At 66.2% G+C, this 227,553-nt stretch carries 200 protein-coding genes and 6 pseudogenes (1 of these 206 only partly in view); 129 read left to right on the top strand and 77 right to left on the bottom strand.

Features of this window, described 5'->3' with window-relative positions:
- From ACW9UR_RS15865 to ACW9UR_RS15855, 3 genes are all read left to right on the top strand, one after another.
- Window positions 1–636, top strand: partial view of a hypothetical protein gene (locus ACW9UR_RS15865; RefSeq protein ID WP_458918026.1) — the 3' portion only. Its footprint begins 45 nt before the window's first position; only the last 636 of its 681 coding nucleotides appear in the window; the start codon falls outside the window, past its left edge; the stop codon is at window positions 634–636.
- A 177-nt stretch (window positions 637–813) separates the two neighbouring features.
- Window positions 814–1,083: a hypothetical protein gene (locus tag ACW9UR_RS15860; RefSeq protein WP_458918025.1), complete on the top strand. Its 270-nt coding sequence runs from the start codon at window positions 814–816 to the stop codon at window positions 1,081–1,083.
- A 206-nt stretch (window positions 1,084–1,289) separates the two neighbouring features.
- Complete coding sequence (locus ACW9UR_RS15855; protein WP_458918024.1) at window positions 1,290–2,435, top strand: alpha-hydroxy acid oxidase; 1,146 nt, start codon at window positions 1,290–1,292, stop codon at window positions 2,433–2,435.
- A gap of 67 nt (window positions 2,436–2,502) precedes the next feature.
- On the opposite strand, the gene ACW9UR_RS15850 is transcribed toward ACW9UR_RS15855, so the two are convergent.
- Window positions 2,503–3,447, bottom strand: a complete 945-nt coding sequence (locus ACW9UR_RS15850) for a LysR family transcriptional regulator (RefSeq protein ID WP_458918023.1) — start codon at window positions 3,445–3,447, stop codon at window positions 2,503–2,505.
- Window positions 3,448–3,633: 186 nt separating this feature from the next.
- On the opposite strand from ACW9UR_RS15850, the gene ACW9UR_RS15845 reads away from it, so the two are divergent.
- From ACW9UR_RS15845 to ACW9UR_RS15835, 3 genes are all read left to right on the top strand, one after another.
- Complete coding sequence (locus ACW9UR_RS15845; RefSeq protein WP_458918022.1) at window positions 3,634–5,298, top strand: GMC family oxidoreductase; 1,665 nt, start codon at window positions 3,634–3,636, stop codon at window positions 5,296–5,298.
- Window positions 5,299–5,328: 30 nt separating this feature from the next.
- Window positions 5,329–7,839 (top strand): CoA transferase, encoded by a 2,511-nt coding sequence (locus ACW9UR_RS15840; protein ID WP_458918021.1) that lies wholly within the window; start codon window positions 5,329–5,331, stop codon window positions 7,837–7,839.
- A 157-nt stretch (window positions 7,840–7,996) separates the two neighbouring features.
- On the top strand, window positions 7,997–9,643 hold the full coding sequence (locus tag ACW9UR_RS15835; RefSeq protein ID WP_458918020.1) for a BCCT family transporter: 1,647 nt from the start codon (window positions 7,997–7,999) through the stop codon (window positions 9,641–9,643).
- Between the two features lie 604 nt (window positions 9,644–10,247).
- Here the strand turns inward: ACW9UR_RS15835 and dgoD are convergent.
- From dgoD to ACW9UR_RS15810, 5 genes are read right to left on the bottom strand one after another with little or no spacing between them, the layout of a single operon-like run.
- Entirely contained in the window at window positions 10,248–11,396 is a 1,149-nt protein-coding gene (gene dgoD / locus ACW9UR_RS15830; RefSeq protein WP_458918019.1) for a galactonate dehydratase, read from the bottom strand.
- Window positions 11,397–11,444: 48 nt separating this feature from the next.
- Window positions 11,445–12,260 (bottom strand): SDR family oxidoreductase, encoded by an 816-nt coding sequence (locus tag ACW9UR_RS15825; RefSeq protein ID WP_458918018.1) that lies wholly within the window; start codon window positions 12,258–12,260, stop codon window positions 11,445–11,447.
- Window positions 12,260–13,216, bottom strand: coding sequence for an L-arabinose ABC transporter permease AraH (gene araH / locus ACW9UR_RS15820; RefSeq protein WP_458918017.1), 957 nt, complete (start codon window positions 13,214–13,216; stop codon window positions 12,260–12,262). Before araH ends, ACW9UR_RS15825 begins: the two co-directional genes overlap by 1 nt.
- Window positions 13,213–14,733, bottom strand: a complete 1,521-nt coding sequence (gene araG, locus ACW9UR_RS15815) for an L-arabinose ABC transporter ATP-binding protein AraG (RefSeq protein ID WP_458918016.1) — start codon at window positions 14,731–14,733, stop codon at window positions 13,213–13,215. The genes araH and araG overlap by 4 nt, the downstream gene beginning before the upstream one ends.
- 52 nt (window positions 14,734–14,785) lie before the next feature.
- The gene (locus tag ACW9UR_RS15810; RefSeq protein WP_458918280.1) at window positions 14,786–15,706 is read right to left on the bottom strand and encodes an arabinose ABC transporter substrate-binding protein; all 921 of its coding nucleotides are present in this window, start codon (window positions 15,704–15,706) and stop codon (window positions 14,786–14,788) included.
- Between the two features lie 237 nt (window positions 15,707–15,943).
- Here ACW9UR_RS15810 and ACW9UR_RS15805 point away from each other — a divergent pair, with 237 nt between their 5' ends.
- Window positions 15,944–16,699, top strand: a complete 756-nt coding sequence (locus tag ACW9UR_RS15805) for a FadR/GntR family transcriptional regulator (protein ID WP_458918015.1) — start codon at window positions 15,944–15,946, stop codon at window positions 16,697–16,699.
- A gap of 354 nt (window positions 16,700–17,053) precedes the next feature.
- Here the strand turns inward: ACW9UR_RS15805 and ACW9UR_RS15800 are convergent, their stop codons facing one another.
- The 8 genes and pseudogenes from ACW9UR_RS15800 to ACW9UR_RS15765 form a co-directional block, all read right to left on the bottom strand.
- Window positions 17,054–17,818, bottom strand: coding sequence for an inositol monophosphatase family protein (locus ACW9UR_RS15800; RefSeq protein WP_458918014.1), 765 nt, complete (start codon window positions 17,816–17,818; stop codon window positions 17,054–17,056).
- Window positions 17,815–18,831: a LacI family DNA-binding transcriptional regulator gene (locus tag ACW9UR_RS15795; RefSeq protein WP_458918013.1), complete on the bottom strand. Its 1,017-nt coding sequence runs from the start codon at window positions 18,829–18,831 to the stop codon at window positions 17,815–17,817. Before ACW9UR_RS15795 ends, ACW9UR_RS15800 begins: the two co-directional genes overlap by 4 nt.
- Complete coding sequence (locus tag ACW9UR_RS15790) at window positions 18,828–20,243, bottom strand: glycerophosphodiester phosphodiesterase (RefSeq protein ID WP_458918012.1); 1,416 nt, start codon at window positions 20,241–20,243, stop codon at window positions 18,828–18,830. Before ACW9UR_RS15790 ends, ACW9UR_RS15795 begins: the two co-directional genes overlap by 4 nt.
- Complete coding sequence (locus ACW9UR_RS15785; RefSeq protein WP_458918011.1) at window positions 20,240–21,286, bottom strand: ABC transporter ATP-binding protein; 1,047 nt, start codon at window positions 21,284–21,286, stop codon at window positions 20,240–20,242. Before ACW9UR_RS15785 ends, ACW9UR_RS15790 begins: the two co-directional genes overlap by 4 nt.
- Window positions 21,286–22,110: a carbohydrate ABC transporter permease gene (locus ACW9UR_RS15780; RefSeq protein WP_458918010.1), complete on the bottom strand. Its 825-nt coding sequence runs from the start codon at window positions 22,108–22,110 to the stop codon at window positions 21,286–21,288. The genes ACW9UR_RS15785 and ACW9UR_RS15780 overlap by 1 nt, the downstream gene beginning before the upstream one ends.
- Complete coding sequence (locus ACW9UR_RS15775; protein WP_458918009.1) at window positions 22,107–23,408, bottom strand: carbohydrate ABC transporter permease; 1,302 nt, start codon at window positions 23,406–23,408, stop codon at window positions 22,107–22,109. The genes ACW9UR_RS15780 and ACW9UR_RS15775 overlap by 4 nt, the downstream gene beginning before the upstream one ends.
- A 71-nt stretch (window positions 23,409–23,479) precedes the next feature.
- On the bottom strand, window positions 23,480–24,823 hold the full coding sequence (locus ACW9UR_RS15770) for an ABC transporter substrate-binding protein (RefSeq protein ID WP_458918008.1): 1,344 nt from the start codon (window positions 24,821–24,823) through the stop codon (window positions 23,480–23,482).
- A gap of 615 nt (window positions 24,824–25,438) precedes the next feature.
- Window positions 25,439–25,531, bottom strand: a pseudogene (locus tag ACW9UR_RS15765) (IS6 family transposase); the annotation flags it as partial.
- 529 nt (window positions 25,532–26,060) lie between these two features.
- Between ACW9UR_RS15765 and ACW9UR_RS15760 the strand changes: the two are divergent.
- The gene (locus ACW9UR_RS15760) at window positions 26,061–26,951 is read left to right on the top strand and encodes a recombinase family protein (RefSeq protein WP_458918007.1); all 891 of its coding nucleotides are present in this window, start codon (window positions 26,061–26,063) and stop codon (window positions 26,949–26,951) included.
- A 38-nt stretch (window positions 26,952–26,989) separates the two neighbouring features.
- Here the strand turns inward: ACW9UR_RS15760 and ACW9UR_RS15755 are convergent, their stop codons facing one another.
- Entirely contained in the window at window positions 26,990–27,679 is a 690-nt protein-coding gene (locus ACW9UR_RS15755) for a DnaA N-terminal domain-containing protein (RefSeq protein WP_458918006.1), read from the bottom strand.
- A 561-nt stretch (window positions 27,680–28,240) separates the two neighbouring features.
- Here ACW9UR_RS15755 and ACW9UR_RS15750 point away from each other — a divergent pair.
- Together ACW9UR_RS15750 and ACW9UR_RS15745 are read left to right on the top strand one after the other, a co-directional pair.
- Window positions 28,241–29,548 carry an AAA family ATPase gene (locus tag ACW9UR_RS15750; protein ID WP_458918005.1) on the top strand — a complete coding sequence of 436 codons (1,308 nt, stop codon included), beginning with the start codon at window positions 28,241–28,243 and terminating at the stop codon, window positions 29,546–29,548.
- Entirely contained in the window at window positions 29,545–30,660 is a 1,116-nt protein-coding gene (locus tag ACW9UR_RS15745) for a ParB/RepB/Spo0J family partition protein (protein ID WP_458918004.1), read from the top strand. The genes ACW9UR_RS15750 and ACW9UR_RS15745 overlap by 4 nt, the downstream gene beginning before the upstream one ends.
- Window positions 30,661–30,758: 98 nt before the next feature.
- On the opposite strand, the gene ACW9UR_RS15740 is transcribed toward ACW9UR_RS15745, so the two are convergent.
- From ACW9UR_RS15740 to ACW9UR_RS15730, 3 genes are all read right to left on the bottom strand, one after another.
- Window positions 30,759–31,487 (bottom strand): helix-turn-helix transcriptional regulator, encoded by a 729-nt coding sequence (locus tag ACW9UR_RS15740; RefSeq protein ID WP_458918003.1) that lies wholly within the window; start codon window positions 31,485–31,487, stop codon window positions 30,759–30,761.
- Between the two features lie 347 nt (window positions 31,488–31,834).
- The gene (locus ACW9UR_RS15735) at window positions 31,835–32,794 is read right to left on the bottom strand and encodes a Hint domain-containing protein (RefSeq protein ID WP_458918002.1); all 960 of its coding nucleotides are present in this window, start codon (window positions 32,792–32,794) and stop codon (window positions 31,835–31,837) included.
- Between the two features lie 154 nt (window positions 32,795–32,948).
- Window positions 32,949–33,782: a Hint domain-containing protein gene (locus ACW9UR_RS15730; RefSeq protein ID WP_458918001.1), complete on the bottom strand. Its 834-nt coding sequence runs from the start codon at window positions 33,780–33,782 to the stop codon at window positions 32,949–32,951.
- A 326-nt stretch (window positions 33,783–34,108) separates the two neighbouring features.
- Between ACW9UR_RS15730 and ACW9UR_RS15725 the strand changes: the two genes are divergently transcribed.
- The gene (locus tag ACW9UR_RS15725; protein ID WP_458918000.1) at window positions 34,109–35,125 is read left to right on the top strand and encodes a nucleotidyltransferase family protein; all 1,017 of its coding nucleotides are present in this window, start codon (window positions 34,109–34,111) and stop codon (window positions 35,123–35,125) included.
- Here ACW9UR_RS15725 and ACW9UR_RS15720 read toward each other — a convergent pair.
- Genes ACW9UR_RS15720 through ACW9UR_RS15705 form a run of 4 tightly spaced genes read right to left on the bottom strand, consistent with a single transcriptional unit; the run spans window position 35,122 to window position 38,661 of the window.
- Complete coding sequence (locus ACW9UR_RS15720; protein ID WP_458917999.1) at window positions 35,122–36,546, bottom strand: sulfatase family protein; 1,425 nt, start codon at window positions 36,544–36,546, stop codon at window positions 35,122–35,124. The genes ACW9UR_RS15725 and ACW9UR_RS15720 overlap by 4 nt on opposite strands.
- Window positions 36,543–37,406 (bottom strand): DMT family transporter, encoded by an 864-nt coding sequence (locus tag ACW9UR_RS15715; protein WP_458917998.1) that lies wholly within the window; start codon window positions 37,404–37,406, stop codon window positions 36,543–36,545. Before ACW9UR_RS15715 ends, ACW9UR_RS15720 begins: the two co-directional genes overlap by 4 nt.
- A complete protein-coding gene (locus tag ACW9UR_RS15710; RefSeq protein WP_458917997.1) occupies window positions 37,403–37,759 on the bottom strand; it encodes a VOC family protein in 357 nt (118 codons plus the stop codon). Before ACW9UR_RS15710 ends, ACW9UR_RS15715 begins: the two co-directional genes overlap by 4 nt.
- Window positions 37,756–38,661 (bottom strand): 2-dehydro-3-deoxygalactonokinase, encoded by a 906-nt coding sequence (locus ACW9UR_RS15705; protein WP_458917996.1) that lies wholly within the window; start codon window positions 38,659–38,661, stop codon window positions 37,756–37,758. The genes ACW9UR_RS15710 and ACW9UR_RS15705 overlap by 4 nt, the downstream gene beginning before the upstream one ends.
- Window positions 38,662–38,773: 112 nt before the next feature.
- Between ACW9UR_RS15705 and ACW9UR_RS15700 the strand changes: the two genes are divergently transcribed.
- The 8 genes from ACW9UR_RS15700 (at window position 38,774) to ACW9UR_RS15665 (ending at window position 47,534) form a co-directional block, all read left to right on the top strand.
- Window positions 38,774–39,679, top strand: a complete 906-nt coding sequence (locus ACW9UR_RS15700; protein WP_458917995.1) for a dihydrodipicolinate synthase family protein — start codon at window positions 38,774–38,776, stop codon at window positions 39,677–39,679.
- The gene (locus ACW9UR_RS15695; RefSeq protein WP_458917994.1) at window positions 39,672–40,838 is read left to right on the top strand and encodes a mandelate racemase/muconate lactonizing enzyme family protein; all 1,167 of its coding nucleotides are present in this window, start codon (window positions 39,672–39,674) and stop codon (window positions 40,836–40,838) included. Before ACW9UR_RS15700 ends, ACW9UR_RS15695 begins: the two co-directional genes overlap by 8 nt.
- 21 nt (window positions 40,839–40,859) lie before the next feature.
- A complete protein-coding gene (locus tag ACW9UR_RS15690) occupies window positions 40,860–42,125 on the top strand; it encodes an ABC transporter substrate-binding protein (RefSeq protein ID WP_458917993.1) in 1,266 nt (421 codons plus the stop codon).
- 63 nt (window positions 42,126–42,188) lie between these two features.
- A complete protein-coding gene (locus ACW9UR_RS15685; RefSeq protein WP_458917992.1) occupies window positions 42,189–43,139 on the top strand; it encodes a carbohydrate ABC transporter permease in 951 nt (316 codons plus the stop codon).
- 13 nt (window positions 43,140–43,152) lie between these two features.
- Window positions 43,153–43,986: a carbohydrate ABC transporter permease gene (locus ACW9UR_RS15680; protein ID WP_458917991.1), complete on the top strand. Its 834-nt coding sequence runs from the start codon at window positions 43,153–43,155 to the stop codon at window positions 43,984–43,986.
- Between the two features lie 12 nt (window positions 43,987–43,998).
- Window positions 43,999–45,120, top strand: coding sequence for an ABC transporter ATP-binding protein (locus tag ACW9UR_RS15675; RefSeq protein WP_458917990.1), 1,122 nt, complete (start codon window positions 43,999–44,001; stop codon window positions 45,118–45,120).
- 3 nt (window positions 45,121–45,123) lie between these two features.
- Complete coding sequence (locus tag ACW9UR_RS15670) at window positions 45,124–46,797, top strand: SMP-30/gluconolactonase/LRE family protein (RefSeq protein WP_458917989.1); 1,674 nt, start codon at window positions 45,124–45,126, stop codon at window positions 46,795–46,797.
- Window positions 46,794–47,534: an SDR family NAD(P)-dependent oxidoreductase gene (locus tag ACW9UR_RS15665; RefSeq protein ID WP_458917988.1), complete on the top strand. Its 741-nt coding sequence runs from the start codon at window positions 46,794–46,796 to the stop codon at window positions 47,532–47,534. Before ACW9UR_RS15670 ends, ACW9UR_RS15665 begins: the two co-directional genes overlap by 4 nt.
- A 252-nt stretch (window positions 47,535–47,786) precedes the next feature.
- Here ACW9UR_RS15665 and ACW9UR_RS15660 read toward each other — a convergent pair whose 3' ends face one another.
- Entirely contained in the window at window positions 47,787–48,218 is a 432-nt protein-coding gene (locus tag ACW9UR_RS15660; protein ID WP_458917987.1) for a hypothetical protein, read from the bottom strand.
- Window positions 48,219–48,618: 400 nt separating this feature from the next.
- Here ACW9UR_RS15660 and ACW9UR_RS15655 point away from each other — a divergent pair, with 400 nt between their 5' ends.
- Complete coding sequence (locus ACW9UR_RS15655; RefSeq protein WP_458917986.1) at window positions 48,619–49,401, top strand: 2-keto-4-pentenoate hydratase; 783 nt, start codon at window positions 48,619–48,621, stop codon at window positions 49,399–49,401.
- Entirely contained in the window at window positions 49,401–50,861 is a 1,461-nt protein-coding gene (locus ACW9UR_RS15650) for an NAD-dependent succinate-semialdehyde dehydrogenase (RefSeq protein ID WP_458917985.1), read from the top strand. The genes ACW9UR_RS15655 and ACW9UR_RS15650 overlap by 1 nt, the downstream gene beginning before the upstream one ends.
- A 40-nt stretch (window positions 50,862–50,901) precedes the next feature.
- Here ACW9UR_RS15650 and ACW9UR_RS15645 read toward each other — a convergent pair whose 3' ends face one another.
- The gene (locus ACW9UR_RS15645; protein WP_458917984.1) at window positions 50,902–52,842 is read right to left on the bottom strand and encodes a glycoside hydrolase family 127 protein; all 1,941 of its coding nucleotides are present in this window, start codon (window positions 52,840–52,842) and stop codon (window positions 50,902–50,904) included.
- A gap of 150 nt (window positions 52,843–52,992) precedes the next feature.
- Here ACW9UR_RS15645 and ACW9UR_RS15640 point away from each other — a divergent pair, with 150 nt between their 5' ends.
- From ACW9UR_RS15640 to ACW9UR_RS15610, 7 genes are all read left to right on the top strand, one after another.
- Window positions 52,993–54,255 carry an ABC transporter substrate-binding protein gene (locus ACW9UR_RS15640; protein ID WP_458917983.1) on the top strand — a complete coding sequence of 421 codons (1,263 nt, stop codon included), beginning with the start codon at window positions 52,993–52,995 and terminating at the stop codon, window positions 54,253–54,255.
- A gap of 64 nt (window positions 54,256–54,319) precedes the next feature.
- On the top strand, window positions 54,320–55,195 hold the full coding sequence (locus tag ACW9UR_RS15635; RefSeq protein ID WP_458917982.1) for a carbohydrate ABC transporter permease: 876 nt from the start codon (window positions 54,320–54,322) through the stop codon (window positions 55,193–55,195).
- A 4-nt stretch (window positions 55,196–55,199) separates the two neighbouring features.
- A complete protein-coding gene (locus tag ACW9UR_RS15630) occupies window positions 55,200–56,093 on the top strand; it encodes a carbohydrate ABC transporter permease (RefSeq protein WP_458917981.1) in 894 nt (297 codons plus the stop codon).
- Window positions 56,094–56,119: 26 nt separating this feature from the next.
- Window positions 56,120–57,196, top strand: a complete 1,077-nt coding sequence (locus tag ACW9UR_RS15625) for an ABC transporter ATP-binding protein (RefSeq protein ID WP_458917980.1) — start codon at window positions 56,120–56,122, stop codon at window positions 57,194–57,196.
- A 4-nt stretch (window positions 57,197–57,200) separates the two neighbouring features.
- Window positions 57,201–58,130 carry a DMT family transporter gene (locus tag ACW9UR_RS15620; protein WP_458917979.1) on the top strand — a complete coding sequence of 310 codons (930 nt, stop codon included), beginning with the start codon at window positions 57,201–57,203 and terminating at the stop codon, window positions 58,128–58,130.
- On the top strand, window positions 58,127–59,545 hold the full coding sequence (locus ACW9UR_RS15615; protein WP_458917978.1) for a sulfatase-like hydrolase/transferase: 1,419 nt from the start codon (window positions 58,127–58,129) through the stop codon (window positions 59,543–59,545). Before ACW9UR_RS15620 ends, ACW9UR_RS15615 begins: the two co-directional genes overlap by 4 nt.
- A gap of 13 nt (window positions 59,546–59,558) precedes the next feature.
- The gene (locus ACW9UR_RS15610) at window positions 59,559–60,698 is read left to right on the top strand and encodes a mandelate racemase/muconate lactonizing enzyme family protein (protein WP_458917977.1); all 1,140 of its coding nucleotides are present in this window, start codon (window positions 59,559–59,561) and stop codon (window positions 60,696–60,698) included.
- A 6-nt stretch (window positions 60,699–60,704) separates the two neighbouring features.
- On the opposite strand, the gene ACW9UR_RS15605 is transcribed toward ACW9UR_RS15610, so the two are convergent.
- The 3 genes from ACW9UR_RS15605 to ACW9UR_RS15595 all read right to left on the bottom strand — a co-directional run bounded on the left by ACW9UR_RS15605 (window position 60,705) and on the right by ACW9UR_RS15595 (window position 63,216).
- Entirely contained in the window at window positions 60,705–61,673 is a 969-nt protein-coding gene (locus ACW9UR_RS15605; protein ID WP_458917976.1) for a D-2-hydroxyacid dehydrogenase, read from the bottom strand.
- Between the two features lie 28 nt (window positions 61,674–61,701).
- Entirely contained in the window at window positions 61,702–62,388 is a 687-nt protein-coding gene (locus ACW9UR_RS15600; protein WP_458917975.1) for a GntR family transcriptional regulator, read from the bottom strand.
- 108 nt (window positions 62,389–62,496) lie between these two features.
- Window positions 62,497–63,216: a GntR family transcriptional regulator gene (locus tag ACW9UR_RS15595; RefSeq protein WP_458917974.1), complete on the bottom strand. Its 720-nt coding sequence runs from the start codon at window positions 63,214–63,216 to the stop codon at window positions 62,497–62,499.
- A gap of 155 nt (window positions 63,217–63,371) precedes the next feature.
- Between ACW9UR_RS15595 and ACW9UR_RS15590 the strand changes: the two genes are divergently transcribed.
- From ACW9UR_RS15590 to ACW9UR_RS15530, 13 genes are all read left to right on the top strand, one after another.
- Window positions 63,372–64,598, top strand: a complete 1,227-nt coding sequence (locus tag ACW9UR_RS15590) for a mandelate racemase/muconate lactonizing enzyme family protein (RefSeq protein ID WP_458917973.1) — start codon at window positions 63,372–63,374, stop codon at window positions 64,596–64,598.
- A gap of 9 nt (window positions 64,599–64,607) precedes the next feature.
- Window positions 64,608–65,393, top strand: coding sequence for an SDR family NAD(P)-dependent oxidoreductase (locus ACW9UR_RS15585; RefSeq protein ID WP_458917972.1), 786 nt, complete (start codon window positions 64,608–64,610; stop codon window positions 65,391–65,393).
- Window positions 65,390–66,826 carry a sulfatase-like hydrolase/transferase gene (locus ACW9UR_RS15580; RefSeq protein WP_458917971.1) on the top strand — a complete coding sequence of 479 codons (1,437 nt, stop codon included), beginning with the start codon at window positions 65,390–65,392 and terminating at the stop codon, window positions 66,824–66,826. Before ACW9UR_RS15585 ends, ACW9UR_RS15580 begins: the two co-directional genes overlap by 4 nt.
- Window positions 66,819–67,766, top strand: coding sequence for an amidohydrolase family protein (locus ACW9UR_RS15575; protein ID WP_458917970.1), 948 nt, complete (start codon window positions 66,819–66,821; stop codon window positions 67,764–67,766). Before ACW9UR_RS15580 ends, ACW9UR_RS15575 begins: the two co-directional genes overlap by 8 nt.
- Window positions 67,763–68,791: an aldo/keto reductase gene (locus ACW9UR_RS15570; protein WP_458917969.1), complete on the top strand. Its 1,029-nt coding sequence runs from the start codon at window positions 67,763–67,765 to the stop codon at window positions 68,789–68,791. The genes ACW9UR_RS15575 and ACW9UR_RS15570 overlap by 4 nt, the downstream gene beginning before the upstream one ends.
- Before the next feature lie 84 nt (window positions 68,792–68,875).
- The gene (locus ACW9UR_RS15565; protein ID WP_458917968.1) at window positions 68,876–70,111 is read left to right on the top strand and encodes an ABC transporter substrate-binding protein; all 1,236 of its coding nucleotides are present in this window, start codon (window positions 68,876–68,878) and stop codon (window positions 70,109–70,111) included.
- Window positions 70,112–70,183: 72 nt separating this feature from the next.
- Window positions 70,184–71,053 carry a carbohydrate ABC transporter permease gene (locus tag ACW9UR_RS15560; protein WP_458917967.1) on the top strand — a complete coding sequence of 290 codons (870 nt, stop codon included), beginning with the start codon at window positions 70,184–70,186 and terminating at the stop codon, window positions 71,051–71,053.
- Window positions 71,050–71,925 carry a carbohydrate ABC transporter permease gene (locus ACW9UR_RS15555; protein WP_458917966.1) on the top strand — a complete coding sequence of 292 codons (876 nt, stop codon included), beginning with the start codon at window positions 71,050–71,052 and terminating at the stop codon, window positions 71,923–71,925. Before ACW9UR_RS15560 ends, ACW9UR_RS15555 begins: the two co-directional genes overlap by 4 nt.
- Window positions 71,922–72,683 carry an SDR family NAD(P)-dependent oxidoreductase gene (locus ACW9UR_RS15550; RefSeq protein WP_458917965.1) on the top strand — a complete coding sequence of 254 codons (762 nt, stop codon included), beginning with the start codon at window positions 71,922–71,924 and terminating at the stop codon, window positions 72,681–72,683. Before ACW9UR_RS15555 ends, ACW9UR_RS15550 begins: the two co-directional genes overlap by 4 nt.
- Window positions 72,684–72,735: 52 nt before the next feature.
- The gene (locus ACW9UR_RS15545; protein ID WP_458917964.1) at window positions 72,736–73,473 is read left to right on the top strand and encodes a FadR/GntR family transcriptional regulator; all 738 of its coding nucleotides are present in this window, start codon (window positions 72,736–72,738) and stop codon (window positions 73,471–73,473) included.
- A 191-nt stretch (window positions 73,474–73,664) separates the two neighbouring features.
- Window positions 73,665–74,114, top strand: a complete 450-nt coding sequence (locus tag ACW9UR_RS15540) for a hypothetical protein (protein WP_458917963.1) — start codon at window positions 73,665–73,667, stop codon at window positions 74,112–74,114.
- Between the two features lie 28 nt (window positions 74,115–74,142).
- Window positions 74,143–75,573 carry an aldehyde dehydrogenase family protein gene (locus ACW9UR_RS15535; protein WP_458917962.1) on the top strand — a complete coding sequence of 477 codons (1,431 nt, stop codon included), beginning with the start codon at window positions 74,143–74,145 and terminating at the stop codon, window positions 75,571–75,573.
- Window positions 75,574–75,582: 9 nt separating this feature from the next.
- Window positions 75,583–76,749 carry a mandelate racemase/muconate lactonizing enzyme family protein gene (locus ACW9UR_RS15530; RefSeq protein ID WP_458917961.1) on the top strand — a complete coding sequence of 389 codons (1,167 nt, stop codon included), beginning with the start codon at window positions 75,583–75,585 and terminating at the stop codon, window positions 76,747–76,749.
- Window positions 76,750–76,779: 30 nt separating this feature from the next.
- Here ACW9UR_RS15530 and ACW9UR_RS15525 read toward each other — a convergent pair whose 3' ends face one another.
- From ACW9UR_RS15525 to ACW9UR_RS15500, 6 genes are all read right to left on the bottom strand, one after another.
- On the bottom strand, window positions 76,780–78,117 hold the full coding sequence (locus ACW9UR_RS15525) for a metal-dependent hydrolase family protein (RefSeq protein WP_458917960.1): 1,338 nt from the start codon (window positions 78,115–78,117) through the stop codon (window positions 76,780–76,782).
- A gap of 128 nt (window positions 78,118–78,245) precedes the next feature.
- The gene (locus ACW9UR_RS15520) at window positions 78,246–79,271 is read right to left on the bottom strand and encodes a hypothetical protein (RefSeq protein ID WP_458917959.1); all 1,026 of its coding nucleotides are present in this window, start codon (window positions 79,269–79,271) and stop codon (window positions 78,246–78,248) included.
- A 71-nt stretch (window positions 79,272–79,342) separates the two neighbouring features.
- A complete protein-coding gene (locus ACW9UR_RS15515) occupies window positions 79,343–80,404 on the bottom strand; it encodes an ABC transporter ATP-binding protein (RefSeq protein ID WP_458917958.1) in 1,062 nt (353 codons plus the stop codon).
- Window positions 80,405–80,423: 19 nt separating this feature from the next.
- Entirely contained in the window at window positions 80,424–81,317 is an 894-nt protein-coding gene (locus tag ACW9UR_RS15510; protein WP_458917957.1) for a carbohydrate ABC transporter permease, read from the bottom strand.
- Window positions 81,314–82,219, bottom strand: a complete 906-nt coding sequence (locus tag ACW9UR_RS15505) for a carbohydrate ABC transporter permease (protein ID WP_458917956.1) — start codon at window positions 82,217–82,219, stop codon at window positions 81,314–81,316. The genes ACW9UR_RS15510 and ACW9UR_RS15505 overlap by 4 nt, the downstream gene beginning before the upstream one ends.
- A gap of 90 nt (window positions 82,220–82,309) precedes the next feature.
- Entirely contained in the window at window positions 82,310–83,608 is a 1,299-nt protein-coding gene (locus ACW9UR_RS15500) for an extracellular solute-binding protein (protein WP_458917955.1), read from the bottom strand.
- A gap of 230 nt (window positions 83,609–83,838) precedes the next feature.
- Between ACW9UR_RS15500 and ACW9UR_RS15495 the strand changes: the two genes are divergently transcribed.
- The 3 genes from ACW9UR_RS15495 (at window position 83,839) to ACW9UR_RS15485 (ending at window position 87,194) form a co-directional block, all read left to right on the top strand.
- A complete protein-coding gene (locus ACW9UR_RS15495) occupies window positions 83,839–84,303 on the top strand; it encodes a (2Fe-2S)-binding protein (protein WP_458917954.1) in 465 nt (154 codons plus the stop codon).
- Between the two features lies 1 nt (window position 84,304).
- Entirely contained in the window at window positions 84,305–86,485 is a 2,181-nt protein-coding gene (locus tag ACW9UR_RS15490; protein ID WP_458917953.1) for a xanthine dehydrogenase family protein molybdopterin-binding subunit, read from the top strand.
- Window positions 86,486–86,645: 160 nt separating this feature from the next.
- Window positions 86,646–87,194, top strand: coding sequence for a redoxin family protein (locus tag ACW9UR_RS15485; protein ID WP_458917952.1), 549 nt, complete (start codon window positions 86,646–86,648; stop codon window positions 87,192–87,194).
- A 44-nt stretch (window positions 87,195–87,238) separates the two neighbouring features.
- Here the strand turns inward: ACW9UR_RS15485 and ACW9UR_RS15480 are convergent, their stop codons facing one another.
- Window positions 87,239–87,607, bottom strand: coding sequence for an alpha/beta fold hydrolase (locus ACW9UR_RS15480; protein ID WP_458917951.1), 369 nt, complete (start codon window positions 87,605–87,607; stop codon window positions 87,239–87,241).
- A 21-nt stretch (window positions 87,608–87,628) separates the two neighbouring features.
- Complete coding sequence (locus ACW9UR_RS15475) at window positions 87,629–88,093, bottom strand: nuclear transport factor 2 family protein (protein ID WP_458917950.1); 465 nt, start codon at window positions 88,091–88,093, stop codon at window positions 87,629–87,631.
- A 176-nt stretch (window positions 88,094–88,269) separates the two neighbouring features.
- Between ACW9UR_RS15475 and ACW9UR_RS15470 the strand changes: the two genes are divergently transcribed.
- Complete coding sequence (locus tag ACW9UR_RS15470) at window positions 88,270–88,842, top strand: TetR/AcrR family transcriptional regulator (RefSeq protein ID WP_458917949.1); 573 nt, start codon at window positions 88,270–88,272, stop codon at window positions 88,840–88,842.
- A 121-nt stretch (window positions 88,843–88,963) separates the two neighbouring features.
- A complete protein-coding gene (locus ACW9UR_RS15465; RefSeq protein ID WP_458917948.1) occupies window positions 88,964–89,347 on the top strand; it encodes a response regulator in 384 nt (127 codons plus the stop codon).
- On the opposite strand, the gene ACW9UR_RS15460 is transcribed toward ACW9UR_RS15465, so the two are convergent.
- Window positions 89,344–91,380, bottom strand: a complete 2,037-nt coding sequence (locus tag ACW9UR_RS15460; RefSeq protein WP_458917947.1) for a 2Fe-2S iron-sulfur cluster-binding protein — start codon at window positions 91,378–91,380, stop codon at window positions 89,344–89,346. The genes ACW9UR_RS15465 and ACW9UR_RS15460 overlap by 4 nt on opposite strands.
- Window positions 91,381–91,432: 52 nt before the next feature.
- Window positions 91,433–92,053 (bottom strand): glutathione S-transferase family protein, encoded by a 621-nt coding sequence (locus ACW9UR_RS15455; protein WP_458917946.1) that lies wholly within the window; start codon window positions 92,051–92,053, stop codon window positions 91,433–91,435.
- Window positions 92,054–92,213: 160 nt separating this feature from the next.
- On the opposite strand from ACW9UR_RS15455, the gene ACW9UR_RS15450 reads away from it, so the two are divergent.
- Window positions 92,214–93,107 (top strand): LysR family transcriptional regulator, encoded by an 894-nt coding sequence (locus ACW9UR_RS15450; protein WP_458917945.1) that lies wholly within the window; start codon window positions 92,214–92,216, stop codon window positions 93,105–93,107.
- Between the two features lie 13 nt (window positions 93,108–93,120).
- Here the strand turns inward: ACW9UR_RS15450 and ACW9UR_RS15445 are convergent, their stop codons facing one another.
- Window positions 93,121–93,468, bottom strand: a complete 348-nt coding sequence (locus tag ACW9UR_RS15445) for a hypothetical protein (protein WP_458917944.1) — start codon at window positions 93,466–93,468, stop codon at window positions 93,121–93,123.
- A gap of 161 nt (window positions 93,469–93,629) precedes the next feature.
- The gene (locus ACW9UR_RS15440) at window positions 93,630–94,526 is read right to left on the bottom strand and encodes a phytanoyl-CoA dioxygenase family protein (protein WP_458917943.1); all 897 of its coding nucleotides are present in this window, start codon (window positions 94,524–94,526) and stop codon (window positions 93,630–93,632) included.
- Between the two features lie 119 nt (window positions 94,527–94,645).
- On the opposite strand from ACW9UR_RS15440, the gene ACW9UR_RS15435 reads away from it, so the two are divergent.
- The gene (locus tag ACW9UR_RS15435; protein WP_458917942.1) at window positions 94,646–95,650 is read left to right on the top strand and encodes a LacI family DNA-binding transcriptional regulator; all 1,005 of its coding nucleotides are present in this window, start codon (window positions 94,646–94,648) and stop codon (window positions 95,648–95,650) included.
- 3 nt (window positions 95,651–95,653) lie between these two features.
- On the opposite strand, the gene ACW9UR_RS15430 is transcribed toward ACW9UR_RS15435, so the two are convergent.
- From ACW9UR_RS15430 to ACW9UR_RS15405, 6 genes are read right to left on the bottom strand one after another with little or no spacing between them, the layout of a single operon-like run.
- A complete protein-coding gene (locus ACW9UR_RS15430; protein WP_458917941.1) occupies window positions 95,654–96,028 on the bottom strand; it encodes a Na+/H+ antiporter subunit G in 375 nt (124 codons plus the stop codon).
- A 7-nt stretch (window positions 96,029–96,035) separates the two neighbouring features.
- The gene (locus ACW9UR_RS15425) at window positions 96,036–96,305 is read right to left on the bottom strand and encodes a K+/H+ antiporter subunit F (RefSeq protein ID WP_458917940.1); all 270 of its coding nucleotides are present in this window, start codon (window positions 96,303–96,305) and stop codon (window positions 96,036–96,038) included.
- Window positions 96,302–96,793 (bottom strand): Na+/H+ antiporter subunit E, encoded by a 492-nt coding sequence (locus ACW9UR_RS15420; protein ID WP_458917939.1) that lies wholly within the window; start codon window positions 96,791–96,793, stop codon window positions 96,302–96,304. The genes ACW9UR_RS15425 and ACW9UR_RS15420 overlap by 4 nt, the downstream gene beginning before the upstream one ends.
- 1 nt (window position 96,794) lies before the next feature.
- Complete coding sequence (locus tag ACW9UR_RS15415; protein ID WP_458917938.1) at window positions 96,795–98,342, bottom strand: monovalent cation/H+ antiporter subunit D; 1,548 nt, start codon at window positions 98,340–98,342, stop codon at window positions 96,795–96,797.
- On the bottom strand, window positions 98,339–98,707 hold the full coding sequence (locus ACW9UR_RS15410) for a Na+/H+ antiporter subunit C (RefSeq protein WP_458917937.1): 369 nt from the start codon (window positions 98,705–98,707) through the stop codon (window positions 98,339–98,341). The genes ACW9UR_RS15415 and ACW9UR_RS15410 overlap by 4 nt, the downstream gene beginning before the upstream one ends.
- Window position 98,708: 1 nt before the next feature.
- Complete coding sequence (locus ACW9UR_RS15405) at window positions 98,709–101,576, bottom strand: monovalent cation/H+ antiporter subunit A (protein WP_458917936.1); 2,868 nt, start codon at window positions 101,574–101,576, stop codon at window positions 98,709–98,711.
- A gap of 236 nt (window positions 101,577–101,812) precedes the next feature.
- Between ACW9UR_RS15405 and zrgA the strand changes: the two genes are divergently transcribed.
- From zrgA to ACW9UR_RS15370, 7 genes are all read left to right on the top strand, one after another.
- Window positions 101,813–102,478, top strand: coding sequence for a zinc uptake protein ZrgA (gene zrgA, locus ACW9UR_RS15400; protein ID WP_458917935.1), 666 nt, complete (start codon window positions 101,813–101,815; stop codon window positions 102,476–102,478).
- 2 nt (window positions 102,479–102,480) lie between these two features.
- Window positions 102,481–103,176, top strand: coding sequence for an ABC transporter ATP-binding protein (locus tag ACW9UR_RS15395; protein WP_458917934.1), 696 nt, complete (start codon window positions 102,481–102,483; stop codon window positions 103,174–103,176).
- The gene (locus ACW9UR_RS15390; RefSeq protein ID WP_458917933.1) at window positions 103,173–104,420 is read left to right on the top strand and encodes an ABC transporter permease; all 1,248 of its coding nucleotides are present in this window, start codon (window positions 103,173–103,175) and stop codon (window positions 104,418–104,420) included. The genes ACW9UR_RS15395 and ACW9UR_RS15390 overlap by 4 nt, the downstream gene beginning before the upstream one ends.
- Window positions 104,421–104,422: 2 nt before the next feature.
- Window positions 104,423–104,917, top strand: coding sequence for a DUF3299 domain-containing protein (locus tag ACW9UR_RS15385; RefSeq protein WP_458917932.1), 495 nt, complete (start codon window positions 104,423–104,425; stop codon window positions 104,915–104,917).
- Window positions 104,918–104,983: 66 nt separating this feature from the next.
- Window positions 104,984–106,030 (top strand): hypothetical protein, encoded by a 1,047-nt coding sequence (locus ACW9UR_RS15380; RefSeq protein ID WP_458917931.1) that lies wholly within the window; start codon window positions 104,984–104,986, stop codon window positions 106,028–106,030.
- Window positions 106,027–106,524, top strand: a complete 498-nt coding sequence (locus tag ACW9UR_RS15375) for a DUF3299 domain-containing protein (protein ID WP_458917930.1) — start codon at window positions 106,027–106,029, stop codon at window positions 106,522–106,524. Before ACW9UR_RS15380 ends, ACW9UR_RS15375 begins: the two co-directional genes overlap by 4 nt.
- 419 nt (window positions 106,525–106,943) lie before the next feature.
- Window positions 106,944–107,945, top strand: a complete 1,002-nt coding sequence (locus tag ACW9UR_RS15370) for a Hint domain-containing protein (RefSeq protein WP_458917929.1) — start codon at window positions 106,944–106,946, stop codon at window positions 107,943–107,945.
- 39 nt (window positions 107,946–107,984) lie between these two features.
- Here ACW9UR_RS15370 and ACW9UR_RS15365 read toward each other — a convergent pair whose 3' ends face one another.
- On the bottom strand, window positions 107,985–108,941 hold the full coding sequence (locus ACW9UR_RS15365; RefSeq protein ID WP_458917928.1) for a LacI family DNA-binding transcriptional regulator: 957 nt from the start codon (window positions 108,939–108,941) through the stop codon (window positions 107,985–107,987).
- Window positions 108,942–109,046: 105 nt separating this feature from the next.
- Between ACW9UR_RS15365 and ACW9UR_RS15360 the strand changes: the two genes are divergently transcribed.
- From ACW9UR_RS15360 to ACW9UR_RS15340, 5 genes are all read left to right on the top strand, one after another.
- Window positions 109,047–110,057: a phosphotransferase gene (locus ACW9UR_RS15360; protein ID WP_458917927.1), complete on the top strand. Its 1,011-nt coding sequence runs from the start codon at window positions 109,047–109,049 to the stop codon at window positions 110,055–110,057.
- Entirely contained in the window at window positions 110,054–111,364 is a 1,311-nt protein-coding gene (gene eno / locus ACW9UR_RS15355) for a phosphopyruvate hydratase (protein WP_458917926.1), read from the top strand. The genes ACW9UR_RS15360 and eno overlap by 4 nt, the downstream gene beginning before the upstream one ends.
- Window positions 111,361–112,227: a fumarylacetoacetate hydrolase family protein gene (locus tag ACW9UR_RS15350; RefSeq protein ID WP_458917925.1), complete on the top strand. Its 867-nt coding sequence runs from the start codon at window positions 111,361–111,363 to the stop codon at window positions 112,225–112,227. The genes eno and ACW9UR_RS15350 overlap by 4 nt, the downstream gene beginning before the upstream one ends.
- Entirely contained in the window at window positions 112,224–112,976 is a 753-nt protein-coding gene (locus ACW9UR_RS15345) for an SDR family NAD(P)-dependent oxidoreductase (protein ID WP_458917924.1), read from the top strand. The genes ACW9UR_RS15350 and ACW9UR_RS15345 overlap by 4 nt, the downstream gene beginning before the upstream one ends.
- Before the next feature lie 98 nt (window positions 112,977–113,074).
- Window positions 113,075–114,610, top strand: coding sequence for a sulfatase (locus ACW9UR_RS15340; protein WP_458917923.1), 1,536 nt, complete (start codon window positions 113,075–113,077; stop codon window positions 114,608–114,610).
- 57 nt (window positions 114,611–114,667) lie between these two features.
- Here ACW9UR_RS15340 and ACW9UR_RS15335 read toward each other — a convergent pair whose 3' ends face one another.
- From ACW9UR_RS15335 to ACW9UR_RS15315, 5 genes are all read right to left on the bottom strand, one after another.
- The gene (locus tag ACW9UR_RS15335) at window positions 114,668–115,843 is read right to left on the bottom strand and encodes a mandelate racemase/muconate lactonizing enzyme family protein (protein WP_458917922.1); all 1,176 of its coding nucleotides are present in this window, start codon (window positions 115,841–115,843) and stop codon (window positions 114,668–114,670) included.
- Window positions 115,844–115,860: 17 nt separating this feature from the next.
- Window positions 115,861–116,610: an SDR family NAD(P)-dependent oxidoreductase gene (locus tag ACW9UR_RS15330; RefSeq protein WP_458917921.1), complete on the bottom strand. Its 750-nt coding sequence runs from the start codon at window positions 116,608–116,610 to the stop codon at window positions 115,861–115,863.
- A complete protein-coding gene (locus ACW9UR_RS15325; RefSeq protein ID WP_458917920.1) occupies window positions 116,607–117,437 on the bottom strand; it encodes a carbohydrate ABC transporter permease in 831 nt (276 codons plus the stop codon). The genes ACW9UR_RS15330 and ACW9UR_RS15325 overlap by 4 nt, the downstream gene beginning before the upstream one ends.
- Window positions 117,434–118,303 (bottom strand): carbohydrate ABC transporter permease, encoded by an 870-nt coding sequence (locus ACW9UR_RS15320; protein ID WP_458917919.1) that lies wholly within the window; start codon window positions 118,301–118,303, stop codon window positions 117,434–117,436. The genes ACW9UR_RS15325 and ACW9UR_RS15320 overlap by 4 nt, the downstream gene beginning before the upstream one ends.
- A gap of 86 nt (window positions 118,304–118,389) precedes the next feature.
- Window positions 118,390–119,622: an ABC transporter substrate-binding protein gene (locus tag ACW9UR_RS15315; RefSeq protein WP_458917918.1), complete on the bottom strand. Its 1,233-nt coding sequence runs from the start codon at window positions 119,620–119,622 to the stop codon at window positions 118,390–118,392.
- Between the two features lie 146 nt (window positions 119,623–119,768).
- On the opposite strand from ACW9UR_RS15315, the gene ACW9UR_RS15310 reads away from it, so the two are divergent.
- Complete coding sequence (locus ACW9UR_RS15310; RefSeq protein ID WP_458917917.1) at window positions 119,769–120,458, top strand: GntR family transcriptional regulator; 690 nt, start codon at window positions 119,769–119,771, stop codon at window positions 120,456–120,458.
- Window positions 120,459–120,516: 58 nt separating this feature from the next.
- On the opposite strand, the gene ACW9UR_RS15305 is transcribed toward ACW9UR_RS15310, so the two are convergent.
- Window positions 120,517–121,521 (bottom strand): transketolase family protein, encoded by a 1,005-nt coding sequence (locus ACW9UR_RS15305; protein ID WP_458917916.1) that lies wholly within the window; start codon window positions 121,519–121,521, stop codon window positions 120,517–120,519.
- Between the two features lie 12 nt (window positions 121,522–121,533).
- Window positions 121,534–122,460 carry a transketolase gene (locus ACW9UR_RS15300; protein WP_458917915.1) on the bottom strand — a complete coding sequence of 309 codons (927 nt, stop codon included), beginning with the start codon at window positions 122,458–122,460 and terminating at the stop codon, window positions 121,534–121,536.
- A gap of 99 nt (window positions 122,461–122,559) precedes the next feature.
- On the opposite strand from ACW9UR_RS15300, the gene ACW9UR_RS15295 reads away from it, so the two are divergent.
- The 8 genes from ACW9UR_RS15295 (at window position 122,560) to ACW9UR_RS15260 (ending at window position 131,836) form a co-directional block, all read left to right on the top strand.
- Window positions 122,560–124,851, top strand: coding sequence for a molybdopterin-dependent oxidoreductase (locus ACW9UR_RS15295; protein ID WP_458917914.1), 2,292 nt, complete (start codon window positions 122,560–122,562; stop codon window positions 124,849–124,851).
- A 16-nt stretch (window positions 124,852–124,867) separates the two neighbouring features.
- The gene (locus ACW9UR_RS15290; RefSeq protein WP_458917913.1) at window positions 124,868–126,355 is read left to right on the top strand and encodes an FGGY-family carbohydrate kinase; all 1,488 of its coding nucleotides are present in this window, start codon (window positions 124,868–124,870) and stop codon (window positions 126,353–126,355) included.
- A 14-nt stretch (window positions 126,356–126,369) separates the two neighbouring features.
- The gene (locus ACW9UR_RS15285) at window positions 126,370–127,431 is read left to right on the top strand and encodes a zinc-binding dehydrogenase (RefSeq protein ID WP_458917912.1); all 1,062 of its coding nucleotides are present in this window, start codon (window positions 126,370–126,372) and stop codon (window positions 127,429–127,431) included.
- A complete protein-coding gene (locus ACW9UR_RS15280) occupies window positions 127,424–128,089 on the top strand; it encodes a class II aldolase/adducin family protein (RefSeq protein WP_458917911.1) in 666 nt (221 codons plus the stop codon). Before ACW9UR_RS15285 ends, ACW9UR_RS15280 begins: the two co-directional genes overlap by 8 nt.
- A 1-nt stretch (window position 128,090) precedes the next feature.
- Window positions 128,091–129,068, top strand: a complete 978-nt coding sequence (locus tag ACW9UR_RS15275) for a sugar-binding transcriptional regulator (protein ID WP_458917910.1) — start codon at window positions 128,091–128,093, stop codon at window positions 129,066–129,068.
- Between the two features lie 197 nt (window positions 129,069–129,265).
- The gene (locus ACW9UR_RS15270) at window positions 129,266–130,300 is read left to right on the top strand and encodes an ABC transporter substrate-binding protein (protein WP_458917909.1); all 1,035 of its coding nucleotides are present in this window, start codon (window positions 129,266–129,268) and stop codon (window positions 130,298–130,300) included.
- A 4-nt stretch (window positions 130,301–130,304) separates the two neighbouring features.
- Entirely contained in the window at window positions 130,305–131,081 is a 777-nt protein-coding gene (locus ACW9UR_RS15265; RefSeq protein ID WP_458917908.1) for an ABC transporter permease, read from the top strand.
- Complete coding sequence (locus ACW9UR_RS15260) at window positions 131,081–131,836, top strand: ABC transporter ATP-binding protein (protein WP_458917907.1); 756 nt, start codon at window positions 131,081–131,083, stop codon at window positions 131,834–131,836. The genes ACW9UR_RS15265 and ACW9UR_RS15260 overlap by 1 nt, the downstream gene beginning before the upstream one ends.
- A 102-nt stretch (window positions 131,837–131,938) precedes the next feature.
- On the opposite strand, the gene ACW9UR_RS15255 is transcribed toward ACW9UR_RS15260, so the two are convergent.
- Window positions 131,939–132,904 carry a sodium-dependent bicarbonate transport family permease gene (locus ACW9UR_RS15255; RefSeq protein WP_458917906.1) on the bottom strand — a complete coding sequence of 322 codons (966 nt, stop codon included), beginning with the start codon at window positions 132,902–132,904 and terminating at the stop codon, window positions 131,939–131,941.
- 99 nt (window positions 132,905–133,003) lie between these two features.
- On the opposite strand from ACW9UR_RS15255, the gene ACW9UR_RS15250 reads away from it, so the two are divergent.
- Entirely contained in the window at window positions 133,004–133,927 is a 924-nt protein-coding gene (locus ACW9UR_RS15250; RefSeq protein WP_458917905.1) for a LysR substrate-binding domain-containing protein, read from the top strand.
- 4 nt (window positions 133,928–133,931) lie between these two features.
- On the opposite strand, the gene ACW9UR_RS15245 is transcribed toward ACW9UR_RS15250, so the two are convergent.
- From ACW9UR_RS15245 to ACW9UR_RS15235, 3 genes are read right to left on the bottom strand one after another with little or no spacing between them, the layout of a single operon-like run.
- Entirely contained in the window at window positions 133,932–135,419 is a 1,488-nt protein-coding gene (locus ACW9UR_RS15245) for a tripartite tricarboxylate transporter permease (protein ID WP_458917904.1), read from the bottom strand.
- A gap of 10 nt (window positions 135,420–135,429) precedes the next feature.
- The gene (locus ACW9UR_RS15240) at window positions 135,430–135,900 is read right to left on the bottom strand and encodes a tripartite tricarboxylate transporter TctB family protein (protein WP_458917903.1); all 471 of its coding nucleotides are present in this window, start codon (window positions 135,898–135,900) and stop codon (window positions 135,430–135,432) included.
- Window positions 135,901–135,952: 52 nt separating this feature from the next.
- Window positions 135,953–136,924 (bottom strand): tripartite tricarboxylate transporter substrate binding protein, encoded by a 972-nt coding sequence (locus tag ACW9UR_RS15235; RefSeq protein WP_458917902.1) that lies wholly within the window; start codon window positions 136,922–136,924, stop codon window positions 135,953–135,955.
- 207 nt (window positions 136,925–137,131) lie between these two features.
- On the opposite strand from ACW9UR_RS15235, the gene ACW9UR_RS15230 reads away from it, so the two are divergent.
- Window positions 137,132–137,761, top strand: a complete 630-nt coding sequence (locus ACW9UR_RS15230) for a trimeric intracellular cation channel family protein (protein WP_458917901.1) — start codon at window positions 137,132–137,134, stop codon at window positions 137,759–137,761.
- Here the strand turns inward: ACW9UR_RS15230 and ACW9UR_RS15225 are convergent.
- Window positions 137,758–138,747, bottom strand: a complete 990-nt coding sequence (locus tag ACW9UR_RS15225; protein ID WP_458917900.1) for an ester cyclase — start codon at window positions 138,745–138,747, stop codon at window positions 137,758–137,760. The genes ACW9UR_RS15230 and ACW9UR_RS15225 overlap by 4 nt on opposite strands.
- Before the next feature lie 135 nt (window positions 138,748–138,882).
- On the opposite strand from ACW9UR_RS15225, the gene ACW9UR_RS15220 reads away from it, so the two are divergent.
- The 14 genes from ACW9UR_RS15220 (at window position 138,883) to ACW9UR_RS15155 (ending at window position 152,945) form a co-directional block, all read left to right on the top strand.
- Window positions 138,883–139,932, top strand: a complete 1,050-nt coding sequence (locus ACW9UR_RS15220) for an ABC transporter ATP-binding protein (protein WP_458917899.1) — start codon at window positions 138,883–138,885, stop codon at window positions 139,930–139,932.
- Between the two features lie 50 nt (window positions 139,933–139,982).
- Complete coding sequence (locus ACW9UR_RS15215) at window positions 139,983–141,203, top strand: ABC transporter substrate-binding protein (protein ID WP_458917898.1); 1,221 nt, start codon at window positions 139,983–139,985, stop codon at window positions 141,201–141,203.
- Window positions 141,204–141,276: 73 nt separating this feature from the next.
- Window positions 141,277–142,299, top strand: a complete 1,023-nt coding sequence (locus tag ACW9UR_RS15210; protein ID WP_458917897.1) for a carbohydrate ABC transporter permease — start codon at window positions 141,277–141,279, stop codon at window positions 142,297–142,299.
- Window positions 142,299–143,453, top strand: a complete 1,155-nt coding sequence (locus tag ACW9UR_RS15205; protein WP_458917896.1) for a carbohydrate ABC transporter permease — start codon at window positions 142,299–142,301, stop codon at window positions 143,451–143,453. The genes ACW9UR_RS15210 and ACW9UR_RS15205 overlap by 1 nt, the downstream gene beginning before the upstream one ends.
- Window positions 143,454–143,574: 121 nt before the next feature.
- On the top strand, window positions 143,575–144,114 hold the full coding sequence (locus ACW9UR_RS15200; protein ID WP_458917895.1) for an ester cyclase: 540 nt from the start codon (window positions 143,575–143,577) through the stop codon (window positions 144,112–144,114).
- Between the two features lie 16 nt (window positions 144,115–144,130).
- Window positions 144,131–145,459 carry a histidinol dehydrogenase gene (gene hisD, locus ACW9UR_RS15195; RefSeq protein WP_458917894.1) on the top strand — a complete coding sequence of 443 codons (1,329 nt, stop codon included), beginning with the start codon at window positions 144,131–144,133 and terminating at the stop codon, window positions 145,457–145,459.
- Between the two features lie 10 nt (window positions 145,460–145,469).
- A complete protein-coding gene (locus ACW9UR_RS15190) occupies window positions 145,470–146,555 on the top strand; it encodes an ester cyclase (protein WP_458917892.1) in 1,086 nt (361 codons plus the stop codon).
- Entirely contained in the window at window positions 146,555–147,319 is a 765-nt protein-coding gene (locus tag ACW9UR_RS15185) for an SDR family NAD(P)-dependent oxidoreductase (RefSeq protein ID WP_458917891.1), read from the top strand. Before ACW9UR_RS15190 ends, ACW9UR_RS15185 begins: the two co-directional genes overlap by 1 nt.
- Before the next feature lies 1 nt (window position 147,320).
- Window positions 147,321–148,340: a LacI family DNA-binding transcriptional regulator gene (locus ACW9UR_RS15180; RefSeq protein ID WP_458917889.1), complete on the top strand. Its 1,020-nt coding sequence runs from the start codon at window positions 147,321–147,323 to the stop codon at window positions 148,338–148,340.
- On the top strand, window positions 148,337–149,311 hold the full coding sequence (locus ACW9UR_RS15175; protein WP_458917887.1) for a nuclear transport factor 2 family protein: 975 nt from the start codon (window positions 148,337–148,339) through the stop codon (window positions 149,309–149,311). The genes ACW9UR_RS15180 and ACW9UR_RS15175 overlap by 4 nt, the downstream gene beginning before the upstream one ends.
- A 144-nt stretch (window positions 149,312–149,455) precedes the next feature.
- Window positions 149,456–150,421, top strand: a complete 966-nt coding sequence (locus tag ACW9UR_RS15170) for a cupin domain-containing protein (protein ID WP_458917885.1) — start codon at window positions 149,456–149,458, stop codon at window positions 150,419–150,421.
- Window positions 150,422–150,439: 18 nt separating this feature from the next.
- Window positions 150,440–151,558 carry a cobalamin-independent methionine synthase II family protein gene (locus tag ACW9UR_RS15165; RefSeq protein ID WP_458917883.1) on the top strand — a complete coding sequence of 373 codons (1,119 nt, stop codon included), beginning with the start codon at window positions 150,440–150,442 and terminating at the stop codon, window positions 151,556–151,558.
- Window positions 151,558–152,250, top strand: a complete 693-nt coding sequence (locus tag ACW9UR_RS15160; protein ID WP_458917881.1) for an alpha/beta fold hydrolase — start codon at window positions 151,558–151,560, stop codon at window positions 152,248–152,250. Before ACW9UR_RS15165 ends, ACW9UR_RS15160 begins: the two co-directional genes overlap by 1 nt.
- Window positions 152,250–152,945, top strand: coding sequence for an RraA family protein (locus ACW9UR_RS15155; protein ID WP_458917879.1), 696 nt, complete (start codon window positions 152,250–152,252; stop codon window positions 152,943–152,945). The genes ACW9UR_RS15160 and ACW9UR_RS15155 overlap by 1 nt, the downstream gene beginning before the upstream one ends.
- Before the next feature lie 6 nt (window positions 152,946–152,951).
- Here ACW9UR_RS15155 and ACW9UR_RS15150 read toward each other — a convergent pair whose 3' ends face one another.
- From ACW9UR_RS15150 to ACW9UR_RS15135, 4 genes are all read right to left on the bottom strand, one after another.
- Window positions 152,952–153,926: a sensor histidine kinase gene (locus ACW9UR_RS15150; RefSeq protein WP_458917877.1), complete on the bottom strand. Its 975-nt coding sequence runs from the start codon at window positions 153,924–153,926 to the stop codon at window positions 152,952–152,954.
- On the bottom strand, window positions 153,923–154,594 hold the full coding sequence (locus ACW9UR_RS15145; RefSeq protein WP_458917876.1) for a response regulator transcription factor: 672 nt from the start codon (window positions 154,592–154,594) through the stop codon (window positions 153,923–153,925). The genes ACW9UR_RS15150 and ACW9UR_RS15145 overlap by 4 nt, the downstream gene beginning before the upstream one ends.
- A complete protein-coding gene (locus ACW9UR_RS15140) occupies window positions 154,591–156,084 on the bottom strand; it encodes a DUF4153 domain-containing protein (RefSeq protein ID WP_458917875.1) in 1,494 nt (497 codons plus the stop codon). The genes ACW9UR_RS15145 and ACW9UR_RS15140 overlap by 4 nt, the downstream gene beginning before the upstream one ends.
- A gap of 99 nt (window positions 156,085–156,183) precedes the next feature.
- Window positions 156,184–157,215: a hydroxyacid dehydrogenase gene (locus ACW9UR_RS15135; protein WP_458917873.1), complete on the bottom strand. Its 1,032-nt coding sequence runs from the start codon at window positions 157,213–157,215 to the stop codon at window positions 156,184–156,186.
- A 169-nt stretch (window positions 157,216–157,384) separates the two neighbouring features.
- Here ACW9UR_RS15135 and ACW9UR_RS15130 point away from each other — a divergent pair, with 169 nt between their 5' ends.
- From ACW9UR_RS15130 to ACW9UR_RS15120, 3 genes are read left to right on the top strand one after another with little or no spacing between them, the layout of a single operon-like run.
- A complete protein-coding gene (locus tag ACW9UR_RS15130; RefSeq protein ID WP_458917871.1) occupies window positions 157,385–158,320 on the top strand; it encodes a substrate-binding domain-containing protein in 936 nt (311 codons plus the stop codon).
- Between the two features lie 31 nt (window positions 158,321–158,351).
- Window positions 158,352–159,380, top strand: coding sequence for an ABC transporter permease (locus ACW9UR_RS15125; RefSeq protein WP_458917869.1), 1,029 nt, complete (start codon window positions 158,352–158,354; stop codon window positions 159,378–159,380).
- A complete protein-coding gene (locus tag ACW9UR_RS15120) occupies window positions 159,380–160,120 on the top strand; it encodes an ATP-binding cassette domain-containing protein (protein ID WP_458917867.1) in 741 nt (246 codons plus the stop codon). The genes ACW9UR_RS15125 and ACW9UR_RS15120 overlap by 1 nt, the downstream gene beginning before the upstream one ends.
- A gap of 4 nt (window positions 160,121–160,124) precedes the next feature.
- Here the strand turns inward: ACW9UR_RS15120 and ACW9UR_RS15115 are convergent, their stop codons facing one another.
- On the bottom strand, window positions 160,125–160,796 hold the full coding sequence (locus ACW9UR_RS15115; RefSeq protein WP_458917866.1) for a GntR family transcriptional regulator: 672 nt from the start codon (window positions 160,794–160,796) through the stop codon (window positions 160,125–160,127).
- A 98-nt stretch (window positions 160,797–160,894) separates the two neighbouring features.
- Here ACW9UR_RS15115 and ACW9UR_RS15110 point away from each other — a divergent pair, with 98 nt between their 5' ends.
- The 5 genes from ACW9UR_RS15110 (at window position 160,895) to ACW9UR_RS15090 (ending at window position 165,783) form a co-directional block, all read left to right on the top strand.
- Window positions 160,895–161,971, top strand: coding sequence for a 4-hydroxythreonine-4-phosphate dehydrogenase PdxA (locus ACW9UR_RS15110; protein ID WP_458917864.1), 1,077 nt, complete (start codon window positions 160,895–160,897; stop codon window positions 161,969–161,971).
- 51 nt (window positions 161,972–162,022) lie between these two features.
- Entirely contained in the window at window positions 162,023–163,003 is a 981-nt protein-coding gene (locus ACW9UR_RS15105) for a TRAP transporter substrate-binding protein (protein ID WP_458917862.1), read from the top strand.
- A 64-nt stretch (window positions 163,004–163,067) separates the two neighbouring features.
- Complete coding sequence (locus ACW9UR_RS15100; protein WP_458917860.1) at window positions 163,068–163,625, top strand: TRAP transporter small permease; 558 nt, start codon at window positions 163,068–163,070, stop codon at window positions 163,623–163,625.
- Window positions 163,625–164,911, top strand: coding sequence for a TRAP transporter large permease (locus tag ACW9UR_RS15095; protein WP_458917858.1), 1,287 nt, complete (start codon window positions 163,625–163,627; stop codon window positions 164,909–164,911). The genes ACW9UR_RS15100 and ACW9UR_RS15095 overlap by 1 nt, the downstream gene beginning before the upstream one ends.
- Window positions 164,911–165,783 (top strand): NAD(P)-dependent oxidoreductase, encoded by an 873-nt coding sequence (locus ACW9UR_RS15090; protein ID WP_458917856.1) that lies wholly within the window; start codon window positions 164,911–164,913, stop codon window positions 165,781–165,783. Before ACW9UR_RS15095 ends, ACW9UR_RS15090 begins: the two co-directional genes overlap by 1 nt.
- A 12-nt stretch (window positions 165,784–165,795) precedes the next feature.
- Here the strand turns inward: ACW9UR_RS15090 and hemP are convergent, their stop codons facing one another.
- The 3 genes from hemP to ACW9UR_RS15075 all read right to left on the bottom strand — a co-directional run bounded on the left by hemP (window position 165,796) and on the right by ACW9UR_RS15075 (window position 167,942).
- Entirely contained in the window at window positions 165,796–165,972 is a 177-nt protein-coding gene (hemP, locus tag ACW9UR_RS15085; RefSeq protein ID WP_458917855.1) for a hemin uptake protein HemP, read from the bottom strand.
- 130 nt (window positions 165,973–166,102) lie between these two features.
- The gene (locus tag ACW9UR_RS15080; RefSeq protein ID WP_458917853.1) at window positions 166,103–166,684 is read right to left on the bottom strand and encodes a DUF1190 domain-containing protein; all 582 of its coding nucleotides are present in this window, start codon (window positions 166,682–166,684) and stop codon (window positions 166,103–166,105) included.
- A gap of 31 nt (window positions 166,685–166,715) precedes the next feature.
- Window positions 166,716–167,942 (bottom strand): glutathionylspermidine synthase family protein, encoded by a 1,227-nt coding sequence (locus ACW9UR_RS15075; protein WP_458917852.1) that lies wholly within the window; start codon window positions 167,940–167,942, stop codon window positions 166,716–166,718.
- Window positions 167,943–168,101: 159 nt separating this feature from the next.
- On the opposite strand from ACW9UR_RS15075, the gene ACW9UR_RS15070 reads away from it, so the two are divergent.
- Window positions 168,102–169,265 carry a mandelate racemase/muconate lactonizing enzyme family protein gene (locus ACW9UR_RS15070; protein ID WP_458917850.1) on the top strand — a complete coding sequence of 388 codons (1,164 nt, stop codon included), beginning with the start codon at window positions 168,102–168,104 and terminating at the stop codon, window positions 169,263–169,265.
- Between the two features lie 16 nt (window positions 169,266–169,281).
- Here ACW9UR_RS15070 and ACW9UR_RS15065 read toward each other — a convergent pair whose 3' ends face one another.
- Window positions 169,282–170,040 carry a GntR family transcriptional regulator gene (locus tag ACW9UR_RS15065; protein ID WP_458917849.1) on the bottom strand — a complete coding sequence of 253 codons (759 nt, stop codon included), beginning with the start codon at window positions 170,038–170,040 and terminating at the stop codon, window positions 169,282–169,284.
- Window positions 170,041–170,094: 54 nt separating this feature from the next.
- Between ACW9UR_RS15065 and ACW9UR_RS15060 the strand changes: the two genes are divergently transcribed.
- From ACW9UR_RS15060 to ACW9UR_RS15020, 9 genes are all read left to right on the top strand, one after another.
- The gene (locus tag ACW9UR_RS15060; RefSeq protein ID WP_458917848.1) at window positions 170,095–171,441 is read left to right on the top strand and encodes a M20 family metallopeptidase; all 1,347 of its coding nucleotides are present in this window, start codon (window positions 170,095–170,097) and stop codon (window positions 171,439–171,441) included.
- Window positions 171,392–172,948, top strand: a complete 1,557-nt coding sequence (locus ACW9UR_RS15055; protein ID WP_458917847.1) for an ABC transporter substrate-binding protein — start codon at window positions 171,392–171,394, stop codon at window positions 172,946–172,948. The genes ACW9UR_RS15060 and ACW9UR_RS15055 overlap by 50 nt, the downstream gene beginning before the upstream one ends.
- Before the next feature lie 73 nt (window positions 172,949–173,021).
- On the top strand, window positions 173,022–173,972 hold the full coding sequence (locus ACW9UR_RS15050; RefSeq protein ID WP_458917846.1) for an ABC transporter permease: 951 nt from the start codon (window positions 173,022–173,024) through the stop codon (window positions 173,970–173,972).
- Entirely contained in the window at window positions 173,969–174,808 is an 840-nt protein-coding gene (locus tag ACW9UR_RS15045) for an ABC transporter permease (protein WP_458917845.1), read from the top strand. Before ACW9UR_RS15050 ends, ACW9UR_RS15045 begins: the two co-directional genes overlap by 4 nt.
- A gap of 5 nt (window positions 174,809–174,813) precedes the next feature.
- Complete coding sequence (locus tag ACW9UR_RS15040; RefSeq protein WP_458917844.1) at window positions 174,814–176,856, top strand: dipeptide ABC transporter ATP-binding protein; 2,043 nt, start codon at window positions 174,814–174,816, stop codon at window positions 176,854–176,856.
- 20 nt (window positions 176,857–176,876) lie between these two features.
- On the top strand, window positions 176,877–178,100 hold the full coding sequence (locus ACW9UR_RS15035) for a M20 family metallopeptidase (protein ID WP_458917843.1): 1,224 nt from the start codon (window positions 176,877–176,879) through the stop codon (window positions 178,098–178,100).
- Window positions 178,097–179,254: a M24 family metallopeptidase gene (locus tag ACW9UR_RS15030; RefSeq protein WP_458917841.1), complete on the top strand. Its 1,158-nt coding sequence runs from the start codon at window positions 178,097–178,099 to the stop codon at window positions 179,252–179,254. The genes ACW9UR_RS15035 and ACW9UR_RS15030 overlap by 4 nt, the downstream gene beginning before the upstream one ends.
- A gap of 20 nt (window positions 179,255–179,274) precedes the next feature.
- Window positions 179,275–182,862: a hydantoinase B/oxoprolinase family protein gene (locus tag ACW9UR_RS15025; protein ID WP_458917839.1), complete on the top strand. Its 3,588-nt coding sequence runs from the start codon at window positions 179,275–179,277 to the stop codon at window positions 182,860–182,862.
- A 121-nt stretch (window positions 182,863–182,983) separates the two neighbouring features.
- Complete coding sequence (locus tag ACW9UR_RS15020) at window positions 182,984–183,274, top strand: hypothetical protein (RefSeq protein WP_458917838.1); 291 nt, start codon at window positions 182,984–182,986, stop codon at window positions 183,272–183,274.
- An 18-nt stretch (window positions 183,275–183,292) separates the two neighbouring features.
- Here the strand turns inward: ACW9UR_RS15020 and ACW9UR_RS15015 are convergent, their stop codons facing one another.
- The 6 genes from ACW9UR_RS15015 to ACW9UR_RS14990 all read right to left on the bottom strand — a co-directional run bounded on the left by ACW9UR_RS15015 (window position 183,293) and on the right by ACW9UR_RS14990 (window position 191,451).
- Window positions 183,293–183,964 carry a L,D-transpeptidase gene (locus ACW9UR_RS15015; protein ID WP_458917836.1) on the bottom strand — a complete coding sequence of 224 codons (672 nt, stop codon included), beginning with the start codon at window positions 183,962–183,964 and terminating at the stop codon, window positions 183,293–183,295.
- A 113-nt stretch (window positions 183,965–184,077) separates the two neighbouring features.
- The gene (gene cueR, locus ACW9UR_RS15010) at window positions 184,078–184,467 is read right to left on the bottom strand and encodes a Cu(I)-responsive transcriptional regulator (RefSeq protein WP_458917835.1); all 390 of its coding nucleotides are present in this window, start codon (window positions 184,465–184,467) and stop codon (window positions 184,078–184,080) included.
- 14 nt (window positions 184,468–184,481) lie between these two features.
- Window positions 184,482–186,992 carry a heavy metal translocating P-type ATPase gene (locus ACW9UR_RS15005; RefSeq protein WP_458917834.1) on the bottom strand — a complete coding sequence of 837 codons (2,511 nt, stop codon included), beginning with the start codon at window positions 186,990–186,992 and terminating at the stop codon, window positions 184,482–184,484.
- Window positions 186,993–187,100: 108 nt separating this feature from the next.
- Complete coding sequence (fabI, locus tag ACW9UR_RS15000; protein ID WP_458918279.1) at window positions 187,101–187,859, bottom strand: enoyl-ACP reductase FabI; 759 nt, start codon at window positions 187,857–187,859, stop codon at window positions 187,101–187,103.
- Between the two features lie 39 nt (window positions 187,860–187,898).
- Window positions 187,899–189,077 (bottom strand): acetate/propionate family kinase, encoded by a 1,179-nt coding sequence (locus ACW9UR_RS14995; RefSeq protein ID WP_458917833.1) that lies wholly within the window; start codon window positions 189,075–189,077, stop codon window positions 187,899–187,901.
- A gap of 166 nt (window positions 189,078–189,243) precedes the next feature.
- Window positions 189,244–191,451: a DUF3141 domain-containing protein gene (locus tag ACW9UR_RS14990; RefSeq protein WP_458917832.1), complete on the bottom strand. Its 2,208-nt coding sequence runs from the start codon at window positions 191,449–191,451 to the stop codon at window positions 189,244–189,246.
- Window positions 191,452–191,711: 260 nt separating this feature from the next.
- On the opposite strand from ACW9UR_RS14990, the gene ACW9UR_RS14985 reads away from it, so the two are divergent.
- Window positions 191,712–192,023 (top strand): hypothetical protein, encoded by a 312-nt coding sequence (locus ACW9UR_RS14985; protein ID WP_458917831.1) that lies wholly within the window; start codon window positions 191,712–191,714, stop codon window positions 192,021–192,023.
- Between the two features lie 93 nt (window positions 192,024–192,116).
- A complete protein-coding gene (locus tag ACW9UR_RS14980) occupies window positions 192,117–192,923 on the top strand; it encodes an ion transporter (RefSeq protein WP_458917829.1) in 807 nt (268 codons plus the stop codon).
- Between the two features lie 54 nt (window positions 192,924–192,977).
- On the opposite strand, the gene ACW9UR_RS14975 is transcribed toward ACW9UR_RS14980, so the two are convergent.
- The 3 genes from ACW9UR_RS14975 to ACW9UR_RS14965 all read right to left on the bottom strand — a co-directional run bounded on the left by ACW9UR_RS14975 (window position 192,978) and on the right by ACW9UR_RS14965 (window position 196,171).
- Complete coding sequence (locus ACW9UR_RS14975; RefSeq protein ID WP_458917828.1) at window positions 192,978–193,970, bottom strand: IS30 family transposase; 993 nt, start codon at window positions 193,968–193,970, stop codon at window positions 192,978–192,980.
- A gap of 334 nt (window positions 193,971–194,304) precedes the next feature.
- Entirely contained in the window at window positions 194,305–195,888 is a 1,584-nt protein-coding gene (locus ACW9UR_RS14970; protein ID WP_458917827.1) for an ABC-F family ATP-binding cassette domain-containing protein, read from the bottom strand.
- A 142-nt stretch (window positions 195,889–196,030) separates the two neighbouring features.
- The gene (locus tag ACW9UR_RS14965; protein ID WP_458917825.1) at window positions 196,031–196,171 is read right to left on the bottom strand and encodes a hypothetical protein; all 141 of its coding nucleotides are present in this window, start codon (window positions 196,169–196,171) and stop codon (window positions 196,031–196,033) included.
- 295 nt (window positions 196,172–196,466) lie between these two features.
- Between ACW9UR_RS14965 and istA the strand changes: the two are divergent.
- The 18 genes and pseudogenes from istA to ACW9UR_RS14875 form a co-directional block, all read left to right on the top strand.
- Window positions 196,467–198,003, top strand: a pseudogene (istA, locus tag ACW9UR_RS14960) (IS21 family transposase).
- Window positions 198,000–198,808: pseudogene (istB, locus tag ACW9UR_RS14955) on the top strand (IS21-like element helper ATPase IstB). The pseudogenes istA and istB overlap by 4 nt, the downstream one beginning before the upstream one ends.
- 198 nt (window positions 198,809–199,006) lie before the next feature.
- A pseudogene (locus ACW9UR_RS14950) lies at window positions 199,007–199,243 on the top strand (transposase); the annotation flags it as partial.
- A 6-nt stretch (window positions 199,244–199,249) separates the two neighbouring features.
- Window positions 199,250–199,846 (top strand): annotated as a pseudogene (locus ACW9UR_RS14945) (IS6 family transposase); the annotation flags it as partial.
- Window positions 199,847–200,085: 239 nt separating this feature from the next.
- Window positions 200,086–201,090 (top strand): Gfo/Idh/MocA family protein, encoded by a 1,005-nt coding sequence (locus ACW9UR_RS14940; protein WP_458917824.1) that lies wholly within the window; start codon window positions 200,086–200,088, stop codon window positions 201,088–201,090.
- On the top strand, window positions 201,087–202,658 hold the full coding sequence (locus tag ACW9UR_RS14935) for an acyl CoA:acetate/3-ketoacid CoA transferase (protein ID WP_458917823.1): 1,572 nt from the start codon (window positions 201,087–201,089) through the stop codon (window positions 202,656–202,658). Before ACW9UR_RS14940 ends, ACW9UR_RS14935 begins: the two co-directional genes overlap by 4 nt.
- Entirely contained in the window at window positions 202,655–203,422 is a 768-nt protein-coding gene (locus ACW9UR_RS14930) for an enoyl-CoA hydratase/isomerase family protein (protein WP_458917822.1), read from the top strand. Before ACW9UR_RS14935 ends, ACW9UR_RS14930 begins: the two co-directional genes overlap by 4 nt.
- A 4-nt stretch (window positions 203,423–203,426) precedes the next feature.
- Window positions 203,427–204,953 (top strand): aldehyde dehydrogenase family protein, encoded by a 1,527-nt coding sequence (locus ACW9UR_RS14925; protein WP_458917821.1) that lies wholly within the window; start codon window positions 203,427–203,429, stop codon window positions 204,951–204,953.
- Window positions 204,954–205,001: 48 nt separating this feature from the next.
- The gene (locus ACW9UR_RS14920; protein ID WP_458917820.1) at window positions 205,002–206,249 is read left to right on the top strand and encodes an ABC transporter substrate-binding protein; all 1,248 of its coding nucleotides are present in this window, start codon (window positions 205,002–205,004) and stop codon (window positions 206,247–206,249) included.
- A gap of 84 nt (window positions 206,250–206,333) precedes the next feature.
- A complete protein-coding gene (locus ACW9UR_RS14915; RefSeq protein WP_458917819.1) occupies window positions 206,334–207,230 on the top strand; it encodes a carbohydrate ABC transporter permease in 897 nt (298 codons plus the stop codon).
- Window positions 207,230–208,108, top strand: a complete 879-nt coding sequence (locus ACW9UR_RS14910) for a carbohydrate ABC transporter permease (RefSeq protein ID WP_458917818.1) — start codon at window positions 207,230–207,232, stop codon at window positions 208,106–208,108. Before ACW9UR_RS14915 ends, ACW9UR_RS14910 begins: the two co-directional genes overlap by 1 nt.
- A gap of 4 nt (window positions 208,109–208,112) precedes the next feature.
- The gene (locus ACW9UR_RS14905) at window positions 208,113–209,225 is read left to right on the top strand and encodes an ABC transporter ATP-binding protein (protein WP_458917817.1); all 1,113 of its coding nucleotides are present in this window, start codon (window positions 208,113–208,115) and stop codon (window positions 209,223–209,225) included.
- Window positions 209,222–210,739: an FAD-dependent oxidoreductase gene (locus ACW9UR_RS14900; protein ID WP_458917816.1), complete on the top strand. Its 1,518-nt coding sequence runs from the start codon at window positions 209,222–209,224 to the stop codon at window positions 210,737–210,739. Before ACW9UR_RS14905 ends, ACW9UR_RS14900 begins: the two co-directional genes overlap by 4 nt.
- Window positions 210,740–210,748: 9 nt before the next feature.
- Window positions 210,749–212,332 (top strand): GMC family oxidoreductase, encoded by a 1,584-nt coding sequence (locus ACW9UR_RS14895; protein ID WP_458917815.1) that lies wholly within the window; start codon window positions 210,749–210,751, stop codon window positions 212,330–212,332.
- 9 nt (window positions 212,333–212,341) lie between these two features.
- A complete protein-coding gene (locus tag ACW9UR_RS14890) occupies window positions 212,342–212,671 on the top strand; it encodes a Dabb family protein (RefSeq protein ID WP_458917813.1) in 330 nt (109 codons plus the stop codon).
- Window positions 212,668–213,681 carry a LacI family DNA-binding transcriptional regulator gene (locus ACW9UR_RS14885; RefSeq protein WP_458917812.1) on the top strand — a complete coding sequence of 338 codons (1,014 nt, stop codon included), beginning with the start codon at window positions 212,668–212,670 and terminating at the stop codon, window positions 213,679–213,681. The genes ACW9UR_RS14890 and ACW9UR_RS14885 overlap by 4 nt, the downstream gene beginning before the upstream one ends.
- A gap of 16 nt (window positions 213,682–213,697) precedes the next feature.
- Window positions 213,698–215,749 (top strand): FAD-binding protein, encoded by a 2,052-nt coding sequence (locus ACW9UR_RS14880; RefSeq protein WP_458917811.1) that lies wholly within the window; start codon window positions 213,698–213,700, stop codon window positions 215,747–215,749.
- A 124-nt stretch (window positions 215,750–215,873) separates the two neighbouring features.
- Window positions 215,874–215,987 (top strand): annotated as a pseudogene (locus ACW9UR_RS14875) (IS6 family transposase); the annotation flags it as partial.
- An 83-nt stretch (window positions 215,988–216,070) separates the two neighbouring features.
- Here the strand turns inward: ACW9UR_RS14875 and ACW9UR_RS14870 are convergent.
- Complete coding sequence (locus ACW9UR_RS14870; RefSeq protein WP_458917810.1) at window positions 216,071–217,042, bottom strand: LacI family DNA-binding transcriptional regulator; 972 nt, start codon at window positions 217,040–217,042, stop codon at window positions 216,071–216,073.
- Window positions 217,043–217,232: 190 nt separating this feature from the next.
- Between ACW9UR_RS14870 and ACW9UR_RS14865 the strand changes: the two genes are divergently transcribed.
- The 6 genes from ACW9UR_RS14865 (at window position 217,233) to ACW9UR_RS14840 (ending at window position 227,499) form a co-directional block, all read left to right on the top strand.
- Window positions 217,233–219,116: an ABC transporter substrate-binding protein gene (locus tag ACW9UR_RS14865; RefSeq protein ID WP_458917808.1), complete on the top strand. Its 1,884-nt coding sequence runs from the start codon at window positions 217,233–217,235 to the stop codon at window positions 219,114–219,116.
- Window positions 219,117–219,205: 89 nt separating this feature from the next.
- A complete protein-coding gene (locus ACW9UR_RS14860; protein ID WP_458917806.1) occupies window positions 219,206–221,311 on the top strand; it encodes a family 10 glycosylhydrolase in 2,106 nt (701 codons plus the stop codon).
- Window positions 221,312–221,336: 25 nt separating this feature from the next.
- Window positions 221,337–222,323 carry an ABC transporter permease gene (locus ACW9UR_RS14855; RefSeq protein ID WP_458917805.1) on the top strand — a complete coding sequence of 329 codons (987 nt, stop codon included), beginning with the start codon at window positions 221,337–221,339 and terminating at the stop codon, window positions 222,321–222,323.
- Window positions 222,323–223,504 (top strand): ABC transporter permease, encoded by a 1,182-nt coding sequence (locus ACW9UR_RS14850; protein WP_458917804.1) that lies wholly within the window; start codon window positions 222,323–222,325, stop codon window positions 223,502–223,504. Before ACW9UR_RS14855 ends, ACW9UR_RS14850 begins: the two co-directional genes overlap by 1 nt.
- The gene (locus ACW9UR_RS14845; protein ID WP_458917803.1) at window positions 223,504–225,228 is read left to right on the top strand and encodes an ABC transporter ATP-binding protein; all 1,725 of its coding nucleotides are present in this window, start codon (window positions 223,504–223,506) and stop codon (window positions 225,226–225,228) included. The genes ACW9UR_RS14850 and ACW9UR_RS14845 overlap by 1 nt, the downstream gene beginning before the upstream one ends.
- Before the next feature lie 135 nt (window positions 225,229–225,363).
- Window positions 225,364–227,499, top strand: a complete 2,136-nt coding sequence (locus ACW9UR_RS14840; RefSeq protein WP_458917802.1) for a beta-galactosidase — start codon at window positions 225,364–225,366, stop codon at window positions 227,497–227,499.
- Window positions 227,500–227,553 lie beyond the last annotated feature (54 nt).

The raw sequence follows: 227,553 nt of genomic DNA, 5'->3' as shown, positions 1-227,553 counted from the left end.
GCAACATATATTTTCGGCTTCGCCCTGCTTCTCACCGTGCTCGCGCCGCTGGGTTTCGGCACGAACGAGATCGACGCCACCGCCGTCGTATCCTTCATCGCCGAGCGCCCGGGCGTGCTGATTGCCTGGAACACCACGATCTATGTCGTCAACGCACTGGCGCTGGTGGTTCTCGTCGTCGCGCTCCGCCAGCAAATTGCTCGAAATCGGCCCAACATCGCCGCTTTGACCGGGGCGATCGGCCTGATCTGGGCGACCCTTGTCCTCGGCGCCGGGATGATCGCCAACGTCGCCGTGGAGCGCACCCACGCGCTCGCCGCCGATCCCGAGGTCGCCACGGACCTTTGGCAAACACTCCATGCGGTCGAGCTTGGCCTCGGCGGCGGAAACGAGATAGCCGGCGGCGCATGGATCCTGGCGGTCAGTCGCGCAGGGCTTGCGAGCGGCATAACTCGCCGCCTTATCGGCATCATCGGCGCCATCAGCGGCGCTGCCGGACTCACAACCATTCTGCCACCGCTCGGAGAGGTAGCCGGCGCCGTCTTCGGGCTTGGCGCCATCGCGTGGTTCGTCGCGATAGGGGTCGTACTTCTTAGGGGCCGCCCAATGCCCTTCAGAAAGGAGATCTCCGCATGACATCGCTTCGCAACCTGACCACAGCCGGTCTGATACCCGTTTCCCCGGCCTTCGCCGAACCCGCAGATCTGCCAAGCGCGAAAGCGCTCCGCGCCGCCCTCGCGTCCCTCACCCTTGACCACAGCTGACCGATACAACTTGCGGACACCCCCAAGCAGGAATGACCGTCGAGCAAATGTGGGCCGATTCTTTGCAGCCCGGGCGGACGCGCCGGGCAAAAACCGGCAGGCCGAGCAATGCCCCGGCCTTGATCTCGGGCACATGATCGCGCAGTCCCACAGTGTGACCGATCCGATCGAAAGCCCGATGATCTCGGCCGTCGGGATCCAACGCGCGTTTGGTCAGGCCTCGCTGGTGGATTGCGCGGCGCTGAGGCGGTACCAAGACGACAGTGACGCGTCGATGACGTCGGCTACGCAACGTGCGGCCTTCCGCACGGGCGTGTAGCCAATCCTTGCGCAAGTCGGTATTCAGGGCGGCGGCGCGATAGACCCGGTGGCGACAAACCGGGCGTCGGGCTATCGTGCTAAAGTTGCCGCGAAGCGCCCCAAGGTCACCGGTGCGGCTGGCGGGATCGTCTAACCCGGCCCCGCCTCACGAAACCTGGTGCCGCGTCTTGGCGCACGGCATGCCACTGTTTGGGACACTTCTCCGTGCGTCTGACCGATTGCCATAACTTCCACGATTTTCGCAGGCTGGCGCGCAAGCGCCTGCCGGGTCCGATCTTCAACTACATCGACGGCGCTGCCGACGATGAGGTGACCTACCGGCGCAACTCCGAAGCCTTCGATCCCTGCGATCTTGTGCCGAACGTCCTGCGCGGCATCGAGCAGCCCGACTTGTCGGTGACGGTCATGGGGCAGAAACTTGCAGTGCCGTTCTATTGTTCGCCTACGGCGCTTCAGCGCCTGTTTCACCACCGCGGCGAGCTTGCGGTCGCAGCCGCTGCAGCAGAGATGGGCACGATGTTCGGCGTGTCTTCGCTTGGCACCGTAAGCCTCGAAGAGGTCCGGAAAGCCTATGACACGCCGCAGATCTACCAGTTCTATTTCCATAAGGATCGTGGGCTGAACCGCGCGATGATGCAGCGCGCAAAGCAGGCCGGTGTCGAGGTGATGATGCTGACCGTGGACAGTATCACCGGCGGCAATCGCGAGAGGGACCTGCGCACGGGGTTTTCGATACCGTTCCGCCTGACGCTTGGCGGCATGGCGCAATTCGCGATCAAGCCGGCCTGGGGCCTGAACTATGTCACGCATGAGAAATTCCGCCTGCCGCAACTGGACGATCACGTCGATATGGGCGGCGGAGCGATGTCTATCGGTCGATACTTCACCGAAATGCTCGACCCGACTATGAACTGGGACGACGTTGCCGAAATGGTCCGTGAATGGGACGGGCAGTTCTGCCTGAAAGGCGTGATGTCGGTCGCCGATGCGCGCCGCGCGGTCGAGATTGGCTGCACGGGCATCGTTCTTTCGAACCACGGAGGCCGGCAGCTCGACGGCTCGCGGGCGCCGTTCGATCAACTGTCCGAAATTGTCGATGCCGTCGGCGACACGATCGACGTGATCATGGACAGTGGCGTGCAGCGTGGCACCCATGTCCTCAAGGCGCTGTCCCTCGGGGCCAAAGCGGTGGGGCTCGGCCGGGCCTACCTGTTCCCGCTAGCCGCGGCTGGCGAGCCTGGCGTCCGCCGTGCCTTGCGACTGATGCGCGCGGAGGTCGACCGCGCCATGCGGCTCATGGGATGTGCGTCCGTGTCGGATCTGAGCGAAGACAACATCCGCTACCGCTAACAGATGCGGTTGCGGCGCCCTGCCCCGCCTACACAGGCCGTGTGTTGCCGAGACAGCGCGTCACCGATCACGCTGCTCCGTCCAGGCCACTGTTGGCGAAGGACGTCTTCCAGACGGTTTCGACCTGTCCGAACAGCGCAGCAATGACCGGATGGTTTTTCCTTTCCTCCAGCGTCAGAATGGCGAGGCTGGCCGGCACACGCTGCGCTTCGCTCAAGGCGAGGCCATAGGATTGCCGCTGGTGCAGCGCGATCGACTCGCGACATAGGCTGAGGCCGACACCCGAGCGCACCATTTCCAGCATCGAAGCTTCGTGATCGACCAACGCAACAACGTTCTGCGTACATCCCGACGCCGCGAAGATCTTCGCCAGTAACCGGTTATGTACCGATACCGGCGTCGTGCCGATCCAGGGCAACGCCGCCAGTTCCGGCCAGTCGGCGGCAGCAACACGGGATTCCCATCCGACCGGCGCAATGATGCGGTAGGTGAAGTCCGCAAGTCTCCGCACATGGAGCGGCTGATCCGAAGGAATGGAGGCTATGTCCTCCGGTGCAGCAAGGTAGAAGCCGGCATCGATTTGCCGGCGCTTCAGCTTGTCCAGGATCTCACCGCTGACCCCGTGGACCAGTTCGGTCGTGATATTCGGGTACTCCGATCCCAATCGAAGCAGCAACCGCCCCAGACGAATGAATTCCGGATCCACGATTGTACCGATCTTGAGGTTGCCAGTGACCTGACCTGACTGCTTGCTGGCACTGCGGCGGAACTCGGCCATCGCGGCAAGGACCTGCTCGGCCTTGGGCAGCATTGCCGCCCCCTCGGACGTCAGTTGCAGGCCGCGGGGCGTGCGCCGGAACAGCACGATTCCGGTGTCTTCGCTCAGCCGCTTGATCTGATGGCTGATTGCAGGCTGGGTAAGATTGAGCACTTCGGCCGCGCGCGAAACGCTGCCTTCGCGCGCGACCGTAACGAAAGCCTGGATGCTGTTCGCATTAGGGAGCCTCTCCATATTACAGATTCTAATATCGGGCTAAGATATTTGTCATTGGAAATGCGTCCCAAAGTTTTCCAATCCTCCCGGAAACAATGCGCCGGGAGGAGCGCAACAGCCTGACAACACCCAACCCCACGGGGGAATGGGTATTGAAGGCCTGCCTCTTCCACCGGCGCCACCGACGTGATGAGGGGCGCTGCAATGCTGACCAGCCGGACTGAATTCGATTTCATCGTGATTGGCGGCGGTTCGGCTGGCTGCCTTCTGGCCAACAGATTGAGCGCCGATCCCGGCAATCGGGTCCTGCTTCTGGAGGCAGGCAGATCGGACAATTACCTGTGGATCCATATTCCTGTCGGCTATCTCTATTGCATCGGCAATCCGCGTACCGACTGGATGTACAATACCGAGGCCGACGCAGGGTTGAACGGCCGGTCGCTGCGCTATCCGCGCGGCAAGGCCCTGGGCGGCTGTTCGTCGATCAACGGCATGATCTACATGCGCGGCCAGGCTCGCGACTACGATAATTGGGCGAAGCTGAGCGGCAACGCGGACTGGAGCAGGGACAATTCCCTGAAGGACTTCAAAGCGCATGAGGACCACTACAAGCTTGACGACGACGCCGACCCTCGCGTTGGCGGCAATGGCCGGTTCTCCGACATGCATGGCCGCGGCGGCGAATGGCGCGTCGAAAAGCAACGACTGCGCTGGGACGTGCTGGAAAGCTTCGCCGAGGCTGCAGAGCAGGCAGGGATAAGAAAGACCGAAGACTTCAACAGCGGAGACAATGCAGGCGTCGGCTATTTTGACGTCAACCAGCGCTCCGGGTGGCGGTGGAACACTTCGAAAGCTTTCCTGCGGCCGGCAAGATCCCGCCCCAACCTGACGATCTGGACCCAGGCACAGGTCGAGAAGCTTACTGTCACGAAGGACGCGGATGGCCGGCTGCGCTGTTCGGGTGCGCGTGTAAATCACAAGGGCCGTGTCCTGAACGTCACCGCCAACCGCGAGACGTTGCTTTCGGCGGGGGCGATAAACTCCCCTCAGATCCTACAACTTTCAGGCATCGGACCTGCACCTCTGCTAAAATCGCTCGGCATAGAGGTCCTGCGCGATGCCCCCGTGGGCGAAAACCTTCAGGACCACCTGCAAATTCGTGCGGTCTACAAAGTGTCAGGAACCCGCACGCTCAACACTGTCGCGGGCAGCGTGCTGGGCAAAGCGATGATCGGGGCGGAGTATCTGCTTAAACGGTCCGGTCCGATGAGCATGTCGCCCAGCCAGCTTGGCGCTTTCACGCGTTCGGATCCCGAGCGAAACCATCCCAATCTTGAGTACCATGTTCAGCCGCTCAGCCTGTCCGCCTTCGGCGAGCCACTGGATAACTTTCCGGCGATGACCGTAAGCGTCTGCAACCTGAACCCGACAAGTCGGGGGAAGGTGTGCATCCGATCAGCCGATTTCCGCGATCCGCCGTCGATCGCGCCCAACTATCTGGCCACGGAAGACGATCGCAGGGTCGCCGCGGACAGCCTGCGGCAGGTACGTGAGATAATGTCACGGCCGGCGATGAAACCCTATGCCCCCGAGGAATTCAAACCCGGCCCGCAGTACCAAAGCGACGAAGATCTCGCGAAGCTCGCAGGCGACATAGCCAACACGATCTTCCACCCGGTGGGCACTGTCAAAATGGGCCATCAGGAGGACGAAACGGCCGTGCTGGACCCGTATCTTCGGCTCAAGGGCGTGGCCGGACTACGCGTCGTGGATGCCAGCATCATGCCCGAAATCACCAGCGGCAATACGAACTCCCCAACCATAATGATCGCGGAAAAAGCCGCGCGCTGGATCCTCGCAGGTCGATAGGTCCACGCCCGGCAACCATCCGGAGGAAACATGCGCAATTCGTTCTCCAGCCTTCCCCTGACCGGTGTCAAGGTCGTCGATTTTGGACAGTACATCGCGGGTCCCGCCGTCGCCATGCTGCTGGGCGATCTGGGCGCGACGGTCATTCACATCGATCCGCCCGGCGGCCCCATGTGGGACAGCCCGGCGAATGCGACCCTGATGCGCAACAAGCTTGTCGTGAACCTCGACCTCAAATCCGCCGACGGGCTGGAAAAGGCCCGTTCTCTCTGCGCCGAGGCTGACATAATCGTCGAGAACTTTCGGCCTGGAAAACTCGCCAGGCTGGGCATCGACTTCGGCGCCATGCGCAAGGAACGGCCCGAACTCATCACCATCTCGTTGCCGGGCTTTGCGTCCAATGATGCCGAACGGCGCGAGCTGCGCGCCTTTGAAAGCGTGATCGCGGCCAGTTCCGGTGTCTTTACCGACATGGGGCTGAACCGTGTGTTGATGGGGCTCAACCCCTCCTTCTCGCCCCTGCCCCTTGCGTCCGCCTATGCGTCGCAGATCGCGGCCTCGGCGACCGTCCTCGCGCTGCAATCGCGTCAGATCACCGGTCTTGGCGATCAGATCGAGGTGCCACTTGCGGCAGCGGTGATGGAGGGGCTGTGCTACAACTCCATCAAGGTCGCAGACATGCCCACGCGCTACCTTACGCAACGCGAGATCGAGATCGAGCGGCGCCGCGTCGAGGGCCTTCCGATGAACGTGTCCTACGAAGATCTGCAGGAACTGCTCGATCCGTTCTTCCGAAGCTACATGTGCAAGGATGGGCGCATGTTCTACGTGGTCTGCCCCAGCCACAAATTCCATGCGCGTCGCTGCCTCGAGGTGCTGGATCTCTACGACGAGATGATCGCCGAGGGACTGACCGAGGAAGAGGATACCTACAAGCCCCAGACGGAATGGAAAACGGATACGTCGCTCGGCGTCTATCCGATGCCGAAACACTGGGCCGACAAGATCGCGGCGCGGATGAAGGAAGTCTTCATGACCCGCACCTCGCATGAATGGAAGCGCATGTTCGGCAGGGCCGGTATCCCCGGCGCGCCGCAGCGCTGGCTGCAGGAGTGGATCAACGACGAGTACGCCGAAACCTCGGGCCTGATGATAGATGTCTGGGACCCGGAGTTCGGCGAAATGACACAGCCCGGACCGGTCGTCTGGATGGAGGAGAGCGGCGAAGAGGCGCTGCGCCCCGAACCTCGTCGCTGGGTCGACCACGACGAGGCCCTGAAAGTGCTTCGCAAGCTGCGCACTGACATCCCAGACCCGCAGGATGGTGCAGACCAGGAGGGCTGGCTCTCAGGCGTGCGCGTGCTCGACATGTGCAATGTGATCGCTGGTCCACACGCCGCCAGCTATCTGGCGCGTTTTGGCGCTGAAGTCATCAAACTGGACCCTGCCCAGCCGCTGTATGACAGCTGGAACACTGTGATCTATGGCATGAGCCAGGGGCGCGGCAAGAAGTCCATTCTCACAGATCTGAAGTCCGAGCACGGGCGCAAGGTCTTCGAGGACCTCGTGAAGTCCGTCGACGTGATCTTCTGGAACGCACCAGACAGTCAGATCCGCCGCATGGGGCTGGATGCCGAGAACCTGCGGAAGCTGAACCCGGAAGTGATCTTCTGCAAGCTTGACTGCTTCAGTGGCGTGCGCCGCGGCACGCGCACCGACTACATCGGCTATGATGACCTGGTCCAGGCGACCACCGGTATCATGTTGCGTTTCGGCGGCGCGATGGACCGGCCGGAAGAGCACGCGCACGTAGGCACAATTGACGTGATGTGCGGCTTTGGCGGTGCGCTTGCCGTCGCCGCCGCACTTTACCAGAAACGCCGCTTTGGCCGGATAGGGCGCGGGCGCACCTCCCTAAGCGCCAATAGCGGTCTGCTTCAGATCCCGTTCGCATACGACTTCCGCGGGCGCAGCCTCTTTGACGAGCCATCCGGGCCCGAAGTCAACGGCTATGACCCGCTCAGTCGGTTCTACAGCACCGCATCCGGCGTCTACATCCTCCTGAGCGCCTATGAAACGGACCTTCCGCGCTTCCGCAACGTGGAGGGCCTCGAGGACCTGCCGGACATTCCCGAGGCGGAACGTGCGGTCTTCCTCGCAGGCGCCTTTCAATCGTATCCAGCGACGGAATGGATAGAGCGTCTGCGTGCGGCCGACATCGGGTGCGCGATCTGCAACAACATCGACGCCTTGCGGGCTGAAAACCTGCGGGAACCGGACGGCACGCCCGGTACAGACCGGGGCAGTTATTCCTTTTCACAGTATGTCGATCACCCAAGCGGCCACGAAGTCATCCAACTCGACCCCTACGCAGTCCGCCCCACCCGCGCCCGGATCTTTGCTCTGCCCCCCACCGAGAAGTTCGGCGCCTCAACCCGGCAGATCCTGAATGAGTTGGGTTACTCCGAAGCCGCCATCGATCGGATGCTGAATTCCGGCCAGATCAGCGAAAGCTGGAGTGCCGAGTACCTGCCCAGCTGAGGGCATGCCGGGGCGGCCCCTATCGGGACCGCCCGTTTTCTGCGGCGGGTGAAAGAGTTCCCTGCCCCACTTCCCGCATCGCTCGGGCAGTTCCCGTCGCGCATCCGTGCGCGGCCAACGAAGAAGGCTGCCCAGACAATATCAATTTGGAGGAAACATGACCGACAAACCGCCACTTATGAATTTGCACATTCCGACTGCCGATCGCGGATTCTACTCAGGTTTCGCAAAAAGCGTCGCTATTCCCTCGAAGGTTCTCGTCAGCACGCTGATCGTATGGGCGATCACCGTCCCCGAGACCGCAGCCGCGGTTCTCGCTTCGTTGAACGGGGCCATGCTGAAGGGGTTTGCAAGCTGGTACGTCCTCGTCGTGGCGTTGTTTCTGGTGATCTGCGTCGGGCTGGCCCTGGTGCCGGCCACCGGCAGATTGAAGCTGGGCCACTCCGAAGACCGGCCTGAGTTTTCCCGGTTCTCCTGGTTCTCGATGATGTTCGGTGCAGGCATCGGCATCGGCATGCTGACCTTCGCCACTGCCGAACCAATGTATCACTTCGCCACCAACCCCAACGTCATCAGGGGCGAGACCACAGGATCAGGTGCCGACAATGTCACGGCAGCTTATGTCTGGTCATTCCTGCACTGGGGATTCTCGGCCTGGGCCTGCTATGCGCTGGTCGGGTTGTCGCTGGCCTATTTCTCTTATCGCCGAAATCTGCCTTTGACGGTACGCTCCAGCCTGACGCCGCTATTTGGCGCCCGCCTTTCGGGGAGCGTGGGACATTTCGTGGATATCGTTGCCGTGGTCGCCACAATCCTGGGCGTAGCCCAGACCTTGGGCTTCGGAGTGGAACAGTTTGTCGCCGGTCTGAATCGTATCGGCTTCGGCGATTGGATCGTCGGGGAAAACGGCAAGCCAAGCACGAGCGGCATCGTCGTGGCACTTATCGTCATCCTGGGCGCGTCGACCCTCTCGGCGCTTTCGGGCGTGGGAAAGGGTATCAAGTGGCTCTCGAACCTGAACATGGGGCTCAGCTTCTTCCTGCTCGCATTCTTCCTGTTCTTCGGCTCTACATTCTTCGGCCTAAGCGCGCTGTTCTCTGGCCTCTTCGCCTATCTGTTCGAGCTGCCCAGCCTGCTGTTCACCGTATGGCATGCGGATGGCACCGAAACGGGTGATGCCCTGGCATCATGGCAGGGCGGCTGGTCGGTGTTCTATTGGGCCTGGTGGATCGCGTTCGCGCCCTTCGTGGGCGTATTCCTTGCCCGAATTTCGCGGGGGCGGAGCATACGCGAGTATGTCATTGGCGCCATCGTGGTACCTTCCCTGATGTGTTTCATCTGGTTTGCCATGGTCGGTGGCACTGCAATCGACATGACGCTGAATGGCACGGCGGCTGAGACCATTTCCGGCGCAGGACAGGAAAGCCAGCTCTTCGTCATGCTCGACCTGATGCTGAGTGGCGGCGCGGCATGGGCCATGGCGGCAATCGTGGTGGTATTGCTGCTGACCTACCTCGTCACCACAGCGGATTCCGCCATCTTGATCGTCAACACGATCAACGCGGCCGGAGAAGAAAGCCCCAAGGGGCGCGTTCACATCATCTTCTGGGGCCTCGCGCTGAGCTTCGTCGTAGGCGGGCTGCTGCTGGTCGGCGGACTAGATGCTATCAAGACAGCGATGGTGATCGGCGCGCTACCGTTCAGTCTCGTCATGTTCCTGATGTGTGTCGCTCTCATCAAGGCGGTGATCAAGGACGGCATTCGCGAACGAAACGGGGTACAAAGCATCTATTCGCAGGTGTGACGCGATATGGCCTCGGGCGGTTCAGCTCCTGCCGCCCGAGTCTAACATAGAGCGCCGGAGGAAGGGCCGACCATTGCCCGGTGCCATAAAGCCGAGATCCTCTCGGCAACGCTTCTTGATAGTCTACACTGGGCACCACCGGCTTTGGCCGTCAGCTTCGTTTTTCAGTGTTTCCGCCTAGTCATCATGCATAGGTGGTTAAGATGAGCCGGAAAGCCCCGCTAAGTGACTTTGCCAAACTGCTCCGCGATACTCAGGCAGTCTCCAAGTACGTTGAAGCCACGTTTTACCCAGGTCGCTCGGTTGCGATCTGCTTGCCGTTGATCACGGCAGTCGATCTTCCTTCGTGGGCGCTGGAAGGCGCCCGTTGGTTGTAGAATGTTGTCTGTCGGCCAACGCTCGTCTTTGCCAGAGTGCGGGCCGCCCGGTACGCAAAAAAACGTACTAGTACTTCAGGCACCACCAGACGCGATGGATGGAAATGTTACCCAGGCGACCAGTCTAGTCGAAGGATGCGACCTGCAGCCTTCGACCATCTTTCGCGACTTAGGGCGGGCTTTCCCTGGGGGTTACGGTGTTACGTGCTCGACAGGCATCGCATCTATCACCATTCCGAGATCGACCCGTCCTCGTGCCGCCAGATCGGCGCACGCCAGTTCGCGCCCAGCTTGCTGCGTTCCTCGACCACGGCCTCATCCACCTCGATGCCCAGGCCCGGCCCCTGCGGGATGGGCAGGAACCCGTCCTCGACGCGGAAACGGGTCTCGGGGGTCAGGTAGTCGTTCAGATCGCCGTCGGCATTGTAGTGCATCCCCAGGCTCTGCTCCTGGATGAAGGCATTGTGGCAGATCGCGTCCACCTGAAGGCTCGCGGCCAGGGCGATCGGGCCAAGCGGGCAATGCGGCGCAAGGGCGACATCGTAGGCCTCGGCCATATGCCCGATGCGAACCATCTCGGAGATCCCGCCGACATGGGCGGTATCGGGATTGATCACGCTGGCGGCGCGGGTTTCGAACACCCGCCGGAAGTCATAGCGCGAATGCAGCCGCTCGCCGATGCACAGCCGCACCGGGCTGGCGCTGGCCAGTTGCGCCATCGCGTCGATCTGCGTCGAGACGACAGCATCCTCGACGAAGATCGGGCGCAGCGGCTCGACCTCCTTCAGCAGGGTCCGCGCCATCGGGTAATGAACCCGCCCATGGAAATCGAAGGCCAGATCCATCGTCGTCCCGACCGCCGAGCGCACCTCGGCAAGCCGGGTCAGGATCTCGTCGACCTTGGCGTAGCTGTCCACGATCTGCAGCTCGGTGCAGATGTTGAACTTGACCGCGCCATAACCGGCAGCGCGCATCTCCAGCGCGCCTTCGACAAGCCCCTCGACGCGGTCGCCGCCGATCCAGCGATAGCTGCGGATACGGTCGCGCACCGGTCCGCCCAGAAGGCTGTGCACCGGCTGTCCGCAGACCTTTCCCTTGATGTCCCAAAGCGCAATGTCGATGCCCGAGATGGCGCTCATCAGAACCGGCCCGCCGCGGTAGCAGCCGTTGCGATAGATCAGCTGCCAGATGTCCTCGATCCGGGCCGGGTCGCGGCCGATCAGGAACTCTTCCAGTTCCGCGATCTTTGCCATCATCGTGCCCGAATGCCCCTCGAGCACAGGCTCGCCCCAACCATGCACCCCGGCATCCGTCTCGATCTTCAGGAACACCCAGCGGGGCGGGACAGCATAGGTCTTCAGGGCGGTGATCTTCATCATCTTGTCTTTCGCGGTTCAGGTCGCGCGCGGTTCGGGAGGCGCGGTTCAGGTGGCGTGGTGAAGCACGCTCAGCCCGCCATCGATGGTCAGGCAGGCGGCGTTCATGAACGGACATTCGTCCGAAATCATGAACACGGCGGCATTGGCGATCTCCTCGGGCAGGGCGATGCGCCCGCCGGGATGCAGGTCCAGGGTCTTCTGCCGCGCGGCGGCGGGGTCGTCGAAACTGTCCCAGTAATCTACCACGTTCCGGGTCGCGACATAGCCCGGCGCGATGGCATTGACCCTGACCCCGCTGGCCGCGAACTCGAGCGCCAGCGATTTCGTCAGACCCAGCAGCGCGTGCTTGGCAAGCGGATAGGGGAAAGTACCCGGAATGATCGTGAAGGAATGCGTCGAGGCGATGTTCAGGATCGCCCCGCCACCGCCCGCGATCATCCCCGGCAACACCGCACGGCAGCAGGTCCACGCGCCCTTCAGGTTCACGTCGAAACAGCGCTGCCACTCGGCCTCGGTCATCTCGAGCGGCGGTGCGAAGACGTTCACACCGGCATTGTTGATCAGCCCGTTGGGCGGACCGCCCAGCGTTTCCGCCTCGGCGACCAGCCGCTCGATGGCGGCGGCGTCGGTGATATCTGCAACGCACCAGCCAAGGCGCCCGCTACGCCCGCCAAGCGCCGCGCCCGCGGCATCGAGCCGCTCCGCGTCGATATCGCACAACATCAGCGCGGCACCCTGGGCAAGACAGGCCTCGGCAATCGCCAGCCCGATCCCCTGCGCGGCGCCGGTCAGGACCAGCCGCTTGCCCTCCAGCCGCCCACCGGACGGACCAGGGGCGTGGGCGGACGTCTCGGCGGCCATCACGCGCCCCCCCGCGCCGAGGCCAGGGTGCGCAGGTTGTCCAGCAGCACCGCGAGCAGAAGGATCACCCCCCTGACGACATACTGGTAGAAGGCCTGGATGTTCAGAAGGTTCATCACGTTCTCGGCGATGCCCATGATCATCACCCCGATGATCACGCCGGTCATTGTCGCCCGCCCCCCTGCCAGCGACACGCCGCCCAGCACGCAGGCCGAGATCACCGCCAGTTCCAGTCCCGTCGCCGCGTTCGGCTGACCCGAGGTGATGCGCGAGGCCAGAAGGATCCCGGCAATCGCGCAGGTCACGCCCTGCAGGGTAAAGATCAGGATCCGCATCCGGTCCACATCGACACCCGCCAGCCGCGAGGCCTCGGGGTTTCCACCGATGGCCAAGGTGTTCTTGCCGAACACCGTGCGGTTCAGGATGAAGCCGAAGACGATGAACAGGATCGCAAGGATCCAGATCGGTGTCGGCACGCCGAAGGCCTTCGACAGCGAGATCTGGTAGAACGCCGGATCGTTGATCCCGACCGCCCGCCCGTCGGACGAGATAAGCGCAAGACCCCGGACGATCTGCATCGTCGCAAGCGTCGTGATCAGCGCGTTGATCCTGAACTTCGCGATGACGAAGCCGTTGAAGAAGCCGACGGCGGCTCCGGCAGCAAGCGCCACGACGATCCCGACCGCGATCGAGCCGGTCGCGTTCGAGGCCATGACCACCATCATCCCGGTAAACGCGACGGTCGAACCCACCGACAGGTCGAAATCCCGACCCGCAAGGCAGAACATCATCGTGCAGGCCACCACGCCGACCGTGACCACGGACTGCAGCAGCCCGAGCATGTTCCGCTCGGTCAGGAAATTCGGCACCGTCAGCGAGACGATGGCGAAGGCCAGGGCGAAGATCACCAGCAATCCCTGGTCCCCGACTAGGATCTTGTGGATGGTCCGCGTCATTCTCGTGCTCCCTCGCCTTCGGCCCTCGTGCCTTCATCGGGCATCGCAGCGGCCAGCAGTCTTTCCTCGGTGAAGTTCTCGCGCGTCAGCTCGGCCGAGATCCGGCCGTCGCGCATCACGTGGATCCGGTCGCAGATCCCCATGATCTCGGGGAGTTCGCTGGAGACGACCACGATCGCCATGCCGTCCCCGGCAAGCTGGTAGAGGATCTCGTAGATCTCGGACTTGGCACCGACATCGATGCCCCGTGTCGGCTCGTCGATCAGCAGGACGTCGATCCCCTGCTCGGACAGCCAGCGGCACAGGATCACCTTCTGCTGATTGCCGCCGGACAGGTTCACGATGTCCTGCTTGCGCGACGGTGTACGGACCCTGAGACGCTTCAGCTCGCGCTCGGCAATCTCGCCCTCGCGGCGCAGGTTCAGGATGCCCCAGCGCATGACGTGCCGCCGCGATGAGATCAGGATATTCTCTTCCAGCGAGCGGCCCTGAAGAATGCCGTCCGCCTTGCGGTCCTCGGGCACAAGCACCATGCCCGCACGCACCGATGCCTTCGGCGTGCGGCGACCAAGCGGACGGCCCGCAACCTCGACCGCGCCGTCGAACGCCGGATCGACGCCGTAGACCATGCGCATGAGCTCGGACCGTCCCGCGCCGATCAGGCCGAAGAAGCCGAGGATCTCTCCCTTGCGCACCGCGAACGAGGCCGGCTCAGGCAGTTTCGGCCCGCGCAGCGCCTGCACGGTCAGTGCGGTGTCGCCGATCTGCCGCGGCCGCCAGCCCCAGATGTCCGTGATCTCGCGCCCGACCATTTCCGACACGACCTGTTCCGAGGTCACACCCTCCAGCGTGTCGTGATGCGCAGCCAGGCGCCCGTCGCGCAACACGGTCAGGCTGTCGCACAGGCGGAACACTTCCTCCATCCGGTGCGAGATGTAGAGGATGATCCGGCCTTCCTGCCGCAGGCGGTCGATCAGCCGGAACAGCACTTCGCTCTCGTGCGCGGACAACGAGGACGTCGGCTCATCCAGCGCGATCACCCGTGCGTCCGCCATGATCGCCTTGCCGATCTCGACCATCTGCCGCTCGCCGATGGACAGGTCCGCCACCTTGCGGCGCGGATCGACCGAAATGCCCGCAGCGGCCAGGCGCGCGCCGACGTCGCGGTAGAGATCGCGAAAGGCGATCACCCCGGCTCTTGCGGGGAAATGCCCCAGCGCCAGGTTCTCGGCGACGGACAGTCCAGGCACCAGCTGGAGTTCCTGGTGGATCACCGTCACCCCGGCGTCGAACGCATCGCGGGTCGAGCGGAACCGCTGCGCGGCGCCGTCGATCTCGATCGCGCCGCCATCGGCCTCTGCATCGCCCGAGAGGATGCGGATCAGGGTGGATTTTCCCGCGCCGTTCTCGCCCATCAATCCGTGGACCGCGCCCTTGCGCACCCCGAAGCTGACGTCGTCCAGCGCGCGAACACCCGGATAGGTCTTCGTGATGTTCTTGAAACTCAGATAAGACATGCCTGTCCCCTGGGCGGCGCCAATGCGGCGCCGCCTTGGTCACGTTGGGCGATCAGTTGATGCCGAGGCTCTTGCGGACGTCCTGGTAGTCGTCCCGCTTCGCCAGCGCACCCGAGGTCAGGATCAGCGGCTCGGGCGCCGTGTCGTTCACGATCCACTCGTACATGTTGAGTGCCGTCTCGTAGCCGTGCCGCTTGGGCGAGATGATGACGGTGCCGTAGAACCCGGTCGCGTCGGGCTTCTGGAACTCGTTGATCGCGGATTCGGAACCGCCGATCCCCACGCCGATCATCTGGTCGGCGCCGATGCCCACGCTCTCGGTGGCGCGCACCGCGCCCAGCACCGCCTCGTCGTTCAGGCCCACGGCGGCCCAGTACTTGATGTCCGGGTTCTTGTTCAGCACGATCGTCGCCGCGTTGAGCGCTGCCTCGGTGTCGGTCCGGGCCTGCGGCGCATCGAAGATGTTGCCCTCGGCGACACCGGCGGCGCGCAGGACGTCCAGCGCCCCGTCGACCCGGTCGACCGCCGTCGGCAGCTGGTCGTAGGACACGCGGATCACGCCAAGCTCCTCGATGGGCCAGCCACGCTCGGCCGCCGCCTCGGCGATCGCCTTGCCAACATCCTCGCCGATCTTGCGCGCCGAGATCCCCATGTGCGGCACTTCCGTGATCGGCTCGCCATTCGCGCCGATCAGCTGGTCATCCACGGTCATCAGCTTGATGCCGTTGGCGGCGGCCTTGGCGACGATGCCCGGCCCCAGCTTTACATCTGGCGTGCAGATGATCAGACCCTCGGCGCCCTGGGCCCCCAGGTTGTCGATCGCCGCCATCACCTTCTCGCCATCGGCAGCGCCGATCTGGATCACGGTGAAACCTTTCTCCTGGGCGGCGATGTCGGCGAATTTCCATTCGTCCTGGAACCAGGGTTCCTCGGGCTGCTTGACCACGAAGCCGATCTTCACATCGGCGGCCATCGCCGCAGTGGGCACCAGAAGCGCAGCCGTCAGCGCGGCCAGTTTCAACAGTCTCATCCGTTTCCTCCCAGGGATGCGATTCTTTGTCTGACCCTTATACATCTATGGTATGACCTTTCAAATCAAAAATATGACTATATGATTGCGTGGAGACGTCCGTTATGCTTTCGTGTGATGGAAACGGCCCGCTGTCTTCCTGGGGCAACGGACCCGGATCAAACATGCGAGGCAAACCATATGGGCACCCGGCAGCACCGGACGGGCCAACCGAGATCAACCGAAGATCTGATCGATGCGCTGGCATTCGAGATCGTCAGCGGCCGGATGCAACCAGGTGCGAAACTCCTGCCTGAACTCGAATTGGCCGGGTCTTACGGCTTGAGCCGCACCGCTGTTCGCGAGGCGCTCAAACTATTGAGCGAGAAAGGGCTCATTGTCTCCAAGCGCCGTGTTGGCACCTTGGTTCAACCAAAGTACAAATGGAACATCCTCGATCCGAGGGTCCTCGGCTGGATTGGCGCACAACCACACGATCCGGAACTTGAAGCATCCGTTCTAGAAGTCCGCCGTGCGTTGGAGCCGGAAGCGGCATCGCTTGCAGCAAGCCGCGCGACCCTTGCCGAGATAGCGGCCATCGGCGAAACGGTGGACAAGATGCGGGCCGCCAATCGTAGATCCGATTTTCTTGGCGCCGACGCCGAGTTTCACCAGCGTGTCATGGCAGCAAGCCACAATCCGGTCTTCGTCCAGCTCTCGCGGTCCCTACAGGCTGCTATTGAACATGTACTGTTGCTGACCTCGGAAGCCGTAGAGGATCTCTCTCCGGCGTTGCAACTTCATACGGAGGTCTTGACCGCAATCCGACGGCAGAACCCGGACGAGGCACGGGACGCCATGGGCCGAATAATAGCACGTGCGATTGAAGACCTGGCAAAGAGGGAAGATACGAAACACCCGTCAGAAGGCGCAAATGGATGGCGCCCGGTCGGCTAGAGGAAGGCCACCTAGGAAGCTTCTCTTCTAGCCTCGGTTGTAGTGGACACTTTGGCGGTCGCACCTCGAACTTGCTCTGCACTCTGAGAACCGGACCGTTTGAAGCTGGAGGTTTCGGCTATCGGGACCTCGCCCCGTTTCTGCTCCGGTCCCGAGTTGCTCTGAGCTCTAGCGCGGCTCCTCCGCCACACAAATTAACGCAGAACCGCTTTAAGTGCAGAACTTGACCGTTGATATCATTGAGTTTCGAACCCCACGATCAAGAGCTACGCGACAGCGCCCGGGTGGCTCCACCGCCTATGTCTGAGAGACTTTGACGGGCAGGCCGGTGACCCGCGGGGGCGGGCGCGGTTTCTAGCTGGGCAGGATCGCAGCAAGCGGGTGGTCGGCAGCGCAGATCGCCAGCGTCGGGCCAGGCTTGTCGAGCATCTCTGCCAGCGGCGGCGTCGTGACCGAACCGCCCGCGCCGCGCACCAGCGCGATCCCGGCCGCGGCGTCCCAGATGTTGAGATAGTGCTCGTAGTAGGCCTCGGACCAGCCGGCGGCGACGCCCAGCAGGCCGATGGTCGCGGCACCAACGCGGCGGTATTCCGAGCCTGCGCCGACCACACTGGTCAGCATGTCGGTGTGCCACTCGAAGGGTGCCCGGCGCGACCAGCCGACCTGTACCATGGACTGTGCCAGGTCGGTGCGGGTCGAGACCTTCATCGGCTGGCCGTTCAGCGTTGCGGTCTCGCCGTCGGACACCGCCATCGCGTCGAGGTCGGGGGCGAAGATCACGCCCATCCGCACCTCGGTCTCGTCGGCCCAGCCGATCGACACCGCCCATTCGGGCATGCCGCGCATGAAATTCGTGGTGCCGTCGATCGGGTCGATGATCCAGAGCCGCTCGCGCGGGCCGTCGAAGCCGCCTTCCTCGCCCAGAATGCCGTCCTCGGGAAAGGCCTCGGCGATGCGCTTGCGCACAAGGTCCTCGACCGCACGGTCCGCGGCGGTGACGAAATCCTGGTGCCCCTTCATGTCGACGGTCAGGCCCGGATCGCGGCGCATCTGCCGGGCGAGCGACCCGGCCTCGCGGGCGATGTCGGTGGCAAGGGTCAGGCGGTCTGAAATCGTCATGTGTCTGGTCCGTTCCGGGTGGTGCCGCGGGGCACGGCGGTCAATGTCTGATTGCGCAAGGTGAAAGGCGCGTCGGGATGGTCGAGCCGGGCCCGCATGGCCGAGACCGCCAGCGCGACCTGTTCAGGCACGTCCTGGCGGATGGTCGAAAGATCATAGGCGCCCCACCCGGCCTGCTCGATGTCGTCGAAGCCGACGACCTGCATGGTTTCGGGCACCGGGACGCGCTTGTCCAGCCGCAACCCGTCCAGCGCTCCGCAGGCGATCAGGTCGGTGGCGGCGAAAAGCCCGTCGCAGCGGGACAGCCGGTCCCAGTCGCGGGTGATCGCGGCACGCCCGTCGGCATAGCCTTGCCGGGGGATGGCGATCACCTCGAACGGTAGCCCGGCGGCGAGGGCGGCATCGCGGAAGGCCAGCACCCGGCCCGCGACGGTGTAGGTGCGGTCGTCCGGCAAGAGCGCGGCCATCCGGCGTGCGCCAGCCCCGTGCAGCATGTCGAAGACCAGGCGTCCCGCAGCCTTCGGGTCGATCTGCACCCGGTCGGCGGGACCGACCTCGGGGTTGCGGTTGATCAGCACCACCGGCACGCCAAGCGCCGCGCACTCCTCGATGATCGCCGAGGGCGGACTGTCCGAGGTCACGATCATGCCCGACAGCTGGTAGCCCAGCATCGAGGACAGCAGCATCGGCAGGTCGTCGCCACGTTCGGCGGTCAGCAGCAGGGGGCGATAGCCTTCGGCCAGCAGGGCGCGGGTCAGCAGTTTGACCTGCCGGGCGCGGATCGGCGTGTCCATGCGCGAGGCGAGGATCGCGACGAACTGCGATTGCCGGGTTTGCAGGTCCCGAGCCAGCGTATTGACCCGGTAGCCCAACTGCCGCGCCGCCTCCATCACCCGTGCGCGGGTTTCCGGCGCGACCGAAGCACCGGGCGTGAAGCTGCGCGACACAGCCGACCGGGAGACTCCGGCAAGCCGCGCGACGTCGAAGGAATTGGCGCGCTTCGGCCCGGTCATGCCTGCCCTGCCGCCAGGCGAGCGAGTGCGAAGGGCGCGTCGGTGTTGATGAGATCCGGCTCCGCCGCCAGCACACGGCGCAGCGTCTCGTCATCCCGTGCCATCGAAGCGAGCATCACCTGGCGGCCGCCTTCTCGCACGGCGGCGAAGTCCCCGGTGCCCTCGGGCAGGGTGAACTCGACGATCTGCGGATCGAAATCGGCGAGCGTGTCCTCCAGCGCGTCATAGTCCTGCCGGCGCGCCATCAGCCGGGCGTCGGGGGCGATCCGGCGCAGCTCGCGCAGGTGCTCGGCGTTGAAGGACCAGAAAAACACGCGCTTATCGAGCCCGGCCGCGCGCACTGCCTGCCACACCGGTGCCGGGGGTGCGGATTTCAGCTCCAGATAGGCCTGCGCGCCATATTTGTGGACGAGGTCCAGCACCTCGGAAAGAAGCGGGATCGGCGTGTCCGCGAAATGCGGTGCGAACCAGCCGCCGGCGTCGAGCGAGCGCAGGTCCGAGACGGTGCGCGCTGTGAGCGGCCCGGTGCCCGATGTGGTCCGATCCAGGGTCGCGTCGTGATGGACGACAATATCGCCGTCGGCGGTGGCATGCAGGTCGCACTCGATATGCGAGAACCCGGCGGCGAGCGCGCATTCCAGCGCCGGCAGCGTGTTCTCGGGCGCGATCCGGTTCGCGCCCCGGTGGCAGACGGTGCCGAAGGGCAGCGCGCGGCCGGGCTGGTTCACCAGTTCCGGCCGGTCCGAGCAGATGCCGATCACGGGACGTGTGCGGATCGCGGCCATCCGCTCCGGGTCTTCCTCGTGCCAGATCGCGACGCGCTGCCCGGCGGCGAAGGCGCGGTCGAACAGGTCGTCCGTCAGCGTGTCCTGCGGGCGGTCCATCCGCTCCCAGCAGAGGTGGATCACGTCGGCGCCGTCGGCATAGGCAAAGGGTTCCGCCCCCAGCGGCACAAGGACCGAGCGGGGATAGGGGCTGTTCGCCTCGGCCAGCATCCGCGCGGCGCGCGGATCGAACGCGCCGAGGATCGCGCGTTCGATCCCGTGGCGTCGCAGCGCGTCGAGTGTCGGCAGCGTTGCGTCGATGTCCTTGATGTCGGCGTAGATCCCCGCGCCCAGCCGGGCGGCCAGCGCGACGACATCTTCGAGCAGCGGGCACGGCCTGTTCAGCGCGGTGGTCGCGGCGAGGATCTCGGCATAGTCGAGATCGACGATCTTGCGCAGGTCGGGCAGGATCTTGTCGTGGAACACGATCACCTGCCCGTCGCGGCTGGTGCGGATATCCACTTCCCACATGTCCGCGCCCAGCACCGTCGCTTTCTCGAAGGCTTCGAGCGTGTTGTCGGGCGCGTAGGCCGAGGCGCCGCGATGCGCAATGGAATAGGGTCGGTCCGGCAGGGTCCAGTCGGTCACAGGCGGGCTCCGTCCTTTGCGAAGACGTGAACCCGCGGCAGGTCCACCCCCCAGTCGACGGTCTGGCCCAGCGACAGACCGTGCCCCGCCGGGACGATGGCGCGCAGCCTGTCACCGGTGCCGAGCGTCACGTCCACGAGGTCCTCGCGGCCCTGCGGCTCGATGAAGCTGATGGTGCCCGAGATCGGCTGGCCGGAATGCTGTGGCCCGAAATGCTCGGGGCGGATGCCGAGGGTGACGTCGCCCGCCGCCGGCAGGCCCTCGGGCATCGGCAGCGCGTTGCCCCCGCCCAGGTCGAGCCGTCCGTTCGCATGGGCGGGCACGAACGAGATCGGCGGATTGCCCAGGAAGCCGGCGACATAGCGCGAGGCGGGACGCTCGTACATCTCGGCCGGGGTGCTGATCTGCTCGATCCCGCCGTCCTTCATCAGCGCGATCCGGTCGCACATGGACATCGCCTCGATCTGGTCGTGAGTGACGAGGATCGCGGTGATCCCGGTCTCGCGCTGCAGCCGCCGGATCTCGGAGCGCATCTCGAGCCGCAGCTTGGCGTCGAGATTGGCCAGCGGTTCATCCAGCAGCAGCACGCCGGGACGGCGCACCAGCGCGCGGGCCAGCGCGACGCGTTGCTGCTGCCCGCCGGACAGCTGGGCGGGGCGACGCTCCAGCAGGTTGTCGATGTGCACGAGGGAGGCCATCTCGCGCACGCGGGCCTCGGTCTCGGTGCGGTTCAGGCGCTGCACCTTGAGCGGGAAGCCGATGTTCTCGGCCACTGTCATGTGCGGGTAGAGCGCGTAGTTCTGGAAAACCACGCCGACCGAGCGATCCTGCGGCGGCACCGTGGTCACGTCCTCGTCACCGAACAGCAGCCTGCCGCCGTCCATCCTGTGGATGCCGCTGACCGCAAACAGCGTCGTCGACTTGCCACAGCCCGACGGGCCGAGCAGGGCCAGCATCTCGCCGTCGCCGACCGTCAGGTTCAGGCGGTCGATGACGGTGGTGTCGCCGAACCGCTTGGTGAAATTCTCGAGCGCGATACGCATCAGCCTTTCGTGCCTCCGCCATAGATGTTCATCAGCCGTTTCTGGAACAGCAGGTAGACCAGGATCACCGGCAGCGCGTAGAACATGCCGATCGCCTTGAAGAGCCCGTAGTCGGGCCGGGTGTCGTCCGCGATGACTGCGTTCATGTAGGTCGCCAGCACCTGCGCATCCGCGCCGGGTGCCAGCACCAGCGGCAGGATAAACTCGGACCAGCCCGCCAGGAACGAGAAGATCAGCAGCGCCGAGAGACCTGGACGGACCTGTGGCAGGATCAGTTCGCGCCAGACCCGGAAGCGTGAGGCTCCGTCCTGAACGCCAGCCATTTCGATCTCCCAGGGGACAGCGTCGTAGAAGCCCTTCATGATCCAGATACCGAAGGGCAGCTCGAGCGCCGCCTTGACGAGGATCACACCGAGCAGGCTGTCATAGAGGCCGAGGAACTGCAGTACGATGAAGATCGCGATGATCAGCGTGATCGTCGGGAAGGCGTGCAGCATGATCAGTCCCGCCAAGAAGAAACGCCGCGCGGGGAAGTTAAGTCGCGACAGCGCGTAGGCCGCCGTGATCGAGAAGGCGCAGACCAGCAGCGCCGTCGAGGCCGCGAAGACGAAAGTGTTCAGCGTCACCCGCCAGACCGAAGGCCGGCCGCTGTCGATGCTCTCCCACAGGAAGCGCCAGTTCTCGAGGCCCCAGCTGCGCGGCAGGATGCCTCCTGGGGCGGGGGTCGAGACGCTGTCGATCAGCTGGAACAGGTACATCACCACCAGCGGGGCCGACAGAAGGGTCAGCGCCGCGATCAGGAACAGGTTGCCGTTCCGGGTCATTGTTCGATCCTGGGCTTGGCGACGAGGTCGCGGAAGTTGAAGAAGCGCAGGTAGAGCGCCGAGAGCGCGATACCGATCACCACCAGCGCCAGCGCATAGGCCGCGCCCAGCCCGTACTCCAGGTTGCCGCCATAGTTCGACAGCGCGGTGTGATAGGCTGCGAGCGCCCAGACCTCGGTTGTGCGCCCCGGCCCGCCATCGGTGGCCAGGAGGATGTACTCGAACGAGGTCAGCAGCGAGAGCGTCTGGTACGAGGTGATGAACAGGATCGGCCAGCGCAGTTGCGGCAGGATGACATAGCGCACCTGCTGCCAGCGCCCTGCGCCGTCGACCTGCGCGGCATAAAGCATCGTCTCGGGGATCGCGCGCAGCGACGAGGTGAACAGGATCATGCCCAGCGATGCGCCGACAAAACCGTTGATCAGGACGATCGCCGTCCAGGCGTGGGTGGCGCTGTGGCGCATCCAGTTGATCGGGTCGACGCCGAAGGGCGCCAGAATCGTCGACAGGAATCCCTGGTCCCAGGTCAGCCATTGCCACATCAGCACATAGAGCACCGGAGGCAGGATCCGGGGCAGGAACCAGATCGTGCGGAAGGTCTGCGCGATCCGGGTCGGCAGGAAGAAGGTGGACAGGGCCAGGAACAGCCCGAACACGACATTGAAGGTCAGGGTCAGGCTGACATAGATCACCGAGTTCAGCGCATAGCGCCAGGTTGCCGGAAGCTGCCAAAGCAACGAGAAATTCTGCGTTGTGAACCGCCAGCCGGTATAGGCGACCTCGGTGAGCGCGGCGCGGTCGGCCTCGGGCACGCCAAGTTCGGTGATCGCGGCGGTGAAGTCGGCCTCCGTCGGGTAACGCTCGCCCAGCAACGAGGTTCGGAACAGTTCGGCAGCGGCCTTGCGCTCGCGCGTCTTGCGCAACGGATCGCGGCGCAGATCCTTGAGCGCGCGCTCCATTTCGCGCCGGTCGGCGAAGCGGGCCTCGGGATGCAGTTGCGCCAGTTCCTCGGCGCGATCCTCGCCGAATTCGGCAGCGAAGCTGGCGAGCGTCTTCGGCGTGATCGCATAACCCGCGCCTTCCAGCAGCGCGACCGCATCGTCGCCGACCCCGGCCTGCGGCAGGCGGCGCAGGTCGCTTTCGGTCAGCTGGTATTCGCCGCCCAGGATCCCGGTCGAGGTGCTCATGTTGGTGAACGCGAACACCACCGTCAGGACCACGGGAAGCAGGAAGAACACCAGCACCGCGATCAGAGCGGGGCTAAGGAACCCAAGTCCCAGGAGCGTTTGTCTGTTCATGCCGGTGTCCTTCAAGAACCGGTGCCGGCGGGACACGGGTCCCGCCGGCGGTTGGTTGCAGGAGCGAAGTGTCAGCGGACGATCAACTCGTCGCCCAGCGTTGCGGTCAACTGCTGCTCGACCTCGGCGACGGCCTCTTCGGGGGTCTGCACGCCGGTCCAGGCGGCCTCGAGGCCCTTGAACATGGCTTCCGAGAACGCGCCGTACTGCGGGTGGTTGGGCTGTGCGTTGGCGCTCGGCAGCAGCACCTCGGTCGCCTCGGCAGCCCAGCGGTCCTGCGCGTAGAGGTCGACGCCACTCTGCGCCTCGGCCACGGCCAGGTGCGCCGACTTGATGGCGTGCAGCGTGTTCAAGCGCGGTTCGGTCGCGATGGCGACCAGTTGGGCGGCGATCTCTTCGGCGCGGTCGTCCTCCTGGTCGGTGACCAGGTAGACCAGCGGGTGCGTGATCGTGTTGGCGCGGCCCGCGTCATTGCCCGCCGGGATCAGCGTGAAGCCGATGGTGCCGAAGAAATCCTCGTTGCCTTCCTTGCCGGTGTACCGGGCATAGTGCCAGGTGCCGCCGTGCCAGAACGCGGCCTTGCCGCTGGCGACTTCGGCGTACCACTGGTCCCATTCGGTGCCGATGTGGTTCTTGCGCAGTACCTTGGCTTCGACGGCGTCGACGAAGAACTGATAGAATTCGGTCATCGCGGTACGGTCGAAGACCAGCTTGCCGGTGTCCGGGTCGATCAGCTCGCCGCCGAAGCTCTGGTAGAACTGGGCGTAGTCAGGGCCGTTCGAGACGCGCGGATAGAAACCGTAGCCTTCCTCGACCAGGCCCATCTCGACGGCTTTCTTCGCGTCCTCGAGCATGTCGCGCAGCGTGTACTCGCCCGCCTCGACCAGCGAGGGCATCTCGGCCAGCTGGCCTTCCGAGTAGCCGAGGGCAGTCATCGTTTCCTTCCAGAAGAAGAAGGGCCGGCTTTCGGCATCCTGCGGAACGCCCCACTGGATGCCGTCGAAAGCGGCGATTTCCATCAGGTTCGGATAGACGTTCGACAGCGGCCAGGCGTCGAGGTCCACATAGTCCTCGACCGGAACGATGTAGCCGGCGCTGGCCCAGGGGGCGATGTCGAGATGCGAGGTGACGACGATGTTCGGCGCGTTGCCTGCCTCGGCGCCCAGGGTCACGGCCTGCTTGAAGCCGTCCCAGCCGTCGAAATCGCGCTTGCCCTCGACGGTGATGTTCAGCTCTTCGCCACGGATCGCGGCTTCGCGCGACAGGATATCGGCCGCGATGGCGATATTGTCGATCCGGTAGGTATCGCCGTCGTTCGAGCCGCCGGCCCAGACCTGGATGGTGATGTCTTCGGCCAGCGCGGGCGCCCCGGCCAGCACAGCCACGAGGGCAATCTTGCAAGTCAGCGTTGTCATGGTCGTCGACCTCCGAATGGTGGGTTCCGGCGCGACGAACACCCCGCCGCACACGTGTGCAACGGTTACGGAGGCTGAGTGACGGAGACTTGTACCTGATGCGAAGCTTTTGTGACGCCCAGGTTGGCCGGAATGTTAGACGCGTCGCATAAAGGCACTTCCGGGGGTTGCGGGACCGGGCCGCCAACCAGGGCTTTCGGTCCGTTCCGAAAGTGGCCGACCGGCTTTGCCAGAACGAGCGGCCCGATTGGTATGTGTTGTTCTCGGCGACCGAGATGTTCTTTCCGAAAAGGTTGTAGAGGCCCCGTCCGGGGGCAATTTTCACGTTGTCCTTAAAGCGGCTCTGCCTCATCTTACTTGGCGCAACTATCCCGAGACTGGAACATTCAGGAGGGATAGGCACGGGTTCGAAGCACCACTGGTCGCCCGGGAGCGACGTTTCGGTTCAAGGTGTTGAGCGTCGTGATAGCGGCATCGGTGGCTGCAGGAATTTCCCGCGATTGGTGAACGGGCTACAGTCGTGCGCCAGGTTTGCCGGTGGCAGTGTCTGGAATCCGCTTGCCAACGTCGGTCGATTTCAGCCCCCCCGCCGCACTGAGTGAGGTAGAACCGCGTTAAGGGCAACGTGACACGAACATAGAGCATCACCGCCAAGCGAATGATTTCGGGGTTCGTTTTAAACCACTTGGAAGGGCTGGGTTTCGCCATGCGCCGCCGCTAGATGCCCGCCCCTGCCCCGCTCAAGCAAAGTTCTTCGGACACCTCCGTGCGTAAAGTTTCGATGACCCGGGGATAAACCCGAGGTACCGCACCGATACCGGCCCGGCGAGCAGGATGCCTTCGATCCAAGCGGCGGTGAGATCCGCCTCCAGAATGTGTGGGGTGGCAGTCCGTAGCGCCTCCCGAATCTGATTCCGATCAAGGCAACGCATTGGTATTATATATTTTTATCTATCATAGTACATTTTATTTTACCTTATCTGAACTTGTCCGTGTGATTGGCAGCCACTTTCCTGCCCCATGTTGCCAGATCCGCCAGGGATATCGGCGTTCAACCTCAATTCCGGTCATGAGTTTCGCGCCGCGTGGCTCCTTGGCCCCGCTCAGCAAGGAAGAACGGGCCTTGGGACACTAAGCGCGACGAGAGAGGCGGCAGGTTCCGGGCCTATGTCAATGTTTTCAATCGACCGTTTCGTTGCAACTTCCCCAATTGAAAATTCCGGGCTAAAACCAGCATATGGCCCTTATAGGATACGCCCGCGTCTCTACCGGAGAGCAGTCGCTCGACCCGCAGATCCGCGAACTCGCGGCGGCGGGCTGCACGACCATCCATGAAGAGTATGCTTCGGGCGGCAACCGGGCGCGCCCGGTACTGGCGCGGGTGCTCGATCGCATCGAACCTGGCGATACGCTGGTGATCGTGCGATTGGACCGTCTCGCCCGGTCTCTGGTCCACCTGCTATCCGTGATCGAGGCGCTTGATGCACGCGGCGCGCATTTCCGCTCGCTGGGCGATCCTGTCGATACCGCCTCCCCCCAGGGCCGGTTCACGCTCCAGATCCTCGGGTCGGTCGCCGAACTGGAACGCGCGCTGATCCGGGAGCGCACCCGCGCCGGTCTTAGCGCCGCCCGCGCCGAGGGACGGATCGGCGGCAATCCGGGCCTGCGTGCCCGCGATCCGGCCGCGATCCGCAGGAATGCCATGGCGCGCGACCAGGCCTATCTGAACGGGCTCATCGAGAGCTCGCGGGAATGGCTGCCCATCGTGCGGCGGCACCGGCCCCAGCGCGACTGGCAGACCGTTACCGACATGGTGAACGCCTCCCTGCCCCGCACCGCCCGCAGCTGGAGCCCCGAGCGTCTCAAACGCGCCGTGAAGCGCTTCGTCTCGGAGGGAATGCTGGAGGATACGGTGCTGGAGCGTGCCGCTGTACAACCGCGCTCGGACCGCCTGCTGGCCGTCGTGGCCGCCATTGCCGGGGCACAGCCGCGCCCCACGCTTCAGCAGATCGCCGACCGCCTGCACGAGTTGCGCGAGAGGACACCGCGCGGGGCGGCTCGCTGGAACCTGTCTTCGGTGAAAATGATGGTGGATCGCGCGCGCACAATGGGCCTGATCGACAACTGACCGCGCGTCCTGAAGCTCTTGGCCTCTTTGTCGTCCGCCTAGAGTACCGCGATGCTCACATGCCGGATCGGCCCCAGAACCGGGTAGGCCGCGCGCAGCAGATGCGGTGTCAGGTGGGTCTCGACATAACTTGCGATAAACCGGTTCGGCGCGGTCAGCCCGAGAATGCCGTTGTCCGTGTGGTCAAGCTCCAGCCGCGAAAACCAGTGCCGGTAGGCCGCCGGATCCTCGGCCTCCAGCGCGCGGCAGATCTCCGGCCAGGGCCCCTCCCCGTCTGGCAGCGCGCCTTGCGGCAGGTTCAGCGGCACCACGTTGCTGTCAGGCGGTTCCGCCGAGGGCGCCTGCTCGGCCATCCGCGCCTCGAAGTCCGGCCCCAGCGCGGGCCAGCTGGGCGCCGTGTCGCGCCAGAGCCTTTCGAGGTCCAGCGTCATCACGCTGACCCGGCCACGCACACCCTGCCGCTTGACCACGAGCCAGCCCATGTTGCGCAGGGTCGCCATGTCGCGCTTCACGGTGCGTTCGTTGACTGCCCAGAGCCGGGCGATCTCGCGCTGGCCGACGCAGAGTTCCTCCAGTCGCCAGTTGTAACGGGCAGTGACGAGCGTGATCAGCCTCAGGACCAGGCGCTGCCGGTGCTTGTCCGCCGAGAGCGCATGCGCCCCCAGCGCCGCGATGAGATCGTATTTGCGGGACGCAGCGTTGCGCCCCACGAGCTTTCCGGCAATCATGCCGCTCGTTCCCTGTCCTGCATCGTCCCGGCGTGCCTTGGGCATCTGTGGGGCGACTGGTGTGCTGCCTCAAGGACGGGGTGTCTTCTGCCCCCTGCCCTGTTCTTTCCGGCGAAACTCAACGCTCTTCGCCAGCTTGAGGGAATTAGCGTCCAATTCGACGATTCTGTCAAGCACGACCGAGCACCGTGCGCTGCACTGCGTCTTCGAGCCCCCTTATTCAGGATCTAAGAATAGGTATTGTTTGGTATAGGGGGACACTCAGGACGTCCCCTTATGCGCCCCACAATGTCACCCAATAGATGGTGGAGCGTCGATTGGTGTCCCCCAATCTCTGGCCCCTGGTCGCGGCCTCGGCGCCGCGGTTCCGGGCCCCTGCCCCGAATCGCCTGCCCCGGTTCAGGACGCTTTTCCGGGCCTGTCCCCGCAGGGACAAAAGGACGAAAGGCGCTGCTGCACGTTCTTCCTGTCCCGACGATAAACCCTTTTGAGTCTTTTGCCAACTCGGCGTAAAAGGATAGCGACGCGCGTTTAGCGTCCTAACGAAGAACCGGAGGCAGGATGTTCACCCACGAGGATCTTGGCGCGCTACAGGCGCAGTCGCTCAAGATGCAGAGCTGGATCCGCAAGCAGACCTTTTCCCCCGAGATGGAGAAGACGCTCAGGCGCTTCTCGTCCTGGGAAGTGTCCGAGCTGATCCTTAAGGTCAACCAGTCGACCTTCCGCGGCCGTCTGGCCGCTGACCCCTCGCTCCCCGATGGCGAGGTCGAGGAGGATGGTCGCCAGCGCTGGTACTCGCTTGACGAGATCAACGAGCTGCGGCGGCGGATGAAGGTCAACCGCAAGACGCTGATGCCCTACCGCCCCGCCGGCAAGCGGGCGTTTCGCGTCGCCATCGCCAACTTCAAGGGCGGCGCCGGCAAGTCGACCGTCGCGCTGCACCTGGCGCATGCTGCGGCGCTGGACGGCTACCGTATTCTTTGTGTCGATTTCGACCCGCAGGCGACGCTGAGCCATTCCATGGGCCTGACCGACGTGGCCGAAGATTACACGGTCTGGGGCATCATGGCCCGCGACCTGATCCGCGAGACGGACCGCATGAACTCCAGCGCGCGGGCGGCCGAGAGCGGAACCACCCTGCCCCAGCGCCAGCTTCCGTCCTCGATCCGCGACATGGGTCTGGCCGAGTTGCGGCAGACCGACTTCATCCGCCAGACCGCCTGGCCGACGATCGACATGATCCCGTCCTGTGCCAATGCGGCCTTCGTGGAATTCGCCTCGGCGCAGTACCGGCACCTGAACCCGGAATGGAGCTTCTTCGCCGCCGTCAGCCGCTACCTCGATGCGCTGCCGCCCGACGCCTATGATCTGGTGATTTTCGACTGTCCACCGGCCATCGGGTATCAGTCGATGAACGCGGTCTTCGCGGCGGACATGCTGTATATCCCGTCCGGTCCGGGCTACTGGGAATACGACTCGACCACCAGTTTCATCGGTCAGCTGGCCGAGGCGCTGGAGGATCTGGACCACGGGTTTGCCGGACTTGTCCCCGCGGGGACAGGCAATCTGCCAAAGGCGTTTACCGATGTTCGTTTCCTGCTGACACGCTACGAACCGGGCAACGAATTGCACCGCGCGATGTATGATGCGTTCCGCAAGGTGTTCGGGGATCGTGTGACCGAAAACCCGATCGAGATGACCCGCGCGGTCGAGCAGTCCGGGCGGTTCCTGTCCTCGGTCTATGAAATCGACTACCGTGACATGACGCGCGAGACCTGGCGCCGGGCCCGCGCGACCTTTGACAAGGCGTACGAGGAATTCCGCGGCCTGGTCGCGGAAGCCTGGGACAAGCTGGAGGATGAGGCATGAGCAAGCGCCGCCGCGTGTTCGATATCGAGATGCCCGAGGAAGAGGCTCCGAAGGCAGCGGAACCCGAAACTGTCCCCGCGGGGACACCCGAGCTGGAAACCAAGGCCTGTACCGGCGCGCCGCGTCGCGGGCCGATGGCGACGGCGATCGGCGAGGCCGCCGAAAGCCTGCGCGAGCGGCGCCTGCGCGAGGACGCGATCCGCGCCGAGAATGACGCGCTGGCGCACGAGTTCGTCCGGCTCAAACAGCAGGGCCTGATCGTGGACATGATCCCGGTCGACCAGGTCCACACCAACAAGCTGACCCGCGATCGCGCGCTCGGGCCGGATGACGAGCTGGACGAGCTGAAGGCCAGCATCAGGGAGATCGGTCTGTCGAACCCGATCCGGGTCGAGCAGACCACCCACGGCTATGAACTGGTGCAGGGCTACCGGCGACTGAGCGCATACCGCGCGCTGCTCGAGGAGACCGGCGATACCGAAGTCTGGGGCCGGATCCCGGCGGGGCTGATCGCAGGCGGCGAGGGGCTGGAAGGGCTCTATCGCCGGATGGTGGACGAGAACCTCGTGCGCAAGGACATCTCGTTCGCCGAGATGGCGGACCTGGCGCGGTCCTATGCGGATGATCCGGGCACCGAGGCCGAGGATGTCGCCGAGGCGATCGAGGTTCTGTTCAAGTCTGCCGGCCGGCAGAAGCGGAACTACATCGGCCATTTCGCGACGCTGCTGGACAAGCTGGAGAAGTACCTGGAGTACCCGCAGGCGATCCCGCGGGCGCTGGGGCTGACGCTGGTGAAACGGCTGGACAGCGAGCCCGAGATCATGGCCTCGCTGGTGCGGGCGCTGGGAACCGGACCACGGACCGAGGCGCAGGAACTCGAGGTGCTGCGGCGCTTCGCCGAAGGGCAGGGGGCACAGGTGTCCCCGCGGGGACAGGGCAAACCCGCGCGGTCCCCGAAGACCACGTTCCGGATGCGCCGGCCCGAGGGCGAGGTGAAGTGCACCGCCGCCGACGGGCGGCTGGAACTGCGGCTGAACCGGGATTTCAGCGCCGAGGATCGGCGTCGGCTGGAGATCGCGGTGCAGGCTTTCTTCGACCAGCTGGATGGCTGAAACGGGCGTTACCCCACGAAAAATAGTTTGTGGGGTAACGTTAAAGTGTTACGTTAACTCGGCGTTCCGGGCACGGTGGGACCGGAAGGGCAGGGGGGCTAGAGTTCGATCAGACCCGATCGAAGGGCCTGGGCCAGAGCCTGCTCGCGGGTCCGCGCGCCCAGCTTTTTCCGGGCATTGGTGAAGTGGTATTCGACCGTCACCGGGGCGACGCCCATGCGGTGCGCGATCTCCTTGGTGCGCAGCCCCTGGCCCAGATAGCGCAGGCAGTCAGCCTCGCGGGTGGAGAGGACGGCATCTTGAGAGCGCGCAACGCTGGCCAGCAGTTCGTGCACGGCGTGGGCCAGCAGTGATACGGCGCCGCCGTGCCGCTCCCACAAGTCCTCGACCCCCGCGCGCCCCGAGGAGGTCAACAGGTTCCAGCCAGCCACGCCCGAGGCCGAGCGGATCCGGGTCGGCACCGCGATCCCGGCGTCCAGCCCGGACACCGCGGCCTGTTCGATCAGGTCGCGATCCTGCGGCGACAGTTCGGGGTACCGGTGCATGAAGGCGGCGCCGGTCAGCAGCGGGCGGATGCTGCGGCAGGCATAGGTGAAGAGCGGGTCGCTGTCCGCGAAGGCGCGCAGGTCGGCGTCGGGGCGGCCAGGCAGCCAGTCGCCGTCGATGTTGTGCATCAGAACCGCCTCGCCGGGGCCGATGCGTCCGTAGTAGGCGGCGTCGATCCCGAGACGTTGCAGCCACGCGCAGGTCTCGGCCCAGATCGCCTCGGGCGAGGTCTGGCCGGCCAGGGCGTCGAGGCATTCGTCAAGGCGGAAGCTGCGGGACATGCGGGACCTTATCACCGGACCTATGGAAATCCATAGCTGGCGGTGGCGCGATTGGGTGCAGTACTGTTGCATCTCGGCAAGCGGTCGGGGCCCGGCCCGTCGCGCGCGCGTCTTTCACACTTGGGGGAGTGGATATCGTGCAGCGCACCGCGTGCCGTCTGTGTCCGCAGCCCTAGGTGGGGAAGGGCGAGGGCATGGAATCTCCAGTTTTGGGGTGCTGACGGTTGCGGGCCTTTTCAGGCTCGCGACCAGACGCACCCGTGGACTGTCGATGCTAGCCCTTTTGCGGATCGGATTGCGGGACGTCGGGGCACAGCGCTTGGTGGAGCCGTGCCGTCCAATCGGGGTCAGAGGGTTGCGGCCAGCGCCGCGACGTCGGCGTCGCGCAGCATCGGGCGGGCGAGGGGGAAACCGGCCCCGGTCAGCAGTTCGGGGAACAGGGTCTCGATCTCGCGGCGTTGTTCGCTGCCGAGCGCATCCAGCGCCATGTCCGAGGGGTTCAGCGTCTCGGCCGGGGTGCCGTTGGCGGTGACGATCTCGTGCCGGTCGAGAAGCATGTGGAAGTATTCGACCGTGCCGCCCTCGATGCGGGTGACGCCGTCGTGGGTCAGCAACTGCCGGGCGGTGGCCAGCGCTTCGGGCGCACCGCAGATTGCCTGTGCGCGCCAGCCGGACAGCAGCACCCGGTGCGCGGGCGAGAGGGTCAGGTCGCGGTCGTTGCCGATGGCGCCTTTAGAGATACGGATCGGGGCCATGTCGCCGGTTGCGCGGGTGGTGCGCGAGGCGATCCAGCGGATCGGCTGGGCGCCGTTGTCGCGGGTCAGGACGGTGTCGCCGGGACCGAGGTCCTCGATGGCGACCTCGCCGCGCTCGGTCAGGATCATCGTGCCGCGGGTGAAGCAGAGGAGGTCGTAGCGCGGCGCCGGATCGAAGTCGAATGCCGCGCCGCCGGTCGCGGTCACTCCTTCGGTGGGGATCGGTCCGAGGATCGCCGAATAGGTGCCGAACGTACTGTCGATGGAGATGACGCTGGTCGTATGCTCGACGTTCGAGCTGTCGGTCCAGGTGAACCCGTTGAGGATGTCTGTGCTGACGTTGGAGGTTCCAACGGATGTGCCGCCGATGAACAGTTCACCGACCTGCACGTCGTTCCGGGAATGAAAATAGGGATCGTCGTCGGTGACGACCAGTGTTGCGGTCTCGCCTCCGAACGTGTCGTCCCAAAGCTCGCCTGACAGTTCGAACTCGCCGCCGTAGGGGATTTCCCCGGAATCGAAGGCATAAACGCGGAAAGTGTATTCTGGCATTCTGGGTATTCCCGATTTCGACCTGCAGGGCCGTATTCAATAGGCGTGTGCCGACGGGCGAGGGGGCCCGACGGCATCATTTTCTGCACAACCACCGGGATGTGGCGAGAAACGGGCTTTTCTGCGGTTTCAGGAAGGCCCTTTGGGGCGCCTTTCAGCCCGACAGTGCGGCGACGTCCGTGTCCGAGAGCATCGGGCGGGCGAGGGGGAAACCTGCCCCGGTCAGCAGTTCGGGGAACAGGGTCTCGATCTCGCGGCGTTGTTCGCTGCCGAGCGCATCCAGCGCCATGTCCGAGGGGTTCAGCGTCTCGGCCGGGGTGCCGTTGGCGGTGACGATCTCGTGCCGGTCGAGAAGCATGTGGAAGTATTCGACCGTGCCGCCCTCGATGCGGGTGACGCCGTCGTGAGTCAGCAACTGCCGGGCGGTGGCCAGCGCTTCGGGCGCACCGCAGATCGCCTGGGCGCGCCAGCCGGACAGCAGCACCCGATGCGCGGGCGAGAGGGTCAGGTCGCGGTCGTTGCCGATGGCGCCCTTGGAGATGCGGATCGGGGCCATGTCGCCGGCGGCACGGATGCTACGCGAGGCGATCCAGCGGATCGGCTGGGCGCCGTTGTCGCGGGTCAGGACGGTGTCGCCGGGAGCGAGGTCCTCGATGGCGACCTCGCCTCGCTCGGTCAGGATCATCGTGCCGCGGGTGAAGCAGAGGAGGTCGACGTAGGCGGTGCTGTAGGCCGTGAAATCAATAGTTGTCGAAACCGTGGTGCCTTCGGGTGGTATCGGCCCGTCTACGATGGCGATCGGGCTGCCATTTACGAAAGATTCGTAGACAACTGTCGTCTCGGGCCCGGATTGGCTCTGCCACGTAAGCGTATACTTGAATAAGCTGTCGAGTTGGCCAGATGCGATCTGAACGCCGTTTACCGACAATACCCCGGTTTGGTTGGCATCACTTGCGCCCGAGTCCAGAAACAGGTCGTCGTCCGTCACCTGCAGTTCTGCGGTTTGGGACCCAAATGACAGATCCCAGTTGAAATCAGTCAATGGCCTGGTCCCGCCAAGTCCAAATACTAGGAACGGGTCAAATTGATATACAGAGAATGTATAGGTGGGCATTCAGCTTGTTCCTTCGTAGTGTCGGCGCTGTTCTTGAACTCGGTGGACCCTTCCGGGAGACCGGGGTGCGGCCTCAATAGGTGAATCACGCATGACGCGAGTATGGCGGCTGTGTGGCAAAGCCGAGGCCGGCCAAATGGGTGCTTTCGGGGCAGAGGTGGCATAGTTTACCCTACGAACGATTCTTCGTGGGGTAACTGATGATCCGGCATCACTCCGCCATCGGCATGGCGGCCTGGACTGACCTGCTTCGGATGCTCAAGGACGATGCCGTATCGGGCATCATCGGCACGCCGCGGCTCAAGACCGTGCGGGGGCGGGGGTACTGGTACGACCGCTACCGGCTGGGGACCGAGGTCGTGGATCGCTACATCGGCGAGGATACCGCCGAGCTGCGGGACCGGCTGGAGCGGCACAAGGCGATTGCCGAGGTCGCCCGGGTCGGCGCGCGGGAGCGGGCGCGGCTGATGCGGGTGCTCCGGGCCGAGGGCTATCTGATGGCGGATGCGCAGACCGGGCAGGCGGTCTCGGCGCTGGCGCGGGTCGGGGTATTCCGGCTGGGCGGCACGTTGGTCGGCACCCATGCGTTCCGCCTGTATGAGGGCGAGCTGGGTGTGCGGCTGGGGTTCGACCAGACGGCGATGACCGAGGATATCGACATCGCCAGTTTCGAGCGGCTGTCGCTGGCGCTGGGGGACCGGGTGGAGGAGCCTCTGCCGGCGCTGTTCCAGCAGCTGAAATTCGACCCGCTGCCTTCGCTGGAGAAGAACAGGACCTGGCGCTGGCGGCAGACCGACCGGCAGACGCTGGTGGAGTTCCTGACGCCCTCGTTCGAGGCGGACGAGCGGATCCGGGATCTGCCTGCGCTGGGGGTCAGCGCGCAGAGCCTGCATTTCCTGCACTACCTGATCGCCGAGCCGATCCGGGTGCCGCTGCTCTACCGGTCCGGCGTGCTGGTGCAGGTGCCGCGCCCCGAGCGCTATGCGGTGCACAAGCTGATCGTCGCGGACCGGCGGCGCGAGGGGGCGGACGGGCAGAAGGCGCGCAAGGACCGGGCGCAGGCGGCGTTCCTGGTCGCAGTTCTGGCCGAGGAGCGGCCCGAGGACCTGGCCGAGGCATTCGAGACCGCGCAGGCGCAGGGTCCGGGCTGGCGCAGCCGGATCGCGGCGACGCTGGAGCGGATGCCGGAGACGCGCGCGGTGCTGGGGGCGCTCTAGATCCGGGCGGGGTAGGGGCGCTGCCAGAAGGGATCGTGGAACGGGCCTTCGGGCGGCGACTTCGCGTCGGGCACCGCCTTGTCGGCATGGCCTGCGGCGAGCCCGGCGAGCAGGCTTGCGGTGAGCGCCCGGTCGAGGCGGCGGCGTTCCTCGGGGTGGGTGTCGATCAGGTTGCGCTGCTCGCCGGGGTCGCCCGCAAGGTCGAAGAGCGCCTCGGTTCCCACAGTGTAGCGGACCAGTTTCCAACGGGCGTCGCGGGCCATGAAGCCGGTCGTGGTGGCGCCGGTGATGATGCGCTCCGGTTGCGGGGTGTGAAGGGCGGTGCCGTCGGCGTGGGCAGGCACCTCCAGCCCCGCCCAGGACAGGAAGCTGGGGTAGAGGTCGAGCAGCGAGGCGGGGGCGGTCTCGACCTGCTGTTCGGGGGCGCGGAAGTCGGTGACGACCAGTGGCACGCGGACGGACGGCTCGTGGAAGAAGCCTTTGCCCATGTGCCCGAAGTCGCCGAGGTAGTCTCCATGGTCCGAGGCGAAGACGACGATCGTGTTGTCGAGCCGCCCGGTTTCCCGCAGGGCGGTGAGTATATGCGCCACGTCCTCGTCCAGCCGCTCGACCGAGACCGCGTAGTGATGGCGGATCCGGCGGATCTGTTCGGGCGTGAGCGTCGAATAGTCGGTGTCGGCCCAGTCGCGGCGGTAGCCGGCGACCATCAGCGGGTGCAGCGCGTCGCTTTCCTCGGTCCGGGGCAGGGCCTCGGGCATGGCGTCGGGGTCGACGCGGGACAGGGCCTCCGCTGGCGGGTCATAGGGGCAGTGCGGGCCGGGGAAGCCGACCATCATCGCGAAGGGCTGGTCTCCGCTCAGGCTGCGGAGGTGCTCGGCGGCCCGGTGCGCGACCCAGCGGTCGGGTTGCAGGTGGTCGGGCAGCGGGTTGGTGCTGGCGCCCTTGTGCTCGGTATAGCCGGGCTGGTCGTTGCCGTGCAGCTTGGCGAAGCCTTCGGCGGCGAGCGCGTGGTGGTAGTCGTCGCGGACGTGGATATGCCGCTTGTCCTCGGAGATCACGCGGGTCTGGAAACCCTCGGACAGGTCCCACGGGTAGAAGTGCATCTTGCCGATGGCCGAGGTCCGATACCCCGAGGCGGCCAGCAGTTCCGGCCATGTGCGGATGCCCATTTCGTGCCGGTCGGGGCGCAGCCACGCAAGGTTGTGGGTGATCCCGCTGGCGTGGGCGTTCTGGCCGCTGAGCATCGAGGCCCGCGCGGGCACGCAGATCGGCGAGGGCGAGATCGCCGTCTGCCAGCGCGTGCCCTGCGCCGCCAGCCCGTCGATGGCGGGGGTCTTCAGGAAGTCCGCGCCATAGCAGCCGAGGAAGTCATGGCGCAGCTGGTCGGGCAGCAGGAACAGGATATTGGGTCTGTCGGTCATCTTGGGGGCTCTTTCGAGGCGCGGAATTGCAGGAGGCCGGCGGTCAGGATCAGCGCGATCCCGGCCCAGCCGGCGGCGTCGGGGACATAGCCCCAGAGCGCCGCGTCGAAGATCAGCGACCAGAGCACGCTGGTGTAGCGCAGCGGTGCGATCTGCCCGACGCTGGTACGGCGGAGCGCGGCGATGATCAGCACGTTCGCGCCGATGAACCCAAGCGCCGCAAGGGCGATCAGGCCGAGGTCGTGGCCGGGCGGCAGGCTCCACGCCTGCCCCGAGGGGATCAGCGCGGCGGCGAGGCCGACCAGCGCCAGCGAGGCCAGCGCGATCTTCAGCGTGTCGGTGCGCGGCGGCAGCACGCGGGTCACGACATCGCGCAGCCCGTAGGCCAGCGTCGAGGCCAGCGCCAGACCTACACCCAGCGGCGAGAAGGCGAGGCCGGGTTTCAGGATCAGCAGCGTACCGAGGCAGGCGAGGGCCAGCGCCGCCCATGTGGCCTTGTGCAGCCGTTCGCCCAGCAGCGCGCCCGAGAGGACCACCGACAGGATCGGCAGCGTCGCGTGGATCGAGGCCAGCAGCGAGAGCGGGATCAGGAAGATGGCCAGCGCGAAGGTCAGCCCGGCGATGGCGTCGAGCACCGCGCGCAGCAGCCCGCGCGGGCCGATCAGCCCGGGCGAGCCGCCCTTGCGCAGCAGCACCGCCAGCGCGATGGCGGCGAAGGCCAGCGCCGAGCGCCATGTGATCGCCTGACCGGGCGGCACGGTCTCGATCATCTTCAGCACCACGCCCGCGACGACGCCGCTGAACAGCGCGACGAGGGCCAGCGCCTGCCCGGTCTCGATGCCCGCCGCGCGGTTGGTCATGGGGCGGTGACCTCGACCATGTTCCCGGCGGGATCGCGGAAGAAGGTCCAGAGCACGCCGGACTGGCCCCGGCGCGGCGGGTGCAGCGGCGCGAGGCCCTGTGCGCCAAGGTGCGCGAGCGCGGCGTCCATGTCCTCGGTGTGCAGGCCGAAATGACCGGCGGCAGGCGTGTCCGGGGAGGCGATCAGTTCGACGAACTGGCCGTCCCGGTGCATCTGCTGAAGCTCGATCTTGCCGCTGGCATCGTGGCGGACGAAGCCGGGGGTGAAGCCGAAGGCGGCGTAGAACGCCATGCTGCGTTCCGGCTCGGGCGCGGGCAGCGCGACGTGGTTCAGCGCGAAGGCCGGTGTCATGCAGGCACCGCCCGTGGCCAAAGGGTGCGCGCGGCGCGGCTGAGCCCCGCCATGGTCGCGGCGTCGGCATCGACCGTGCGGTAGCCGCGCCCGAGGTGGTCCAGCGCCTGCGCGTAAAGCTCGGCCTGCACGCCGCTGGCCATCAGCAGGATGTCTGCGGTTTCCGGGCGGGCGGCGATCTCGGCGCCGATCAGCACGCCCGAGAGGAACGGTGCGACTTGCGCGGGCGGCAGACCGCCGGTCAGGGTGCTTGCGCGGCCCGCGAAGACCGCGTGGGCGAGCGGTTGCGATGTGCCCCGGTCGAGGCCCCGGCGGAAGGCGGCGGGGTCCATCGCCTCGCCATCGGCGAGCGCGCCGACGAGGCTCTGGCGCAGGAGCAGCTGGTAAAGCTCGCCGCTGATGTAGGTCTGGAAACCGGTCAGCGCGCCGCCTTCGAGCCGCGCCCACTTGCAGTGCGTGCCGGGGATGCAGATCGTCGCGTCGCTGAGGCCGGTGAGGGCTGCGGCGCCGAAGACCTGCACTTCCTCGCCGCGCATGACGTCGGCCTCGCCGCCTTCGGTGACGGTCGCGCCGGGCAGGATCGCCGCCGGGTGGCCGTCGATGTCGAGGCGGGTTGCGGCCTCGGTCAGCTGGTCGAAGCGGACGGGGCAGGGGGCGTAGGCGGCCTCGATCCAGCCGGTGCGGGCGCCGACCATGCCCTGCATGATGACCGGCAGGCCGGGCATCGCGTCGAGCCAGTCGCCGCAGTGGCGGCGGATCACCCCGGCGAAATCCCGGTGCTTCACCGTCTTCAGCCCGTCCGGTCCGTTGCGCGAATCGCGGGGCGTGCCGTCCGGCGTCATTGCCCAGGCGCGGAAGCTGCTGCTGCCCCAGTCGACCGCGATGAATGCCGTGTCTGCCATGTGTGTTTCCCTCGTCCGATTGCCGCTTCGGCAAATTTCGTTGACAAGCTAGCGGCTTTGAAGGAGTGTATCAATTATGAAAACTAAGTCTCAAATATAGGGAATTGCCGGGATGAGAAGGAAGCTGACCGGCGTATTGCCGATCGTCCCGACCCCGTTCACCGCCGAGGGCGCGTCGGACGAGGTGTCCTTGAAACGGGTCGCCGCCCATGCGGTCGAGGCGGGCGCGGCAGCGCTGGTCTATCCGGGCGTCGCGAGCGAGGATCTGTATCTCAGCGCCGACGAGCGCCGCGCGAACCTTGCGCGGGTCGCCGAGGTCGCCGCCGGGAAGCTGCCGGTGATCGCGGGCGTGAACTCGGCCGATCCGGCCGAGATGGTCGAGATTGCCGCCATGGCCGCCGAGGCCGGGGCCGAGGGCGTGATGGCGATGGCCGTCCCCGCAATGGGCGAGGAGACCGGCACCTGGTTCGCGCGCATCGCCGCCGCGCTTGGCGAGGATCGTCCGATCATCCTGCAGAACCTGTTCAAGCCGCGCGGCGCGGACCTGAGCGCCGAGCAGATGCTGGCGCTGGCCGCCGAAGTTCAGGCGATCCGCTACGTCAAAGAAGAGGGCATCCCCTCGGGGCCCAAGGTCTCGCGGCTGGTCGCGGGTTGCGGGCCGGACCTCGACGGGGTGATCGGCGGCGGCGGCGCGCGCTACCTGCTGGAAGAGCTGGACCGGGGCGCCATCGCCACGATGCCCGCGATCGAACTGCTGGATCTGCACGTCGCCCTGTTCCGCGCCTACGCCGCCCACGACCGGGCCGAGGCGCTGCGGCTTTATGAGCGCAGCCTGCCGCTGCTGCTGATCCAGGCGCCGTACCGGATGCGTCTGACCAAGCTGATCCTCAAGCACCGCGGCCTGATCGACTGCGACGACGTGCGCGAGCCGCTGCCCGAGATGGACGCCGAGCTGCGCGAGCTGGTGCTGGAGCTGTACGAACGCGCCACCGCCAAGCCGGAGATGGCGGATGCATAAGAAGATCGACCGCATCGAGGTCTTCGTCTTCGAGCGTCCGCGCGAGAACGCCTATCTGGGCGGGCTCGACGAGGTCATGCTGGGCGACAGCCACATCCTGCGGAAGTTCAACGGCACCGTATACCCGGTCGGCGACCGTTCGGTCGTGGTGCGGCTGACCGACACCGACGGCGCGCAGGGCTGGGGCGAGACCTATGGTCTGGTCGCGCCGAAGATCGTCGCCGACCTGATCGAGGACCTGCTGGGCCCGTATCTGAAGATGCTGGACCCGATGCGCCCCGACGAGACCTGGGATGCGCTCTACAAGTTGCAGCGGGTGCGCGGCTACTGGGGGGGCTATCTGGCGGATACACTGGCGGCTTTGGATATCGCGCTGTGGGATCTGTACGCGCGGGCGCAGGGGGGCAGCATTCAGGCTGCCCTGGGTGCGCCCGGTGCGGGGCGGCTGGAAGGCTATGTCTCGGGCCTGCCGGGGCCGAGCAAGCAGGCGCGGCTGGACATGGCCCGCGAATGGCAGGGCCGGGGCTTCGACAAGGTGAAGATCCCCGTCAGCCACAGCGACAACGGCGATGTGCCGGGCGAGTTCGAAAGCCTGCGTGGCGGGCTTGGCGACGCGCAGAAGATCGCCGTGGACATGCACTGGACCTATAGCGCCGAGGGCGCGATCCAGCTGGACCGGGACCTTGCGCCCTATGATCCGTGGTTCCTCGAAGCGCCTGTCTCGCCCGAGGATATCGGCGCGCAGATCGCGGTGGGGCAGGGGATCTCGAAACCCCTTGCGCTCGGCGAGGAATGGCGGACCGAGTGGGACTATATCCCGCGCGCCGGGGCGGCGAAGATCGTGCAGCCCGAGATGGGGCACACCGGCATCACCCAGTTCCTGCGGATCGCGGGCCGGGCGCGGGAGAACGGCGCAGCGGTGATCCCCCATGCGACCATCGGCCTTGGCATATTCATGTCCGCCAGCCTGCGCGCCAGCCTCGCGGCGGGCGCCGAGGCGCACGAGTTCCAGCACACGATCTATGGCCGCAACGCCGCCCTGCTGGAGGGTGCGGCGGAGGTCGGCAACGGGGCGTTCGAGATCCCCGACACGCCCGGCCACGGCATCGTCCCGCGGCCCGAGGCCTTCGACTACCTGAAACCGCTGCTCGACCAATAAACCGACAAGGAGGAAATGTTCATGAAATCCCTGACGAAAACCGCAGTTGGTGCCGCGCTTGCGCTGACCACCAGCCTGACCGCGCTGCCCGCCGCCGCGCAGGAGCTGAGCTTCATCAGCTGGATGACCGGCGAGCCCGGCTATGGCGACTGGTGGAACGAGATCGTCGCCGAGTTCGAGGAAACCCACCCCGGCGCCACGATCAAGATGAGCCGCGTTTCGCGCGACGAATACGCCGACACGATGTTCACCCTGTTCGCGGGCGGCAACCCGCCGGACATCGTCCACCTCGCCGCATTCGAGTTCCAGCCCTTCGCCAACGAAGGCTGGCTGGAGCCGCTGGACGAGCGCTTTGCGCAGACCGACATTCCGCTGGACGACTGGGCCGGGCAGGCAACCTGCGAATGGGAAGGCCAGACCGTCTGCATGATGCTGCTCTATTCGGGGTTCATCATGGCCTATAACGAGAAGGTGCTGCAGGAGGCCGGCGTCGAGGAGGTGCCGACCGACTACGAGAGCTTCTTCCAGGCGGCCAAGAAGGTGACGCGCGACGTGGACGGCGACGGCGTCAACGACTTCATCGGCACCGTGATGCCCACCACGGGCGATGCCAGCGTGATGCAGGAGGCCCTTGGCTTCGTTCTCGACGCGGGCGGCAGCTGGACCGTGGACGGCAAGCCCGCCTTCGACCGTCCCGAGGTCATCCAGGGGCTGGAGAACTGGAAGCGCTTCTTCGATGAAGGCGTCAGCCCACTCGAGGTCAGCTCGGCCGATGCGCGGCAGTTCTTCCTGGAAGGCCGCCAGGCGATGACCATCGACGGGCCGTGGATTACCGGCGTCATCAACAGCGCCGCGCCCGAGGTGAAGCAGCACCTGAAGATCGCGCCCTCGCCGCTGACCCCGCCGCTGGGCGGCACCTCGAACGTGCTGGCGATGCCCTCGGAACTGAGCGACGAGAAGAAGGAGCTGGTCTGGGACTTCATCCAGCTCACCGCGTCGGAAAAGTACCAGAAGCGGTTCTCGGAACTGGGCGGCTCGCCCGCGCCGCGTCCGGGTCTCGATTATAGCGCGATCATCGCCGAGAACCCCGGTTTCGCGATCATCCAGGAAGCCACCGAAACGGCGGCTGCCGCGGGCGTCGACCGTCTGCCCAAGGGCCTGGAGCTGGAGAACAACGAGGTCGTGAAGATCTTCTTCGAGCAGGCGCAGCGGATGCTGGTCGGCGGGCTCGATCCGGCCGAGGCGGTGAAGAACCTCCAGGAAGAGGTGATGCGCATCGCCGAGTGATCTCGGCCTGATGCAGGGATCGGCGCCCCATGCGGCGCCGGTCCGCTACCCTGAGGAGTTGCAATGACTGACACCAGCGCACCCCGCAAGAAGGTCGCAGGACCGGCGCGCGGGTTCCCGATGATCGACTTCAGCGCGCCGCGCCACCGCGAGAAGTTCGGCTACCTGCTGCTTGCCCCGGCGGTGATCCTGATGGCGGCGATCATCGTCTACCCGATCCTGCTGTCCGTGGACATCAGCATGCAGGACGTCCGCATCGCGCGCATCGGCGACGAGCGCGAGCCGTGGACCCTGAAGAACTACGCGTGGCTGTTCGGCTCGGACGAGTTCTGGCGCGGCCTCTGGGTCAGCCTGAAGCTGGTCTTCGTGGTCGGCGCGCTGTCGGTCATCATCGGCTTCGCCACCGCGATGCTGGTGAACCAGAAGTTCCGGGGTCGCACGGCGGTCCGGCTGTTCGTCGCGCTGCCCTGGGCGGTGCCCGAGGTGGTGGCGACGGTGATCTGGGCGTGGATGCTCGACAGCTCGTTCGGCGTCGTGAACTGGATGCTGCTGAAACTGGGCGTGATCTCGACGCCGGTGCTGTTCTTCTCGAACCCGACGGCGGCCTTCGCGGCGGTCTGTTTCGTGATGATCTGGAAGGGCTATCCGCTGATGTCGATCATGCTGCTGGCGGGGCTTCAGTCCATCCCCGAAGAGCAGTATCAGGCCGCCGCCGTCGATGGTGCGGGGCCGTGGCAGCGGTTCTTCTACATCACCGTGCCCAACATGCTGCCCGTGATCGGGGTGACGCTGGTGATGACCTCGCTCTGGGTCTTCCGGGACTTCGCGATCATCTACGTGCTGACGCAGGGCGGGCCGATCGGGTCGACCACGACGCTGTCGATCCTGACCTTCGAGCAGTCCTTCGAATTCTTCCGGATGGGCCAGGGCGCCGCCGTGGGCGTCATCACCATGATCCTGTGCGCCATCGTCAGCCGCGCGCTGGTCGGGCGCCTGGCGAAGTCGGTGCACTGAGGAGCAACGAACGATGCAGAAAAGACATCCTCTCGCCACGCTGGCGCTTTACGTCACCGCCATCGCCACCTGCGTGATCCTGCTGTTCCCGATCTACTGGATGATCGTGACAGCGCTGCAGCCGGCGAACAACCTGCGGGCCTATCCGCCGCAGTTCTGGCCGGCGGTCCCGCAATGGGGCGTGTTCATGACGATCCTGCAGGAGCATCCGTTCCTGCGCTGGTTCCTCAACTCGCTGCAGATCGCCATCGCGGTGATGATCATGTCGCTGACGGTCTCGGTGCTGGCGGCCTATGCGCTGTCGCGCTTCCGGCTGCGGGGCGGGCAGGCGCTTGGCCTGTTCATCCTGACCTCGAAGATGCTGCCCGCGACGCTGATGATCATCCCGCTGTTCGCCATTTTCCGCTCGACCGGGCTGGTCGGCTCGCTCTGGTCGGTGGTGATCGCGCAGGCGACGCTGATCGTGCCGTTCTGCACCTGGATGCTGAAGGGCTATTTCGACACGATCCCGCCCGAGCTGGAACACGCTGCGCTGGTTGATGGCTGCTCGCCGCTGGGCACGATCTTCCGCATCGTGCTGCCGGTGGCGGCGCCGGGTCTGGCGGCGACGGCGCTCTATTCCTTCGTGGTCAGCTGGTCCGACTTCCTGTTCGGGCGCACCTTCCTGACCACGACCGAGGACAACTGGACGCTTCAGATGGGCATTGCCGCGCTGAAGGGCGAGTTCGTCACCGAGTGGAACCTGATCATGGCCGGATCGCTGATGTCCTCTATCCCGATCATCATCGTCTTCCTCTTCCTTGAACGTTTCCTCGTGGGCGGCCTGGCGGCCGGGTCCGAGAAGTAACGGAGCAGAACAATGGCAACCGTCCAATTCGACCAGATCAAGAAAAGCTACGGCCCCGTCGAAGCGATCAAGGCGTTCGACCTGCACATAGACGACGGAGACTTCTGCGTCTTCGTCGGCCCCTCGGGCTGCGGCAAGTCCACCGCGCTGAAGATGCTGGCGGGACTGGAGGCGACCACAGCCGGCTCGATCCGCATCGGCGGGCGCGACGTGACCGAGCTGGGGCCGGGCAAGCGCGATATCGCGATGGTGTTCCAGAACTACGCGCTCTACCCGCACATGAGCGTGCGCAAGAACATCGGCTTCGGCCTGAAGATGCGCGGCCTTGCGCCCGCCGACATCAACGCCAAGGTCGAGGAGGCCGCCCGCCTGCTGGAGCTGACGCCCTACCTGGACCGCAAGCCGCGCGCCCTGTCGGGCGGCCAGCGGCAGCGCGTCGCGCTGGGGCGGGCCATCGTGCGCGAGCCCTCGGCCTTCCTGATGGACGAGCCGCTGTCGAACCTCGACGCCAAGCTGCGGGTGCAGACCCGCTCCGAGATCGTCAAGCTGCAGAAGCGGCTGGGCGTGACCACGATCTACGTCACCCACGACCAGACCGAGGCGCTGACCATGGCGACCAAGATCGTTGTGATGCGCGCCGGCGAGATCCAGCAGGTCGGCAGCGCCGAGGACCTGTTCCACCAGCCCGCCAACATCTTCGTCGCCGGGTTCATCGGCTCGCCGGGGATGAACTTCTTCCGTGGCACGGTCGAGACCGGCGCTGGCGGCCCCGTCACCCGCTTCGGCGGGCACGAGATCGCGCTGCCGCAGGCTGCCGCCAGCCTTGCCGGGCGCGAGATGATCTTCGGCATCCGCCCGGAGCATATTCAGATCGGCGGCGACGGGCCGGGCGTGGACCTGACGCTGGTCGAGAACCTCGGCACCGAGAAGATCATGCATTTCCACACGCCCGCCGGGCAGGCCGCCGACCTGGACCGCTCGGACATGGACGAGGAGGAAGAGCGCGACCCCAGCGCGATGCTGATCCGGGTGATCGACGACCGCCGCTATACCGAGGGCGAGCGGGTGAATCTGGTTTTGCCGCAGGACAAGATTCATGTATTCGACCCCGAAACGCATCAGGTGGCAGGCTGACGCTTGAACAGGTTCGACGATATCGCGGCGCGCTTTCCGGGCGCGGGCACGCTGGTCAAGGGCATCCAGATCCTCGAGATCATGGACGGCGCCGGGCGGCCCTGCACCTCGACCGAACTGCTGGCCGAGACCGGGCTGCCCAAGGCGACGCTCTATCGTCTGCTGGGCGCGCTGGTCGAGTTCGGCTTCGTCCGGCATGACACTCGGCTCAAGACCTATGGTCTCGGCCACCGGCTGATCGAGCTGGGCGGGCGGTCGATGTCGTCCTTCGACCTGCGCACCGCCGCCGAGGCCGAGGTGCTGCGCCTGTCCAAGGAGCTGAACGAGACCGTCAGCCTGACCATCATGGAGGGCGAGCGCATCATCTATGTCGATGTGCGCCGCCCGCCGAACCCGCTGGCGATCGGCGTCGAGATCGGTCGCGAGCTGCCCGCGCTGGAAAGCGCCTCGGGGCACTCGATCATGGCCGCGATGCCGCCGCACAAGGTCAACGCCATCATCGGCCATCTCAGCCAGGACGAGCAGGCTGCCGTGCTGGCCGATTTCGCCATCAGCCGCGCGCGCGGCTACACCATCTCGAAATCCCGCACGCTGGACGGGGTCACCGTCATCGCGGTGCCGGTCAACGGGCCTCCGGGCATGGGGCAGGGGGCGATCGTGGTCACGGCGCTGGCCGACCGTCTGCCCTACGAGCGCCGCCACGTGATCGGCCGCGACCTGATGGAGGCCGCCCGCCGCGTCATGGGCAACATCGGAAGCGCCCCCGTGAGCATCACGCCCAACCCCCGACGCACGCCCCATGTCGAAGAGGGGCTGGAATGCGTCGCCGCCGCCGGCGCCATCGTCGGCGAGGGCCCGGTCTGGGACGCCCGCGAGGGCGTGCTGCACTGGGTCGACGTCGCCGCCCCGGCCTTCCATTGCTACGACCCGAAACGGGGCGAGGACCGGATGCAGCAGGCGCCGTACCTGATCAGCGCCGTGTTGCCCGCGCAGGGCAACGGGCTGGTCGCCGTGACCCAGAACGGGTTGGAGCGCTACGATCCGAACACCAACAAGCTGGCAACGATCTTCAACCCCGAGGCACACATGCCCTCGAACCGGTTCAACGATGCCAAGACCGACCGCAAGGGGCGGGTCTGGGCCGGGTCGATGAGCCTCGACGCCTCGATGCCCTCGGGGTCCTTGTACCGCTTCGATACGGTGCAGGCGGCGCAGGCGGTGGACGGCGGGTTTCAGGTTTCGAACGGGCTGGACTGGAGCCCGGACGGGCGGACGTTCTATTTCACCGACACCGCGCTGGGGATCGTCTTCGCCTATGATTTCGAGCCCGAGACGGGCGCGATCTCGGGGCGGCGGCCGTTCGTGACGCTGGAGCCGTCCGAGGGCAAGCCCGACGGTTTGTGTGTCGACAGCGAGGGCAACCTGTGGCTGGCGGTCTGGGATGGCTGGCGCGTCGCCTGCTACGCCCCCGACGGCAGCCTGAAGCGCGAGATCGACATGCCGGTGCCACGGCCCACGAGCTGCTGCCTCGGCGGGCCGGAGCTTACGCGGCTCTACATCACCAGCGCCTCGATCCGCTTGCCCGCCAGCGTGCTGGAGGAGGCGCCGCTGTCGGGCGGTCTGTTCGCCATCGACGTCGAGGTGCCGGGGCAGAGCGTGACCGAGGTGGCGCTGTGAGCCCGGCTTACGAGGAGTTCCGCGACCGGCACGTGATGGTCACCGGCGCCGCCGCCGGGATCGGCCGCGCGACCGCGCTGGCCTTCGCGGCCGCCGGGGCGCGGGTAACGGCGGTGGACCTGTCGGCCGAGGGATTGGCCGAGACCGCGCAGGCGGGCGGCATCACGCCCGCGACCTGCGATCTGACCGACACCGCGGCGCTGCGCGCCATGCACGCCGAGGCCGAGGCCGCGCGCGGGCCGGTGACGGTACTGGTCAACAACGCGGGCGTCGACCGGCGCATACCCTTCGACGAGCAGACCGAGGACCAGTGGCGCTGGATGCTGGCAGTCAACCTCGACCACCACGCGCTGCTCTCGCAATGCGCCGCGCCGGGCATGGAACGCGCGGGCGGCGGGGCCATCGTCAACCTGTCCTCGACGGCATGGATGAAGTTGGCGGGGAACCTGACCGCCTATCACACGGCCAAGGCCGGGATCATGGGGCTGACGCGCGGGCTGGCGCGGGACCTGGGGCCGAAGGGCATCCGGGCCAACGCCATCGCGCCGGGCCGGGTGGTCACCGAGCGCGTCGCCGGGCAGGTCACCGAGGCCTGGAAGGCCGAGACGCAGCAGCTTCAGTGCATCCCCGACCTGATCCGCCCCTCGGACATCGCCGATAGCGCTCTGTGGCTGGCCTCGAGCGGGGCGCGGATGGTCACCGGCCAGACGATCATCGTGGACGGCGGCGTGGTCTGAGCGTCGTATATCTCGCGTTGGGGCAATTGGTTGCTTTGAGCCCATTCTATCGGATGCTGCGGTTGGAACTAACTTGAAAAATGCCGAACATGCGGTCATCCGGCAGAACGGCTCAGATGTCTCATTTCGATGATGCCTTTACGGCGAGCGGTGGCCTCCTTTTTCGGATCCTCTCCTGCTACCCCCGCTCTCAGGCACACCTGTGACGCAGCTTAAGGGTGTCGAGCTTCGAATTTCAGCTGGTGCGGCGGGTTAGTTCTCGCATTGGGAAAGCCGACGACCATTTTCCCATTCTTCAATAATATAGAAGCCGTTGTGATCTCCGTTTACGGTAATTCCTCTTTCGTATCCATCAAACAAAACACCTAGAATGAAAGCGACTGGTGGGTTGTGGTTCCCGAAGTACGAGTAGACGATCTCGGCATCTCCCACGTGGTGACCGTCACGAATCATGTTAAATTCATCGCCGATACCAGTGCCCGTAAGCCATATACCTCCTTCGATAGCACAATCGACTGCGTATCGTCCGCTCAACCGGCCAACGTCAAAGTCCTCGACATACTGCGGAAGCCAGTGGAGATATGACCAGCAATAGGAACTTGGCTCCTCCTGATCTTCAACCCAACATGGACCCTCGTCCATTCCAGCTTGGGCGGCTGCGGGCACCATCAACAATGCGGCCACAAAAACTAGCCTCCTCAAGCTACTGGGCCGCTGTTCAGGTCTGATCCCGCCCGTGTTCGAGCGGGCCTCGGCGCAGAACGGGCCGATTTTGGGGAAGTGCAACATTTTCTACCCTCGCGTTTTCGCAATCAGTGAAGCCACGATTGCGTCCTCAATCTGCGGAGCTTATGGCCAAAACTGGGCGCTCGCGTTAGATCCGCGTTTTGTATGAGTATGTCGTTGAAAGAAACTCCCCATTGACGACGGTTACTCTCTTAGCAACAGCTTCTCGGCCACCCCCACTCGTTCCAATCTTCCAAGCCTGCAATGCGGCGTCCAGCGCCGGCGGCTTCTGTCTTCCATTTTGCAAAAATATCGGTAAAAAATATGAATGACGATATAAATGTGAAAGGACGACAACATGCTTCCCGAAGCCTCCCGCGTCGAGGCCAGCCGCACGCTGCTTCTGGCCGAGGAAACCCGCACCCAGGCCACACAGCTTTCGGTGGCTTTCCCCAACATCGGCATCGACGACGCCTATGACATCTCGCGCCGGGTGGCCCAGGCGCGGATCGACCGGGGCGAGGAGCTGGTCGGCCACAAGGTCGGGCTGACCTCGAAGGCGATGCGCGCCTCGTCGAAGATCGACGAGCCGGATTACGGCCATGTGTTCCGCAACATGCTGATCGAGGACGGCGCGACGGTGCGTCACGCGGATTACTGCGTGCCGCGAGTCGAGCCAGAGTTGACCTTCATCCTGGGCCGTACGCTGAAGGGGCCGGGGCTGACCGGTGCGGATGTGCTGGCGGCGACGGAATGGGTCGTACCCTCGATCGAGATCATCGACGCCCGTGTGCTGGAGCCGCGCAAGATCTTCGACACGGTGGCCGACAATGGCGCCGCCGCCGGGCTGATCCTGGGCGAGAAGCGCTTCCGCCCGGGCGAGCTGGACCTGCGCTGGGTCGGCGCGTTGTTCCTGCGCAATGGCGAGATCGAGGAAAGCGGCCTCGCCGCCGGGGTGATGGATCATCCGGCAAATGCCGTCGCCTGGCTGGGCAACAAGCTGGCCGGGTTCGGCGTCGGGCTGGAGGCCGGGCACATGGTGCTGTCGGGTTCGTTCACGCGGCCGGTCTGGGCGGATCCCGGCGACGAGTTGGTAGCGGATTTCGGACCCTGCGGCACCGTTTCGGTCAGGTTCGCGTGATGCTGAAAACCGTGGGGACGCACGTGCCGAAATACCTGGTCGGGGGGCGGTTCGGCACCGACAGCAGCCGCCCGCCGATGGACGTGGTCAACCCGGCGACGGAAGAGGTGCTCTACCAGGTGCCGTGCTGCGGGCCGGAGCATGTGGCCGAGGCGCTGGAGCATGCGCAGGCGGCCTTCACGCGCTGGTCGGCGGTGCCCGGCTGGCAGCGGGCGCGGGTGCTGCGCGACATCGGCGCCGCGATCCGCGTGCGGCGGGACGAGATCGCGCGCGCCATCGCGACCGAGATGGGGCGACCCGCGGCGCAGGCCATTGCCGAGGCGGACTCGGGGGCCGAGCAGTTCACCTGGTTCGCGGGCGAGGCCGAGCGGCTGTATGGGCAGGCGATCCCCTCGCGCATGGGCGGGGCGCTGGCGATCCGGCCCGAGCCGGTGGGCGTGGTCGCCGGATTCGCGCCGTGGAATTTCCCTTTCAGCCTGCCGATCCGCAAGGTCGCCCCGGCGCTGGCGGCGGGCTGCGCGATCATCCTGCGGCCCTCGGAGCAGACGCCGCTGACCGCGACAATCCTGGCCGAGTGCTGCCTGGAGGGCGGCTTGCCCGAGGGCGTGTTGCAGGTCTTGCAGGGCGAGCCGTCGGGCGTGTCTCCGGCGCTGATGGCCTCGGACGTGGTGCGCAAGATCTCGTTCACCGGATCGACGCGGGTCGGCAAGCTGCTGATGGAGCAGGCGGCGGCGACGGTGAAGCGGGTGTCGATGGAACTGGGCGGGCACTCGCCGGTGATCGTCTGCCCGGACAGCGACGTGGTGGCGGCGGCGCGGCATGTGGCGCGGGTGAAGTTCTTCAACGCGGGGCAGGTATGTGCCTCGCCGAACCGGATCTACGTGCACGAGGACATCGCCCCGCCTTTCGTGGACGAGATGGTGCGCGTAGCCGAGGGGCTGGTGGTCGGCGATCCGCTGGACCCCGAGGTGACGATGGGGCCGCTGACCGGTCCGGCGCAGATGGCCAAGACCGAGCGGCTGGTCGCCGACGCGCTGGAACGGGGCGCGGTGTTGCGCACCGGCGGTGCCCGGGTGCCGGGGCGCAACGCGGGCCATTTCTTCCAGCCGACGGTGCTGGAGAACGTGCCGGAGGATGCGCAGGTCATGGTCGAGGAGCCGTTCGGCCCGATCGCGCCGGTGCTGACCTGGCGCGACCTGGACGACGCCATCGCGCGGGCGAATGCGACCGAGTACGGGCTGGGGGCCTACGGGTTCACCCGCGATGCCGCGACCGCCGAGCGCCTGTCGGCGGGGCTTCAGGCCGGGATGGTCGGGATCAACGACATGATGCTGGCGCATCCCGAGGCGCCCTTCGGCGGGGTGAAGCATTCGGGGGTGGGCTACGAATCCGGGCAGGTCGCCATCGGCGAGTACCTGAACCGCAAGACCGTGCATTCGGCGTTGGACATTCCCGCCTGAAAGATCCGGGCGCCGCGGTGTGCGGCGCCCGAAACGGGCCTCAGCCTGCCAGCGGCAGCCAGACGGCCATCGTGTTGTCGTCCCGGTTGTTCCAGGCGAAATAGGGGATCAGCGTCGCCTGCACCGTGTCGCCTTGCAATGCGGCCAACGGGGCGTAGAGCGCACCTCCCTGCCATTTCGCCCGGCGCTTCAGCGTGCAGTCCAGCAGGGTCAGCCCGGCGAACAGGCCCTCGCCCGTGCGCGGGGTGAAGGCGGTATCCGGGGCCAGCGCCACCTCGTTGATCGTCACGCCTTCGGGCAGGTCTGCGCCTTCGAGGCAGTAGACCACCGGGCCGCAGGTGACGGCGACCTGGTTGCGGACTTCCTCGACGTCCGGGCGGGCGGCCATGATCCGGGGCGAGATGTCGAGGTTCAGCGTGACGGTATCCCCGACCTGCCAGCGGCGGGTGAGGGGGACATAGCGCGCGCCGTTGCCCTCGGTCGCGATCGCCGCGCCGTTAACCGTGACCGCCGCACCCGGGCTCCAGCCCGGCAGGCGCAGGTGGAGCGTGGTCTCGGCCTGAGGCGCGGCCTCGACTGTCAGTGTCACCTCGCCGGACCAGGGGAAGTCCGACTGCTGGGACAGAGCGATACGGCCCGAGGCTAGTTCGGTCTCGATCCGGTTGGTGCCGTAGAGGTGCAGCCACAGGGCGTCGTCGGCCTGCGAATAGGCCCAGCGGTGCAGGCCGGCGATGGTGCGCGTGACCTGCGGCGGGCAACAATAGCAGGTCCAGCGGGTCCAGCGCCGGGGCGAGTCGTTGTTGCCGATGAAATGCGTCTCGCCGTTGAAGCGCAGCGGGTTCGAATAGGTGAAATGGCTGCCCGAGAGCGACACGGCGGACAGCGCGGCGTTGTAGAGCACCTGCTCCATCACGTCCGCATAGCGCGCGTCGCCGGTCAGCTGCAGCAGCCGCCAGCTCCACATCGCGTTCGAGATGTTGGCGCAGGTCTCGTTATAGGCGGTGTCGCTGGGCAGCTGGTAGGGGCGGCCGTAGGCCTCGGCGATCTGCTCGTAGCGCGGGTGGCTGCGCTCGGCCGTGCCCTTGTGGAGCGCGCCGATGCCGCCGGTGATGTACATCTTTCGGAAGGTGCTGTCCTCCCAGATGCGTTTCACGGCGTCGAGCAGGGGCTGTTCGTCGGTCTCCATCACGATGTCGGCCGCCCCGGCCCAGAGATAGGGGCCGGTCACGGCATGGCCGACGGCTTCGGTCTCGTCGAGGATCGGCACGCGCATCTGGCTCTGGTCGCCGTTGTTGCCGCGCAGGTCCGGGTGCAGGCCGCGGTTCTCGACGAAGATCCGCGCGAGGTCGAGGTATTTGCGGGCGCCGGTCTCGCGGTAGAGCTCGACCAGGCCCATGATCTGGCTGGGGTTGAAACCGAACCGGGCGAGGTCCGGGTCGCGACCCTTGAACGTGTCGTGAAGGTTGTCCGCCGCGCGCACCGCGATATCCAGCAGGCTGGTCTTGCCGGTGACCTGGTGGTGCAGCACGCCCGCGGTGAACAGGTGCCCGAGATTGTACATCTCGTGGTGCTCGATGTCGGTCCAACGGCCCTTGTCGGTCAGCGAGATCTGGGTGTTGAGATAGCCGTCGGCTTCCTGCGCGGCGGCCACCTCGGCGATGCGGGCGTCGATCTGTGCTTCCAGATCGGCGTCATGTTCGATGTCGAGGAACAGCAGCATCGTCTCGATGGCCTTGTAGCAGTCGCCATCGCTCCAGTAGCGGCCGTGAAAGGTGCCCTTGCCCTTCGCGGCGGCGCGGAAGTTGCCGAAATAGGCGGCGTTGGCGGGGTCCTCGAGCGCGTCGAGCACGCTTTGCAGCGACTCCCTCTTCACCATGTCGAACTTGTCGCCCCAGAAGCCGCCGGTCCAGCGCACCGCGCGGTCGTGGGGGCGTTTCAGCGGTGAATGGGGGCTGATCTCGGGTCCGATTGCCTTGTCCATGTCGTTTCCTCCTTGGTGTTTCCGGGAAAAGCGGCGTTTCGCGGGAAACGCTGACTTGACTGGTTTTCGCGATAAATGTAGCGTAACTGAAAATATCGGTAAAAATGAAAATCGCAATCAAAACATCGGAACCTGCAAGGGAGGTCTGAAATGCCGAAATCCGTGAACCTGGTGGCCGCCGCCTGTCTGGCCCTGCCAATGGCCGTGGGCGCAAGTCCCGCCGCTGCCGAGGGGCAGGTGAACCTGTTCCACCGCTCGGCCGCCGACTCGGCGCGCGAGCCGCGCATGGCGATGTTCAACTACTGCTCGGAGAAGCTGGATATCGAGGTGGTCGAGAACTTCTCGCCGCCCGAGCAGTACGAGGTGCAGTTGCCGGTGCAGCTGTCGAGTTCCAACCCTCCGGACATCTATGCCTACTGGGCCGGGGGCCGCGCGCAGTTCCAGGCCGAGACCGGCAAGATCATGGCCCTGGGCGACGCCTGGGACGAGGTGAAGGACAATTTCTACCCCGGCATCCAGGCCACCAGCACCGAGCCGGACGGCAACGTCTACGCCATGCCCAGCACCTTCCAGCCCAACGTGTTCTGGTACAACAAGAAGGTCTTCGCCGAGGCGGGTGTCGAGCCGCCGAGCAACTGGGACGAGTTCAAGGCCGTCGCCGCCAAGCTGAAGGAGGCTGGCGTCACGCCGATCCTGATCGGCTCCAAGGCCGGGTGGGAGCCGCTGCTGTGGTTCGACTACATGGTGTTGCGCACCGCCGGTTCGGACTTCCGCACGGGTCTGATGGCCGGGACCGAAAGCTACACCGACCCGAAGGTCGTTCGCGCGATGGAGCTTTGGGCCGAGCTGGTCGAGGCCGGGTACTTCTCAAAGCGGTTTACCTCGATGAGCTGGCAGGAGATGGCGACCAAGTTCGTCAATGACGAGGGCGCGATGGAGCTGATGGGCATGTGGACCGTCGGCAACTTCATCAAGGCCGGGCTGGAGCCCGAGAAGGATTTCGGCGTCTTCAACTTCCCGGTGATCGACGAGGGTGTCGAGCAGGCCGTCGAAGGCGCGGTCGAGGGCTGGTCGGCCAGCGGCGCGGGCGCCAATACCGAGAACGCGGTGGCCATGCTCAAGTGCATCGCCGAGACCGAGCCGCAGATCCGCTTTTCGCAGCAGGCGCAGCGCATGGCTGCGAACAAGGACGTGCCGACCGAGATCTACGAGCCGGTCAGCTTCCAGCCCACGATCGACGCCTTCAAGGAGATGGTCGGCGCACCGTTCCACCAGAACCTGGAACTGGCCACCCATCCCGGCGTGACCGAGGTCGCCAAGCGCGAGTTCCCGCGTTTCCTGGCCTATCCGGACCAGTACATGAACGTGCTCGAGAAGCTCGAGGCGCGCCGTCTGGAAGTCTACGGCGAATGATCCGCGGGGGCGCGGGACCCAGGTTTCGCGCCCCGTCGGCCCCCCAAGCAGGAGGACCCATCCCGTGAACGCCCGCATGACGCCCTGGCTGTTCCTCGCCCCCGCGATCCTGATCTACGGGATCTTCGGCGCGATCCCGATCTTCCAGACCTTCGCCATCAGCCTGACCAATCAGGTCGGCGTTGGTGCCCCCGGCGACTTCGTCGGCCTGCAGAATTACATCGGCCTGGCGACGGACGAGTATTTCCTCAACTCGCTCAAGAACACGGCAATCTGGGTCGCGGTGTTCCTGTTCGTGCCGAACACGCTGGCGATCATCATCGCGCTGCTGGTCAAGCGCACCTTCTGGGGCGCGAGCCTGATCAAGACGGTGTTCTTCCTGCCGCTGGCGCTGTCCTTTGCCATCGTCGGCGTGATCTGGGGCTGGATCTACGAGCCCGACGTCGGGTTGCTGGACCAACTGCTGAAGATGCTGGGTCTCGACTTCCTGATTGTCGAGTGGCTGGGGCCGGACGCGGGCAATTTCTCGGTGATCGCGGCGGCCGCCTGGCGGCAGATCGCCTTCGCGACGGTGATCTTCCTCGCCGGTCTCTCGGCGATCCCGCAGGAACTGATCGAGGCGGCGCGGGTCGATGGCGGCACACGGCGACAGATCTTCTTCCGGGTGACGTTGCCGCTGCTAAAACCGGCGATGACGATCGCGGTGTCCTCGGCGCTGATCCAGGCGCTGCTGGCGACCGAGATCGTGCTGACCATGACCGCGGGCGGGCCGTTCGGCACCACCGAGGTGGTCGGCTACCGGATGTATATGGAGACCTTCTGGAACTACAAGTTCGGCTATGGCGCGGCGATCGGCGTCGTCGTGACGCTGATGACCGCAACGTTGGTCGTCCCCTACGTGCGTCGCATGGCCAAGGCCCAGGAACGCGAGTGGAGCTGAGGCGATGACCCATACCACGATGAGCATGGCGCCCGCCGCCAACATGGCCGACGCGCCGCCGACCTTCCGGGAGCGGTTCGAGGAACCGGTGGTGCGCGGCGGACAGGTGCTGCTGCTGCTGCTGCTGGCGGTGCTGTTCTTCCTGCCGATCCTCGGCACGCTACTGACCTCGATCCGGACCATTCCGGACATCACCCAGAACGGCGCCTGGGCGCTGCCGTCGAGCTATGAATGGGGCAACCTGGGCACGGCGTTCGTGCAGATGCTGCCCTATCTGAAGGCCTCGGTCATCATTACCCTGCCGTCGGTCTTCGGCACGCTGCTGGTGGCGACGATGGCGGGTTATGCACTCAGCCGGATGCGCTTCCGGGGGCGGGTGTGGATGTTCCTGGTGATCGTCTCGCTGAGCTTCGTGCCGGTCCACACGCAGCTGATCCCAGTGTTCCGGCTGATCAGCGACATCGGCCTGCACGACACGTTCATCGCGCAGATCATCGTCCACATCATGCGGCACATCCCCTTCGCGGTGCTGATCATGACCAACTTCTTCAACACCGTTCCCGGAGAGTTGCGCGAGGCCGCCCGGATCGACGGCGCGAACGAGTGGACGATCTTCCGGCGGATCTATGCGCCGGTGGCGCGGCCGGCGATCTCGGCGCTGGTGGTGCTGGAATTCACCTGGATCTGGAACGACCTGCTGTGGGGCCTGGTGCTGACGCAGGGCTCGGGCAAGAAACCGGTGACGGTGGGCATCCTGTCCTTCGAGGGCGAGTACGAGATCGCCTGGAACATGGTCGCCTCGGGCGCGGTGGTCGCCGCCATCCCGACGCTGCTCGTCTTCCTGATCTTCCAGAAACATTTCATCCGCGGGATGACCATGGGTTCGGTCAAGGGCTGAGGCCCCACCGGCAAGGAGAACTGACAATGGCACAGGTCAACATCCAACAGGTCTACAAGAACTACGGCGCGGTCGAGGCGCTGAAGGAAATCGACATCGACATCGAGAACGGCGAGTTCGTCGCGCTGGTCGGCCCCTCGGGCTGCGGCAAGACCACGCTTCTGCGGATGATCGCCGGGCTGGAGGACATCACCGCCGGGACCATCAGCATCGGCGGGCGGGTGGTGAACAATCTGCAGCCCAAGGCCCGCGACATCGCGATGGTGTTCCAGAACTACGCGCTCTATCCGCACATGAAGGTGGCGGACAACATGTCCTTCTCGATGCAGCTTTCGGGCGCGCCCAAGGCCGAGATCGAGAAGAAGGTGCGCGAGGCGGCGAAGATCCTGAACCTCGAGGCCTACCTGGAGCGTTATCCGCGTGAGTTGTCGGGCGGCCAGCGCCAGCGCGTCGCCATGGGCCGGGCCATCGTGCGCGATCCCAAGGTGTTCCTGTTCGACGAGCCTCTGTCGAACCTCGACGCCAAGCTGCGGGTGTCGATGCGGGCCGAGATCAAGGCGCTGCACCAGCGACTGGGCAACACCGCGGTCTACGTGACCCACGACCAGATCGAGGCGATGACCATGGCCGACAAGATCGTCGTGATGAGTGAGGGCAGGGTAGAGCAGGTCGGCACCCCGCTGGAGCTTTACGACGAGCCGCGCAACCTGTTCGTTGCCGCCTTCATCGGCTCGCCCTCGATGAACCTGCTGCCTGCCGTGGTCGCGCCCGGCGGCGTGCAGGTCGGCGACGGCCCGGTGGTGCCGGTGCAGGCCAAGACCGGGCTGGAGCCGGGGCGCGAGATCATCGTCGGCGTGCGGCCGGACAATTTCGCGCTGCGCGAGACCGGGATCGCGCTGGATGTGACCGTGACCGAGCCGACCGGGGCCGAGACCCAGGTCGCCGGCACGATTGCCAGGACCGCCGTCACCTGCCTGTTCCGCGAGCGGGTCAGCGGGCGGCAGGGCGACCGCCTGCACGTCATGCCCGAGGGGCCGCTGCACCTGTTCGATCCGGGCACCGGGCAGCGTCTGGGCTCGGCGCACAGCGCGACGGTGAACTAGGACCGTGAGCGACGCCTCTGCCTGCCAGGCCGCGCCCCGCCCGCAGCCCCTGCTGCTGGCGGGGATCGGACTGGTCGCGCTCTCCGGCTGCCTGCTGGCGACGCAGGATGCGCTTGTGAAGGATCTCGCGACGCGGCATTCGCCGTTCCAGATCGGTGTGCTGCGGTTCACGCTGCACGGGATCTTCGTCGCGCTGATCCTGCGCGCCGCGGGACAGCGGCGGATCTGGCGCACGTCGCGCCCCGGCCTGCACCTTGCACGGGCTTGCGGGCTTCTGGGGGCGTCGATGTGCATGCATGTCGCGCTGATCCACGTGCCGCTCAGCCAGGCGACGGTGATCCAGTTCCTCAGCCCGTTGGTGGTGACGCTGCTGTCGGTTCTGTTCCTGGGCGAGACGATCGGCTGGCGGCGCAGCACCGCGCTGGTCGCGGGCTTTTCCGGCGTGCTGGCGATCATGGCGCCGAAGCTCGAGGGCGGAGGCTTGAGCCTCTATTGGGCGCTGCCGTTGGGCTCCGCCGTTTCGTCGGCGGTCTATGTGCTGCTGACGCAGCGGGTGTCCGACCCGGACGAGGCGGTGCCGGGCATGGCGCTTCTACCGCTGATCTGCGCCGCGCTTCTGCTGCCGCTCCAGCCCTTCGTTTGGGTGCCGTTCAACGCAGTTGACCTCGGGCTGGTAGCCGTCATGGCCTGCCTCGGGACGGCCTCGCATGTCTGCCTGCAGATCGGGCTGCGTTCGGGGCCGGCCTCGGTGCTGTCGCCCTTCCTCTACAGCCAGGTGATCTTTGCCGCGATCCTGGGTGTCGTGTTCTTCGCCGACCCGCTGGGCCTCTGGTTCGGGCTGGGCACGGTGCTGATCGTCGGCGGCGGGCTGGCGATCTGGTGGATCGAGCGCGGGCGGGTGCCGCGCGACAACAACAGAAAGACCGTGAGATGACGCAGAAGAACATCATCCTTTTCCTCACCGACCAGTGGCGCTGGGACACGTTGAACCGGCCGGGAAACCCGGCGAAGCTGCCGAACCTGCGCGCCTTTGCGGGCGAATCCGCGAATTTCGTCAACGCCTGCACCTCGGTGCCGCTGTGCACCCCGGCGCGCGGCAGTCTCTATACCGGCAAGTGGCCGCATCAGACCGGGACGATGGACAATGTGCAGGGCAGCTCGTTCTACCCGCACGGCAAGCTGCATCCCGGCCAGCGCACCTACATGGAGCGGCTGCAGGAGCAGGGCTATGACGTCACCTTCATCGGCAAGTGGCATCTGGGCGCGGGCACGCTGATCGAGCGCGGGATCACCGATGCGCCGCTGAGCGACGGCGGCGAACAGGCCCTGGTCACGGGTGAAGGCGGGCTGCGCTTCGACGGGCCGCGGCTCGATCCCTATTACGGCACCATCGCCGAGGGCGTGCCGATCGACGGGCAGCGCGTCGCCGTCGGGATCGAGCGGCTGCGGGAGTATGCGAAATCGGACAAACCGTTCTGTCTGATCGTCTCGCTTCAGGGGCCGCATTTCCCGCATCACGTCCCCGAGAAGTGGGTCCGGCTATACGACGATCTGCCCGAAGACTTCATGCCGGAAAACCACATGCCGCAGTTCTCGGAAAGCGGGAAGCCGGCGGCGCAGGGCGCGTCCTATTGGCCGTGCCAGTCGACCGGGCATCTGACGCAGGCGGACTGGCGGCGCACGGCGCAGCATTACTGGGGGTTCTGTTCGTATATCGACGATCTGTTCGGGCAGCTGCGCCGCGAGGTCTCGGCGCTGGGGCTGGACGAGAGTTCGGTCATGGCCTTCACCGCCGATCACGGCGAGATGCTGGGCGCGCACGGCTGGTTCGACAAGGGTCCGTTTTTCTACGACGAGGTGCTGCGGATCCCGATGCTGGTCCGCGATCAGGGCGCGGCGCCCGGCCCGCGGGAGGGGTTCACCAGCTTCCGCGACCTGTTCCCGACGCTGATCGAGCGCGCCGGGGTGCCGGGCGTGCTGACCGAAGCCGAGGCGCGGCGCAGCTACTGGGCCGAGGCGCGGGACCACGTCTGTTTCGGCTACGACGCCTATCAGGGGCGGCAATTCAAGTTCCGGGGCATCCGCACGGCGCAGCACAAATATGTCTGGAGCCCGCATGACATCGAGGAGCTTTACGACCTCGAGGTCGACCCGCAGGAGCGGGTGAATCTGGCCGAGAGCGCCCGGCACCGCTCGGTCAAGGCGGGGTTGAGGCGTCAGGTCTTCGACTGGATGCGAAGCGAGGGCGACGCGCTGGCGCTTGGCGGGCATCACCCGCCGGTGGGCAGCTATATCGACGGGCGGGACGCCTCGGAGCAACACGACCACGGCTGGAAGCGCAGCGCGTGAGAAGGAGAACGACATGAAGATCACGGCGCTCCGCAGCTACATGCAGCGGGTGGACGACCGGCCGCGCGTGCTGGTCAAGGTCGAGACCGACGCCGGCATCTGCGGCTGGGGCGAGGCCTATGCTCACGGCCCCGAGCGCGCCCTGCCGCCGGTGCTGGACTATTTCTTCACCCATCTCGACGGCGAGGATCCGCGCCGCGTCACCTTCCTGCATGAGAAGCTGATGCACGTGACCCGGTTTCCGCCGGGCGCGATCGGGCTGGCGGCGATCTCGGCGATCGACCATGCGCTCTGGGACGTGGCGGCCAAGGCCATCGGCGTGCCGGTCTACCAGATGCTGGGCGGCAATGTGCGCGACCGGGTCCGGGTCTATTGCACTGCCATCGGCGCGCCCGAACCGGATGCGGCGGTCAAGAAGTTGACCGCGCTGAACGAGGAATTCGGCTTCACCGCGTTCAAGCTGTCGCCCTATCGCAAGGCCCCGTTCGAGGGCCGCTGGGGCGAGGTCTGCGCCGCGACCGGCGCCTACCTGAAGGAGCTGCGCGAGCGGTTGCCGAAGCACTGGGAGTTCGCCTTCGATGCGCATTCCGTCATCATGGAGGGCATCGACGCGGTGCGGCTGGCGCGCGCCATCGCGCCCTATGATCCGATGTTCCTGGAAGAGCCATTGCGCCCCGGTCACAAGCCCGCCTGGGGGCAGATGAAGGCCAAGATGGACATTCCGCTGGCCACCGGCGAGGCGCTGTACGACCGGCACGAGTTCCTGGCGCTGCTGGCGGCGGGCGGGGCGGACATCGTGCAGCCGGACATCGCCGTGGTCGGCGGGCTGACCGAGATCCGCCGCATCGCTGAAGTCGCGGACGCGCATTTCGTGCCTGTCGCCCCGCACAACCCGATGGGGCCGCTGGCGACCGCGCACAACCTGCACTTCGCTGCCGCGCTGCCGAACTTCAAGATCCTTGAGTACAAGGTCTGCCGCGACGTGCCCTGGATTACGGACCCGTACCTGCCCGTGGACGGCCATCTCGAGTTGCGCCCGGACCGGCCCGGCTGGGGCGTCGAGATCGATGAGCGGGCGCTGTCGGTGGACGAGTATTCGCACTGGTCCCGCGACGTGCTGGTGAAACCGGACGGTGCGACCAGCTATGCCTGAGGGCGGCTAGTAGCCGGCTTGCTTGTCAATCAGGTTGTACAGCTCTTCGCCCGCGCGGTGGCGGCGGAGGTTCTCGATCAGGATCTCCAGCCCGCGGGTGTGGGTCCCCGTGGTCGATGCGCCGTTGTGCGGCGTGACGATCGTGTTGGGGGCGTCCCAGAACGGGCTGTCCTCGGGCAGCGGTTCGACGTCATGCGCGTCGAGGCCTGCCCCGGCGAGGTGGCCGCTTTGCAGCGCCTCGAGCAAGGCGGCGTCGTCTGCGATCCCGCCGCGCGAGAAGCAGACATAGTAGGCGCCGGGTTTCATCGCGGCGAACTCGGCCTTGCCGAGCAGGCCCACGGTCGTCGGTGTGCGCGGGGCGGTGACGACGAGGAAATCGGCCTCGGCGAGGAAGGCGTGCAGGTCCTCGGGCGCGTACATGCGGTCGAAATTCGGCAGCGGGTCCGCGCTGCGGCGCAGGCCGAGGGTGCGCATGTGGAACGCCTTGGCCTTGAGCGCCAGGTCCTGCCCGGAATGCCCGGTGCCGAGGATGGCGCAGGTCTTGCCCAGAAGCTCGCCGTGGGTGCGCCGGCCCCAGCGGTGCGCGCGCTGGTCGTCGAGCCATTGCACCGCGTCCCGTTGCAGCATCATCATCAGCATCATCGCGTGCTCGGCTAGGGGCACTGCGCCGTTGCCCTTGCAGCAGGTCAGCCGGATGTCGCTGGCGACGAACGCGGGGTAGAGCTGCGTATCCGGGCCCGCCGCCCAGGACTGCACCCATTTCAGGCGCGACGTGGCGCGGGCCAGCGCCTCGGGCGGAACCGCGCCCGCGACGATATCGGCCTCGTGGATGCGGTCCTTCAGGTCCGCCGCCTTGTCGAGATAGGCGAAGGTGTAGCCGGGGGCCTCGGCCTCGAGGCGTTTGCGCCAGGCGCGGCGGCCTTCGGCGTCGGGCGTCACGGCGTCGAGCATGGGCTGGACCACGAGCACGTGCATGGGGATCTCCGGGAAATGTCGGGAAGGGTCAGGCGCCCTTGTCCTGGTCGGCAAGCGCCGCGAGCGCGGCCTCGGTCGTCAGGTCGATATGCTTGGTCATCAGCGCGCAGGTGGTCTTGGCGTCGCGGCGGATCGCGGCGTCGAAGATCGCGGCATGTTCGGCCGGCGTGTCGCGGCCGCTGCCGCCGGTGGTGCGCGAAAGGTAGCGATAGCGTTCGTGATGTGCGTAGACCTGCCGCCGAAGTTCGAGCAGCCACCACGAGGGCGAGGCCGAGACCAGTGCCTCGTGGAAGTCGGTGTTGCGGGCCTCGAGTTCCTCGAGCTGTTCCTCGTCACGCTCGCGCCGCTCGACCAGCGAGAGCCGGTGATAGGCGGCGACGACCCGCGCCTCCCACTCGTCGTCGCCCTTGGACAGGCTGTCGCGCAACGTCTCGCATTCCAGCATCACCCGGACGCGCCCGAGGTCCTTCACGTCCTCGGCCGAGGTCTGCTTGACCCGGAAGCCGCGCTGGCTTTGCTGCACCACCAGCCGGTCGCCTATCAGCCGCGACAGCGCCTCGCGCAGCGGCGCAGAGCCGACCTTATAGGTCTCGCGCAGCTCGACGACCTTCAGCTTGTGGCCGGCGGGCAGGCGGTTGTGGATGATGTCATGGCGGATCGCGGCATAGGCCAGCTCGGCATCCGTCATGAACCCCTGATCTTCGACAATGTTCATCGTGGTCCTGCACGTTTCGTCCCCGGTGGGGCGGTTGCAGGCAGACTAGCAGTGTCTGGCGATCAAATCAAAAAATATCGACAAAACTTGCTTCGGGGTGCCGGAGGTTCAGCCCGGCATCGACCGCGCCGCGTCCTTGCGCATCAACTGCGCCCGAAGCTGGTCCATCAGGTGCTTGCCGGCATCCTCGATATGGGCGCGCAGCACCTTCACCGCGCGCTCCTTGTCATGGGTGCGGATCGCGTCGAGCAGTTCGCGGTGCTCGGCGATAATGGCTTCCTTGCGGGCGGGATAGATGGTGATCCGGGTGCTGAGCGCGCCCATGATCTCGCGGTGCTGCGCCCAGAGGTCGAACGCCAGCCGGTTGTAGTGCGACTGGTACATCAGCAGGTGAAAGCGCGAGTTCAGCTGCGTGTGCAGGGCCTGGTCGGCGAAGTTGAGTTCTTCGATCCGGCGCTGGACGTCTTCCAGCTCGGCGATGTCCTCGGGCGTCACCGTGTCGAGGAACCAGCGCAGCAGGTAGGGCTCGATCTCCAGCCCGATCTCGTAGACGTCGCGGATGAAATCCGGGTCGATGGGCCGGACCCGTGCGCCCTGGTTCGGCGAGATCACGACCAGCCCCTCGCCGCGCAGCTGTTGCAGCGCCTCGCGCACCGGGTTGGTCGAGGTGCCGTGCCTCTTGGCGATCTCGGAGACCTTGAGCCGGGCGTTCGCCTCGAGATGGCCCGTCAGGATATCGTTGCGGATCCGCTCGTAGACGGTCGGCTCGGCCTGTGCGTCGGTCCCGGCCTGGGCGGCTGTGGTGTTGGCGAACATCGATACGCTCATGATCCATCAATGGGCGCGCGCCGGGGTGCGGTCAAGCGGACCGCGAGGCTCCGGCGCTTGGCCTCGGTACGTGTACAATCTATTTGCAAGATAATGTACGATCAAGTAGGAATGATCCGCGACTTGCCCTGTTCCTGACTCGAAAGGCCCTTCCGATGTCCCAGTGTTCTCCAGGTCTCGACGCGCCGGTGAGGGTTGATGCGTCGAAGGCCCGCGCGCCGCAGTCCGGGCATCGCATCGCAGCGATCGAGCCGATCACGGCCAATGTCGGCAAGCGCAACCAGCTGTTGGTGAAGATCACCACCGACGACGGGCTGACCGGTTGGGGCGAGAGCGGGCTGTCCGGGCGCGAGGGTGCGGTGGCTGCCACCATCGGGCATTTCGCGCAGTTCCTGCTGGGTCAGGACAGCCGCCAGATCGGCCGGATCTGGCAGGAGACCTACCGCAGCCAGTATTTCGAGGGCGGCCGGGTGCTGACCGCCGCCATGTCAGCCATCGACATCGCGCTCTACGACCTTCTGGGCAAGCGGCTGGGCGTGCCGGTGCACCAGCTTCTGGGCGGCAAGCAGCGGGACCGGGTGGAGAGTTTCGCATGCGCCATCGGCGACACCGGCGACGAGATCATCGCCGCGACTTCGGTGCTGGTGGATGCGGGCTGGTCCTGCGTTCGGGTCAGCCCGACCTACAGCCAGGAGGGCGTGGTCTTCGAGCCGCGCCGGGCCATCGCCGCGACCGCCACCGACCTGATCGCCCTGCGCCAGCATTTCGAGCCGGACCTGGTTCTGGGCATCGACTGGCACCATCGGCTGTCCCCGGCCGAGGCCGCGAGTTTCTGCAACATGCTGCCCGCCGGGACTTTGGATTTTCTCGAGGAACCGATCCGCGACGAGACGCCCGAGGCCTATGCGACGCTGCGCTCGATGACGAACATTCCCTTCGCCGTGGGCGAGGAGTTCGCCAGCAAGTGGCAGGCGGGGCCGTATATCGAGCAGGGGCTGACGCAGTTCATGCGGCTGGATATCTGCAATATCGGCGGCTTCACCGAGGCGATGAAGGTCGCCGGTTGGTGCGAGCGGCATTACATCGACCTGATGCCGCACAACCCGCTTGGGCCGGTCTGCACCGCGGCGACGATCCACATGGCGGCGGCGGTGCCGAACTTCGCCTGGGTCGAGACCCGGCAGGCGCCGACCGAGGACCTGGGCTTTCACGACCGGACGCTGTTCCCCGGACAGGTCCACATGGACGGGCCGTTCTACATGGTGCCCGATGCGCCCGGACTGGGCGTCGAAGTCGACGAGGAGGCGCTGCGCGCCGCGCCGCCGGTCGCCTTCGAGCCGCCGCATCTGGTGCGGCCCGACGGCTCGGTCACCAACTGGTAAGAGGGCGGCATGGCTGCGACCTATGACGATTACCGCGACCGCCACGTGGTCGTGACCGGCGCGGGGCGCGGCATTGGCCGGGTCATCGCGCAGGCCTTCGCGGGGCAGGGGGCGCGGGTCTCGGCGCTGGATATCGACTTCTTCGGCTACGAGGCTGCACCGGGCGTCCGGCAGGTGCGCTGCGACGTCACCGACGAGGCCGCTATCGAGGCCGCCTGCACCGAGATCGTGAATCGTGACGGCCCGCCGGTGGCGCTGGTCAACAATGCGGGGGTCGATAGGCGGATGCCCTTGGAGGACATCAGCGCCGAGGTCTTCAGCTGGATGATGGCGGTGAACCTGAACCACCACGCGGCCTTTGCCCGGCTTCTGGTGCCGGGCATGGCGGCGGCGGGCGGCGGGGCGATCGTCGGGCTGACCTCGACGGCGTGGATGAAGCGCTCGATGGGGATGGTGGCCTATCACGCGGCCAAGGCCGGGATCGTCGGGCTAACGCACGGGCTGGCGCGGGACCTCGGGCCGCAGGGCATAAGGGTCAACGCCATCGCGCCGGGCCGGGTACCGACGCCCGAGCGGACGCCGGACGTGGACGATCCGGCGTTCATCGCCTCGACCCATGCCATGCAGTGTATCCCCGCACTGATGGAACCGCAGGACATTGCCGAGGCGGCGCTGTGGCTGGCCTCGTCCTCGGCGCGGATGGTGACGGGGCAGGTGCTGGTGGTGGACGGCGGCGGCGTGGGGATTCCGTTGCCCCCCAATCAGATGCCTCTGAAACAGAAGGAAGACGCATGAGCGATCTGGCCCCCGCGAACCTCGTGGTCATCATGGCCGACGAGTACCGGCGCGATTATTTCGGCCACGCCGGGCATCCGCTGGTGCAGACCCCGAACCTCGATGCGCTGGCGGCGGGTGGCACGCGCTTCACCAATGCCTATACCGACTGCCCCCTGTGCGTGCCGGGCCGCGCCGCCTTTGCCACCGGGCGCCCGGTGCGCGAGATCGGCACATGGTGCAATGCGCTGGCCTACACGGGCCAGCCGGAAAGCTGGCACCACCGGCTGCGGAACGGCGGGCATCACGTCCGCTCCATCGGCAAGCTGCATTTCCGGGGCGCGGAGGGGGACGACAATGGGTTCTCGGCCTCGGAGGTGCCGATGAACATCGTCGACGGGATCGGCGATGCGCTGGGGCTGATCCGGGATCGCAATGCGCCGCGCGGGGCGGCGGACCGGATGGCGGGGCTGGCCGGGCCGGGGGAGTCGAAATACACCGCCTATGACCGTGACATCAGCGCCCGCGCGCAGGTCTGGCTGCGCGAGGAGGCCCGGAACCACACGGACAAGCCCTGGGTTCTGTTCGTCTCGCTGGTCGCACCGCATTTCCCGCTGACCGCGCCGCCTGAGTTCTACTATCCCTACGATCCGGCGAAGATCCCGATGCCGAAACAGTACGGCGAGGATCGGCCCGATCATCCGTACCTGCGCGACTACCGCACGGTCTTCGAATACGACGATCATTTCCGGACCGAGGCCGATGTGCGCCGGGGCATCGCGGGCTACATGGGACTGTGCAGTTTCGTCGATCACCAGGTCGGGCTGATCCTGCAGGCGCTCGAGGCGTCGGGGCAGGCGGCGAACACGCGGATTGCCTTCACCAGCGACCACGGCGATAATCTTGGCGCGCGGGGCCTGTGGGGCAAGAGCACCATGTACGAGGAATCGGTGGGCATTCCGCTGATCATCTCGGGGCCGGGGATCCCGGTGGGCAAGGTGAGGGACGAGCCGCGTCTGTTGACGGATCTGAGCCGGTTCATCCTGCAATCCGCGGGCGTCGATGCCGACGGGTTCGGGCAGACCGATCTGCTGTCGGGCGAGGACGCGGCGGTAATCTCGGAATACCACGGGACCGGCTCCCGCAGCGCGGCGTTCATGCTGCGCACCGGGCGGTGGAAGTACGTTCATTATGCACTCTACGCGCCGCAATTGTTCGACCTGCAGGACGATCCCGGCGAGTTGCGGGACCTTGCGGGCGATCCCGACCACGCGGGTGCGCTGGCCGAGTGCCGGGCGCAGCTTCTGGCGCGGCTCGACCCGGATGCGGTTCATGCCGAAGCCCGCGCGGCGCAGCGCGCGCGGGTGGAGGAACTGGGCGGCGAGCAGGCCATTCTTGACCGGGGCGACTACGGGTTCTCTCCGCCGCCGGGGGTGAAGGCGGTCTATGCCTGAGCGCTTCGACCCGGCGGCCTTGCGCGCCCAGCTGGAGCGCGTGGGGCCGGTGGTGGACGCGCATCACCACCTGTGGGACCTGGGGGCGAACCGCTATCCCTGGCTTCAGGATGCGCCGGTGCGGATGCATTTCGGCGACTATGCCGCGATCCGGCGGAGCTATCTGCCTGAGGACCTGCGGCGGGATGCGGGGCCGGTGCGCCTGCTGGCGACGGTACATGTCGAGGCGCATTGGCGCGGCGGCGACAGCCCCGAGGGCGAGACCGCGTGGCTGGATGCGCAGGCGCGGAGCTGCGGTCTGCCGGACGCGATCGTGGGCCATGCGGACTTGACCGCGCCGGATGTGGCGCGGGTGCTGGACGCGCATTGCGGCTTTGGGCGTTTCCGGGGCGTGCGGATGATGACGCGGCGCGCGGCGGAGCCCTCGGGTCCGGCACTGCTGGACGATCCGGGCTTTCGCCGGGGCTTTGCGCTGCTTGGTCCGCGCGGGCTGTCCTTCGATCTTCAGGCGCCGCCCGAGACGATGAAGGCCGCCGCGCGGCTGGCCGCCGATTTCCCGGAAACCACGGTGATCCTGACCCATGCCGGGCTACCGCTGGACCGAAGTGCGGCGGGACTGGCCGCGTGGCGGCAGGGTCTTGCGCAGTTGGCGGCCTGCGGGAATGTCGTGGCCAAGCTCTCGGGCCTGCCGATGAGCGATCCGGCCTGGACGCCGGAAAGCCTCGCGCCGATGGTGCGGGCCTTGCTGGAGGCCTTCGGCCCCGACCGGGTGATGTTCGGCAGCAATTTCCCGGTGGATGGGATGTTCTCGGACTATCCTGCGCTGGTCGCGGGCCATGCCGCTGCACTGCACGATGGCGAACTTGAGCCGGTGTTCCGCGCCACTGCCGCCCGCATCTACCGGCTGACCCTTCCCGAACCCGAAAGGCTGACGACGTGACCGAGCTTCCCACCGCCCGCGTGGGCCGTACCGACCTGCGCGTGACCCGGCTGGCCTTCGGCTGCGTGCCGCTGGGCAACTACCCGACCAAGCTGACCGAGGCCGAGGCGGCGGGCGCGCTGGAGGCGGCCTGGGAGGCGGGGATTCGGTATTACGACGTCGCGCCGCTTTACGGGCATGGGCTGGCCGAGCATCGGCTGGGGGCGGCACTGCGGCAGCGCCCGCGCGGGGAGTTCACCATCTCGACCAAGGTCGGGCGGCGGCTTGTGCCGCAGCCCGACATGGCGCTGAGCGCGGACCCGAGCGCGGGAATTTTCGAGGACCCGCTGCCGTTCTCGCTGACCAACGACTACACCTATGACGGCATCATGCGCTCGGTCGAGGACAGTCTGCAGCGGCTGGGGCTGGCCTCGGTCGATATTCTGCACATCCACAATATCGACCCGGCTAACCATGCGCCCGAGGCGCTGGAGGCGCTGTTCCGCACCTGCATGAGCGACGGCTACCGGGCGCTGGAGCAGTTGCGCGCGGAAGGCACGGTCAAGGCGCTGGGGGTGGGGAACAACAGCCTGACGATGTGCCAGCGTTTCGCCGAGGAAGGCGATTTCGACGCCTTCATGATGGCCGGGCATTTCCACCTGCTGGACCAGCCGGCTGCCGAAAGCTTCCTGCCCGAGTGCGCGCGGCGGGGCATCTCGATCCTGCTGGGCAGCGTCTTCGCCTCGGGGCTGCTGGTCGAGAACGCCGCGCCCGATGCGCGCTACATGTACGGCAGGGCGCCGGCGGAGGTGCTGGAGCGACTCGCCCGGCTGCGCGGGATCTGTGCCGATCACGGTATCAGCCTTACCGCCGCAGCGCTGCGATTCCCCCTGACGCACCCCGCCGTGGCCTGCGTCGTGCCGGGGATGCGGACCTCCGCCGAGGTGCGGGACTGTGCCGAGGCATTCGCCGCGCCGCTGCCGGCCAATCTTTTCAAGGACATGCAGGATGCGGGTCTGATCGACGCGCGGGTTCCGCTGGGCTGAACTCAAAATCGTACATTATCAAACATAATATGTTGTACGGTTATGCGATGTTGATGTAGATTTCCTTCATCGGAGGAGGAAATCATGTCCAACAAGACACCCGGAATTGCCGTCCTGACATCTGCCCTCGCCCTGCTGGCGGGGGCTGCGAGCGCCCAGCAGGTCACGCTGGACGTGGTCGCCTGGAAGGGGAACGACGCCGAGCCGGCGGGCCTGCCGCAGCTGCTTGAGAAATTCGAAGCCGAGAACCCGGATATCGACGTGGATCTGACCTATGTCGCGCGCAAGGACGTCGACAAGCTGATCCCGCCGCGGCTGCAGGGCGGCAACCCGCCCGACGTGACGATGGTCGACAGCTCGCTGGTCAAGCTCTGGGGCGGGGCGGGGTTCCTGACCGACCTCGGGACCGACAGCGCGTGGGTCGAGGCGATCGACCCGACCCTGCGCAGTATCCTCGGCAGCGACGATGCGATGTACATCATGCCGCTCGAGAACATCGGCATGGGCAACTTCGTGAACATGGGCCTGCTGCGCGATGCGGGCATCGAGGAGGTCCCGTTGACCATCGAGGCGACCAAGGTCGCCTGCGCCGCGCTGAAGGACAGCGGCGTGAACCCGATGATCTTCGCGGGCGGTTTCCCGGCGATGCTGTGGGTCGGCGCGAACGGGCTTGACCCCGAGGGCACCGCGCCGGGCGATTTCGGCACCGGCGAGGCGACCTTTGTCGACTCCGAAGCGTTCGACGCCTCGCTCAGCAGCGTGCGCGAACTGGTCGATGCGGGCTGTTTCGATCCGGAACTGCAGGCGGGGCTGGACCCCTGGTCCACCGCGCTGGAAGAGTTCAAGTCGGGCCGCTCGGCGATGATGCCGCACGGGGCCTGGAACATCGGCAGTTTCTCGGCGATCGAAGGGCTGGACTACGTGTTTGCGCCGATGCCCTCGCGCTTTGGCGAGAACGGCATGGCGCTGGACCTGGTCGGCCCCGGCTGGGCGATCCCGCGTGATGCGAAGAACGCCGACGCCGCCCGCCGCTTCGTCGATTTCTTCACCGTCGAGGAAAACCTTTCGGTCTTCTTGACCGAGGAGGGCGCGTTCAGCCCGTTCACCGGCGGCGCCAGCGGCCTGCCCGAACTGGCCGCGCCTTACGAGGCCGCGCGCGCGGCAGGAGCGGTGACGCTGTGGCCGTTCTCGACGCTGGAATGGCCGAAGGCGTTGCAGAGCGAGTGGGAGGACAGCCTGACCGGTTTCCTTCTGAACCTCGACGGTGCGAACGAGGACACGCTCCAGCGCTGGGATTACGCGGTCGAGGACAGTCTCTGACCTGATCCCCATCCGAACCGCTGCCCGCCGCTTATGGCGGGCGGCCCCTCAACGCAGTGACAGGAGGCCCGGATGCGCGCGCGTCGCTCGCTCTACCTGTTCACGATCCCGGCCCTTGTCGTGCTGGGCGTGTTCTTCGTCTACCCGATCGTCCTGACCTTCCAGATGAGCCTGACGAACTTCGCCGGGATCGGCGCTGCCGAGCCGGTGGGCTGGAAGAACTACGACCGCATCTTCTCGCGCCCGCGCTATACCGAGGCGATCCAGGTCACGGTCTGGTTCACGGTGATCGTGGTGATCGCGCTCAACGTCACGGGGCTTTTCTTCGCCGCCATGCTGCACCGGCTGCCGGCGATCCGGAACTTCAGCCGCGCGGCGCTCTACACGCCCGCGATGATGTCCTTCGTCGTCGTCGGCTATGTCTGGCAGTTCCTCTATTCGCCGATCAACGGCGGGATCAATGTGGCGCTGCGCGACCTCGGCCTCGGCGCGCTGGAGCAGAACTGGCTGGGCGATCCGGACATCGCGCTTTACGCCGTCGCGTTCACGCAGATCTGGATGTTCACCGGCTTCACCTGCGCGATCTTCCTGGCAGGCTTCGCGGGCATCCCCTCGGACATCGAAGAGGCGGCGAAGCTGGAGGGCGTCACCTCGTGGCAGCGCTTCCGGCATATCGAACTGCCGCTGCTGGGCCCCTCGATCACCGTCAGCGTGATCCTGACGACCATCGGCACGCTCAAGACCTTCGAGCTGCCGTTCATCCTGACCAAGGGCGGGCCGGACGGCGCGACGCGGGTGCTGTCGATCGAGATCATCGACAACCTCTTCGCGCAGTACAAGTTCGGCTTCGCCAGCGCGCTGGCGATTATCATGCTGATCCTCGTGCTGGCCGTCGCCTTCGTCCAGAACCGCGTCCTGCGCAGCCGGGAGAACGTGACATGAGCATGACCCGCACCGCCCCGAGCCCCGCGCGGCACATGGACCGCGCGCTGCTGAAGAAACGCGCCCGGTCCTGGGCGATCCATGCCGTCATGCTGCTGCTGGTGGCGATCATGCTGCTGCCACTGCTCTACATGGTGATGATGTCGTTCAAGACCGCGACCGAGATCTCGCAGGACCCGCTGGGTCTGCCGTCGAGCCTCTACATGGGGAACTATGCCAAGACGCTGGCCTCGATGGGCTATGTGCGCTCGGTGCTGAACTCGCTGGGGATCACGGTGTCGGTGATCGCGGTTGTGGTGCTGGTCGGCGCGATGGCGGCCTATCCGCTGGCGCGGATCCAGAACCGCTGGAGCCGGGCGATCGTCATGGTCATGGCGCTTGGCCTCGCGACGCCGAATTTCGTCACCATCACCCCGATCTACGTGATCTTCCGCGACCTCGGCCTGCTGGACAGCTACCTGGGGATCGTGCTTGCCTTCGCGGCGCTGAAGCTGCCGCTGGCGGTGTTCTTCTACACCGGGTTCATCGCCGCGATCCCGATGGAGCTGGAAGAGGCGGCGCGGCTGGACAATTGCAACAACTGGCAGGTGTTCTGGCACGTGATCCGGCCACTGCTGGCGCCGGTCACGGCGACCCTGTCGCTGTTCGTGATGCTGATGGTGTGGAACGACTTCACCTATCCGCTGCTGCTGCTGCAGGATGAGGCGAAATTCACCGTGATGATCGCGGTCTATCGGACCGTGGGCAACACCGGCATCGACCCGACGCTGCTGTTTCCGGCGGCCGTGCTGGGGTCCTTGCCGCTGCTGATCCTGTTCGCCGTGTTCCAGCGCCGCATCGTCTCGGGCGCGACGGCGGGGGCGGTGAAATGAGCGGCGTGCTGCAAGACCGGGTGGTGATCGTCACCGGCGCGGGCGCGGGCATCGGGCTGGGCATCCTGCGGCAGGCGGTTGCCGCCGGGGCGCGGGTGACCGGGTTCGACGTCTCGGACGAGGGCCGGGCGCGGGTCGAGGCCGAGGGGGCACGGTTCGCGCGGGTGGACGTCGCCGACCCCGAGGGGTTCGCGGCGGCGATCGTCGAGGTGCATGCGCGGGACGGGCGGCTCGACGGGTTGGTGAACAACGCCGGCGTGACCGAGACGGCGCCTTTCCTGGAGCTGGACCTCGCGCTGGCCGAGCGGCTCTGGCGGATCAACCAGCGCTCGGTGTTGGTGGGGTGCCAGGCGGCGGCGCGGCTGATGGTGGCGGACGGGCGACCGGGGGCGCTGGTCAACATTGCCTCGAACCATGCCCGCGCGACCGATGCCGGATTCGAGTGCTATGCCGCGAGCAAAGGGGCGATCACCGCCATGACCCGCGCGATGGCCTGGAGCCTCGGGCCGCACGGGATCCGGGTCAATGCGCTGTGTCCTGGCCTGACGATGACCGAGAAGGTGCGCGAGTTGGCCGGCGATCCGGCGCTGGCGCAGGCGTTCCGGAACTGGCACGCGACCGGCGAAGTCAGCAGCGTGGACGATATCGGCGCGGCGGCGGTCTACCTGTTGGGCGACGGTTCGGCGGCGCTGACCGGGGCCGAGATCGTCGCCGATCGCGCCATGTCGGCCCGCCTGGGCGCGGGCGTGGGGCTGTGAAAATGGGTATTTCCGCTGGACAGGTCAAACATCATATGTTTGAGTAAGCCTCATGAACGAGATGCTTTTCTACGATCTGAAGGAATCGGCGGGGCTGACGCACAGCCTGTCGACCCAGATCGCGCGCGAACTGGGCCGCCGCATCGTCTCGGGCAGCTATGCCGTGGGCGAGCTGATCGAGGACGAGGGTGCGCTCTCGGACCGCTACAAGGTCAGCCGCTCGGTGATCCGAGACGCGGTGAAGATCCTTGTGGGCAAGGGCCTGCTGGAGGTGCGCCGCGGCATCGGCACGCGGGTCCGCAACCGGACCAGCTGGGGCTTGCTGGACGACGACGTGCTGGCCTGGCACCAGTCCGCGCCGCCGAAGCCGGATTTCCTGCGCCAGCTGATGGACATCCGCCTGCTGATCGAGCCGCGCTCGGCCCGCTGGGCAGCGGAGCGGGGCACCGATGCCGACCTTGCCGCCATCGACGAGGCGATGACCCGGATGGAAGCGGAGCAGGGCGCGACCGAGGATTTCGTCGTCGCCGACGCGCTGTTTCACCGGGCGATCTTGCGGGCCGCGAACAACGATCTTCTGCGGGCGCTGGAAGGGGTGATCTTCTCGGCGCTGCTGGGCTCGATCCGGCTGACCAACCAGGACCCGCGCGACAACGAGACCTCGATCCCGTTCCACCGCGCGGTGACCGACGCGATCCTCGCGCGCAACGGCGCCGAGGCCGAGGCGCGGATGGAGCATCTGCTGAGCGATACGCAAGACAGGTTGGGGGGACAGCTTCGCGATGATTGAGAGGCCGACAGGCTGACCGCCGCCCGTTCGGGCTTACGAACAGGATGACCGATCCGGCCCCGCGCGCTGCGGGGAACGGAGACGGCTTGCCGGGAAGCGCCGGCACAATCAGGACCGGGCCGCGTCTGGCCCGCGGTGTCGCTGCCGCGGGGCGGGGAAGGTGTGCCCGGCACGGATAACGGGAGGACGACATGGCACAACGACATTGCATGGCGACGGATCAGAACCGGGGCGCGCTGGACCGCGTTCTGGACGCGCTCATTCCCGGCTCGGCCGACGGGCGGATCCCCGGTGCCGGCAGCTGTGGCACCGGCGCGGCGGTGACCGCCGCGCTGCAGGCGGACGGCTCGCTGGCCCGTGCGGTCGCTTTCGTTACCGAGGGACGCGTCAGCGAACCCGCCGCCCGCGCCGAGGCGCTGGAGCGCGAGGATCCCACCGCCTTCACCGCGCTGCTGCGTGCGGTCTACCTGGCCTATTACAGCCGCCCCGAGATCCGGGCGCTGATGGGCCTGGTTCCACTTCCCGCCCGGTCCCGGGCGGTCACGGCCTCTCCCGCGCCGGCCCACGGGCCGGACGACCTGGCCGCGCCGGTCCTCCCCCGGCGCGGCCCCTTTTCTTCGCGGCATGGGCTGCATCGCTGAGACAAACAGGGCGAAAGCCGGAGACGACATGAGCTACGACAAGAAGATGTATATCGGCGGCCGGCTGGTCGACGGCGAGGGCCGCGTCGAGGTGGTGAACCCGGCGACCGAGCAGGTGGTCGGCACCGTCGCCGCCGCCGGGATGGGCGATGTTCAGACCGCGCTGGAAGCGGCCCGCGACGCGTTGCCCAGCTGGTCGCGCACCCCGATCGCCGAGCGGCAGGCATGGATGCGCAAGCTGCGCGAGGCGGTTCTGGCGAACGAGGACATGCTGCGCGACTGCATTCACCAGGAGATGGCCAAGCCCTGGGGCGGCACGCAGGAGGATTTCGACCTGCTGGAGCGCGCGCTTGCCTTCTATGCCGAGGAGATCGCCCGGATCAGCGACGAGATCCTGCCCGACCGCGCGGGCACGCATCAGCACCGGCTGGTGCACGAGCCCATCGGCGTCGCGGTGGCCTACCTGGCGTGGAATTTCCCGCTATTGAACCTCGCCTACAAGATCGCCCCGGCTATGGCGGCGGGCTGCCCGATCATCATCCGGCCTTCGGCGGCGACGCCGATCTCGGCCTATGCGGTGGGGGAACTCTGCCAGCAGATCGGCTTGCCGGCGGGGGTGGTGAACATCCTGACGACGGACGGCTACGCGCCCTCGGACGCGCTGGCGGCCTCGACCATCCCGAACCTGGTGACGCTGATCGGCTCGACCGCGACGGGACGGCACCTGATGCAGGTCGGCGCAAGCTCGATCAAGCGCTACTCGATGGAGCTGGGCGGCAATGCCCCGGTACTGGTGTTCCGGGATGCCGATCTGGACCTGGCGGCGGATATCGTGACCACGATCAAGTTCAACAATGCCGGGCAGATCTGCGTCGCGCCGAACCGCGTCTTCGTCGAGGCCGAGGTCGCCGAGGCCTTCGCCGCCAAGGTCGTCGCACGGGCCAAGGCGGCGCAGGTGGGCTTTGACCGGGATGCGGATATCCTGACCGGGCCGCTGATCGACGGCCGGGCCTGGCGGCGGGTGAAAGGGCTGGTGGACGACGCCGTCGCGAAAGGTGCCGAGGTGCTGGCCGGCGGCGACCGGCCCGAGGGGCTGGAGGCCGGGCACTTCCTGGCGCCGACGGTGCTGAACAATGTCACGCCCGAGATGTACGTCTACACGCACGAGATCTTCGGGCCGGTGGTCTCGCTGATCTCGTTCGAGGATCGCGACACGGTTCTGGCCCGCGCCAACGATGGCGAGGACGGCGGGCTTGCCTCTTATGTCTTCACCGCCGATCTTGCGCTGGCCGAACGCATGGCGGCCGGGCTGCGCTACGGCGAGGTGCAGGTGAACGGCGTGAAATACGATATCGACCTGCCGCATGGCGGCATCGGCCAGTCCGGGATCGGGCACGACTGCTCGCGGCTGGCGCTCGAGGATTACCTGGTGGTCAAGCGCATCAGCCGCGCCGCCTGAGGAGGAAACATGAAGATCACCCGCGTCACCAGCCATGTGCTGCAATGCGATATGCCCGAGGAACTGGGCTATTCGCAGCAGTACTATGCCAAGCGCACCGCCCACCTGGTCGAGGTCGAGACCGACGAGGGCATCACCGGCTGGGGCGAATGTTTCGGCCCCGGCAATGTCGCGCTGGCCAACAAGGCCATCGTCGAGCGGGTGATCCAGCCGCTGGTGCTGGGCATGGACCCGCTGGACCGGGACGTGGCCTGGCACAAGGTCTACAACCTGCTGCGGGATCACGGGCAGAAGGGGATGCCGATCCAGGCGCTCTCGGGTGTCGATATCGCGCTGTGGGACATCGCCGGGAAGGTCGCGGGCCTGCCGATCCACAAGCTGATCGGCGGGGCGCATCGCGACCGGGTGCAGGTCTATGGCTATGGCATGATGCTCAAGCGCGAGAGCGTCGAGGATCATGTCGCCCGGTTCCGGGACGAGGCCGCCGCGATCAAGGGCATGGGCTTTGCCGCGACCAAGATGAAGCTGGGGCTGGGTCCGCGCGAGGATGCGCTTTTGGCGCAGGCGGTGCGCGAGGGCGTGGGCGAGGGTTTCGACTTCATGGCCGACGCCAACCACGCCTACACGACGCATGACGCGTTCTATGTCGGTCGCGCGCTGGAGGAGCTGGACGCCTATTGGTTCGAGGAGCCGATCGCGCCCGAGGATCTGGACGGCTATGCCGAGCTGCGCGCCGGGCTGAAGGTGAACATCTCGGGCGGCGAGGCGGAGTTCGCGCGCTGGGGCTGGCGCAAGCTGCTGGAGGCGCGGGGGCTGGACATCGCCCAGCCCGAGGTCTGCGCCCTGGGGGGCATCAGCGAATATCTTCGGGTGCTGGCGCTCTGCCACGCGCATTTCACGCCGGTGGTGAACCATGTCTGGGGCTCGGCCATCGCGGTGGCGACGAACCTGCAGTTGCTGGCCGCGATGCCCCCGCTGCCCGGCGGGCTGTTCCCGCGCGAGCCGCTGCTGGAGTTCGACACCACCGAGAACCGGTTCCGCGACCAGCTGCTGGCCGAGCCGCTGGACATCCAGGGGCAGGTGGCGACATCGGGCGGCACGGTCGCGATCCCGACCGGGCCGGGCCTCGGCGTCGAGCCGGACCGGGATTTCATCGCTAAGTACGAGGTGGAGTGAGGCGCGCCGGGGCAGCGCGCCCCGGCCGATCTATTGCTGCGTGTTCTTCACGAGCGCGCCGTCCTTCATGATCACGTCGAAGTTCGCGTGCGGGTCGGCCACGAGGTCGATGTCTTCGAGCGGGTTGCCGTCGACAAGGATCAGGTCGGCATAGGCGCCTTCCGCGATCACACCGAGCGGCCCGTCCTGGTAGGGGTGGCGCGGCCCCGAGAGCGCCAGAAGCTCGGCGTTGGTCGAGGTTGCCATCCTGAGCACCTCGTAGGGCGTGTACCATTGCTGCAGCTTTGCGAGGAAGGCGCCTTGCCGGTTGGCCAGTTTCGGGTCGAACAGGATGTCGGTGCCGAAGGCGACTTTCACCCCGACTTCCTTCGCCATCGTGTAGGCCTTGTCGGTGCCGTTGGTGACCGCGATCCACTTGGCCTGGCTGAACGGGTCGTCGAAGGTGAACCCGTCCTCGTCGTCGAGCAGCGGCTGGATCGACAGCCAGACGTCGTTGTCGCGCATCATCTCCATCGTCTCGCGGCTGACGAGAAAGCCGTGCTCGACCGATTTCACGCCGGCCTCGATGGAAAGCTGAACGGCCTCGTCGGTGAACAGATGCGAGGCGACATAGGTGTTGTAGGTGTCGGCGACCTCGACGAAGGCCTTCAGCTCGTCGAGCGTGAACTGCCGCACGTCGAGCGGATCGTAGACCGAGGACACACCGCCGCCGCCGGAGATCTTGAGCTGCGTAGCCCCCATCCGCATGACCTCGCGGGCGCGCTTGGTCACTTCCGGGACCCCGTCGGCCATCGCCATCAGCCCGACGCTGTACCAGTACCATTGCGAGTCAGCGGGGTTCATCGGCACCGCCTGGTAGGGCCGATAGTCGAAATGGCCGCCGGTCTGGCCGATCGGCGGGCCGGAGGGCAGGATGCGCGGGCCGGGGATCTCGCCCGCGTCGATCATCTTCTTGGTCGCGAACGGGTTGCCGCCGACATCGCGCACCGTGGTGAATCCGCGCATCAGCGTCGCCTCGGAGCCGATCGCGCCGCGGATCGCGATTTCAAGGATGTCGCCGGTGACGACGGTGCTTTGTGCCGCGCAGCAATAGGACGTGTGCCAGTGCACGTCGATCAGGCCGGGGATCATTGTGCGCCCGCCACCGTCGATGATCGTGGCGCCGGGCAGGTCCACCGGTTCGGTCGAGACCCGGCTGATCAGATTGCCCTCGATCACGACGTTGGCATTTTCGGTCAGCGTCTCGTTCACGCCGTCGAACACGTCGACATTGGTGAAGACGATCGGCGACGCGTCCTGTGCGATGGCCGAAGGACTGGCGAGCGACAGGGCGGCCGACAAAAGCGCGGCAGTTCGTTTGGCTGGCATGTGTTCCCCCGAGGATTGCAATCCCGCGCTGAATTCCATCAGTGGCGATTCCCCTCAAGGAATTCGGGTACTCAAGTTGCGGCAGAGGGGGACTTCCCCCGCGCGAAGCGGGGGAAGATCGGGGCGTTTCAGTAGCCGCTGATCTGCTTGGCGAGGTCGAAGAAACCCTTTTTCCGCTCGGACGAGATGCCCCAATTCGTCGGCACGCACTGGTAGCCCTCGTCCGGGCCCTCGCCTTCGAAGCGGTAGTCGAAATAGCCCCAGGAGGCGTATTCGTCCGTCGCGGCGATGAAGTTGTTGTCGGGCTTGTCGAAGTCGAAATGGTCGTCCTCGTTGAACAGGATCGGCTTCGGCGTATAGCCCTCGACGGCGCGGGTCTTGCGGACCATTTCACGAATGATCTCGGGGTCTTCCTGGCCGTTTCCGTGAATCAGCATGAAGTCGCTGACCTTCACCACGTTCGGCTTGGGAATGAAGCCGCCGCCGTAGCTGGTGCCGACCAGCAGACGTCGACCGTCCTTGGCGATCCCCTTGGCGCGCTCGATCAGTTCGTGCACGCCGTCGGGCATCAGCAGCGGCTGCTGGTAGCGGACGTTGCTTTCGTTGTTGATCTCGACCAGCAGGTTGGTGTGGCCGGTATCGAGCAGCCAGTTCGTCGCGTTGTCCACGCCCTTGAGGATCGCATCGGGGCCATCCAGGTACTGTTCCTGCCCGAAGTAATAGTAGCCGACGATGGGCACCATCCCCAGCTCATCCGCGGCGTCGAGGATCTTCGCCAGCCGCGCCATGAAATCCTCGCGCAGCGAGCCATCGGGCGCGATGGCCGAGTTGATCCAGGGCTGTTCCTTGGAATAGCCCTGCGGGCTGCCGCCCTGCAGGTTGATGGTGAAGCCCAGAACGCCGTGGTCGCGCCAGAGCGGCATGTTCTCGATGAACTCGGCGGTGTTGCGGTCCGGGTCCCATTTGCCGGTGTCGGGGTATGCCCAGCGATCGCGGGTCTCGGGGTTCAGGTCGTCGAAGATGCCTTGCACCATGCGGGTGTTGATCAGCAGCCCCTCGACCTTGCGGCCGTTCCAGCTGCGCCCCTCGTAGGTGGGCTTGCCGTTGAGGCGAAAGCCGTCGCCGTCGATCTCGATGGTTGTCTTGCCGGGCATGAATTCCTCCTTTGAATGGTGTCGGGGAGCGCCGCGCGGGGTGCGCGGCGCTGAAACGGGAACGGGTCGGCTCAGCCCGCCAGACGGTCGCCGGTGCCGCCGTCGAAGAAGTGAAGGTGCGCGGGGTCGGCGCGCAGGTTCACCGCCTGGCCGGGGCGCAGGTCGGTGCGGCCGCGCACCCCGCAGGTCAGGGCGTGTTCGCCGACGCGGGCGACAACCACGGTGTCCGAGCCCGTCGGCTCGACCACCTCGACCTCGCCCGCGAAATCACCGGGGCCGCCGGTCACTTCAAGGTGTTCGGGCCGGATGCCGACGGCGATCTGCACGCCTTCGCGGGCGGGCACGTTAGGCAGAGGCAGGATGGCGCCGGAGGTCATCGATAGCGCGCCGGAGATCAGCGTGCCTTCCAGAATGTTCATCGACGGAGAGCCGAGGAATTCCGCCACGAACCGGTTCGCCGGACGGTCATAAAGATCGAGCGGCGCGCCGACCTGCGCGATCTTGCCCGCGTCCATGACCACGATCCGGTCGGCCATGGTCAGCGCCTCGATCTGGTCGTGGGTGACGTAGACGATGGTGGACTTGAGGCGCTGGTGCAGGGCCTTGATCTCGTGCCGCATCTGCACGCGCAGCTTGGCGTCGAGATTCGAGAGCGGCTCGTCGAACAGGAACACCTTGGGATCGCGCACGATGGCCCGGCCCATGGCGACGCGCTGGCGCTGGCCGCCCGACAGCTGGCTGGGCTTGCGTTTGAGCAGCGGCTCCAGCGTCAGGATCGAGGCGGCGCGCTGGACCTGCTCGGCGATCTTCTCCTTGGGCTGTTTGTCCATCTTGAGCGAGAAGCTCATGTTCTGCTCGACGGTCATGTGCGGGTAGAGCGCGTAGCTCTGGAACACCATCGCGATGTCGCGCTGGCGGGGCATCATGTCGTTGACGATTTGCCCGTCGATGCGGATGTCGCCCCCGGTGATGCTCTCCAGCCCCGCGAGCATGCGTAGCAGCGTGGACTTGCCGCAGCCCGAGGGGCCGACGAGGATCACGAACTCGCCATCCTCGATATCGAGCGAGAGGTCGGGGATCGCCTCGAACCCGCCGTACTTCTTGTTGAGGTTGCTTATCTGGATGCTGGACATGCGGTTGGCCTTTCGCCCTTTACTTCACCGAGCCCGAGGTCAGCCCCGAGACCAGCCATCGCTGGACGAACAGGAACATGATCAGCGCGGGAATGGTGGCCAGCACGCAGGCGGCCATGAACATGTTGATGTAGCGGATGTTTCCACCCTCGCCGGCAAGGTCGCCGATGCCGACCTGGATCGTCTTCATCTCGCCCTGGTTCAGCAGCAGCGAGGCCCAGAGGAAGTCGTTCCAGGCGTTGAGGAAGGTGAAGATCGTGACCGCGGCGATGCCGGGCAGCGAGACCGGCAGGATGATCCGGAAGAAGGTCTGGAAATGGCCGCAGCCGTCGACCAGCGCCGCCTCTTCCAACTCCGGCGGGCAGTTGTTCTGGAAATAGCCGCGCAGCAGCAGCACCGAGAACGGCAGCGAGAAGCCGACATAGGCGATGATAAGACCGGCATAGGTGTTGAGCAGCCCGGCCCCCTGCACGGTCGAATAGATCGGGAAGGCGCGGGTGATCGGTGGGATCAACTGGGTCATCAGGATCAGCACCAGCACCAGCGTCATGCCCGGAAAGCGGTAGCGCGCCAGCACATAGGCCGCGCTGCACCCGATCAGCGAGGCGAAGCCCGCCGCGATGGCCGAAACGAAGATCGAGTTCCAGATGTAGCGCCAGATCGGGATCAGCAGGCCGATGTCGCGATAGGCGTCCAGCGTGAACGTGTGCGGGTACCAGTGCGGCGGTTGCGCGCGGATGTCGACCGCCGTCTGGAACGAGCTTTTCACCATCCAGAACACCGGCAGCAGCAGGTACATCAGCGCGATCGCGGTGGCCAGGATCACCGCCGCGCGGGTGATCGTGTCGGGCCGGCGGTAGCGCGAGAACGGGCCGGTGGCCGCCGGGGCGGGGGTATCGAGTGCGACGGTCATTCGGATTTGTCTCCGGCCAGTTGCGCGCGGATGTAGAGCACGCAGATCACCCCGGTCATCAGCAGGATCACCCCGCTTGCGGCCGCCGCCAGGTCGAAGCGGAAGAAGTTGAACGCCTGCTGGTAGGAGTAGACCGCCATCACGTTGGTCATGTCCTGCGGGCCGCCTCCGGTCATGATGTAGTTGATCTCGAAGTGCCCGATGCCGGTGATCAGCAGCAGCATCAGCAGCACGCCGAGCACGGGTTTCAGAAGCGGGAAGGTCACGTGGCGGAATTTCTTCCACAGGGTCGCGCCGTCCAGTTCCGCCGCCTCGTAGAGGCTGCCGGGGATGGATTGCAGACCGGCGAGGATGAAGATCACCACGAAGGGCAGGCCGTTCCAGACCCGGACCGCGACGATGGACAGCAGCGGTGCGGAGAGCGGTCCGACGCTTTCGGTCGAGGTCAGGAAGCGGATGTTGCTGTCGATAAGGCCGATGTCCATCAGCACGCTGTTGATCGGGCTACGCGAGGTGTTCAGCAGCCAGGCCCAGATCGCTGCCGCGACCACCGGGGGCACGAACCAGGGCGCGCAGATCAGCACCCGCATCAGCGCCCGGCCACGGTATTTCGCGTGCATGACGTGCGCCAGCAGCAGCCCCAGACCAATACACAGAGCCACCACCAGCCCGGTGATGACCAGCGTGTTGATCGTCGAGCGGGTGAAGCGCTCGTCGCTCAGGACGGTGCCGTAGTTCCGCAGGCCGACGAAGGGCGTACCGGTCTCGCGGGCGCGCACCAGATCGTAGTCGAGAAAGCTCCATCCCAGCGAGGTCAGCATCGGCAGGATGCCGAGCGCCAGGGTGAACAGCAGGGCGGGGGCCACCATCAGGTAGCAGAAGACAAGCCGCTTGCGCTCCAAGGTCGTGTCCTTCGGATAGGCGTGGTCGGGCGGATGGGAGATCGGTGTCGCGCCCCGAGGGCCAGGGCGCGACGGATCAGACGGGCGCGATCACTCGGTGAAGGCGCGGTCCATCTCGGCCTGCATCCGTTCTTGCGCGCGGGCGACGACCTCGTCGATGTCCTGTTTCTGGATCACCGCCTCGTAGACCATGTCGTAGATCACCGCGCCCGGTTCGGGCGTCACCAGTGCGTTCCATACCGGCGAGGGGTGCTGCGAGGTGTGGGCATGTTCCAGCGTCTCGGTGATGACCTTCTTCCAGGGCGTATCGCTCCAGTACTCCGAGGCCATGACCTCGCGCATCGGGCTGACGTTGCCGCTGGCTTCGGACAGGCGCTGCATGTTCTCGGGGCGGCTGAGGAAGCCGATCCAGTCGACGCAAGCCTCGGCGTTGTCGGTGCCGCGCAGCACGCCCAGGTAGCCCGAGCCGGCATAGGCGTCGCGGCCCTCGGGACCGGCTGCGGGGATCGCCAGTTCCCAGGTGCCGTCCATCTCGGGGTAGTCGCGCGTGAAGGTCGGCGCCCAGGGGCCGGGGGCGCTGCCGACCATGGCGAGCGTGCCGGCTATGAACTCGGATTCGGGATCGTAGCCCTTCTCCATGAACTCGGGGTTCATCACCTCGTGCTCCCACACGAGATCGCGGATCCAGGCGAGGGTGGTGCGCGTCGCCTCGTTGTCGATGGTCGCGGTGCGCCCGTCCTCGGTCATGAACAGGCCGCCCGCCTGCCAGTAGTAGGGGACGTAAGCCTGTGAGACGTTGTCCGGCCCGAGCGCGAAACCCCAGCGGGTGACGTTACCGTTGCCGTCGCGAACGGTCATGGCCTTGGCTTTCTCGACGATCTCGTCCCAGGTCTGCGGCGCACCCTCGACCCCGGCCTCGGCGGCATAGTCGGTGCGGTAGATCAGCGGGCGCACATCGCCGCGCCAGGGGATGCCGTAGAAATCGCCGTTCCAGTTCACGTCCTGAAGGCTTCCGGCGAAATAGTCCTGGTCCAGGGTGGGCCAGTTGTCCTTGAACTCGTTGATCGGCATCGGGCCGTAGTCCTCGCCGCCGATGGCCGAGAACGAGTGCAGCCAGAACATGTCGGCGCAGTCCGGGTGCGCGCCGCCCTGGGCGACGGTCAGCCAGCGGTTGAAGGCCACCGACCAGTTGACCATCTCGTAGTTGACTTCGATGCCGGTTTCCTGCTCGAATTCCTCGGTCAGCCCCTCCATCTGGCGCTTCCACTCGATCAGGTCCCCGTAGGGCTGCGACCAGAATTCGATCTGCTGCGCCGAGAGCGGCGGCGCGAGACAGACGGCAACCGCGATCGCTGCGGCGGACACACGGGTAGTGGTGGCTGACGGCATTATAAGAGTTCCTCCCCAAGGTTATATGCATGAAATAATGCATACGTTATGAAACGCGTCAAGAAGGATTCGGATCGAAAGATGAAACCGGTTTCATGGCGTGTGTGGTTATAAGGTTGGCGCGTTCTGCAAGTGACCGCGGCGCGTTCGGCGGGTAGGGTACTGGAAGCCGCGGGCCGCGTGGGTCCGCGCTATTCCCCGATACATATCCTCTCTACCGGAGTTCTTTCATGGCGCGTGACCTGAACCTGAACGGCAAGACCGTCTCGGTCGATGCCGAGGACGGAACGCCCCTTCTGTGGGTGATCCGTGACGAGCTGAAACTGACCGGGACCAAGTTCGGCTGCGGAGTCGCCTCGTGCGGGGCCTGCACCGTGCATGTCGACGGCGTTCCGACCCGGTCCTGCCAGACCTTCGTCGAGGACGTCGACGGCGCCGAGATCCGCACGATCGAGGCGATGAGCGCGGACCGGATCGGCGCCGCCGTGCAGCAGGCCTGGACCGAGCTGGACGTGGTTCAGTGCGGCTATTGCCAGTCCGGGCAGATCATGTCTGCCGTCGGCCTGCTGTCGGAGAATCCGAAGCCGAGCGCCGAGGAAATCGACGCGTACATGTGGGGCAACGCCTGCCGCTGCGCCACCTATCAACGTATCCGTGCGGGCGTTCAGCGCGCCGCCGAGCTTCTGGAGGCCTGAGATGACCGTGAACACCTCTCGCCGCGGCTTTCTGAAGGGCGCAGCCGCCGCCGGTGCGGTGCTGGTTGTGGGCGTACGCGTCGATGGTACGTTGGCCGCCGGGTCCGGGGATGTGCAGCTCAACCCGTTCGTGCGGATCGGGACGGACGGTCGTGCCGTCGCCATCGTGAAGCATTTCGAGATGGGGCAGGGGCCGACCACCGGTCTGACCACGCTGATCGCCGAGGAACTCGGCGTCACCATGGACCAGATCGACTACGAATTCGCGCCGTCGAACCCGCAGGTCTACAACAACCTTCTGTTCGGCCAGTTCCAGGGCACGGGCGGTTCGACCGCGATGGCGAACAGCTACCAGCAGTACCGGCAGGCCGGGGCCGCGGCGCGCGAGATGCTGATCGCCGCCGCCGCCGATGCCTGGGGCGTGGACGCGGGATCGCTCGACATCGTCGAGGGACAGGTGACGGGCGGCGGGCGCACGGCCCCGATCGCCGAGTTCGTGGCTGCCGCGGCGACGCTGGCGGCCCCTGCGGAGCCTAGGCTGCGCGCGCCCGAGGAATGGCGGCTGATCGGCCGCGAAGGTACGGTGCGGCGCAAGGATACGCCGGTGAAGATCAACGGCGCCGGCGTGTTCGCGATGGACCTGCAGCTGGAGAACCAGCTGGTCGTCGTGATCGCCCGCGCGCCGCGCATGGGGGCGGTGGTCTCGGGCTTCGACGCCAGCGAAGCCGAGGGGATGACCGGCTTCGTCATGGCCAAGGCGCTGCCCGACAACTCGGGGGTCGCGGTCTATGCCGAAAGCACCTGGGCCGCGATCAGCGCCCGCGAGGCGATCCGCGTGGACTGGGATTTCTCGGCTGCTGAATCGCGGTCCTCGGACCAGGTGAAGGAGGAGCTGATCGCCGCGGTGAACGGGGACAGCACCTACCAGCCGCGCGGCAACCAGGCGGAGGCCGCCGCTGCCGTCGACGCCGCCGCCACGGTGATCGACAGGACGTTCTACTTCCCGCTGCTGGCCCACGCCCCGATGGAGCCGCTGACCTGCACCATCGAGCCGACCGCAGACGGCGGCGCGATCCTGCATGACGGTGCGCAGTTCCCGACCTTCGGGCACATGACATTGAGCCAGATCCTCGGCCTGCCGATGGAGAAGGTGCAGGTGAACACGGTGCTGGCGGGCGGCTCGTTCGGGCGCCGGGCGAACCCGACGGCGGACTATAACGCCGAGTGCGCGCTGGCCTTCTCGATGACCGACCGGACGCGCCCGGTCAAACTGGTCTGGACCCGCGAGGACGACATCAAGGGCGGCTACTACCGTCCGGCCTTCGCGCACCGGGTCCGGGTCGGGCTGGACGGGGACGGCAAGATCCTGGCCTGGGATCACCGCATCGCGGGGCAGTCGATCATGAAGGGCACCTCGATGGAGCAGATGGCGGTGCATGACGGCATCGACCATTCCTCGGTCGAGGGCGTGGCGGATACGCCCTATGCGGTGCCGGGCATGGCCGTAGGTCTGACCGACCACCAGAAGGCGACCAGCGTGCTGTGGTGGCGGTCGGTGGGAAACACCCACACGGCCTATGTCATGGAGAGCATGGTGGACCTTGTGGCCGAGCAGACCGGGACCGATCCGCTGGCGCTGCGCCTGTCGATGCTTCCCGGCGAGACGAAGGAACAGCAGCGGATGGTCGGCGTCCTGAACCGGGTGGCCGAGTTGTCCGACTGGCAGGCGGGCGCGGCCGAGGGCCGGGCGCGCGGGCTGGCGGTGCATTACTCGTTCGGCTCGTTCGTGGCCGAGGTCGCCGAGATCTCGGGCGGCGGCGATGCGCCGGTGAAGATCGAGAAGGTCTTCGCTGCGGTCGACTGCGGCGTGCCGGTGAACCCGGACGTGATCCGCGCGCAGATCGAGGGCGGCATCGGCTATGGCATCGGCCATGTGATGCGGGACGAGATCACCCTGACCGAGGGCGAGGTCGACCAGTGGAACTTCCCCGACTACGAACCGCTGCGGATCTCGGATATCGGCGCGATAGAGGTCGCGGTGATCGCCTCGACCGAGCCGCCGACCGGTGTGGGTGAGCCCGGCACGCCGCCCGCCGGCCCCGCGCTCGCCAATGCCATCGCGCGGGCAGGCGGCCCGAGAGTGACCGAACTGCCGATGATCGCTCAGGTGGATTTCGCCTGATCCAAGGCCCTTTCCCCTCCGCTCCGGACCCCTGGGGCGGGGGGATTTCCGGGCATAGGGCGGACAGATTGTCTCAGTGCCAATCGCGCGTTGAGGCCGTTCCCGAAACTTTATACTCGACACGCGTTCGATGAATCTTTTCAAGCAGGAGCGTGTCGATATGAAAGCTGGCGTCAAGCTGCCCGAGGTGACGTTTCACACCCGTGTGCGCGACGAGTCGATCGGTGGTACCAACCCGTACCGCTGGGAAGACAAGACCACTTCGGACTATTTTGCAGGCAAGCGCGTCGTGCTGTTCTCGCTGCCCGGCGCCTTCACGCCGACTTGTTCCACCTACCAGCTGCCCGGTTTCGAGAACGGTTTCGCCGATTTTCAGGCCGAGGGGATCGACGCGATCTACTGCATGTCGGTGAACGACAGCTTCGTGATGAACAAGTGGGCCGAGGCGCAGAACCTCAAGAACGTGACGGTGATTCCGGATGGCTCGGGCGAGTTCACGCGCAAGATGGGCATGCTCGTCGCCAAGGATAACGTGGGCTTCGGCGCGCGGTCCTGGCGCTATGCGGCCATCGTCGACGACGGTGTCGTCGAAGCGTGGTTCGAAGAGCCGGGCCTCGCGGACAACCACCCCGAGGATCCCTACGGCGTCTCGTCGCCCGAGACGGTTCTGAACCACCTCAAGAACGCCAAGGCCGTAGCCGCCGCCTGAGCCTTTAATCGTCGCCGCCCCGTTTTTGTTGAGGCGGCGGCGCTTCAGTGCGCCCTGAGGGTGATAGTTGCCGGGATCCCGATCCCGGCGAGCGGCGCCAGTTCCTCGGCCGAAGGGCAGCGGCCCGGGCAGTCGGGCACCACCACGTGAAAGCGGCGGGCAAGGCGGTGCATCTCGCGCCGGGTCTCGGCCAGGTTGCGTGGTCCTTCTTCCAGCAGCAGAACCGTGGGCGCGGCCCGGTTGCCGGCCTCGCGCCAGGCGATCCGGCGGCCGTCGATCTGCGCCAGGTGGCGGGTCTCACCGGGCAGCGGGCCGGACAGCGCGTCTTCGGCCCAGGCGGGCCGGGCGAGCGTGACCGGCGCGGTCAGTGTCGCGACCAGAGCGGCCGAGGCGGCAAGGGGTCGGGCGGGCATGTCTTGTCTCCTTATGAGGGCTTAGAGGCCGAGATCCGTGAGGCCTGGGTGATCCAGCGGGCGCGGGCCCTGCGGCCAGTGGAACAGGCGCTCGGCCTCGGTGATTTCGAGGTCGTTGATCGAGGCGCGCCGTACTGCCATCAGCCCGTCGGCTGCGAATTCCCAGTTCTCGTTGCCATAGGCCCGGAACCACTGCCCGTCGGGTCGGCGCGCCTCATACGCGAAGCGCACGGCGATGCGGTTGCCGGTGTAGGCCCAGAGCTCCTTGATCAGCCGGTAGTCGCTTTCCTGCTGCCATTTGCGGGCCAGGAACGCCTCGACCTCGGCGCGTCCCTGGGGGAAGTCGGCACGGTTCCGCCATGCGGTGTCCAGCGTGTAGGCGGTGGCGACGCGGGCCGGGTCGCGACTGTTCCAGGCATCCTCGGCGGCGCGGACCTTTGCGATGGCGGAGGCTTCATCGAACGGGGGGAGAGGGGGTCTGCTCATTGGGTAACCGATCTGTACATATTTGATGAGCCATAAGTGAACCGACCGGTGCATTTAATCAAGAGAATATTTCGGATTCCAGTACAAGGAACTGTGATTATGCCGTGGAAACAGGCAATCTCTCTTGCGGTGTTGCGATAAATGGATATACAAGTCAGTCCATTAATGGAGGCAATATGCGGCCGAGCAAACGCGACGAACTGGTGCGCAAGGCGCTGGAGGTCTTCTACCGCGAGGGGTTCCACGCCGCGGGCATGGATCTGCTTGCGGCGGAGACCGGCATCTCGAAGACCACGATGTTCAAGCATTTCCGCAGCAAGGAAGAACTGATCCTCGCGACCCTGCGGCTGCGCGACGAGAATTTCCGCAACTGGCTGTTCCGCCGGATGGAGCAGGCCGGCTCGCCCCGCGCGCAGCTTCTGGCGATGTTCGACGCCATGGGCGAATGGTTCGCCGAGCCGACGTTCAGCTCGTGCATGTTCATCAAGGCGGCGTCGGAGTACCCCGACCGGGAGCATCCGATCCACGTGCAGTCGGCCCAACACAAGCAACTGCTGTTCCGGCGTGTGTCGGAGATTGCGACCGACGCGGGCGCCGCCGATCCCGCCGCGCTGGCGCGCGCCCTGCTGCTGTTGAAGGAGGGCGCGATCGTCACCGCGCATCTCGGTCACGAGCGGGATCCGGCGGGTGATGCGCGCCGCACGGCCGAGCTGCTGCTGGAGGTGCATTTGCCCGCCAGCGACGGTTGACGCCGCCTCGCCCGAAGGCTGGCGGAAATGTCACGTGGTGCCGGTGATGTTTCTTCGCTGCGGCAATTCCGCAGGAACCCCAGGTTGCGGGGGCTCGTTGTTCTGCTTGGAGGACGAGCAGATGGACAAACCCACAGCGGTCATAGTGGAGGACGAGGCGTTCATCGCACTCGACCTAGAGGACATGTGCCGGGATGCGGGCTACCGCGTGCTGGGCACCTCGGCGTCCGCGCGCGCGGCGCGGGAGCGGTTCGGCGACCTGACGCCGGACGTGCTGATCACCGACATGGAACTGGTCGACGGCAGCCTCGGCACCGAGGTCGCCGTCTGGATGCGTGGCCGGTTGCCGGGGCTGAGGGTCGTCTTCGTGACCGGCACCTGCGATCCGCGTTACCTGGCCGAGATCGACATGCTGCGGCCCGACCAGGTGCTGCGAAAGCCGGTGTTGCAGGTAGAGTTCGGCGCGTGCCTGTCCCGGCTGGCCGCGGCCCGGCCCCCCGCCTAGAGATCGAGGGTCAATGCGTCGCTACCCGCCGCGGGGACCGCGCAGCAGATCAGCGCCGTGCCCTCGGGCGGGGCCGCCGAGGGGGCGGAGCGGTAGGCGACGCTGCCGGAAGTGATGCGCGTTGCGCAACTTCCGCAACTGCCCGAGCGGCAGCTGAAGTTGGGCGACAGCCCGTGCGCCTCGGCAAAGTCGAGCAGCGGCCCGTCCTCGGGCGTCCAGCCTTGCGCAAAGCTCGACCGGGCGAAGTGGACCGTGGCGCTTTCGGCCTCGGGGGCGCTGGCGGGGCCACGCCGGGTCAGGGCCGAGGGGCCAAAGGCTTCGGCGTGGATCCGATCGTCGGGAATGCCGAGTTCCAATAACGTATCGTAAACTGCCTGCATGAAGCCGCCGGGGCCGCAGAGATAGACCTCGCCCCCGGGGTCCGGCTGCAGGGCGCGGAGTGTGTCGGCGCCGATGCGGCCGGGGAAGTCGGAGCGTTCGCCCGCGCCCGAGAGGGCGGAGAGGTAGCGGATGCCACCCTCTGTCGCGGCTTCGAGGTCCCGGAATTCCTGCGTGAAGGCCAGATCGGCGGCGGTGCGCGCGGCGTGCAGGACCGTCAGCGGGCGCAGGTGCCGGGTGCGCAGCCCTTCGCGGGCGGCATGGCGGGCCATTGCGATCATCGGGGTGATCCCGACACCGCCGCCGATCAGTAGGGCGGGTCGGTGGGACGTGGTGTCGAGGTGGAACCCGCCGCGGGGGGCTTGCGCCGGGAGCGTGTCTCCGGGCCTGATCCGGTCGTGCAGGAAGCGGGAGACGAGCCCGTCGACCTCGCGTTTCACCGAGATGCGGTAGGCGTCTTCGCCGGGTGCCGACGAGACCGTATAGGTTCGTTGCACCGGCTCGGGCTGGCCGGGGATGTCGAGGGTCAGGGGCAGGAATTGTCCGGCCTCGAACGTGGCGACGGGGCTGCCGTCAGCGGGTGCAAGGTGGAACGAGCGGATCGACGCGCTTTCGTCCACGATGCGGGTAACGGTGAGCGGGCGCCAGCGATGGCGGTCGGCGGCATGCTCCGCTCGGGCGCGAGCCTCGGCCCAGGTGTCGGTGAGCAAGCTGTTCGGAGAAGGCGCGCCGTGTTCGGCACGGAACGGCAGCGCGGCTTCGAGCCAGGTGCCCTCGCGCAGGGTGAAGCGCCAGCCGCGCTCGGCGCCGCGAAAGCCGGCGATGGCCGGGTCGGTGTGGTCGAGCAGCTCGACGGTTCCAATCAGTTGCAGCAGGCTGCCGCTGCGGAAATCCGGGAACAGCAGGCCCGCGCGCGGGTTCAGCAGGAAATTCCCGAACGTGTTGAAGAGGTTGTTTCCGGGGAAGTCGGGGATCGTCAGCCGGTCGCCCTCGACCAGCACGAAGCCAGGCCGACCGCCCCGGTGCGAGACGTCGACGCCCTCGCGCTCGGGGTGGCGACCGGCGGGGACGTAGCTTGCGACGAAGAACATGTCGGCCTCGGCGATCAGCCGTGCGGGCAGGCCGTCGAGGTCCTGAAGCGAGCCGACGGGCCGGGCGCGCAGCGGCGCGGCGGGCGTGTCCGGGTAATGCAGTGCGCGGGCCTCGACGTATTGCGGGCAGTTGCCGAAGGACTGGTCGACGGCGAGCGTCAGGCGATCCCCGTCAAGTGCCGAGACGCGCCCGTTGACGCGGTTGCGGCGACGGCTGTGAAGCTCGATCCCCAGTCCGCCCAAGGCCGCGCCGGGGCGCAGCGCGTCGCCTGCGGGATCGCCCGCGATCCGGTCGGGGGTGATTTCCAGCCGCCGGTCGTCCGGCGCGCGGACAAAGCCGGGGCGCCCGGTCAGCATCCCAGCCCAGGGCCAGCCGCTTTCGTCCACGGTGCCGATCACAAGGAACGGCAGCTGCTCGAAGAAGCTGCGGTGCTGGTCGGGCATGAACGGGCGCACGGCGCGGCGGCCGAACTGCTCGACACGGTCGCGTTTGCCGGCGCGGCGCTGAAGCTCCTGCTCGCCCGCGTGGAAGGGCGAGAGCGTGTCGGGTGCGGGCAGGGTCATGGCGGTCTCCGGGTGGGAAGGGGCGCCTGGCGCGGCGCCCCTGTGCGGCAGATCAGGCGGCGAGGCCAGCCTTGGTGGCGGGCATCGGCTTGAAACCTTTGAGCGCCTCGACATTGCGCAGCAGGCGGCGGACGTTGGGGTAAGGTTCCAGCGAGACCCCGCCTTCGGGCGCGTGGGCGGTGTAGGAGTAGATCGCGACATCGGCGATGGTCGGGGCGTCGCCCACCAGAAACTCGCGGCCTTCCAGATGCGCGTCGAGCTTGCCCAGAACCTTGGCGGCGGTCGCCTTGGCGAAATCGGCATCGAGCGGCGCGTTGAACACGGTGATCAGGCGGGCGGCGGCGGGGCCGAAGGCCAGCTCACCGGCGGCGAGCGTCAGGAAGCGCTGCACCTGAGCCTCGAGCACCGGGTCGGTGGGCAGGAAGGCGGGGGCGTATTTGCGGGCGAGATAGACGAGGATTGCGTTCGAATCCTGGATCACGACGTCGCCGTCCTCGATCACCGGCACCTGGCCGAACGGGTTCAGCGCCAGGAACGGCGGCTGTTTGTGTGCGCCGCCGGGAAGGTCGACGGTGACGACCTCGTGCGCGATGCCGGCGAGGCTGGCGAACAGCTCCACCCGGTGGGCGTGGCCGGAGATGGGAAATCCGTGGATGCGGATCGGCTGGGACATGTGCGGCTTCCTTCGTTGCCTTGGGCTTCGGTAAGACGGGGCCACCGCTGGGGTGGCTGGCCAAAGAGATAGCCGTGGATCGCTGCGGCGATAATTGACCTTTCTGACGAATTACCGTGAACATATCGGGGATAATCAACCCGGGCCGGGATCAGCAGGAATGGACACAATCGACTGTATGCGCGCCTTTGCCGCCGTTGCTGCGAAGCGCTCCTTCACCGGGGGCGCGAAACAGGTGGGGATCAGCACCAAGCTGGCCAGCAAATATGTCGCGCGGCTTGAGGCGAGGTTGGGCGCGCAGTTGCTGCACCGCTCGACCCGCAGCGTGACGATCACCGATACCGGGCGGGCGTACCTGGACCGGTGCCTGCCGCTGCTGGACCAGTTCGCCGAGCTGGAGGACGTGGTGCAGCAGCGGCAGACCGCGCTTGCCGGGCCAATCCGGATCACCGCGCCGACCGGGTTCGGCAGCCGCGAGCTGGTCGAGGCGCTGCATCCGTTCCAGCGGGCGCATCCGGGGGTGCAGATCGAGCTGCGGCTGGCGGATCATTATGTGCCGATCCTCGAGGAAGGACTGGACCTGGCGATCCGTTTCGGGGTGCTGCGCGACTCGTCGCTGGTCGCGCGGAAACTGACCGACATGCGTGTGGTGGTGGTCGCCGCGCCCGACTATCTGGCGGCACATGGCGAGCCGGGCGAGCCGGAGGCGCTGGCGACGCATCGCTGCCTGTTGCAGGTGGCCTCGGCGCATCCGGATCTCTGGTCATTCCAGCGGAACGGGCAGCGCGTCGAGGTCGCGGTGGAGGGCGGCTTCCGGGCGAACTCGCCCCGCGCGGTGGTGCACATGACGCTTGGCGGGCAGGGGATCGGGCGTGTTCCGTACTACGCCGCACGGCCCTTCATCGAGAGTGGCGCGCTGAAGCTGCTGTTCGCGGATCAGGAGCGGGCGCCGATGCCGCTTTATGCGGTCTATCCGCCGAACCGGCACCTGACCGCGCGCATCCGCGCGCTGATCGATCATCTGGCGGAGCAGCTGGGCGGGGTACCGGGATAAGCCGTGCGGGCGGTCAGTACCCGGCGGGAACCAACCCGGCGCCGGTCGCTTTGAGGAATTCCCCGGTGCCCGATCCGCAGGCGCCGACCGGGGTTTCGGCAAAGCGCGAGGGGTCGCGGCGGAAGCGTTGCGCGTTCTCGGCGCTGGAGAAGTAGTAGGTCAGCCCGTCATGGTAGACGGCGAACGCGGCGGAGCCGATCCGGGTGGCGCCCTCGGTCTGGTAGACGACCGGGTCGTAACCGCCGAAGCCAGTCCCTGCGCGCGGCGCACTTTCCAGCGAGGGATCGGAGGCGAGGGCGGGGGCTGCGAGGACCGCAAGAAGCGCGGTCGCCGCAAGCGGGCGGCGGGTACTGGTCAGCATGTTCGGTCCTTTCGGGCGAGGCGCGGGACGCATGCGCGTTGCCTCGGCAAAGGGGGATATCCCCTGCATCCGAGATAGGCGCGAGAGGCGCCCGGTGGAACAGGGGACATCGGTAACATGCCCGTGAGGGGCGGCCCGCCGCGCGGGGCGGGCCGAGAGGTTCAGCGCGCGAAGGCCGATTTCGCGCCGCCGCTTTTCTGCAACTGGAAGATCGAGCTGACGTCCGGCGCGGGCGGCAGCGGCAAGCGCACGGGTACCTGTTCGAGGCGCGGCTGAAGGACCGGCTCGCCGATCACCACGCGTTCCAGCAGGTCCTGCCACTGCTCGACCTGCGGCAGGCGTTGCAGGTAGGCCGATCCGCCCATCAGCGGCCACGCATCGGCGGCGCAAAGCTCGTAGAACAGCATCAGCCGGGCCTTGTCCGAGACGTTCGGCGCCGAGCCGTGCAGGGTCCGCGCGTGGTGGATCGACATCGATCCCGCCTTGCCGGTGATCGTCACCGCCTGGTCGAGGTGGAACTCGGGATCGTCCGGGTCGACCGCGCCGCAGAATATGCCGTCAGCGTTGTTGTGGCTGAGGACTGGCCCCTTGTGCGAGCCGGGGATGACCTGCAACGGGCCGTTCTCGGGGGTCACGTCCTCGAGCATCACGCCGAAGGCCAGCATGTCGTCGTTGGTGTGCGGGTAGAAGGCCCAGTCCTGGTGCCATTCGACCGCCGCGCCGCCACCGGGCGCCTTGGTGTTCAGCTTCGAGGTCTGGATCAGCACGTTGGCGCCCAGAAGCTGGCGCATCACCTCGGTCACGCGGGAGTTCTTCAGCACCTCCCAGAAGAACGGGTGCTGCTTGTGGGGCAGTTTCACGCGGGTCAGCTTGGGCTGTTCGGCCGAGTGGCCCTGGTCGAGATCGTAGACCTCGTTGCTTTCGGTGACATGGCGCGACTTGTCGATTAGGTCGTGCGCGATGTCCTGCATCTTTCCCAGTTCCTCGGGCGTCAGCACGTCTTCGACGAGCAGGTAGCCTTCCTCGAAATAGGTGGCGATCTGGTCTTTGGTGAGCATGGGCTCCTCCCTTATGATGGTATCGATACCATTTCGTGTTGTGGTACCGATACCATTTGCGTTTGCCCGGCGTCAAACGCTAAGTTCGCGGTTGGGTTATCGACAGCGGGCAGGGCGGTTTGGACAGGCGCAAATGGGTCACGATGGGCGAGGTCGCGGCGAAGGCCGGGGTCGGGAAGATCACCGTATCAAGGGTGATCCGCACGCCCGACAAGGTGGCCGAGCCGACCCGGACCCGCGTGCAGGCGGCGATCCGGGAACTGGGCTACGTGCCGGACCGCACCGCTGGTGCCTTGTCCTCGATGCGCTCGGGCGTGGTCGGGGCGCTGGTCTCGACGCTGGGGGATTCGGTCTTTGCCTCGACGATCGACGGGCTCTCGCGGGAACTGCGCGGGGCGGGGCACGAGTTGCTGCTGACCAGTACGGACTATGACCCGGCGGTCGAGGAAGAGGCCGTGCGTACCCTGTTGGGGCGGCGGCCGGACGGGCTGGTGCTGACCAGCACCGGCCATACCGACGAGGTACGGCAGATGCTTGCTGCCTCGCAGGTGCCGGTGGTCGAGGTCTGGCAGATGCCCGAGCGGCCGCTGGGGCATGTCGTCGGGTTCTCGAACCTCGCGGCGGGCCGGGCGTTGACCGAGTACCTGGTCGAGACGGGGCGGCGCAGCATTGCCTTTCTGGGCGGCGACCGGCCGGGCGACAGCCGGGGCCAGCGCCGGGCCGAGGGCTATGCCGCCGCGCTGCAGGCGGCGGGGCTGGGTGCACCCCGGATGGTATCGCGCGGGGGCGATTCGTCGAATGTCGAATTCGGTGCGCGCGCGCTGGACGAGGCGCTGGCGCGCTGGCCCGATCTGGACGCGGTGATCTGCGTGAGCGACCCGGTGGCGCTCGGTGTGCTGAGCGCGGCGCGGCGGTGCAGGATGGCGGTGCCGGAGCAACTGGCCGTCGCTGCGTTCGGCGGGCTGGAAATGGCGGGCGCCGCCGGGCTGGACCTGACCACGGTGGCCTTCCCGGGCGAGGAAATCGGGCGCCGCGCCGCCGCGATCCTGCTGGATCCCGAGTTGCGGGGCACGCCACAGGTCATCGACCTCGGGTTCAAGCTGATGCGGCGTGCGACCGCCTGAGGCTCACTCGCCTTCGATCGAGCCCGGGGGGTCGTCGTAGGCGGCCCAGCCGTACTGTCCGCCGGTGTTCGGCAGGTCCTTCGCGCGGACGTTGCGGACCATGTACGCCTTGGCGATGAAGTTCGCGGTGATCGGCGCGGTCAGGAACAGGAACAGCGTGATCAGCAGCTCGTGGAACGACAAGTGCCCCTTGAAGATCGTGAAGTAGAGCATCGAGGCGATCAGCGCCGCGCCGACGCCAAGGGTCGTCGCCTTGGTCGGCCCGTGCAGGCGCTGCATCGTGTCGCGCAGTTTCACCAGCCCATAGGAGCCGACCAGACCAAAGACGCCGGCGATGACGATCATCAGGCTGACGAGGATTTCGGCTAGAACGATCATGCGGCCCTCACTCGATGATGTCGCCGCGCAGGACGAAGCGGCAGTAGGCGACGGTGGAGACGAAGCCGACCATGGCCACCAGCATCGAGACCTCGAAGTAGACGGCGGTGCCCTTCCAGATGCCGTAGAGGATCAGGAGCGCGATGAAGTTGATCACCATGGTGTCGAGCGCCAGCACCCGGTCCGCGGAATCCGGTCCGGTGGCGAGACGCCAGAGGCAGATCAGCAGGCCGAGGCCGAAACAGGCGAATGCGAAGAGCAGGGCGATTTCGATCATTCGAACACCTCCTTGAGACGCCGTTCGTAGCGTTGCTTGATGCCGTCGCGCTCGGCGGCCGGATCGTCGGTGTGCAGGCAGTGCACCAAGATGCAGCGCCCGTCTGCCGAGAGGCTGGCCGAGACCGTGCCGGGGGTCATGGTGATCGTTCCGGCCAGCACGGTGATCGCCTCGGGCGAGGTCAGGTCGAGCGGCACGTTCACCCAGTGGGACCGGATATCCTCGTTCTTCTTGAACACGATGATCATCGCGATCTGGACGTTGGCGACGACAATGTCCCAGAGGACGATCAGCACGTATTCGATCACCACGAACGGGCGGCGCAGCTTCGGGCTGTTCGGCCAGTAGGGCGCGGTGATCATCGGCACGGTGATGCCGAGGAAGGTGCCCAGCAGCAGGTTGCCCACGGTGACCGTGTTCACGAGGCCGAGCCAGACCAGCAGCAGGGTCAGGCTGAGCAGCGGGTGCGGGATGAGACGGCGGATCATGTCAGCTCTCCGTTTCCGTGCCGATGACCGAGGTCACGTAGCCCTGGCGGTCGAAGAGCTGCGCGGTGGTCCCATCGAGGTAGTCGGCGACCGGTCCGGCGAAGATCGACAGCGCCACCAGAACGGCGAGCGCGGCCATGGCGGGGAAAACCTCGGCCACGCCGGCCGGGGCGGGGCCGGGGGCGGGCTGGTTCTCTTCGGGGCCCTCGGGGGCGTCCGGCACCAGCACCGCGGTCGATTTCCAGAACAGCAGGCTGCCTGCGCGGGCGAAGCCGACGATGGTCAGAAGCGAGCCGATCAGCACTGCGCTCCATGCCCAGGTAATGATCCCCGGCGCACGCAGTGCGTCGAGCACCAGCAGCTTGCCGAGGAACCCGCTTAGCGGCGGCATCCCGGCCATGGCGATGGCGCCGCCGAAGAACAGCGCCGCGAAGAGGCCGTTCTGCACGATCGCCGGTTGCGGGCGCAGACTGTCCGCCTCGCGCCGTGCGATGACCAGGTCGGCGAGCAGGAACAGGGCTGCGGCGGCGAAGGTGGAATGCACGAGGTAGTAGAGCGCCGCGGTGGTCGCCGTCGGCGTGAAGGCCGAGATGGCGATCATCAGCGTGCCCATCGAGCCCACCACAGAGAAGGCGATCAGCGGCATCAGCCGCCGTGCGCCCAGCACGCCGAAGGCGCCGATGGCGATGGTGATGACCGCCGCCGGGAACAGCCAGGTTCCGGCGAGGCCGTGCGTGGCCTCGATCCCTGGGCCAAAGATCAGCGTGTGGATCCGCAGGATCGCATAGGCGCCGACCTTGGTCATGATCGCGAACAGAGCCGCCACCGGCCCCGGCGCGTTGGCATAGGTGCCCGGCAGCCAGAACTGCACCGGGAACAGCGCCGCCTTCACCGCGAAGACGATCATCAGCAGAATCGCCGCGACGCGGACCAGCGCCGCCTCCTCGGCGGGGATCGCCTGCATACGCACGGCGAGGTCGGCCATGTTGAGCGTGCCCGTGGTCGCGTAGAGCGTGCCGAGCGCGAACAGGAACAGTGTCGAGCCTGCCAGGTTGATGACCACGTACTGCAGGCCTGCCCGCATCCGCTCGCGCCCGCCGGAGTGGATCATCAGCCCGTAGGAGGCGATCAGCAGCACCTCGAAGAAGACGAAAAGGTTGAAGACGTCTCCGGTCAGGAAGGCGCCGCAGATGCCCATCAGCTGGAACTGGAACAGGGCGTGGAAGTGCCGCCCGCGCGAGTCCCAGCCCGTCGCGATGGCGTGGATCAGCACGATCAGCGCCAGCACCGAGGTGAGCAGCACCATCAGCGCCGACAGCCGGTCGAGCACCAGCACGATGCCAAAGGGGGCGGGCCAGTTGCCAAGGTAATAGACCTCGGTGCCGCCGCCCGCCGCGAGGGCGGCAAGGCCTATGGCGATGGCGGTCAGCGCCACGGTGCCGGCGACCGAGGCGGTCCGCGCCAGCTGGATGTCGTGGCGCATGACGAAGCCGATCAGCGGCGCGAGAAGCGCAGGCAGGATGACAGGCGCGATTACCCAGTGGTTCATTGTGCCGGGCCTTCCAAAGCTTCGTCTTCCTCCGCGTCGGGTTTGTCGAGGTCGATCCGGTCATCACCGGATTCGAGGTGCGCGCCGAGTGCGACCATCACCAGCACCGCCGTCATCCCGAACGAGATCACGATGGCCGTCAGCACCAGCGCCTGCGGCAGCGGGTCGGTGTAGCTGGCCTCGCCATAGGGCGACAGGATCGGCGGCTCGTTGACCGTCAGGCGGCCCGAGGCGAACAGGAAGATGTTCACCGCGTAGGATAGCAGCGCGAGGCCGAGGATCACCGCGAAGGCGCGCAGGCGCAGGATCAGGTAGACCCCGGCGGCGGTCAGGGCGCCCACGGAACTGGCGACGACGATCTCCATCTCAGTTCTCCCTCTGCTGCGCGATGCGGGTCCGGTTGGACGGGTCGTAGTCCATCGGCTCGACGTTCATGGTCTCGCCGGCGTAGCGCGCGATGCGCGACAGGCTGTAGAGCATCAGCATCACCGCGCCCATCACGGTCAGGAACACGCCGAGGTCGAACAGCATCGCGGTGGCGAGTTCAAACTCCTCGATCGGGGGCAGGTGGACATAGCCGAAGGCGCTGGTCAGGAACGGCCGTCCGGCGAGCCAGGCGCCTGCGCCGGTCAGGCCAGCGATCACCGCGCCGAGGCCGATCATCGCGTGGTACTCGATCCGCTGGCGGCTTTGCGTCCAGGCGAAGCCCGATGCCATGTACTGCATCAGCAGGGCGATCGAGATCACCAGGCCCGCGACGAACCCTCCGCCCGGCTGGTTGTGGCCGCGCAGGAAGATGTAGATCCCCACCACGATGGCGATCGGCATCATCACCCGCGTGGCGACCACCATCATCAGCGGGTGCCGGTCGCGCGAGCGGTTCTCGGAATAGTCGGTGTTGCGCAGCTTGCGGGCGGCGGGGCCGTTCAGCAGCGCTTCCATCAGTGCGAAGATGATCAGGCCGGCGATGCCGAGCACGATGATCTCGCCGTAGGTGTCGTAGCCGCGGAAGTCGACCAGGATCACGTTCACCACGTTGGTGCCGCCGCCGCCCTCGTAGGAGTTGGCGAGGTGGTAGTCGGCGATGGTCGAGACGTCCCGCATCATGAAGGCGAAGGCCAGCGCGCCGACGCCGAGGCCCGCGGTGAGGGCGATCACGCCATCGCGGATCCGCCGCACGCCGCCGCTTTCGATGGGTGTGGACTTCGGCATGTAGTGCAGCGCCAGCAGCAGGAACATGATCGTCACGGTCTCGACCGAGATCTGCGTCAGTGCGAGATCGGGGGCCGAGAGGTAGACGAAGCCGACCGAGATCGTCAGCCCGATCACGCCCATGATGACGAGCGCGCGGAAGCGGTTGCGGTGCATCGCCACCATCGAGGCGGTCGCGACGAGCAGAAGGACCCAGCCAACCGCCGCCATCGGCGGCACGGGCAGCAGCTCGCGCGTTGGGGCGGCCATGCTGCCGCCGCGCCATGCGGCGTAGCCGAGCGCCACCGTCGCCACCACGAAGATCGCGAGATACCGGGTCAACGCGCCGTCGTGCGTCGCCTCGGTGATGCGGCGCGAGACGCCCACGCAGAACGCCACGAAGCGGTCGAAGATCGCCTTGGCCTCGGGGCGGGGCGCGGCGATCCACGCGCGGTCGAGCGGCGCGTGGAGCAGCAGCAGGACAAGGCCGCCGATGGTCGCAATGATTGTCATGTAGAGCGACGGGGTGACCCCGTGCCAGATCTTCAGGTGGAAGTCGGACAGATTGCCACCTGTGACGGCGCCCGCGGCTATCTTGACGAGCGGCTCGGCGAGCACCGGCTGCAGGCCGATCAGCACCACCAGCACCACCAGCAGTGCGGGCGAGGCCCACATGCCGACGCCCGGATCATGCGGCTTGTGCGGGTAGTCGTCGCGCACCGGGCCCAGGAACACATGGGCGATGAAGCGGAACGAGTAGGCCACTGAAAGCAAAGCGCCGATGGTCGCGAGCACCGGTATCGCGTAATGGCTGCCGGCCCAGTCGGTGTGCGAAGCTTCCTCGAGCATCATCTCCTTCGACAGGAAGCCGTTGAGCGGGATCATCCCGGCCATCGATAGCGCCGCGATCGTGCCGATGGTGAAGGTCACCGGCATCAGCGTGCGCAGCCCTCCGAGCCGTTTGATGTCGCGGGTGTGCGCCTCGTGATCGACGATCCCGGCGGTCATGAAGAGCGCGGCTTTGAAGGTGAGGTGGTTGATGATGTGGAACACCGCCGCGACCGCCGCCATCGGCGTGCCGAAGCCCAGCAGCATCGTCAGCAGGCCCAGGTGGCTGACCGTCGAGAATGCCAGCAGCGCCTTGAGATCGTCCTTGAAGAGCGCGATCAGCGCGCCGAGCACCATGGTGATCAGGCCGATCGTCGAGACGATGTAGAACCATTCCGGCGTCCCCGAGAGCGCGGGCCACATGCGGGCCATCAGGAACACGCCCGCCTTCACCATCGTCGCCGAGTGCAGATAGGCCGAGACCGGCGTCGGCGCGGCCATCGCGTGCGGAAGCCAGAAGTGGAACGGGAACTGCGCCGACTTGGTGAACGCGCCCAGCAGGATCAGGATCGTCGCGGGCATGTACCATTCCGAGGCGCGGATCTGGTCGCCCGCTGCCAGGATGTCGGTCAGCTCATAGCTGCCGACGATCTGGCCGAGGATCAGCATGCCCCCGATCATCGCCAGCCCGCCCGCGCCGGTCACGGCCAGCGCCATGCGCGCGCCCTGACGGCCTTCGGGCAGGTGTTTCCAGTAGCCGATCAGCAGGAAGGACGAGAGGCTGGTCAGTTCCCAAAAGATCAGCAGAAGCAGGATGTTGTTCGACAGGACGATGCCCAGCATCGCGCCCTGGAACAGTAGCAGATAGACGTAGAACTGCCCCATTGGGTCGTCGCCCGAGAGGTAATAGCGGGCATAGAGCGTGATCAGCAGCCCGACGCCCAGGATCATCCCGGCGAAAAGCAGTCCCAGTCCGTCGAGGAAGAACGACGCGGACAGGCCCAGCTGCGGCAGCCAGTTCAGCTCGGCCGTGATGACCTGCCCGTCGAGGACCGCGGGCGCATGGATCAGCAGCATGGTCAGCGCCAGTGCCGTCGGAAGAGCGGTGAAGATCGCGCAGGCATTTCGGCCCGCCCGGATCATGACACCTGGAAACAGCGCTCCCAGAAAGGGAAGAAGCGCGATGACGATGAGCGATTGATCTTCCGCGGTCACGAACTCTCCTGGCCTTCTATTGGTGTGCTGATCTGCGCCAGCGCTTTATTGGCCTGTTGGCACCCAGTTTGCAAATAGAGGTTTCGTCAGCGGTCGCCAATTGGGCCGATGTCGAAAAGTGCTGCGTCACTTGTTCACTGTTGGTCGGTGGGCGATCGGGGTGCGGCAAAAGTGACGTCTGGAAAATGTTATAGTGTAACGCTAAAGTCCCCCCGGACATTTCAGAGGGGGACCCCATGAGACCTGTGATTCTCGCCATCGCCGCCAGCCTTGCCTTGCCCGCTTTGGCACAGGACCAACGGGGGCTTTCGGCCCATGAGCATGGGCACGGCCAGCTTGGCATCGCCATCGAAGGGGATGCCGTGGTGATGGAGCTCGACGTTCCGGGTGCCGATATCGTCGGGTTCGAGCATCCGGCGGAAAGCGCAGAAGACCGTGCTGCGATTGAGCAGGCGGTAACGCAGCTTGCCTCGCCCCTCGCGCTCTTCGTCCTGCCCGGAGCGGCAAACTGCTCGGTATCTGCGGCCAACGTCACGCTGCTGGGTGACGATCACGGTGAGCATGGCGACCATGAACACGAGGATCATGCGGAAGAGCATGGCGACCACGATCATGAAGAGCATGCCGACGCGGACCACGATGACCACGCGCATGAGGGCCACGAAGATGAGCACGCCGAGCACGATCACGACGCGGAAGGGGCCGGCGGGCACACCGAGTTCCGTGCCGAATATGCGCTGACCTGCGGTGCGCCCGAAGAACTGACCCAGATCGACTTCGCTTATTTCGAGACCTTCCCGAACGCGCAGCGGCTGACGGTCCAGCTCGTCTCGGGCGTCGCGGCGAAGGCCTTCGAGGTCGGACGCGACGCCCCGGTACTGGCGCTCGACGGAGCGATGTGAACTTGACGACGGCTCCGCTGGACCTGGAGAACGTCCGTTTCCGCTGGCCGGGGCGGGCGTCTTTCGCGCTGTCGGTCCCGGCGTTCTCGATGGTGCCGGGCGAATCGGTGCTGCTGCTGGGCGAAAGCGGCTCGGGCAAGTCGACGTTGCTGTCGCTGATCTGCGGCGTGGTGGCGGCGGACTCGGGGCATGTCCGGGTCGATGGCACCGATCTCGGCGCGCTGCCTGCCGGGAAGCGGGACCGGTTCCGGGCCGAGCATGTCGGCGTGATCTTCCAGCAGTTCAACCTGCTGCCCTTCGCCACCGTCCAGGACAACATCCTGCTGCCGCTGCGCTTTGCGCCCGAACGGCGGGCGCGGGCGGGCGACGGTCCCGCCGAGGCGCTGCGCCTGACCGGCGCGCTGGGACTGTCGCCGGATCTGCTGCACCAGCCCGCAGGGCGGCTGAGCGTCGGCCAGCAGCAGCGCGTCGCCGTTGCCCGCGCGTTGATCGGACGGCCCCGGCTGATCGTGGCGGACGAGCCGACCTCGGCGCTGGACGCGGGCAGCCAGGACCGGTTCCTGGACATGCTCTTCGCGCAATGCGCCGAGGCGGGCAGCTCGCTTTTGATGGTCAGCCATGATGCGCGGCTGGGCGGGCGGTTCTCGCGGGTGGTGGATCTGTCCGAGATCGCGCAGACGGAAAGGACAGCGGCATGATTCTGCGGCTCGCTTTCGGATCGCTGCTGGCACGGGGGCTGACGGTCGGCATGACCGTGCTGGCCATCGCCCTCTCGGTCGCGCTGTTTCTTGGGGTCGAGAAGGTCCGGACCGGGGCGCGGGCCAGTTTCGCGGATACGATCTCGGGAACGGACCTGATCGTGGGGGCCCGCTCGGGCTCGGTGCAACTGCTGCTCTATTCGGTGTTCCGGATCGGCAATGCGACGAACAACGTGACCTGGGAGAGCTACCAGGACATCGCCGCGCGGCCCGAGGTGGACTGGATCGTGCCGATCTCGCTGGGCGACAGCCATCGGCAGTTCCGAGTGATGGGCACGACGGACGCCTTCTTCGAGCGCTACCGCTATCGCGGCGGGCGGTCGCTGGACTTCGCCGAAGGGCAGGGGTTGGGCGATCTGTTCGACGCGGTCGTCGGTGCGGATGTCGCCGCGACGCTGGGCTATTCGACGGGGGACCCGATTGTTGTCTCGCACGGGCTGGCCTCGTTCACCGACCACGACGATCTGCCGTTCCGCATCTCGGGCGTGCTGGAGAAGACCGGTACACCGGTGGACCGCACGGTGATCGTCAGCCTCGGCGGTATCGAAGCGATCCACGTTGACTGGCAGGGCGGCGGACGGACGGGGGCGAGCACCCCGGTCGAGGTCATCCGCGAGATGGACCTGCAGCCCGAGGCGATCACGGCGGCACTGGTCGGCGTCGAAAGCAAGCTTCGGATCTTCGCCCTGCAACGCTGGATCAATGAATACCCCGAGGAGCCCCTGCTGGCGATCCTTCCGGGGGTAGCGCTGCAGGAGTTGTGGCAGATCGTAGGCGTGGCCGAGACGGCGCTTGTCGGGGTCTCGGGCATGGTCGTGGTGACGGCGCTGCTGGGGATGATGGCGATGATCCTCTCGGGGCTGAACGAGCGGCGCCGCGAGATGGCGATTCTGCGTGCGGTCGGGGCGCGACCAGGCACAATCCTGGGGTTGCTGGTGCTCGAGGCGATGGTGATGGCGGCGCTCGGGGCCCTGCTGGGCATGGCGATTCTCTACGCAGGGCTGGCACTCGCGCGGCCGGTGATTGACTCGGCGTTCGGGCTGTGGTTGCCGCTGGACCCGCCGGGCCTGCGCGAGCTGTGGGTCCTGCTGGGCGTCGTCGGCGCGGCGGCGCTGGTCAGCCTGCTTCCGGCGCTGAGGGCCTATCGCCTGTCGCTGGCCGACGGCATGATGGTGAGGATATGAGCATGCATCCGAACAGACGGCAGATGCTGGCGCTTTCGGCCGGCCTTCTGGTTCCGCGCGCGGCCTGGGCCGCGCCGCAGCAGATCACCTGGGATGATCTGATCCCGCCCGGCGTGCCCTATGCCGAGATCATCGGCGAGGGCGAGATGGACTACGAGGCCGACACCTGGCTTCCTGTATTCGACGAGAACGCGACCAAGCTGAACGACGCGCTGGACGGCATGCTGATCAAGATGCCGGGCTATGTCATTCCGATGGACATGGACGCTGACGGAGCGACCAGTTTCATCCTTGTGCCCTACGTCGGGGCCTGCATCCACGTGCCGCCGCCGCCGGCGAACCAGCTTGTGTTCGTGACCACCGACCGGCCCTGGAAGGTCGGCGATCTGTGGGATGCGATCTGGGTCACAGGCACATTGCGCACGCAGATGCAGAGCACCGAGTTGGCCGAGATCGGCTATGCCCTGAGCGCGGTGATGATCGAGCCCTTCGAATAGCGGCGGCTCGCCCGGCGGTGCAGGCCGTGCTAGGCTGGCTCGGGGTCCGACCGGAGGGGGAGTGGAATGCCGAAGCGGTTGCTAGTCACTGGAGCGATTGTCGCGACGCTTCTGGGCGCACCGGTCGCCTTGGCGTGCGCCTTCCATACCTACCTGCCCGAGCGCACCGTCGTCGATCGCCTGCTGGAGACCGATCAGGTTGTCCTCGCCCGCCCGGTAGAGGGTGATCCGTTCCGGTTCGCGCCGGTCGAGGTGCTTGTCGATGGCGGCCGCGCCGTCGAGATCGCGCAGCTTGTGGACAGCACGACCCGTCGCCGTTTGGCGAACGCCCCGGACGAGACCGTGGTCTTCGCCTACGACGCCGAGACGGATGGCTGGGCGCGGCTTGGGTACATGGACGAGAGTTTCGCGCCGGTCGTCGCGGCGGTGATAGAGGGACGGAGCCGCTGGCAGCCGGGCTACGATCCGGCACGGCTGGCGCTATTCGCGGGACTTCAGGACAATCCGGACCTGCGCCAGCTGGTGCTGCGCGAGCTGGACCAGGTGCCCTATGCGCAGTTGCGCGGCATCGAGATGACGATCCCGGTCGAGGAGTTGCTGGACGGTCTGTGGAGCCCGCAGGGCTATGCCTACCAGCCGATCAGCGTGCTGTTGCTGGGTCTCAGCGGCGAGGAGCGCGCCCGCGCCGAGATCCGCGGGTTCATAGATCGGGTGGAAAGTTGGGATCGGGCGCAGAACCTCGGGCCCTATGCCACGGCGCTGGTGGAGCTCGATGGCGTCGACGGGATATTGCAACTGGAGGCAGCGCTACTTTCCGACCCTGCGCAGCCGCTCGACAAGCTGGAGCAGGTGGTCGAGGCGCTGGCGATCCACCACGGCATCGGCTCTGACGAGCTGCGGACCCGGATCGAGGCGGCGCTCTCGGGTCTGGTCGAGATGCGCCCCGAGGCCGCCGCCGCGGTTGCGCGCCAGCTCGGAACACGGCAGGACTGGTCTCAGGCAAAGGTTCTGGAGGCAATGATGGCCCGATCCGAATTCACCAGCCCGGCGGTCCTGCTGCCGGTGGCGAGCTATGTCGCCATGGCCCGGCAGGCCGGGAGCGTCGGCCAATGATCCTGTCGCGGCGTGCCCTGCTGGCGTCTGCCTGCGCCCTGGCGCTGCCTAGCGCGGCGTGGTCCGAAACGGTCGTCGACCTGGACTGGAACGACCTGGTGCCGGAAGGGCAGGTGGTTCTGCCGCCGCAGCTTCAGGGGCTGGTGGAGCATGATGGCGCTGGATTGATGAGCCAGCAGCCCGAGTCGACCGGTGTCCGGACAGAATGGAACGGGCAGACCGTGCGACTGCCGGGATATATCGTGCCATTGGAATACGATGGCGACGGCGTGACGACCTTCCTGCTGGTGCCCTTCGTTGGCGCCTGCGTCCACGTTCCGCCGCCGCCTGCGAACCAGCTTGTGCTGGTAACGACCGAAGAGCCCTACCAGACGGAAGGGCTGTTCGAGGCCGTCAACGTGACGGGGGTGTTCGGCACCGCGTCGACCACGACCCAGTTGGCCGAGATCGGCTATGCCTTGTCGGCCGACGAGATCACGCCTTTCGGGCGCTGAGTGCGCCTTCGTGCCGGTACATTTTAATATTCAAATGCAACCGTAAGTATTGCGAGGATACCTGCGAATTGTTTAACAGGTAAGAATAGTAATCCAGAGTAAATAATCTTAGGTTCTCGCTACGTCACGCCAAATTAGCTAAATTTCGTCTCAATTCCGGCTTTATTTTCGCCGATCACACCTACGTTGTGCGCGGTCAGGACGACCGCCCGGTCTCCGGCAAGACACATCCCCCGTTCGATCCGCCATCTGCGCGGCCTGTCGCCATGTGCGCAGACCGGTGCCGTGTGGCTTCGGGGCGCTCCGCAAGGGGCCGAGGCGCTTCCGGCGTATTCGGGGGCGCAAGTAGCGATGGCCGGCGGTTCCGGCCAGTGACCATGCGGGCGCGCCCGCGCCTGTGAGTAACGATGCGAGTAGTGATGGCAACGCATAAAGTAACAACGTTCGAGTTCGATCCGAAGACCACCTTCAGCGAAGCGACCCGGTCCAAGTTTCAGCTGACGCAAGAGAACTGGGACGCCACCTTCGGCGCCGCGCGTGGCTCGATGACGGTGGAAGACGACAACGACCTTCTCGAGGACGACAACAGCACCGGCAACCAGGGCGACGCGTTCGGCAGCTTCACCGGGTCGGACGGCCAGGTGACGCAGAATGTCGGCGTCGAACTGGAGAGCAAGTACACCTACACCTGGACCGACGCGTCCGGCGCCAAGCAGACCACGGTGATCGGTCAGGTGACCTTCGAAGGCTCGGGCCTGCCGCCGGTCGCGATCATCACCGGACCTATCCCCCCGGTCGGAACGACGCTGACACTTTCAGATTTCGACGCCAACCCGTGGAAGCCGGGTGAGGGCATGGCCTATGCCGACACCGTCTGCTTCACACGCGGCACGATGATCCTGACCCCGACCGGCGAGGTCCCGATCGAGGATCTGCATGCGGGCGATCTGGTGATGACCCGCGACCGCGGCGCGCAACCGCTGCGTTGGGTCGGCTCGCGCACCGTGGCCGCGACAGGGCCGCTTGCGCCGATCACGATCAAGGCCGGTGCCCTCGGCAATGACCGCGATCTGCGGGTGTCGCCTGCGCACCGGATGCTGGTCGGGGGCTGGAAGGCCGAGGTTTTGTTCGGCCAGCGGGAGGTCCTGGTGACCGCCCGCCAACTGACCGTGCGCGACGATGTCTTCATGGTAGAGGGCGGCGAGGTCGAGTACTTCCACCTGCTGCTCGACCGGCACGAGATCCTGACCGCCAACGGTGCGCCGAGCGAAAGTCTCAACCCCTCGGATCTGGCGCTGGATGCGCTCGAGACCGAGCAGCGGGCCGAGATCCGGGCGCTGTTCCCCGAGCTTCTGAGCGGCGGTGCCTTCGCTATCGCCCGGCCGATGCTGAGCGACGCCGACGTTCTGGCGATGCACTGAAGCTGTAGGGCCCCGGTGTCACACGCCGGGGCCTGCATCCTAGCCTGCGCTGCCCCGCACCACGAGTTCCGCCCGGAACCCGTGGTCGGGGCCGTCGGGCGTGTCTTCGCCCGCGAGCAGCGCGGCGGTGCGTTCGGCCAGTGCCTCGACCGGGATCGAGACCGAGGCGACGCCATCGCGGATCCACGGATAGGACGCCGCGTCGCCATAGCCGACGAAGCCGGTTCCTGCGCCGCTTTCCAGCCAAACCGTCAGCGCGCCTCCGGCAACCTCGAAACCGCCGCAGACCAGCGCGGTGGCGCCGCTGCCGTAGAGTCGCGCTGCGCCTTCGCGACCAAGGTCGAGCGTGGGCGGGCCGGTGACCTCCAGCCTCGGATCCGACTGCAGCCCGGCGGCGGCGAGTCCCGCGCGATAGGCGGCCAGTCGATCGCGGCCTGAGGACAGCGCCGGATCGGCGCCGACATAGCCGATCCGTTCGTGCCCGGTCTTCGCAAGCTGCGCGACGGCCCGGGTCAGGGCCTCGGCGTCATCGACCAGCACCGCTTCGGCGTCGGTGCGGCGGCGGATCAGCTGGATCGTCCGCATGTCCGGCGGCAGCGCCGGTTCCGGAGCGCCGGGGGCGGGCACCATGACGACGTTGCGGGCCTGCACTTCGCGCAGGCGGCGCAGCGCCTCGGTCTCGCGCCGCAGGTCGTCGTCGGTCAGGTGGATGATCAGGTGCAGCGCGCGGCGGTCGCATTCCAGCGCCAGAGCGTTGGCGTAGCGGGCGTAGAACTCGTTGGTGATGTTGGGCAGCAGAAGGCCGACGATCCGGGTATCGTCGCCACGCATCGCGGCGGCGGCCGAGCTGCGGACATAGCCCAGTTCCTCGGCGCGTTTCAGCACCGCGTCCCGGGTTTCCTTCAGGACGTTGGGGTGGTTCGACAGCGCCCGCGACACCGTCATGTGCGAGATCCCCAGATCCTTCGCGATGGACTTGATCGTGACGCGCGCCATTCGGCCTCTCGTTTCCGGTTCGCCAACATGCCCCGGTTTAGCCCTTGACAGCAATCCCGCGGCACTTGTACGTGTTCACGTGAACATAGCAACGGAGTCGCGACCTTGCAAACGGAACTGCATCAGCGCGCGGAACACCTTCTGACCGAGATCGGACTGGCCGGGGCGGGCGAGATCCTGGCCGTCGAGCCTCTGACCGGGGGCGTCGCCAGCGATATCGCCCGGGTCGATCTGCCGGGGCGCAGCGTCGCGGTGAAGTTCGCGCTGCCGAAGCTGAAGGTCGCCGCCGACTGGCGCGTGCCGGTGCACCGGAACAGGGCCGAGTATGAATGGCTGCAAGTCGCGGCGCAGGTCGCGCCGGGGATCGCGCCGGAACTCTATGGCCGGTCCGAAGCCCTGCACGGGTTCGCGCTGGAGTTCATCGCGGGCGATGACGTCTGGCTGTGGAAGGCCGGGCTGCTGGAGGGGCGGCGCGACGACGGGCAGGCGGCGCAGGTCGGGGATATGCTGGGGCGGGTCCACGCGGCCTCGGTGGCGCCGGGGTTCGACACAGGGCCGTTCCGCAACCGCGACGATTTCCACGCGATCCGGCTGGAGCCGTATCTGCTCTACACCGCGAAAGCGCATCCCGATCAGGCCGAGCGGCTGACCCGGCTGGCGGCGGAACACTACAAGGCCGAGACCGTTCTCATTCACGGCGACGCCAGCCCCAAGAACATCCTGTTCCGGGATGCCGGGCCGGTCCTGCTGGACGCGGAATGCGCGACCATGGGGGACGCGAGTTTCGATCTGGCATTCTGCCTGAACCACCTTGCGATCAAGGCGCTGCATCTGCCGGGGACGCGGGACGACCTGCTGGCCTCGGTCCTGCGGCTGTGGGCGGCCTATCGTCCTCATGTGACGTGGGAGGATGTCGCCGCGCTCGAGGCGCGGGTCTGCGCCCTGCTGCCCGCGCTGATGCTGGCGCGTGTCGATGGCAAGTCGCCGGTCGAGTACCTGGACGACGCCGAACGCGACCGGCTCCGGACGGTCTCGCTGGCCCTGCTGCCCGCGCCGCCGCGCAGCCTTGCCGAGTTCACCGAAACCCTTGCCCGCCGTCTGGAGGAGCCGTCTTGACCGAGATCCAATCCATCACCGCCCGCCGTGTCTGGGACAGCCGCGGCCGGCCCACGGTCGAGGCCGACGTGCGGCTGGCGAACGGCGTTCTGGGCCGCGCCATCGCGCCGGCCGGGGCGTCGCGCGGAACCCGCGAAGCGATCGAGCGGCGCGACGGCGGCGCGCGCCTTGGCGGGCGCGACGTGCAGGGGGCGCTGGCCTCGGTGCGGGACGTGATCGCCCCGGCGCTGAGCGGGATGGAGGCGGGCGACCAGGCGGCGGTCGATGCGGCGATCCTGGCGCTGGACCCGTCGCCGCTGAAGGACACGGTGGGCGGCAATGCGACGGTCGCGGTCTCGCTGGCGGTGCTGCATGCGGCGGCTGCGGACGCGGGCCTGCCGCTCTGGCGGCATGTGGCGCAGCACTACGGCTGCACGCCCAGCCTGCCGCTGCCCGAGATCCAGATCTTCGGCGGCGGCGCCCATGCCGGGCGCCGGGTCGATATCCAGGACTTCATGGTAATGGTCCCGGGCGCCTCCAGCTTCGACGAGGTGATGGAGGTGACCTCCGAGGTCTATTTCGCCGCCGGGGACATCATGGCCTCGAAGGGCCGCGCCGCCGGAGTCGCGGACGAGGGCGGCTGGTGGCCGGTCTTCGGCAGCAACGAGGAGGCGCTGGAGACCCTGGTCGCCGCCATCGAGAAGGCGGGCGAAAAGCCCGGCGAGCGGGTGGTGATCTCGCTGGACGTCGCCGCGTCGGAATTCGGCAAGCAGGGCCGCTACCGGCTTGCGCTGGAGGACCGCGAGATGGACAGCGCGGGCCAGATCGACATGCTGGGCCGCTGGCTGGACGCCTATCCCATCGCCTCGATCGAGGACCCGCTGGGCGAGGACGATCCCGAGGGCATGGCCGAGTTCACCCGCCGCTTCGGGGACCGGGTACAGATCATCGGCGACGACTACCTGGTGACCAATGCCAGGCTGGTCCGCGAGGCCGCCGCGCAGGGCGCCTGCAACGCGGTGTTGATCAAGGTGAACCAGGCCGGGACCGTCAGCGAAAGCGTCGAGACCTTCCGCGCGGCCAGCGAGCTCGGTTTCGGTAGCATCGTCTCGGCGCGCTCGGGCGAGACCGAGGATGTCTCGATCAGTCATCTCTCGACGGGACTGGGCGGCGGCCAGCTGAAGGTCGGCTCGTTCACCCGCTCCGAACGAATGGTGAAATGGAACGAATGCCTGCGGATCCAGGACGAGCTGGGGGCCGACGCCTTTGTCGGCGGCACGCCCCTTGCGCAGACCTGGTGGGGCGCGAAACGGAAGGAAACCGCATGAAACTGATGCGTTACGGCGACCGCTACGGCGCCAAGATCCCTTGTATCCAGGATGCCGAGGGCGTGGCCCGCGACGCCTCGTCCATCGTCGGTGATTTCGGGCCGCGCACGCTGAGCCCCGAGCTGATGGAGCGCCTGCGCGCGACCGATCCGACCAGCCTTCCGGTCGCCGATATCCAGGGCAAGCGCCTCGCGCCGCCGGTGGCGCAGCCTTTCAACATCTGGTGCGTGGGTCTAAACTACTCGGACCATGCCGCCGAGGCCGGGATGCCGATCCCCGACGAGCCGATCCTCTTCAACAAGTCGACCGGCACCTATTGCGGGGCGAACGACGACATTCTCTACTCGTCGAAGATGACGCGCCTCGATTGGGAGGTCGAGCTGGGCATCGTCATCGGCAAGCCGACGCTGAACATCACCAAGGAGCAGGCGATGGACCACATCGCGGGCTTCGTGCTGATCAACGACGTGTCGGAACGGGCATGGCAGCTGGCGCGCTCGGGGCAGTGGGTGAAGGGCAAGAGCTTCCCCAACTTCTGCCCGGCTGGGCCGTGGCTGGCGACGCCGGACGAGTTCGCGGACGTCCAGGACCTGGACATGTGGCTGGATGTGAACGGCGAGCGGATGCAGACCGGGAATACCTCGAAGATGATCTTCGACGTCGCCACCATCGTCAGCTACATGTCCGAGTTTGCGCGGCTGGAGCCGGGCGACCTGATCTGCACCGGCACGCCTCCGGGGGTCGGCGACGGGATGAAGCCGCCGCGTTATCTGAAGATCGGCGATACCGTCTCGCTGGGGATTGCGGGCCTCGGCGAGCAGCACCAGACCGTTGTGGAACTGCCGGACGGGGTGACGCCGTGAACGCCTATGACCTGAAGGGCCGCCGGGCGGTCGTCACCGGCGCGGCGCGCGGCATGGGCTATGCGGTGGCCGAGCGCTTCCTGGCCTCGGGCGCGTCGGTCGCGCTCTGGGACATCAACGAGGATGCGCTGCGCCAGGCCACCGCGCGGTTGGAGGACAAAGGTCCCGTGACCTGGGCGCGGGTGGACGTGTCGGATTACGCCAGTGTCGAGGCCGGGACCGAAGCGGCGGCAGCATCGCTTGGCGGGATCGACCTGCTGGTGAACTCGGCCGGGATCGCCGGGGTCAACAAGCCGGTGGTCGAGTTCCCGCTGGACGTCTGGAACCAGGTGCAGCAGGTCAACCTCAACGGCATCTTCCACACCTGCCGCGCCATCGTGCCGGTGATGCAGAAGGGCGGTTATGGCCGGATCTGCAACATCAGCTCGGTCGCCGGGAAAGAGGGCAATCCCAACGCCTCGGCCTACTCAGTTTCCAAGGCGGGGGTGATCGCCCTGACCAAGAGCCTCGGCAAGGAACTGGCGCAGACCGGGATCCGGGTGAACGCGATCTGCCCGGCGGTGATCGAGACCGAGATGCTGGCCGACGTCACCCAGGCGCAGATCGAGTTCATGCTGGCGAAGATCCCGATGGGCCGCATGGGCTCGGTCGAGGAGATCGCGGCGATGACCAGTTTCCTGTGCTCGGAGGACTGTTCCTACAGCACCGGGGCGATCTTCGACATGTCGGGCGGACGAGCGACCTACTGAGACGCTATCACCCTTACATTTGATAAGATGTCTTTACACTTGTAAGGCGCGCGCCGAAACGCTACCTTGGCGCGCGACTTACAGGTGCGGAGGCAGAAATGAACATCATCATGATCCTGGTCGACAGCCTGAACAAGGACTGCCTGTCGATCTACAACCCCGATACCGTCTGCCGCACGCCGAACATCACCCGCCTGGCGCAACGCTGCCAAGTCTATGACGATCACTTCGTCGGCAGCCTGCCCTGTATGCCCGCCCGGCGCGAGATCATGGCCGGCCGCAAGGAGTTCCTCTGGCGTCCATGGGGCGGGCTGGAAGTGTTCGACCCGCGCCTGCCGAAAGAGATCGCCAAGACCGGCATGATGACCGCGATGGTCACCGATCACTACCACTACTGGGAGGAAGAGGCGAACGGCTACATGCAGGGCTTCCAGTCGCTGCACATGGTCCGGGGCCACGAGGTCGACGGCTGGAAAGTGCCTGATCCGACCGAGGAAGACCCGCAATGGGTCAAGAACGTCGCCAAGTACCGCGCCGCCGAGCACATCCGCCAGTACGCCGCCAACGTGAAGGACTTCAAGGGCGAGGAGGATTACTTCGCCCCGCGCGTCCTGCAGGGCGCCTGCGACTGGCTGGACGAGAATGCGCAGAAGGGCCCGTTCTTCCTGCATGTCGAATGTTTCGACGTGCACGAGCCGTTCGACGTGCCCGAGCCCTATGCCTCGATGTACACCGACGGCAAGAAGGACGACTACAACATCTGGCCGCCCTACCAGGTCTATGCGGACCTCGAGCGGTTCATGAACGAGACCACGCCGGAAGAGCTGGATTTCCTGCGCGCCCAGTACATGGGCAAGGTCACGATGATGGACACCTGGCTGGGCCGGCTGATGGTCAAGATGGACCAGCACGATCTGTGGGACGACACGATGATCGTGTTCACCACCGATCACGGCCACGACCTGGGCGAGCGGCGGGCCTTCGGCAAGCAGTTCCCGCATTACGACAGCCACGCCAACATCCCGATGCTGATCTGGCACCCGAAGAACCCGGGCAACGGTGCGCATGTCGGCGGTCTGACGCAGACAGTGGACCTGTTCGCGACGCTGATCGAAGCCTCGGGCGGCGAGGTTCCGGCGGCGAACAGGCATTCGAAGAGCCTGATGCCGATGGTGCTGGGCACCGGCGGCAGCCCGCACGAGGGCCTGATCTACGGCACCTTCGGGCAGGGCCTGTGCGTCACCGATGGCGACTGGACGCTGTTCCGCGCGCCGGTCGAGGGCAAGCCGCTCTACACATATGCCACGGGGATCTTCCGGCCGCTGATCGTGGACAACCCGGTCGACGGGCGGGTCGGCAAGCCGCCGGAGCCGCCGGCCGAACAGGGGTATTTCGACGCCTCGGTGGATCTGCCGCTGTGGAAGACCCCGATCACCATCGACCCGCGCACCTATGAGTGCTTTCTCTATGACCGCCGCAGCGATCCGGGGCAGGAGGCGAACCTGTGGGACGCCGACCCGGCTGAGCGGCAGCGGATGCTGACCCTGGCACGCAAGCTGATGGATGCCGAGGGCTATCCGACCGAGCAGTTGGAGCGGCTTGGCATGACCGACGCGGCGCTGGCCGCGGCCTGAGATATCTCCCTGACCTGACCGTCAGACACTGGCGGCCCCGCGGGGCCGCCTTTTTCGTTACCAGTTGGTCAGCGATCCATCGTCCCGCCGCAGCAGCGGCGCCTGCCAGAAGCGGAAATCGCGCCCGGCCAGCTGGTCCTCATCGACCTCGATCCCGAGGCCGGGCACGTCGGGTAGGTCGTAAACCGTGCCGTTCAGCACCGGCTGGATGGTGAACGGTTCGTCCTCCGACTCGGCCTCGCCGTAGAGCGAGCCCTTCAGCGCCTGCACCTCGAGCCAGGCGAAGTTCGGCACGGCGGCGGCAAAATGCACGCTGGCAGCGGTGCAGATCGGACCGAGCGGATTGTGGGGCATCATATCCACGTAATGCGCCTCGCTCATCGCGGCGACCTTCATCGCCTCGGTCAGCCCGCCGACGTTGCAGAGGTCGATCCGATTGAACTGGTGGATGTCGCGCTCGATGAAGGGCAGGAACTGCCACTTGCTGGCGAACTCCTCGCCCACGGCGAAGGGGACCGTGGTCAGCTTGCGCAGCGCTTCATAGGCGGCGGGAGTCTCGTCGCGGATCGGCTCCTCGATGAAGTCGAGCGTGCCTTCGGGCAGCTTCTGGCAGAAGCTAGCGGCCTCGGCGACGGAAAGGCGATGGTGCCAGTCGATGCCCAGCACGACTTCTTCGCCTAGCTCGGCGCGCACCTCGCGGCACAGCTTCGCCGCCTTTGCGATATGGGCCCGCGGCTCGAAATGGTGCTCGTCACCCATGTCGGGGAACAGGCGGATGCAGCTCCAGCCGCGGGCGTGCAGCTCGCGCGCCTGTTCCATCGCCTTGTCGAACTCGGTCGCGCGGGTGCTGGCGAAGGTCGGAACGGTGTTGCGCTGCCTGCCGCCCAGAAGCTCGTAGACCGGCACGCCGAGCGCCTTGCCCTTGATGTCGTGCAACGCGATGTCGATGGCCGACATGGCGGCGGTCAGCACCCGCCCGCCCTCGAAATACTGGCTGCGATAGAGCGTCTGCCAGATGCCGCCGATCTCCATCGCGTCGCGTCCCTGGAGCAGCGGCGCGAAATGCTCCAGCGCGCCGATCACCGCCTTCTCGCGGCCCGAGAGCCCGCTTTCGCCCCAGCCGTACAGCCCGGTTTCCGTCTCGATCTTAACGATCAGCTGGTTGCGGTGTCCGATCCAGACGGCAAACGGGCGGACGGCGCTGATCGGATGGCGGGGCAGGGTTCGTGTCATTCTATGGTCCTGAAAGATTAGATCGCGCCCAGCCGGGCGGACATGCCCTGGTCGGCGATGAGTTCCGCGCCGGTCATGGCGATCGCGGCGTCGGACAAAAGGAAGGCGGCCAGCCGGCCCACCTCGTCGACCGAGTTGACGCGGCCGGTCGCGTGCCAGTCGCGAAACTCGGCTGCGCGGACCGGGTCCTCGGCGGCCTTGGCGACATTCTCGGTCATGGTCAGGCCAGGGGCGAGCGCGTTGACGCGGATGCCCATCGGCCCGAGGCTCCAGGCCATGGCGCGGGTCATTGCGGTTATCGCGCCCTTGGTCCCGGCATAGGCCTCATAGCCCTGATCGCTGGCCCGCGCGTGGTTCGAGGCGATGTTGACGATCGCCCCGCCGCCCGACTGGCGGACCAGCGGCGCGGCGGCCTGCGCGCCGACCATCACCGCGCGTTGGTTGACGCGCCAGAGCAGGTCCATTTCCTCGACGGTCATCTCGGCGAAGGGCTTCTGGATGGTGATCCCGGCGTTGCTGACCAGCCCGTGCAGCGCGCCCTTGCGGGCGGCGACCTGTGCAATCGCATCCCGCAGTGCGTCCGGATCGCCCACGTCGACCTGCGCGAAACAGCCGCCCTCGGCCTCGATCTTCTTGCCGGCGCTGGCGCAGATATCGAATCCGGTGACGTTCGCGCCCCAGGCCAGGCACTGCCGCAGGATGCCCAGCCCGATGCCTGCGCCCGCACCGGTAACGATGACGGTCTTACCGGTCAGCGGCCCGTTCATTTCACCGCCCCCGCCGTCACGCCCGAAACGATCCGGCGCTGGAAGATGACGAACAGGACCAGCAGCGGCAGCGAGCCCAGCACGGCTGCCGGGAAGAGCATGTCGGGTTGCACGTTCAGGTTTCCCAGGAAGTTGTAGACGCTGCGCATCACCGTGAATTTCTCGGGCGAAGTCAGCAGCAGCAGCGGATAGGTGAAGTCGTTCCAGACCATCAGCGCGACGAACAGCGACAGCGTCGCGGTGGCCGGCCCCAGCAGCGGGCGGATCACGTACCAGTAGATCTGCCAGTCGTTGCAATTGTCGAGGCGCGCAGCCTCTTCCAGTTCGCGCGGGATTGCGCCGATGAAACTGGTGTAGAAGAACACCGCCAGCGGCAGGTTCAGGGCGGTGAACGCCAGGATGATGCCAAGATAGCTGTCGAGCAGCCCGAGGTTGCGGAAGATGACGTAGATCGGCGTGATCGTGACGAAGGGCGGCGTGGCCATCCCCAGAGCCACCAGCATCACGACGATCCGGGTGAAGCGGTTGGTGCGCCGCGCCAGCGGATAGGCAGCCATCGAGCCCAGAAGCGCCACCAGAAGCGTCACCGAGATGGTGATGCCGACCGAGTTCACCACGCTGCGCAGGTAGTTCATGCTTTCGAGCGCATTGACGTAGTTGCCGAGATAGAGCGTCTGCGGCAGCGCCAGCGGCTTCTCCGATATCTCGGCCGCGGTGCGGAAGGACATGGCGATCATGTAGAAGACGGGCGAGAGCATCACCAGCACCGCGCCGACGACCGCGATGCGGGCGATCAGACCGGTCAGCCTGCGCGTGGTCCGGCTCATGTGTTCGCCTCCCGCCGCCGCAGGTAGAGGTTCTGCGACACCGCCACGACGACGACGATGATCAGCATGATGACCGAGAGCGCGCTGGCGAAGCCGAACTTGTAGCTGCCGAAGAGGTTGTTGACGATCTCCAGGCTGAGCGTGTTGGTGGCCCGGTCCGGCCCGCCGCGGGTCATGATGAAGGGCAGCTCGAAGGTCTTGAGCGTGCCAACGGTCGACAGGATGATGTTCACGGTGAAGCTGGGGGCCAGCAACGGCAATTCCAGCCAGCGGAAGCGCTGCCATGAACTGGCGCCGTCCAACCGACCGGCCTCTTCGATCTCGCGGGGGATGTTGGCGAAGCCGACAAGGAAGATCGCGGTGGTGTATCCGGTGAACATCCAGACATGGGTGAACGCCACCGCGTAGAGCGCCGTCGCCGGATCGCCCAGCCAGCCGCGTGCCAGATGCTCCAGCCCCACGGCGGTCAGCACAGCGTTCAGCCCGCCCGAATAGGGGGCGTAGATGAACTGCCAGACATAGCCGACGATCACGAAGGACATCATCGCCGGGGTGAACAGCGCCGAGCGGCAGAAATTGCGGATCTCGGGCATCCGGTGCAGCAGCACCGCGAAGATCAGACCGGCAAGCGTCTGGATCGTGACGACGAGGAAGGTAAACTTCACCGTCACCCAGACGCTGTTGAGATAGCGGTCGCGGCTGATGAAACGGTCGTAGTTCTTACCGCCTACCCATTCGGCCTGACCGACACCGGTGAAATCGGTGAAGCTCATCTGCACCGACAACAGGATCGGGTAGACGAAAAACGCCCCGATCACCGCCAGCGCGGGAAGCGTGAAAAGGAAAATGGACTTGGTTCGGGACAAGGTCTCACCTGTCGGAAGATGCGGTCCCCGCCGCCGGGAGGGAGAGGGAGGAAACGGCGGGGACCAAAAGGGGCGGTGGGGTGGCCTTAGAGGCTGTCTTCGACAGCTTCGTCCCACCGCTCCAGCACGTCTTCGTTCGACCGGTCGGTATCCAGCAGGAAGCCGGTCAGGCTGTCCCAGAGCTCGGCCTCAAGCGGTTTCGGCCAGTCGAGCACCGCGAACGGGTACATGATGATGCCGCCGTTCGCGCGCGCCTCGTCATAGGGCGCGGCAAGGTCGGGCGTGCCGCTGGCGCCGTCCTCGAACGGGCTGTAGGCGCTTTCGGCGTCGAGCATCACCTGCAGGTTCTCGGGCTGGGCGAAGAACTCGATGAAGCGGGTCGCCGCGTCCATGTTCTCGGTCTGGCTGCTGACCGACCAGCCGATGCCGAACAGGTCCAGCGCGACGCCCGGCTCCTGCCACGAGGGGATCGGTGCGAACACGTAGTCCAGCCCCTCGACAGTCGAGAAGTCGGCGATGTTCCACGCGCCCTGCGGCATCATTGCGAAACCGCCCGACTTGAACTCGGCCAGCGCGGTCGACCACGGGTCCAGCCCGGCCTGTGCCTGCGGGTCGATGCACTTGGCGTCGATCAGGTCGCGGATCGTGTCGAGCGTTCCGTTGAATGCGGCGGAGTCGACGAAGGTCTCGTCACCGCTGCCAAGCGCCGAGGCCGGCACGTCGCTGGCCTCGAGGCCGTTGGCGACTACGAACAACGGCGCCTGGAACCCGCCGGTGAAGATCATCGGCTTGATCCCGGCCGCGTCCAGCTTGCCGCAGGCGTCCTTCAGCGCGTCCAGCGTCGTCGGGGGCGCATCCACGCCAGCCTCGGCCAGCAGGCCCATATTGACGAAATTGCCCATGCCGATCAGCTCCAGCGGCATGACATAGGTGGCCTCGCCTGAGGTGATGGCGGGTTTGATGCTGTCGTCCACGCGGCCGTACCACTCGCTGCCGGTACCCAGATTCGCCAGCAGGCCCGCGTCGCCCCAGATCTTCACCAGGGGCATGTCGGTCATCATCACGTCGGGCGCGTTGTTGCCCTGAAGGCGCGGCGGCAGCACCACGTCGGTATCGAGGCGGCTGATGTAGGACAGCTCGACGTCGATATCGGGGTTGGCAGCCTCGAAAGCCTCGATGAGCTCGGGCAGGCCGGCGGGCTCGGTCTCGTTGCCCTTCCAGGCGGTGACGTCGAGCACGACCTGCTGCGCCATCGCCGGGCCGGCCAGCAGTGCGGCGGCGCAGGCAGTGCCCGCAAATGCCCGCTTCGAAAATCTCATGGCATTCCTCCTTGCCGAATCTAATATGCCTTTTCGTGTAAAATGATATATTATCTGGTAACGCGTCAAGCAGTTGCGTCGGGAATAATATATTATATGCTGAGATAGCCGCCCCGGGCGGCGAAGACGAGGCGAGGATTGTGCGGGTGACGGCGGACGTAGCGGAGCAGAATGGGGACGGGAATGCCGAGGAAGCCGGCAAGGACAGCGTCTACACGCGCCTGCTGGACGATATCGGCAAGGGCCTCTACCCCAGCGGCACGCGGCTGAAGGTCCAGGAACTCGCCGCCCGCTACGGCACCTCGATCATCCCCGTGCGTGAGGCGCTGCGCCTGCTCCAGGGGCAGGGCATAGTCGAGATCGCGCCGAACAAGGGCGCCACCGTTTCGACGCTTAGCGCCGACATGATCCTCGAGATCTTCGAGATCCTGCAGCTTCTGGAGCCCTATTTCGTCGGCTCGTTCGCGCGCAGCTGTACCGAGGAGGACATCGCCGAGATCGCCGCGATCAACGCGCAGATCGAGGCGACGCCGGTCAGCGACAAGGCGGCGTTCTCGACACTCGACAAGGCCTTTCATGAGGCCATTGCGGCGCGGCACTACAACCGCCGCGCCTATCAGATCTGGGAGCTTCAGCGGCGGATCCTGAACGCGCTGGCGCTGCCGTTGCCGATCTCGACGGCGCGGCACCGGACCATCCTGAAGGAGCATGCCGCCCTGATCGAGGCGTTCCGACAGAACGACGAGGCGAAGGCGATCGAGGTCATCAACGCCCATGTCCAGGGCGCGGGCGACCAGATGTACCACCAGCTGAGGATGCACGAGGCGCGGCCCTGAAACGAGAACGGCCCGCGGCTGGTGCCGCGGGCCGTAGAGACGTTCCGACAGGGAGGGGTCAGAGCGCCTCGGCCTTGACCAGCGAATGCACGTCTTCGACGCGGGCGGCGTCGAGGTCGTCCTCGGCAATGCCGAATTTCTGGCCGGTCAGATCCTCGATGCCCGTCACCAACGCCAGCGCGTCCAGCCCGTAGTAACGCATGAGGTACGGGCGCGAGCCGCCGTGGGCATAGGTGTCCTTCAGCCCAAGCCGGATCAGCCGTTTGCCGACACCGGCATCGGCCATCGTCTCGGCTACCAGAGAGCCGACGCCGCCTTCGGTCACGTGGTTCTCCAGCGTGATGACGCCGTGCTTGACCGAGCCGATGTGGTCCAGCAGCGCCTTGCTGTCGAACGGCTTGATCGTGTGCAGGTGCAGGTGGCGGATCGACAGCCCCGCCCTCGCCAGCGCCGAGCGGGCGCGCATGGCTTCTTCGGTGCAGATCCCCGAGGTCACGACAAGGATGTCGTCGCCCGAGGCCAGTTCGCGCATTTCGCCGACCTTGATCGGCGTATCGAACAGGCGCGGAACGCTGCCGCGCAGAACGCGGCACCAGACCGGCCCGTCGATGCTGTCGGCGGCCTCGCAGATCGACTCGACCTCGGTCGCGTCGCCGGTCTCGAGGATCGTCATGTTCGGGATCGAGCGCATCACCGAGATGTCTTCGATCGACTGGTGAGTCATGCCGCCGGGCGTGGTGACGCCGGGCAGGAAGCCCATCAGCCGCACCTTGCGCCGCGGATAGGCGATGGACGCCATCAGCTGGTCATAGGGGCGGCGGTACATGAAGACGCCGAACGTGTGGATGAACGGACGATAGCCGGCAAGGCCCAGCCCGCCTGCGAAGCTCATCATGTTCTGCTCGGCCATGCCGAGGCTGAGAAACTGATCCGGGTGCCGGTCGCGGAAGCCGTCGACCTCGCAGGACGAGGTCAGGTCCGCCGAAAGACACAGGATGTCGGGATTGCCCGCCGCGAACGCCTCGAAGGCCTTGGCATAGGGGCGCGATACCATTTCCACCATGTTCTGACCTTCTCAGTGGCTGTAGTCGACGGGTTCGACGCCCAGGTCGGCGGCGATGGATGTGTTCATGCGGGCGCGCTCGTCCTCGGACTTGAAGCGGACGTAGTGCAGGCGCGGGAAGCGCTCCTTCAGGATCGGCATCGTGTGATAGGGGCTGGTGCGGGCCAGAATGATCAGCGGGCGTCCCGCGTGGTCTTCCTTCACTGCGTCGCGCATCGCCGACAGGTCATGCCCGTCGATCTCGACACAGGCGGCGCCGAAATTGCGGAACTTGGTCTTGATGTCGCCGACTTCCATCACGCTCGACATCGCGCCGTCGCACTGCTGGTCGTTGACGTCCATGATCGCGAAGAGGTTGTCGATGCCGTGGAAGGCGGCGGCTTGCACGGCCTCCCAGGTCTGGCCTTCCTGCACCTCGCCGTCGGACATGAAGACCCAGGTGCGGCCGGGCTCGCCGCGGCGCTTGCGGCCATAGGCCAGGCCCGCGCCCGTCGACAGGCCGATCCCGAGGGTGCCGTTGTGCACCTCCATGCCCGGCGAGTGCTCGGCGCCGATCATTTCGACCGACGAGCCGTCCTTGTTGAACATCTCCAGCCCTTCGGGCGCCATTCGGCCGACCTCTATCAGCGTGGCATAGGCGACCAGCGCGTAGTGCGCGGGAGCGATGAACAGGCGGTCGAACTCGGGTGCGGCGGGGCCGTTGTAGCCGGCGCCGGTGTGGTAGTCCGGGTTCAACGGCGAGGGGACGCCCTCGAACGGCTTGGGGATCATCGGCAGCGTCGGCGCGCCGAGATTCAGCTCTTCGTTATAGAGCCATGCCAGCTGTTCCGCCGACGAGCACGCCTGGGACAGGTAGCCGCCGTTGTTGCGCATCGAGTGCTCGAACACGCGCCGGCGAATCCCCAGCGCCACGTCTTCGGTGGTCCTTTCATTGCGCATGTCGCATCACTCCTCCTTGGATCGGGATCATTCGTGTTGCAAACGGAGGTATCATATGACAATGTATTTTACAAATGTAAAAGTCGGGAGGCTGGGCTGATGGCAAATCGCATGACCGCGGCGCATTGGGGCGCTTACAGCGTCACGGGCGTGGGCGAGGCCATGCGGCTGGAGCCCCTGTCCGACGATCCTGCGCCCTCGCGGATTGGCAGGGGGTGGCTGTCGGCGGCGCGCGACACGCGGGCGCGGATTCAGCGGCCTGCGGTGCGCAAGGGCTGGCTGGACGGCGACAGGGGCGCGGCGCGCAACGATGATGCTTTCGTCGAGATGCCCTGGGACGAGGTGCTGGACATCGCCGCCGGCGAGATGCGCCGGGTGATCGACGCGCACGGCAACGGTGCGATCTACGGCGGCTCCTACGGGTGGTCGAGCGCCGGGCGTTTCCATCACGCGCAGTCGCAGATGCGGCGGTTCCTGAACCTGGCGGGCGGTTACGTCGCCGCGCGTGACACCTATTCGCACGCGGCCGGAGAGGTGATCCTGCCGCACATCACCGGCCTCACGAACAAGGAGGTCGAGGAGGGCCTGACCAGCTGGCCACTGATCGCCGAGAACTGCACGCTGTTCCTGGCCTTCGGCGGCGTGTCGGGCCGGACGGCGCAAATCGCGGCGGGCGGCACCAGCCTGCACGAGGTCGACGACTGGATGGGCAAGGCCGCCGCGCGGGGCATGAAGACGGTCTGCGTCTCGCCCTTGCGCAGCGATCTTGCGGACCTGCCGAACGCGCGCTGGCTGCCGGTGCGGCCAGGCTCGGACGTGGCGCTGATGCTGGCGCTGACGCACGAGCTGTTCGCCAACGGCTGGCATGACGAGGCCTTCCTGAACCGCTGCACCAGCGGGTGGGAGCGGTTTCGCGACTATGTCATGGGCGGCGATGGCGTCGCCAAGACCCCGGACTGGGCCGCGCCGCTCTGCGACATGCCCGCCGCCGACATCCGCGCGCTGGCCGCTGAGATGGCCCGCGAACGGGTCATGGTCTCGATCACCTGGGGGATGCAGCGCGCCGACCATGGCGAGCAGGCGGTCTGGGCCGGGCTGGCGCTGGCTGCCGTTCTGGGACAGATCGGGCAGCCGGGCACGGGCTTCGGGTTCGGCTATGGCTCGACCACGCCGCCGGGACGGGCGAAGCGCTTCATCAGCTGGCCCGCGGTCTCGCAGGGGCGCAACCCGGTGCGGGATTTCATCCCGGTGGCACGGATCTCGGACATGTTGCTTAACCCGGGCGGGACCTATCGGTACAACGGTGAGGAACGGACCTATCCCGATATCAAGCTGGTCTACTGGACCGGCGGCAACCCGTTCCACCATCACCAGGACCTGCTGAAGCTGGAGCGCGCCTGGACCCGGCCCGAGACGGTGATCGTCAACGATCACAGCTGGACCGCGACCGCACGCCGGGCCGATATCGTGCTGCCCTCGACCGTCGCTCTGGAGCGTGAGGACATCATGGTCAACCGGCGCGACCCGTCGCTGATCTTCATGTCCAAGGTACTGGAGCCGATGGGCGAGGCACGGGACGATCACGCGATCTTTGCCGGGCTGGCCGAGCGGCTGGGCGTCGGCGAGGCCTTTACCGAGGGGCGCGACGTCGACGGCTGGATGCGCTGGCTCTGGGCCGGCTGCCAATCGGTTGCGCAGTCCGAGGGCTTTGCCCTGCCGGATTTCGAGACCTTCCGCGAAGAGGGCCGGTTCAAGATCCCCGACGAGGACGAGACCCGCGTGCTGTTCGGCGATTTCGTTGCCGATCCGCAGGCCAACCCTCTGCCCAGCGAAAGCGGCAAGCTGACGCTCTTCAACGAGCGCATCGCCGCGATGGGGCTGGACGACTGCCACGGCCACCCGGCCTGGATGCCGCCCGCCGAATGGACGGTGAACGCCATCGGCGGCGCTCTGCACCTGATCTCGCAGCAGCCCGACACGCGGCTTCACAGCCAGTTGGACAACGGCGACGAGGCGGCAGCGGCGAAGCTGCACGGGCGCGAGGTGTGCCGGATGCATCCCGAAACGGCCGCTGCGCGCGGCCTGACAGAGGGCTCCGTGGTGCTGCTCTACAACAAGCGCGGCGGCTGCTTGGCCGGGCTGCGACTGGACGAGGCGATGCGGCGCGACGTGGTCGTGCTGCCGACCGGCGCCTGGGCGGATTTGCAGGACACCACGCAGGGACGGATCTGCGTTCACGGCAACCCGAACGCGGTGACGCTGGACAAGGGAACCTCGGCTCTGGCGCAGGGCAATATCAGCCATACCACGCTGGTCTGGGCCGAGAAGTGGACCGACCCGCTGCCGCCGGTGCGCGCGCTGGATGCGCCGCGCTTCGTGGCGCGGGACTGAGACAGGGAGGAGGATTTTGCAGGATCTTTGGCTGGGAATCGACGCCGGGACCACCGCGATCAAGGCGGGGGTCTATGATGCAACCGGCACGCGCCTTGCCTTCGGCGAGGCGCCGAGCGAGGTCAGTGTCGGCCCCGGCGGGCGGTCCGAGCAGGACATGCAGGCGGTCTGGGCCGGGGTCTGCCGTGCGGTACGCGCGGCGTTGGAGGGCATCGATCCGGCCCGTATCGCCAGCGTCGGCATTGCCGCGCAGGGCGACGGGCTGTGGGCGCTGGACGCGGACCGCCAGCCGGTCGGTCCGGCGATCCTGTGGAACGACACCCGCGCCTCGGACGCGGTAGCGGCGCTGTACGACAGCGGACGGGCCACGGCGGTCAGCCGCGCCTGCAATACCGCGATCTGGCCCGGTACGGCGGGCACCATTCATCAGTGGCTGCTGGCGCACGAGCCCGACCGGGCGGCGAAGATCGACCGCGTGCTCTACTGCGCCGATTGGGTGGGCTTCCGCCTGACCGGAGAGCTTGCGACGGATTTCTCGGATGCTTCGATCCCGTTCCTCGACTTCGCCGCGCGGGATTATGACCCGCAGGCGCTGGAGGCTCTGGATTCGGCGCCGCTGGCCGCGAAGCTGTTGCCGCCCCGCCCGGCGGACAGTCGTTTAGGCGTGGTGACGGCCGAAGCGGCGCAGGCGACCGGTCTGCCCGAGGGCGTGTCGGTTTCGGTCGGGACGATGGACCTGTCCGCGATGATCGTCGGCATGGGCATGGACCGCGCGGGCGAGACGATGATGATCCTCGGCACGACGGCGGTAGTGAACATCCTGACCGAAAGCGTTGAGCCGACCGATCTGCCGGTCGGCGCCACCGCCTTCCACGCCAACGGCAAGCTGCTGACGCGGATCCTCGCGCCTACCACGGGCGCGGCTGCGTTCGACTGGTTCTGTGCGCTGCACCCGCAGACGCTGGGCGGCGAGACTCCCGCCGAGATCGCGGGCAAGCTGAACGCGCTGGCCCGCGACGTGCCGCCGGGCGCGAACGGCGTGACCTTTCTGCCCTACCTGAACGGCGAGCGTGCGCCCTTCGTCGCGCCCAGGGCGCGCGGGTCGTTCTTCGGCCTGTCTGCCGGCAGCACCAAGGCCGACATGGGCCGCGCGGTGATGGAGGGCGCGGCGTTCAGCCTGCGCCACTGTTTCGAGGAAGAGGGCGGCCGCCCTGACAAGCCGGTACGCCTGACAGGCGGCGGCGCGCGCAATGCGCTGTGGTGCCAGATCATCGCCGATGTGATGCAGGTGCCGATCCTTGTCGCCGAAGCCTCGGATCACGGTCTTTGGGGCGCGGCCTGCCTTGGCGCTGCGGCGGCGGGGCAGGGCGATGCCTGCCAGTTGGCGCGGCGCGACGAGGCGGCGCTGCGCTACGACCCGGACCCGGCGACGGCCGCCGCCTATGACGCCGCCTTCGCCCGCTATCGCACAGTGTCGGACGCCTGCCGGGCGCTCTGGACGTAAGAAGAGGAAAGTTCATGACCGCAACCATGAAGGCCGCTGTTTATCACGCGCTCGACGATATCCGGCTGGAGGAACGCCCGGTGCCGCACATCGGTCCGGACGAGATCCTGCTGAAAACCCTGGCCTGCGGCCTCTGCGGCGGCGAGACGATGGCCTGGTACAAGAAGGCCGAGCCGAAGGTTCTGGGCCACGAGCCGATCGGCGAGGTGGTCGAGGTCGGCGCGCAGGTCACCGACTACAAGATCGGCGACCGGCTGTTCATCAACCACCATGTGGGCCGCGTCGACAGCCACCTGTCGCGGCGCGGGCATTTTACCCGCGATCCGTTCTATTCCTCGATGAAGCTCGATCCGGGCGGGGTCTGCGAATATTACCGCGTCACCGCGCAGCACCTGCGGATGGATGCGCACAAGCTGCCCGACAGCATCTCGACCGAAGCCGCCGTCACCATCGAGCCGTGGTCCTGCGTGATGTCAGGGCTGAAGGTATGCAACATCCAGCCCGGCGATACGGTGGCCGTGGTCGGTGCGGGCTTCATGGGGCAGGGCTTTGTGCACCTTGCGCCGCTGTTCGGCGCGGGCAAGGTGATCGCACTGGACTTCTCGGACTGGCGGCTGGAGAAGGCGCGCGAGTTCGGCGCGACGCACACGATCAACCCCAAAACCGAGGATGCGGTCGAGGCGCTGCGCGCCGCGAACAATGGCCGTCTGGCCGACACGGTGATCGTGATCGCGCCCTTCCCGCAGGCCTGGGCCCAGGCCGAGGACCTGGTCGAGGTCGGCGGCACCCTGCACCTCGGCGCGCCGCTGGCGCCGGGCACCGATTGGGTACGCGACGGGGCCAAGGCCTATTTCGACCAGATCACCGTCACCTCGCGCTATTCTTCGGACCACACCGACACCTACAGCTATATTCGCCTGCTGGAAGCGGGGCGGATCAAGGCCGACGAGGCGATCTCGCACCGGTTCGACATCGCTGACAGCGCCGAGGCATTCGAGATGCTGCGCAAGGCCGAGAAGTCGCTGAAGATCGTCGTCTATCCCCACGGCATCCCCGAGGAGAAGAAGAATGCTTGAAGCCCTGAAGGAAGAGGTCTGCGAACAGAACCACGAGCTGCCGGCGAACGGGTTGGTCGTGGGCTCGGGCGGCAATGTCTCGGGGCGCGACCCCGAGACCGGGCTGGTCGTCATCAAGCCCTCAGGGGTGAAGTTCAAGAAACTGACGCCCGAGACGATGGTCGTCGTCGACATGGACGGCACCGTGATCGAGGGGCAGATGAAGCCCTCGGTCGACACCGGGCTGCATCTTTACATCTACAAGGCGCGGCCCGACGTATTCGGCATCGCCCACACCCATTCGCCCTATGCCAGCAGCTTTGCCGCCCGGGGCGAGCGGATCCCCGCGGTGTTGACGCCGATCACCCACATGCTGGGCCGCGACGTGCCGTGCTCGCGCTATGCCACGCCGGGCGAGGTCGATACGGGGCAAGCCGTTGTCGAGGCTGCGGACGGTGGCTATGCTGCGCTGGTCAAGGCGCATGGGGTGTTCACCATGGGCAAGTCGGCGGCCGAGGCGACCTCGATCGCGATGTACCTGGAGGAAGCGGCGATGACCACGCATCTGGCGATGACCCGAGGCCCGGTCGAAGAGCTTCCGCAGGAGGAAATCGATCGCTGCTTCAACTGGTTCCGGCAGAACTATGGTCAGTCCGGGCAGAAGAAGGTCAACGCTTGACATGGCGCGTGACGAGAGCACCGCGAACCCGTTCAACGACAAGGATGCGCAGCTGGCGAATGTCGCGCTGCTCTACTATGGCGAGGGCCTGACGCAGAGCGAGATCGCCAAGCGGCTGGCCGTCTCGCGGCCAACGGTCGTGAACATGCTGCGGGAAAGCCGAGAGCGGGGCATCGTCGAGATCCGGGTGGACGGAGAGGTGCTGGCCGCTTCGACCCTGTCGCGCCAGCTTTGCGCGAAATACGTGCTGGCGGACGCCTATGTCTCGCGCAGCCGCGCGGGCGCCGCGCCGGACCGGGACGAGAGCCTCGCGCAGCTGGCGCGGGTCGCCGCGATGGCGGTGCTGGACGTGGTGCGCCCCGGCGATACCGTGGGTGTCGCCTGGGGCGAGACGATCAAGGCCGTGGCCGAGGCGATGCCGCGCCAGCCGGTGGATGGGGTGACCGTGTGCCAGCTGATCGGCTCCATGGTCTCGGACAGGGTTGCCGCCTCCGAGGACTGCGCGATCCGGATTGCCAACAACCTCAATGCCTCTTGCTACACGCTGCACGCGCCCGCGGTTCTGTCCTCTGGGGCGCTCGCGGAAAGCCTGCGCGCCGAGCCCACGATCGCCTCGCAGCTGGGCCGTCTGGAAGCGCTGGACGTCGCGATCTACTCGATCGGCAATACCGCGCCCAGCACCCACCTGATTGCCGCCGGTATCGCCGACGAGGCGCAGGTGGCGCAGGCGGTCGATGCTGGCGCGCGGGGCATCGTCTGCTGTCGCTACATCGACGCCAGGGGGCAGGCCATCGACCTGCCGCCCACCGACCGGGTGATCGCCGTGGAGGTCGACCAGCTGCGCCGCGCGGACCGCAAGCTGGTGGTCATCGCGGGGCAGGACCGGCTGGATGCGGCGCTTGCGATCCTGCATGGCAATCTGGCCACGCATCTCTGCGTGGACGAGCCGCTGGCGACGGCGCTTCTGGCCGCCGACTGACCCCGAGATTCTTCCGGTCTCGTGCTCGGGCGGTGCTCCGGTCGCTTAAGCCATTGCGCCGCATCGATTATTCATGCGGATTGCTAAATGACAAAATAATTGACATTTGTAAAATTCAGAGGATACTCGGAAGCCACAAGCAAGCGGGCGCGGGTCCGCAAGCCGGGAAAGAACCCGGCCACTCAGAGGAGGAAATGATGTCTACACCCAAAGGCACCACCCTGTCGCGCCGCGGCCTGCTCAAAGGCGGCGCTGCCGCCGCGACTGCGTTGGCCGCGCCCAATTTCTTCATCGGCAAGGCCCATGCCGCCAACGAGACGCTGAAGATCGGGATCATCCCGGCCTATTCCTTCGGCATCTACTGGCTGGTACAGGACCAGGGGTTCGCCCCCGGTGTGGACATGGAGTTCAGCGTCTTCCCTTCGGGTCCGCCCGCGATCGAGGCGATGGTCGGCGGCTCGGTCGACGCGATCACCGTGGGCTCGGTTCCGCCGCTGGCCGCGATGGCCCGCAAGGTCGCCGACTTCCGCGAGATCTCGATCTGCGGCGACGCCTCGGGCTTGTTCACCATCGTCGGCAAGCCGGGGATGCAGTCGCTCGCCGACCTTGAGGGCAAGCGTGTGGCGGTCACCTCGGGCTCGAACTTCGACTTCTTCCTCGACACCGTTCTGAGGTCCGAAGGCCTGCAGGACATGCCGATGACCCGCATCAACATGGAGCCGATCGACGCACAGGCCGCGCTGATCGCGGGGGCCGTGGATGCGACCGTGCCGCTGGCGACCTCGCGCAAGCTGATCTTCGACAAGCTGCCGGGCGCCGCGATGCTGGCCGAAGGCGCCTCGATGCCGCTGGACGCGCGGCCCAGCATCATGGACGTGTTCATGACTACCCAGCAGACGCTGGACGCCAAGGAGGATGCGCTGCGCCAGGTCGTCGCCGCCTTCCACGATCAGGGTGTCGGCATGCTGCGGGAGGACAATGCCGAGGTCGTCAAGCGCATGGTCGCCTGGCAGGAAACCATCGGCCGCGCTGGTGTGAAGGCCGACGACGTGGAGCCGCTGCTCAACAACTACTTCTATTTCGACACCGCCGAAATCAAGGATGTCTACGAGCGTGGCATCCTGACCGAGTCCCTGCGCGTGCAATCCGAGTTCCTGGTCGCCAACGACAAACTGCCGGCGCTGCCCGATCTGGATGCGCTGGTGTCGGACCAGATCGTCAAGCAGCTCTGATCCCATGCCGTTGAAGACGATACTCACCTCGAGACGCCTTTTCCTGGGCGTCTTGTCGGTGGCGACGGTGATCCTGGCCTATGTCTGGGTCACCAACCAGCCGGACAACAACCCCGCGCTGCTGCCGCCGATCCGCGACATCGGGCAGTCCTTCGTGACCAACCTGACCTCGGGCAGCCTGCTGACCGCGCTGGGGGCGAGCCTGTTCCGCATCGGCATGGGCTTCCTGATCGGCACCACGCTGGCGCTGGCCCTGGGCTGCCTCATCGGTTGGTACCGCAATGTCGAGTACATCTTCGATCCGCTGATCGAGGCGGTGCGCCCGATCCCGCCACTGGCCTATATCCCGATCATCATCATCTGGTTCGGCATCGGCGAGTTCAGCCGGGTCCTGATCATCACCATCGCCTGTTTCATGGTCTGCGTGGTCAACGTGATCGCCGGTATGAAGAACGTGCCGCAGGTCTACGTGGATGCCGCCTCGACCATGGGCGCCAGCCGCTTCCAGGTGTTCCGCACCGTGGCGGTGCCCGCGGCGACGCCGTTCATCATCACCGGCTACCGGATCGCGCTGGCCGCCGCCTGGACGACGCTGGTCGCGTCGGAACTGCTGGCGGCGCAGAACGGCCTTGGCTTCCTGCTGCAGGAGGGCCGGCGTTATTTCCTGACGGACCAGGTCATGATGATCATCATTATCATCGGCGCCTGCGCATTCATCATGGACCGCATCTTCCGCAAGATCCAGGCGCGGCTGATGCAATGGTCGGAGGCTCGCGAGTAATGCCCGAAATCATCGTCGATCACCTGACCCACACCTTCGGCAAGGGCACGCCCGACGCGCTGACCGTGCTGGACGACATCAACCTGACTTTCGAGTCCGGCAGCTTCAACGCCATCGTCGGAACCTCGGGCTGCGGCAAGTCTACGTTGCTCAAGATGATGGCCGGGCTGTTCGATCCGACCGACGGGCGGATGACCCTGGACGGGGACATCATTCGCGGCACCGACCGGCGCCGGGGCATGGTGTTCCAGCAGGATGCGGTCTTCCCCTGGATGACCGTCGCCAAGAACATCAGCTACGGGCCCCGCCTGCGCGGCGCCAGCAAGGCCGAGCAGCGCGAGATCGAGGCCAAGTGGACCGAAATGGTAGGCCTCAAGGGCTTCGAGGACCGCTGGCCGCGCGAGCTGTCGGGCGGTATGCGCAAGCGCGTCGACATTGGCCGGGTCTATGCGAACGATCCCGACGTGCTGCTGATGGACGAGCCCTTCGGCGCGCTCGACGCCCAGACCAAGGAGCGGATGCAGTCAGACCTGCTCGACGCCTGGAGCAAGTCGCGCAAGACCGTGATCTTCGTGACCCACGACCTCGAGGAGGCGATCTTCCTCGCCGACAAGATCGTGGTGATGTCGGCCCGTCCGGGCCGCGTCCGCCACATCGAGGAGGTCAGCCTGCCGCGCCCCCGCACCGACGAGATGCGCCTGACCGATGAGTTCATCGCCATCAAGCGCCGCTTGTGGGAGATGCTCGATCACTGAGCAAGATGTGCCGCGCTGAGCCGCGTACCGTCGCGGCGGGTGAGGAGATACGGGGCGGCGAATTCGCCGCCCCGTGCATCTTTTGATCCCCTTGAAGTGGGCTCAGCCGACAGCCAGCCAGAGGTATAGCGGCAGGCCAATCGTGATGTTGAACGGGAAGGTCACGCCCAGGGACATCGTCAGGTATATTCCGGACTGAGCCTGGGGCAGGGCAATCCGCATCGCGGCCGGGACCGCGATATAGGAAGCCGAGGCCGACAGCACCATCAGAAGGAAGGTGCTTCCGGGCTGGAGGCCGATCGCGATCCCTGCGACCCAGGCCAGCGCCGCGCCGATCAACGGCATCATCAGGCCAAACCCGAACAGTCCGGCGCTGAGCATGTGCCGGTTCTGCATCAGGCTCCTGCCCGCCGAAAGCCCCATGTCCAGCAGGAACAGGCAAAGGATGCCTGTGAACGGGGTCACGACGAACGGGGCGATCATCTCCATCCCCTTGTCCTTGGTCACGGCACCGATGAGGAAGGCGCCGACGAGCAGCAGGATCGAACCGTTGGCCAGCAGATCGCGGACCGGGACCGAGCCGCTGGTGCGATCGTCCGAGAAGCGGTGGACGATCCACAGCGCCGAGAGGATCGCGGGCACCTCCATGGTTGCCGCGACCGCCACCATATAGCCATCCGAGGCGATACCGGCGAGGTCCAGCAGGCTTGAGGCGGCCACGAACGTTACGATCGAGATCGACCCGTAGTGCCCGGCGACCGCCGCGGCGTTCAGCGTGTCCAGCCGCGTGACGGTGCGTAGCAGCGTGAAGGCGATGAACGGAATCGCGAAGGACAGCAGCACGCCGGCCCCGATGGTCACGAACAGATCCGGCCGCAGGCCATGCTCGGCAAGGCTGTGCCCGCCTTTGAAGCCGATTGCCAGCAGCAGGTAGAGCGACATGAATTTCGCCGCGCCCTCGGGGATCGACAGGTCGCTTCGCAGGAACGCAGCCGCGAGGCCAAGGACGAAGAACAGGATCGTCGGGACAAGCAGGTTTCCGGCGAGGGTGTCGATGACGGCAGGCATGATCTGGCTCCGGTTTCGTTGTGCCTGCGCCTGTTGCCCGATTGGAATGGATTGGATAAATACTATCTTACTTCGTTAAACATAAATTGAAGCTATGTAATGAGACCCACGCTGCGGCAACTCGAGTATGTCGTCACCGTACAGCGGCTCGGCCGCTTCGGCTTGGCAGCCGAGGTTCTGAACGTCAGCCAGCCGAGCCTTTCGGCACAGGTGGCCGCGATCGAGGAGGAACTCGGTATCCGGTTGTTCGACCGGTCCCGGAGCGGTGTTCAGATTACCGCCAAGGGCGAGGAGTTCGTGCGGCGGGCGCAGCGGATTCTCGCGGATGTGCAGGACCTGCGCAGCGCGATGACAACGGCGCTGCCGTTCGCCGGACGCTTGCGCCTCGGCGTTTTGCCTTCAATAGGGCCTTACTTGTTGCCCCAGGCGGTCCGCCGCATCCACAAACAGCAACCCGACTTGCGGGTCATCGTGCGCGAGGAGAACACGCTGGATCTCGAGGATGGGCTGAAGACCGGTCGGTTCGACGCGATCATCTCGACGCCCGAGGATCATCCGAACAGCTTTCAGCGGCGGCTGTTCAACGAACGGCTGTCGGTCGCCGTGGCCACCGATGACCCCCTCGCGGCGCGGGATGCGATAGGCGCGGAAGACCTGACGGGGCGGCGGCTGCTGACGCTAGACAACGGACACAGGCTGTCACGGATCGTCTATGCGCTGGCTGCGGCGAGTGGCGGGGTCGTGTCTGACGAATACGAGGGCACCAGCCTCGACTCGATCCTGCTGATGGCGGCGACCGGGGCTGGGGTGGCCGTGATCCCCGAACTCTTCGCCAGCCGCCAGGCGCGCTATCGCGAGGAAGTCGTGGTGCGCGAACTGCTGATGGAAGACGCGCACCGGGACATCGCGCTTCTGTTCCGCCGCGAGGGCGCCCCGGGCGAGGGGCACAGGCTGCTGACCCAGACATTGCGCGACGTGGCAGGACAACTGAATCTGGCCCCGCCGCGCCAGCAGACGCTCTGACGTATCAGGCTTGCGCGCCAGCACGGCTGCGGCGCAGCGCGATCCGGATCAACGGGATCGCCCAGAGCAGCAGCGTCGCGATGCCGAGGCCGGCCGCGATGGGGCGCTCGAAGAAGGCCAGCAGGTTGCCGTCCGCCTTGATCATCGAGGTGATGAAGTGCTTCTCGATCATCGGACCGAGGACCAGGCCCAGGATCGCGGGGGCGAGTGGGATCTCGTTCTCTTCCATCAGGAAGCCCGCGACGCCGAAGGCCAGCATGATGATGATCCCGGCGGGCGAGTTGTTGATCGCGAACGAGCCGACCATGCAGAACACCAGGATCACCGGCATCAGGATGCGCTGCGGCGCGGACAGCAGCCGACCGGCGGCGTGGATCGCCATCCAGCCGATCGGCAGCATCAGCAGGTTTGCCAGGATGAAGACCATGAAGATCGCATAGATCATCTCGGGCTGCTGGATGAACACCATCGGGCCCGGGTTCAGGCCTTTGACGAACATCACGCCGATGACGATGGCGGTGATCGTGTCTCCGGGGATCCCGAAGACCAGCGCCGGGATCCACGCACCCGAAACCGCGCCGTTGTTCGAGGCCCCGGCCTCGACCAGTCCCTCGACATGGCCGGTGCCGAACTTTTCCGGCTCGCGCGAGAATTTCTTGGAAACCGCGAAGGACACCCAGGCGGCGATGTCCGCGCCTGCGCCGGGCAGGGCACCGATCAACGTACCCGTGCCCGCGCCGCGCAGGGTCTGCTTGGGATAGCGGCGCAGCAGGGCGAACTGCGGGCGGAAGATCGGGCCCTTGACCGGCGGGATCCGCGCATCGACCGACCGTTTGGTGTAGGAGCGCATGATCTCGGACAGGGCGAAGAGGCCGATCATGGCGGGGATGAACTGGATGCCGGCCAGCAGCTCGATCGAGCCGAACGTATAGCGCGCCGCGCCCGAGGGGTTGTCCTGCCCGACCAGCGAGGCCGAGAGCCCGATGAAGAGCGACACCAGCCCCAGGATCGGCGAGCCCGCCGAGACGAAGACCGCGCTGGAAAGGCCCAGCATGACCAGCCAGAAATACTCGAAGGACGAGAACGCCAGCGCGATCTCGGCCAACTGCGGCGCCGCGAAGCTGAGCACCAGCGTGCCGAGGATCCCGCCGATGGCCGAGAAGAAGAGGCACGCGCCTAGCGCCTCGTTCGCGCGGCCCGCCTGGCTGAGCCGGTGCGCGTCCTCGACATAGGCGGCAGAGGCGGGGGTGCCGGGCATTCGCATCAGCGTGCCCGCAATGTCGCCGGCGAAGATCGCCATGCCGGTCGCCGCGACGATCGAGGCGATGGCGGGCACCGGGTCCATGAAGAAGGTGATCGGCACCAGCAGCGCGGTCGCCATCGAGGCGGTCAGGCCGGGGATCGCGCCCACGAACATACCGAAGCAACCGGCGAGAAAGACGGTCAGCAGCACGTCGGGCTGCATCACGATGGCGAATGCCTGTGCGAGCATCGGGCGGCCCCTACCAGAGCAGGGCTTCGAGCGGGCCGCGGGGCAGCGGCACCAGCAGGAAGCGGCTGAAGACGACATAGACGGCGACGGAGGCGATGACCGAGACCACCAGCGCGGGCAGCAGCCGGACCTTGCCCAGCAGCATCAGCGCGAGCAGCAGCGTGCCTGCCACGGGGATGAAGCCGATCGGCTCGGCGGCGACGATGTAGACGACGACGCCCAACAGCACCGCGAGCACCGCCAGCCCTTGCCGCCCCCGCGCCCAGTCAGCGCGGGCGAAGCGCTGCCGGTCGGCGCCCTGCCGCCAGCCCTGTAGCAGCAGCGCAGCACCCAGCAGAATGCCGAAGCCGCCGACCACGCGCGGCATGGTGCCGGCGCCATAGGCCTGCCCGGGCAGGGAGGGGTAGGCGAAGGAGGACGCGATCAGGGCAATCCCGCCCAGCACGACCAGAAGGCCAAGAAACAGCCTGTCCGCTTTCATCCGGAGTATCCGTCAGGTGCGGCGCGTCCCCGAAGGGACGCGCCAGCCGTGTTTACTGGACCAGGCCCGCGGCCTTCAGCACCTCGCCGAAGGACGTGTCGGACTTGGCGACGAATTCCACCGCCTGATCGGACGGCAGATAGACCGCGCCCAGCCCGCGACCGGACATGAAGTCCTGGTACTCGGCGCTGTTGAAGGCCTTCTCGACGGCCTCGGCCAGTTTCTGCTTCACGTCGTCGGGCAGGCCCTTGGGCGCGAAGACGCCGCGCCAGGCGGCCAGGGTCCAGTCGGCGCCGGTAGCCTCTTTCAGGGTCGGGACGTCCGGGTAGGCGGGGTGGCGCTCGGTGCCCATGGTCGCCAGCGGGACGATGCGCCCGGCCTCGATCATGGTCTGGCCCTCGGGCAGCGAGGCGGTGACGATGTCGACGCCGCCCGCGACCATGTCGGTGATCCCCGAGGCCGCGCCGTCGCTCGGCACCCATTTCACATGGCCCGCGTCAAGACCCTGCGCGACCATCCAGCCGGCCAGCGCCACGTGCCAGATGCCGCCCTGCGCCGTGCCCGAGCCCGAGAACGTGCCCGCCGGTTCGGCCTTGATGGCGTCGTTCAGCGCCTCGATGCTGTCGTAGTCGGAGTTGGCCGAGACCATGATCCCCGCCGGGTCCTGGTTGACCAGTGCGATGATGTCGTAGTCCTCGTAGGTCAGGTCGGTGAGGCCTTGCCAGTGCATCATCGCGATCTCGACCGTGGCGAGACCGATCGTGTGGCCGTCCGGATCGGCGGTGGCGATGGCCGAGTGGCCGACGACGCCCGAGCCGCCGGTGCGGTTGACCACGTTCACCGGCTGGCCCAGGTCTTCCTGCATGACGGTCGCGAGGATCCGCGCCACCGCATCGGTGCCGCCGCCCGCGCCCCAGGGCACGACCATTGTCATCGGGCGCGAGGGGAAGTCCTGCGCGACGGCGGCGCCGCCGAGCGTCAGCGCCAGCCCGAGGGCCGCCGCGGTTTTGTGGTACAGGTTCATGATGTCCTCCTTAAGGGTCGGCGGTTATGGCTCCGCCTCGTCGAAAAATCATGACGACTGCCCGAAACTCCCCAAGGGCGTCGTTCACGTGAACAGTCACAGGTCGCGACCATTCCGTCAAGCGGGTATACCGGTGCGCAGGCGGAGCCTCTGGGCGGAGCCGCACCGGACTGCTAAAGGCATCCGGATGCAAGCGCGGAGGACGGCATGAACGCGGTCGAGATCCTTGATTATTCGGGCGTCGCCCTGTTCGCAGCGACGGGTGCGCTGGCGGCTTCGCGCAAGCAGCTGGACATCATCGGTTTCGTGTTCCTGGCGGCGCTGACGGGAACCGGTGGCGGTACGGTGCGGGACCTGGTGCTGGACGTGCCGGTGTTCTGGGTGGCGCAGCCGGTCTATATCCTGGTCTGTGCGGTGACGGCGGTCTGCCTCTATTTCACGGCACACCTGGCGGAATCGCGGTACCGCTGGCTGTTGTGGCTCGATGGCGCGGCACTGGCCGCATACTGCGTCTTCGGAGCGTACAAGGGGCTGGCCGTGTCCGGCTCGGCGGTGATCGCCGTGGTCATGGGAATGCTGACCGGCACGCTTGGCGGGATCCTGCGCGACGTGCTCTCGGACGAGCCCTCGGTGCTGTTGCGGCGTGAGATCTACGTGACCGCGGCGGGCGCGGGCGCTGCGGTCTTCGTGGTCGCGGACGCCTTGAATGCACCGCTGGCGCTGGCCGCGTTCGCGGGCTTCGCCTCGGCGTTCGCCCTGCGGGCCTGCGCGCTGGCGCTGGACTGGCAGCTGCCGACCTACCGCTCCCGTCCCGGCAGGCCGGCGGACAAGATCTAGGCGTCGATCTCGTTCGAGCGGGCGATCAGGTCGACGCCCATCTGCGCCAGCAGCTCGGTGTAGTCGAGCATCACCCAGTTCTCCATGATCCGACCCTCGGCGCAGCGGTAAAAATCCATCACCCGCAGCGTCAGCGCGCGGCCGTCGGCCTCCTGGCCGAGGTAGTCCCCCTGGAAGGTCATTGTCATCGAGGGCCAGCCCGACACCGCCGCATAATTGCCGTCCCCGATCCGGCAGTAGTGGTTGCCGCCCTTGCGGTCGGGGAAGGCGCGCAGGAACGCCTCGCGGTGATCCTTCACAAACCCCTCCCAGCGGTAGTTCGAACCGATCCCGGCCGGCCCGTACCACATCATGTCCTCGTGCCAGGTGCCGCCCTGGCCGGTCTGCGCTTCGGAGCCGAAGGTCTTGGGGTCGAAGACGTGAAGCGCCCCGAGCATTCGCTCGACCACGTCGAGGCTGGCTTCGCCATCGCCGACCTGCGGCAACACGCCGTCATGGGTGGCGGGGCCGGGGAACAGGGTCTCCAGCCCGTAGGAGAAGGGCAGGGGGAAGCGCCCGGCCTGGCGCATCAGGTCGGGCAGGTCGAGGATGATCCGGGCCTGCGAGATGCGGCCATTCTCGATGCGGTAGAACTCGCCCGCACGCAGGAAGGCCAGGTGATCCGAGGGTCGGATGCCGAACAGCGGCGCGGTGAAGTTGCCGAGGTAGTGCGTCACGCTGGCAACCCATTCTCCGCCCTCGGCCCGGCGGTTCGGACCGCCGATGAAGATCTCGTCGCGGCGGCGGGCATGGGACAGCGCCGCGCGCAGCGGCAGCAGAAAGCCCTCGAGCACCGCGTCGGGGCCGGTGAGCCGCTCGACCGGGGCCGAGACGTCCCAGGTGCAATCCGGCGTCAGCGCCTTTGCGACAAGGGCCGGAAGCTCTGCCTCGGGGGCGGAGATCAACGTGTTGAGAATGTGATGGGAAGTGCTGCGGAAGTCGGTCAAGACGCGCCTCTCGGGCTGATTTTTGCAGACGAATGCAAAAATGCTTGCCACGAATCGAACGCTGCGTAAAGTTGCTTTGAATACGAATGCAAAAACGCGTCGATTCCACCGGCACCCATGACAGGGAGTGCGTACATGGCTGAAATCCAGCTGCGCGACATCACGAAGCGCTGGGGGCAGTTCGTCGGGGTCAAGGACCTGAACCTGACCATCGCGGACCGTGAGTTCCTCGTGCTGCTCGGCCCGTCGGGCTGCGGCAAGACGACGACGATGCGGATGATCGCGGGGCTCGAGGACGCCACCGACGGCGATATCATGATTGGCGGGCAGCGGGTCAACGACCTCGACCCGAAGGACCGGGACATCGCGATGGTGTTCCAGAGCTACGCGCTCTACCCCAACATGAACGTCTACGAGAACATCCGCTTCCCGCTGAAGGTCCGGAAGATCCCCGAGGCCGAGCATGACGACCGGGTGAAGCGTGCCGCCGACATGGTCGAACTGGCCGAGTTCATGCACCGCAAGCCCTCGGAGCTGTCGGGCGGCCAGCGCCAGCGCGTGGCCCTGGCCCGCGCCATCGTGCGGGAACCCAACGTATTCCTGATGGACGAGCCGCTGTCGAACCTCGACGCGAAGTTGCGGGTTTCGACCCGGGCGCAGATCAAGAACCTGAGCCACGAGCTGAAGGTCACGACGATCTATGTCACCCATGACCAGATCGAGGCGATGACCCTCGCCGACCGCGTCGTGGTGATGGAAAAGGGCGTCGTGCAGCAGGTCGGCACCCCGACCGAGATCTACGACAACCCCGCCAACACCTTCGTCGCCAGCTTCATCGGCAGCCCGGCGATGAACCTCATGGAGGGCACGCTGACCGGCGGCGTCTTCGAGGGCCGCAACGTGCGGATTGCCGGGCTGAGCGCTCCGGACGGTCCCGTGACGCTGGGCTTCCGCGCCGAGGATGCCGCGGTCGGCGGCGGGTCCGAGATCACCGCGCCCGTCTACACGATGGAGCTGCTTGGCGACGCAACCATGGTCACCGTCAAGGCAGGCGGGGCGATGGTCTCGGTCAAGGCGCCCAAGGATTTCCGGGCAGAGATCGGCGAAGAGGTCGCGATCTCGATCCCGGCAGGTATATGCCATCTGTTCGATGCGCAAACCGGGGCACGGCTGAACGCCGCCTGACGCCTCGCTATCGGCGGCCGCGTTCCGCCCCACAACAGGGAGACTGCAACATGAAGATGAAGGCATTGATGTTGGCCGGCGCCATGGCGCTGACCTCGACCACCGCCTGGGCGGCCTGCGGGTTCCAGAACGAGGTTCCCGTGAAGTCGCTGACGGCCGGGTTCGAGGCCTGGAAGTCGGTGACGGACGCGATGGCGGAGTGCGGCAACTTCGAAGCCGAGCTCGACCAGGAGTTCCGCACCAAGCAACCGGCGGCCTTCGCGGCAAGCCCGGCGCTCTACCAGCTCGGCGGGGTTTCCAACGGCACCATCACGCCCTTGATCAACGAAGGCACGATCCGTCCGCTTGACGATCTGGTCCAGAAGTACGGCACGCATCTGAAGCCGAACCAGCTGATCCGGATCGACGGCAAGATCATGGCCGTCGCCATGATGGTGAACACACAGCACCTTATGTACCGCGCGGACATCTTCGAGGAACTGGGGCTTGAGGTCCCGACCACCTATGACGAGGTTCTCGAGGTCGCGGCCGCGATCCAGGAGGCCGGCGTCGTCGACTATCCGCTGGGGGCCACCATGCAGTCGGGCTGGAACCTGGCGCAGGAGTTCAACAACATGTTCGTCGGCTACGGCGGCAGCTGGTACGACGACGCGGGCAACCCGACCGTCAATAACGAGGCTGGCGTTGCCACCCTCGAGATGCTGAAGGCGCTGAGCGCCTACATGGACCCCGAGTACCTGTCCTCGGATTCCACTTATGTCCAGCAGCAGTTCCAGCAGGGCAAGATCGCCATGGCGAACCTCTGGGCCAGCCGGGGCGGAGCGATGGACGACGAATCCGAAAGCACCGTGGTTGGCAAGGTCGAAGGCGCAGCCGCGCCGCTGGCCGCCGATGGTAACCCGCCGGCAACCACGCTCTGGTGGGACGGTATCGTGATCGCCAGCAACACCTCGGACGAAGAGGCCGAAGCCGCGTTCCGGCTGGCGATGGAGGGCATGGATACCGAGATGGTCACCGCCCACAACAACGATGCGATCTGGCTTGTCGACGGCTACCAGCCGACCCGTCTGGCGCAAGGCGCCATCGCGACGGCGACCTACAGCCCGCCGCCCCCGGCCTATCCCTCGACCACGCAGATGGGCCTGATGCACTCGGCGCTCGGCAACCAGCTTCCGGGGTTCTTCACCGGTGAACGGACGGCCGAAGAAGCCCTGGCCGCCGTCGAGGCGGAATACGTCACCGCCGCCAAGGAAGCCGGCGTCCTGAAGTGACGCAGCCGCCCGCCCCGGCACGACCGGGGCGGGACCACCCGATCCGCTCACCATTCATTGCAGGGGCTGGCCCATGAAGTTCAAGACCTTCGCCGCCTTCGTCGCGCCTTCGGTCGTGATGATGCTGCTGTTCATCGCCGCCCCACTGGTCAGCGTGTTCCTTCAGAGCTTCTACCTGACGCAGCCGGTAATCGAGACCGTCGAGGTCGAGACCTGCACCCCTGGGTTTCTCGAACAGACCTGCGTCACCGAGACCCGAACACAGCCGCAGCTGGACGAAAACGGCAAGGTTATCACCACGACCACATTCGTCGGCCTGCAAAGCTACAAGAACGTGCTGGAGCCCGCCCGTGCCTGGGATGCCATCGCCAGTTTCGACTACGGCGGGCTGATGAGCATCGACTTCTGGCGGGCGCTGCGCTTTACGCTGACTTTCACCTTCATCACCCTGCCATTGGTGATCCTCGTCGGCCTCGCCATTGCGCTGGCCGTGAACAACACCACCAAGGCGATCCGGGGCCAGGTGATCTTCGTCTCGCTGCTGCCCTTTATCATCACCCCGGTCATCGGCGCGCTGTCGATCCGCTGGCTGTTTGTCGGCGACGGTATCCTGACGCGGATGATCGAGGGCTGGACAGGCGAGGATATCGCCGTCTTCGCTCAGGGTTGGTCGATCGAGCTGTTGATGCTGTTCTACCGGGTCTGGCACGTCGCGCCATTCGCCTTCGTCGTCTTCTACGCCGGGCTTCAGGGCGTGAACCAGGACGCGGTCGAGGCGGCGATCATCGACGGCGCCTCCCGGTTCGAACGGCTGCGCTATGTCGTGATCCCGCACTTGATGCCGTTGATCGTGTTCATCGCGCTCATTCACCTGATGGACGCCTACCGCGTCTTCGAGGAGGTCATTGGCTTCCGCTCTGAAGCGCATGTGATTTCGCTGCAGTATCTGACCTACGACCTGCTGACGCCGGATGACGCGGGCAACCGCTCGGTCAGCCGGGCCTCGGCCTCGGCGATGCTGACCATGGTCGGGATCGTCATCCTTCTGATCCCGCTGCTGCGCCGGACCTGGCGCGACCACAAAGGGGCCCATTGATGTCGTCCACGCCCAAAGCCCTGCGCCAGCCGCTGTCGCTGCGCCTGTCATCGGCCGCCTTCCTCGCCTTCTGGTGCCTGCTGGCCGCCTTCCCGATCTTCTGGATCGCGGTGATGAGCTTCAAGGTGCCGATCGACGCCTTCGCCGCCAATCCCCTGGCCGTTGTCTTCGGCCCCGAGACGCGGGCGCAGGGCAAGGGCCTGACAGCGCTGGATATTCTGGCGCTCGGCGGGCTGGTCTGGCTGACCTACCGCGCCGCTGTGCGTGGCTTACCGGTGATGGTCGCCAAGCTGGGCGCGATGATCCCGCCGGTGCTGGGCTGGGTCGTAGCGGTCGCCTGCCTCGGCCTCGGCTTCGTACTGGCCGGTTTCGTGATCCTGCCCGCCATCATGGGTGTGCTGAACTCCGCGCTCGGGCTGGAGCCGCTGCTTGGTGTCACCGCAGAGCATTACCAGGCCGTCTGGGTCGATAACGCTTTCTGGCGCAACTTCGTCAACTCGATACAGGTGACGCTGGGTGTGGTGCTGGTCTCGCTGACCGTCGGCACGCTGGCGGGCTATGCGTTGGCGCGGGCCGGGTCGAACCTGGCATTCTGGATCCTGATCGCGGCGCTGATCTTCCGGGCGCTTCCGCACTCGGTACTAGTCGCCGGCTACCTGCCCGTCTTCATCAACTCCGCCGAGATCCTGCGTCCGATCCTGGGCGAGAACGCGCCCACGCTCTACGGTCAGCCGCTGGCCGTGATCGCCGTGCTTGTGGCCATCAACCAGCCGTTCACGATCTGGATGCTGCGCAGCTTCTTCCAGAACATCCCGGCGGAACTGGATGAGGCTGCCCGCGTCGACGGCTGCACCCATTTCCAGGCCTTCCGCTGGGTTATCATGCCGGTCATGTGGCCGGGCGTCATCACCACGGGTCTGTTCAGCTTCCTGCTGGGTTACAACGACTTCCTCGTGACCTCGCTGCTGCTGGACCAGTCGAACATGACAATGGTTCCGGCCATCGCTGGCTATTTTAACCGCGAGACCACGACCACCGACCAGGTCGAGGCCGTCGCCGCCGCCGTCTCGATCACCGCGCCGCTGTTCCTGCTGGTGATGGTGTTCCAGCGCCAGATCGTCAGCGGTCTGACCGCGGGGGCGGTGAAGGGATGAGCCGGCATTTCCGCATCTCCGGCATGTCGCGCCATCCGGCGCTGAACCGGCTGCCTCGCGACTTCATCCTGGGCCCCGTCAGGTTTCGACGGACAGGCATTCAGGATGAAAGGACAGGACAATGAAGGGCTCCAGACCCGAACAGGCCGCGCTGAGCCGTGGCACCGACATGAGCAAGACCGAGGAAACCCGCGCCGTCATCGAGGGCATGGTGGACGGTCTCAACGATCACCGTATCGACGACATCGGCCAGTTCTTCGCGGAAAGCTTCCGCTGGATGGGCAACCAGGGCTGTGGGACCAAGACCGGCCTGCGCGAGTTCCAGGACAATTGGCAGCGTCCGTTTCAGGCCGCGTTCAAGGACAAGACCTGCATCGACGAGGCGCGGCTCTTCATGGGCGAGTGGGCCGCTGCTTTCGGCCGCCAGGAGGCCACCCACGCGGGCGAGTTCATGGGCGTCGCCCCGACCGGGAAGCGGGTCGAGATCCGCTACATGGACTTCTGGAAGGTCGAGGACGGCCGCATCACCGACAACTGGGTGATGGTCGATTTCCCCCATGTACTCGCCCAGCTGGGCGTCGACGTCTTCAACGGAGAGGGCTGGGAGGCCTTCGACCGCGGCGAGAAAGTGCCTCCGCGCCCCGAGAGCGCAACGGCCTGAAGAGGAAACCGGGAAAATGACGATCGAGTACCTGAAACGCGGCAAGCCCGAGGCCGACCGGGCCGAAGATGACGCCAAGGTCCGGGCGGTGGTCGAGGCCACGCTGAAGGACATCAAGGCGCGCGGCGACGACGCCGTGCGTGAGCTGAGCGAGAAGTTCGACAAGTACACGCCTGCCAGTTTCCGCCTGACCCAGGACGAGATAGACGCCCTGATCGGCCAGCTCTCCGAGCGGGAACTGGCCGACATCAGGTTCGCGCAGGAGCAGGTGACCAAGTTCGCCCAGGCGCAGCGGGACTCGATGCTGGATATCGAGGTCGAGACCATGCCCGGCGTGATCCTCGGCCATCGGAATATCCCGGTGCAGTCGGTGGGCTGCTATGTCCCCGGCGGCAAGTTCCCGATGGTCGCCTCGGCGCACATGTCGGTCGCCACCGCCAAGGTCGCCGGCGTGCCGCGCATCATCGCCTGCACGCCGCCATTTGGGGGCAAGCCGAACCCGGCGGTGATCGCGGCCATGCACCTCGGCGGCGCGCACGAGATCTACGTGCTCGGCGGAATCCAGGCGGTCGGTGCCATGGCCATCGGCACCGAGAGCATCGAGCCGGTGCACATGCTGGTCGGCCCCGGCAATGCCTTCGTCGCCGAGGCCAAGCGGCAGCTTTATGGCCGGGTTGGCATCGACCTGTTCGCCGGTCCGACCGAGACCATGGTGATCGCCGACGAGACCGTCGACGCCGAGATGTGTGCCACCGACCTGCTGGGCCAGGCCGAGCATGGCTACAACTCGCCCGCCGTTCTGGTGACGAACTCGCGCAAGCTGGCCGAGGAGACGCTCTCCGAGATCGACCGGATCCTCCAGATCCTGCCGACCGCCGAGACCGCGCGGGCCAGCTGGAACGACTACGGTGAGGTGATCCTCTGCGGCAGCCATGACGAGATGCTGGAGGTCGCGAACGACATCGCCAGCGAGCATGTCCAGGTGATGACGGACCGCGACGATTGGTACCTGGAGAACATGCACAGCTACGGCGCGCTGTTCTTGGGGCCACGCACGAACGTGGCGAACGGCGACAAAATAATCGGCACCAACCACACGCTGCCGACCAAGAAGGCCGGGCGCTATACCGGCGGCTTGTGGGTCGGCAAGTTTCTGAAAACCCACAGCTACCAGAAGGTCACGACGGACGAGGCCGCGACGCTGATCGGCGAGTACGGCTCGCGTTTGTGCATGCTGGAGGGCTTTGTCGGCCATGCCGAGCAGTGCAACATCCGGGTCCGGCGCTATGGCGGGGTCAATGTGCCCTATGGCGCGCCGGCACCCTATCGCGAAGCGGCGGAATAAAGGGGCCTTCATGGCCCCGCCCACACATTTGAACAAGACGACAACGATGGACATTCACAACGAGAACAAGGCCCTGATCGCTCCGTTGCGGGAGGCCATGTACAATTTCGACGAAACCGGTGTGCGCAAGGCGCTGGCAGAGGTCTGCGGTACCGACGCGCTGTTCCGCCTGTGCCACCCGTTCGGCGACAGCACCGGGCCTGAGGCGTTCTACGATACCGCCTACAAGGCGCTCTTCGACGCCTGGCCGGACCTCGAGCGGCGCGATTACATCGTGATGGCGGGCCCTGACGAGTTCGGCGCCGACTGGGTGGGCTGCGGCGGCTACTACACCGGGGTCTTCACCGGACCTTGGCTGGACATCCCGCCGACCGGCCACCAGGCCACCATGCGGTTCCACGAGTTCTTCCGCATCGAGAATGGCAAAGTGGTCGAGTTCCAGGCGCTTTGGGACATTCCCGAGGTCATGCTCCAGGCGGGTGCCTGGCCGATGGCGCCCAGCCTCGGGCTGGAATTTCACGTCCCCGGACCTGCGACGCAGGACGGTTTCGTGCGCGGGCCTTATGACGAGGCGAAGTCGCTGGCGACCCGGCAGCATATCATCGACATGCTCGAGCACCTCAAGAAGCACCCGAGTCAGGGCGGACCCGAGGTGATGGAGATGCCGAAGTTCTGGCACGAGCGCATGAACTGGTACGGGCCAAGCGGCATTGGCACCGGGCGCGGCTATGCGGGGTTCCGGAACTGGCACCAGATCCCGTTTCTGAACGGGATGCCGGACCGGGGACAGTATCTCGACGAGATCACCTACCATTTCTTCGGCGACGGCGATTATGCCGCCGTGACCGGCTGGCCGAACATGATCCAGACCGTTACCCATGACGGCTGGATGGGCATTGCGCCCGCAGGCAAGCGGATCACAATGCGCAGCCTTGATTTCTGGCGGCTGGAGAACGGTCGGATCCGCGAGAACTGGGTGTTGGTCGACCTGCTCGATGCCTATCGCCAATTGGGCGTCGACGTGTTCGCCCGCCTGCGCGAGTTCAACAAGGCGCGCAACATTGGCCGGATCGACATTCCGGACGGGATGAGCTGATGGCCCTGCCGCAAACACCTTCGTTCCGTCTCGATGGCCGCCGCGCGCTGGTCGCGGGGGCTTCGTCCGGCATCGGCCGCGCTTGCGCCGCCGCGCTGGGGCAAGCGGGGGCCGAGGTCTGGCTGGCGGCGCGCGGCCGTGACAAGCTCGAGGCGCTTGCTGGGGAGTTCGCCGCGGAGGGGTTGACCGCGCATGTGCTCCCGCTGGACGTGGCCGACGTCGCCTCGGTCGAGGCGACGGTGGCGGCGGAAGGCCCGTTCGACGTGCTGGTGAACTCGGCCGGGCTGGCGCGGCATTCCCCGGCGCTGGAAACGGCGCCGGAGGACTTCGATGCGGTTTCCGACCTGAATGTGAAGGGCGCGTATTTCCTGACCCGCGCGGTGGCGCGCGAGCTGGCCGAGGCGGGAAAGCCCGGCAGCCTGATCAACATCTCCAGCCAGATGGCGCATGTCGGCGGCATCGACCGGGCGGTCTATTGCGCCACCAAGCACGCGGTCGAGGGTTTCACCAAATCTATGGCGATCGAATGGGGTCCGAAGCGGATTCGCGTCAACACGATCTGTCCGACCTTCATCCGCACCCCGCTGACCGAGGGAACTTTCGCCAACCCCGACCGGGTGCGCTGGATCGAGGAGAAGATCAAGCTCGGCCGCGTTGGCGAGGTCGAGGACATCATGGGCGCCGTGGTCTATCTGGCCTCTGACGCATCTTCGCTGGTGACGGGCACTTCGCTGCTTGTCGACGGCGGCTGGACGGCGGACTGAGATGAACGAGAAGGTCACATCCAACGACGTTGCCCGTCTCGCCGGTGTCAGCCAGTCGGCGGTCAGCCGCGTGTTCACCCCCGGCGCCAGCGCCTCGAAGAAGACCGTCGAGAAAGTACGCGCCGCCGCAGAGAAGCTGGGCTATCGCCCCAACGCGTTGGCGCGCGGGCTGATCACCGGGCGCACCCGGATGATCGGGCTGGTGGTCGCCTATCTCGACAACCAGTTCTACCCCGAGGCGGTCGAACGGCTGAGCCGCGCGCTACAGGCAAGGGGCTATCACATCCTCGTCTTCATGGCGGGGAACGAGACGGACAACATCGCCCAGGTCGTGCAGGAACTGCTGGATTATCAGGTCGAGGGAATCGTCACCGCCTCGGTCGCGATGTCGAACGATCTGACCGCGCGCTGCGACGCGGCCGGTATCCCGGTGGTGATGTTCAACCGTGGCCAGGAGGACCGGCGCCTGTCCGAGGTCACCTCGGACAATTTCGGCGGCGGGCGGCTGGTGGCAGAATACCTTGTCGCCGGCGGGCACGAGCGCATCGCGCATATCGCGGGCTGGCAGGGGTCCTCGACCGGGCGGGACCGCGCACGAGGCTTCACCGAAGGCCTTGCCGCGCTGGGACGCGCGCCGGTCGCCGTGGTCGACGGCATGTACAACCGCGAAAAGGCCATCACAGTGGCGCGCGAGATGTTCTCGGGCGCGGGCCGCCCCGACGCGGTCTTCGTCGGTAACGATCACATGGCGTTCGCGGTGATGGACGTGCTGCGCCACGAACTGGGCCTGTCCGTGCCGGGAGACGTTTCGGTCGTCGGCTATGACGACGTGCCGATCGCCGGCTGGCCGGGTTATGACCTGACCACCGTCCGCCAGCCCGTGAACCGTATGGTCGAGGCGACGGTGAACGCGCTTGTCGCGTTCATCGAGGGCGACGACGACGAACCTCACAAGATCCGCATTCCCGGCCCGCTGATCCAGCGCGGCTCGGCGCGCAAACCCGAAGGATGGACCCCGTGAAAGGCTTCGACCCGAAGTTCAAGGATTTCCCCGATTACATCATCGGGATCACCAAGGAGATCTGGGAGGATCGCGGCATCGCCACGCTCCACCAGTATTACGCCCCCGATATCGTGGTGCGCTCTCCGGCCTCGGTGGTGCAGGGCAACCAGGGCGTCATCGGCGCCACCATGGCAACGCTGGCCGAGTTCCCGGACCGCACCCTTCTGGGCGAGGACGTAATCTGGTCGGGTACGCCGGAGGAGGGGATGCTGTCCTCGCACCGGCTGCTCTCGACCGCGACGCACCTGGGCGACGGCGCTTATGGAAAGGCCACCGGCAAGAGCCTCGTTTACCGGATCATCGCGGACTGCCACGCCATCGACAACCAGATCAACGACGAGTGGCTGATCCGCGACCAGGGCGCGATCGTGCGCCAGATGGGGTGGGACCCGGTCGAGTTCGCCCGCGACCAGATCGCCCGCGAGGGCGGCCCCGAGGCCTGCGTGAAGCCGCTGACGCCGGCCAACGACATGGAAGGGCCCTACAAGGGGCGCGGGAATGACAACGAATGGGGCGCGAAATATGCCGACATCCTGACCCGGATCATGGATGCCGATTTCACCGTGATCGGTAAGGAATACGACCGCGCCTGCCAGCTGGAATACCCGGGCGGCGTGACCGGTCACAGTTGGAGCGATGCCGACCGGTTCTGGATGGGACTGCGCGCGTCCTTCCCGGATGCCACGTTTACCGCGCATCACGTGATCGGCCGTGAGGACCCGATGATGCCGCCCCGCGCCGCGATCCGCTGGAGCCTACACGGCAAGCACTCCGGCTGGGGCACGTTCGGCACGCCGACCGGCGCCGAGGTCTACGTCCTTGGCCTGAGCCATGCCGAGTTCGGCCCGTGGGGCTTGCGCCGCGAGTACACGCTCTTCGACGAAACAGCGGTCTGGAAGCAGATCCTTCTACAGAGCGGGGCGCTCTGATGACCCTGCGCCAACATGAGGCGCTGCAGCGCCTTCACGGTTTTTTCGCCAGCCGGCGCGCGCGGCGGCTGAATTTGCGTCCTCCCGGGCGGCGGACCCTTTCCGCCTGACCAGACCCACGCGAATTCGACAAGGAGCCGAATAATGACACCGCAAGACATGGAAGCCCGCACCGTCCGCTACGGCGACCTGCAGCCCTGCCGCACCGCCTTCATCGACGCCCACACGCCGGGTTCGAACCAGAAGGAGAATTTCACCATCATCGGCGGCGGCGTCAGCGAAAGCACCGACCAGCACGTGCACATCACCATCCCGCACGGCTTCAACATCGGCGCGGCGGGGCAGCCTCCGAAGTGCCGTAACTCGCTGCACAGCCACCGCACGGCGGAGGTGTTCTTCGTGCTCAAGGGCCGGTGGCGCTTTTTCTGGGGTCGCTGGGGCAACGCTGGCGAGGTGGTGCTGGAAGAGGGCGACATCTTCAACATCCCCACGGGCATTTTCCGCGGTTTCGAGAACATCGGAGACGACTACGGGATGATCATGGCGATCCTCGGCGGCGACGATGCCGGCGGCGGCGTGATCTGGGCCCCGCAGGTGATCGAGGACGCCAGGGATCATGGGCTGGTGCTCTCCGAGAAGGGCAAGCTCTACGACACGAAGAAAGGCCAGTCGCTACCCGAGGGCGAGGGGCCTATGCCGGTTCTGACCGACGAGGAGCTGAAGGCTTTCCCCGAGCCGACTACGATGGAGGTCGTCGGCGGCTACGTGCGGCGCTACTGGGACATGGTCGCGATCTCGGACAAGGCGCCCGCGAAAGTGATCGGCGAACAGGCGATCATCCGCGACAAGCCGGGGTTCGAGGTCGACTTCCTGACCCGTCCCTCGGCCCAGACCGAGAAGACTGCCTCGGACCATCCGACCGTGCTGATGCCGGTACGCGGCCATTGGCGGGTGGAATGGGACGGCGGCGCTGCTACGCTCGCGCCGGGTGACACCATGAGCGTGCCCGAGAACCTGGCCTACACGGCTGTCCCGTCGATGACCGGTGAAGCGGCGCTCTACCGCGTCGTGGGCACCGAGGATCCGGCCGGGCTGACCTGGAAGGGCTGAGCCGGAAAGGAACCAGACATGTCGATCCTCACCACCCATGTCGGCAGCCTGCCTCGCACGCAGGAGGTCGTGGACTTCATATTCGCCCGCGAGAGGAAGGAGGACTACGACCCCGCCGCCTTCGACGCCTGCATGACCAAGGCGGTTTCCGACACCGTGCGCAAGCAGGTGGAGGCGGGGATCGACATCGTCTCGGATGGCGAGACCTCGAAGATCAGCTACGCGACCTACGTCAAGGACCGCTACACCGGCTTCGACGGGGACAGCCCAAGGAACGCACCTGCGGACCTGAAGCTGTTCCCGAAGTTCCTCGAGCGGCTGGCGAACGACGGAGGCACGCCGAAATACGCCAGGCCGATGTGCGTGGGCGAGGTGACCTCCAAGGGGCAGGGCGAGCTTGAGAAGGACATCGTCAATCTCAAGGCAGCGATGGCCGAGCACGGTGCGAAGCGCGGTTTCATGAACGCGGCCAGCCCCGGCGTGATCTCGCTGTTCCTGCAGAACGGCTACTACAAGACCCGCGAGGCCTATCTGGCGGCGCTGGCCGACGCGATGAAGGCCGAATACGAGACCATCGTCGCCTCGGGGCTGGACCTGCAACTCGACTGCCCCGACCTGGCGCTGTCGCGGCACATGCTGTTCACGGACCTCAGCGACGAGGAGTTCGTTAAGGTCGCGGACTCTCATGTCGAGGCGCTGAACCACGCGCTCTCGGACATCCCGGCCGAGAAGGTACGGATCCACATTTGCTGGGGCAACTACGAAGGCCCGCATGTCTGCGACATACCGATGGCCAAGATGTTCGACACGCTGATGGCGGCGCAGGCGCGGTATGTGCTTTTCGAGACCTCGAACCCGCGCCATGGGCACGAGTGGACCGTGTTCCGCGACCGCAAGGCGGACATTCCGGAAGATAAGGTGCTGGTGCCGGGCGTGGTCGACACGACGACCAATTTCGTCGAGCACCCCGAGCTCGTCGCCCAGCGGATCGCGCGTTTCGTCGACATCGTCGGCGCCGAGCGGGTGATCGCCGGGTCCGACTGCGGCTTCGGCACTTTCGCGGGCTTCGGCGCGGTCGATCCGGACATCGCCTATGCCAAGCTGAAGGCCTTGGCCGAGGGGGCGGCGCTGGTCTGATGACCCCGCTCGTCCTGCTGCCCGGCATGATGTGCGACGGGCGTCTCTGGGGGCCGCAGATCGCGGCGTTCGGCGGCGACCGCGCGGTGCATCTGGCGCCGATCTCGAATCACGGCAGCACGCAGGCCCTGGCGGCCGAGGTGCTGACCCACGCTCCGCCGCGGTTCGCGCTGGCGGGGCTGTCGATGGGCGGTATCGTGGCGATGGAGGTGCTGGCACAGGCCCCCGAGCGGGTCGCGCGGCTGGCGCTGCTCGACACCAACCCGCGCGCCGAAGTGCCCGATGTGCAGGCGCGGCGCGGGCCGCAGATCGAGCGTGCCCGGCAGGGCGGCCTGCGCGCAGTGATGCGGGACGAGATGAAGCCGAACTACCTCGCCGATAGTCCAGACAAGCAGGCAATCCTCGATCTCTGTATGGACATGGCCATGGGGCTTGGACCGGAGGTCTTTGAACGACAGTCCCTGGCCCTGCGCGATCGCCCCGACCGGCAGGATGCGCTACGCGCGGTGACCGTGCCGACGCTTGTGCTCTGCGGAAGGGAGGACAGGCTCTGCCCCATCGAGCGGCACGAGTTGATGCATGGGTTGATCCCGGGATCGCGTCTGGAAATCATCGACGGTGCCGGGCATTTGCCGGTGCTGGAACAACCTGAAAAAACAAACGCGGCGCTGCGCCGCTGGCTGGAGGAATGATGGACGAGGCGCTTCTGGACCTGCTGAAATCGGTCGATACCCCGACGGTCTGCAACGCGATCGAGGTGGTCGAGGGTAAGCGCGGCTTCGGCCGCTTCACCCGCGGCACCATGCTTTGCTCGGAGCCCGAGAGCGGCGCCATCGTCGGGTTCGCGCGGACCGCGAAGATCTCCGCGATCGAGCCGCCGACCGAGGCTCCGGATGTGATCCGCGCGCGGCGGATGGAGTACTACCGCTACATGGCCGAAGCTCCGAAACCGGCGCTGACGGTTATCGAGGACCTCGACGGCGCGAACGCCATCGGCGCTTTCTGGGGCGAGATCAACACCACGATCCATAAGGGCTTCGGCCTCGCCGGCGTGCTGACCAACGGTGTGATGCGCGACCTGGGCGACGTACCCTCGGGCTTCCCGGTCATCGCCGGCTCGGTCGGTCCCAGTCACGGGTTCGTACACGTGCGCGAACTGGACACGCCGGTCACCATATTTGGCCTGGCCGTTGCGCCGGGCGAACTGGTCCATGCCGACCGTCACGGCGCACTGGTGATCCCGACCGAGTACATCCCGCAGATCGGCGAGGCGGTTCGCAAGTTGATGGCGACCGAGAACATCATCCTCGACGCTGCGCGCAAGCCCGGCTTCGATTTCGCCAGCTTCGAGGCGGCCTGGACGGCGTTCGAGAAGGCGCGGACCTGAGCGCGCTCAGAGTGGATCCGTAGCGAAGCTGATCCGGAACGCCGCGCCGGAGGTCGTGGGCCGCATCGCGATCTCTCCGCGATGCGCGTGCAGGATGTTGCGCACGACGGCGAGTCCCATTCCGGTCCCGCCATCTCCCCGCCGGGTGGTGAAGAACGGATCGAAGATGCGTTCGGCATTGCCGTCGGAAATGCCCTTGCCGTCGTCAGAGACGTCAATGGTCACGCCCTCTTCGGCGCCGCGCGCGGCCAGTGTCACCGACGACGCCCCATTCTCCGCGGCGTTGCGCAGCAGGTGCGCGAGGATGATATCCAGGCCCTCGGCCGAGATCGGCAGCCGCTGCGCCCCGCCAGTGACGGCCAGGTGCAATCCGGGGTTCTGTTCGACCAGGGCGGGGCGCACCTCGCCGAGAGTGCTGGTTCCCAGATAGCGGGTCTCGCGGGCGCGGGCGGATTGGCGCAGTGCGTCGAGTTGGGCTTCCATCTGGGCGCGGGCGGCGTCGATCTGGCCAACCACGCGGCGATCCTCGTCGGACAGGCTGTCGCCGTCCTCGAGCAGTTCCACCGCCGCGCGGACGGTCGAGACCGGGGTACGGATCTCGTGGGTGACATGGTCGGTGAAGGCGCGGATCGTCGCCTCGCGGTCGCGCAGCGCCTCGGCCATCGCGATGACGCGCTGCGCGGTGGCGTGCAACTCGCGGGTGCCGAAATGGCGCGGCGGCTCGGGTTCGCCGGTCAACTCCTGGGCGGCGGCATAGCGCTCCAGCGCGTGGATCGGGCGCAGCAGCAGGCGCACCAGCAGCCAGCCCAGCACTGCGGTCGCGCCGGTGATGACCACCGCCAGAAGGATCGCGGCGTTGCGGAAGCCGATCTCGGGGCCGATATAACGCAGCGCGACCAGCCCGGCGAAGGACAGACCCAGCGTACCGAGCAGCGCGCCGCCGAGGACCAGTCCGAGCGTCGGACGCCATTGGCGGCTCATGCGCAACCGCCCATCCGCATGCCCTGGCCGTGCACCGTCTCGACCGCGTCGGGGCAGCCAGCCTCTGCCAGCTTGCGGCGCAGATTGCGCAGGTGACTGTCGAGGGTCCGGTCGGACACCGCGCTTTGTCCGCCCCAGATCGCCGCGACCAGCGCCGGGCGGGAGGTCATCGCGCCCCGATCTTCCATCAGCGTGGCCAGCAGACGGAACTCGGTCCCGGTCAGCGGCACCTCGGCCTCGCCGACCACGCAGCGGCGGGCCTTCAGGTCCAGTGACAGTTGGCCCCGGCGCAGCGTCTCGGGGGCCGCCCCGCCCATGCGCTTGAGGATCGCCCGGACGCGGGCCACCAACTCGCGCGGGCTGAAGGGCTTGGTCACGTAGTCGTCGGCGCCGAGCTCAAGGCCGACGATGCGGTCGATCTCGTCGTCGCGGGCGGTCAGGAACAGGATCGGCACCTCGGAGCGGGCGCGGATCCGGCGACAGGTCTCGAACCCGTCCATCTCGGGCAGGCCGACATCCAGCACGATCAGGTCCGGCGCCTCGCGGGCGGCATGGACCAGCGCCGAGCGCCCGTCCGCCGCGGTGAGCGTGGCGAACCCTGCCCGGCCAAGCGCGAGGCCCAGCAGGTCGCGCAGGCCGGGATCGTCGTCGACGATGAGAACTTTCATTGCTTCCACTTGCTGGCGTCAGTGGCGGCAACATAGCGGGCGACGCGCCATTTGCGGTAGCCCCATTCCCGCCAGCCGTCGATCTTCGGCGAGAGCGAGGCGGGACAGGTCATGGGGCGCAGCCGGTCATGTCCTGTCGAAGCGGTCCGGATCGCGGCGGCCGCGGTTCGGTCGAGCCCGCAGACGTAGCCCAGATCGACCTGCTCGCGCGGCAGGTTCCCGGCCGCGATGATCCCCGCGAAATTGACAAAACAGCAGGCATAGAGCGTCAGCAGCGCCAGCGCTCCGGAGCGCAGAAGCAGCCAGCGATTGGGCCGGCCGTGTGCGACCTGCCAGAGGCTCAGCGTCAGCCCTGCTGCGACGAGTCCCATCCAGATCAGCGCATGGATCCGCAGGTAGGTCAGCCCGTAGACGTCGATGTAAAGATCCAGCCGCAGCGCGGCGGCACCACAAATCAGCAGGTTCTGCGCGAGCCAAAGCAGCATCAGCGGACGGATCGCCCGGTGTTCGGCCAGGAACGGGTTGGCGGCCAGCGCGAAGGCCCCGGCAAGGATCGCCGTGGCAAGCAACGGGTAGGCGCCCCGGTGCGCGTAGTCGGCATAACTCATGCCCTCGGGCAGGGCGGCGCCCCCGGCGAGGATCGAGACGTCGGTCACGACCTGCACCGCGATCAGCAGGTTGAACATCGCCAGCGCCCGCAGCACCGAGCCGGGGTTGATGCCCAGCCCCGGCAGGCGGGGCGTCCACGCTACGCGCTCCCGTTCGGCAAGCGGGGCCGAGAGGAACGGGGACGCAAGCACCGCGATGCCGGTCCAGAACAGGGCGCGGCGGAAAAGGTCGTAGGCGTCCAGATCGAGGCTGAGCAGCCGCTGGAGCGCCGGGTTCGCCTCGAGCAGGAGTGCCGAGAAGACGAGCGTTCCGCCCACCGGGAAGGCCCAGTCGCGCAGAAGGCGACCGCGCAGTGCGGAGCCGTTCGCGGCGGGCAGTGCCGTTCTCGCTACGCGGCGCAAGGTGCGGGGGCGAAGCGGCTCGACCCAGCGGCTCGGCAGGTCGTGTGCGAACGCAAGCGCGGCGGGACCGATTGCCGCCGGTGCGGCTTCGGGTAGGCGGGACCAGACGAGCGCGAGGATCAGCCCGCCTGCGAGGAAAGCTAGTGACAGCGCCTGCACATGCTCGATGACCGGCAGAGCGGCCACGAGCAGAAGCAGCGCGGGGGGCAACGATGCGCGGGGTGGCAGGCCTGAGACTGATACCGCGAACACGGCTCCGGCGAAGATCGCGACGGAGATGCCGGGCGCATGGGACCAGAACAGCAGGTCCGCGAGGGCCGCGAGGCCAAGCAGGGCCAGGACACCGGGCAAACCCCTGCGGCTTGCGCCGAAGCGCCTTGCGGTATGCGGCGGTTCGGCACCTCCGGTTTCGGCGCTGGCCAGCCACCAGGCGTCCTGCGCAAGGCGGTGCGGCAGGCCGCGGATCGTCACTGTCTGCATGGTCTGGGGTCCCTTCAACCGTTCCTTGTGGGCAGGTTGAAGCAGGGGCCGTGCAGGTGCCCCGGTCGATCCGTGCAGATTTCGTGCAGATCCCGGCGGTCAGTTCTTGTCCACCGGGCGCGAGCGCATGAGCCGCGCCGTCTCGCGCTCGGCCCGCTTGCAGCGCGCCGGGGGCAGACCCCGGTCCATCAGCGCCATATCCTCGAGTACCATGTCGCCCATCTGCTTGAAAGCGATGTCCAGCGCGCCCGCCCGGTGCGCAGAGCGAAGGAAACCCGCCAGGGTCCGTACGCGGTGCCCAGCTGGCATGGGCTCCTCGGGGTAGACGTCGCTGGCGGCGCGGATGTGGCCGGCCTCGACCGCATCGAGCAGGGCATCGAAATCAACCACATCGGCGCGGGAGAGCAGGATGAAGGACGCGCCTTTGCGCATCGAGGCGAAGGCCTCGGCCCCGAGGAAGCCCCGGTTCGCCGAGGTCACGGCGGCGACGGTGAACACCACGTCCGATCCGCTCAGCACCTCGTCCAGCGAGGCGGGGGTCGCGCCATGATCGCGGATGATCGAGGGCGGCAGCCAGGGATCGTGCACGGCAACCTTGCAGCGGAACCCCGCGAGCAGCCGGTTCAGCGCGCGGCCGAGGTCTCCGAAGCCGATGATGCCGACATCCGCGCCGGTCAGCAGCGTCGCGCCGCGGTTGCTGTCGCCGCCCCAGGCCTCGGTCCCTTCGCGGAAGGCGAGGTCCGCGCCGACGATGTCGCGCGCCAGCGCCAGGGCCATACCGAGGCCGATTTCGGCCACGGGGACGGCGAAGACCGCGCCGGTGGTCAGCACGTGGATGCCGCGCCGGAAGACCTCGTCATAGGGCATGTTGTCGAGCAGGTTCGACTCGACGTTCAGCACCGCGCGCAGCGAGAAAAGCTGCGCCAGCGTGTCCGACGACAGCGGCGGTTGGCCGAGGATGTAGCGCGCCGAGGCCAGCACCCGTGGGTCCAGCCCGGCGACGGCCTCGGCGGTGGTCTCGACCAGAGTATAGCGGGCGCGCAGCTCGGCCAGCGCCTCGGGGGTGAAGATCAGATCAAGCGTCCGCGGCTCGGGGGCGCAGATCACCAGCGGCTTTTGAGTATCGGTCACGGGCGGTCCTCCGCCGCGCAGAATGGGGGCAACGCACGCAGCAGTAAACAGGCCGCGCGTGGCTTGCTTGACACGAATCGTGGCCCGCTCGCATGATTTCCGGGCGTCATCCGGCGTAGCGGGCCGCGCAAGAGCCCGTCCACAATCAAAATTCCTATGGGGGGAATCCATGAGACGATCGATGTTCGCGGCCGTGGCCGCAGTCGCAGCCATGTTCTCGGGTCAGGCCGCACTGGCCGAGGGCGAAACCATCGCCTTCTCGGTGCCGAGCCTCGGCTTCCCGTTCTTCGTGCATATGCAGAACGAGTTCAATGCCGAGGCCGAGACGCTCGGCGTGACGGTGCAGAACTATGACGGCCAGAACCAGACCACCAAGCAGACCGCCGATGTCGAGGCGATGATCATCGACGGCGTCGACGGCATCGTCATCAGCCCACTCGATTCGGTCGCGATGGCGCCCGCCGTGCGGCAGGCGGTCGAGCAGGGCATTCCCGTCATCACCATCGACCGGCGCGTCGACGGGGTCGAGGGGCTGAAGGGCCATGTTGGCGCCGACAACGTGAAGGGCGGCGAGGCGCAGGGCCAGTTGATCGTCGACATGTTCCCCGATGGCGCGACCATCGTGAACCTGCAGGGTCAGCCCGGCTCCAGCCCGGCGATCGACCGGAACCAAGGCGTGCACAATGTGCTGGACGGCATGGCCGACAAGTTCCCGTTCGTGGCTGAGCAGACCGCCAACTTCGCCCGCGAGGAAGGCGCCAGCGTGACCGAGGCGATCCTGGCCGGGCTCGACAGCCCGCCGGACGTGATCGTGGCGGCCAACGACGACATGGCGCTTGGTGCGATGCAGGTGGTGCAGGAGCAGGGGCTGGATATCGCGATCATCGGCTTCGACGCGCTGCCCGAAGCGCTGGCCGCCGTCCGCGACGGCACGCTGACCGCCACCATCGAGCAGATGCCCGGCGGACAGAGCCGCGAGGCGCTCAACGCGATGATCAAGCTGCTGCGTGATGGAACCGAGCCCGAGCCCTCGCTGCTGCTGACCCCGATTGCGATCACGCAAGACAACATCGATCAGGCCGAGCGTCTGAGCGAGATTGAGTGAAGATCGCCGCGCAATTAGCGGAAAACACTCGATGAACAGGTCAAATACACCCCTCGGTTCGGCCCCTCGGGCCGAGCCGTTCGACGCGGTCGCCTTCGCGGCTCGCAATTCCGCGGTTATCTTCCTTGTGCTGCTGGTTGTCGTCTTCGCGGTGCTCGAGCCGCGTTTCCTAAACCCGTTCAACCTGATGAACATTCTGCGGCAGGTCTCCATCTCGGGCCTGATCGCCATCGGCATGACCTTCGTGATCCTGACTGCAGGGATCGATCTGTCGGTCGGCGCGCTGGTGGCGCTGGCCGGGCTGGTCGGGGCTTATGTCGCGAAGGGTGGGCTGGGTGACCGCTTTGCCGTCGGTGCCAGCGTCGATGCGGGCAACCCGGTGATCCTGGCCTTCCTGGCGGCGGCTGCGGTCGGCATCGCCTGCGGCGCACTTCAAGGCTGGGCTGTGACCCGGCTGAGGGTTCCTCCCTTCGTTGTGACTCTGGGCGGGATGACGGCCTTCCGCGGCGCGGCGCTGCTGTTTTCGGGCGGCGGGCCGATCAGCGGGTTCAACCCTGATTACACCTGGTGGGGCCAGGGCCGGATCTGGTCAGTCCCGGTTCCCGTGATCATCTTCTTTCTTACCGCCGCCATCGCTCATGTCGTGCTGCGCCACACGAGGTTCGGTTTGCACGTCTACGCCATCGGCGCGAACCCACGCGCGGCAGAGCAGAACGGGGTGCCGGTGCGCCGCGTGACCTGGGCGGTATACATGATCGTCGGATTCGCCTGCGGGCTGGCCAGCTTCCTGCTGTCGGCGCGGCTCAACTCAGCCGAGGCGGTCGCGGGCCTCGGGCTGGAACTTGACGTGATCGCCGCCGTGGTGATCGGGGGCACCTCGCTGTTTGGCGGGGTCGGTGGCGTCTTCGGCACAGTCATGGGCGCGCTGCTGATCGGCGTGCTGCGCAATGGCCTTGTCCTGATGAATGTCTCGTCCTTCGTGCAGCAGATCGTGATCGGCCTGATCCTTGTCGCGGCTGTGGCGTTCGACCAATACGCCGCCGCGCGGGGGAAAAGCTGATGCGGGTGCTAGAACTCAACGGGATCGCCAAGCATTTCGGCGCGATCCAGGCGCTGGCCGGCGTGGACCTGCACCTCGACCGGGGCGAGGTGCTGGGGCTGATGGGCGACAACGGCGCGGGCAAGTCGACGCTGGTGAAGATCATCGCCGGAAGCGTACAGCCGAGCGAGGGGACCATGCACCTCGACGGGCAGCAGGTGCATTTCGCCCGCCCGGGCGAGGCGCGGGACGCAGGCGTTGAACTGGTTCACCAGGACCTGGCGCTCTGCGACAACCTGCCTGCGGCGCTCAACGTGTTCCTCGGGCGGGAACTGGTCCGCAAGGTCGGCCCGTTCCGCTTCCTTGACCGCGCAGCGATGTTCGCCCGCGCGCAGGAGCTGTTCGACGAGTTGCAATCCGAGACCCGGCCCCGGGATCTTGTGCGCTCCATGTCCGGCGGTCAGCGGCAGGCGGTCGCCATCGCGCGGACCCGGCTGGCGGATCCCAAGATCGTGCTGCTGGACGAGCCGACGGCGGCCATCAGCGTGCGGCAGGTCGAGGAAGTCCTGAACCTGATCCGCCGCCTCAGCGCCAGCGGCCACGCGGTGATCCTGATCAGCCACCGGATGCCGGACGTGTTCACCGTGGCCGACCGTGTCGCGGTGCTTCGGCGTGGGGAGAAGGTGGCGGACAAGCCGATCTCGGAAACCTCGACCGAAGAAGTCACCGGCCTGATCACCGGCGCGATCGAGACCGCCTGAGCCGTCAGACGCTGTCCTTGACCCGCTCCCACGTGTTCAACAGGTGGCGGGACATGACTTCGCCGAGCGCTTCGGCGTCGCGGCGGCTGAGGGCCTGCACCATCTCCTCGTGCTCTGCCATCGCGGCGTCCCAGTATTCCGGGCTGCGGTTGCCCAGGAAACGGATGCGCTTGATCCGCGCCTGAATGTTGCTCTGCACCTCGAGCAGGGTCTCGTTGCCGGTGCACTCGGCCAAGCGCGAATGGAATTCCTGGTTCAGCTTGTAATAGGGCAGGCGCTCGCGCCTCTCGAAATGCGCCTTCATCTGGGCGTGCAGGTCGACGAGCGCCTGGATCTGCGCATCGGTCGCCCGCGCGCAGGCCAGCTGCCCGGCGAGCTTTTCCAGATGCGCCAGAACCTCCAACATCGAATGGACGTCCTCGGGGGTCCATTTGCGCACCACCGCGCCTTTTGACGGTCGGATAATGACCAGCCCCTCGGCCGCCAGCGTCCGCAGCGCCTCGCGGAACGGCGTGCGGGAGACGTCGAGTTGCTCGATCAGCCGGGTCTCGTCGATCCGCGTGCCCGGTTCCAGGTAACCCTCGATGATCATGTCGCGAATCCGGTTCGCGACCTGATCGTGCAGGGTCTGTTTGCGTATCGCGATCGGGCTCGCGGCCACGCTGATGTTCTCCATGCCGCTCTCCGCGCTGGGTGCTTCGGGCTGGTTATAATTCTTATTGCAACGGAGGGCGAACTTGTGCAACGTATTTTGTATACAAAATGAGGATATACATGAATCGCCCAGTGAGAGTTGCCTTCGCAGTCGGAGATGCCGGTGGAATCAGCCCCGAGCTGACCGCCCGCGTCCTGGCCGATCCGGAGGCGAACGCCGGCGACCTGATCGTGATCGGCGATGCGAGGGTCGTGGCGATGGGGGCCAAGCAGGCGGGCGTGACGCTGGACCTGCCAACTGTTCTGGCGCAAGACCTGGAGCGCGGTCTGCCCGAGGGCACGGTGCTGGTGGACATGCAGAACTGCGATCCCGCTGCGATCACCCTGGGCGTGTCGAGCGCCGAGACCGGTGCCGCCTCGCTGCAGAACTTCGCCGCGGCGCTGCGGCTGGCGAAGGCCGGGGTGGCCGATGTTGTCTTCTTCACGCCCTTCAACAAGCATGGGATGCGGCTGGCGAAGCCCGACTATGTCGACGAGATCGGTTTCATCGACCAGACCATCGGCGCCACGCGCAGTGGGCGCGAGTTCAACGTGCTGGATGAGGTCTGGAATGCCCGGGTCACGTCGCACATCCCGCTGCGCGAGGTCGCGGACTCGCTTTCGGCCGAGCGCATCTTCCAGAGCATCCGCCTGACCGTCGAGACCATGGAGGACGCCGGCTACGAGCGGCCCCGGATCGGCCTCGCCGCGCTGAACCCACACGCGGGCGACGGGCGCAATTTCGGCACCGAGGACGAGGACATCCTGCTTCCCGCCGTGCAACGCGCGCAGGAGCAGCAGATGGCGGTCACCGGACCGGTTCCTTCGGACACGGTTTTCGTGCGGGCGCTCAAGGGTGAGTTCGACGCGGTGATGACGATGTATCACGACCAGGGACAGATCGCGATGAAGCTGCTCGGCTTCGACCGCGGCGTAACGCTGATCGCGGGCTACGGCTTTCCGATCGTCACCCCGGCGCATGGCACCGCCTATGACATCGCGGGGCAGGGGATCGCCGACACCGGCGCGACCTTCAACGCGGTGAACCTTGGCCGGAAGCTTGCAGGCCGCCACCCGGCGCGCCCCCAGACGCCAGGGGCCGACGGCCTCGCAGAGATGTTCGAAACCCCGGTCACGCAGGTCGCAGAAGCCGGCTGACCAAGACCGCCCGGAGCACCGGGCAGCCAAACCAACCAAAGGGAGCATGACATGAAAATCAGACACGCCTTCGCTGGCGCCGCGATCCTCGCCCTGACCTCGGGCATGGCCGTCGCCCAGGAAGAGATCATCTTCGGCATCAGCGCCGCGACCGGCTCGCTGCAGGAGCAGAGCGCCAGCGAATTCGCCAAGCGGGCCAACGAAAAGCTGGGCGACACGGCGGTGGTCAAGGTCTTCGACAGCTCGCAGCTGGGCAAGGACAAGGACATGCTCCAGAAGATCAAGCTGGGCACGATGCACCTGACTCTGCCCTCTTCGATCATGCCCGAGATCGCGCCCGAATACGCCATCTTCGACCTGCCGTTCCTGGTCGCCGACCGCGATCACCTGGCCCGAATCGACGAGACGTTCTTCGCCGACGTTCTGGTGCCCGCCGCCGAGGCACAGGGCTATCGTCCGCTGGCGGTCTGGGAAAACGGCTTCCGCCAGATCACCAACAACGAGCGCCCGATCAACACGCCCGCCGACCTCGAAGGGCTTAAGATCCGCACACCCAATTCGTCCTGGCGCGTGGCGATGTTCAAGGAATACGGGGCGAACCCGACGCCGATGTCCTTCTCGGAGGTGTTCGTGGCGCTTCAGACCGGCGTCATCGACGGGCAGGAAAACCCGCTGACCAACATCGTCGGCGGCAAGCTGGACGAGGTGCAGGAATACCTGTCGCTGTCGGGCCATGTCTACTCGCCCGCCTATCCGACCGTGGGCGTCGCCGCCTTCGAGAAACTGGACCCGGAAATCCAGCAGGTGCTGACCGAGACCGCGCAGGAAGTCGCGCTCTGGGCGCGTGAACAGGGTGCGGCGCAGGATGGCGAGTTGCTGGAGCAGCTCAAGTCCGGCGGGATGCAGGTCAACACGGCCGACCGCGCCGCCTTCGTCGAGGCGTCGAAGCCGCTCTACGAGAAGTTCGCGAGCGAGGTCGAGAACGGCCAGGCGATGATCGAGCAGGTCCTGTCGCTGGCCGAAGGCTCCTGAGCCAGTCGCGGGCGCGGTATACTCCGCCGCGCCCGCAACAGACCATCCGGGGATGATAACCAACATGATGTCCCGCCTGTCCCGCGTCCTCGATGCCGCGCTTCAGCTGGCCACGATCCTGATGATCGTCGCGCTGGCCTGCGTCGTGCTGCTGGGCGTCGCCTTCCGCTACTCTGGAAATTCGCTGATCTGGTATGACGAGGTCGCCGTCGTCCTGCTGGCCTGGATCACCTTCACCGGTGCCGCGCTCGCCGGGCTTCGCAACGCGCACCTGGGCTTCAACGGGCTGCTCTTCGGGCTACCGCCCAAGGCGCGCATGGTGCTGTTCTGGGTCGGAGAAGCGATCTTCTTCGCCACCTTCGGCATTGTCGCCTGGGCGGGCTGGGCGATCCTGGAAATCTTCGGCAACGAGACGATGACCACACTGCGTTTCGTGCCGCGCAGCGTCGTGCAGTCGATCCTGCCGATCAGCGCCGCACTGATGATTGTGGGGCGGCTCCTGAACATGCCGCAGCGCCTGACGGACGTACGCCTCGGGCGCGATCCCGAGAGCGTCGAGATCGAACATGAAATCGCGCGCGCCGAAAGCGAGCTTTCCCGCGCCAGGGCGGAACACGGCTGATGACCGAAGCGCTAATCCTGCTGTCGATGTTCCTGATGATCGCCATCGGTCTACCGATCGCCGTCGCCATCCTGGCGAGTGCGCTGGTGGGCGTATGGCTGCTCAACGGACACCTCGGCTTTCTCAACGCGGCGCTGTCGCTCTATGACGGCGCGACCAGTTTCCCGCTGATCGCCATTCCGCTGTTCATCCTGGCCGGTGCGCTGATGAACACGGGCGGCATCTCGACCCGGCTGATCGCCTTCGTCTCGGCGCTGATCGGCTTCGTGCGTGGCGGACTGGCGATGGTCAACGTGGGCGTGTCGCTGTTCTTCGCCGAGATCAGCGGCTCGGCGGTGGCGGACGTGGCCGCGACCGGGTCGGTGCTGATCCCGGCGATGAAGAAGAAGGGCTACTCGCCCCGCTTCGCGGCCGCGCTGACATCTTCCTCGGCGTCGCTGGCGATCATCATCCCGCCGTCGATCCCGATGATCCTCTACGGCGCGCTGTCTGACACCTCGATCGTCCGGCTGTTCGTCGCGGGTATCGTGCCGGGGCTGCTGGGCGGCCTGCTGCTGATGGCGCTGTCCTACTATTTCGCGGTGAAATACGATCTGCCGCGCGAGGAGGGTTTCAGCCTCTGCCGCCTCTGGGCCGCCACCAAGGACGCGGCCTGGGCACTGATCCTGCCGGTGATCATCCTGGGCGGGATCTTCGGCGGCATCGTCACCGCGACCGAAGGTGCGGGGCTAGCGGTGCTGGCGGCGCTGCTGATCGGCCTTTTCGTCTACCGCGAGCTGGACATCGGGCGGCTTTACCATGCCCTGCTCGATGGGGTGAACCAGACGGCGGTGGTCATGCTGCTGGTGGCGGCTTCGGCGGTGCTGGGCCTCTACCTGACAGAGACCGAACTGCCGCAGCGGCTGGCGGCGGGGATCACCGATATCACCACCAACAAGATCCTGGTGCTGATGATCATAAACGTGTTCCTGCTGTTTGTCGGCATGGTGCTGCATGGCGCGGCGGCGATCATTCTGACGGTGCCGATCTTCATGCCGCTGGTGCACGAAGTCGGGATCGACCCGATCCAGTTCGGCATTCTGATCACGCTGAACATCGCGCTCGGCCAGCAGACGCCGCCGGTGGCCAGCGTGCTGATCACCGCCTGCTCGATCGCCAAGACCGATGTCTGGAGCACGACGCGCACCAACCTGCCGTTCATCAGCGTCCTGGTGCTGGTTCTGCTGCTCGTGACCTATGTTCCCGCCGTGCCACTCTGGTTGGTGGGCGTGTTCTACGGTCCGTGATGAGCGTGGAGCAAAGGACCGTCGGAGTGATCGGGGCGGGGATGATGGGCTCCGGCATGGCAGCGAATTTGCTGGCCTCGGGGCACCGCGTCCTGCTTGCGCCGCGCCGGACCTCGGAGGCCGTCGACCGGCTTGTCGAGGCAGGGGCCGAGACGGTCGCATCACCTGCTGCTCTGGCCGAGGCATCTGACGTCGTACTGACCTGCGTTTCGGACAGTGTTGCGGTCGCCGCGGTAGCGGAGCAGATCCTCCCGGCTCTGGGGCCGGAGAAGTTGTGGATCGATGCCACCACCGCGGATCCCGGCGCGACGCGCGAGATCGCGGCCCGTGTCGCCGCGCGCGGCGCCGTGTTCGCGGACGCCCCCGTGACTGGTGGGCCGGCGCAGGCGAAAGAAGGTGAGCTTGCGTCCCTAGTAGGCTGTTCGGAAAGTGATTTTCCGGAAGTGCGGCAGGTTGTCGGTAGCTATTCCAAGGTCGTGCGCCGCTTCGGCGAGGTCGGCACGGGGCATCTGGCCAAGCTGCTCAACAACCTTGTCACCCAAGGCACGACCGCGCTGCTGGCCGAGGCGTACGGCGCTGCGCGGGAACAGGGAGTCGACTGGCAGGCGCTCTATGATGTGATGATGACCGGCGCGGCGCGTTCCGGTACGCTGGAGAAGGCGGTCGGCCCCGCGCTGCGCGGGGATTTCGACGGCAGCGCCTTCACAATACGTAATTCCGAGAAGGACTTGCGCTACGCTGTTCGGGCATTGGGTGAAGTCTCGCCCTCTGTCGCGCGGGCGGCCCATGCGGTGCTTTTACGGCGTGTCGAGCAGGGCCATGGCGATGCCTTCATCAGCCGGATGCTGGACCTGCCGCTGCTGAAGCCCTGACGTGCGCCGGGCTTACTTGGTCAGGATCAGCTTCCCGGCCCGCGTGATCCGCAGGTAATAGCTGAGCCCGTCGAGCACGAGACGGGCCTGTACCCCCTCGTTGCCCACAAGGTCGCGGGCGCTGTAGGTGGGCAGTTCGTCTTCCTTCGGATGCACGATCTGGTCGGGTTGGCGGATGCAGACGTTCATCTTCACGGTCTCCTTCGATGATCTCTGTACCGCGCTCGGCCGGGGACCGTCGGTCTGGCGCGTGGCTCCTCCGCTATTTCTGAGTAATTTGGTTGGTGAAGTCAATCCGGTTTCGATGCACCCCGACGGCTCAGCCTCCGAAGCCCGATCCGAAGCCTCCCGTACGGCCGAACCCGCCGCGGGAGCTTGCCGTGGCGCGAGTCATCGGGGCTTTGCCCGCGGTGGCGGGTGGCTTGGTGAACTGCGAGGTGCCGAGCTTGGCCGCGCCGCTGTTGCTGGAGAAGGTGCTGCTGCGGGCGGCATTGGTGAAGCGCCCGTCCGAAGTCTTGTAAAGCGGCTGGCCCGCGGACATGCCCGCGCGTCCGCTCATCATGTTGCCGATCAGGTATCCCGCCAACAGCGGCATGAAGATGCTGCCAGAGCCGCCCTGGGTCGCGCCCGCCTCGGAGCCGCAGGCGCCGGGCCCGTGCTGTTCTTCGCAGACCTCGAGGCTGTCATATCGCGGGGCGGACTCGACGTGCAGGGTTTCGGCCTCGGCGAAAGCCGCCTCGCAGTCCTGAGCCGAGAACATCCCTCCCTTCTCTGCCTGCGCGGTGCAGCTTTCGAGGTCGGGGAAGGCCTGCGCGTCGACTTCCTCCTCGCGGCACCCGGCGAGGCTGAATGCGGCGGCGCCGAGGATCGCGATGGCGACGCGGTTGGAGCGTTTGGTCATGACAAGTCCTCTCGGTCAGCTGGCGTGCTGGTCAGGTGGTAATGTAGTGCGGTTTGAAACGCGACAGGTCCTGTGTGATCCGCGAGCGATCCTCGCGGATGCCGATGCCGGCGCAGGACTCGCCCACGATCCAGGCACCGATCACCGGGCGGAATCCGTCGAACTGCGGCAGCGGCGCATAAGCCTGGATGATCCGCGGATGCTCGGCGTATTCGGTGTTCTGGGCTTCCTCGGTCATGCGGCCGCCCTCGTGGATCGAAACCGACGCGCCCTCGCGCGACAGGATCGGCTTGCGCACATGCGCAGCGGCAAGCTGCGTCTCGGCGCGCACGAAGGCTTCGGCAACATGTGTAGCGACGGAGCCTTGCCCGGCCATCGCTGCGCCAACCTCCTGCTCGAAGAATGCCGGAAGCAGGTTCGGGTGGCCCTCGAACATCTCCCAGAGAACCGGCAACAGGCCCTTGTTTGACAGCAGCGCCTTCCACGCAGGTTCGAGGAACAGGCAGCGGGATCCGGCGATATGGGCGGCATAGTCGTCGAGGAACAAGTGCTCCCAGGGATAGAGCTTGAAAAGCACACCCATCACCCGGTCCTCGTCGTCGAGGAACTGCCCGTCCTCGCTGAGCGCGATCTTGTCGAGGTCGCAGTAGTGCGCGCCAAGCCCTGCCTCGCGCGCCGCCCAACCCAGGGCCTCGACCGTGCCGTAGTCCTCGGGATTTCCTGCGACGGCGGTGAAATGCAGGTCGCTGTCCGGCTCGAACACCGCGCCGAACCGCGCCACGAGGGCCTCGTGAATGCCGTTGAACTGGTCCGTCCCCTCGGGCAGCACGCCGGCGGCCAGCTGGTCCTCGAGCCATTGCCACTGGAACGCCGCACTTTCGTAGAGCGAGGTCGGCGTATCGGCGTTGTATTCCAGCAGCTTGGCCGGACCGCGCCCGTCATAGGCCAGGTCGAACCGGCCGTAGATCTCGGGATCGGCCCGACGCCAGCTTTCCGCGACAAGGTCTCTGCGTCCCTCGGGGATCGCCAGCAGGTCCAGCAGGCGCTCGCTGCCGAGAATGTGCCCGACCGCCTCACGGCACATTGCGTGCAACTCGGTCGAGGGGTCCTCGATCTCATCTTCGATCTGGGCGAGCGTGAAGGCGTAGGCCGAGCTCTCGTCCCAGTAGGGCTCGCCGTGCATGTCGGCGAAGGTGAAGCCGACCTCCCGCGCGTGCTCGCGCCAATGCGGTCGTTCGGGCAGCGCGATTTTCTGCATGCGGGTCTCCCTGGCTCGCGAAGCAGGTGTAGGCCGGATTGCTACGGCGTACCAGTTCCGGTTTTTGGTCGGAGGATGCTCGTGCTAGGGATTGGCGACCGGCCCCGCACTGAGGCTCGCACGCACTTCATTTGGGCCGAACGTCCGGAAGGCCACGCCATGAAAATCGAAGCCGTCGATTTCTTCTACCTGTCGATGTCCGAGGTCACGACCGCCGCCGATGGCAGTCAGGATGCGCTGGTGGTGCGTGTCTCGGCGGGCGGGCTGACCGGCTGGGGCGAGTGCGAGGCCTCGCCGCTGGCGTCCATCGCGGCCTTCGTTGCGCCGATGTCGCATGGCGCGTGCCAGCCGGTCTCGGCCTCGGTGCTGGGACAGGGGGTGGAAAGGCCCGAGGACATCCGGGCGATGGCGGCCGCCGTGGCCTACAACTCGATGGACCTGCTGCAGGCCGCGCACACCTGGTCGGGGATCGAGATGGCGCTCTGGGATCTGCTGGGCAAGGCGCGCGGTGTGCCGGTCTGGAAGTTGCTGGGCTACGCGGCGGCCTATCCCAAGCTGCCCTATGCCTCGGTCCTGTTCGGCCAGACCCCGCAAGAGACGCTGGAGCGGGCGCGCACGATCCGCGCCAACGGGTTCCGCGCCGCCAAGTTCGGCTGGGCGCCCTTCGGCGACAGCCTTCAGGGCGATATCGACCAGCTGGACGCGGCGCGCGAGGGGCTTGGCCCGGACGGCGTGTTGTTGATCGACGCCGGCCAGATCTTTGGCGAGGACGTCGAGGCGGCGGCGGCCCGGCTGGAGGCGATGGAGCGCAACCGCGTGACCTGGTACGAGGAGCCCTTCGCGGGCGATGCGCTGGCCGCCTATGGCGCGCTGTCCGAGCGGATGGACACGGTCGGCCTTGCCGGGGGCGAGGCCGCGCACAACCGCCACATGGCCGAGCACCTGATCGACTTCGGTGGTGTCGGCTACATCCAGATCGACTGCGGCCGGATCGGCGGCATCGGCCCGGCGCGTGATGTGGCGGCCTATGCCGATGCGAAGGGCGTGACCTACGTGAACCACACGTTCACGTCGAACCTGGCGCTGTCGGCCTCGTTGCAGCCCTATGCCGGGCTCGAGGCACACCGGATCTGCGAGTTCCCCACGACGCTGCAGCCGCTGGCGCGCGAGTTGACGGCGAACCATATCGCGCCCGATGCCGAGGGCCTGATCCACGTCCCCGACGCGCCCGGACTGGGGATGGAGATTGCCCCCGACGCGCTGCAGCGCTACCGCGTCCCTGTCGAAATCCGCGTCGGCGGGCGCACCATCTTCGAAAGCTGAGGCACCGACGCGAGGCTCAGCGGACCTCGTTCACGTAGCAATGCGCGTCGGTCAGCGCGGCGTGGTGCATCAGCAGTATCGGCTGGTTGCGCGAGTCATAGGCTGTCTCGTGGATGTCGAGCAGCGCGTGGCACTCGCCTGGATTGAGGCTCAGCAGGCGGCAATCCTCGGGGCCGGCAAGCCGCGCCGTGATCCGCTCGCGAACGGCGCTGAGCCGCACGTCATAGGTCTCCAGAAGCCACATGTAGAGCAAAGCCGGGGTCTTCTTCGCATTCGGTTCGTATCCCGGCACGCGCCAGCCGGGGATCACGCAGCGATCGATCATCACCGGCCGGCCGTCGGCGATCCGCAGCCGGTCGATGCGGTGCACGACGTCGCCCTTGGCGATCCGCAGGTCGTCCGCTTCGGCAGCAGAGGCCGAATCGCGGACCGCGCGGAGCACCTTGGCATCGGTGTTGATGAGTTTTCCCTCGGTCGTGTGCAGTCGGTAGTAGTGGTAGAATCGTGACAGCGTGTGATGCGGCGTCCGCCCCGTCACCACCGTGCCGGTGCGGCGGCGGCGCATGATCACACCCTGCTGCGTCAGGTCGTTCATCGCCCGGCGGATCGTGCCGTAGGACACGCCCAGCATCGAGGCGAGCTCCATTTCCGGTGGCAGAACATAACCTTCCGGCCATTCGCCCAGAATGATGCGTTGCAGGATCCGGTCCTTGATCTGCTCGTGCAGAGGGGCCGCGCGGAGGCTGCCGCCGAGGTCCACGTCCGTTTTCTGCATGTTGCGCTCCTCCCGGGCTTGATCGATCATTCGAAATCTGATTTCTATATAGGTATGAGAAATCAGCCGCCCTGTGAACCGCAAATCGACCGCATCGAACAGATGCTGTCGCGGCTGGTCTCGCTGGACAGCTGCTTTCCGCCGGGCGCCAGCTATCCCGAACTCGCCGACCTGCTGCAAGAGTTGTGCGCCCCTCTGGGGGGTACGGCAGAGCGGATGGAGGTCCCCGAGGCGCTTTGGCAGGCCCCCGGCGTGCATGGGGCGCGGGTCAACCTGCTCTATCGCCCGGACCTCGGTGCCGCGGATGCGCCCGAGGCGCTGATCTACTTTCACACCGACACTGCCCCTGTGGGCGACGGCTGGACAAAAGTGCCGCTGCAGGTGACCCGCGAGGGCGACCGGCTTTACGGGCGCGGCACGGCGGACATGAAGGGCACCATCGCCTCGGTGCTCGACGCGTTGCTGCGGATGCAGGCGCGCGGCGCCCGGATGGCTTTCCGCCCGGTGCTGGCCTTCTGCACAGACGAAGAGGGCGGGCTATATCCCGGTATCCGCTACCTGGCGGAAACCCGGTCTTTGCCCGAGGTGATGCTGAACCTGAACGGCTCGGCGGAGCCGCGGATCTGGGCGGGCTGCCTCGGCTCGATGGACTTCGTGGTCACGCTCCAAGGCCGAACGGCGCATTCGGGCGAGCCTGATCGGGGCATCAACGCCGTCGAGGCCGCCGCCCCGGTGCTGGCCGCGATGCAGGACCTGAACGCCGGGCTGACAGAGCGCACCACCGACATGCCGCCGCCGCCTTGGGCCGACGGACCGCTGCGCGCGCGCCTGTCGGTGACCGCGATCCACGGCGGGGACAAGGGTTCGGCCATTCCGGGGCGCTGTGATATCACGCTGAACCGGCGCTACCTGCCTGATGAAACGCCAGAGGCCATCCGCTCAGAGATCGAGGCGCGGCTGATCGCGGCGCTCCAGGGCACCAAGGTGCAGTCCTGGTCGGTGGAAGAGGTCGGGCACCTGCCTCCGGTCTCGGACCCGGACGGGCCGGCGACCAGGCGCTGGACGCTGGCGCGCGCCGACGCGTTTGGGCTGCCGGAGGATGCCTTCCAGAAATACGGCTCAGGCACCTCGAGCGATTTTGGCTGGGTGCAGCGCGCCGGTCAGCAGCACATGCTGCTGGGCGGGCTGTCGCGCCCCGGCCGCAACGTCCATGCCGCCGACGAGCACACCACCGACGGCGACCTGATCGCGCTCTCCCGCGCGGTCGAGAACTTCTTCGACGCAGAATTCGCGCAAAGCGAACGTCCCCCCAGCCCCAACGCGGGCACTTCCCCAGCAGAGAGGTCCACCAATGAACAACCTACGGACAAGCCGCCGACGGTTCCTGCAGCTCGGCGCTAGTGCCGTCGCGCTGGCCGCCGCGCTTCCCGCGATGCAGGCCCGTGCCGCGACCCCCGGCGGCACGCTGCGCGTTGCGCTGAACATCACCCCGTCGGTGCTGAACCCGATGCTGACGCGGCTGAACTCGGAATACATGCTCTCCGAGATGCTGTACTCGGGCCTGACCACGCTGGGCGGCGACATGTCCGCGCAGCCGGACCTCGCCACCGAGTGGAGCGCGAACGACGACGCGACCGAGTGGCGCTTCACCCTGCGCGAGGATGCGGTCTTCTCGAATGGCAAGCCGGTGACATCGGCGGATGTCGCCGCCTCGTTCACCAAGCTGCTGGACCCCGAGACCGGCGCGCCCGGCAGCCGCAACCTCGGCCCGATCGAGAGCGTGACCGCGGATGGCGATTTCGCGGTCGTGATCCGCACCGCGACGCCCTATGCCGACCTTCCGGTGGCGCTGTCCTATCCGACTGCCAAGGTGATCCCTGCCGAGATCGCGACCGGCGATTTCGAGAGCCTCGCGACCACGCCTGTCGGCTCCGGCCCGTTCCGTCTGGCCGAGTTCCTGCCCGATCAGAAGGTCGTTCTGGAAAAGAACCCCGACTATTTCATCCCCGAGCAGCCCTATCTCGACGGGGTCGAGATCCTGACCTTCCCGGATGCCGCCGGTGCTTCGGCCGCGATGCTGGCCGGCGAAGTCGATCTGCTGCTTGAAGTTCAGCCGACCGATTTCGACCGGATCTCGGCCGCGCCCGGCGTGACCGGGCTACGGACGCCCTCGGGCCGGTTCCTCGACATCGTGATGGACTGCACCCAGGCGCCGTTCGATGACCACCGCGTGCGCGAGGCGCTGTCGCTGACCCTGGACCGCCAGGCCATCGTCGAGCTGGTCGCCGAGGGCTATGGCACGCCCGGGAACGATACGCCGGTGAACTCGGCCTACCGCTACTATTCCGAGGCCGAGCTGAAGCCCTTTGATCCCGAGCGGTCCAAGGAACTGCTGGCCGAGGCCGGCTATCCGGACGGGATCGAGCTGGAACTGGTCGCCTCGGTCAAGCCCGACTACCGCGCCTCGCTGGCCGTGGTCGTGCGCGAGATGGCGCGGGCCGGCGGCTTCGACATCAGCGTGCAGACGATGGACCACTCGACCTATCTGGACCAGGTCTGGAAGAAGGGACGCTTCTACGTCGGCTATTACAACATGCAGCCGACCGAGGGCACGATCTTCAACCTGCTGTTCACTTCAGATGCGTCCTGGAACGAGACGAAGTGGAACAACGCCGAGTTCGACGCGCTGGTGGCCAAGGCCGACCAGACGACGGACAGCGATGCCCGCGCAGAGCTTTACGCGCAGGCGCAGGCGATGATGCGTGAAGAGGTCCCGGCGCTGGTGCCGTGCTTCTTCGACCTGCTGGGCGCGCAGTCCGAGCATGTCGTGGGCTATTCACAGCACCCGCGCGGCGCGAACTACGCCCTGCACACCGTGTCCCTGACCGAAGACGCGCCGACGCGCTGATTCCGGTCATCCCGGCCGGCGTCCGCCCCTCCCTCGGGCGCCGGCCACCAAGACCCCCAGTTGAGGAGCCGCCATGTCGGCCAGCTTCCTGCTCAAGCGCCTGCTTTATCTGGCGCTGACGGCTTTCCTTGTCTCGCTGATCGTGTTCGCGGTCACGCAGATCCTGCCCGCAAACGCGGCCACGATGATCCTCGGCGAGTATGCGACCGAAGAGTCGCTTGCCGCGCTGAACCAGCGCCTTGGGCTCGATCAGCCGGCGCTAGTCCAGTACTGGAACTGGCTGTCCGGCGTGCTCCAGGGCGATTTCGGCACCTCCATGCGAACCGGCCAGCCGGTGGGGCCGACGATACTGTCGGCACTTGGCCGCTCGGCGATCCTGGCGGCGCTGTCGCTGGCGCTGGTGACGATCGTGGCGATCCCCTTGGGCGTCCTTGCCGCCTCGCGCCGGGGCAAGCCTGCGGATCTCGTGGTCTCGGTCGTCAGTTACATTGGTGTCTCGCTGCCCGAGTTCGTGCTGGCGACGCTGCTGCTGGTCTGGCTGGCGGGGCCGTCGGTCGGTCTGTTCCCGGCCTCGGGCTACACGCCCTTCACCGAGGATTTCTGGGACGCGCTGCACCATATCGCGCTGCCGGTACTGACCCTGACCATTGTGCTCACGGCGCATGTCAGCCGCATGGTCCGCTCGGAGATGGCCGACACGCTCGACAGCGACTTCGTGCGTGCGGCGCGGCTGCGCGGCCTCTCGCGGCGGCGGGTTCTCTATCACCACGCCCTGCGCAACTCGCTGCTGCCCGCCATCACCGTTATTGCGCTGGACATAGGCTACCTGATCGGCGGCGTGATCGTGGTCGAGGAGGTGTTCTCGTTCCCCGGTGTCGGACGGCAGCTGATCCTGGCGATCCAGAACCGCGACCTGCCGATGCTTCAGGCGGGAGCGCTGATCATGGCCGTCACCTACGCCTTCGCGAACCTGCTGGCCGATCTGGCCTATGCGGTGCTCGACAAGAGGATCCAGTTCGAATGAGTGCTGTCCTGAACACGCTTCGCGCGCTGATGCGCAGCCCGCAGGGCGCTGTCGGTTTCGTCGCGGTCACGATCCTGCTGCTGGTCGCCGCCTTCGGCCCGGCGCTGGCGCCCAACGACCCTGAGAGCTTCAACTTCGGCGCACGCTTCGCCGCGCCCTCGGCCGAATTCCCCTTCGGCACCGACTGGTACGGGCGCGACCTGTTCAGCCGGGTTCTGTCGGGCGCTCGCTCGACGATCCTGCTGGCGGTGCTGGCGACGGTGATCGGCACGGTGGCGGGCGCACTGATCGGCATCGTCTCGGGCTACCTCGGCGGTCGGGCGGACGAGCTGATGATGCGGCTGACCGATGCCTTCATGGCGATCCCCAGCCTGCTGTTCGCGCTGATGATCCTCGCGGTGCTGGGCTCGTCCTCGGTGAACGCGGTAGTCGCGATCGGCATCGCCTTCGCGCCGGGCATGGCGCGGATCGCGCGCTCGGTCACGCTCCAGGTGCGCAGCAGCGACTATGTCGCCGCCGCCCGCTCGCGCGGGGAAAGCGCTGCGTGGATCGTGCTGGCCGAGATCCTGCCCAACGTCGTCGCGCCCGTCATCGTCGAGGCCACGATCCGCGTCGCCTTCGCGATCATGACGCTGGCGACGCTGTCCTTCCTGGGCCTCGGCGCACAACCGCCCTCGCCCGAGTGGGGGCTGATGATCGCCGAGGCGCGCGACCACCTGTTCCGCAGCCCCTGGCCGGTCGTCGTGCCGGGCGCGGCCATCGCGTTGGTCGCCATCGCCTTCAACCTTCTGGGCGACGGTCTGCGCGACGTCCTGAACCCCCGAGCCTCGGAGTGAGCGGCATGGCGCAAGACACGACCTCCCCCGCGCTGCGCGTGACGGACTACGCGCTCAGCTACGCGACCGCCGCCGGAGAGGTGCGCATCCTCGACCGGGTGAACCTGACCATCGGGCGCGGCGAGGTGCTGGGCCTGGTGGGCGAGAGCGGCTCGGCCAAGTCCTCGCTGGCGAACGCGATCATGCGGGACCTGCCGGGGCGCGTGGCGCACGAGGCCGGAACGATCGAGCTGGCCGGGGACGATCTGACGGCGATGGACCGTGCGGCTCTGGACGCCGTGCGCGGCAAGCGGATCGCCATGGTGTTCCAGAACGCCGCTACCGCGCTCGACCCGGTACAGACGCTGGGCGGGCACCTGATCGAGACGCTGGCCGCCCACGCCCCGGACGCCGAGGAGAGCTTGGCCGAGCGCGCCCGCGCCCTGCTGGAGCTGGTCGGCCTGCCGGACCCGAAGGGGATGATGGCGCGCTACCCGCACCAGGTTTCGGGCGGCGAGAAGCAGCGCGTCGTGCTCGCGCTCGCCTTCGCCTGCGATCCCGAATTGATCCTCTTCGACGAGCCAACCTCGGCGCTGGATGCGACCACCGCCGCGACCCTGCTGGACCTGTTCCGCGAATTGCAGGCCAAGACCGGCGTCGCGGGGCTGTTCATCAGCCACGACCTCGGCACCGTGGCCGAGATCGCCGACCGCGTCGCGGTGATCTACGGCGGCCGCATTGTCGAGGAAGCCTCGGCGGAGCTGCTCTTCAAGGCGCCCCGGCATCCCTACACCCGTGCGCTGCTTGCAAGCCTGCCCAGACCTTCGGACAGCCGGACGGGGAGGGGACTGAACGAACGCGGCGCGCGGCCTGCGCCGCGCCTGACTGCGCCGCCGCCATGCATCTATGCCGAAAGCTGCCCGCATTTTACGTCTGGCGTTTGCGACAAGGCGGTGGTCGATCTGGAGCCTCAGCATGGCCGCCTTCTGGCGTGCGCGCGCGGCGGGTTCGACAGCGATGCGGCGATCCCTCGGGCAGGGGCGCGGCCCGCGCCGCAGGAGGCACCGGTGCTGTGGCTGCATGACCTGAAGGTCACCTATGGCCGTGCGACTCTGGCGGACAAGCTGCGCGGTCGCGAACCAAAGCTGGTCCATGCGGTGCTCGGTGCAAACCTGAGGCTGCACAAGGGCGAGACGCTGGCGCTGGTTGGCGAGTCCGGGTGCGGCAAGTCCACGCTCGCCCGCGCGTTGGCGGGGCTGGTGCCTTTCGAGGGCGAGCTGGAACTGGGCGGCCGGGTCGTCGAACGGATGGACGCGGACTATCGCGCGCGGGTCCAGATGATCTTCCAGAACCCCGACAGCAGCCTCAATCCGCGCCACACGGTCGGAACGATCCTTACGCGGCCGCTTAAACTCTACCAGCCGACGCTCTCGCGCGAGGAACGCAAGGCCGAGGTTTCGCGCATCCTCGAGCGGGTCAGCCTGCCCGCGAGTTACGCCAGCCGTCATCCGCACCAGCTTTCGGGCGGCGAGAAGCAGCGCGTGGCCATCGCCCGCGCGCTGGCCGCAAGGCCCGAGGTGATCATCGCGGACGAGGTGACATCGGGCCTCGATGCGGCGGTGCAGGCGGCGATTGTCGCGCTTCTGCGCGAGATCCAGGCTGAGAGCGGTTGCGCGCTGATCTTCATCAGCCACGACCTCGCGATCCTGCGGCACCTCGCGCACCGGGTCGCGGTGATGTACCTGGGTGAGATCGTCGAGCGGCGGGAAATGGCGGGCATCGATTCCGGGCCCTACCACCCCTACACCGAGGCGCTGCTGTCGTCCTCGCACTCGATCGACCCGCACTCCGAGACTCGGCGCGTACGGCTGACCGGCGGCCTTCCCCCAAGAACCGCCCGTCTGCCGGGCTGCCCGTTCGAGAGCCGCTGTCCGCGGCGCATCGGGGCGGTCTGCGCCGAGAGTCCCCCGCCGCGCCGACAGGCGGGCGGGGGCCACGAGATCCTTTGCCATATCGAAACCGAAGCCTTGTCCGAGGCCCCGCCGGTCTGGCGGTTCGCCGCGGAATGACGAAGACTATTGGAGCGACCATGACCCCCGACGACATCCTGGCTCATATCGACGAGGACGCCTGCCTGGCGCGCCTGGCCGAGATGGTGCAGCACAAGAGCTATACCGAAACCGACGGCGAGCGCGCGTTGTCGGACCGGATGCACGAGATCATGCAGGGCCTTGGCCTGCAGTCCGAATTGCAGCCGGTCGAGGGGCAGCGGGTCAACGCGATCGGCACGCTCAAGGGCACCGGCGGCGGGTCGAGCCTGCTGTTCAACGGGCATCTCGACACCAATCCCGCGACCTCGGGGTGGACGGTCGACCCCTGGGGCGGGGTGATCGACGACGAGTTCATATACGGCATCGGCGTGTCGAACATGAAGGCGGGCGATGCGGCCTATCTCTGTGCCGTCGAGACGCTGCTGAAGGCTGGTGCGAAGCTCAAGGGCGACGTGATCCTGACTTTCGTAGTCGGCGAGCTTCAGGGCGGAATCGGCACCGTTCGGATGATCGAACAGGGCACGCGGGCGGATTACTTCATCAACTCCGAACCCACGGACCTTCAGGCGCTGACGCTGCACGCCGGGGCCTTCAGCTTCGAGATTACGCTGACGGGCAAGACCCGGCACCTGTCCAAGCGGGAGGAAGCGTGCGACGCGCTCGCCGCCGCCGCCGCGCTGGTGCCGCGCATCAACAACATCACCTTCTCGGGCGTCACCTCGGCCGATCATCGCAGCGTGAACCGGGGCCATGTCGGCGTGGTGCGCGCGGGCCTCGGGCCTGAGTTCCACGAGTGGCGCCCGCCGCAGGTGGCCGACAACGCGAAGATCCTGGGCACCTGCCGATACGCCCCAAGCCAGGACATCGAGAGCGTGATGGACGACATGCGCCAGCTGCTCGACGCGCTGGTGCTGGAGTACCCGGGGCTGGAATACACGCTAGGCTCGCACGACCTTCGTCGGAACAAGCCGCAGATGCCCCCTTTCGAGGTCTCCCGCGATGCACGCATCGTGCAGGTCGTGAACCGCGCCCACGAGAAGGTGCGCGTCGCACCGCAGCCCACCGGGCCGATCCGCCCGCCCGCCTTCTACGGCACCGACGCTGCCCACCTGGCCAAGGCCGGGATGGAGGGCGTGGTCTGCGGCCCGGGCGGCGAGTTCAACACCATGCCCGACGAGCGGGTGCGAAAGCGCCAGTTTATCGACTGCGTGCGGATGTACATCCTCGCGATCTGCGAGATCTGCGAGCTTGAAGGCGCATGATCCCCGCGCCCTTCGACCGTAGGCTGGCCCTGCTGCGAGGGGCAATGCGCGAGGCCGGCGTCGGCGCGTACCTGTGCGATCATGCCGAGATGCTGCAATGGCTGACCGGCTATACCGTGTCGGAAACCTTCTATCGCGGCTGCGTCGTCCCGCTGGAAGGCCCGCCGGTCTGGGTGCTGCGCGCCATCGACGAGGTGCCTTGCCGCGCCGCGACGTGGGTGCCGCTGGTACAGGTCTACGCGGATCACCAGGACGCGCACGGCGCGGTGGCCGGAGCGCTGCTCGATACCGGTGCGCAGGCCGTGGGCGCGGATTTTGGCAGTTTCGGCTTCACTGCCCGGACCCGCGATCGGCTAGAGGCGCTGCTGCCCGGTGTGCGCTTCGTCGACATGCCCGGCAGCGCTGACCTGCTGCGCAGCGTCAAGGATGCGCTGGAAGTCGGACGGATTGAGCACGCCTCGGAAATCGCCGATGGCGCGATGGTGGCCATCGCCCGCAGCCTGCGGGCGGGGATGCGGCCCCGCGATGCCTCGGCCATAGCGTCGCGGCACTACCTCACGCGGGGCGCGGACGATTACTGGGTCGGGCCGATCTCGGTCTCGCGCCGGGCCGAGGGGCAGGGGCACGACATGGGCTTCCTGCACACGGTGCTGCGGGATGATCGGCTGGCCGAGGGCGACGTGCTGCACGTCGAACTGGTGCCTCGGGTCGCGGGCTATTCGGCGCGGGTAATGCGCTCGATCCGGCTGGGTTCGCCCACGGCCGAGGAGAACGCGACGATGGAGCGGATCCGTGCGCTTCAGGATGCCCAGATCGCCGCGATGGTTCCCGGCGGCAACGCGCGCGAGATCGACGCGCTTCTGCGCCAACCCATGTTGGACGAAGGATTGCGCGCGGGCTTTCCCAACATCACCGGCTACCAACTAGGTCTCTACGCCAAGACACCCCGGTCTTCGGACACATCGCTTAGTTTCCACCCCGGCGCCGACTGGCGGCTGGAGGCAGGACAGGTGTTCCACATGTACGCGACCGCCCGCGGGCTCGCGCTGTCGGAAACGGTTCTGGTCACCCCCTCGGGCGGGCGCACCTTGACCCGCCTGCCGCGCCGCATTCTCGAGGCGGGCGAGGCCATGGCGCCGGCACCGAGCGCCTGAATTTGAAAGGAATACGACCCATGTGGCAGTTCTGGGTGGACCGTGGCGGCACCTTCACCGACATCGTGGCGCGGCGTCCCGACGGGCAGGTGGTCAGCCACAAGCTGCTGTCGGAGAACCCCGAACGTTATCGCGATGCCGCCGTGCACGGTATTCGCGAACTGCTGGGCTTGAGGGACGGAGAGCCGATCCCGCGGGGCACCATCGACGCGGTGAAAATGGGCACCACCGTCGCCACCAACGCGCTGCTCGAGCGCAAGGGTGAGCGGACGCTGCTGCTGATCACGCACGGCCTGCGCGACCTGCTGCGCATCGGCTATCAAAGCCGCCCGCGCCTGTTCGATCTGAAGATCGAGTTGCCCGAACTGCTGCATGAAGACGTGGTGGAAGTGAACGAGCGTCTCTCGGCCGAGGGCGAGATCCTGACGCCGCTGGACGAGGAGGCCGTGCGAACCGCGCTGACCGAGGCTCACTCGCACGGGTTCCGCTCGGTCGCCGTGGCACTGATGCACGGCTACCGCTTTCCGGCGCATGAGCAAGCGATCGGACGGTTGGCCGAGGAGGCGGGATTCACCCAAGTCTCGCTCAGCCATAGGGTTAGCCCGCTGATCAAGCTGGTCGGGCGCGGTGACACCACCGTGGTCGACGCCTACCTTTCGCCGATCCTGCGGCGCTATGTGGCGCAGGTCAGCGACGCGCTTGGGGCGGCACAGGGCGGCTGCCGGTCGCTGATGTTCATGCAGTCGAACGGCGGGTTGACCGATGCGGCGCTGTTCCAGGGCAAGGACGCGATCCTGTCGGGGCCTGCGGGCGGCGTGGTCGGCATGGTCCGCTCGGCCGAGGCGGCGGGGTTCGACAAGCTGATCGGTTTCGACATGGGCGGCACCTCGACCGACGTGTGCCACTATGCGGGCGAATACGAGCGCAGTTTCGAGACCGAGGTCGCGGGCGTGCGGATGCGCGCCCCGATGATGAGCATTCACACCGTCGCTGCCGGCGGCGGCTCGATCCTGTCGTTCCGCGACGGGCGGCTTCAGGTCGGCCCGGAAAGCGCCGGGGCCGATCCGGGCCCGGCCTGCTACCGCCGGGGCGGGCCGCTGACCGTAACCGACTGCAACGTGATGCTGGGCAAGATCCAGCCGGACCGCTTTCCCTCGGTCTTCGGCCCCGGCGGGGATCAGCCGCTGGACGCCGAGGTGGTGCGCCAGAAGTTCGCCGCCCTCGCTGCGCAGATCGCCGCCGAAACCGGCGAGCCGCCACGCCGCCCCGAGGATCTGGCCGAAGGCTTCCTGCGCATCGCGGTCGAGAACATGGCCAACGCGATCAAGAAGATCAGCGTGCAGCGCGGCTATGATGTGACCGGCTACACGATGAACTGCTTCGGCGGCGCAGGCGGCCAGCATGCCGCACAGGTCGCCGACGTGCTGGGCATGAGCCGGATCTTCGTGCACCCGTTCGCGGGCGTGCTGTCGGCCTTTGGCATGGGGCTGGCGGACATCCGTGCGCTGCGCGAAGCACAGTTCGGCGGGGGCCTGGACGATGCCTCGGCAGGTTCGGCGCTGGATAATCTGGTGCGCGACGCCTCGGGCGAAGTGGCCGCGCAGGGGATCGGTCCCGACTCGATCCGGGTGCTGCGCACCGCGCATGTCCGAACGCCCGGCGGCCACCAGGCGCTGCCGGTGCCGTTCGGTGCGCCATCGGACATGGCCGAGGCCTTCGCCACCGCCCACAAGCAGCGCTTCGGCTTTGTCCCCGCGCTCGACGGGCTGGTCATCGAGATGCTCTCGGCCGAGGCGATCGGCGCTACGGGCGAGGGCGTGACCCTGCCTGACGCCGCGCCGACCGGCGCCGCGCCGGGCAACGCACGTATGTTCACCGAGGGCGACTGGCGCGAGGTGCCCGTCCATGATCGCGCCGCGATGGCGCCGGGCGATACCGTCGTAGGGCCTGCCATCGTCACCGAGCCCACCGGAACCAATATCGTCGAGCCCGGCTGGCAGGCCGAGGCGCTTCCTGGCGGCAACCTGTTGCTGTGCCGCGTCGTGCCGCTGGCCCGGCAGGAGGCGATCGGCACCAGCGTCGATCCGGTCATGCTCGAGGTCTTCAACAACCTCTTCATGTCCATCGCCGAGCAGATGGGCGCGACCCTGGCCAACACCGCCTATTCGGTGAACATCAAGGAGCGGCTGGACTTCTCCTGCGCGATCTTCGACGGCAATGGCGATCTGGTGGCGAACGCGCCGCATGTGCCCGTGCACCTCGGATCCATGAGCGAGAGCGTGCGGACCGTCCTGCGCGCAAACGAGGGCAAGATTCGCCCCGGCGACGTGTTCATGATGAACAATCCGTTCAACGGTGGCACGCACCTGCCCGATGTCACGGTCATCACTCCGGTGTTCGATGCGGCGGGCGAGAACATCGTCTTCACCGTCGCCTCGCGCGGGCACCATGCGGACATCGGCGGCAAGACCCCCGGCTCGGCTCCGCCAGACAGCACCCGGATCGAGGAAGAGGGCGTCGTCATCGACAACTTCCTGCTGGTCGAACAGGGCACGCTACGCGAGGCCGAGACCCGCGCGCTGCTGGCCTCGGGCGATTGGCCCTGCCGGAACATCGACCAGAACATGGCCGACCTGGCCGCGCAGGTCGCGGCCAACGCGACCGGCGCAAGCGAGTTGCAGCGGATCACCGGGCAATTCGGGCTGGACACGGTGCAGGCCTACATGCGCCATGTGCAGGACAACGCCGAGGAAAGCGTACGCCGGGTGCTGGGCGCGCTGACCGATAGCAGCTTCTCCTACCCGCTGGACGATGGCGCGCGGATCGAGGTTGCGATCCGTGTTGACCGCACTGCGCGGCGTGCGGTGATCGACTTCACCGGCACCTCCGGCCAAAGTGCGCTGAACTACAACGCGCCGCTGGCGATCTGCCGAGCGGTGGTCCTGTACGTCTTCCGCACACTGGTCGGTAACGATATCCCGATGAACGAGGGCTGCCTGAAGCCGATCGAGATCCTCGCCCCCGAGGGCTCGATGATCAACCCGCGCCCGCCCGCTGCGGTGATCTCGGGCAATACCGAAGTCAGCCAGGCCATCGCCGACGCGCTCTTCGGCGCGCTGGGGGTGATCGCCGGCAGTCAGGGGACGATGAACAATTTCGTCTACGGCAACACGCACTTCCAGAACTACGAGACGATCTGCGGCGGCACCGGCGCGGGCGAGGGTTTCGACGGCACCAGCGCAGTGCACAGCCACATGACCAACACGCGGATGACCGACCCGGAAGTGCTTGAGACGCGCTTCCCGGTGAGGCTCGAGGAGTTCTCGATCCGCAAGGGTTCGGGCGGCGCCGGTCGTTGGCGTGGCGGCGATGGCATCGTGCGGGTGCTGCGCTTCCTCGAGCCCGCGACCGTGACGCTGTTGACCTCCCACCGTATCGTGCCGCCGCATGGCATGGCGGGCGGCGCCCCCGGCGCCTGCGGCGAAAACTGGCTGCGGCTGCGGGACGGGACGTCGGTCAGGCTCCGGGCCAACGATCACGCAGACCTGGAGCCCGGGGATGCGGTGGAGCTTCGTTCGCCCGGCGGCGGTGGGTTCGGCATCGTCTGAGACAGGCGAGGGATTTCGGCTACAGGTGGCGCGCCCAAGCCCCACGAGGTGTGCGCGGCTGTTGCGCGGCAGTGTTTCAGGTGCCAAGTTCCTGATCGGCCCCGACAAAGCAGAGAGCGCGATGAAACCTGTCCTCGGACTTCCCGCTGCATTCCTGATCCTGAGCGCCTGCACCGTCGAGACCGGCGGGCCGGCGGCGAGCCGGGTTGAAAGCGGCGGCGACGTTCCCGAATCCGTGGTCGCACTGGCCGCGCCCTACCAGGATATCCGTACCGCGCGCGTGCTGCCCGAGGACGGCTGCTACTGGTATCAGCACGCGGGGCCGGTCGAAACCACGCTGCTCCCGCTGCGGACGGTCGACGGGCGACCTATCTGCACGCAGGCAAGTATAGAGCAGGCGCCGGCGAGCTGAACCGCTGGGGAAAAGCCCTCAGCTTCGTGCGCCCAGGGCGTTCTCGGCAGGGTAGAGCAGGGCGGGCGATCCTACTGCAACCTGATCGTAGAGCCCGATGATATGGGCCATCACCATCCGTACGCAGCCCGAGCTTGCACGACCGCCGATGGAACGGGGCTCTGGCGTGCCGTGGATCCTGAGATAGGTGTCGCGACCGCCTGCATAGAGGTAGAAGGCTCGTGATCCCAGCGGGTTGGTGGGGCCGCCGTCCACACCGTCGGCGAATTTCTCGTAGGCGGCAGGCTCCCGCTTGATCATATCGTTTGTGGGCCGCCACGTCGGCCACTTGGCTTTCCGCCGGATCGAGTACCTGCCGGGTTCGTAGAGATTGCCGCGCGCGATTGCCACGCCATAGCGCATCGCGGTGCCGTCACCGCGGACATGATAGAGATAGCGCGCCACCGCATCGACATGGATGCTGCCGGGGGCCAGCCCGTCATTGGCCTCGACCCTTGTCGGCAGGAACCGGGGGTGAAAGCCCCAGGGGTTCGACGTGGCCGGGTCGTAGTTCGGCGGCGTCACGCGGGCATCCCAAGTCGACCACTTGGAGGATGGCGAGACAGGCGCGGCAAGTGCGCTTCCCGTGATGGGCGGCGAGAACAGGGCAGCCCCGGTCAAAACGAAGTGTCGTCTGGTAAGTTCGGCCAAGGCTCGTCTCCCGGTTCAGCGAATCCCGGATGGCACCGGAATCTCATGCGATCCCTTAAATAACACAGTCTTGCGGGATTTTCCTGCCCTACTGCTGCAATTGTGATCCGCACTCAGGGATGCCCGGACAGATCGCTCAGGATCGGACAATCGGGACGGTGATCGCCGTGACAGGCGTCGACCAAATGCGACAGTGTCTCACGCATGGATTGCAGCTGGGCGATCTTCTCGTCTATGGCCCTCAGGTGTTGCTGGGCCAGCGTCTTGACCTGTGCGCTTTCGCGGGTCTCGTCCTCGTAAAGGTCGAGGAGCGTCCGGCAATCCTCGATCGAGAACCCCAGCGCCCGGGCGCGGCCCAGGAACGCCAGCTTGTGCAGATCCTGCTCCCTGAAATCCCGATAGCCGTTCTCGTGCCGCAGCGGGCGGACCAGCCCGATGTCCTCGTAATAGCGGATCGTCTTCGGCGGCAACCCGGAGCGCTCGGCAACTTCTCCGATGTTCATCTTCACCTCCTTTTCTACTCGGCCGGTTGCGGGGCAGGGGACGGGAGGCCTTGCGAGGGGCGCCTGCTCTCGTCGAGCACCGGACGGATGCGGCGCAGACGCAGCGCGTTGGTCAACACCGACACCGAAGACAGCGCCATCGCTCCGGCGGCGAAAACCGGCGAGAGCAGAAGCCCGAACGCCGGGTAGAACACGCCCGCGGCCACCGGGATCAGCGCCGTATTGTAGCCGAACGCCCAAGCGAGGTTCTGACGGATGTTGCGCATGGTCCGCGACGAAACTTCCACCGCGTTGACCACGCCGCGAAGATCGCCGGACATCAAGACAACGTCCGCCGACTCGATCGCAACGTCCGTCCCGGTGCCGATGGCGATCCCGACATCGGCATGGGCGAGGGCGGGCGCATCGTTGATCCCGTCGCCGACGAAGGCGACTTTCGCACCGCCGTCCCTGAGCCTGTCGAGCGCCGCCACCTTGCCGTCCGGCAGCACGCCTGCGATCACCTCATCGATGCCGGTTTCGCGCGCGATGGCCTCGGCCGTCTCCTGCTTGTCGCCGGTGATCATAGCGACCTTGAACCCCCGTGCGTGGAGGGCCTCAATGGCGGCCCTGCTTCCGGGCTTCACGGGGTCGGCGACGCCGATCACAGCTGCTGCCTTGCCGTCCACGGCGGCGAACAGCGCGGTCCGGCCCCGCTCGGCCAGCGCGCGCTCGGTTTCAGCGAGTTCTTCGAAGTTGATCTTCTCGCGGGCCATGAACCGGTCGGCACCAACCAGGACCTCCCGCCCGCCGACACTGGCAGCGACCCCGTAACCGGTGATGGAGCGGAAATCGGTGGCTTCAGGCAGAGAAACGCCCTCGCTTCGTGCGCCACGCACGATGGCTTCGGCGATCGGGTGCTCCGACAGCGCCTCGACTGCCGCGACCAATGCGAGGACCTGGTCGCGGGCCATGCCCTCGGCGGTCACCACGTCAGTAAGTGCGGGCCTGCCCTCGGTCACTGTCCCGGTCTTGTCGAGCGCGATGGTCCCGACGTCCGAGAGGCCCTGAAGCGCATCGCCCTTGCGGAACAGCACACCCATTTCGGCCGCACGCCCGGTGCCGACCATGATGGAGGTGGGCGTGGCCAGACCCATTGCGCACGGGCAGGCGATGATGAGAACCGAAACGCCGGCGACCAGCGCCAGGGTCAAGGCCGGGTCCGGGCCGACCGACAGCCAGACGACCACCGTCAGCGCGGCCAGCAGCATCACCGCCGGAACGAACCAGAGCGTGACGCGGTCGACCAGCCCCTGGATCGGCAGCTTCGCGCCCTGCGCCTCTTCGACCATGCGGATGATCTGGGCGAGGGTGGTGTCCGCGCCGACACGCGCCGCGCTGAGCGTCAGGCTGCCGGTGCCATTGACTGTGCCGCCGGTCACGATGTCGCCCGCGCTCTTCTGCACAGGGACCGGCTCTCCGGTGATCATGCTTTCATCGACATTGCTGCCGCCATCGGTCACCTCGCCGTCGACGGGGATGCGCTCTCCGGGTCGGACCAGGACGATGTCGCCAACGCGCAAGGCATCGACATCGACCTCGACGGTTTCCTCCCCGCGGCGGACGCGTGCGGTCCGGACCTGCAGGCCCAGCAGCGCCTGGATCGCCGCACCGGTACGCCCCTTGGCACGCGCTTCCAGCCAGCGCCCGACAAGGATCAGCACGACGATGACGGCGGCGGCCTCAAAGTAGACCGCCCGCACGTCGTCGGGCAGAAGCCCTGGCAGGAAGGTCGCGACGACGGAATAGCTCCATGCCGCGCCGGTGCCGACGGCGACGAGGCTGTTCATGTCAGGCGCTCCTCTAAGAAGCGACGGGATGCCTTTGGTGAAGAACGCAAGCCCCGGCCCGAAGAGGACGATGGTCGCCAGCGCGAACTGGATCAGCCACGATGTCTGAGTGCCGATGCTTCGCTCGATGGCCATGTGGAAGCCCGGGATCAGGTGCGCGCCCATCTCCAGCACGAAGACGGGCAGGGTCAGGAGACCGGCAAAGAGGACACGCCGCCCGAGGGCCTGCGCTTCTTCTTCCTTGCGCTCGTTTCGCGACTGGCTGCTGCCTGCATCAGCGATTTCCGCCGGGTATCCCGCCTCCGTGCTCGCCGCGATCAGCGCTGCCGGAATCGTGGTGCCCTCAAGGTATTCGACCGTCGCAGTTTCTGCCGCAAGGTTGACCGCGACCGAGACAACGCCCGGAACCCCCGCCAGCGCCTTGTCCACCCGCCCGACGCACGAGGCGCAGGACATCGACGTAACGTTGAGCGTGGCCTTTGCCTTCCGGGCGGGATAGCCGAGGTCGTCCAGTTTCTCTGCCAGGGCGACCAGCGTCGCCGGGTCCGCGACGCTCACGGTCGCGGTTTCGGAAGCCAGGTTGACCGAAACGTCCCGCACGCCGTCGAGCGCGGAAAGACCCTTCTCGACACGGCCCACGCAGGACGCGCAGGACATGCCCTCGACCGAGATTCCGACCCTTGTTTCGCTGCCCATGATTGACCTCGTCTCTCGTGCTTCTGGCATGAGATAGGGGTTCCAGCCGCTGGAAGGTCAAGAGGCTCATCCGGAGAATTCGTTTCAGAAGTCGACTCAGGGCGCGTGTCAGTCGATGAAATTGTACCCGCCGTCGACATAGAGCACCTGTCCCGTGATCAGTCTGGCCGCGTCATGAGCAAGGAAGGCGCAAGCCGCGCCCACGTCGTCTATGCCCACAAGCTCGCGCGCCGGGGCCTTGATCTTGGCCTTTTCAAGCAGCGCGTCGAACTCCTCAATGCCAGAGGCGGCACGCGTCGCCAGCGGTCCCGGTGAGATCGCGTGGACCCGGATTCCCTTGGGCCCCAGCTCGGCGGCGACATAGCGCACGGAGGATTCCAGCGCGGCCTTGGCGACGCCCATGATGTTGTAGTTCTCAACGACCGCCTGACTGCCGTGATAGGTCATCGTGAATATCGTGCCGCCGTTCTTCATCAGCGGCTCGGCCAGGTGCGCCATCCGCAGAAAAGACCAGACCGACACGTCCATCGTCACCTGGAACCCCTCGCGCGGGACGTCCGTGACGCGGCCACCAAGCGCGTCCTTGGTCGAGAAGGCGATGGAGTGGATCAGGAAGTCGAGTTCACCCCATTCGGCGGCGACATGGTCGAAGACGGCTTCCAGTTCCCCCTCTGCCCGCACGTCCAGCGGCATGAAGATCGGGGCTTCGACCTCCTGCGCGAGCGGCGCGACATGCGGCTTGGCCTTGTCGTTCAGGTAGGTGATCGCCAACTCCGCGCCGAGGGCACGAAAGGCGCGGGCGCATCCCCAGGCGATCGACTGGTCGTTGGCGATGCCGACGATCAGGCCTCTCTTCCCCTCGAGGATCTTCGCCTTGACGGCAGGTAGGGTCATCGCTGTCTCCGGTCAGGTAGGGGCGATCTTCGCCAAGGTGTGGCGCGCGATCATCTGTTCCTCGTCGGTAGGGATCGTATAGAGCGCAACCCGGCTGCCCGGCGTCGAGATCAGGACGGCCCCCGCCTCGTTCGCCGCCTCGTCCAACTCGGCACCTAGCCATGCAAGCCGCGCGCTGATCCGGCGACGGATCTCGGGCGCGTTCTCGCCTATTCCGGCGGTGAAGACGAAGGCGTCGAGTCCGCTGAGTGCCGCCGCCAGCTGCCCCGCGTGAAGCGCGCAACGATGCACGAAATGATCGACGGCAAAGGCGGCTTCGGGCGCGTCGCTCGCCAGCAGGTTGCGCATATCGTTCGAGATCCCCGACAGCCCCTTGAGCCCCGATTGCCGGTAAAGCAGGTCCGAGACCTGCTGCGCGCTCATGCCCCGCTGCATGATCAGGTAGAGCACAACGCCCGGATCAAGCTGGCCCGGGCGGGTGCCCATCGGCAGGCCGTCCAGCGCAGTGAAGCCCATCGTGCTCTCGATGCTGCGCCTGTTCAACAGCGCACACATCGACGCGCCGCTTCCAAGATGCGCGACGATTACGCGTCCATTCGCTATGTCAGGCGCGATTTCGGGCAGGCGCGAGGCGATGTATTCGTAGCTGAGGCCGTGGAATCCGTAACGGCGAACTCCGGCGTTGTAATAGGCACGGGGTAGGGCGTAGCAATCCGCATAATCGGGGTGCGTTCGGTGAAAGGCGGTGTCGAAACAGGCAACCTGCGGGACCGCCCCTTCGATTTCCATCGCCAACCGGATCGGCGCAAGGTTGTTCGGCTGGTGGAGCGGCGCAAGGTCCTGGTAGCCAGCGATCCGCTGAAGCACCTCGGAGTCGATCAGCACGGGCTCGGCATAGTCGGGCCCACCGTGAACGACCCGGTGCCCCATGGCGCGCAAGGAGATGTTATCCAGCGTCGCTAGCCAGACGCGGGTCGTCTCGATCGCCGCCGGCAAATCGGGAACCTCCTTGACCGTGTAGGTGCGGTCTAGAACCAGCGCGTTGTCTCTTCCCGCGACCCGAAGCCTCGGGCGCACACCGATGCCGTCCATGTGGCCGCGCCAGACCGGCACCAAGGCGGCGCCATCGACCTCGAAGATCTGGAACTTCAGGCTTGAGGAGCCCGCGTTGATCACGAGGATTGCGTCCATTGGCTCAGCGCGCCACGGCTGCGGCACGCCGCCGAGACGCGGCGTAGAGCAACGAGACCGCGTATGCGACGCTGCCCGCGGTCTGCGCAGAGGCGGTCAGATGCTCATATATCGAGCTGGGCGACGGCGCAGTGGTTAAGTCAGGCAAGTTGGGTTCCCCACACAGTCAGGAGGCCTTTCGCCCCTTGGTCCCGTTCGGCCCAAGAGTTACCATCTCGGATCCGAGGCCGAACAGCCCGGCGATGCGTTGCAGTCGGTCCATCGGTTCCCCGGACAGCTTCCCGCTTGCCTCCAGAAGCCGGTGCAGCGTCGCGAAGGCCTTTCGGCGCGTATCCATGTCCGCGGGCAGCAGAGCGGGGATCGCCTCAAGCGCGGTGTCCCCGTCGATGAGCAGCATGAAGAACTGAGTGCGGACCAGCTCCTTGAACTCGGCCAGGGTCATCTTTCCACGCGCGGGCTGGTGGGCGCTCAATCGGCGGATCGCCTCGAAACCGCGTTCATCGATCCGGCCGCGCGCGGTGCCGACGTGAACCAGGGCGCGGACCAGTGCTTCGGTCAGACCGCCCTGATCCATCTCTTCGCGCAGCTCTTCGATGCGGTGCGCGACCAGCGCGGCATGCAACGGGCTTCTCGCTGCCTTGCGCGGCGGGTGGGTGTCGCCGCGGTCAACGCCGAGCGCCGCTTGCAGCGCCGGGGAGCCGTAGACCGCATGAAACAGGTCTTCAGACAGAGTTTCCACCGCTTTCCGCCAAGCCTCGAGACCGTCGACGACCTGCCGCGAGACCTGTTCCTGAAACGCGACCAGCGGATTGTCGGCTGCTGCGGGGCGACGGTCCTCACGCACGCTCGCGGCGGCGCCCTCGACCCAGGCGAGGAACGGGTTCCGCGCGCCGAATATCTCGTAGGACAGCCGCAAAGGGTGCAGATCACGCATCGCGGCGGCCAGCGGCGGCGAAACCATCGCCCTCACGGCGGGCTGCGCCAGCACCCGGTAGAGCGCCAGGTTGATTTCGGAGAGCCGGGCCGCCGTGTCGAACTTGCGCTCGTCGGCCAGATCGTTCCCCCCAAGCGCGCGGATATCGTCGAGCGTCCGCCGCTCACAGCGCATGATCCACTCGCCGGTGACCAGGTCGGGACTGTCGACCGCCTCGCCGCGCGGCGTCAGCACCGCCTCGTAGAGGCCGGGCGGCAGCACATCAATCAGCTCGATATTGGTCGCGAACTCCTCGTGCTCCTTCCGTGCCACCCCGCCCGAGACAAAGATGCCAAGGTGCCCCACCCGGTCGTGAACCGTGTAGACGATGGTCTGGCCGTGCGCCCGGATATCCTCGACGCTGTCGTAGAGATCGAGGATCCAGCCGAGCGCTTGCTGCGGTGGAGTGATGTTGTCGCCGCGCGAGCAGAATACGACCATCGGCGTGCGGATGTTACGCAGGTCAACGGCCGTGCCGTCCGAGGTGCGCACCTCGCCTGCCGAAAGGTGATTGCCGACGAAAAGCTGATCGACAATCCACTGCATTTCCTCGGCATTCAGCGTAACGTGCCCGCCCCACCACTTCTCAAACCCGAGATAGCGCTCGACCTCGGTGTCGATGTTGGCCCACAGATTGTATTGCTTGGTCCAGAGCGTGTTCGCCGGGTTCTGGATTTCGAAGTTCTGCACCAGCCAGGCACCATCGAAAATGCCCGCGCCCATGTCTCCGGTCATCGCAGTCAGCCACGAGCCACCCAGAAGCCCGCCCGAATAGCGCATCGGGTACTGACCGCGTAGGCCCGCCCAGTAGGACAGCGGCGCGCCCGCGATAATGATCGGGCCGAACAGCTCCGGCCGTAGGGCGGCAACGATCATCACCGCCCATCCCGCTTGGCAATTGCCGATCACGCAGGGCTTGCCCTCGGCCTCGGGGTGGCGGGCGATCACGGTTTCCAGGAACTGTGCCTCGGCGTGGGCGATGTCCTCGATGGTCTGGCCGGGCACCGGGTCCGGCAAGAAGCCGATGAAATAGGCTGGATGGCCCGCTTTCATCGCAACGCCGATCTCGCTGTCGGCCTTGAAGCCGCCGATACCCGGACCGTGGCCGGCGCGTGGATCGACGATGACGAAGGGGCGCTTCAGCGGGTCGGGCTCCTGGTCTTCAGGTGGCAGAACTCGGACCAACATGTAGTTCACGGGCCGCTCCAAGCGCCGACCGTCGACCACAAGCTCGACCTTGTAATCGAGGACATGCGGGGCCGTCTGGCTGGAATGCGCCTCGTATTGCTCTGCCCGTTTGCGCATGGTGTCGAGGAACAGCACATTTCGCTGCCAGGCGTCGGTCCAGTATTCAAAGACGCTGGCTGGTGTCGGCAGTGTCGATGCGAATTGCGCGGCCATTCGGGTCACCTCGCTGCCGGATCCTTCGACGGGCGGTCGCCGGCTTCACCCCAGCTTCGGGGTAATGCTGCACTGCGTCAATGCCGGCGGGCGTACGCTACTGTATCTAACGGCCCTGACGCCGATGGGGGTCTGTGGTCCGACAACCAAGCGCCCCAAACAAATGGAAACTTCCAGATGACTCCGGCGCGACGCAACCTCTGGACAGGGCGCGGATTTCGGTATTCAGCTTCCGGCGGATTCGTTTCGCCGAGGATGCCATGCGCCATCACCTACCGTTGCTTGCCGCGATGCTCATGGGGCTCTCCGCCTGCTCGCAATCAGACAATCCGATCCCCGGCGCGAAGCGCGTCGAGATGGGCGGAAGAAGCTGGATCGTCCGGCCGCTCGCGACAAAGAACGGTTGGCAGGCTGGCCCTGACATCAACTGGCAGGAGCGGCGCCTGTCGAACCGTCCCGATATCAACGCGGCCAACCTTCACGCAATCGAGCACGTCTCCAAATGCCGGGTGATCGCCGAAAGCGTTGTGCACGCGAACGGCTACAGCTCGGCGGCGGTGGACTGCGGCTGAGCGCCGCCAACGGACCCGCCGATCCGATATCAAGCCTTGCGGGAGTTTTTTGCTGCGCCCATATGCGGGGGCGGTACTGGATGGAGAGATGACGTGACGCGCGACGCCCTGGCGGCCCTGCTCGACAAGCCCTTGGTGAAGAACGCGATCATTGGCGTGATCCTGTTCAATGCCGTCCTGCTCGGGCTCGAGACCTCGCCACGGGCCATGGCCGCGGCCGGGCCGCTGATCGTCGCGCTCGACAAGGCATGCCTTTCGATCTTCGTGCTCGAAATCGCGCTCAAACTGGTGGCACATGGGCGGCGCTTCTTCGCCTCGGGCTGGAACCTGTTCGACTTTGCCATCGTCGGTATCGCGCTGGTGCCGGGCGCGCAATCCTTCAGCGTGTTGCGAGCTTTGCGTGTCCTCAGGGTCCTGCGCGTGATCTCTGCGGCGCCCAGCCTGCGGCGGGTGGTCGAGGGGCTGGTCTCGGCGCTGCCCGGCATGGGCTCGGTGTTCCTTCTGATGGCGATCATCTTCTACATCGGCGCGGTGATGGCGACGAAGCTCTTCGGCGAGAGCTTCCCCGACTGGTTCGGCTCCATCGGCGAGTCTGCCTACACGCTGTTCCAGGTGATGACGCTGGAAAGCTGGTCCATGGGCATCGTCCGCCCCGTGATGGACGCCTATCCATATGCCTGGGCCTTCTTCATCCCGTTCATCATGGTGACGACCTTCGCTGTGGTGAACCTGCTCGTCGGTCTGATCGTGAACTCGATGCAGGAGGCTCATGGTCAGGAAGAGGGCGAGCGAACCGACGCATACCGGGACGAGGTCCTAGCCCGCCTCGCGGCGATCGAGCAGAAGCTGGATGGGCAGGGCCGAGATGAACAAGGCGGGACCGGCAATTCGGCTGCGTGACGGCCGGGTATCGCACACCCGGTGTGGGCTCAAGGGTCGTTGCGACATTACCGTCTATCTCAGCTTCCTCATCTCCTCCCGAAATGCCTCGGTCGGGGGTTTCCATCCGAGGCGCTTTCTGGGTGTTCCGTTGAGGCGGTCGCATATCGCCTTTATGGAGAGATCTGAGAGCGCCGCGAGTTGGGTGACCCGGGGCAAGTAGCGACGGGCACGTTTGTACAGGTTCTCCACCGAGCCCTTCTGCCACGGCGCCTGCGGGTCACAGAACCAGGCCGCGGTGCCGATGCCCGGTTTCAGCTCGCGCCATTCGCGGAACTCGAGACTGCGGTCGAAAGTAATCGAGTGGCGGGCCGGTTGGGGCAGGGTGACCATCACGCTCATCAGCCGGTTCATGAATTGCGTGGAGCTGCGATCATTGTTGCGTAACAGCACCGCGAAACGGGTCTTGCGGTCGATCAGAGAGGCGACATCCATGCTGCCCTGGGCCTTCTCGAAAATCATCAGATCGCCCTCCCAAGCGCCGAACGTCTCGCGGGTCTTCACATGTTCGGGGAGCTCGTGAATCGAGCGATCCCGCGGGAAAACAAGGCCACGTGGGCGTCTGGCGTAGCGCGGTTTGCGTTTCGAGCGGCGGCTTGGCAGATACCGCGCCAGCGCGGCAGACTGGCCTTCGCGGCTGTAGACATGGGCGTAGATCGTCTCGTGGCTGACGCGGACAGCATGGCCTTCGAACCCGAGACGACCGGCGATCTGCTCGGGAGACCAACCTTCCTTGAGGCGGTCAACGACTGCGGTGCGCAGCTCAGGCAGCCGGATCAACTTTCGACGCCGGGCGCGCCTGGCCGACGCAAAGCGCTGAGCGGTCAAGCCGTAGTAGTCGTTAAAGTACGGCAGCTCTTCGTCGACATAGGAATTGCGCTTGATCTCGCGGTAGATCGTCGAGCGATGCCGACCGATTTCTGTAGCGATCCTGCTGACCGGCACGTTCGCGGCCAGCATATCCTCGATCATGCGCCGTTCGCGCAATTCCAGCTCTGTGTGAGCCACTTCCGTTCTCCTTTCTTTCCAGCAGGATAGGGGAACTGTCGCAACCCAGTTTAGAATGTGCCCGCGTACAGATGCTATTCCGATAAAAAATATTTTATGTTAATATTAGGCGGTAGTTATTACATAAAATGGAGTATCCCGCAGGCACACGAACCTGCGGGATGCACGCGTTAGATTTCGTGCAGCAGGTGGGTCTCCCCGTATGGAACGACTGACCCGGTCCTGGAAGGACGCGCGGCCGCCTAGGGGGAGACGCCCGCTTGATCGCGGGGTCGCACATCGGTGCGGCCACGCTGGCATTTGGACTATTCGCGCTAAGCCTCTCACCTAGCTGTCACACCGGCAACCGGATTTCCCTGTCCGGCGCGAGCGAACTGAGGAACGCCCGGTCATGGCTGACGGCCAGGACGGCCCCGTCATAGGCCGCCAGCGCTGCTTCCAGGGCCGCGATACCGTCCAGGTCGAGGTGATTGGTCGGCTCGTCCAAGATCAGCAACATCGGCGGTGGCGTCCCGCCAAGAATGCATGCGAGACCACCACGCAGGCGCTCGCCGCCACTGAGACCACCCACTGTTCGCAGGGCATCCCCGGCGCGGAAGCCGAACCGCGCCAGGGCCGTGTGCGCATCGTGGGTGTTGGCCGCAGGGTTCAGCGTCAGGTAGTTCTCTCGCAAGGTCTGAGCGGGATCGAGAACCCCGACATGCTGATCCAGCAGCGAGAATGTGGTCGAAAGCTGGACCTCGCCGGCTTCAGGAGTAAGCCGCCCGGAGACCATATCCAGAAGCGTCGTCTTCCCGCTGCCGTTGGGACCCGACAGGACGATCCGCTCGGGCCCGACGACTGTAAGCGAAAAGTTCCGGATCACGGGGCGTTCAGGATCATGCCCGCCGGTCACGTTCTCCAGCCGCAAGATAGTCTTGCCGGACGGCAGGTCCGTCGGCGCGAGATCCATGCGCAACGGCTGCAACACCTCGACTTTTTCGCGCGCGGCGGTCAGCTCGCCCGCGGCTTCCTCACGTCTTGCTTCGCGAAGACGGGTACCGCTGCCACCCGACGTTTCGGCCCGTCCCTTGGCGAAGTCCAGCATCGACTTGGGCTGATCGCCCCTAGACCTGGCCCGGTGTCCGGCGCCGTCCTTGCGCGCCTTGCGCTCAGCCGCCATCTGCGCCCGCTGCGCGACCTCGCTGACGGTCTTTTCGGCATGCGCGAGGTCGCGCAGCACGGCCTCGAGTTCCGTATCCTTGCGCTGCCTATAGGCGGAGTAGCCGCCACCGTAGCTGGCCGCGCCAAGCCTCGTGAGTTCGACGATAGCATCCATACCTTCCAGAAGCTCGCGGTCGTGGCTGGCGATGATTGCGCCGCCCGTCCAACCGCTGAGAAGGTCGAGTACGATGCTCCGTCCTTCCCGGTCCAGGTTGTTTGTCGGCTCGTCCAACAACATGAAGTCGGGGGCGGCCAGTAGCATCGCGGCAAGCGCCGCCCGGCTGCGCTGTCCCCCTGACAGCGAGGCGAGCGGGGTCTGCAGATCGACCGACAGCCCGCATCGGCCAAGCGCGGCTTCGATACGTGCCGAAAGCGTCCAGTCGGCGGCGGCGAGGTCATCCTCGGTGGCTTGCCCCGCCTCGGCCCGCACAAGCAGCGCGAGATCACTTCGCACGTTGAAGAGGTCGGCAATGGTGTCATCGGGGCGCGCCATCGCGTCCTGCTGCATCATGGCTACCGACCCGATCACCTGGATCCGGCCGCTGCAAGGGCGCAATTGCCCCGAGATCAGGCGCAGAAGCGTACTCTTGCCAGAACCGTTGCGCCCGACGAGGCCGGTCCGCTCACGACCGAAGACAAGATCGAGGTCTGAGAATAGTGGCGTGCCGTCAGCTGTGATCGAGGACAGGCCGGTAATGGAAATGGATGCAGGCATGGGACATGACTTCTCGCAGCGATACCGAAAGGGCGAAGGCGGCGAGAGAAAGGTTCATGGCGAGGTCATCTCCAATCGTTGGCGGGATTAGGTACTAAGCTTGTTCCCAGGCGTTTACAAGACAGGCCACCTGTCTGCGGTTTCAGTATCCGCTCAGCGTTGCGAGAAACAAACTCGTGAACTCGGTCATCGCATAGGCTGCGGAATATTCGGTCTCGGTCAGCGAAGCGATGACCGCAGAGTTCTCGGCTCCGGCATTGTGCCTGGCAAATAGTGCGTTCACGCCCCGCACTCACATCGACCGCGGACGATGCCAGCTATCGCGCCCTGGTCCGTACGGCGGAAGCCATATATCCTTGCGAATATTGTCATTCTAGATGTGAAGGGTCGACCGCCCGAACAGCCAGCGCAAGGCTGCACGCATCATGAAGCTCCTAGGAACAAGTTTGCTCGCGGATCAATGGTTGCGATGTGAATCGCGGAGACAAAATGGACAGCGGAAACGGTTGGATGATCTGACCGTCGCGGAGCAAAAGTCCGCATCTTGAGCCCGAGGCGAACGAGCTGAGGGCGGGGAGATGTATTCTGTGGAGCTGTACAACCGGGTCCGGCGTGCGTGCCATGTCGACGGAATGAGCAAGAGTGAAGCGGCGCGGGTGTTCGGGATCGACCGCAAAACTGTCGCGAAGATCCTGAAGCATTCAGTGCCGCCGGGCTATCGGCGCTCGAAGCCACCGGTGCGGCCCAAGCTTGATCCTTTCATTCCCATCATCGACCAGATCCTGGATGACGACAAAGGTCGGCTGAAGAAGCAATGCCATACTGCCAAGCGGATCCATGAGCGGCTCCGGGACGAGCACGGGTTCACCGGCGGCATCACCATCGTGACGGACTATGTCCGGGAGAAGAAGCGGCGGTCGCGCGAGGTGTTCGTGCCCTTGTCTCACTCTCCGGGTCACGCCCAAGTGGATTTCGGTGAGGCACTTGGAGTGATCGGCGGCGTCGAGTGCAAGCTGCACTTTTTCGCGCTGGCGTTGCCGCACTCGGACGCGTTCTTCATCAGGGCCTACCCTGCCGAGACGACCGAGGCGTTTTGCGACGGGCACAATACCGCCTTCGCGTTCTTTGGCGGTGTGCCGTTGTCGATCCTCTATGACAACACCACGATCGCAGTGGCGAAGATCTGCGGCGACGGCAAACGCGACCGGACCAGAATCTTCGCCGAGTTGCAGTCGCATTACCTGTTCGAAGACAGGTTCGGCCGTCCGGGCAAGGGGAACGACAAGGGCAACGTGGAGGGTGTGATCGGCTATGGCCGGCGGAATTTCCTCGTGCCGGCCCCTCGGTTCGAAAGCTTCAAGGCGCTGAACGCCTGGCTGGAAGAGCAGTGCCTGAAGCGCCAGGACGACATCGTGTGCGGCCACAGCGAGCCGATCGGGGAGCGCCTGATGCGGGACCTCGACGCGCTGATGGAGTTGCCGGCCGTGCCTTACGGTGCCTGCGAGAAGGTCAGCCCCCGGGCCACCTCGATCTCGATGGGCCGCTACCGCAACAACGATTACTCGGTGCCGGTGGCTTATGCTCATCACGAGGTCCAAGTTCGCGGATATGTCCACGAGGTCGTTATCGGCTGCAATGCCGAGGTGATCGCGCGGCACCGCAGATCCTATGAGAAGGCCGACATGGTCTTCGATCCGATGCACTTCCTGCCACTGCTGGAGCAGAAGGTCGGGGCTCTCGACTAGGCCGCCCCTTTGCAGGGTTGGGATCTGCCGGACGCCTTCGCCACCCTGCATCGGCTGCCGGAGGCGCGGATGGGTAAGAGGGGCAAGCGGGATCGAGCCTTTGTCCGCCATTAGTCCGAGGACAATGGCGAGGGTGCAGGTCCTGCGGCTGCTGGAGACCTTCGAGATGGAGCATGTTCACGGCGCGGTGTGTCAGGCGCTGGATCTCGGAGCGATCGGCTACGATGCGGTCAAGCATCTGGTCCTGTGCCGGGTCGAACGGCGCCCGCCGCGGCTCGATCTCGACATCTACCCCTACCTGCCGCGCGCCCGGGTCGAGACCACGAATCCGGCCAGCTACATGAGCCTGATGTCCGGGATGGCGAGATGAATGACATGCCGCAGGTGCTGCTCCAGCACCATCTCAAAGAGCTCCGTCTGCCGACCTTCAACAGCGAAAACGCCAAGCTGGCCCGGCAATGCGCAGCCGAAGGCAAAGATTATGTCCAGTACCTGCTGCGGCTCTGCGAACTGGAACTGATCGAGCGGGAACGGCGGATGATCGAGCGGCGCAGTTCAAGCTGGTCCGCGCCAGCGGATCAAATGGTCCGAGGGACCATTTGAATGCACAGAACGCCGCGAAGTTCCCCGCCACCAAAAGCCTGGAAAGCTTCGACTTCCCGGCGATCCCGTCGCTCAACAAGGCCCTGACCATGGAACTTGCGCGGTGCGAGTTCGCCGATCGGCGCGAGAACGTCATCGCCTTGGGGCCGAGCGGTACCGGCAAGGCTCACATTGCCTTGGGCCTCGGGCTGGCCGCCTGTCAGAAGGGCCTGAAAGTTCGGTTCACAACTGCCGCGGCGCTGGTCCACGAACTCGTCGAAGCCGTCGATGAGCGTCGTGTGCAGCGTCTCCAGAAAACCATCGCCAGCCAAGACCCGCTGATCATTGATGAGCTGGGCTTCGTGCCGCTGTCAAAGACGGGGGCCGAACTGCTGTTCGAGATCATCTCACAGCGATACGAGCGCGGCTCGATCGTCATCACCTCGAACCTGCCCTTCGACGAATGGACAGAGGTCTTCGGATCCGAGCGTCTCACCGGCGCCATCCTCGACCGCCTGACCCACCACGTCCATATCCTCGAAATGAAAAGCGAGAGGTTCCGTCTCCGCGAGAGCCGCAAGGCGAAAGCCTGATCCAGACATCCAACCGCATCACTTCGGACTGGCCTTCGGCCAGTGCGCCTCGACGCGCGCCAGCTATCGTGGAGCGCACGCGCCAAGGCGCCACGCAGACCCCAGCCGTTGAGGACTATTCCACCGGTTCACTGACCCATTTTGCTCCGGGATTGACATATGGCCGAGGCCGATTGTCCGTTCCAGGGATAGGTCGAGATCGACGAGAGCTATGTCGGTCCCTCCCGCCAGCGCGGCCAGCCGGGTCGCGGCGCGGCGAGAAAGACGCCGGTCTTCGGCATTCTCGAACGCGGCGGCCGTGTCCACTGCCAGATCGTGAAAAACTGTTCGAAAACAACGCTTCAGGCTATCGTCGAGGGCCGCGTCGAGCTCTCTGCCGAGATCAGCACCGACGGCTTCCGCAGCTACGACGGGCTGGTCGAAGCGGGCTTCTCGCGGCATCTGCTGCGTGAGCGCGGTATCGATGTCAGCCACGATACGGTGCGCTATTGGTGGTATCGCTATGGACCGATGTACGCGGCCGAGATCCGGAAGCGGAGGATCGAGGGTTTGAAGTCGAGCCGTTGGCGGTGGCACCTGGACGAGATGTTCGTGAAGATAGATGGCGAGCGATACTACCTTTGGTGCGCTGTTGATCACGAAGGCGAGGCGCTGGAAAGCTTTGTCACCAAGACCCGCGACAAGAAAGCAGCGCTGAAATTCCTAAGAAAGGCATTGCGCAAGCATGGGCGTCCTGAGGTCATCGTGACCGACAGGCTTCGGTCCTGCGGCTCCGCTTTGAAGGAAATCGGTTCTGCCCATCGCCAGGAAACGGGGCGCTGGGCAAACAACGGGGCTGAGAATTCCCACCTGCCATTCCGACGGCGAGAACGAGCCATGCAACGCTTCCGGCGGATGCGAAGCTTGCAGATATTCGCTGCCGTCCACGCCTCAGTCTCCAACCATTTCAACCAGGAACTCAGCCTCTCAAGTAGAGACAATTTCAAAGCCCAGCGAACCGCAGGTCTCGGCGAGTGGCGGGCGCTTTGTGCCGGGTAAGTACATGTTATCGGCGGAGCACTGAGACTGGTTAGAAAAGGTCTGCCAGCACCTATTAAAGTACTTGACCGGGTCGCGTTTCGTCTTGCGAGGACGCTACTTAGCACCGGCGCCGTCGAAAATCAGGTTCCACTGACATCGCCACCCTCGCGTTGCAGGCCACCTATCCACGGACACTTGACAATAATAGAACGTTCCAATAACCATCTTGGAACGTTCTAATACCGGGGAGGGAGTCGATGAACTGGCTTTTGATCGGCGCCAGCACGGTCGCGTCACAGTATGTGATCAGCGCGATCCGCGCGCAGCGGGGCGGGGAGGCGATCAGGCTTGTTTCCGGATCCGCAAGGCGTGCCAAAACATACGCAGCCGGACACGGGATCGCCTCTTCAGGCACAGATCTGGCAGAGGCGCTCGCCGATCCCGAAGTCGAGGCGGTCTACATCTCCTCAACGAACGAAAAGCACTTCGACCAGGCGATGGCGGCGATCGCCGCGGGTAGGCATGTGCTTTGCGAAAAGCCGTTGGCGATGACGCTAGGTGATGCCCGTACGATGGTCGAAGCGGCAGAGGCTGTGGGCGTCGTCTTCGCCACCAACCACCACCTGCGCTGTTCTGGCAGTCATCGCGCGATGCGTGCTCTGATCACTGCGGGGCGGATCGGCAAGGTGCTTTCGCTTCGAATCTTCCACGCGGTGCACCTGCCGGAGAATCTTCAGGGGTGGCGGATCAACGATGCGAGCGCTGGCGGTGGGGTGATCCCCGATATCACCGTGCATGACGTAGACGTGACGCGTTTCCTGCTCGGCGAGGATCCGGTGTCGGTCGTTGCGCAAATGGTGGCCTCGGGCATGGGGCAGGGCGTCGAGGACAGCGCGATGTCGGTCTGGGCGATGCCCTCGGGCGCCATGGTCATGAGCCATGAGAGCTTCACGCATCCCTACGCGGGCAGCGGGCTGGAGGTGCATGGCACCGAGGGATCGATCTTCGCGAATGGCGTGATGACACAGCAGCCGGTCGGCGAGATCGAGTTGGTGACCGCCGATGGGCGCGAAGCCGTCAGCTATCCGGACCACGATCTCTACACCCAGGGGCTCGCGGATTTCTATGCCGCCGTGAAGGGCGAAGGTCGGCCCGCTGCGTCCGGCTGGGACGGGGTGAAGTCGCTGGCTGTGGCCATGGCCGTGCGGGAGGCGGCGCAGACCGGCGTCCGGCAGATCGTCGACTACGGAGATGGATCATGAGCAAGGTCGTCAGCGCAGCCGAAGCGGCGGGTCGGGTCTCGGACGGGGCGACCGTAACGGTGTCGTCCTCTTCGGCGCTGGGATGTCCGGATCTGGTCCTGAAGGCGATCGGCGAGCGCTTCGATGCCGAGGGCCATCCGCGAGATCTGACCACACTGCACCCGATCGCCGCGGGGGACATGTATGGCGTGAAGGGTATGGACTACATCGCCAAGGACGGGCTGCTTGGCAAGGTTTTGGCTGGGTCGTACCCCTCTGGTCCGTCAAGCCTGCCGATGCCCGAGATCTGGCGGATGATCGTCGAGGATCGTGTCGCGGCCTATAACGTCCCCTCCGGCATCATGTTCGATATGCACCGCGAGGCCGCCGCGCGCCGCCCCGGCGTGCTGACCAAAATCGGCTTCGACACGTTCGCCGACCCGATCCGCGAAGGCTGCGCGATGAACCCGAAGGGAGAGGCCGAGCCGATCGTACGGCGGGTCGAGTTCGATGGCGAAACCTGGCTGCATTTCCCGAATATCATCCCGGATGTCTGCGTCTTGCGGGCGACCACCGCGGACGAGTTCGGCAATCTGACCTACGAGCACGAGGGCGCCTATCTCGGCGGGCTGGAGCAGGCGATCTGCGTCCGAAACCACGGCGGTATAGTGATCGCGCAGGTCTCGCGGGTGACGGCGCGCGGCTCGCTTCGGCCGCATGACGTGCGGGTGCCCGGGCACCTTGTGGATATGGTGGTGATCGACCCTGATCAGAAGCAGACATGCGAGACGCCCTATGATCCGGCGATATCGGGGCAGATCATGCGGCCCTGGTCGAGCTTCACTACGCCAGATTACGGCATCGAGAAGGTGATCGCCCGCCGCGCCGCGCAGGAGTTGAAGGGCGGCATGGTCGCGAACCTCGGCTTCGGTATCTCGGCCGTGGTGCCGCGCATCCTGCTCGAGGCAGGGCATCCCGACGCCGTCACCTGGGCCATTGAGCAGGGCGCCGTGGGGGGCATGCCGCTGACCGATTTCGCCTTCGGTTGCGCCTCGAACGCCGACGCCTTCGTGCCTTCTCCGCAGCAGTTCATCTTTTTCCAGGGCGCGGGTTTCGACATGTCGTTCCTGTCCTTCCTGGAGGTCGACATTGAGGGCAACGTCAACGTCTCGAAACTGTCGAAGAAGCCCTACCTGACCGCAGGTTGCGGTGGTTTCGTCGATATCACCAGCCAGGCGCACAAGGTCGTCTTCTCGGGCTGGTTCGAGGCTGGTGCGCAGGTCGAACTGACCGAGCAGGGCGTCAGCATCGCCAAGCCCGGCAAGTTCACCAAGATGGTGGAGAAGGTCGAGCATGTGACCTTCTCGGGCCGCCGGGCTCGGGAACTGGGGCAGGACGTACTCTACATCACCGAGCGCTGCGTGATGCGGCTAGGTGAGACCGGTTTGATCGCGACCGAAATCATGCCCGGGATCGACCCCGAGCGGGACATCGTCGCCGCCTCGGAGGGTCGCGTCACGATCGCCGAGAACGCGCAGCGGATGCCGTTGAGCCTGCTTTCCGAAGCGCCGATGGAGTGGCGGCCATGAGCCGCGTTTCCTTGGAGATCACCGGTGGGGTCGCGCTTCTGCGACTCGAGAATGCCGCGAAGATGAACGCCTTCACGGTCGAGATGCTGGCCGATCTGGAGGGCCATCTGGCGGCGCTCGACCGGAACGCGTCGGTTCGTTGCGTGATCCTGACCGGCGAGGGCGAGCGGGCGTTCTGTACCGGGGCGGACATCAACGGCTGGGGCGACCTGAGCCCCGCCGAGTTCGCGCGCCGCTGGGTGCGCGACGGCCACCGGATCTTCGACGCGCTGGCGCGGCTGTCGAAACCGACGATTGCCGCGCTCAACGGTCACGCCATGGGCGGCGGGCTGGAGCTGGCCGCGGCCTGCGACATGCGCGTGATGGCCCCGCGCGCGACGCTGGCCCTGCCCGAGGCGCGGGTTGGCATCGTTCCCGGCTGGTCGGGTACGCAGAGACTGGCGCGGCTTTTGCCCGAACCGGTCATCAAGGAGATGGCGCTGTTCGGCCGCCGGATCCCTTCGGATCGCGCGCTGGCGCTGGGTTTCGCTGCCGAGGTCTCAGACGACGTGCTGGCGACCGCCCGCGAGATCGCCGGTGCGGCCGCCGTGCTGTCCCCGCGCGCCGTGGAGATCACCAAGAACATGATCCATGCCGGTGCGGGCGAAGATCTGGCGGCAATGATTGAAGCCCTGGGCGCTGCCGGCATCGCTGCCAGCGAGGACCGCGACGAGGGCGTCGCGGCGTTCCGCGAAAAGCGGCCTCCAAACTTTTCGGGAAATTGATCTGATGCTTGACCTGACCGTCCTTTCCGACGCCGAACTGCAACTCCCTGCCGAGCCGGTGCGATTGCAGCACTTTATCGACGGTACTTGGCGCGACAGCGCGGACGGAGCCACGTCCCAGCGGATCGCGCCGTCGCATGGCAAGGTAGTGAGCATCGCTGCGAAAGGTGGAGAGGCGGAGGCTGATGCCGCCATCGACGCCGCCCGCGCGGCCTTTGACGACGGCCGCTGGAGCCGGATCTCGGCCAAGGAGCGCGCGGCTGTCCTGCTGAAGGTTGCCGACCTGATCGAGACTTACGCCGAGCGTTTCTCGATGATCGAGACGTTGGAAAGCGGCAAGCCGATCTCGCAGGCGCGGGGAGAGGTTTCGGGCGCGGCGGACTTATGGCGTTATGCGGCGTCGCTAGCGCGCACGACGCAGGGCGACAGCCACAACACGCTGGGCGAGGACATGCTCGCCATGGTACTGAAAGAGCCGATCGGCGTCGTCTCGATCATCACGCCGTGGAACTTTCCGTTCTGGATCCTCAGCCAGAAACTGCCTTTCGCGCTGGCCGCCGGTTGCACCTGCGTGGTGAAGCCCTCGGAAGTCACGCCCTCGACCACCGCCATGCTGGCCGAGCTTCTGGCCGAGGCCGGGCTGCCGGCGGGCGTCTGCAACATCGTGCTGGGCTTTGGCCAGCCCGTGGGTAGTCGGCTTTCCACGCATCCCGACGTGGACATGGTGACCTTCACCGGCTCGACCGCGGTGGGCAAGACGATCTCGGAACTGGCCTCGGGCACGCTCAAGAAGGTCGCGCTGGAACTGGGCGGCAAGAACCCGCAAGTGATCTTTCCGGATGCTGACCTGGACCAGGCCGCCGATGCGGTGACTTTCGGCGTCTATTTCAACGTCGGTCAATGCTGCAATTCCTCGAGCCGGATCATTGTGCACGAGGACATCGCCGACGCCTTCGTCGAGCGCGTGGTCGCCCTGTCGCGCAAGGTCGTCTTCGGCAACCCGCTGAACCCCGAGACACAGGTTGGCGCCATCGTGACGCCCGAACATCAGCAGAAGATCGACGGCTACGTCCGCGAGGCGGTCGAGGCCGGGGCCGAGGTCTGCTTGGGTGGCGGCTCGATGACCGTGCCGGGGCTGGGGACGCAGTTCTATCAGCCGACGGTCGTGCGCGGCGTGACGCCCGACATGGCCATCGCCCGCGACGAGGTATTCGGCCCCGTGCTCTCGGTCCTAACGTTCCGGACGCTGGAAGAGGCGATCGAACTGAGCAACGACTCGAGTTACGGCCTTTCTGCCGGTGTCTGGAGCGAGAACGTGCACACCTGTCTTTCCTTTGCACGGCGCGCAGAGGCCGGTACCGTATGGACCAATACCTGGATGGACGGCTTCCCCGAGATCGCGTTCGGCGGCATGAAGCAGTCCGGCCAGGGACGGGAGATCGGACGCTACGGTTTTGAAGAATTCCTCGAGGTGAAATCGGTCGTGATGCGCATCGGTCGCACACGCGCGCCTTGGGTGAAGGATCTCTGACGTCGTCAGGGCACTATCGGAGACACGCATAGAACAGGGAGGAACCTCATGCGTAAACTCGGAGCAACGGGCGCGGTACTCGCGCTGATGGCAAGCACCACCATGGTGAAGGCCGCGGATGTGGAAGTGCTGCACTGGTGGACCAGCGGTGGCGAGGCCGCAGCGCTGAACGTGCTCAAGGAAAAGCTTCAGGGCCAGGGCATCGGCTGGGTCGACATGCCGGTCGCTGGTGGCGGCGGTGAAGCGGCGATGACCACGCTGCGTGCCCGCGTCACCGCAGGCGATCCGCCGACCGCCGTGCAGATGCTGGGCTTCGACATCCAGGATTGGGCCGCTGAGGGCGTTCTGGGCAACCTCAACGAGGTCGCTGAGGCCGAGGGTTGGGACGCAGTCGTGCCGGAGGCCCTGCAGGCCTTCGCAAAATACGATGGCAACTGGATCGCCGCGCCGGTGAACGTGCACTCGACCAACTGGGTCTGGGCCAACAAGCGGATCCTTGAAGAGCTGGGAATCGCGCAGCCGACCACATGGGAAGAGTTCGTCGCCGCCATGCAGGCCGTGAAGGATTCGGGGAAGGTCGCGCTGGCTCACGGTGGGCAGGCTTGGCAGGACGCCACCATCTTCGACGGTGTCGTGATCTCGGCGGGTGGGCCGGAGTTCTACAAGCAGGCTTTCATCGACATGGACTACGACGCGCTGTCGTCCGACACCATGATCGAGGCGTTCAACCGCATGGAGACGCTGCGCTCCTTCGTGGACGACAACTTCTCGGGCCGCGACTGGAACCTGGCCTCGGCCATGGTCATCAACGACGAGGCCGCCTTCCAGATCATGGGCGACTGGGCGAAGGGCGAGTTCCTGAACGCAGGCAAGGTCCCAGGCGAGGACTTCCTTTGTTTCCGCCTGCCGGGTTCGGCCGGGTCGGTGACCTTCAACTCTGACCAGTTCGCGATGTTCGGCGTCGGTGACGATGATGCGGCCGCGGCCCAGGCGCAGATGGCCTCGGACATCATGAGCCCAGAGTTCCAGATCGCGTTTAACAAGGTTAAGGGCTCGGTCCCGGCGCGCACCGATGTGGATGGGTCGGATCTGGACGCCTGCGCCCAACAAGGCATGGAAGAACTTGCCGCTGCGGCCGAGGCTGGCACGTTCATGGGCTCGATGGCCCATGGCCACGCCAACCGCGCTGCCGTGAAGAACGCGATCTATGACGTGGTGACCGCGCACTTCAACGGTGAGTACGACTCCGCCACGGCCGCAGAAGAACTGGCCAACGCAGTCGAAGGCGCAATGTAAGACCGCCTCGGGGTGGCGGGTCTACCCGTCACCCCATCCTCATGAATCACGAGACCGTCTTCTGGCGGGCAGGGAGGTATTGCAATGACGACGACGAGCGCCCCACCAGATTTCCGTACGCGATTGCAGGACTGGCTGCCTCGGCTGGTACTCTCGCCGTCGATTGCGATGATGTTCGTCTTCGTCTACGGCTTCATCGTCTTCACGATCTACCTCAGCTTCACCGACTCGCGGATGCTGCCCAGCTATGACTGGATCGGGGTCGAGAATTACGTGAAGCTCTGGGGGCTGAGGGCCTGGTGGACCGCGGTCATTAACCTCGGAATCTTCGCCTCGCTATATATCGTGATCTGTACGGCGATCGGGTTGTCGCTGGCGATTTTCCTCGACCAGAAGATCCGTGGCGAGGGACTACTACGGCCGATCTACCTCTACCCGATGGCGCTGAGTTTCATCGTCACCGGTACTGCGTGGAAATGGATCATGGATCCCGGCATCGGCATCGAGAACACGATGCATCTGTGGGGTTGGGAAAGCTTCGAATTCCGCTGGATCAAGGATCGCGACATGGCGATCTACACGGTGGTGATCGCCGCCGTGTGGCAGACTTCGGGCTTCGTGATGGCGATGTTCCTGGCCGGGCTGCGCGGTATCGACAACGAGATGCTGAAAGCAGCCCAGATCGACGGCGCGTCGAACTGGAACCTTTACCGCCGGATCGTGATCCCGCTGCTGCGCCCGGCCTTTCTGTCGGCCTTTGTGATCCTCGCTCACCTTGCGATCAAGTCCTACGACCTGATCATTGCACTGACCGGCGGCGGACCCGGCCGCGCGACCGAGCTGCCCGCGACCTTCATGTACTCCTACACCTTCACCCGGAACTCGATGGGCATCGGCGCTGCCAGTGCGGTGATCATGCTGATGTCAATCGCGGCGATCATGACCCCGTATCTCTACGCCGAGCTGAAGGAGAAGAAGTGATGTCAGTGGCGACGCAAGACACCGCCGTCCGGACGGGCCGCATCACCCGAACCTTCATCTACGTGTTCCTGCTGCTATTCGCACTGTTCTACCTGATGCCGCTGTTCGTGATGGTGGCGAACTCGCTTAAGCCGCTGAGCGAGATCACCGAGGGCAATATGATGGCGCTTCCGAGGGTCTGGACGCTCGAGCCCTGGGCGCAGGCCTGGTCCTCGGCGCAGATCGGGGTGGAGCCGACGGGCCTGCGGCCCTACTTCCTCAACTCGATCCTGATGGTGGTACCGGCGGTCGCAATATCGACCGTGCTGGGGGCGCTGAACGGCTATGTGCTGACCAAGTGGCGCTTCAAGGGCGACAGCATCCTCTTCGGGCTGCTGCTGTTCTCGTGCTTCATCCCGTTCCAGATCGTGCTGATCCCGATGGCGATGATCCTCGGCAAGCTGGGTCTGGCGGGCTCGATCCCGGGGCTGATCCTGGTCCACGTGGTATACGGCATCGGCTTCACCACACTCTACTTCCGCAACTACTATGCGGCCTTCCCGACGGAGTTGGTGCGGGCCGCAATGATCGACGGGGCCGGGTTCTTCCGGATTTTTTGGCGGATCATGCTGCCGGTCTCCGGACCGATCGCCGTGGTGTCGATCATCTGGCAGTTCACCAACATCTGGAACGACTTCCTGTTCGGCGCGTCGTTCGGCGGTCAGAGCCAGCCGATGACGGTGGCGCTGAACAATCTTGTGCAGTCCTCCACCGGCGTGAAGGAATACAACGTCCACTTCGCCGGTGCCATCCTGGCCGCTCTTCCCACCCTGCTCGTCTACATCGTGGCCGGACGCTACTTCGTCCGCGGCCTGATGGCGGGCTCCGTGAAAGGATAATCCGATGGGCTTTCTCGATATCAACAACGCAACCAAGTCCTACGGAAACGTCGAGGTCCTGCACCAGGTCGACATCGCGGTCGAAGAGGGCGAGTTCCTCGTGCTGGTCGGCCCTTCGGGCTGCGGCAAGTCCACGCTGCTGAACATGATCGCGGGGCTCGAGACGGTGACCTCGGGCGACATCGCGATCAAGGGCCGCGTGATCAACAACGTGCACCCGTCGAAGCGGAACATCGCGATGGTTTTCCAGAGCTACGCGCTGTACCCGAACATGACGGTCGGGCAGAACATCACCTTCGGGCTCGAGATGCACGGCGTGCCGAAACCCGAGCGCGAGAAGGCGCTGAAGGAAGTCGCGCAGCTTCTGCAGATTGACCACCTGCTCGACCGAAAGCCGGGGCAGCTGTCGGGCGGCCAGCGGCAGCGTGTCGCGATGGGGCGCGCGCTGGTGCGCGATCCGGACGTATTCCTCTTCGACGAGCCGCTCTCGAACCTCGACGCCAAGCTTCGCGTCGACATGCGGACCGAGATCAAGAAGCTGCACCAGAAACTGCGCACCACAATCGTCTACGTGACGCATGACCAGATCGAAGCGATGACGCTCTCGACCCGGATCGCGGTAATGTTCGGCGGGTACGTCCAGCAGCTGGGCACGCCGAAGGAGATTTACGACGCGCCCGAGAACGTCTTTGTCGCGACCTTCATGGGCAGCCCGGCCATGAATGTAATGCCAGCCAAGGTGAAAGTTCTGAACGGTGTGCCCCATGCCGCCTTATCCGATGCCGACGGGCAAGAGGCGCTGTTGCGCTTCAGCCAACCGCACATGTCGGCCTGGGACGGGCGGGACATCCTGCTGGGTATCCGCCCCGAGGCGATCACCGACCCGGATGGGGCAGATCGGAACTCGAGCAACATCGAGACCCTGCGCAACCGGATCGGTGTCACCGAACCTTCGGGCGCGGACACGTTCGTAACAATGACGCTTGGGGGCAAGGATGCCGTAGGTCGGATGCGTGCCGATGCACAGGTCGCCGCGGGCGATATCTTCGAGTTCGCGGTCAACATGGAAAAGGCGGTCGCTTTCGACCCCCAGACCGAAGCTCGCATCAAGCCGTGACAGCGCCCGACGTCCTCATCATCGGCTCCGGTATGGGGGGCGCCACGGTCGCGGCGTCGCTTGCGCCCACCGGGCGCCGCATCCTGATCCTCGAACGGGGACACTTCCTCCGCCCCGCGCCCGAGGCCCGGGATGCGGACGCCATCTTCGCGCGTGGCGTCTATCGCCCGCGCGAAGTGTGGCTCGATGGGCAGGGGCGGCCGTTCAATCCCGGCAACTACTACAACGTCGGCGGCAACTCGAAGTTCTATGGCGCGGTGCTGATCCGCTATCGGGCCGAGGATTTTGCGCCGCTGCGTCATATGGGCGGCACGACCCCCGGCTGGCCGATCTCTTATGACGAGATCGAGCCGCACTACCAGGCGGCAGAGGACCTGTATCAGGTTCGGGGCGTCCTCGGCGAGGATCCGACCGAGCCACGCCATTCCGGCGTCTACGCCTTTCCACCGGTGCCCGACGAGCCCGCCATTGCCGATCTGCGGCGGCGTCTGGCTTCGAAGGGGCTGCACCCGTCCTCGCTGCCGTTGGGGGTCGATATCGGCCGCTGGCTGGCGCATGGACAGACGCCTTGGGATGCCTTTCCCGATACCTGCGGCGGCAAGATGGATGCTGAAACGGCCGGTCTGGCGCGGGCGCTGTCGCATGAGAACGTGGAATTGCGGACCGGGACGAAAGCGACGCGGCTGTTGGCCGGCCCGGATGGCCGGATCACCAGAGTCGAGGTCGAGACCGCCGATGGCCCCGAGCGGCTTGCCGCGCCCGTAATCGTGCTGGCCGCCGGTGCGGTGCAGAGCGCTGCGCTGTTGCTGGCCTCGGCAGATTCGGCGCATCCTTCAGGGCTAGCGAATGCCTCCGACCAGGTGGGCCGGAACTTCATGAACCACAATGCCTCGGCATTGTTGGCGTTGCATCCATTCCGCCGCAATCCTTCTGTCTATCAGAAGACCCTGATGCTGAACGATTTCTACCTGACCGGCGGGCCGAATGGCGAGCCGTTGGGCAATCTTCAGTTGCTGGGCAAGATCTCGGGCACGATCCTGGCGGCCAACTCGCCGCTGGCGCGCCCGTTGGCGCGCTGGATCGCCGAGAGGTCGGTGGACCTTTACGCGATTTCCGAGGACCTGCCCAATCCCGAAAGCCGGATCACGCTGAAGGACGGGCAGATCTGCTTGGACTGGAAGCGCTCGAATTGGGACGCGCACCTGGCGCTGGTCGCGAAGCTGAAGAAGACGTTGCGCAAAGCGGGTTATCCGGTCGTACTGGCAAAGGCTTTCGACCGACGCACGCCATCACATCAGTGTGGCACGGCGCGGATGGGCAACGACCCGGCGACGAGTGTGGTCGACGGCTTCTGCCGCAGCCACGATCACCCCAACCTCTACATCACCGACGCCTCGGTCCTGCCGACCTCGGCGGCGGTGAACCCGGCGCTGACGGTCGCCGCGCTGGCACACCGGGCTGCCGGGCATATCGCAGGAAACATTACGCCAGCCAACGCGGCTGTGGCGCTCTGAGGAGGCCCCATGGGCTCTTACGATTTCATCATCGTCGGCGGCGGCTCGGCCGGTTCGGTCGTGGCATCGCGGCTTAGCGAGGATCCGGCCAACCGGGTCCTCTTGCTGGAGGCGGGGCCGACGGACCGGCACCCGTTCTATCACCTGCCGGCCGGTTTCGCGAAGATGACCAAGGGCATCGGTTCGTGGGGGTGGGAGACGGTCCCGCAGCGGCACATGAAGGACAAGGTGTTCCGCTATACCCAAGCCAAGGTGCTAGGCGGGGGCTCGGCGATCAATGCCCAGATCTACACACGCGGCAACGCGCAGGACTACGATGACTGGCGGCAGATGGGCTGCGAGGGCTGGGGCTATGACGACGTGCTGCCCTATTTCCGCAAAGCCGAGGACAACGACACCTACGAGAACCGCTATCACGGCAAGGGTGGCCCGCTGGGCGTCAGCCAGCCGATCGCGCCGCTGCCTGTCTGCGAGGCCTATTTCGAGGCGGCGGCGGCCCTTGGCATTCCGCGCAACGAGGACATCAACGGTGAGAAGCAGGACGGCACCTGCTACTACCAGCTGACCCAGCGCAACGCCCGACGGTCGTCCGCGGCGATGGCCTATCTCGGGCCGATCCGTGGCAAGCGGCAAAACCTCGAGGTGCAGACCGGCGCCGCGGTCCGGCGGCTGGTGATCGAGAAGAGCCGCGCAACCGGCGTCGAATTGATGGACGGCACCCGGTTGGACGCGACCAGCGAGGTGGTTCTGTCGTCCGGCGCCATCGGCTCACCCCGTCTATTGCAGCTTTCGGGGATCGGCCCGGCGGATCACCTGGAGGAACTGGGCATCCCTGTGGCCTACGACCAACCTGGCGTCGGCGCAAACCTGCAGGACCATCTGGACCTCTATTGCATCTGCGAACTCTCGGGGCCTTACAGCTACGACCGCTATGCCAAGCCGCAATGGGCGGCAGTCGCAGGGCTGCAATACCTGCTGACGCGCAAGGGACCGGTGGCGTCCTCGCTCTTCGAGACAGGGGGATTTTGGTATGCGGACCCCGACGCGCGTTCGCCGGACATCCAGTTCCACCTTGGGCTGGGAACCGGAATCGAGCATGGCGTCGCCTCGATGCCGATGGGCGGGATCACGCTGAACTCGTGCTACTTGCGTCCACGCTCGCGCGGCACGGTGCGTTTGCAATCCTCGGATCCGGCCAAGGCGCCGCTGATCGACCCGAATTACCTGCAGGACCCCCGCGACCGCGAGATGTCGATCACCGGTCTAAAACTCACGCAGGAGATCCTGGCGCAGAAGCCGCTCGAGTCCTTCATCCTGGCAGAGCGTCTGCCGGGGCCCGAGGTAAAGAGCGACGACGACTACTACGACTTTATCTGCGAGCACTCCAAGACCTCGCACCATTGCGCCGGCACCTGCCGCATGGGGCCCGATACCGAGGCGGTCGTGGACATCCGCCTCCGTTTCAACGGGATCGACAGGTTGCGCGTGGTCGACAACTCGATCATGCCGACGGTTATTTCCTCCAACACAAACGCCGCGGCGATCATGATAGGTGAAAAGGCCGCCGACATGATCCGCGAAGACAATGCCTGAGGTGCAAACGTGATCCGCCATATCGTCCTGGTACGCTTCAATCCTGATCTGCCGGCCGCTGAGATCGACGATATTTTCGCCGAACTGCACCGGATCGAGGACAAGGTTCCCGGTCTGCTGGCGATCCACTCGGGCCGCTCGGAAAGCCCCGAGAAGATCGAGCGCGGCTACATGCACGGGTTCACCGCCGATTTCATGGACTGGGATGCGCTCGACGCCTATCAGGGGCATCCAGACCACAAGAAGCTGGGCGCGCGCTTGGTCGCGAACGCCGTGAACGGGCTCGACGGGATCCTGGTCTTCGATCTTCCCTTCGAAGCGGGTGTTTCGGCGGCATGACGGACCGGCGGCCCACCATCATTGACGTTGCGCACAGGGCAGGGGTCTCCAAGTCAACTGTCAGCCTCGTGCTCCGCAACAGCCCGTCCGTGAAAGCGGAAACGCGCGAGCAGGTGCGCAAGGCGATGGCGGAACTGGACTATGTCTACAATCGCTCGGCGGCAAACCTGCGCGGCTCCGGCGCCGGATTGATCGGGCTTGTGATCAATGATCTGCGCAACCCGTTCTACACCGAGTTCGCGATTTCAGTGCAGATGGCACTGACCGACAAGGGCTTCGCAACAGTGCTGGCGAACACCGACGAGAGCACCGCTCTGCAGGCGCAGGTGGTCGGCGCAATGATCGAGCACGGGGTTTCGGCGGTCATCATCACACCGACCTATGGCGACGAGAATGGCGGCTACGAGGCGATCGCCCGGGCCGGCATTCCCGCGATGCAGGTTTTGCGCCGGTCGGAAATGGCGCCGGAGGTTCCTTTCATGGCGCCGGACTATCCGACCGGGGGCCGAATAGCGACCGATCATCTGCTGGAAGGGAAGCCCAAACGCATCGCCTTCGTCGGCGGTGTCGAGGGGCGCAGTGTGACCGTCGAGCGCAGTTCAGGCTATCTCGCGGCGCTTGAGGGGAGTGGGATCGCGCCGCTGGTACTGCCCGGCCGTGCCAGCAGGGCCTTTGGCCGCGAGGCCGCGTTGGCGCTGGCTCGCGAGCACCCGGATGTGGATGCAGCGATCTGCTTCAACGACCTGGTGGCGATCGGTCTGCTGTCGGGTTGCGCAGAAATCGGCCGCGCCGTCGGTCCTGGCGGGCTGAGGGTCGTTGGATTCGACGATATTGAGGAGTGCAGCCAAGTCTGGCCTCCGCTCACCTCGGTCAGTTGCGACATTGCCGGGTTCGGCGAGGCCGTGGCGACGACAATGCTGGCTTGGCTGAATGACGGGACAAGGCCTCCGCCCACGCGGCTGAGCCCGGTCGAGATACGGATCCGGGCCTCCAGCGCGCTCGAAACCTGACAAAGGAAGATTGACGATGAGCCTCGACTTGCCGCAGCACATTCTGGATGCCCTGACCGATGTCGAGATGCCGCGCCTACCGGCCGAGCCGAGATTGGTCGAGCATCTCGATCTTGCAGGCCAGGCGGTGCCGGTGTGGCGGACCGGCGCCTTGGTCGTAGGCAGCGGTGCCGCTGGCCTGCGTGCGGCGGTAGAACTGAAACGGCGCGGCGTCGATGTGACGATCATTTCGCAAAGCGCATGGGGCGGGACGTCGGCCTGTTCCGGCTCGGACAAGCAGACCCTGCACACTGCGAACACTGCTGATCAGGGCGACAACTACAACGACATGGCGCGCGCGATCCGCGCGGGTGGTGCGATGGACGAGGACACAGCCTATGTCGAGGCGGTTGGCTCGGCCCGCGCGATGGCCTCGCTTCAATACCTCGGGTTGCCACTGCCGCAGGATCGGCTTGGCGGGGTCCTGCGCTACAAGACCGACCATGACGAGGTCGGGCGCGCGACGAGTTGCGGGCCCCGGACGTCGCGTCTGATGGTCAAGGTGCTAGGCGAGGAAGCAGTGCGTCTAGGCGTGCCCTTCTTCAACCAAACCACCGGTGTCCGGATCTTGACCGGATCGTATGGCGCCGAGGGTATGCTGGCTGTGCGAGCGAAGGCGCGCAGCGATGCGAACCCCTACGGACTGGCGCTGTTTGTGGCCCCGGTGCTTGTGCTCGCCGCGGGCGGCCCCGGTGAGCTCTATCGCGACAGCGTTTTTCCAAACGGCTGCTTCGGCTCGCTCGGCCTGGCGCTCGAGGCGGGGCTGGAGCTGACAAACATTACCGAGAGCCAGTTCGGCATCGGCACACGTCGCGAGGGGTTTCCCTGGAACCTCTCTGGTACCTATGTGCAGGTCATCCCGCACATCTACTCGGTCGATGCCGACGGGAACGAGCATCATTTCTTGGCGGAGTACTATCGCACCACGCAGGAGATGGCCTCGAACGTTTTTCGGAAGGGCTATCAGTGGCCGTTCCACGCAAGCCGGATGCTGGACTTCGGCTCGAGCCTTGTCGATCTGGCGGTTTTCCGCGAGGGCGAGAAGGGCCGGAAGGTGTTCATGGATTTCAACCGGAACCCGGCGGCGGTTCCTGGGGATCAGCCCTTCGATCTGGCGCGGCTGGACGACGACGTGCGCGAGTACCTGTCGAACGCGGGCGCGTCGCACGCCATGCCGATCGACCGGCTACGCCACATGAACCCGCTCGCGATCGAACTGTACCGGCGCTACAAGATTGACATCGCGGCCGCGCCGCTGGAGTTCGCGGTAAACAACCAGCACATGAACGGCGGGATCGCGGTCGATGTCTGGGGGCGGAGCAATGTCGGCGGGATCTATGCCGTCGGCGAGGCGGCTGGAACGCATGGCGCGACACGCCCCGGGGGATCCGCACTGAACGCCGGGCAGGTCTTCGGTATCCGCGTGGCGGAGCATGTCGCGGCGAGCGGCCGCGCGGTCGCGCCGAGCGCGGTACCGGCGGGGAGTGCGGATGCCGTGTCGCGCACGCTTTCCCTGGCGAAGTCTGAGAGTGCCTTGTCCGTGCGGGCCTTAAGGGACGAACTCCAGGCCCGGATGAGTGCCCATGCCGGGATCCTGTGCACCGCGGACGGGGTCCGGAGAGCGCTCGAAGCCGCGCGAGATCTTGCAAACCGCATTCGAGCTGAGGGGATAGCGCCGGACCGCCCGTCAGAGCTTGCGCGGCTCGTGCAGTGGCAACAGATGGCGCTGGCCTCCGAGGCGGTGCTGACGGCGCTGGATTTCTACATCGCCGAAGGCGGCGGCAGCCGCGGCGCGCGCGCGGTCTGTGATCCGTCGGGGGAAGGACTACCCGAGACACGGACCGGGGCGCTGGAGAACTACCGTTTCCGCAAGGAGAACCCCGCCGACATGACCGGACAGATACGGGTGCGTCTGGAAGGCGAAATGATAACGCTTGGATTTCGTCCAAACCGCACGTTCGACGAGAGCGCCCAATCCTTCTTCGAGCGAGACTGGCCAGCTTGGCTCACAGGCGCTCTTTACGGGTGACCTATCAGATCTGGACACCTACGGGAATGGTTTGGAGGGTGGTGTCAGATAATCTTGGCTGTAGTCGGGTGATGTCAGGGGAAACTGGCTTGCGACGGGGCAGGGGGCTGAATAGCGTCCTCGGATGACGAAATGCGACCCGTTCAAGTACTTTAAGACCAGCCCCGAGATCATACGCTTGGCGGTGATGCTCTACGTTCGTTTTCCGCTTTCGCTGCGGAACGTCGAAGATCTGCTTCGCGGTTGTCTTGATGGTCGGTGTTATCTTGATAGCGCCCGCACTCTGAGGCCGGGAGACGCCTGAGAGCCCTGCATGTCCTTTCACGCCGCGCCACACGAGTCGCGGATCACCAAGCTGCCGGGGACGGTCATTCGGATCGGGAAGGGGCATTCCTTCGGGTTGCGGATTCGGCGGTCGAGCAGGTTTACTGCTGCAGCGCCTTGTTCCGGTCCGTAGACATTAATAGTCGTCAGCCGTGGACGCAGTTCCCGGATTACCGCGGAGTCGCCATAGCCCACAACGCTGGCGTCCTGAGGAATGCGGATGCCACGGGCGAGCAGGTGGGAGAATACGCTCAACGCCAGTCGATCGTGCGCGCAGAACCAAGCCGTGGGACGCGCAGTCTTCAGCAGGATGTCAGCCGCGTCCGAAAAGCTGCTGTCAGCAGGCCACGTCAGATCGTGTAGTACAGTGTCGGGATAGGCGGCCATGGCTTCGCGCAATCCGTTCAGACGCTCGGCGCGCCCCGAAAGCGTGCTGTCCCCGTGGACGTAGACGATTTCTCGGTGCCCGAGATCCAACAGGTGCTGCCCCATGGCAGAAGTGCCCTCGCGGTCGGTACCTATTGCCGCGTCCACTCGCTCCATCGGAAACAGGCGCCCGATGCGGACCACGGGCACCCCTTTGACATCTATGGTCCGTACCGCTTCCAATGCGCGGCCGCTGCCGACCAGAAGAAGGCCGGCGCAATTCCTGGCAATCTGTGCAACCTCCTCCGACGAGGAAATCCAGTACACCTTGAACGCATAGCCCAATCGTTCAGCTTCGGCTTGGGCGCCGGCCTGCTTGAGCATATTCAATTCGCTGTTTATCGCGTCCGAGACGTCGAACACGGCGGCTATCTGCCGCTGCTCGGCAGAGGAAGCCCGACGGTAGCCCAAGCGGTCGGCGGTTTCGAGAACACGTGCGCGGGTGGCTTCGCTGACACCCGACTTGCCGGAAAGCGCGCGAGAGACGGCATATTTCGAGAGCCCCATCTCTTCGGCAATGATTCGAAGCGTTACCTTGCTCATGTCCGGATCTCTATCAACGGGGCCGTGCCGGGTCTCGGGGGAATATATCGACAGATTTCAAGGCCATGTGCTTTCTCGCGGTAGTTGTTTGTTATGCAATCTACACATAACGCTTTACCTAACAAATAAGTATATATCACACTAGTGAAACATAACGAAAGCGACAAAACGCTATGGGGAGGACGATGAAATGCACAGTCTAAGCAGACGGGGATTCCTTGCAGGCGGCACGGCGCTTGCCGGCGGCATGGCGCTGTTCGGCCCGGCTGTCCGCGCCCAGCAGGCCGCCGATGGGCGGTTGCCGGAGAACCCGCTGGTCATAACGCCGACCGACCGGCCCGGCACCCAGGGTGGCGACTGGAACCACGCGCTTGTCGGGGGCGGCTCGCTGTCGATGGTTGTCCGTTACCAAGGCTACGAGCCTCAGGTGCGCTTCGATCCGAAATGGACCGGGCTGATCCCGAACGTCTCGGAAAGCTACGAGGTGAACGCGGACTCGACCGAATACACGTTCCACCTGCGCAAGGGGCACAAGTGGTCGGATGGCGCGCCCTACACGACTGAAGATGTGCGCTTCTGGTACGAGGATCTGTTCCAGGATCCCGATCTGCAGGCGAACAACGGCCAGGGCTACTGGTCGGTTGACGACAAGGTCGGCAAGCTGACGATCGTGGACGAGCAGACGTTCAAGGTGACATTCGACGCCCCGAACGGATTCTTCGCGCACCAGATGGCCTGGGCCGGCAATGACAAGACGGTGCAGTGCCCGGCGCACTACCTCAAGCAGTTCCACAAGAAGTACAATCCTGACGCCGACAATCTTGCGAAGGAACGCGGCTTCGAGAGCTGGGTGGCCCTGATGCAGCGCGAAAGCGGGCTGGGCGACGTCAACATGTTCTACCAGAACTCGACCCGCCCGACGCTCGAGGCCTGGGCTTTCACCAGCGCCCCTGGCGAGGATACCGAGCGTGCCGTGGCCGAGCGCAACGAATACTATTTCAAGGTCGACACCGAGGGCGCGCAGCTGCCGTATTTCGACCGCGTGGTCTATCAGATGGTTTCGGACCCCGAGGTTCTGCTGCTCAAGACGCTGCAGGGCGAGATCGACATGATGGACCAGTACATCGGCACACCGACCAACAAGCCGGTGCTGTTCGATGCGCAGGACAGCGGCAATTTCCACTTCTACACGCTGAAGGAAAGCGCGGCGAACGTGATGGTGTTCATGCTGAACCTCAATCACACGGATCCGGTGAAGAATGCGCTGTTCAACACCCGTCAGTTCCGCGAGGCGCTATCGGTCTCCATAGACCGTCAAGCGTTGATCGATGCGGTGTTCGTGGGGCAGGGATCGCCCGCCCAGGCGTCTATCCTCGAGGGCGATCCGCTCTACAACGAACGGCTGGCCAAACAGCACACCGAATACGATCCCGACAAGGCGAACGAGATCCTCGACACGCTGGTGCCCGAGCGGGATGGCGACGGCTATCGCCTTGACGCCGAAGGGCGACGGCTGTCGCTCATCTTCGAGATCGACCAGGTGCGCACGACCTTCCTCGACATGTTCGAACTGGCGATCCCGATGTTCCAGGAGGTCGGGATCGATGCGCAGATCCGCACCATGGACCGCTCGCTTTGGGAAACCCGCGTGCGCAATGGCCGCGAATATGACGGCACTGCGCACCAGTTCGGCGCCAATGCCGGGATCGCCGCGATGCTGGACGCGCGGTACTTCGTGCCGTTCAACTCCAATGCCATGTATGCGCCGGGCTGGGCCCTGTATTTCAATGATCCCGAGAACGCGGACGCGGTGGAGCCGCCCGCGGACGTCAAGGCGCAGCAGGAACTCTACAAGACTCTGCTGGCAACCGGCGATCCGGTGAAGCAGAACGAGATCATGGCGCAGATCCTCGAGAACGCTGCCGATCAGTTCCTTGTTTTCGGTGTCAGCCTGCCGCCCGATGGTTACGGCGTGGTGAAGAACGACATGGTCAACACCATGGACGTAATGCCGAACTCCTACGGCTGGCCGACGCCCGCGCCCTCGCGGCCCGAGCAGTTCTTCAAGGCCTGAGCAACAGGCGCCGGACTCTCCCCCGGCGTCACCCTGACCGGCCTGCTTGCCAGAGCGGGCCGGTCCCTTTCCCTGACCGGAGCGCATTCATGCTGGACCTGACCGCCGAGCCTTCACGCACCCTGCGCACAGATGACTGGTATCGCGGCGCGACGCGCTGGACGCAGCTGACCCTGGCTGAGGACGATCCGGTCCGGTTCGATCCCGACTTCTGGATCGACGTGTTCCGCCGCACGCGCTCGAATGCCACCTGCCTCAGCGCGGGCGGTTATGTCGCCTACTACCCCAGCAAGGTGCCCTATCATTATGTCAGCCGGTTCCTCGGCGACGGCGATCCTTTTGGCGCGCTGGTCGAAGGCGCGCGCGGGCTGGAGATGCACGTCATGGCGCGGATCGACCCGCACGCGATCCACGACGACGCCGCGCAGGCGCACCCCGAATGGGTGGCGGTCGATGCGAATGGCAACCCGCGCCGCCACTGGGCCTTTCCGGATGTCTGGGTGACCTGCGCCTATGGCAGCTACAACGCCGACTACATGCCCCAGATCGTCGAGGAAGTGACCCGCGACTATGACATCGACGCGGTCTTTGCGAACCGCTGGCAGGGACACGGCGTCTGCTATTGCGAAAGTTGCCGCAAGGGGTTCCGCGACGCTTCTGGGCAGGATTTGCCCGTGCGGGCCGACGCCTCGGACCCGGTGTGGCGGGCCTGGACCGGCTGGCGGCGCGACGTGCTGACCCGGATGGTCATCGACTGGGACAAGCGCGTGAAGGCGATCCGGCCCCATGCCAGCTTCATTCCCAACATGGGCGGGGCGTCGCTCATGGAGTTCGATCTTTCCCTGATCGAAAAGCATTGTCCGTTCCTGGTGGTGGACGATCAGGGCCGCCGCGGGGTGGAGCCGATCTGGGCAGCAGGCCGCAACGGCAAGCGGATGCGCGCGACGTTCAGGGACCGGCCGGTCGTCCTGATCACCTCGATCGGTCCGGAAGAAGAGCATCGCTGGAAGGACAGCGTCACCACCGGCCCCGAGATGGAAGCGTGGATCACCAATGGCGCGGTACATGGGATGCTCCCCTGGTTCACCAAGTTCAACGGCTGCGTGCCCGACGACCGCTGGGTGCAGCCGGTCGCCGACGCCTTCGCCCTTCATGCCCGGCTGGAGCCGGTGTTGGGCGGGATGACCCCTGTGGCCGAGATCGCGCTGCTGGACCCCGCCACCACCCTGCGCCACTGGGCGCAAGAGGACCGCGCCGTGCCCGAAGCCGAGGCGATGGGGGCCTATCATGCGCTGATCGAGGCGCGGTTGCCGTTCGAGATGATCTCGGACCAGGCGCTGAGCGCCGAGGCACTGGACGCGTTCCGCGTCGTGGTGATCCCCGGCGCGGCCTGCCTGTCCGACGATCAATGTGCGACGCTTAGGGCCTATGTCGAACGCGGCGGCAGTATCGTCGGGCTGGGCGAGGTCGCCACCGCGGATGCGGACGGCAATCCGCGCGACGGCTGCGGACTGGCGGAGTTGTTTGGCGCGGCGCACGTCGGCACGGCGCGCGGGCCGGTGAAGAACACCTATGCTGCGCTGGTGGGCGATCATGCCGTGACAGCCGGCTTCGACGGTGCGGGCCGGATCATTGGCGGCACCCGGCTGATCGGCGTCGAGCCGGAACCGGGCGTCGAGGCCCCAATGAAGTTCATCCCGGACTTCCCGGATCTGCCAATGGAAGAGGTCTACCCGCGCGAGGCTCCGCGCGACCCGGCGGTGCTGCTGAACCGGGTAGGTCAGGGCCGCACGGCCTGGTTCCCCTGGAACATCGGAGGCATCTTCTGGGAGGTGCTGGCAGCAGATCACCAGCGTCTGATCCGCAACGCGGTGCACTGGGCGCTGGACCGTGCCCCGCAGATCAACGTCGACGGTCCGGGCGTGCTGGATGTCTCTGTCCGCGAAGGCGATGCTGCGACAGCGGTGTTGCTGTTCAACCTGACCAACCCGATGATGATGAAAGGCCCGCTGCGCGAGGTGCTGCCGGTTGGCGCCCAGACCGTGAGCGTCGCCTTGCCCGTAGGGCGCACCGGCGCGCGGGCGCGACTGCTGGTGTCGGGGCAGGAGGTTCCGGTCTCGGTCTCGGACGGCCGGGCCGAGCTGACCGTGCCGGGCGTCTCGGTTGTCGAGGCGGTGGAGCTGGTCTGGACATGACAGGCACCACGGGGAGGCGACCGGCATGCTAGGCTACATCATCAAGCGGCTGTTGCTGATGGTGCCGACGATGTTCGGGATCTCGGTCATCAGCTTCATGATCATCCAGTTGCCGCCGGGCGACTACCTGACCTCGGTGCTGGCTTCGATGCGGGACAGCGGGCAGGTCGTCGACGAGGCGCAGGTGGCGCGGATGCGCGAGATCTACGGTCTCGATGACCCGATCCACGTGCAGTACCTGAAGTGGATCAGCGGCATCATCTTTCGCGGCGACTTCGGCTATTCCTTCGAATGGGGCCGCCCGGTGTCCGAACTGATCTGGCAGCGGATGGGCGCGACGCTCAGCGTCTCGGTCGCGGCGCTGCTGTTCGTCTGGGCGGTCTCGCTGCCGATCGGCATCTACTCGGCGGTGCGCCGCCATTCCATCGGCGACCATGTCTTCACGCTGCTGGGTTTCCTGGGCCTCGCTATCCCCAACTTCATCCTGGCGCTGACGCTGATGTACATCAGCTACAAGCACTTCGGCCAAAGCGTCGGCGGCCTGTTCAGCCCCGAATACGCCGAGGCGCCCTGGTCCTGGGACAAGTTCAAGGATCTGATGGCGCACCTGTGGATCCCGGTCGTCGTGATCGGCACCGCGGGCACCGCCAGCCTGATCCGCATCCTGCGCGCCAACCTGACCGACGAGCTGAACAAGCCCTATGTCATCACCGCCCGCGCCAAGGGCCTGCCCGAACATGAGGTTATCCTGAAATACCCGGTGCGGATCGCGCTGAACCCGTTCGTCTCGGCCATCGGCTGGGTGCTACCGCAGCTGATCTCGGGGGTGACGATCACCGCCATCGTGCTGAACCTGCCGACCGCCGGGCCGCTGCTACTGCGCGCGCTGGTCAGCCAGGACATGTACCTGGCGGGCAGCTTCATCCTGCTGATGGGCGTGCTGACGCTGGTCGGGATGCTGATCTCCGACCTGCTGCTGGCGCTACTTGACCCAAGGATCCGGTTCACCTGATGACCTACGCTGACACGACATCCATCCCCGAGGCCCAGCCTGAAGACGGCCCGGCGATCAGCCCGCTGCGCCCCGGCGACGATCCGGCGGCCATCGCGGTCGCCAGCCAATGGACACTGATGCGCCACAAGTTCCTGCGCAACAAGGTGGCGCTGTTCGCCGGCTGCGTGGTCCTGTTCTTCTACTTCATCGGCCTTTTCGCCGAGTTCCTGGCCCCGGGCCTGCCAGACAAGGCGCAGCCGCGCTTCACCTATGCCCCACCGCAAAGCGTCTCGCTTTGGGTCGAGGAGGACGGCGACCGTCGCTTCCTGCCCCATGTGAAGGGCTACGCGATGGAGGTGGACCCCGAAAGCCTGCGCCGCACGTTCACCGTGGACCCGGAAAAGGTCGTGCCCATCGGCTTCTTCGTGAAGGGCGCGGAATACGAGATGTGGGGGCTGATCCCCTGGGACCGGCACCTGATCGGGCCGCTGAACAAGCGCGATCCGATGAACCTGCTGGGCACCGACAAGCTGGGCCGCGACCTGCTGAGCCGGGTGATCTACGGCACCCGCATCTCGATGTCGATCGGGCTGATCGGCGTTGCCTCGACGCTGCTGATCGGCGTCGTGCTGGGCGCGCTTTCAGGCTATTACGGCGGCTGGGTGGACCTGGGCGTGCAGCGCCTGATCGAGATCATCAGCGCCATGCCGACGATCCCGCTCTGGCTGGGCCTGGCGGCGGCGATCCCGGTCACATGGTCGCCTCTTCAGGTCTATTTCATCATCACACTGATCGTCTCGCTTCTGGCCTGGACCGGGCTGGCGCGCGAGGTGCGCGGGCGGTTCTTCGCGCTGAGGGGCGAGGATTTCGTGACCGCTGCGCGGCTCGATGGGTCCAGCCAGCGGCGGGTGATCTTCCGGCATATCCTCCCCTCGCTGACCAGCCACATCCTGGCGGTCGTCACCCTGGCGATCCCGACAATGATCGTGGCCGAGACCGCGCTCAGCTTCCTTGGCATCGGTCTGAAGCCGCCGGTCGTCAGCTGGGGCGTGCTGCTGCAGGACGCGCAGAACGTGCGCACCGTGGCCACCGCGCCCTGGCTGCTGATCTGGCCCGCCGGTTGCGTGGTGATGGCGGTCCTTTCCTTCAATTTCCTGGGCGATGGTCTGCGCGATGCCGCCGACCCGTATGAACACTGATGGGCAACGTGAAGCATATCGAGGCGCCGGACCTGCGGCTGGATCACGCGGCGCTGAGCGTCGAGGGTCTGAGCGTGGATTTCCATCTGCGCACCCACATCCTGCACGCTGTCCGGCAGGTCAGCTTCGACCTCTATCCGGGTCGCACGCTGGCGCTGGTGGGTGAAAGCGGTTCAGGTAAGTCGGTAACCGCGCGGGCACTGCTGAGGATCATCGACTCTCAGGCGAAAGTTTCAGGCGGCACGATCACATTGCGCGGCCCCGAGGGCGAGAGGCGGCTGGACCAGCTTGCGCCGAACTCAAAGGCGATCCGTGAGGTGCGCGGCGGCCGGATCGGACTGATCTTCCAGGAACCAATGAGCAGCCTGTCGCCGGTGCGGACCATCGGCGCGCAGATCATGGAATCGCTGCGCCTGCACCGGAACATGGATCGCCGTGCCGCGCGGGCCGAGACCGTGCGCCTGCTGGCACAGGTCGAGATCGCCAATCCCGAACAGATGGTCGACCGTTACACGTTCGAGTTCTCGGGCGGGATGCGGCAGCGCGCGATGATCGCGATGGCGCTGGCCGCCGATCCGGACATCCTGATCGCCGACGAACCCACGACCGCGCTGGACGTGACCACCCAGGCCGAGATCATGGACCTGATCGCCCGGCTGCAACGCGAACGCGGCATGGCGATGCTGCTGATCACGCACGACCTGGGGCTGGTGGCCGAGGTCGCCGACGATGTCGCGGTGATGCGTTATGGCCGGATCGTCGAGCAGGGCACGGTGGACGCGATCTTCCACGCGCCCCGGCAGGAGTATACGCGCAAACTCCTGGGCGCGACGCTGAAGCTGGAAAAGCCTGCCGCGCGGCCGCGTGCCGCGGTCGGGGCGGCGCAGCCGGTGCTTTCGGCGCGGGGGCTCTCCAAGGGCTTCGGTGCCACCAACTGGCGCGGCAAGCAGACTTTCGCGATCAAGGCGGTGGACGATGCCGATCTCGACCTGATGCCGGGCGAAAACCTTGGGATCGTGGGCGAAAGCGGCTCGGGCAAGACGACGCTTGGCCGGATGCTGCTGCGGATCATCGAGCCGTCCTCGGGGCAGGTGACCTTCCGGCCCGGCGACGGGTCCGAGCAGGACGTCACCGCACTGAACGGCCCCGCGCTCGCCGCCTATCGCCAGCAGGTGCGGCTGGTCTTCCAGGACCCGTTCGCCAGTCTCAACCCGCGCATGACCGTCAAGCAGGTGATCGGTGATCCGCTGTACGTCTCGGGCCGCGCGCGGGGCAGGGCGCTCGAGGACCGCGTGGCCGAACTGCTGGACCTCGTCGGGCTGGAGCCCTCGGCGATGGAGCGTTACCCGCATGCCTTCTCGGGCGGTCAGCGGCAGCGCATTGGCATCGCCCGCGCGCTGGCGCTGGAACCCAAGGTCATCATTGCCGACGAGGCGACCTCGGCGCTTGATGTGTCGATCCGGGCGCAGATCCTCGATCTTCTGCTGGACGTGCAGAAACGGCTGGGCCTCAGCTTCGTCTTCATCGCGCATGATATCCAGGTGGTGCGCTATTTCTGCGATCGCGTCGCGGTGATGCACAAAGGCCGGATCGTCGAAACCGGCCCGGCCGAGCGGATCTGCACCGCACCGGACCATGCCTATACGCAAAGCCTGATCTCGGCCGTCCCGAGCCCGGACCCGCGTGCCAAACGGATGCTGCATCGCACGAGGTTCCAGCCATGAGCGACCCGCCCGCGCGCTGCCCGGCGATGCGCGACCCTCCGCCCCGGCGCTGAACTCCAGCCCCGGATCCTTTCCATCCCGCACGGGACCGCCCGCGCGGACCGCTATCCCTTTGCAAGAAAGTCGAGCGATCTCATGTCCAGACCCTATGACCAGCAAGTGCCCTTCGGCGCCGTCTACTTCCGAAAATCCAACCCTCCGAAAGAGGATTGGCAGCGCGACTACGGCATCGCAGCCGAGGATGGGCTGAACACCTTCCGCCACTGGTTCATGTGGGCCGCGATCGAACGTGCGCCGGGCAAGTACGACTGGGGCGAGTACGACCGCCAAATGGATTTGGCCGCCGAGAACGGCATCAAAACCGTGATTGCCGAGCTGACCCACACCGTCCCCGAATGGGCCTATCGCAAATGGGCACATGCCAGGCAGAAGCGCTCGGACGGAACGGAACTGGTGCCGACCATGGGCGCGTCCTCGGCCACCGGCGGATTTGCGGCGAACGGCGGCGGCGCTGGCGCGCTGACGATGAACTGCGCCGAGGTGCACGAGGCGGTCTGCGGCTTCCTTACCGAGATGGCCACCCGCTACAAGGGCCATCCCGGCCTGCTGGGCTATGACGTCTGGAACGAGTGCAACTACTCGCCATCTGTCGATTACTCCGACCATACTAAGACCGCCTTTCGCGCCTGGCTGAAGGACAAGTACGGCGATCTCGAGACGCTGTCGCAGGCCTGGTACCGCTATGGCCATGCCGAGTGGGAGGACATCGAGCCGCCAGTCGAGATGCGCCCCTATCCCGAGGGGCTGGACTGGCTGCAGTTCAAGAAGGACAATTTCTACGACCAGATGCAGGCCAAGATCGACACGATCCGGGCCGTGGACCAGGATTGCCTGATCGCCGCGCACGGCATCGCCGGGGCGATCTACGCGACCTCCTCGGGAATGAACTCCGGCATCGCCGCCGGGGGCTGCGACGACTGGCTGGCTGCCTCCAAGGTGCAGGTCTACGGCTATACCTGGATCCAGGCCCGCAAGGGGGCGCAGCCCTGGCGTAACTTCTACCCCGGCGATCTGAACCGCGCCGCCGCACGCGGAAAGCCGTTCTGGCATGCCGAACGGCAGGGCGGCCCGCTGTGGATGCAGCCGCAGGTCCTGAACCGCGACAAGGAGGATGGCCGCGTCGCCGAGCCCGAGGATATCCGGGTCTGGTCGCTCAGCTCGTTCGCGGCCGGGGCGCGGGGGATGATGAACCTGCGCTACCGTCCGCTCCTCGACGGTCCGCTGTTCGGCGCGTTCGGCTCCTACGGCATGGACGGCAGCCGCACGGATCGCTCGGACATGGCCAGCCGGATCGCCAAATGGACCAACGCGCCCGCGACCGCAGCCTGCATGGCGGCAAAGCCAGTGAAGGGTGACATCGGGATCCTCGTCGTACCCGAGACCCAGCAATGGGACTACCTGCTCAGCCACCAGGGCGGCTTTCAGACCTATTCCGAGGCGATGTGGGGCGCCTATCGCGGCTTCTTCGACAACAACATCCAGGCCGACTGGGTGCATATCGAGGACATGGAGCAATACGACACGCTCTATTTCCCGTACCCGATCATGTTCACCCAGGCGCAGGCCGACCGGATCGCTGCCTGGGTCAAGGCGGGCGGCACACTGATCTGCGAGGCCTGTCCGGGCTATTTCGGCGACCGGGGCAAGGTCGGGACGGTGCAGCCCAATATGGGGCTCGACGCGATGTTCGGCGTGCGCGAGCATGAGGTCGAGTTCATGCCCGACATCGGCGACCGCATCCGCTTCACCTTCGACGGGCTGGACGTTCAGGGCGGCGGCTTCCTGCAATCCTACGAGCTGGCTGGCGCGCAGGAGATGGGCCGCTTCGCTGACGGCCGCTTGGCGATGGCCGCCCATATGCATGGCAAGGGCCGCACCCTGCTGATCGGCACCAACCCCTCGGTCGGCTATTACAAGGGCAGCGCCCGTTCGGGCCGCGACTTCTTTGCCGCGATGCTGGACTGGGCCGGGGTCGAACAGGTAGTGCGCTGCTCCAACCCCGAGGTGCAGGCCCGCCTGCACGAGGGCGACGGCAAGCGGTTCCTGTGGCTGGTGAACCCCACCCGCATCGCGCAGACAGGCACCCTGGGCGTGCGCGGCACGGCGGCAGAGGCAAAAGGCGCTCCGCTCTGGTCCGCTGACGAGGCCTCGCTAAGCAGTGGGCGCTTCTCCATTGCCCCGCGCGACGTGCTGGTCGTCGAATTGGCCTGAACCGCCGCGGGGGGGGGGGGGGGGGGGGGGGGGGGGGGGGGGGGGGGGGGGGGG

Source organism: Halovulum sp. GXIMD14794 (genome assembly GCF_054457455.1).
Note: the sequence above shows the minus strand (reverse complement) of the source record. Positions and strands in the feature narration are given on the sequence as shown.

What these genes read in the sequence shown, in the direction of transcription:
- ACW9UR_RS15850 (WP_458918023.1), bottom strand. Translation starts at nt 3,447, where the DNA reads ATGGAGAGGCTCCCTAATGCGAACAGCATCCAGGCTTTCGTTACGGTC.
- ACW9UR_RS15845 (WP_458918022.1), top strand. Translation starts at nt 3,634, where the DNA reads ATGCTGACCAGCCGGACTGAATTCGATTTCATCGTGATTGGCGGCGGT.
- ACW9UR_RS15840 (WP_458918021.1), top strand. Translation starts at nt 5,329, where the DNA reads ATGCGCAATTCGTTCTCCAGCCTTCCCCTGACCGGTGTCAAGGTCGTC.
- ACW9UR_RS15835 (WP_458918020.1), top strand. Translation starts at nt 7,997, where the DNA reads ATGACCGACAAACCGCCACTTATGAATTTGCACATTCCGACTGCCGAT.
- dgoD (WP_458918019.1), bottom strand. Translation starts at nt 11,396, where the DNA reads ATGAAGATCACCGCCCTGAAGACCTATGCTGTCCCGCCCCGCTGGGTG.
- ACW9UR_RS15825 (WP_458918018.1), bottom strand. Translation starts at nt 12,260, where the DNA reads ATGGCCGCCGAGACGTCCGCCCACGCCCCTGGTCCGTCCGGTGGGCGG.
- araH (WP_458918017.1), bottom strand. Translation starts at nt 13,216, where the DNA reads ATGACGCGGACCATCCACAAGATCCTAGTCGGGGACCAGGGATTGCTG.
- araG (WP_458918016.1), bottom strand. Translation starts at nt 14,733, where the DNA reads ATGTCTTATCTGAGTTTCAAGAACATCACGAAGACCTATCCGGGTGTT.
- ACW9UR_RS15810 (WP_458918280.1), bottom strand. Translation starts at nt 15,706, where the DNA reads ATGGCCGCCGATGTGAAGATCGGCTTCGTGGTCAAGCAGCCCGAGGAA.
- ACW9UR_RS15805 (WP_458918015.1), top strand. Translation starts at nt 15,944, where the DNA reads ATGGGCACCCGGCAGCACCGGACGGGCCAACCGAGATCAACCGAAGAT.
- ACW9UR_RS15800 (WP_458918014.1), bottom strand. Translation starts at nt 17,818, where the DNA reads ATGACGATTTCAGACCGCCTGACCCTTGCCACCGACATCGCCCGCGAG.
- ACW9UR_RS15795 (WP_458918013.1), bottom strand. Translation starts at nt 18,831, where the DNA reads ATGACCGGGCCGAAGCGCGCCAATTCCTTCGACGTCGCGCGGCTTGCC.
- ACW9UR_RS15785 (WP_458918011.1), bottom strand. Translation starts at nt 21,286, where the DNA reads ATGCGTATCGCGCTCGAGAATTTCACCAAGCGGTTCGGCGACACCACC.
- ACW9UR_RS15780 (WP_458918010.1), bottom strand. Translation starts at nt 22,110, where the DNA reads ATGACCCGGAACGGCAACCTGTTCCTGATCGCGGCGCTGACCCTTCTG.
- ACW9UR_RS15775 (WP_458918009.1), bottom strand. Translation starts at nt 23,408, where the DNA reads ATGAACAGACAAACGCTCCTGGGACTTGGGTTCCTTAGCCCCGCTCTG.
- ACW9UR_RS15770 (WP_458918008.1), bottom strand. Translation starts at nt 24,823, where the DNA reads ATGACAACGCTGACTTGCAAGATTGCCCTCGTGGCTGTGCTGGCCGGG.
- ACW9UR_RS15760 (WP_458918007.1), top strand. Translation starts at nt 26,061, where the DNA reads ATGGCCCTTATAGGATACGCCCGCGTCTCTACCGGAGAGCAGTCGCTC.
- ACW9UR_RS15755 (WP_458918006.1), bottom strand. Translation starts at nt 27,679, where the DNA reads ATGATTGCCGGAAAGCTCGTGGGGCGCAACGCTGCGTCCCGCAAATAC.
- ACW9UR_RS15750 (WP_458918005.1), top strand. Translation starts at nt 28,241, where the DNA reads ATGTTCACCCACGAGGATCTTGGCGCGCTACAGGCGCAGTCGCTCAAG.
- ACW9UR_RS15745 (WP_458918004.1), top strand. Translation starts at nt 29,545, where the DNA reads ATGAGCAAGCGCCGCCGCGTGTTCGATATCGAGATGCCCGAGGAAGAG.
- ACW9UR_RS15740 (WP_458918003.1), bottom strand. Translation starts at nt 31,487, where the DNA reads ATGTCCCGCAGCTTCCGCCTTGACGAATGCCTCGACGCCCTGGCCGGC.
- ACW9UR_RS15735 (WP_458918002.1), bottom strand. Translation starts at nt 32,794, where the DNA reads ATGCCAGAATACACTTTCCGCGTTTATGCCTTCGATTCCGGGGAAATC.
- ACW9UR_RS15725 (WP_458918000.1), top strand. Translation starts at nt 34,109, where the DNA reads ATGATCCGGCATCACTCCGCCATCGGCATGGCGGCCTGGACTGACCTG.
- ACW9UR_RS15720 (WP_458917999.1), bottom strand. Translation starts at nt 36,546, where the DNA reads ATGACCGACAGACCCAATATCCTGTTCCTGCTGCCCGACCAGCTGCGC.
- ACW9UR_RS15715 (WP_458917998.1), bottom strand. Translation starts at nt 37,406, where the DNA reads ATGACCAACCGCGCGGCGGGCATCGAGACCGGGCAGGCGCTGGCCCTC.
- ACW9UR_RS15710 (WP_458917997.1), bottom strand. Translation starts at nt 37,759, where the DNA reads ATGACACCGGCCTTCGCGCTGAACCACGTCGCGCTGCCCGCGCCCGAG.
- ACW9UR_RS15705 (WP_458917996.1), bottom strand. Translation starts at nt 38,661, where the DNA reads ATGGCAGACACGGCATTCATCGCGGTCGACTGGGGCAGCAGCAGCTTC.
- ACW9UR_RS15700 (WP_458917995.1), top strand. Translation starts at nt 38,774, where the DNA reads ATGAGAAGGAAGCTGACCGGCGTATTGCCGATCGTCCCGACCCCGTTC.
- ACW9UR_RS15695 (WP_458917994.1), top strand. Translation starts at nt 39,672, where the DNA reads ATGCATAAGAAGATCGACCGCATCGAGGTCTTCGTCTTCGAGCGTCCG.
- ACW9UR_RS15690 (WP_458917993.1), top strand. Translation starts at nt 40,860, where the DNA reads ATGAAATCCCTGACGAAAACCGCAGTTGGTGCCGCGCTTGCGCTGACC.
- ACW9UR_RS15685 (WP_458917992.1), top strand. Translation starts at nt 42,189, where the DNA reads ATGACTGACACCAGCGCACCCCGCAAGAAGGTCGCAGGACCGGCGCGC.
- ACW9UR_RS15680 (WP_458917991.1), top strand. Translation starts at nt 43,153, where the DNA reads ATGCAGAAAAGACATCCTCTCGCCACGCTGGCGCTTTACGTCACCGCC.
- ACW9UR_RS15675 (WP_458917990.1), top strand. Translation starts at nt 43,999, where the DNA reads ATGGCAACCGTCCAATTCGACCAGATCAAGAAAAGCTACGGCCCCGTC.
- ACW9UR_RS15655 (WP_458917986.1), top strand. Translation starts at nt 48,619, where the DNA reads ATGCTTCCCGAAGCCTCCCGCGTCGAGGCCAGCCGCACGCTGCTTCTG.
- ACW9UR_RS15650 (WP_458917985.1), top strand. Translation starts at nt 49,401, where the DNA reads ATGCTGAAAACCGTGGGGACGCACGTGCCGAAATACCTGGTCGGGGGG.
- ACW9UR_RS15645 (WP_458917984.1), bottom strand. Translation starts at nt 52,842, where the DNA reads ATGGACAAGGCAATCGGACCCGAGATCAGCCCCCATTCACCGCTGAAA.
- ACW9UR_RS15640 (WP_458917983.1), top strand. Translation starts at nt 52,993, where the DNA reads ATGCCGAAATCCGTGAACCTGGTGGCCGCCGCCTGTCTGGCCCTGCCA.
- ACW9UR_RS15630 (WP_458917981.1), top strand. Translation starts at nt 55,200, where the DNA reads ATGACCCATACCACGATGAGCATGGCGCCCGCCGCCAACATGGCCGAC.
- ACW9UR_RS15625 (WP_458917980.1), top strand. Translation starts at nt 56,120, where the DNA reads ATGGCACAGGTCAACATCCAACAGGTCTACAAGAACTACGGCGCGGTC.
- ACW9UR_RS15615 (WP_458917978.1), top strand. Translation starts at nt 58,127, where the DNA reads ATGACGCAGAAGAACATCATCCTTTTCCTCACCGACCAGTGGCGCTGG.
- ACW9UR_RS15610 (WP_458917977.1), top strand. Translation starts at nt 59,559, where the DNA reads ATGAAGATCACGGCGCTCCGCAGCTACATGCAGCGGGTGGACGACCGG.
- ACW9UR_RS15605 (WP_458917976.1), bottom strand. Translation starts at nt 61,673, where the DNA reads ATGCACGTGCTCGTGGTCCAGCCCATGCTCGACGCCGTGACGCCCGAC.
- ACW9UR_RS15600 (WP_458917975.1), bottom strand. Translation starts at nt 62,388, where the DNA reads ATGAACATTGTCGAAGATCAGGGGTTCATGACGGATGCCGAGCTGGCC.
- ACW9UR_RS15595 (WP_458917974.1), bottom strand. Translation starts at nt 63,216, where the DNA reads ATGAGCGTATCGATGTTCGCCAACACCACAGCCGCCCAGGCCGGGACC.
- ACW9UR_RS15590 (WP_458917973.1), top strand. Translation starts at nt 63,372, where the DNA reads ATGTCCCAGTGTTCTCCAGGTCTCGACGCGCCGGTGAGGGTTGATGCG.
- ACW9UR_RS15585 (WP_458917972.1), top strand. Translation starts at nt 64,608, where the DNA reads ATGGCTGCGACCTATGACGATTACCGCGACCGCCACGTGGTCGTGACC.
- ACW9UR_RS15580 (WP_458917971.1), top strand. Translation starts at nt 65,390, where the DNA reads ATGAGCGATCTGGCCCCCGCGAACCTCGTGGTCATCATGGCCGACGAG.
- ACW9UR_RS15575 (WP_458917970.1), top strand. Translation starts at nt 66,819, where the DNA reads ATGCCTGAGCGCTTCGACCCGGCGGCCTTGCGCGCCCAGCTGGAGCGC.
- ACW9UR_RS15565 (WP_458917968.1), top strand. Translation starts at nt 68,876, where the DNA reads ATGTCCAACAAGACACCCGGAATTGCCGTCCTGACATCTGCCCTCGCC.
- ACW9UR_RS15560 (WP_458917967.1), top strand. Translation starts at nt 70,184, where the DNA reads ATGCGCGCGCGTCGCTCGCTCTACCTGTTCACGATCCCGGCCCTTGTC.
- ACW9UR_RS15555 (WP_458917966.1), top strand. Translation starts at nt 71,050, where the DNA reads ATGAGCATGACCCGCACCGCCCCGAGCCCCGCGCGGCACATGGACCGC.
- ACW9UR_RS15550 (WP_458917965.1), top strand. Translation starts at nt 71,922, where the DNA reads ATGAGCGGCGTGCTGCAAGACCGGGTGGTGATCGTCACCGGCGCGGGC.
- ACW9UR_RS15545 (WP_458917964.1), top strand. Translation starts at nt 72,736, where the DNA reads ATGAACGAGATGCTTTTCTACGATCTGAAGGAATCGGCGGGGCTGACG.
- ACW9UR_RS15540 (WP_458917963.1), top strand. Translation starts at nt 73,665, where the DNA reads ATGGCACAACGACATTGCATGGCGACGGATCAGAACCGGGGCGCGCTG.
- ACW9UR_RS15535 (WP_458917962.1), top strand. Translation starts at nt 74,143, where the DNA reads ATGAGCTACGACAAGAAGATGTATATCGGCGGCCGGCTGGTCGACGGC.
- ACW9UR_RS15530 (WP_458917961.1), top strand. Translation starts at nt 75,583, where the DNA reads ATGAAGATCACCCGCGTCACCAGCCATGTGCTGCAATGCGATATGCCC.
- ACW9UR_RS15525 (WP_458917960.1), bottom strand. Translation starts at nt 78,117, where the DNA reads ATGCCAGCCAAACGAACTGCCGCGCTTTTGTCGGCCGCCCTGTCGCTC.
- ACW9UR_RS15520 (WP_458917959.1), bottom strand. Translation starts at nt 79,271, where the DNA reads ATGCCCGGCAAGACAACCATCGAGATCGACGGCGACGGCTTTCGCCTC.
- ACW9UR_RS15515 (WP_458917958.1), bottom strand. Translation starts at nt 80,404, where the DNA reads ATGTCCAGCATCCAGATAAGCAACCTCAACAAGAAGTACGGCGGGTTC.
- ACW9UR_RS15510 (WP_458917957.1), bottom strand. Translation starts at nt 81,317, where the DNA reads ATGACCGTCGCACTCGATACCCCCGCCCCGGCGGCCACCGGCCCGTTC.
- ACW9UR_RS15500 (WP_458917955.1), bottom strand. Translation starts at nt 83,608, where the DNA reads ATGCCGTCAGCCACCACTACCCGTGTGTCCGCCGCAGCGATCGCGGTT.
- ACW9UR_RS15495 (WP_458917954.1), top strand. Translation starts at nt 83,839, where the DNA reads ATGGCGCGTGACCTGAACCTGAACGGCAAGACCGTCTCGGTCGATGCC.
- ACW9UR_RS15490 (WP_458917953.1), top strand. Translation starts at nt 84,305, where the DNA reads ATGACCGTGAACACCTCTCGCCGCGGCTTTCTGAAGGGCGCAGCCGCC.
- ACW9UR_RS15485 (WP_458917952.1), top strand. Translation starts at nt 86,646, where the DNA reads ATGAAAGCTGGCGTCAAGCTGCCCGAGGTGACGTTTCACACCCGTGTG.
- ACW9UR_RS15480 (WP_458917951.1), bottom strand. Translation starts at nt 87,607, where the DNA reads ATGCCCGCCCGACCCCTTGCCGCCTCGGCCGCTCTGGTCGCGACACTG.
- ACW9UR_RS15475 (WP_458917950.1), bottom strand. Translation starts at nt 88,093, where the DNA reads ATGAGCAGACCCCCTCTCCCCCCGTTCGATGAAGCCTCCGCCATCGCA.
- ACW9UR_RS15470 (WP_458917949.1), top strand. Translation starts at nt 88,270, where the DNA reads ATGCGGCCGAGCAAACGCGACGAACTGGTGCGCAAGGCGCTGGAGGTC.
- ACW9UR_RS15465 (WP_458917948.1), top strand. Translation starts at nt 88,964, where the DNA reads ATGGACAAACCCACAGCGGTCATAGTGGAGGACGAGGCGTTCATCGCA.
- ACW9UR_RS15460 (WP_458917947.1), bottom strand. Translation starts at nt 91,380, where the DNA reads ATGACCCTGCCCGCACCCGACACGCTCTCGCCCTTCCACGCGGGCGAG.
- ACW9UR_RS15455 (WP_458917946.1), bottom strand. Translation starts at nt 92,053, where the DNA reads ATGTCCCAGCCGATCCGCATCCACGGATTTCCCATCTCCGGCCACGCC.
- ACW9UR_RS15450 (WP_458917945.1), top strand. Translation starts at nt 92,214, where the DNA reads ATGGACACAATCGACTGTATGCGCGCCTTTGCCGCCGTTGCTGCGAAG.
- ACW9UR_RS15445 (WP_458917944.1), bottom strand. Translation starts at nt 93,468, where the DNA reads ATGCTGACCAGTACCCGCCGCCCGCTTGCGGCGACCGCGCTTCTTGCG.
- ACW9UR_RS15440 (WP_458917943.1), bottom strand. Translation starts at nt 94,526, where the DNA reads ATGCTCACCAAAGACCAGATCGCCACCTATTTCGAGGAAGGCTACCTG.
- ACW9UR_RS15430 (WP_458917941.1), bottom strand. Translation starts at nt 96,028, where the DNA reads ATGATCGTTCTAGCCGAAATCCTCGTCAGCCTGATGATCGTCATCGCC.
- ACW9UR_RS15425 (WP_458917940.1), bottom strand. Translation starts at nt 96,305, where the DNA reads ATGATCGAAATCGCCCTGCTCTTCGCATTCGCCTGTTTCGGCCTCGGC.
- ACW9UR_RS15420 (WP_458917939.1), bottom strand. Translation starts at nt 96,793, where the DNA reads ATGATCCGCCGTCTCATCCCGCACCCGCTGCTCAGCCTGACCCTGCTG.
- ACW9UR_RS15415 (WP_458917938.1), bottom strand. Translation starts at nt 98,342, where the DNA reads ATGAACCACTGGGTAATCGCGCCTGTCATCCTGCCTGCGCTTCTCGCG.
- ACW9UR_RS15410 (WP_458917937.1), bottom strand. Translation starts at nt 98,707, where the DNA reads ATGGAGATCGTCGTCGCCAGTTCCGTGGGCGCCCTGACCGCCGCCGGG.
- zrgA (WP_458917935.1), top strand. Translation starts at nt 101,813, where the DNA reads ATGAGACCTGTGATTCTCGCCATCGCCGCCAGCCTTGCCTTGCCCGCT.
- ACW9UR_RS15390 (WP_458917933.1), top strand. Translation starts at nt 103,173, where the DNA reads ATGATTCTGCGGCTCGCTTTCGGATCGCTGCTGGCACGGGGGCTGACG.
- ACW9UR_RS15385 (WP_458917932.1), top strand. Translation starts at nt 104,423, where the DNA reads ATGCATCCGAACAGACGGCAGATGCTGGCGCTTTCGGCCGGCCTTCTG.
- ACW9UR_RS15380 (WP_458917931.1), top strand. Translation starts at nt 104,984, where the DNA reads ATGCCGAAGCGGTTGCTAGTCACTGGAGCGATTGTCGCGACGCTTCTG.
- ACW9UR_RS15375 (WP_458917930.1), top strand. Translation starts at nt 106,027, where the DNA reads ATGATCCTGTCGCGGCGTGCCCTGCTGGCGTCTGCCTGCGCCCTGGCG.
- ACW9UR_RS15370 (WP_458917929.1), top strand. Translation starts at nt 106,944, where the DNA reads ATGGCAACGCATAAAGTAACAACGTTCGAGTTCGATCCGAAGACCACC.
- ACW9UR_RS15365 (WP_458917928.1), bottom strand. Translation starts at nt 108,941, where the DNA reads ATGGCGCGCGTCACGATCAAGTCCATCGCGAAGGATCTGGGGATCTCG.
- ACW9UR_RS15350 (WP_458917925.1), top strand. Translation starts at nt 111,361, where the DNA reads ATGAAACTGATGCGTTACGGCGACCGCTACGGCGCCAAGATCCCTTGT.
- ACW9UR_RS15340 (WP_458917923.1), top strand. Translation starts at nt 113,075, where the DNA reads ATGAACATCATCATGATCCTGGTCGACAGCCTGAACAAGGACTGCCTG.
- ACW9UR_RS15335 (WP_458917922.1), bottom strand. Translation starts at nt 115,843, where the DNA reads ATGACACGAACCCTGCCCCGCCATCCGATCAGCGCCGTCCGCCCGTTT.
- ACW9UR_RS15330 (WP_458917921.1), bottom strand. Translation starts at nt 116,610, where the DNA reads ATGAACGGGCCGCTGACCGGTAAGACCGTCATCGTTACCGGTGCGGGC.
- ACW9UR_RS15325 (WP_458917920.1), bottom strand. Translation starts at nt 117,437, where the DNA reads ATGAGCCGGACCACGCGCAGGCTGACCGGTCTGATCGCCCGCATCGCG.
- ACW9UR_RS15315 (WP_458917918.1), bottom strand. Translation starts at nt 119,622, where the DNA reads ATGAGATTTTCGAAGCGGGCATTTGCGGGCACTGCCTGCGCCGCCGCA.
- ACW9UR_RS15305 (WP_458917916.1), bottom strand. Translation starts at nt 121,521, where the DNA reads ATGGTGGAAATGGTATCGCGCCCCTATGCCAAGGCCTTCGAGGCGTTC.
- ACW9UR_RS15300 (WP_458917915.1), bottom strand. Translation starts at nt 122,460, where the DNA reads ATGCGCAATGAAAGGACCACCGAAGACGTGGCGCTGGGGATTCGCCGG.
- ACW9UR_RS15295 (WP_458917914.1), top strand. Translation starts at nt 122,560, where the DNA reads ATGGCAAATCGCATGACCGCGGCGCATTGGGGCGCTTACAGCGTCACG.
- ACW9UR_RS15285 (WP_458917912.1), top strand. Translation starts at nt 126,370, where the DNA reads ATGACCGCAACCATGAAGGCCGCTGTTTATCACGCGCTCGACGATATC.
- ACW9UR_RS15280 (WP_458917911.1), top strand. Translation starts at nt 127,424, where the DNA reads ATGCTTGAAGCCCTGAAGGAAGAGGTCTGCGAACAGAACCACGAGCTG.
- ACW9UR_RS15275 (WP_458917910.1), top strand. Translation starts at nt 128,091, where the DNA reads ATGGCGCGTGACGAGAGCACCGCGAACCCGTTCAACGACAAGGATGCG.
- ACW9UR_RS15270 (WP_458917909.1), top strand. Translation starts at nt 129,266, where the DNA reads ATGTCTACACCCAAAGGCACCACCCTGTCGCGCCGCGGCCTGCTCAAA.
- ACW9UR_RS15265 (WP_458917908.1), top strand. Translation starts at nt 130,305, where the DNA reads ATGCCGTTGAAGACGATACTCACCTCGAGACGCCTTTTCCTGGGCGTC.
- ACW9UR_RS15260 (WP_458917907.1), top strand. Translation starts at nt 131,081, where the DNA reads ATGCCCGAAATCATCGTCGATCACCTGACCCACACCTTCGGCAAGGGC.
- ACW9UR_RS15255 (WP_458917906.1), bottom strand. Translation starts at nt 132,904, where the DNA reads ATGCCTGCCGTCATCGACACCCTCGCCGGAAACCTGCTTGTCCCGACG.
- ACW9UR_RS15250 (WP_458917905.1), top strand. Translation starts at nt 133,004, where the DNA reads ATGAGACCCACGCTGCGGCAACTCGAGTATGTCGTCACCGTACAGCGG.
- ACW9UR_RS15245 (WP_458917904.1), bottom strand. Translation starts at nt 135,419, where the DNA reads ATGCTCGCACAGGCATTCGCCATCGTGATGCAGCCCGACGTGCTGCTG.
- ACW9UR_RS15240 (WP_458917903.1), bottom strand. Translation starts at nt 135,900, where the DNA reads ATGAAAGCGGACAGGCTGTTTCTTGGCCTTCTGGTCGTGCTGGGCGGG.
- ACW9UR_RS15235 (WP_458917902.1), bottom strand. Translation starts at nt 136,924, where the DNA reads ATGAACCTGTACCACAAAACCGCGGCGGCCCTCGGGCTGGCGCTGACG.
- ACW9UR_RS15230 (WP_458917901.1), top strand. Translation starts at nt 137,132, where the DNA reads ATGAACGCGGTCGAGATCCTTGATTATTCGGGCGTCGCCCTGTTCGCA.
- ACW9UR_RS15220 (WP_458917899.1), top strand. Translation starts at nt 138,883, where the DNA reads ATGGCTGAAATCCAGCTGCGCGACATCACGAAGCGCTGGGGGCAGTTC.
- ACW9UR_RS15215 (WP_458917898.1), top strand. Translation starts at nt 139,983, where the DNA reads ATGAAGATGAAGGCATTGATGTTGGCCGGCGCCATGGCGCTGACCTCG.
- ACW9UR_RS15210 (WP_458917897.1), top strand. Translation starts at nt 141,277, where the DNA reads ATGAAGTTCAAGACCTTCGCCGCCTTCGTCGCGCCTTCGGTCGTGATG.
- ACW9UR_RS15205 (WP_458917896.1), top strand. Translation starts at nt 142,299, where the DNA reads ATGTCGTCCACGCCCAAAGCCCTGCGCCAGCCGCTGTCGCTGCGCCTG.
- ACW9UR_RS15200 (WP_458917895.1), top strand. Translation starts at nt 143,575, where the DNA reads ATGAAGGGCTCCAGACCCGAACAGGCCGCGCTGAGCCGTGGCACCGAC.
- hisD (WP_458917894.1), top strand. Translation starts at nt 144,131, where the DNA reads ATGACGATCGAGTACCTGAAACGCGGCAAGCCCGAGGCCGACCGGGCC.
- ACW9UR_RS15190 (WP_458917892.1), top strand. Translation starts at nt 145,470, where the DNA reads ATGGCCCCGCCCACACATTTGAACAAGACGACAACGATGGACATTCAC.
- ACW9UR_RS15185 (WP_458917891.1), top strand. Translation starts at nt 146,555, where the DNA reads ATGGCCCTGCCGCAAACACCTTCGTTCCGTCTCGATGGCCGCCGCGCG.
- ACW9UR_RS15180 (WP_458917889.1), top strand. Translation starts at nt 147,321, where the DNA reads ATGAACGAGAAGGTCACATCCAACGACGTTGCCCGTCTCGCCGGTGTC.
- ACW9UR_RS15170 (WP_458917885.1), top strand. Translation starts at nt 149,456, where the DNA reads ATGACACCGCAAGACATGGAAGCCCGCACCGTCCGCTACGGCGACCTG.
- ACW9UR_RS15165 (WP_458917883.1), top strand. Translation starts at nt 150,440, where the DNA reads ATGTCGATCCTCACCACCCATGTCGGCAGCCTGCCTCGCACGCAGGAG.
- ACW9UR_RS15160 (WP_458917881.1), top strand. Translation starts at nt 151,558, where the DNA reads ATGACCCCGCTCGTCCTGCTGCCCGGCATGATGTGCGACGGGCGTCTC.
- ACW9UR_RS15155 (WP_458917879.1), top strand. Translation starts at nt 152,250, where the DNA reads ATGGACGAGGCGCTTCTGGACCTGCTGAAATCGGTCGATACCCCGACG.
- ACW9UR_RS15150 (WP_458917877.1), bottom strand. Translation starts at nt 153,926, where the DNA reads ATGAGCCGCCAATGGCGTCCGACGCTCGGACTGGTCCTCGGCGGCGCG.
- ACW9UR_RS15145 (WP_458917876.1), bottom strand. Translation starts at nt 154,594, where the DNA reads ATGAAAGTTCTCATCGTCGACGACGATCCCGGCCTGCGCGACCTGCTG.
- ACW9UR_RS15140 (WP_458917875.1), bottom strand. Translation starts at nt 156,084, where the DNA reads ATGCAGACAGTGACGATCCGCGGCCTGCCGCACCGCCTTGCGCAGGAC.
- ACW9UR_RS15130 (WP_458917871.1), top strand. Translation starts at nt 157,385, where the DNA reads ATGAGACGATCGATGTTCGCGGCCGTGGCCGCAGTCGCAGCCATGTTC.
- ACW9UR_RS15125 (WP_458917869.1), top strand. Translation starts at nt 158,352, where the DNA reads ATGAACAGGTCAAATACACCCCTCGGTTCGGCCCCTCGGGCCGAGCCG.
- ACW9UR_RS15120 (WP_458917867.1), top strand. Translation starts at nt 159,380, where the DNA reads ATGCGGGTGCTAGAACTCAACGGGATCGCCAAGCATTTCGGCGCGATC.
- ACW9UR_RS15115 (WP_458917866.1), bottom strand. Translation starts at nt 160,796, where the DNA reads ATGGAGAACATCAGCGTGGCCGCGAGCCCGATCGCGATACGCAAACAG.
- ACW9UR_RS15110 (WP_458917864.1), top strand. Translation starts at nt 160,895, where the DNA reads ATGAATCGCCCAGTGAGAGTTGCCTTCGCAGTCGGAGATGCCGGTGGA.
- ACW9UR_RS15105 (WP_458917862.1), top strand. Translation starts at nt 162,023, where the DNA reads ATGAAAATCAGACACGCCTTCGCTGGCGCCGCGATCCTCGCCCTGACC.
- ACW9UR_RS15100 (WP_458917860.1), top strand. Translation starts at nt 163,068, where the DNA reads ATGATGTCCCGCCTGTCCCGCGTCCTCGATGCCGCGCTTCAGCTGGCC.
- ACW9UR_RS15095 (WP_458917858.1), top strand. Translation starts at nt 163,625, where the DNA reads ATGACCGAAGCGCTAATCCTGCTGTCGATGTTCCTGATGATCGCCATC.
- ACW9UR_RS15090 (WP_458917856.1), top strand. Translation starts at nt 164,911, where the DNA reads ATGAGCGTGGAGCAAAGGACCGTCGGAGTGATCGGGGCGGGGATGATG.
- hemP (WP_458917855.1), bottom strand. Translation starts at nt 165,972, where the DNA reads ATGAACGTCTGCATCCGCCAACCCGACCAGATCGTGCATCCGAAGGAA.
- ACW9UR_RS15080 (WP_458917853.1), bottom strand. Translation starts at nt 166,684, where the DNA reads ATGACCAAACGCTCCAACCGCGTCGCCATCGCGATCCTCGGCGCCGCC.
- ACW9UR_RS15075 (WP_458917852.1), bottom strand. Translation starts at nt 167,942, where the DNA reads ATGCAGAAAATCGCGCTGCCCGAACGACCGCATTGGCGCGAGCACGCG.
- ACW9UR_RS15070 (WP_458917850.1), top strand. Translation starts at nt 168,102, where the DNA reads ATGAAAATCGAAGCCGTCGATTTCTTCTACCTGTCGATGTCCGAGGTC.
- ACW9UR_RS15065 (WP_458917849.1), bottom strand. Translation starts at nt 170,040, where the DNA reads ATGCAGAAAACGGACGTGGACCTCGGCGGCAGCCTCCGCGCGGCCCCT.
- ACW9UR_RS15060 (WP_458917848.1), top strand. Translation starts at nt 170,095, where the DNA reads ATGAGAAATCAGCCGCCCTGTGAACCGCAAATCGACCGCATCGAACAG.
- ACW9UR_RS15055 (WP_458917847.1), top strand. Translation starts at nt 171,392, where the DNA reads ATGAACAACCTACGGACAAGCCGCCGACGGTTCCTGCAGCTCGGCGCT.
- ACW9UR_RS15050 (WP_458917846.1), top strand. Translation starts at nt 173,022, where the DNA reads ATGTCGGCCAGCTTCCTGCTCAAGCGCCTGCTTTATCTGGCGCTGACG.
- ACW9UR_RS15045 (WP_458917845.1), top strand. Translation starts at nt 173,969, where the DNA reads ATGAGTGCTGTCCTGAACACGCTTCGCGCGCTGATGCGCAGCCCGCAG.
- ACW9UR_RS15040 (WP_458917844.1), top strand. Translation starts at nt 174,814, where the DNA reads ATGGCGCAAGACACGACCTCCCCCGCGCTGCGCGTGACGGACTACGCG.
- ACW9UR_RS15035 (WP_458917843.1), top strand. Translation starts at nt 176,877, where the DNA reads ATGACCCCCGACGACATCCTGGCTCATATCGACGAGGACGCCTGCCTG.
- ACW9UR_RS15030 (WP_458917841.1), top strand. Translation starts at nt 178,097, where the DNA reads ATGATCCCCGCGCCCTTCGACCGTAGGCTGGCCCTGCTGCGAGGGGCA.
- ACW9UR_RS15025 (WP_458917839.1), top strand. Translation starts at nt 179,275, where the DNA reads ATGTGGCAGTTCTGGGTGGACCGTGGCGGCACCTTCACCGACATCGTG.
- ACW9UR_RS15020 (WP_458917838.1), top strand. Translation starts at nt 182,984, where the DNA reads ATGAAACCTGTCCTCGGACTTCCCGCTGCATTCCTGATCCTGAGCGCC.
- cueR (WP_458917835.1), bottom strand. Translation starts at nt 184,467, where the DNA reads ATGAACATCGGAGAAGTTGCCGAGCGCTCCGGGTTGCCGCCGAAGACG.
- ACW9UR_RS15005 (WP_458917834.1), bottom strand. Translation starts at nt 186,992, where the DNA reads ATGGGCAGCGAAACAAGGGTCGGAATCTCGGTCGAGGGCATGTCCTGC.
- ACW9UR_RS14995 (WP_458917833.1), bottom strand. Translation starts at nt 189,077, where the DNA reads ATGGACGCAATCCTCGTGATCAACGCGGGCTCCTCAAGCCTGAAGTTC.
- ACW9UR_RS14990 (WP_458917832.1), bottom strand. Translation starts at nt 191,451, where the DNA reads ATGGCCGCGCAATTCGCATCGACACTGCCGACACCAGCCAGCGTCTTT.
- ACW9UR_RS14985 (WP_458917831.1), top strand. Translation starts at nt 191,712, where the DNA reads ATGCGCCATCACCTACCGTTGCTTGCCGCGATGCTCATGGGGCTCTCC.
- ACW9UR_RS14970 (WP_458917827.1), bottom strand. Translation starts at nt 195,888, where the DNA reads ATGCCTGCATCCATTTCCATTACCGGCCTGTCCTCGATCACAGCTGAC.
- ACW9UR_RS14940 (WP_458917824.1), top strand. Translation starts at nt 200,086, where the DNA reads ATGAACTGGCTTTTGATCGGCGCCAGCACGGTCGCGTCACAGTATGTG.
- ACW9UR_RS14935 (WP_458917823.1), top strand. Translation starts at nt 201,087, where the DNA reads ATGAGCAAGGTCGTCAGCGCAGCCGAAGCGGCGGGTCGGGTCTCGGAC.
- ACW9UR_RS14930 (WP_458917822.1), top strand. Translation starts at nt 202,655, where the DNA reads ATGAGCCGCGTTTCCTTGGAGATCACCGGTGGGGTCGCGCTTCTGCGA.
- ACW9UR_RS14925 (WP_458917821.1), top strand. Translation starts at nt 203,427, where the DNA reads ATGCTTGACCTGACCGTCCTTTCCGACGCCGAACTGCAACTCCCTGCC.
- ACW9UR_RS14920 (WP_458917820.1), top strand. Translation starts at nt 205,002, where the DNA reads ATGCGTAAACTCGGAGCAACGGGCGCGGTACTCGCGCTGATGGCAAGC.
- ACW9UR_RS14915 (WP_458917819.1), top strand. Translation starts at nt 206,334, where the DNA reads ATGACGACGACGAGCGCCCCACCAGATTTCCGTACGCGATTGCAGGAC.
- ACW9UR_RS14910 (WP_458917818.1), top strand. Translation starts at nt 207,230, where the DNA reads ATGTCAGTGGCGACGCAAGACACCGCCGTCCGGACGGGCCGCATCACC.
- ACW9UR_RS14905 (WP_458917817.1), top strand. Translation starts at nt 208,113, where the DNA reads ATGGGCTTTCTCGATATCAACAACGCAACCAAGTCCTACGGAAACGTC.
- ACW9UR_RS14895 (WP_458917815.1), top strand. Translation starts at nt 210,749, where the DNA reads ATGGGCTCTTACGATTTCATCATCGTCGGCGGCGGCTCGGCCGGTTCG.
- ACW9UR_RS14885 (WP_458917812.1), top strand. Translation starts at nt 212,668, where the DNA reads ATGACGGACCGGCGGCCCACCATCATTGACGTTGCGCACAGGGCAGGG.
- ACW9UR_RS14880 (WP_458917811.1), top strand. Translation starts at nt 213,698, where the DNA reads ATGAGCCTCGACTTGCCGCAGCACATTCTGGATGCCCTGACCGATGTC.
- ACW9UR_RS14870 (WP_458917810.1), bottom strand. Translation starts at nt 217,042, where the DNA reads ATGAGCAAGGTAACGCTTCGAATCATTGCCGAAGAGATGGGGCTCTCG.
- ACW9UR_RS14865 (WP_458917808.1), top strand. Translation starts at nt 217,233, where the DNA reads ATGCACAGTCTAAGCAGACGGGGATTCCTTGCAGGCGGCACGGCGCTT.
- ACW9UR_RS14860 (WP_458917806.1), top strand. Translation starts at nt 219,206, where the DNA reads ATGCTGGACCTGACCGCCGAGCCTTCACGCACCCTGCGCACAGATGAC.
- ACW9UR_RS14855 (WP_458917805.1), top strand. Translation starts at nt 221,337, where the DNA reads ATGCTAGGCTACATCATCAAGCGGCTGTTGCTGATGGTGCCGACGATG.
- ACW9UR_RS14850 (WP_458917804.1), top strand. Translation starts at nt 222,323, where the DNA reads ATGACCTACGCTGACACGACATCCATCCCCGAGGCCCAGCCTGAAGAC.
- ACW9UR_RS14845 (WP_458917803.1), top strand. Translation starts at nt 223,504, where the DNA reads ATGGGCAACGTGAAGCATATCGAGGCGCCGGACCTGCGGCTGGATCAC.
- ACW9UR_RS14840 (WP_458917802.1), top strand. Translation starts at nt 225,364, where the DNA reads ATGTCCAGACCCTATGACCAGCAAGTGCCCTTCGGCGCCGTCTACTTC.